The 223,449-nt window shown below is 65.2% G+C and carries 203 protein-coding genes, 3 tRNA genes and 2 pseudogenes (2 of these 208 running past the window's edge); 76 read left to right on the forward strand and 132 right to left on the reverse strand.

Annotated elements, in window-relative coordinates; genetic code table 11:
- From NGM28_RS02665 to NGM28_RS02700, 8 genes are all read right to left on the reverse strand, one after another.
- Nucleotides 1-67: the 5' end (the start) of a GntR family transcriptional regulator gene (locus tag NGM28_RS02665; RefSeq protein ID WP_240063222.1), read on the reverse strand. It extends 686 nt beyond the left edge of the window; the window shows 67 of its 753 coding nt (coding positions 1-67); it begins with the start codon at nt 65-67; its stop codon lies off the left edge, out of view.
- Between the two features lie 93 nt (nt 68-160).
- Nucleotides 161-550, reverse strand: coding sequence for a 4-carboxymuconolactone decarboxylase (gene pcaC, locus NGM28_RS02670; protein WP_252088594.1), 390 nt, complete (start codon nt 548-550; stop codon nt 161-163).
- Nucleotides 551-695: 145 nt separating this feature from the next.
- A complete protein-coding gene (locus NGM28_RS02675) occupies nt 696-1,181 on the reverse strand; it encodes a flavin reductase family protein (protein WP_240063224.1) in 486 nt (161 codons plus the stop codon).
- A 12-nt stretch (nt 1,182-1,193) separates the two neighbouring features.
- The gene (locus NGM28_RS02680; protein ID WP_252088595.1) at nt 1,194-2,675 is read right to left on the reverse strand and encodes an aldehyde dehydrogenase; all 1,482 of its coding nucleotides are present in this window, start codon (nt 2,673-2,675) and stop codon (nt 1,194-1,196) included.
- Nucleotides 2,672-3,505 (reverse strand): alpha/beta fold hydrolase, encoded by an 834-nt coding sequence (locus NGM28_RS02685; RefSeq protein ID WP_252088596.1) that lies wholly within the window; start codon nt 3,503-3,505, stop codon nt 2,672-2,674. Before NGM28_RS02685 ends, NGM28_RS02680 begins: the two co-directional genes overlap by 4 nt.
- 67 nt (nt 3,506-3,572) lie before the next feature.
- Nucleotides 3,573-4,169, reverse strand: a complete 597-nt coding sequence (locus tag NGM28_RS02690; protein ID WP_252088597.1) for an amino acid synthesis family protein — start codon at nt 4,167-4,169, stop codon at nt 3,573-3,575.
- 236 nt (nt 4,170-4,405) lie between these two features.
- Nucleotides 4,406-5,446 (reverse strand): LLM class flavin-dependent oxidoreductase, encoded by a 1,041-nt coding sequence (locus NGM28_RS02695; RefSeq protein ID WP_252088598.1) that lies wholly within the window; start codon nt 5,444-5,446, stop codon nt 4,406-4,408.
- 151 nt (nt 5,447-5,597) lie between these two features.
- Complete coding sequence (locus NGM28_RS02700) at nt 5,598-6,083, reverse strand: flavin reductase family protein (protein WP_252088599.1); 486 nt, start codon at nt 6,081-6,083, stop codon at nt 5,598-5,600.
- A 316-nt stretch (nt 6,084-6,399) separates the two neighbouring features.
- On the opposite strand from NGM28_RS02700, the gene NGM28_RS02705 reads away from it, so the two are divergent.
- Nucleotides 6,400-7,803, forward strand: a complete 1,404-nt coding sequence (locus NGM28_RS02705) for a purine-cytosine permease family protein (protein WP_252088600.1) — start codon at nt 6,400-6,402, stop codon at nt 7,801-7,803.
- Between the two features lie 75 nt (nt 7,804-7,878).
- Here the strand turns inward: NGM28_RS02705 and NGM28_RS02710 are convergent, their stop codons facing one another.
- Together NGM28_RS02710 and NGM28_RS02715 are read right to left on the reverse strand one after the other, a co-directional pair.
- On the reverse strand, nt 7,879-9,504 hold the full coding sequence (locus NGM28_RS02710; protein WP_252088601.1) for a methyl-accepting chemotaxis protein: 1,626 nt from the start codon (nt 9,502-9,504) through the stop codon (nt 7,879-7,881).
- A 219-nt stretch (nt 9,505-9,723) separates the two neighbouring features.
- On the reverse strand, nt 9,724-10,926 hold the full coding sequence (locus NGM28_RS02715; protein ID WP_252088602.1) for an NAD(P)/FAD-dependent oxidoreductase: 1,203 nt from the start codon (nt 10,924-10,926) through the stop codon (nt 9,724-9,726).
- A gap of 269 nt (nt 10,927-11,195) precedes the next feature.
- Between NGM28_RS02715 and NGM28_RS02720 the strand changes: the two genes are divergently transcribed.
- On the forward strand, nt 11,196-11,732 hold the full coding sequence (locus NGM28_RS02720; protein ID WP_252088603.1) for an RrF2 family transcriptional regulator: 537 nt from the start codon (nt 11,196-11,198) through the stop codon (nt 11,730-11,732).
- A gap of 184 nt (nt 11,733-11,916) precedes the next feature.
- Here the strand turns inward: NGM28_RS02720 and NGM28_RS02725 are convergent, their stop codons facing one another.
- Together NGM28_RS02725 and NGM28_RS02730 are read right to left on the reverse strand one after the other, a co-directional pair.
- On the reverse strand, nt 11,917-12,135 hold the full coding sequence (locus tag NGM28_RS02725) for a DUF2970 domain-containing protein (RefSeq protein WP_213660525.1): 219 nt from the start codon (nt 12,133-12,135) through the stop codon (nt 11,917-11,919).
- 91 nt (nt 12,136-12,226) lie between these two features.
- The gene (locus NGM28_RS02730) at nt 12,227-12,394 is read right to left on the reverse strand and encodes a hypothetical protein (RefSeq protein WP_240063233.1); all 168 of its coding nucleotides are present in this window, start codon (nt 12,392-12,394) and stop codon (nt 12,227-12,229) included.
- A 138-nt stretch (nt 12,395-12,532) separates the two neighbouring features.
- Here NGM28_RS02730 and NGM28_RS02735 point away from each other — a divergent pair, with 138 nt between their 5' ends.
- The 3 genes from NGM28_RS02735 to glgB all read left to right on the forward strand — a co-directional run bounded on the left by NGM28_RS02735 (nt 12,533) and on the right by glgB (nt 20,388).
- Nucleotides 12,533-14,551, forward strand: a complete 2,019-nt coding sequence (locus NGM28_RS02735; protein WP_252088604.1) for an alpha-1,4-glucan--maltose-1-phosphate maltosyltransferase — start codon at nt 12,533-12,535, stop codon at nt 14,549-14,551.
- 148 nt (nt 14,552-14,699) lie between these two features.
- Nucleotides 14,700-18,017, forward strand: a complete 3,318-nt coding sequence (gene treS / locus NGM28_RS02740; RefSeq protein WP_252088605.1) for a maltose alpha-D-glucosyltransferase — start codon at nt 14,700-14,702, stop codon at nt 18,015-18,017.
- 160 nt (nt 18,018-18,177) lie between these two features.
- Nucleotides 18,178-20,388: a 1,4-alpha-glucan branching protein GlgB gene (glgB, locus tag NGM28_RS02745; RefSeq protein ID WP_252088606.1), complete on the forward strand. Its 2,211-nt coding sequence runs from the start codon at nt 18,178-18,180 to the stop codon at nt 20,386-20,388.
- 81 nt (nt 20,389-20,469) lie between these two features.
- On the opposite strand, the gene NGM28_RS02750 is transcribed toward glgB, so the two are convergent.
- From NGM28_RS02750 to NGM28_RS02790, 9 genes and pseudogenes are all read right to left on the reverse strand, one after another.
- Entirely contained in the window at nt 20,470-21,546 is a 1,077-nt protein-coding gene (locus tag NGM28_RS02750; RefSeq protein WP_252088607.1) for an autotransporter domain-containing protein, read from the reverse strand.
- Between the two features lie 595 nt (nt 21,547-22,141).
- Nucleotides 22,142-24,295, reverse strand: a complete 2,154-nt coding sequence (gene glgX / locus NGM28_RS02755; RefSeq protein WP_252088608.1) for a glycogen debranching protein GlgX — start codon at nt 24,293-24,295, stop codon at nt 22,142-22,144.
- An 84-nt stretch (nt 24,296-24,379) separates the two neighbouring features.
- The gene (locus NGM28_RS02760; protein WP_240063239.1) at nt 24,380-24,619 is read right to left on the reverse strand and encodes a DUF2934 domain-containing protein; all 240 of its coding nucleotides are present in this window, start codon (nt 24,617-24,619) and stop codon (nt 24,380-24,382) included.
- Between the two features lie 20 nt (nt 24,620-24,639).
- Nucleotides 24,640-27,414: a malto-oligosyltrehalose synthase gene (locus tag NGM28_RS02765; protein WP_252088609.1), complete on the reverse strand. Its 2,775-nt coding sequence runs from the start codon at nt 27,412-27,414 to the stop codon at nt 24,640-24,642.
- Nucleotides 27,411-29,480, reverse strand: coding sequence for a 4-alpha-glucanotransferase (gene malQ / locus NGM28_RS02770; protein WP_252088610.1), 2,070 nt, complete (start codon nt 29,478-29,480; stop codon nt 27,411-27,413). Before malQ ends, NGM28_RS02765 begins: the two co-directional genes overlap by 4 nt.
- Nucleotides 29,477-31,219, reverse strand: a complete 1,743-nt coding sequence (gene treZ, locus NGM28_RS02775; RefSeq protein ID WP_252088611.1) for a malto-oligosyltrehalose trehalohydrolase — start codon at nt 31,217-31,219, stop codon at nt 29,477-29,479. The genes malQ and treZ overlap by 4 nt, the downstream gene beginning before the upstream one ends.
- Before the next feature lie 15 nt (nt 31,220-31,234).
- The gene (gene glgA, locus NGM28_RS02780; RefSeq protein WP_252088612.1) at nt 31,235-32,794 is read right to left on the reverse strand and encodes a glycogen synthase GlgA; all 1,560 of its coding nucleotides are present in this window, start codon (nt 32,792-32,794) and stop codon (nt 31,235-31,237) included.
- A 432-nt stretch (nt 32,795-33,226) separates the two neighbouring features.
- Nucleotides 33,227-34,600, reverse strand: coding sequence for a nucleotide 5'-monophosphate nucleosidase PpnN (gene ppnN / locus NGM28_RS02785; protein ID WP_240063244.1), 1,374 nt, complete (start codon nt 34,598-34,600; stop codon nt 33,227-33,229).
- 221 nt (nt 34,601-34,821) lie between these two features.
- Nucleotides 34,822-34,962, reverse strand: a pseudogene (locus tag NGM28_RS02790) (hypothetical protein); the annotation flags it as partial.
- A 109-nt stretch (nt 34,963-35,071) separates the two neighbouring features.
- Between NGM28_RS02790 and arfB the strand changes: the two are divergent.
- Nucleotides 35,072-35,485: an alternative ribosome rescue aminoacyl-tRNA hydrolase ArfB gene (gene arfB, locus NGM28_RS02795; RefSeq protein WP_252088613.1), complete on the forward strand. Its 414-nt coding sequence runs from the start codon at nt 35,072-35,074 to the stop codon at nt 35,483-35,485.
- Between the two features lie 78 nt (nt 35,486-35,563).
- Here arfB and pncB read toward each other — a convergent pair whose 3' ends face one another.
- Entirely contained in the window at nt 35,564-36,763 is a 1,200-nt protein-coding gene (pncB, locus tag NGM28_RS02800; protein WP_252088614.1) for a nicotinate phosphoribosyltransferase, read from the reverse strand.
- On the reverse strand, nt 36,760-37,410 hold the full coding sequence (locus tag NGM28_RS02805) for a nicotinamidase (protein WP_240063251.1): 651 nt from the start codon (nt 37,408-37,410) through the stop codon (nt 36,760-36,762). Before NGM28_RS02805 ends, pncB begins: the two co-directional genes overlap by 4 nt.
- A 142-nt stretch (nt 37,411-37,552) precedes the next feature.
- On the opposite strand from NGM28_RS02805, the gene NGM28_RS02810 reads away from it, so the two are divergent.
- The gene (locus NGM28_RS02810) at nt 37,553-38,254 is read left to right on the forward strand and encodes an NUDIX hydrolase (RefSeq protein WP_240063252.1); all 702 of its coding nucleotides are present in this window, start codon (nt 37,553-37,555) and stop codon (nt 38,252-38,254) included.
- Between the two features lie 2 nt (nt 38,255-38,256).
- Here NGM28_RS02810 and NGM28_RS02815 read toward each other — a convergent pair whose 3' ends face one another.
- Complete coding sequence (locus tag NGM28_RS02815; protein ID WP_252088615.1) at nt 38,257-38,850, reverse strand: eCIS core domain-containing protein; 594 nt, start codon at nt 38,848-38,850, stop codon at nt 38,257-38,259.
- On the reverse strand, nt 38,837-39,400 hold the full coding sequence (locus NGM28_RS02820; protein ID WP_240063254.1) for a TetR/AcrR family transcriptional regulator: 564 nt from the start codon (nt 39,398-39,400) through the stop codon (nt 38,837-38,839). Before NGM28_RS02820 ends, NGM28_RS02815 begins: the two co-directional genes overlap by 14 nt.
- Nucleotides 39,401-39,488: 88 nt before the next feature.
- Here NGM28_RS02820 and NGM28_RS02825 point away from each other — a divergent pair, with 88 nt between their 5' ends.
- Entirely contained in the window at nt 39,489-40,220 is a 732-nt protein-coding gene (locus NGM28_RS02825; RefSeq protein WP_240063255.1) for an SDR family oxidoreductase, read from the forward strand.
- Between the two features lie 26 nt (nt 40,221-40,246).
- Nucleotides 40,247-40,840 (forward strand): 2-hydroxychromene-2-carboxylate isomerase, encoded by a 594-nt coding sequence (locus NGM28_RS02830; RefSeq protein WP_240063256.1) that lies wholly within the window; start codon nt 40,247-40,249, stop codon nt 40,838-40,840.
- A gap of 75 nt (nt 40,841-40,915) precedes the next feature.
- Here the strand turns inward: NGM28_RS02830 and NGM28_RS02835 are convergent, their stop codons facing one another.
- From NGM28_RS02835 to NGM28_RS02855, 5 genes are all read right to left on the reverse strand, one after another.
- Nucleotides 40,916-41,233: a DUF7693 family protein gene (locus tag NGM28_RS02835; RefSeq protein WP_240063257.1), complete on the reverse strand. Its 318-nt coding sequence runs from the start codon at nt 41,231-41,233 to the stop codon at nt 40,916-40,918.
- Nucleotides 41,234-41,240: 7 nt separating this feature from the next.
- Nucleotides 41,241-41,786 carry a cupin domain-containing protein gene (locus tag NGM28_RS02840; RefSeq protein WP_011533300.1) on the reverse strand — a complete coding sequence of 182 codons (546 nt, stop codon included), beginning with the start codon at nt 41,784-41,786 and terminating at the stop codon, nt 41,241-41,243.
- Nucleotides 41,787-41,865: 79 nt separating this feature from the next.
- Nucleotides 41,866-43,071, reverse strand: a complete 1,206-nt coding sequence (locus NGM28_RS02845) for an MFS transporter (protein WP_252088616.1) — start codon at nt 43,069-43,071, stop codon at nt 41,866-41,868.
- 87 nt (nt 43,072-43,158) lie between these two features.
- Complete coding sequence (locus tag NGM28_RS02850; protein ID WP_252088617.1) at nt 43,159-43,692, reverse strand: cytochrome b; 534 nt, start codon at nt 43,690-43,692, stop codon at nt 43,159-43,161.
- Nucleotides 43,689-44,735, reverse strand: a complete 1,047-nt coding sequence (locus NGM28_RS02855) for a catalase family peroxidase (RefSeq protein WP_252088618.1) — start codon at nt 44,733-44,735, stop codon at nt 43,689-43,691. Before NGM28_RS02855 ends, NGM28_RS02850 begins: the two co-directional genes overlap by 4 nt.
- A 304-nt stretch (nt 44,736-45,039) precedes the next feature.
- Between NGM28_RS02855 and NGM28_RS02860 the strand changes: the two genes are divergently transcribed.
- Both NGM28_RS02860 and NGM28_RS02865 read left to right on the forward strand, forming a co-directional pair.
- Nucleotides 45,040-45,558: a sigma-70 family RNA polymerase sigma factor gene (locus NGM28_RS02860; protein ID WP_240063261.1), complete on the forward strand. Its 519-nt coding sequence runs from the start codon at nt 45,040-45,042 to the stop codon at nt 45,556-45,558.
- Complete coding sequence (locus NGM28_RS02865; RefSeq protein WP_252088619.1) at nt 45,555-46,307, forward strand: anti-sigma factor family protein; 753 nt, start codon at nt 45,555-45,557, stop codon at nt 46,305-46,307. Before NGM28_RS02860 ends, NGM28_RS02865 begins: the two co-directional genes overlap by 4 nt.
- Here the strand turns inward: NGM28_RS02865 and NGM28_RS02870 are convergent.
- Nucleotides 46,297-47,178, reverse strand: a complete 882-nt coding sequence (locus NGM28_RS02870) for a LysR substrate-binding domain-containing protein (protein WP_252088620.1) — start codon at nt 47,176-47,178, stop codon at nt 46,297-46,299. The two genes, NGM28_RS02865 and NGM28_RS02870, sit on opposite strands and share 11 nt — an antisense overlap.
- Nucleotides 47,179-47,291: 113 nt before the next feature.
- Between NGM28_RS02870 and NGM28_RS02875 the strand changes: the two genes are divergently transcribed.
- Entirely contained in the window at nt 47,292-48,143 is an 852-nt protein-coding gene (locus NGM28_RS02875; RefSeq protein WP_252088621.1) for an SDR family NAD(P)-dependent oxidoreductase, read from the forward strand.
- A 231-nt stretch (nt 48,144-48,374) separates the two neighbouring features.
- Here NGM28_RS02875 and xthA read toward each other — a convergent pair whose 3' ends face one another.
- Nucleotides 48,375-49,187 (reverse strand): exodeoxyribonuclease III, encoded by an 813-nt coding sequence (gene xthA, locus NGM28_RS02880; RefSeq protein ID WP_252088622.1) that lies wholly within the window; start codon nt 49,185-49,187, stop codon nt 48,375-48,377.
- Nucleotides 49,188-49,351: 164 nt separating this feature from the next.
- Here xthA and NGM28_RS02885 point away from each other — a divergent pair, with 164 nt between their 5' ends.
- Genes NGM28_RS02885 through NGM28_RS02895 form a run of 3 tightly spaced genes read left to right on the forward strand, consistent with a single transcriptional unit; the run spans nt 49,352 to nt 55,469 of the window.
- The gene (locus NGM28_RS02885; protein WP_252088623.1) at nt 49,352-50,002 is read left to right on the forward strand and encodes a GNAT family N-acetyltransferase; all 651 of its coding nucleotides are present in this window, start codon (nt 49,352-49,354) and stop codon (nt 50,000-50,002) included.
- A 53-nt stretch (nt 50,003-50,055) separates the two neighbouring features.
- On the forward strand, nt 50,056-51,798 hold the full coding sequence (locus NGM28_RS02890) for an autotransporter assembly complex protein TamA (protein ID WP_240063268.1): 1,743 nt from the start codon (nt 50,056-50,058) through the stop codon (nt 51,796-51,798).
- Nucleotides 51,795-55,469, forward strand: a complete 3,675-nt coding sequence (locus NGM28_RS02895) for a translocation/assembly module TamB domain-containing protein (protein WP_252088624.1) — start codon at nt 51,795-51,797, stop codon at nt 55,467-55,469. The genes NGM28_RS02890 and NGM28_RS02895 overlap by 4 nt, the downstream gene beginning before the upstream one ends.
- A gap of 125 nt (nt 55,470-55,594) precedes the next feature.
- On the opposite strand, the gene NGM28_RS02900 is transcribed toward NGM28_RS02895, so the two are convergent.
- Nucleotides 55,595-55,975 carry a Mor transcription activator family protein gene (locus tag NGM28_RS02900; protein ID WP_240063270.1) on the reverse strand — a complete coding sequence of 127 codons (381 nt, stop codon included), beginning with the start codon at nt 55,973-55,975 and terminating at the stop codon, nt 55,595-55,597.
- A gap of 441 nt (nt 55,976-56,416) precedes the next feature.
- Between NGM28_RS02900 and NGM28_RS02905 the strand changes: the two genes are divergently transcribed.
- Nucleotides 56,417-56,605 carry a hypothetical protein gene (locus NGM28_RS02905; protein ID WP_252088625.1) on the forward strand — a complete coding sequence of 63 codons (189 nt, stop codon included), beginning with the start codon at nt 56,417-56,419 and terminating at the stop codon, nt 56,603-56,605.
- Between the two features lie 35 nt (nt 56,606-56,640).
- Here NGM28_RS02905 and NGM28_RS02910 read toward each other — a convergent pair whose 3' ends face one another.
- On the reverse strand, nt 56,641-57,003 hold the full coding sequence (locus NGM28_RS02910) for a fe2+ zn2+ uptake regulation protein (protein ID WP_240063271.1): 363 nt from the start codon (nt 57,001-57,003) through the stop codon (nt 56,641-56,643).
- Between the two features lie 200 nt (nt 57,004-57,203).
- Here NGM28_RS02910 and pvdQ point away from each other — a divergent pair, with 200 nt between their 5' ends.
- On the forward strand, nt 57,204-59,519 hold the full coding sequence (gene pvdQ, locus NGM28_RS02915) for a bifunctional acylase PvdQ (RefSeq protein ID WP_252088626.1): 2,316 nt from the start codon (nt 57,204-57,206) through the stop codon (nt 59,517-59,519).
- A 108-nt stretch (nt 59,520-59,627) separates the two neighbouring features.
- On the opposite strand, the gene lpxH is transcribed toward pvdQ, so the two are convergent.
- Nucleotides 59,628-60,350 carry a UDP-2,3-diacylglucosamine diphosphatase gene (lpxH, locus tag NGM28_RS02920; RefSeq protein ID WP_240063273.1) on the reverse strand — a complete coding sequence of 241 codons (723 nt, stop codon included), beginning with the start codon at nt 60,348-60,350 and terminating at the stop codon, nt 59,628-59,630.
- The gene (locus NGM28_RS02925) at nt 60,347-60,847 is read right to left on the reverse strand and encodes a peptidylprolyl isomerase (protein WP_011533317.1); all 501 of its coding nucleotides are present in this window, start codon (nt 60,845-60,847) and stop codon (nt 60,347-60,349) included. The genes lpxH and NGM28_RS02925 overlap by 4 nt, the downstream gene beginning before the upstream one ends.
- A gap of 213 nt (nt 60,848-61,060) precedes the next feature.
- On the opposite strand from NGM28_RS02925, the gene NGM28_RS02930 reads away from it, so the two are divergent.
- Nucleotides 61,061-62,764 (forward strand): glutamine--tRNA ligase/YqeY domain fusion protein, encoded by a 1,704-nt coding sequence (locus NGM28_RS02930; RefSeq protein WP_252088627.1) that lies wholly within the window; start codon nt 61,061-61,063, stop codon nt 62,762-62,764.
- A 9-nt stretch (nt 62,765-62,773) separates the two neighbouring features.
- Nucleotides 62,774-64,156 (forward strand): cysteine--tRNA ligase, encoded by a 1,383-nt coding sequence (gene cysS / locus NGM28_RS02935; RefSeq protein WP_240063275.1) that lies wholly within the window; start codon nt 62,774-62,776, stop codon nt 64,154-64,156.
- 109 nt (nt 64,157-64,265) lie between these two features.
- On the opposite strand, the gene NGM28_RS02940 is transcribed toward cysS, so the two are convergent.
- The 5 genes from NGM28_RS02940 to NGM28_RS02960 all read right to left on the reverse strand — a co-directional run bounded on the left by NGM28_RS02940 (nt 64,266) and on the right by NGM28_RS02960 (nt 68,497).
- Entirely contained in the window at nt 64,266-65,657 is a 1,392-nt protein-coding gene (locus NGM28_RS02940) for a sensor histidine kinase (protein WP_240063276.1), read from the reverse strand.
- Nucleotides 65,635-66,315, reverse strand: a complete 681-nt coding sequence (locus tag NGM28_RS02945) for a response regulator transcription factor (RefSeq protein WP_011533321.1) — start codon at nt 66,313-66,315, stop codon at nt 65,635-65,637. The genes NGM28_RS02940 and NGM28_RS02945 overlap by 23 nt, the downstream gene beginning before the upstream one ends.
- A 212-nt stretch (nt 66,316-66,527) precedes the next feature.
- Complete coding sequence (locus tag NGM28_RS02950; protein ID WP_011533322.1) at nt 66,528-67,547, reverse strand: branched-chain amino acid aminotransferase; 1,020 nt, start codon at nt 67,545-67,547, stop codon at nt 66,528-66,530.
- Between the two features lie 231 nt (nt 67,548-67,778).
- Nucleotides 67,779-68,132 carry a hypothetical protein gene (locus NGM28_RS02955; RefSeq protein WP_252088912.1) on the reverse strand — a complete coding sequence of 118 codons (354 nt, stop codon included), beginning with the start codon at nt 68,130-68,132 and terminating at the stop codon, nt 67,779-67,781.
- Nucleotides 68,129-68,497, reverse strand: coding sequence for a glyoxalase superfamily protein (locus tag NGM28_RS02960; protein ID WP_252088628.1), 369 nt, complete (start codon nt 68,495-68,497; stop codon nt 68,129-68,131). The genes NGM28_RS02955 and NGM28_RS02960 overlap by 4 nt, the downstream gene beginning before the upstream one ends.
- 285 nt (nt 68,498-68,782) lie before the next feature.
- Here NGM28_RS02960 and NGM28_RS02965 point away from each other — a divergent pair, with 285 nt between their 5' ends.
- From NGM28_RS02965 to NGM28_RS03015, 11 genes are all read left to right on the forward strand, one after another.
- Nucleotides 68,783-69,616 (forward strand): urease accessory protein UreD, encoded by an 834-nt coding sequence (locus NGM28_RS02965; protein WP_252088629.1) that lies wholly within the window; start codon nt 68,783-68,785, stop codon nt 69,614-69,616.
- Nucleotides 69,617-69,626: 10 nt separating this feature from the next.
- Nucleotides 69,627-69,929, forward strand: coding sequence for an urease subunit gamma (locus NGM28_RS02970; RefSeq protein WP_011533326.1), 303 nt, complete (start codon nt 69,627-69,629; stop codon nt 69,927-69,929).
- A gap of 10 nt (nt 69,930-69,939) precedes the next feature.
- Complete coding sequence (locus NGM28_RS02975; protein ID WP_240063279.1) at nt 69,940-70,257, forward strand: urease subunit beta; 318 nt, start codon at nt 69,940-69,942, stop codon at nt 70,255-70,257.
- The gene (ureC, locus tag NGM28_RS02980) at nt 70,254-71,957 is read left to right on the forward strand and encodes an urease subunit alpha (RefSeq protein ID WP_252088630.1); all 1,704 of its coding nucleotides are present in this window, start codon (nt 70,254-70,256) and stop codon (nt 71,955-71,957) included. The genes NGM28_RS02975 and ureC overlap by 4 nt, the downstream gene beginning before the upstream one ends.
- 10 nt (nt 71,958-71,967) lie before the next feature.
- A complete protein-coding gene (ureE, locus tag NGM28_RS02985) occupies nt 71,968-72,453 on the forward strand; it encodes an urease accessory protein UreE (protein ID WP_252088631.1) in 486 nt (161 codons plus the stop codon).
- A gap of 19 nt (nt 72,454-72,472) precedes the next feature.
- The gene (locus tag NGM28_RS02990; protein WP_240063282.1) at nt 72,473-73,018 is read left to right on the forward strand and encodes a HupE/UreJ family protein; all 546 of its coding nucleotides are present in this window, start codon (nt 72,473-72,475) and stop codon (nt 73,016-73,018) included.
- Nucleotides 73,018-73,692 (forward strand): urease accessory protein UreF, encoded by a 675-nt coding sequence (locus NGM28_RS02995; protein WP_240063283.1) that lies wholly within the window; start codon nt 73,018-73,020, stop codon nt 73,690-73,692. Before NGM28_RS02990 ends, NGM28_RS02995 begins: the two co-directional genes overlap by 1 nt.
- Nucleotides 73,693-73,703: 11 nt before the next feature.
- Nucleotides 73,704-74,327 (forward strand): urease accessory protein UreG, encoded by a 624-nt coding sequence (gene ureG / locus NGM28_RS03000; RefSeq protein WP_252088632.1) that lies wholly within the window; start codon nt 73,704-73,706, stop codon nt 74,325-74,327.
- Nucleotides 74,328-74,902: 575 nt separating this feature from the next.
- Nucleotides 74,903-75,052, forward strand: a complete 150-nt coding sequence (locus NGM28_RS03005; protein WP_252088633.1) for a hypothetical protein — start codon at nt 74,903-74,905, stop codon at nt 75,050-75,052.
- Between the two features lie 215 nt (nt 75,053-75,267).
- Complete coding sequence (locus NGM28_RS03010) at nt 75,268-76,173, forward strand: LysR family transcriptional regulator (RefSeq protein WP_240063287.1); 906 nt, start codon at nt 75,268-75,270, stop codon at nt 76,171-76,173.
- A gap of 243 nt (nt 76,174-76,416) precedes the next feature.
- Complete coding sequence (locus tag NGM28_RS03015; RefSeq protein WP_240063288.1) at nt 76,417-76,677, forward strand: DUF1652 domain-containing protein; 261 nt, start codon at nt 76,417-76,419, stop codon at nt 76,675-76,677.
- Between the two features lie 52 nt (nt 76,678-76,729).
- On the opposite strand, the gene NGM28_RS03020 is transcribed toward NGM28_RS03015, so the two are convergent.
- Both NGM28_RS03020 and NGM28_RS03025 read right to left on the reverse strand, forming a co-directional pair.
- Nucleotides 76,730-77,017: a hypothetical protein gene (locus NGM28_RS03020; RefSeq protein WP_252088634.1), complete on the reverse strand. Its 288-nt coding sequence runs from the start codon at nt 77,015-77,017 to the stop codon at nt 76,730-76,732.
- Nucleotides 77,018-77,218: 201 nt separating this feature from the next.
- Nucleotides 77,219-77,530: a hypothetical protein gene (locus NGM28_RS03025; protein WP_252088635.1), complete on the reverse strand. Its 312-nt coding sequence runs from the start codon at nt 77,528-77,530 to the stop codon at nt 77,219-77,221.
- Nucleotides 77,531-77,689: 159 nt separating this feature from the next.
- On the opposite strand from NGM28_RS03025, the gene NGM28_RS03030 reads away from it, so the two are divergent.
- Genes NGM28_RS03030 through NGM28_RS03040 form a run of 3 tightly spaced genes read left to right on the forward strand, consistent with a single transcriptional unit; the run spans nt 77,690 to nt 79,814 of the window.
- Nucleotides 77,690-78,343, forward strand: coding sequence for an STN domain-containing protein (locus NGM28_RS03030; RefSeq protein ID WP_252088636.1), 654 nt, complete (start codon nt 77,690-77,692; stop codon nt 78,341-78,343).
- Nucleotides 78,340-78,882, forward strand: a complete 543-nt coding sequence (locus NGM28_RS03035) for an RNA polymerase sigma factor (RefSeq protein WP_240063292.1) — start codon at nt 78,340-78,342, stop codon at nt 78,880-78,882. Before NGM28_RS03030 ends, NGM28_RS03035 begins: the two co-directional genes overlap by 4 nt.
- 29 nt (nt 78,883-78,911) lie before the next feature.
- Entirely contained in the window at nt 78,912-79,814 is a 903-nt protein-coding gene (locus tag NGM28_RS03040) for a FecR family protein (RefSeq protein ID WP_252088637.1), read from the forward strand.
- On the opposite strand, the gene NGM28_RS03045 is transcribed toward NGM28_RS03040, so the two are convergent.
- Together NGM28_RS03045 and NGM28_RS03050 are read right to left on the reverse strand one after the other, a co-directional pair.
- Entirely contained in the window at nt 79,807-80,403 is a 597-nt protein-coding gene (locus tag NGM28_RS03045) for a type II secretion system protein GspJ (RefSeq protein ID WP_252088638.1), read from the reverse strand. The genes NGM28_RS03040 and NGM28_RS03045 overlap by 8 nt on opposite strands.
- Nucleotides 80,400-80,834 carry a GspH/FimT family pseudopilin gene (locus NGM28_RS03050; protein ID WP_252088639.1) on the reverse strand — a complete coding sequence of 145 codons (435 nt, stop codon included), beginning with the start codon at nt 80,832-80,834 and terminating at the stop codon, nt 80,400-80,402. The genes NGM28_RS03045 and NGM28_RS03050 overlap by 4 nt, the downstream gene beginning before the upstream one ends.
- Before the next feature lie 116 nt (nt 80,835-80,950).
- Between NGM28_RS03050 and NGM28_RS03055 the strand changes: the two genes are divergently transcribed.
- Nucleotides 80,951-81,370, forward strand: coding sequence for a type II secretion system protein N (locus tag NGM28_RS03055; RefSeq protein WP_240063296.1), 420 nt, complete (start codon nt 80,951-80,953; stop codon nt 81,368-81,370).
- Nucleotides 81,371-81,438: 68 nt separating this feature from the next.
- Here NGM28_RS03055 and NGM28_RS03060 read toward each other — a convergent pair whose 3' ends face one another.
- From NGM28_RS03060 to NGM28_RS03075, 4 genes are all read right to left on the reverse strand, one after another.
- Complete coding sequence (locus NGM28_RS03060) at nt 81,439-83,127, reverse strand: alpha-keto acid decarboxylase family protein (RefSeq protein ID WP_252088640.1); 1,689 nt, start codon at nt 83,125-83,127, stop codon at nt 81,439-81,441.
- Nucleotides 83,124-84,869, reverse strand: coding sequence for a flavin monoamine oxidase family protein (locus NGM28_RS03065; RefSeq protein ID WP_252088641.1), 1,746 nt, complete (start codon nt 84,867-84,869; stop codon nt 83,124-83,126). Before NGM28_RS03065 ends, NGM28_RS03060 begins: the two co-directional genes overlap by 4 nt.
- A gap of 214 nt (nt 84,870-85,083) precedes the next feature.
- The gene (locus tag NGM28_RS03070) at nt 85,084-85,860 is read right to left on the reverse strand and encodes a hypothetical protein (protein WP_252088642.1); all 777 of its coding nucleotides are present in this window, start codon (nt 85,858-85,860) and stop codon (nt 85,084-85,086) included.
- A 64-nt stretch (nt 85,861-85,924) separates the two neighbouring features.
- The gene (locus NGM28_RS03075; RefSeq protein WP_252088643.1) at nt 85,925-87,202 is read right to left on the reverse strand and encodes a bifunctional O-acetylhomoserine aminocarboxypropyltransferase/cysteine synthase; all 1,278 of its coding nucleotides are present in this window, start codon (nt 87,200-87,202) and stop codon (nt 85,925-85,927) included.
- Between the two features lie 200 nt (nt 87,203-87,402).
- Between NGM28_RS03075 and NGM28_RS03080 the strand changes: the two genes are divergently transcribed.
- The 4 genes from NGM28_RS03080 (at nt 87,403) to NGM28_RS03095 (ending at nt 90,273) form a co-directional block, all read left to right on the forward strand.
- Nucleotides 87,403-87,885 (forward strand): Hcp family type VI secretion system effector, encoded by a 483-nt coding sequence (locus tag NGM28_RS03080; protein WP_011533351.1) that lies wholly within the window; start codon nt 87,403-87,405, stop codon nt 87,883-87,885.
- A complete protein-coding gene (locus NGM28_RS03085; protein ID WP_252088644.1) occupies nt 87,882-88,598 on the forward strand; it encodes a DUF4225 domain-containing protein in 717 nt (238 codons plus the stop codon). Before NGM28_RS03080 ends, NGM28_RS03085 begins: the two co-directional genes overlap by 4 nt.
- Nucleotides 88,599-89,600: 1,002 nt before the next feature.
- Complete coding sequence (locus tag NGM28_RS03090; RefSeq protein ID WP_252088645.1) at nt 89,601-89,921, forward strand: hypothetical protein; 321 nt, start codon at nt 89,601-89,603, stop codon at nt 89,919-89,921.
- Nucleotides 89,922-89,934: 13 nt separating this feature from the next.
- Entirely contained in the window at nt 89,935-90,273 is a 339-nt protein-coding gene (locus NGM28_RS03095) for a hypothetical protein (RefSeq protein ID WP_252088646.1), read from the forward strand.
- 10 nt (nt 90,274-90,283) lie between these two features.
- Here the strand turns inward: NGM28_RS03095 and NGM28_RS03100 are convergent, their stop codons facing one another.
- Nucleotides 90,284-91,231 carry an SCO family protein gene (locus NGM28_RS03100; RefSeq protein ID WP_252088647.1) on the reverse strand — a complete coding sequence of 316 codons (948 nt, stop codon included), beginning with the start codon at nt 91,229-91,231 and terminating at the stop codon, nt 90,284-90,286.
- A gap of 92 nt (nt 91,232-91,323) precedes the next feature.
- Nucleotides 91,324-94,719, reverse strand: coding sequence for an Ig-like domain-containing protein (locus tag NGM28_RS03105; protein ID WP_252088648.1), 3,396 nt, complete (start codon nt 94,717-94,719; stop codon nt 91,324-91,326).
- 241 nt (nt 94,720-94,960) lie between these two features.
- On the opposite strand from NGM28_RS03105, the gene NGM28_RS03110 reads away from it, so the two are divergent.
- From NGM28_RS03110 to NGM28_RS03125, 4 genes and pseudogenes are all read left to right on the forward strand, one after another.
- Nucleotides 94,961-95,707, forward strand: coding sequence for a sulfite exporter TauE/SafE family protein (locus NGM28_RS03110; protein WP_252088649.1), 747 nt, complete (start codon nt 94,961-94,963; stop codon nt 95,705-95,707).
- 88 nt (nt 95,708-95,795) lie between these two features.
- Nucleotides 95,796-96,524: a hypothetical protein gene (locus tag NGM28_RS03115; protein WP_252088650.1), complete on the forward strand. Its 729-nt coding sequence runs from the start codon at nt 95,796-95,798 to the stop codon at nt 96,522-96,524.
- A gap of 129 nt (nt 96,525-96,653) precedes the next feature.
- Complete coding sequence (locus NGM28_RS03120) at nt 96,654-96,899, forward strand: type II toxin-antitoxin system Phd/YefM family antitoxin (protein WP_252088651.1); 246 nt, start codon at nt 96,654-96,656, stop codon at nt 96,897-96,899.
- Nucleotides 96,889-97,169: pseudogene (locus NGM28_RS03125) on the forward strand (type II toxin-antitoxin system RelE family toxin). The gene NGM28_RS03120 and the pseudogene NGM28_RS03125 overlap by 11 nt, the downstream one beginning before the upstream one ends.
- Before the next feature lie 41 nt (nt 97,170-97,210).
- Here NGM28_RS03125 and NGM28_RS03130 read toward each other — a convergent pair.
- The 4 genes from NGM28_RS03130 to NGM28_RS03145 all read right to left on the reverse strand — a co-directional run bounded on the left by NGM28_RS03130 (nt 97,211) and on the right by NGM28_RS03145 (nt 102,507).
- Complete coding sequence (locus NGM28_RS03130) at nt 97,211-98,185, reverse strand: PDR/VanB family oxidoreductase (protein ID WP_240063313.1); 975 nt, start codon at nt 98,183-98,185, stop codon at nt 97,211-97,213.
- 57 nt (nt 98,186-98,242) lie between these two features.
- Complete coding sequence (locus tag NGM28_RS03135; protein ID WP_252088652.1) at nt 98,243-99,364, reverse strand: aromatic ring-hydroxylating oxygenase subunit alpha; 1,122 nt, start codon at nt 99,362-99,364, stop codon at nt 98,243-98,245.
- Between the two features lie 209 nt (nt 99,365-99,573).
- Nucleotides 99,574-101,172: a BCCT family transporter gene (locus NGM28_RS03140; protein ID WP_240063315.1), complete on the reverse strand. Its 1,599-nt coding sequence runs from the start codon at nt 101,170-101,172 to the stop codon at nt 99,574-99,576.
- Nucleotides 101,173-101,415: 243 nt separating this feature from the next.
- Nucleotides 101,416-102,507: a tartrate dehydrogenase gene (locus NGM28_RS03145; protein ID WP_252088653.1), complete on the reverse strand. Its 1,092-nt coding sequence runs from the start codon at nt 102,505-102,507 to the stop codon at nt 101,416-101,418.
- Between the two features lie 95 nt (nt 102,508-102,602).
- Between NGM28_RS03145 and NGM28_RS03150 the strand changes: the two genes are divergently transcribed.
- Nucleotides 102,603-103,514: a LysR family transcriptional regulator gene (locus NGM28_RS03150; protein WP_252088654.1), complete on the forward strand. Its 912-nt coding sequence runs from the start codon at nt 102,603-102,605 to the stop codon at nt 103,512-103,514.
- A 255-nt stretch (nt 103,515-103,769) separates the two neighbouring features.
- Here the strand turns inward: NGM28_RS03150 and NGM28_RS03155 are convergent, their stop codons facing one another.
- From NGM28_RS03155 to lpxO, 3 genes are all read right to left on the reverse strand, one after another.
- Nucleotides 103,770-104,339, reverse strand: a complete 570-nt coding sequence (locus NGM28_RS03155) for a GNAT family N-acetyltransferase (RefSeq protein ID WP_240063318.1) — start codon at nt 104,337-104,339, stop codon at nt 103,770-103,772.
- 77 nt (nt 104,340-104,416) lie between these two features.
- Nucleotides 104,417-104,761, reverse strand: coding sequence for a carboxymuconolactone decarboxylase family protein (locus NGM28_RS03160; protein WP_240063319.1), 345 nt, complete (start codon nt 104,759-104,761; stop codon nt 104,417-104,419).
- Between the two features lie 88 nt (nt 104,762-104,849).
- Nucleotides 104,850-105,749: a lipid A hydroxylase LpxO gene (gene lpxO / locus NGM28_RS03165; RefSeq protein ID WP_240063320.1), complete on the reverse strand. Its 900-nt coding sequence runs from the start codon at nt 105,747-105,749 to the stop codon at nt 104,850-104,852.
- Between the two features lie 390 nt (nt 105,750-106,139).
- On the opposite strand from lpxO, the gene thpR reads away from it, so the two are divergent.
- Nucleotides 106,140-106,685 carry an RNA 2',3'-cyclic phosphodiesterase gene (gene thpR / locus NGM28_RS03170; protein WP_240063321.1) on the forward strand — a complete coding sequence of 182 codons (546 nt, stop codon included), beginning with the start codon at nt 106,140-106,142 and terminating at the stop codon, nt 106,683-106,685.
- Here the strand turns inward: thpR and NGM28_RS03175 are convergent.
- From NGM28_RS03175 to NGM28_RS03280, 22 genes are all read right to left on the reverse strand, one after another.
- The gene (locus NGM28_RS03175; RefSeq protein ID WP_252088655.1) at nt 106,649-108,076 is read right to left on the reverse strand and encodes an ABC-F family ATP-binding cassette domain-containing protein; all 1,428 of its coding nucleotides are present in this window, start codon (nt 108,074-108,076) and stop codon (nt 106,649-106,651) included. The genes thpR and NGM28_RS03175 overlap by 37 nt on opposite strands.
- Entirely contained in the window at nt 108,067-108,852 is a 786-nt protein-coding gene (locus tag NGM28_RS03180; RefSeq protein WP_252088656.1) for a thioesterase II family protein, read from the reverse strand. Before NGM28_RS03180 ends, NGM28_RS03175 begins: the two co-directional genes overlap by 10 nt.
- A gap of 4 nt (nt 108,853-108,856) precedes the next feature.
- Complete coding sequence (locus tag NGM28_RS03185) at nt 108,857-109,285, reverse strand: ParB N-terminal domain-containing protein (RefSeq protein ID WP_240063324.1); 429 nt, start codon at nt 109,283-109,285, stop codon at nt 108,857-108,859.
- A 3-nt stretch (nt 109,286-109,288) separates the two neighbouring features.
- Nucleotides 109,289-110,140: a methyltransferase family protein gene (locus NGM28_RS03190; protein ID WP_252088657.1), complete on the reverse strand. Its 852-nt coding sequence runs from the start codon at nt 110,138-110,140 to the stop codon at nt 109,289-109,291.
- Between the two features lie 13 nt (nt 110,141-110,153).
- Nucleotides 110,154-111,536: an MATE family efflux transporter gene (locus NGM28_RS03195; RefSeq protein ID WP_252088658.1), complete on the reverse strand. Its 1,383-nt coding sequence runs from the start codon at nt 111,534-111,536 to the stop codon at nt 110,154-110,156.
- A gap of 74 nt (nt 111,537-111,610) precedes the next feature.
- On the reverse strand, nt 111,611-112,990 hold the full coding sequence (locus tag NGM28_RS03200) for a sensor histidine kinase (RefSeq protein ID WP_252088659.1): 1,380 nt from the start codon (nt 112,988-112,990) through the stop codon (nt 111,611-111,613).
- Entirely contained in the window at nt 112,956-113,621 is a 666-nt protein-coding gene (locus NGM28_RS03205; protein WP_345791116.1) for a response regulator transcription factor, read from the reverse strand. The genes NGM28_RS03200 and NGM28_RS03205 overlap by 35 nt, the downstream gene beginning before the upstream one ends.
- Nucleotides 113,622-114,040: 419 nt before the next feature.
- Nucleotides 114,041-115,579, reverse strand: coding sequence for a hypothetical protein (locus NGM28_RS03210; RefSeq protein WP_240063328.1), 1,539 nt, complete (start codon nt 115,577-115,579; stop codon nt 114,041-114,043).
- A complete protein-coding gene (locus NGM28_RS03215; RefSeq protein ID WP_240063329.1) occupies nt 115,566-116,150 on the reverse strand; it encodes an SRPBCC family protein in 585 nt (194 codons plus the stop codon). Before NGM28_RS03215 ends, NGM28_RS03210 begins: the two co-directional genes overlap by 14 nt.
- Complete coding sequence (locus tag NGM28_RS03220; RefSeq protein WP_252088660.1) at nt 116,147-116,767, reverse strand: hypothetical protein; 621 nt, start codon at nt 116,765-116,767, stop codon at nt 116,147-116,149. The genes NGM28_RS03215 and NGM28_RS03220 overlap by 4 nt, the downstream gene beginning before the upstream one ends.
- Nucleotides 116,755-120,705: a non-ribosomal peptide synthetase gene (locus NGM28_RS03225; RefSeq protein ID WP_252088661.1), complete on the reverse strand. Its 3,951-nt coding sequence runs from the start codon at nt 120,703-120,705 to the stop codon at nt 116,755-116,757. Before NGM28_RS03225 ends, NGM28_RS03220 begins: the two co-directional genes overlap by 13 nt.
- A complete protein-coding gene (locus NGM28_RS03230) occupies nt 120,702-123,950 on the reverse strand; it encodes a non-ribosomal peptide synthetase (protein WP_252088662.1) in 3,249 nt (1,082 codons plus the stop codon). Before NGM28_RS03230 ends, NGM28_RS03225 begins: the two co-directional genes overlap by 4 nt.
- A gap of 28 nt (nt 123,951-123,978) precedes the next feature.
- Nucleotides 123,979-125,004 carry a 2,3-diaminopropionate biosynthesis protein SbnB gene (gene sbnB / locus NGM28_RS03235; protein ID WP_252088663.1) on the reverse strand — a complete coding sequence of 342 codons (1,026 nt, stop codon included), beginning with the start codon at nt 125,002-125,004 and terminating at the stop codon, nt 123,979-123,981.
- Between the two features lie 16 nt (nt 125,005-125,020).
- Entirely contained in the window at nt 125,021-125,998 is a 978-nt protein-coding gene (gene sbnA, locus NGM28_RS03240) for a 2,3-diaminopropionate biosynthesis protein SbnA (protein WP_252088664.1), read from the reverse strand.
- Nucleotides 125,999-126,018: 20 nt separating this feature from the next.
- Complete coding sequence (locus NGM28_RS03245; RefSeq protein ID WP_252088665.1) at nt 126,019-128,571, reverse strand: type I polyketide synthase; 2,553 nt, start codon at nt 128,569-128,571, stop codon at nt 126,019-126,021.
- A 14-nt stretch (nt 128,572-128,585) separates the two neighbouring features.
- A complete protein-coding gene (locus tag NGM28_RS03250; protein ID WP_252088666.1) occupies nt 128,586-137,993 on the reverse strand; it encodes a non-ribosomal peptide synthetase in 9,408 nt (3,135 codons plus the stop codon).
- Complete coding sequence (locus NGM28_RS03255; protein ID WP_240063337.1) at nt 137,986-139,395, reverse strand: cytochrome P450; 1,410 nt, start codon at nt 139,393-139,395, stop codon at nt 137,986-137,988. The genes NGM28_RS03250 and NGM28_RS03255 overlap by 8 nt, the downstream gene beginning before the upstream one ends.
- A gap of 36 nt (nt 139,396-139,431) precedes the next feature.
- The gene (locus NGM28_RS03260; protein WP_252088667.1) at nt 139,432-140,832 is read right to left on the reverse strand and encodes an amidase; all 1,401 of its coding nucleotides are present in this window, start codon (nt 140,830-140,832) and stop codon (nt 139,432-139,434) included.
- 186 nt (nt 140,833-141,018) lie between these two features.
- Nucleotides 141,019-143,448, reverse strand: a complete 2,430-nt coding sequence (locus NGM28_RS03265; RefSeq protein WP_252088668.1) for a TonB-dependent siderophore receptor — start codon at nt 143,446-143,448, stop codon at nt 141,019-141,021.
- Between the two features lie 91 nt (nt 143,449-143,539).
- The gene (locus tag NGM28_RS03270; RefSeq protein WP_252088669.1) at nt 143,540-144,511 is read right to left on the reverse strand and encodes a FecR family protein; all 972 of its coding nucleotides are present in this window, start codon (nt 144,509-144,511) and stop codon (nt 143,540-143,542) included.
- On the reverse strand, nt 144,508-145,014 hold the full coding sequence (locus NGM28_RS03275) for a sigma-70 family RNA polymerase sigma factor (protein WP_240063341.1): 507 nt from the start codon (nt 145,012-145,014) through the stop codon (nt 144,508-144,510). The genes NGM28_RS03270 and NGM28_RS03275 overlap by 4 nt, the downstream gene beginning before the upstream one ends.
- A 121-nt stretch (nt 145,015-145,135) precedes the next feature.
- A complete protein-coding gene (locus NGM28_RS03280; RefSeq protein ID WP_240063342.1) occupies nt 145,136-145,735 on the reverse strand; it encodes an NAD(P)H-dependent oxidoreductase in 600 nt (199 codons plus the stop codon).
- A 93-nt stretch (nt 145,736-145,828) separates the two neighbouring features.
- Between NGM28_RS03280 and NGM28_RS03285 the strand changes: the two genes are divergently transcribed.
- Nucleotides 145,829-146,425 (forward strand): TetR/AcrR family transcriptional regulator, encoded by a 597-nt coding sequence (locus NGM28_RS03285; RefSeq protein WP_252088670.1) that lies wholly within the window; start codon nt 145,829-145,831, stop codon nt 146,423-146,425.
- 87 nt (nt 146,426-146,512) lie between these two features.
- Here the strand turns inward: NGM28_RS03285 and nhaR are convergent, their stop codons facing one another.
- On the reverse strand, nt 146,513-147,406 hold the full coding sequence (gene nhaR, locus NGM28_RS03290; protein ID WP_240063344.1) for a transcriptional activator NhaR: 894 nt from the start codon (nt 147,404-147,406) through the stop codon (nt 146,513-146,515).
- A gap of 132 nt (nt 147,407-147,538) precedes the next feature.
- Here nhaR and NGM28_RS03295 point away from each other — a divergent pair, with 132 nt between their 5' ends.
- Together NGM28_RS03295 and NGM28_RS03300 are read left to right on the forward strand one after the other, a co-directional pair.
- A complete protein-coding gene (locus NGM28_RS03295) occupies nt 147,539-147,778 on the forward strand; it encodes a hypothetical protein (protein WP_248919658.1) in 240 nt (79 codons plus the stop codon).
- Nucleotides 147,779-147,793: 15 nt separating this feature from the next.
- Entirely contained in the window at nt 147,794-148,546 is a 753-nt protein-coding gene (locus NGM28_RS03300) for a TerC family protein (protein WP_240063346.1), read from the forward strand.
- 80 nt (nt 148,547-148,626) lie between these two features.
- Here NGM28_RS03300 and NGM28_RS03305 read toward each other — a convergent pair whose 3' ends face one another.
- Nucleotides 148,627-148,806 carry a hypothetical protein gene (locus NGM28_RS03305; RefSeq protein WP_240063347.1) on the reverse strand — a complete coding sequence of 60 codons (180 nt, stop codon included), beginning with the start codon at nt 148,804-148,806 and terminating at the stop codon, nt 148,627-148,629.
- Nucleotides 148,807-148,960: 154 nt separating this feature from the next.
- On the opposite strand from NGM28_RS03305, the gene NGM28_RS03310 reads away from it, so the two are divergent.
- Nucleotides 148,961-149,704: a peptidase C39 family protein gene (locus NGM28_RS03310; RefSeq protein ID WP_252088671.1), complete on the forward strand. Its 744-nt coding sequence runs from the start codon at nt 148,961-148,963 to the stop codon at nt 149,702-149,704.
- Between the two features lie 84 nt (nt 149,705-149,788).
- Here the strand turns inward: NGM28_RS03310 and NGM28_RS03315 are convergent, their stop codons facing one another.
- Nucleotides 149,789-151,072 carry an NAD(P)/FAD-dependent oxidoreductase gene (locus NGM28_RS03315; protein ID WP_252088672.1) on the reverse strand — a complete coding sequence of 428 codons (1,284 nt, stop codon included), beginning with the start codon at nt 151,070-151,072 and terminating at the stop codon, nt 149,789-149,791.
- Nucleotides 151,073-151,274: 202 nt separating this feature from the next.
- Here NGM28_RS03315 and NGM28_RS03320 point away from each other — a divergent pair.
- From NGM28_RS03320 to NGM28_RS03330, 3 genes are all read left to right on the forward strand, one after another.
- Nucleotides 151,275-151,351: transfer RNA gene (locus NGM28_RS03320), tRNA-Val, on the forward strand.
- Between the two features lie 319 nt (nt 151,352-151,670).
- A tRNA-Val gene (locus NGM28_RS03325) sits at nt 151,671-151,747 on the forward strand.
- Nucleotides 151,748-151,902: 155 nt separating this feature from the next.
- Nucleotides 151,903-152,472, forward strand: a complete 570-nt coding sequence (locus tag NGM28_RS03330; protein ID WP_252088673.1) for an SPOR domain-containing protein — start codon at nt 151,903-151,905, stop codon at nt 152,470-152,472.
- 12 nt (nt 152,473-152,484) lie between these two features.
- Here NGM28_RS03330 and NGM28_RS03335 read toward each other — a convergent pair whose 3' ends face one another.
- The 7 genes from NGM28_RS03335 to NGM28_RS03365 form a co-directional block, all read right to left on the reverse strand.
- Nucleotides 152,485-152,790 (reverse strand): NIPSNAP family protein, encoded by a 306-nt coding sequence (locus tag NGM28_RS03335; RefSeq protein WP_213660611.1) that lies wholly within the window; start codon nt 152,788-152,790, stop codon nt 152,485-152,487.
- 70 nt (nt 152,791-152,860) lie between these two features.
- A complete protein-coding gene (locus NGM28_RS03340; RefSeq protein WP_213660612.1) occupies nt 152,861-153,439 on the reverse strand; it encodes a hypothetical protein in 579 nt (192 codons plus the stop codon).
- Nucleotides 153,440-153,614: 175 nt separating this feature from the next.
- Entirely contained in the window at nt 153,615-154,631 is a 1,017-nt protein-coding gene (locus NGM28_RS03345; protein ID WP_252088674.1) for an XdhC family protein, read from the reverse strand.
- A 22-nt stretch (nt 154,632-154,653) separates the two neighbouring features.
- Entirely contained in the window at nt 154,654-155,988 is a 1,335-nt protein-coding gene (locus NGM28_RS03350) for a c-type cytochrome (RefSeq protein WP_252088675.1), read from the reverse strand.
- A gap of 18 nt (nt 155,989-156,006) precedes the next feature.
- Nucleotides 156,007-158,253, reverse strand: a complete 2,247-nt coding sequence (locus NGM28_RS03355) for a xanthine dehydrogenase family protein molybdopterin-binding subunit (RefSeq protein WP_252088676.1) — start codon at nt 158,251-158,253, stop codon at nt 156,007-156,009.
- The gene (locus tag NGM28_RS03360) at nt 158,253-158,708 is read right to left on the reverse strand and encodes a (2Fe-2S)-binding protein (RefSeq protein ID WP_213660616.1); all 456 of its coding nucleotides are present in this window, start codon (nt 158,706-158,708) and stop codon (nt 158,253-158,255) included. The genes NGM28_RS03355 and NGM28_RS03360 overlap by 1 nt, the downstream gene beginning before the upstream one ends.
- Nucleotides 158,709-158,959: 251 nt before the next feature.
- Complete coding sequence (locus NGM28_RS03365; RefSeq protein ID WP_252088677.1) at nt 158,960-159,433, reverse strand: GNAT family N-acetyltransferase; 474 nt, start codon at nt 159,431-159,433, stop codon at nt 158,960-158,962.
- Nucleotides 159,434-159,653: 220 nt separating this feature from the next.
- On the opposite strand from NGM28_RS03365, the gene NGM28_RS03370 reads away from it, so the two are divergent.
- From NGM28_RS03370 to NGM28_RS03380, 3 genes are all read left to right on the forward strand, one after another.
- Nucleotides 159,654-160,295: a LysE family translocator gene (locus tag NGM28_RS03370; protein WP_252088678.1), complete on the forward strand. Its 642-nt coding sequence runs from the start codon at nt 159,654-159,656 to the stop codon at nt 160,293-160,295.
- A gap of 378 nt (nt 160,296-160,673) precedes the next feature.
- Entirely contained in the window at nt 160,674-162,395 is a 1,722-nt protein-coding gene (locus NGM28_RS03375; protein WP_252088679.1) for a ShlB/FhaC/HecB family hemolysin secretion/activation protein, read from the forward strand.
- A gap of 45 nt (nt 162,396-162,440) precedes the next feature.
- Entirely contained in the window at nt 162,441-166,691 is a 4,251-nt protein-coding gene (locus tag NGM28_RS03380; protein WP_252088680.1) for a hemagglutinin repeat-containing protein, read from the forward strand.
- Between the two features lie 141 nt (nt 166,692-166,832).
- On the opposite strand, the gene NGM28_RS03385 is transcribed toward NGM28_RS03380, so the two are convergent.
- The 4 genes from NGM28_RS03385 to nhaB all read right to left on the reverse strand — a co-directional run bounded on the left by NGM28_RS03385 (nt 166,833) and on the right by nhaB (nt 170,713).
- Nucleotides 166,833-167,534 carry a YoaK family protein gene (locus tag NGM28_RS03385; protein WP_252088681.1) on the reverse strand — a complete coding sequence of 234 codons (702 nt, stop codon included), beginning with the start codon at nt 167,532-167,534 and terminating at the stop codon, nt 166,833-166,835.
- A 118-nt stretch (nt 167,535-167,652) separates the two neighbouring features.
- On the reverse strand, nt 167,653-168,267 hold the full coding sequence (locus NGM28_RS03390) for a dihydrofolate reductase family protein (RefSeq protein ID WP_252088682.1): 615 nt from the start codon (nt 168,265-168,267) through the stop codon (nt 167,653-167,655).
- Between the two features lie 238 nt (nt 168,268-168,505).
- Nucleotides 168,506-169,126 (reverse strand): hypothetical protein, encoded by a 621-nt coding sequence (locus tag NGM28_RS03395; RefSeq protein ID WP_252088683.1) that lies wholly within the window; start codon nt 169,124-169,126, stop codon nt 168,506-168,508.
- A gap of 84 nt (nt 169,127-169,210) precedes the next feature.
- A complete protein-coding gene (gene nhaB / locus NGM28_RS03400) occupies nt 169,211-170,713 on the reverse strand; it encodes a sodium/proton antiporter NhaB (RefSeq protein WP_240063364.1) in 1,503 nt (500 codons plus the stop codon).
- A gap of 151 nt (nt 170,714-170,864) precedes the next feature.
- Between nhaB and NGM28_RS03405 the strand changes: the two genes are divergently transcribed.
- Both NGM28_RS03405 and nudC read left to right on the forward strand, forming a co-directional pair.
- On the forward strand, nt 170,865-171,677 hold the full coding sequence (locus NGM28_RS03405) for a crotonase/enoyl-CoA hydratase family protein (RefSeq protein WP_252088684.1): 813 nt from the start codon (nt 170,865-170,867) through the stop codon (nt 171,675-171,677).
- Nucleotides 171,678-171,711: 34 nt separating this feature from the next.
- Entirely contained in the window at nt 171,712-172,542 is an 831-nt protein-coding gene (gene nudC, locus NGM28_RS03410; protein ID WP_252088685.1) for an NAD(+) diphosphatase, read from the forward strand.
- A gap of 110 nt (nt 172,543-172,652) precedes the next feature.
- Here nudC and NGM28_RS03415 read toward each other — a convergent pair whose 3' ends face one another.
- From NGM28_RS03415 to NGM28_RS03435, 5 genes are all read right to left on the reverse strand, one after another.
- The gene (locus NGM28_RS03415; RefSeq protein WP_240063367.1) at nt 172,653-173,432 is read right to left on the reverse strand and encodes a TSUP family transporter; all 780 of its coding nucleotides are present in this window, start codon (nt 173,430-173,432) and stop codon (nt 172,653-172,655) included.
- Nucleotides 173,433-173,594: 162 nt separating this feature from the next.
- The gene (locus NGM28_RS03420; protein WP_252088686.1) at nt 173,595-174,938 is read right to left on the reverse strand and encodes a glutamine synthetase family protein; all 1,344 of its coding nucleotides are present in this window, start codon (nt 174,936-174,938) and stop codon (nt 173,595-173,597) included.
- Nucleotides 174,939-175,097: 159 nt separating this feature from the next.
- The gene (locus tag NGM28_RS03425; RefSeq protein ID WP_252088687.1) at nt 175,098-175,658 is read right to left on the reverse strand and encodes a helix-turn-helix domain-containing protein; all 561 of its coding nucleotides are present in this window, start codon (nt 175,656-175,658) and stop codon (nt 175,098-175,100) included.
- Nucleotides 175,651-176,940 (reverse strand): NAD(P)/FAD-dependent oxidoreductase, encoded by a 1,290-nt coding sequence (locus tag NGM28_RS03430; protein WP_252088688.1) that lies wholly within the window; start codon nt 176,938-176,940, stop codon nt 175,651-175,653. The genes NGM28_RS03425 and NGM28_RS03430 overlap by 8 nt, the downstream gene beginning before the upstream one ends.
- Before the next feature lie 204 nt (nt 176,941-177,144).
- Complete coding sequence (locus tag NGM28_RS03435; RefSeq protein ID WP_252088689.1) at nt 177,145-179,112, reverse strand: DNA topoisomerase III; 1,968 nt, start codon at nt 179,110-179,112, stop codon at nt 177,145-177,147.
- 233 nt (nt 179,113-179,345) lie between these two features.
- Here NGM28_RS03435 and NGM28_RS03440 point away from each other — a divergent pair, with 233 nt between their 5' ends.
- On the forward strand, nt 179,346-181,196 hold the full coding sequence (locus NGM28_RS03440; protein ID WP_252088690.1) for a polyurethane esterase: 1,851 nt from the start codon (nt 179,346-179,348) through the stop codon (nt 181,194-181,196).
- A 151-nt stretch (nt 181,197-181,347) separates the two neighbouring features.
- Here the strand turns inward: NGM28_RS03440 and NGM28_RS03445 are convergent, their stop codons facing one another.
- The 7 genes from NGM28_RS03445 to NGM28_RS03475 all read right to left on the reverse strand — a co-directional run bounded on the left by NGM28_RS03445 (nt 181,348) and on the right by NGM28_RS03475 (nt 189,274).
- Nucleotides 181,348-181,782, reverse strand: a complete 435-nt coding sequence (locus NGM28_RS03445; RefSeq protein ID WP_252088691.1) for a GNAT family N-acetyltransferase — start codon at nt 181,780-181,782, stop codon at nt 181,348-181,350.
- Nucleotides 181,775-182,941: a ribosomal protein uL16 3-hydroxylase gene (locus tag NGM28_RS03450; protein WP_252088692.1), complete on the reverse strand. Its 1,167-nt coding sequence runs from the start codon at nt 182,939-182,941 to the stop codon at nt 181,775-181,777. The genes NGM28_RS03445 and NGM28_RS03450 overlap by 8 nt, the downstream gene beginning before the upstream one ends.
- 81 nt (nt 182,942-183,022) lie before the next feature.
- Nucleotides 183,023-184,393, reverse strand: a complete 1,371-nt coding sequence (purB, locus tag NGM28_RS03455) for an adenylosuccinate lyase (RefSeq protein ID WP_252088693.1) — start codon at nt 184,391-184,393, stop codon at nt 183,023-183,025.
- A 247-nt stretch (nt 184,394-184,640) separates the two neighbouring features.
- On the reverse strand, nt 184,641-185,267 hold the full coding sequence (gene hflD, locus NGM28_RS03460; protein ID WP_240063376.1) for a high frequency lysogenization protein HflD: 627 nt from the start codon (nt 185,265-185,267) through the stop codon (nt 184,641-184,643).
- Nucleotides 185,264-186,388: a tRNA 2-thiouridine(34) synthase MnmA gene (mnmA, locus tag NGM28_RS03465; RefSeq protein ID WP_213660638.1), complete on the reverse strand. Its 1,125-nt coding sequence runs from the start codon at nt 186,386-186,388 to the stop codon at nt 185,264-185,266. Before mnmA ends, hflD begins: the two co-directional genes overlap by 4 nt.
- 60 nt (nt 186,389-186,448) lie before the next feature.
- Nucleotides 186,449-186,889, reverse strand: a complete 441-nt coding sequence (locus NGM28_RS03470; protein ID WP_252088694.1) for an NUDIX hydrolase — start codon at nt 186,887-186,889, stop codon at nt 186,449-186,451.
- A gap of 159 nt (nt 186,890-187,048) precedes the next feature.
- A complete protein-coding gene (locus NGM28_RS03475; protein ID WP_252088695.1) occupies nt 187,049-189,274 on the reverse strand; it encodes an NADP-dependent isocitrate dehydrogenase in 2,226 nt (741 codons plus the stop codon).
- Between the two features lie 539 nt (nt 189,275-189,813).
- Between NGM28_RS03475 and icd the strand changes: the two genes are divergently transcribed.
- Nucleotides 189,814-191,070 (forward strand): NADP-dependent isocitrate dehydrogenase, encoded by a 1,257-nt coding sequence (icd, locus tag NGM28_RS03480; protein ID WP_252088696.1) that lies wholly within the window; start codon nt 189,814-189,816, stop codon nt 191,068-191,070.
- A gap of 75 nt (nt 191,071-191,145) precedes the next feature.
- Here icd and cspD read toward each other — a convergent pair whose 3' ends face one another.
- Nucleotides 191,146-191,409: a cold shock domain-containing protein CspD gene (cspD, locus tag NGM28_RS03485; protein ID WP_240063381.1), complete on the reverse strand. Its 264-nt coding sequence runs from the start codon at nt 191,407-191,409 to the stop codon at nt 191,146-191,148.
- Between the two features lie 232 nt (nt 191,410-191,641).
- Here cspD and clpS point away from each other — a divergent pair, with 232 nt between their 5' ends.
- Entirely contained in the window at nt 191,642-192,016 is a 375-nt protein-coding gene (clpS, locus tag NGM28_RS03490; protein WP_203652216.1) for an ATP-dependent Clp protease adapter ClpS, read from the forward strand.
- Nucleotides 192,017-192,046: 30 nt separating this feature from the next.
- Complete coding sequence (gene clpA, locus NGM28_RS03495) at nt 192,047-194,317, forward strand: ATP-dependent Clp protease ATP-binding subunit ClpA (protein WP_011533430.1); 2,271 nt, start codon at nt 192,047-192,049, stop codon at nt 194,315-194,317.
- 131 nt (nt 194,318-194,448) lie between these two features.
- Here clpA and infA read toward each other — a convergent pair whose 3' ends face one another.
- From infA to aat, 3 genes are all read right to left on the reverse strand, one after another.
- On the reverse strand, nt 194,449-194,667 hold the full coding sequence (infA, locus tag NGM28_RS03500) for a translation initiation factor IF-1 (protein WP_002553999.1): 219 nt from the start codon (nt 194,665-194,667) through the stop codon (nt 194,449-194,451).
- A gap of 103 nt (nt 194,668-194,770) precedes the next feature.
- The gene (locus tag NGM28_RS03505) at nt 194,771-195,478 is read right to left on the reverse strand and encodes an arginyltransferase (RefSeq protein ID WP_240063382.1); all 708 of its coding nucleotides are present in this window, start codon (nt 195,476-195,478) and stop codon (nt 194,771-194,773) included.
- 57 nt (nt 195,479-195,535) lie between these two features.
- On the reverse strand, nt 195,536-196,216 hold the full coding sequence (gene aat / locus NGM28_RS03510; RefSeq protein WP_252088697.1) for a leucyl/phenylalanyl-tRNA--protein transferase: 681 nt from the start codon (nt 196,214-196,216) through the stop codon (nt 195,536-195,538).
- A 363-nt stretch (nt 196,217-196,579) separates the two neighbouring features.
- Between aat and ftsK the strand changes: the two genes are divergently transcribed.
- The 6 genes from ftsK (at nt 196,580) to cysG (ending at nt 204,095) form a co-directional block, all read left to right on the forward strand.
- Nucleotides 196,580-198,997, forward strand: a complete 2,418-nt coding sequence (ftsK, locus tag NGM28_RS03515; RefSeq protein WP_252088698.1) for a DNA translocase FtsK — start codon at nt 196,580-196,582, stop codon at nt 198,995-198,997.
- Nucleotides 198,998-199,059: 62 nt separating this feature from the next.
- Entirely contained in the window at nt 199,060-199,683 is a 624-nt protein-coding gene (lolA, locus tag NGM28_RS03520) for an outer membrane lipoprotein periplasmic chaperone LolA (protein ID WP_252088699.1), read from the forward strand.
- A 12-nt stretch (nt 199,684-199,695) separates the two neighbouring features.
- The gene (locus NGM28_RS03525; RefSeq protein ID WP_252088700.1) at nt 199,696-201,021 is read left to right on the forward strand and encodes a replication-associated recombination protein A; all 1,326 of its coding nucleotides are present in this window, start codon (nt 199,696-199,698) and stop codon (nt 201,019-201,021) included.
- Complete coding sequence (gene crcB, locus NGM28_RS03530) at nt 201,018-201,392, forward strand: fluoride efflux transporter CrcB (protein WP_252088701.1); 375 nt, start codon at nt 201,018-201,020, stop codon at nt 201,390-201,392. Before NGM28_RS03525 ends, crcB begins: the two co-directional genes overlap by 4 nt.
- Before the next feature lie 30 nt (nt 201,393-201,422).
- Nucleotides 201,423-202,703, forward strand: coding sequence for a serine--tRNA ligase (serS, locus tag NGM28_RS03535; RefSeq protein ID WP_240063387.1), 1,281 nt, complete (start codon nt 201,423-201,425; stop codon nt 202,701-202,703).
- On the forward strand, nt 202,704-204,095 hold the full coding sequence (gene cysG, locus NGM28_RS03540; RefSeq protein ID WP_252088702.1) for a siroheme synthase CysG: 1,392 nt from the start codon (nt 202,704-202,706) through the stop codon (nt 204,093-204,095).
- Nucleotides 204,096-204,179: 84 nt separating this feature from the next.
- Here the strand turns inward: cysG and NGM28_RS03545 are convergent, their stop codons facing one another.
- From NGM28_RS03545 to NGM28_RS03580, 8 genes are all read right to left on the reverse strand, one after another.
- The gene (locus NGM28_RS03545) at nt 204,180-205,139 is read right to left on the reverse strand and encodes a glutathione S-transferase family protein (protein ID WP_252088703.1); all 960 of its coding nucleotides are present in this window, start codon (nt 205,137-205,139) and stop codon (nt 204,180-204,182) included.
- 96 nt (nt 205,140-205,235) lie between these two features.
- Nucleotides 205,236-206,219: a glycosyl transferase family protein gene (locus tag NGM28_RS03550; protein WP_502943823.1), complete on the reverse strand. Its 984-nt coding sequence runs from the start codon at nt 206,217-206,219 to the stop codon at nt 205,236-205,238.
- Nucleotides 206,220-206,233: 14 nt separating this feature from the next.
- A complete protein-coding gene (locus tag NGM28_RS03555; protein ID WP_240063390.1) occupies nt 206,234-206,569 on the reverse strand; it encodes a TusE/DsrC/DsvC family sulfur relay protein in 336 nt (111 codons plus the stop codon).
- Nucleotides 206,566-206,862 (reverse strand): sulfurtransferase complex subunit TusB, encoded by a 297-nt coding sequence (tusB, locus tag NGM28_RS03560; RefSeq protein ID WP_240063391.1) that lies wholly within the window; start codon nt 206,860-206,862, stop codon nt 206,566-206,568. The genes NGM28_RS03555 and tusB overlap by 4 nt, the downstream gene beginning before the upstream one ends.
- Nucleotides 206,862-207,221 (reverse strand): sulfurtransferase complex subunit TusC, encoded by a 360-nt coding sequence (tusC, locus tag NGM28_RS03565; protein WP_240063392.1) that lies wholly within the window; start codon nt 207,219-207,221, stop codon nt 206,862-206,864. Before tusC ends, tusB begins: the two co-directional genes overlap by 1 nt.
- Before the next feature lies 1 nt (nt 207,222).
- A complete protein-coding gene (gene tusD / locus NGM28_RS03570) occupies nt 207,223-207,615 on the reverse strand; it encodes a sulfurtransferase complex subunit TusD (protein ID WP_213660654.1) in 393 nt (130 codons plus the stop codon).
- An 87-nt stretch (nt 207,616-207,702) separates the two neighbouring features.
- Nucleotides 207,703-209,082, reverse strand: coding sequence for a nucleobase:cation symporter-2 family protein (locus tag NGM28_RS03575; RefSeq protein ID WP_240063393.1), 1,380 nt, complete (start codon nt 209,080-209,082; stop codon nt 207,703-207,705).
- A 208-nt stretch (nt 209,083-209,290) separates the two neighbouring features.
- Entirely contained in the window at nt 209,291-209,962 is a 672-nt protein-coding gene (locus NGM28_RS03580; protein ID WP_011533446.1) for a Bax inhibitor-1/YccA family protein, read from the reverse strand.
- Nucleotides 209,963-210,110: 148 nt separating this feature from the next.
- Between NGM28_RS03580 and NGM28_RS03585 the strand changes: the two genes are divergently transcribed.
- Nucleotides 210,111-210,198 (forward strand) — tRNA-Ser (locus NGM28_RS03585).
- Nucleotides 210,199-210,319: 121 nt separating this feature from the next.
- Here NGM28_RS03585 and NGM28_RS03590 read toward each other — a convergent pair.
- The 6 genes from NGM28_RS03590 to NGM28_RS03615 form a co-directional block, all read right to left on the reverse strand.
- Nucleotides 210,320-211,369, reverse strand: coding sequence for a tyrosine-type recombinase/integrase (locus tag NGM28_RS03590; protein WP_252088705.1), 1,050 nt, complete (start codon nt 211,367-211,369; stop codon nt 210,320-210,322).
- A gap of 1 nt (nt 211,370) precedes the next feature.
- Nucleotides 211,371-211,616, reverse strand: coding sequence for a DUF4224 domain-containing protein (locus NGM28_RS03595; RefSeq protein WP_252088706.1), 246 nt, complete (start codon nt 211,614-211,616; stop codon nt 211,371-211,373).
- A gap of 36 nt (nt 211,617-211,652) precedes the next feature.
- Nucleotides 211,653-212,291, reverse strand: a complete 639-nt coding sequence (locus NGM28_RS03600; RefSeq protein WP_252088707.1) for a DUF1281 family ferredoxin-like fold protein — start codon at nt 212,289-212,291, stop codon at nt 211,653-211,655.
- A gap of 55 nt (nt 212,292-212,346) precedes the next feature.
- Nucleotides 212,347-212,538 carry a hypothetical protein gene (locus NGM28_RS03605; RefSeq protein WP_252088708.1) on the reverse strand — a complete coding sequence of 64 codons (192 nt, stop codon included), beginning with the start codon at nt 212,536-212,538 and terminating at the stop codon, nt 212,347-212,349.
- 43 nt (nt 212,539-212,581) lie between these two features.
- A complete protein-coding gene (locus NGM28_RS03610) occupies nt 212,582-212,851 on the reverse strand; it encodes a hypothetical protein (protein ID WP_252088709.1) in 270 nt (89 codons plus the stop codon).
- Nucleotides 212,852-212,931: 80 nt separating this feature from the next.
- On the reverse strand, nt 212,932-213,312 hold the full coding sequence (locus NGM28_RS03615; RefSeq protein WP_252088710.1) for a hypothetical protein: 381 nt from the start codon (nt 213,310-213,312) through the stop codon (nt 212,932-212,934).
- An 89-nt stretch (nt 213,313-213,401) separates the two neighbouring features.
- Here NGM28_RS03615 and NGM28_RS03620 point away from each other — a divergent pair, with 89 nt between their 5' ends.
- Nucleotides 213,402-213,848 (forward strand): hypothetical protein, encoded by a 447-nt coding sequence (locus NGM28_RS03620; protein ID WP_252088711.1) that lies wholly within the window; start codon nt 213,402-213,404, stop codon nt 213,846-213,848.
- On the opposite strand, the gene NGM28_RS03625 is transcribed toward NGM28_RS03620, so the two are convergent.
- The 4 genes from NGM28_RS03625 to NGM28_RS03640 all read right to left on the reverse strand — a co-directional run bounded on the left by NGM28_RS03625 (nt 213,837) and on the right by NGM28_RS03640 (nt 216,600).
- Complete coding sequence (locus tag NGM28_RS03625) at nt 213,837-214,787, reverse strand: phosphoadenosine phosphosulfate reductase domain-containing protein (protein WP_252088712.1); 951 nt, start codon at nt 214,785-214,787, stop codon at nt 213,837-213,839. The two genes, NGM28_RS03620 and NGM28_RS03625, sit on opposite strands and share 12 nt — an antisense overlap.
- A gap of 120 nt (nt 214,788-214,907) precedes the next feature.
- On the reverse strand, nt 214,908-215,471 hold the full coding sequence (locus tag NGM28_RS03630; RefSeq protein ID WP_252088713.1) for a DUF1003 domain-containing protein: 564 nt from the start codon (nt 215,469-215,471) through the stop codon (nt 214,908-214,910).
- Between the two features lie 104 nt (nt 215,472-215,575).
- Nucleotides 215,576-215,992 (reverse strand): hypothetical protein, encoded by a 417-nt coding sequence (locus NGM28_RS03635; RefSeq protein WP_252088714.1) that lies wholly within the window; start codon nt 215,990-215,992, stop codon nt 215,576-215,578.
- Between the two features lie 14 nt (nt 215,993-216,006).
- Nucleotides 216,007-216,600 carry a hypothetical protein gene (locus NGM28_RS03640; RefSeq protein WP_252088715.1) on the reverse strand — a complete coding sequence of 198 codons (594 nt, stop codon included), beginning with the start codon at nt 216,598-216,600 and terminating at the stop codon, nt 216,007-216,009.
- On the opposite strand from NGM28_RS03640, the gene NGM28_RS03645 reads away from it, so the two are divergent.
- Nucleotides 216,599-216,934: a hypothetical protein gene (locus NGM28_RS03645; RefSeq protein WP_252088716.1), complete on the forward strand. Its 336-nt coding sequence runs from the start codon at nt 216,599-216,601 to the stop codon at nt 216,932-216,934. The two genes, NGM28_RS03640 and NGM28_RS03645, sit on opposite strands and share 2 nt — an antisense overlap.
- On the opposite strand, the gene NGM28_RS03650 is transcribed toward NGM28_RS03645, so the two are convergent.
- Nucleotides 216,931-217,278: a hypothetical protein gene (locus NGM28_RS03650; RefSeq protein WP_252088717.1), complete on the reverse strand. Its 348-nt coding sequence runs from the start codon at nt 217,276-217,278 to the stop codon at nt 216,931-216,933. The two genes, NGM28_RS03645 and NGM28_RS03650, sit on opposite strands and share 4 nt — an antisense overlap.
- Before the next feature lie 115 nt (nt 217,279-217,393).
- Between NGM28_RS03650 and NGM28_RS03655 the strand changes: the two genes are divergently transcribed.
- Nucleotides 217,394-217,906 carry a hypothetical protein gene (locus NGM28_RS03655; protein WP_252088718.1) on the forward strand — a complete coding sequence of 171 codons (513 nt, stop codon included), beginning with the start codon at nt 217,394-217,396 and terminating at the stop codon, nt 217,904-217,906.
- Nucleotides 217,907-217,990: 84 nt separating this feature from the next.
- Here NGM28_RS03655 and NGM28_RS03660 read toward each other — a convergent pair whose 3' ends face one another.
- From NGM28_RS03660 to NGM28_RS03670, 3 genes are all read right to left on the reverse strand, one after another.
- The gene (locus tag NGM28_RS03660; protein WP_252088719.1) at nt 217,991-218,260 is read right to left on the reverse strand and encodes a hypothetical protein; all 270 of its coding nucleotides are present in this window, start codon (nt 218,258-218,260) and stop codon (nt 217,991-217,993) included.
- Between the two features lie 20 nt (nt 218,261-218,280).
- Entirely contained in the window at nt 218,281-218,664 is a 384-nt protein-coding gene (locus NGM28_RS03665) for a helix-turn-helix domain-containing protein (RefSeq protein ID WP_252088720.1), read from the reverse strand.
- 892 nt (nt 218,665-219,556) lie between these two features.
- The gene (locus NGM28_RS03670) at nt 219,557-220,285 is read right to left on the reverse strand and encodes an XRE family transcriptional regulator (protein ID WP_217847485.1); all 729 of its coding nucleotides are present in this window, start codon (nt 220,283-220,285) and stop codon (nt 219,557-219,559) included.
- A 103-nt stretch (nt 220,286-220,388) separates the two neighbouring features.
- On the opposite strand from NGM28_RS03670, the gene NGM28_RS03675 reads away from it, so the two are divergent.
- From NGM28_RS03675 to NGM28_RS03700, 6 genes are all read left to right on the forward strand, one after another.
- The gene (locus NGM28_RS03675) at nt 220,389-220,667 is read left to right on the forward strand and encodes a helix-turn-helix transcriptional regulator (RefSeq protein WP_082337787.1); all 279 of its coding nucleotides are present in this window, start codon (nt 220,389-220,391) and stop codon (nt 220,665-220,667) included.
- 162 nt (nt 220,668-220,829) lie between these two features.
- The gene (locus tag NGM28_RS03680) at nt 220,830-221,558 is read left to right on the forward strand and encodes a helix-turn-helix domain-containing protein (RefSeq protein WP_252088913.1); all 729 of its coding nucleotides are present in this window, start codon (nt 220,830-220,832) and stop codon (nt 221,556-221,558) included.
- Entirely contained in the window at nt 221,555-222,238 is a 684-nt protein-coding gene (locus NGM28_RS03685; RefSeq protein WP_252088721.1) for a replication protein P, read from the forward strand. Before NGM28_RS03680 ends, NGM28_RS03685 begins: the two co-directional genes overlap by 4 nt.
- Nucleotides 222,235-222,447 carry a hypothetical protein gene (locus tag NGM28_RS03690; protein WP_252088722.1) on the forward strand — a complete coding sequence of 71 codons (213 nt, stop codon included), beginning with the start codon at nt 222,235-222,237 and terminating at the stop codon, nt 222,445-222,447. Before NGM28_RS03685 ends, NGM28_RS03690 begins: the two co-directional genes overlap by 4 nt.
- Nucleotides 222,429-222,725: a DUF1364 domain-containing protein gene (locus NGM28_RS03695; protein ID WP_241412580.1), complete on the forward strand. Its 297-nt coding sequence runs from the start codon at nt 222,429-222,431 to the stop codon at nt 222,723-222,725. Before NGM28_RS03690 ends, NGM28_RS03695 begins: the two co-directional genes overlap by 19 nt.
- Nucleotides 222,722-223,449, forward strand: partial view of a tyrosine-type recombinase/integrase gene (locus NGM28_RS03700; RefSeq protein ID WP_252088723.1) — the 5' portion only. The gene runs 574 nt beyond the window's last position; 728 of the gene's 1,302 nt are visible here — the first part of the coding sequence; the start codon lies at nt 222,722-222,724; its stop codon lies off the right edge, out of view. Before NGM28_RS03695 ends, NGM28_RS03700 begins: the two co-directional genes overlap by 4 nt.

Here is a 223,449-nt window from a genome sequence, read left to right on the forward strand (position 1 = left end):
CGATTTCACGCAGGGTGACGGGGTTGCGGTTGACCTTGAAGCTGTCGTCGAGGGGCTGGCGTTTCATCAGGTGCGCTCTGTATGAGGCTGTTGCGCCAGGTTCGCGCAGCACCACGAACCGTGGGGGGCTGCTCCTTGCCGTGGTTCGCACAGCCCGCGGTTAACGGGGTTGCTCCGCGTCGGCTGCGGCGAACGCTTCGCGGGCCAGGCGGAAACTGTCCACCGCCGCGGGCACGCCGCAATAGATGCCGACCTGGAGCAGGATCTCGCGAATCTGTTCGCGACTCAGGCCATTGCGCAGGGCGCCGCGGATATGCAGCTTGAGCTCATGGGGCCGGTTGAGCGCGGAAATCATCGCCAAGTTTATCATGCTGCGCTCTTTGAGCGACAAGCCATCGCGGCCCCAGACGTGGCCCCAGCAGTACTCGGTGACCAGGTCTTGAAAGGGCTTGGTGAAGTCGTCGGCGTTCTGGATCGAACGGGTGACGTAGTCCTCGCCGAGCACCTGGGTACGAATCTGCAGGCCTTTCTCGTATTTCTCGTTGTTCATGGGCAGGTCCTGTGTGAAGGGGGAGAAATGGGGCCGCTGCGCGGCCCATCGCCGGCAAGCCGGCTCCTACGGCGCGTAATCCTGTAGGAGCCAGCTTTGCTGGCGAACGGCCGCACCACGGTTTCAATGGTCTGTCATGGCCGCTTTAGCCCAGCGGCGGCAACGCACCGAGCTTGCCCTTGTGGTACACCATCGGCGTCACCGGCTGCTCAGGCAGCACCAGGTTCTTCACCTGGCCGACGATGATCGCGTGGTCGCCGCCGTCGTATTCGCGCCACAACTCGCACTCGATGATCGCCGTGGCCTTGCTCAGCAGCGGGTTGCCCAGCGCGCTCAGGTGCCAGTCGATGCCCCTGGCCTTGTCCTTGCCTTTACCGGCGAAGGCATAGGCCTCGGCGGTCTGCTCGGCCGACAGCAAATGAATGGCGAACTGCTTGCTGTCGCGCAGCACCGGGTAGGTGTCGGAGGCGTAGTTGGGGCAGAACAGCACCAGCGCCGGTTCGATCGACAACGCGCTGAAGGCGCTGGCGGTAATGCCGACGATGCCGCCGTCAGCGTCCAGGGTGGTGACCACGGTGACGCCGGATGGGAACGAGCCCATCACGTCTTTGTAGATACCGGGTTCGATCATGGCGCGGGTCTCCTAGCGCATCACGAAGGGGTCGGGCATGGGCGCGGTGGACAGGTTGATCCACACCGTCTTCAGCTCGGTATAGGCCAGCACCGAATCGATGCCGCTCTCGCGGCCGTAGCCGCTGTTCTTGAAGCCGCCGATCGGGGCCATGGCCGACACGGCGCGGTAGGTGTTGACCCAGATGATCCCCGAGCGCACGTCGCGGGCCAGGCGGTGGGCGCGGCCCAGGTCGCGGGTCCAGATGCCGGCGGCCAGGCCGAACTGCGAGTCGTTGGCCATGGCCAGGGCCTCTTCCTCGGTCTTGAAGCGAATCACTGCGGCGACCGGGCCGAACACCTCTTCCTGCATGATGGTCATGGCGTTGCTGTCGCACTCGAACAGGGTCGGCTCGTAGAACCAGCCGTCACCTTCGACTTCAGCCCGCTTGCCGCCCATGCGCAGCCGGGCGCCTTCGGCCTTGGCCGCGGCGACCAGGCCTTCGACCACGGCCAGTTGCTGGGCGGTGGCCATCGGGCCCATTTCGCTGGCGTCGTCCTGCGGGTTGCCGATGCGGATGCGCTGGGCGCGGGCGATCAGGCGCTCGACGAATTCATCGAAGATTTCGTCCTGCACCAGCAGGCGCGAACCGGCCACGCAGCTCTGCCCGGAGGCGGCATAGATACCGGCCACCGCGCCGTTGACGGCGCTGTCCAGGTCGGCGTCGGCGAAGATGATGTTGGGCGACTTGCCGCCCAGTTCCAGCGACAGCTTGGCGAAGTTCTCGGCGCTGCTGCGCACCACATGGCGGGCGGTGGCGGCGCCGCCGGTGAAGGCGATCTTGCGCACCAGCGGGTGGCGGGTCAGCGCCGCGCCGGTGCTCGGGCCGAAGCCGGTGACCACGTTGACCACGCCGGCCGGGAAGCCGGCCTCCAGCGCCAGGCGGGCCAGTTCGAGGATGGTCGCCGAGGCGTGCTCGGAGGGTTTGAGCACGATGGTGTTGCCGGCGGCCAGGGCCGGGGCGAGCTTGATCGCGGTGAGGTACAGCGGGCTGTTCCACGGGATGATCCCGGCCACCACGCCGATCGGTTCGTGCACGGTGTAGGCAAACAGGTCGGGCTTGTCCAGCGGCAAGGTGCCGCCTTCGAGCTTGTCGGCCAGGCCCGCGGTGTAGTGGAAGAACTCCGGCAGGTAGCCGACCTGGCCGCGGGTCTCGCGGATCAGCTTGCCGTTGTCGCGGCTTTCCAGCTGGGCCAGGTGTTCCTTGTGCTCGGCGATCAGGTCGCCGAGGCGGCGCAGCAGCTTGCCCCGGGCGGTGGCGGTGAGGCTACGCCAGGCCTTGCTGTCGAAGGCGCGCTGGGCGGCCTGCACGGCCAGCTCGACGTCGGCTTCATCGGCGTCGGGCAATTGCGCCCAGGCCTTGGCGGTGGCCGGGTCGAGGCTGTCGAAGGTCTTGCCGCTGTGGGCATCGCGCCATTGGCCGTCGATGCACATCTGGAAACGAACGAGGGTCATGCAACTATCCCCTTGGCGGATTCGGTGAGGGTGCGGGCCTGCCTGAGGAAGTCCAGCAGCATCTTGTTGACTTCGCGCGGTGCTTCCACCGGCATCATATGCCGTTGCTCGGCGAGCACCACGCAGTGGGCGCCGGGTATGCGCGCGGCGAGCTGACGGGCCATGGCCGGGGTGGAGCCGGCATCGAGCTCGCCGGTGGCGATCAGCGTCGGCACCTGGATGCTGGCCAGGTCATCGGCGCGGTACATGTCCTGGGTGGCGAACAGCGCGTAGGTGGTGTGGTAGCCCTGCGGGTCGTTGCTGGCCAGCACCTGGCGAATGGCGGCGACCTGGGCCGGGTTGGCGGCCTTGTATTCGCGGCTGAACCAGCGATCCAGCGCGGCGTCGACGTTGGCGTCCGGGCCCAGGGCCTGCGCCTGGGCGGCGCGGGCGATGACCCCGGCGCTCTGTTCGGGGGTGCGGTTGAACACGCTGTTGAGCACCACCAGCGCTTCGAGGCGTTGCGGGTGGTTGAGGGCGAAGGCGCGGGCGACCAGGCCGCCCATGCTGAAGCCGATCACGGTGGCTTGCGGGACCTGCAGGTGGTCGAGCAGTTCGGCGAGCTGGTCGGCGTAGCCTTCCAGCGCGGTGTCGGCGGCGGGCACGCGGCTGTGGCCGTGGCCGAGCATGTCGTAGGCGATGACGCGGTAGTCGTTGGCCAGGCCCACGAACTGCCCGCCCCACATTTCCTTGTTCAGGCCCACGCCGTGGATCAGCACCACGGGGTGGCCCTGGCCGAGGGCCAGGTAGCTGGTCCCGGCCGGTGTACGTTCAGCGACAGGCTGAATCATCGAGGGCGCTCCTTGAAGGTCGGGCGCGGCGGGGAGTTCGCCACGCCCAGGCCCGTCTAGGTTGTTGTTATCGAGCGTTGGCCTTTTCCGCCGCCAGTTCTTCCAGGTCGATGTAGCGGTTGCCGATGCGCGGGTGCAGGCGGCCACCGTCGGCGGCGCCCAGCACCACGACGATCTCGTCGGCGCGCGGGGCGTCCTCGATCTGCATTTCCAGGGTGATGTAGTGCGAACGCAGGCCCTCGTCGTCCTTCTGCATCATCGGGATCTGGATCGAGGTGCCGGGGCCGCCGCGCTTGTTGGTGAAGCTCAGGTAGCTCTTGGCCTGCACGGCTTCGCGGTAGTGGTTGCCGAAGCGCAGGGTGTGGATCACCGCCGAGGCGTGCTCGATCTCGCCGTCGGCGCCGACCACGGCGGCCTTGCCGTAGGCCTCGATCTTGTCGGCACCGCCGATGGCGGCGGTCAGGCGCTCGACCATCAGCGCGCCGAGGTCGGAGCAGTTGGCGCGGATTTCAGGCTTGAGGTCTTCGACGAAACCGCGACCGGCCCAGGGGTTCTTGACCACCACGGCCAGGCCGACCATGGTCACCGGCGTGTCGGTGGCCTTGCCGCCTTCGATGCGGGTCTCTTCGGAGTAGGTGACGATCTTGCGGATTTCGAAACTCATGGAGGGCTCCTGGGTAGGGTGATCAGGTCTTGTTGTCTGATGGTATACCATAATATTTGATGTGCAAGAGGGCGTTGGAAAATTCTCTGGCCGGGGGATGAAAGGTGGGGTGGTTCGCCGGCAAGCCGGCTCCTACAGAGGCCCGTAGGAACCGGCCGCAAAAAAAAGCCCGCTCTCATGGGCCGGGAAGACCCACGCGAGCGGGCCGATCCCGCAATCATTCAGGCAAAGGGAATTCAGGCGAACGCCGGCACCACTTCCTTGATGAACAACGCCAGCGACTTCTTCTTCTCGCTATGGGGCAGGCTGTTGTCGCACCAGAAGCTGAACTCGTCGACCCCCAGTTCCTGGTAGTAGCGGATGCGCGCGATGATCTCCTCGGGTGTGCCGATCATGGTGTTCTTGCGGATGTTCTCCAGCTGGAACGCCGGCACTTCGGCGAACTTCGACTCCGGGCTCGGTTCAAGGAAGCCATTGACCGGGACGGTCTTGTTGCCGAACCAGGCATCGAAGGTGCGGTAGAAGCGCGAAATGGCCTGGGCGCCGACCTTCCAGCCGTCCGGCTCGGCCGAGCTGTGCACATGGGTGTGGCGCAGCACCATCAGTTGCGGGCGCGGCACGCCGGGGTTGTTGTCGAGGGCGGCCTGGAACTTGTTCTTCAGGTCCAGCACTTCCTCGTCGCCCTTCATCAGCGGGGTGACCATGACATTGCAGCCGTTGGCCACGGCGAAGTTGTGCGAGTCGGGGTCGCGGGCGGCGATCCACATCGGCGGCGCGGTGTTGAACGGCTTCGGCACGCTGGTGGAGGTGGGGAACTTGTACACCTCGCCGTCGTGGGCGCAGTCGCCCTGCCACAACTTGCGCACCACCGGCACCATCTCGCGCAGGGCCTTGCCGCCGTCGGTGGCTGGCATGCCATTGGCCATGCGGTCGAATTCGAACTGGTAGGCGCCGCGGGCCAGGCCCACTTCCATGCGGCCGTTGCTGATCACGTCGAGCAGGGCGCATTCGCCGGCCACGCGCAGCGGGTTCCAGAACGGCGCGATGAGGGTGCCGGCGCCCAGGCGGATCTTCTCGGTGCGTGCGGCAAGGTAAGCCAGCAGCGGCATCGGGCTCGGCGAGATGGTGTACTCCATGGCGTGGTGCTCGCCGATCCACACGGTGCTGAAACCGCCGTCCTCGGCCATCAGGGTCAGTTCGGTCAGGTCTTCGAACAGCTGGCGGTGGCTGACCTGTTCATCCCAACGTTCCATGTGCACGAACAGCGAAAATTTCATGGGGCTTTCCTCGGAGCTTGTTGTTGTCGCCTGCCGGGCAGGCTTTTCTGTAGGCGCCGGCTTGCCGGCGAAGCGGGCGACGCGGTGGATGGCACCGGCTTCGCCGGTGTTCGCGGGTAAACCCGCTCCTACACGGTCCCCTGCTGAGTGTTCAGGCGAAGGCCGGCAGGCTGGCCATCTTGCCGCGGCAATAGACCATTGGGCGGGGCGCCTCTTGCGGGACGATCAGGTTGTGTACCTTGCCCACCATGATCGCGTGGTCACCGCCTTCGTATTCGCGCCACAGTTCGCACTCGATGACGGCGGTGGCGCCGGCCAGGATCGGGTTGCCCAGCTCGCTCAAGGTCCAGTCGATACCCGCCGCCTTGTCCTTGCCCTTTTTGGCGAACGCATAGGCTTCGGCCTGTTGCTCACCGGAGAGCAGGTGAATGGCGAAGCGTTTGTTCTTGATCAGTACAGGGTAGGAGTCGGAACTGTAGTTGGGGCAGAACAGCACCAGCGGCGGCTCCATCGACAAGGACGAAAAGGCGCTGGCGGTGAGGCCGACGATCGAGCCGTCGTCGTCCAGGGTGGTGATGACCGTGACGCCGGACGGGAAGGAACCCAGGACGTGCTTGTAGACGGTTGCGTCGATCATGGTGTGATCCTCGAGGGGCTGCGGTGGTCCGCGGTTTTTATCGTTGATGTGTCTGATGGTATACCGTAATACCTTCTTTGCAAGCGGAATTTTCCAGCCCGCGCAGAACGCGATGAACGGCACAGCCCCCCGGATTCATTGGCGTGGCCGCTGAAAACAGTGCGCGGAGCAAGGATAGAGAGCGGATCAGCTGCGCCGAAAAAGCCCGGTGCAGTGTTGTCAAAAGCTTGGAATACCATAATATGGTGCGCAGCTTAGAGGCCGCCCCGAGCGGTTTCCTTACAACGATAAAAACGACCTTTCGAGCTGAAATCCTATGTCCCAACCGTCGTCGCAACACACGTTTGTCGAAAACCACACGGTCGATTACGTGCCACCTGCCGAGCGCCACGGGAAGGCGCGCGACCTGTTCACCCTCTGGTTCAGCACCAACATCGCGCCACTGCCCATCGTCACCGGCGCCATGGTGATCCAGGTGTTCCACCTGAACCTGCTGTGGGGCCTGGTCGCCATCGTGCTGGGGCATCTGGCCGGCGGCGTGGTGATCGCCCTGGCCTCGGCGCAGGGGCCGCAGCTGGGCATTCCGCAGATGGTGCAGAGCCGTGGCCAGTTCGGCCGCTACGGCGCGCTGCTGATCGTGTTCTTCACTGCGCTGATCTATGTCGGCTTCTTCATTTCCAACATCGTCCTGGCCGGCAAGACCATTCACGGCATTACCCCGAGCGTGCCGATGCCGGGCGCCATCGTGATCGGTGCGTTGAGCGCGACGGCCATTGGCGTGATCGGCTACCGCTTCATCCATATCCTCAACCGCATCGGCACCTGGGTGATGGGTTCGGCACTGCTGGCCGGCTTCATCATGATGTTCGTCCAGGACCTGCCGGCCGACTTCTTCAGCCGTGGCGCCTTCAACCTGTCGGGCTTCATCGCCACCGTGTCGCTGGGCACTATCTGGCAGATCAGCTTCTCGCCGTACACCTCCGATTATTCGCGCTACCTGCCGCGTGAAGTGGGTATCGCCAGGCCGTTCTGGGCCACCTATTTCGGTGCCACGCTCGGTACCATCCTGTGCTTCAGCTTCGGGGCGGTGGCGGTGCTGTGCGTACCCGCAGGCACCGACGCGATGGAGGCGGTCAAGCAGGCCACGGGTTGGCTGGGACCGATCCTGATGGTGCTGTTCCTGCTCAACATCATCAGCCACAACGCCCTCAACCTGTACGGCGCGGTGCTGTCGATCGTCACCGCGATCCAGACCTTCGCGGCGCAGTGGACGCCGAGCATCAAGGTGCGGGTGGTGTTGGCTTCGGTGATCCTGGCGGGTTGCGGGCTGGTGGCGCTGAATGCGTCGGCGGGCTTCATCGGCCAGTTCATCGGGTTGATCCTGGCATTGCTGCTGGTGCTGGTGCCGTGGGCGTCGATCAACCTGGTCGACTTCTACCTGATCAAGAAGGGCCAGTACGACATTGCGTCGATCTTCCGTGCCGATGGGGGGATCTATGGCCGCTTCAACCACCACGCGATCATTGCCTATGCCTGCGGCATCCTGGTGCAGTTGCCGTTTGCCAATACGTCGCTGTATGTGGGGCCGTATTCGAAGATCGTCGAAGGGGCGGACCTGTCGTGGTTGTTCGGGTTGATCGTGACGGTGCCGTTGTATTACTGCCTGGCGACGCGCAGCCAGCCGGTGAAGGCGGGGCGGGTGATTGAGGTGAATGACTGACAGGGCGGTTCGCCGGCAAGCCGGCTCCTACAGGGGATCGCTGTAGGAGCCGGCTTGCCGGCGAACGGGCTGCTGTCAGACCTTGAACTGCGCCACCATCCCGTTCAATTCCACCGCCAGCCGCGACAGATCCTGCGCCGCCGCGCTGGTCTGGTTGGCCCCCGCCGAGGTCTGCATCGCCAGGTCGCGGATGTTCACCAGGTTGCGGTCCACCTCCCGCGCCACCTGCGCCTGCTGTTCGGAGGCGCTGGCGATCACCAGGTTGCGCTGGTTGATCGCGGTGATGGCTTCGGCGATCACTTCCAGCGCCTGCCCGGCCGACTGCGCCACCTCCAGCGTGCCATTGGCCCGGCCTTGGCTGCTGTGCATCGCGCTCACCGCGCGCTCGGTGCCGGTCTGGATACCACCGATCATCTGTTCGATCTCAGCCGTGGACTGCTGGGTGCGGTGGGCCAGGGCACGCACTTCGTCGGCGACCACGGCGAAACCACGCCCGGCCTCGCCGGCGCGGGCGGCTTCGATGGCGGCGTTGAGGGCCAGCAGATTGGTCTGCCCGGCGATCGAGCCGATCACATCGAGTACCTGGCTGATCTCGTTGGCGCGGGTGGCCAGCTGTTCGATCTCCTGCGAGGTGCCGGTCACGTCCGCGACCAGCAGCTGGATCGAGCTCAGGGCCTGGTTGACCCGGTCGCGGCCGTCGCGGGTGTTCTGGTCGGCGCCTTTGGAGGCGTCGGCCGTGCTCACCGCGTTGTTCGCCACTTCTTCCACGGCGGCGGTCATCTGGTTGACCGCCGTGGCGGCCTGGTCGATCTCGGCGCTCTGCTGGTGCAGGCCGCGGCTGGTGTCTTCGGTGACGGTGTGCAGTTCTTCCGAGGCCGAGGCCAGTTGGTCGGAGGAGGCGGCAATCTTGCGCAGTGTCTCGCGCAGGCTCTGTTGCATCTGGCCGAGGGCGCGCAGCAGCAGGGCCGGTTCGTCGCGGCCGGTCACTACGATGTCGCGGGTCAGGTCGCCGACGGCGACGCGCTCGGCCACCGCCACGGCGTCGGCCAGCGGCAGCACGATGCTGCGGGTGAGCAGGGTGGAGATGGCCACCAGTGCCAGCAGGATCACCACCAGGGCACCGACCAGCAACTTGAAGGCCTCGTCGGAAGCGTTGCTGCTTCGTAACGAGGCCTGTTCGGCGCCCTGGGTGTTGTATTCCACCAGTGCGCCCAGGGCCTTCATCATGCTGTCGGCATACTCGGCCAGCGGGCCGTTGGCCAGGCGCCGGGCTTCGTCCAGCTGGTCGTTGCCAGCCGCCTCGCGGATGGCTTTCTGCAGGCCGTGGTAGCGCTCGCTCAGGCTCGTGAAGGTGGTGAACAGGGCGCGATCGTCCTGGGCGATGATGGTGCTTTCGTAGGCCTTGAGGTCGCCTTCGAGTTGCTGGTTGACCTCGACGATGCGGGCCAGGGTGGCGTGGCGGGTGGCGGGGTCGTCCTCGAGGGCACTGCGCAAGGTGAGGGCACGGGCCCGGCCCAGGTTGGTGCTGACATCGCCCAGGGCGATGACCGCAGGCATCCAGGTGATACGGATCTCGTCCGTGGCGCGGTCCATCTTGCGGGTTTCATACAGGGCGATCAGGCCCATGGCCAGGACCAGGATCCCGAGGAGGGTGAACACACTGGCTGCCCGAATGCCGATCTTCATGTTCCTTAATTGCATGCAACGCTCCTTGACGATGGCTGGCAGGCGTCAAGAGCGCGGGTTTACCGGGCTCGGTGGTTCAGGCTCTCGATGCACTGCGTGGGGGGTGTGATTTCCTCATTTTTCGTATTGTTTTTCTTCGATAGTGCCATAACGCCACTATTATTGACCAGTCATTCAATGTAATAACGAAAATTGAAAGGCCCGTCACTTACGAGACGGGCCTGTCTTTTAGCGTCACGCCACGATCGGGATCATCGGGTCGGCGGCCGCCAAGGCTTGCGCGCGATCAGCGGCGGGCGGGTAGATCCACACCGAGTTGATCTGGCGCTTGAGGTGCTTGCCTTCCTGGCCTTGGAGTACCAGTTCGCGTGCCCAGCCTTCGCTGTACGCCGCGCCCCAGTCACCCAGGTCGAGGCAGGTGACGTACTTGGGCTGGCGGTAGGCCACCGGCGCCAGGCCCAGCAGGTCGGCCATGGCGTTGTTGCCCGAGTGGCGGCCCATGGGGATGGCGTGCTGGCAGGTCATCAGGGCGTGGTTGCCCAGTTCGTCGACCTTGGCCCAGGCGGTGTCGCCGGTGGCGTAGATGTGCGCCTGGCCAACCACCTTCAGGTGGTCGTCGACCCGCAGGCGGCCGAAGCCATCGCGTTCACCGTCGATTTGCGCGGTCAGCGGGCTGGCCTTGACGCCCACGGTCCAGATCACCGTCTTGCTGGCGATGTATTCGCCGTTGTCGAGGGTCACGCCACCGGCGTCGACCGCCACCACCGAGGTGTTGGTCAGCCACTGCACGCCGGCCTGTTCACTGGCGGCGACGATGGACGGGGTGATACCCGCGCCCAAGGCCGCGCCGATGCTCTGGCCACGGTCGACCAGGATCACCTGGGCATTGCCTTCGCCGAGGATGGCACGCAGGCGGGCAGGCATTTCGGTGGCGGTCTCGATGCCGGTGAAACCACCGCCACAGACCACCACAGTGTTGCGTGCGGGGGAGGCTGGTTGCATGGCCAGGGCGACCAGGTGCTGCTCCAGGCGCACGGCCGATTCCATCTGGTCGACATCGAAGGTGTGCTCGGCCAGGCCCGGCACGGCGGGGCGGGCGACCTGGCTGCCGGCGGCGAGGATCAGGCGGTCGTAACCGAGCTGCTGGCGCTGGCCGTTGCCGTCGAGGTAACCGACCTGGCGTGCGGCGCTGTCGATATGGTCGGCGTTGCCGTGGATGAACGCGACCCCGACCGCGTCGAGCAGTTCGCCCACCGGGGCCTTCAAGGTGTGCACGTCGGCCTCGTAGAAGCGCGGGCGGATACGCAGTTCCGGTTGCGGGGCGAGCACGCTGATGCGCACGTCGCCACGCTGGGCCTGGTCGAGCAGGCGGGCGGCGCTCAGGGCGCTCCAGACACCGGCAAAGCCGGCACCGATGATCAGGATATGGGAAGTCATGTGGGGGCTCCGCAAGGGTGGGAAAGGGGCTTCGGTCAGGGTTTGGCTGCCTGGCGAATAACTACGACTGTATTGATCGTAGTTTATCGGGGCAAGTGTTTTTTCCGTCCGACCCTGTCGATGGCGCTGTTGGAACCTGTCGCAAACGTCATGGTTAAAGGCTTTCGGCCGCTTCAGGTTTTTTTGGCGAACGACGGACGGCACGGGATGGCTTTGCTTGTGTTTCTTGGAAGGCGTACTATTTGCGACAAATTCAGTCGGAGATTGACATGTCGCTTTACAGTGCTGGCGTCGAGTACGGCATCCATTGCCTGTTGTTCCTGGTGGACGAGCGCGGGGACAGCCGCGAGGCCAGCGTGCGCGACCTGGCCGAACTGCAGGGGGTGCCCCAGGAGTACCTGGCCAAGGTGTTCACCAAGCTGGCCCGGGCCGGGCTGGTGGTGGCCACCGAGGGTGTGCGCGGCGGGTTTCGCCTGGCGCGGCCGTCGGACGAGATCACTGTGCTGGATATCGTCACGGCCATCGATGGGGCGAAGAAGATCTTCGACTGCCGGGAGATCCGCGAGCGTTGCGCGGTGTTCGAGGGCTCGGCGCCGGGGTGGGCGACCGAGGGCACCTGCGCGATCCATGCGGTGATGCTGGGGGCGCAGAAGCGCATGGAGGAGGCGCTGGCGCAGCAGACCATTCTCGACCTGGCGCGGCGGTTCGGGCGCAAGGCGCCGGCGGAGTTCGGGCAGAAGGTCAATGACTGGATGAGCGAGCGGCGGGACGGGAAGGGCGGGGATATTCCGGTGGTGGAGGTTTGATCTGCTGGTGATTTGCAGTGCCCTCAAGACCGAGCGCCGCCCTGCGGCGCATCGCGGATGAATCCGCTCCTACACAGGCAGGTGGGGCGACGGCGAATGTAGGAACGGATTTATCCGCGATGCGCCGCGCGGGTGGCGCTCGATCTCAAGCACGCCGCAAGACCACCGCCCCTGGCCGCCCCAATCACCGCGCGGTCAGATGCATCGCCAACTGCACCAGCCCAATCAATACGAAAATGAACACCAGGGTGAACACCGTCCCCATCACGATGAAATGACTGGCCTTGCCATAGGTGAAATCCCGCGCCCGGTTCTTGCCGCTCTGCACGCCAAACGCCGCCGCCAGCACACTTTGCAGCATCTGCCAGAACCCGGGCGCCTTGCCGGAATCATGATCGTCCATGAGTGGCTCCTCAAGCCAGAAGCAATCACGACCAGTGTAGGAGATCGATCGGCAGGCTGCCCGCAGCGCCCACTCATCCGGCCAGCTTTGGCTATCCTTGCCCTTTCACCGGAGGCTCCTCGCTGGGCGGATCGCCCACGGTCGGCGGCACGGTCGGTCTGATCGGCAGCTCGTCCGGGTCGTGTTCAGGCACCGGCGGTGGCAACGTCGGGTCGTCGATGTTGGGATCGGGTGTCTCCGGTGGAATGGGAATGTTCATGGCCTGACCTCGCGGGGTGAATGAAGAGGTAGTGCAGGCTTCGACCCTGGCCACCGTCATTCGCTCATTTTTTTTGAACCCCCGCGCGCCAGCACGGCTCTGAACCCTTACCGCCACCAGCCAAACGGAGCGAGTGCGATGTCAGGTAACGAGCCCTTCGAAAGCGGGCCCACGGCCAACGATCACCCGGACCAGGCCATCAGCCTGTCGCAAGCGTTGCTGGCGCCCCGCATCGTGATCGAGGACGCAAGCCCGGTGCTCGATGCCGGTGCCTTCGCGGCCAAGGCGGTGCGCGGGCAGAAGGTCGACGTGAGCGCAAAGGTCTACAGCGACGGCCACGATCGCCTGGCGGTGACACTGCACTGGCGCCAGGCCCACAGCCGGCGCTGGCATTGCGTGGCCATGCACTCGCCGGGCAACGACTTGTGGCTGGCTGAGTTCACCCCCAACGACCTCGGGCTGCACCTGTTCAGTATCCAGGCCTGGATCGACCCGTTCGCCACCTATTGCCATGACCTGGAGAAGAAATACGCTGCAGGCGTGGACGTGCGCCTGGAGCTCGAAGAGGGGCGCCTGTTGCTGGGCAAGGGTATCGAGCGCAGTGACGGTGCCTTGCGCGAGCAGCTCGGGCAACTGTGCGAACGCCTGCCCGAGCTGCCGGTGGACGACCAGGTGGCACTGCTGCTGCACCCCGACGCCGCACGGCTGATGGGCGAGGCCGAGCACCGCTGTTACCTGACCCGCAGCCCCGAGTACCCGGTGGATGTCGACCGCGAGGCGGCGCTGTTCGCCAGTTGGTACGAGCTGTTCCCGCGTTCGGTCACCGATGATCCGCAGCGCCACGGCACCTTCGACGATGTGCACCAGCGCCTGCCGATGATCCGCGACATGGGTTTCGACGTGCTGTACTTCCCGCCCATCCACCCCATCGGCATGAAGCACCGCAAGGGCCGCAACAATGCGCTCCAGGCCGAGCCTGGCGACCCCGGCAGCCCCTACGCCATTGGCAGCCCCGAAGGTGGCCACGACGCCATCCACCCGCAGTTGGGCAGCCGCGACGACTTCCGCCGGCTGGTGGCCGCGGCTGCCGAACTCGGCCTGGAAATCGCCCTGGACTTCGCCATCCAGTGCTCCCAGGACCATCCCTGGCTGACCGAGCACCCGGGCTGGTTCAGCTGGCGCCCCGACGGCAGCATCCGTTACGCCGAGAACCCACCGAAGAAATACCAGGACATCGTCAATGTCGACTTCTATGCCCCCGAAGCGGTGCCGTCACTGTGGCTGGCCCTGCGCGACGTGGTGGTCGGCTGGGTGGAGGAGGGGGTCAGGACGTTCCGCGTCGACAACCCGCACACCAAGCCGCTGCCGTTCTGGCAATGGTTGATCGCCAATGTGCGTAGCCAGTACCCCGACGTCATCTTCCTCGCCGAAGCCTTCACCCGCCCGGCGATGATGGCGCGCCTGGGCAAGGTCGGCTACGCCCAGAGCTACACCTACTTCACCTGGCGCAACAGCAAGCAGGAGCTGCGCGAGTACTTCGAGCAACTGAACCAGCCGCCCTGGAGCCAGTGCTACCGGCCTAACTTCTTCGTCAACACGCCGGACATCAACCCCTTCTTCCTGCAGACCGCCGGCCGCCCGGGCTTTCTCATCCGCGCCGCCCTGGCGACCATGGGCTCGGGGTTGTGGGGCATGTATTCGGGCTTCGAGCTGTGCGAGGGCACACCGCTGCCAGGCAAGGAGGAGTACCTGGATTCGGAGAAGTACGAGATTCGCCCGCGTGACTTCAACCAGCCGGGCAATATCGTCGCCGAGATCGCCCAGCTCAATCGCATCCGCCGGCAGAACCGCGCGCTGCAGACGCACCTGGGGGTTGTGTTCCTCAACTGCTGGAACGACAACATCCTCTACTTCGCCAAGCGCACCCCCGCGCGCGACAACGTCATCCTCGTCGCCATCAGCCTCGACCCCTACAACGCCCAGGAGGCCAGTTTCGAACTGCCGTTGTGGGAGCTGGGGCTGGACGACAACGCCGACACCCTGGGCGAGGACCTGATGAACGGCCACCGCTGGACCTGGCACGGCAAGACCCAGTGGATGCGCATCGAGCCCTGGCAGCAGCCGTTCGGCATCTGGCGTATCGAAAAAGCCCTGTAGGAGCGGCCTCGTGCCGCGAAAGGGGCGCGAAGCGGCCCCAGGATTGCAGCGGCGCTGCAGATATCGCTGGGGCTGCTGCGCAGCCCTTTCGCGGCACAAGGCCGCTCCTACAGGGGCGTGCTGAACCAGTAGAAGCAAGGAGTCGCACATGGCCAAGCGTTCCCGCCCGGCAGCCTTCATCGACGATCCGCTGTGGTACAAGGACGCGGTGATCTACCAGCTGCACGTCAAATCGTTCTTCGACTCGAACAACGACGGCATCGGCGACTTCGCGGGGCTGATCGGCAAGCTCGACTACATCGCCGAGCTGGGCGTCAACACCCTCTGGCTGCTGCCGTTCTACCCCTCGCCCCGGCGCGACGACGGCTACGATATCGCCGAGTACAAGGCCGTGCACCCGGACTACGGCAGCATGGCCGACGCCAAGCGCTTCATCGCCGAGGCCCACAAGCGTGGCCTGCGGGTGATCACCGAGCTGGTCATCAACCACACCTCCGACCAGCACCCCTGGTTCCAGAAGGCCCGCCACGCCAAGCGCGGCAGCAAGGCCCGGGACTTCTACGTATGGTCCGACGACGACCAGAAATACGACGGCACGCGGATCATCTTCCTCGACACCGAGAAGTCCAACTGGACCTGGGACCCGGTCGCCGGCCAGTACTTCTGGCACCGCTTCTACTCGCACCAACCAGACCTCAACTTCGACAACCCGCACGTGATGAAGGCGGTGATCGACGTGATGCGTTTCTGGCTCGACATCGGTGTCGACGGCCTGCGCCTGGATGCCATTCCCTACCTGATCGAACGTGACGGCACCAACAACGAGAACCTCCCCGAGACTCATGGGGTGCTCAAGGCGATTCGTGCCGAGATCGACGCCAACTACCCTGACCGCATGCTGCTGGCCGAGGCCAACCAGTGGCCGGAGGACACCCGGCCGTACTTCGGCGAGGGCGACGGTGACGAATGCCACATGGCCTTCCACTTCCCGCTGATGCCGCGCATGTACATGGCCCTGGCCATGGAGGACCGCTTCCCGATCACCGACATCCTGCGCCAGACCCCGGAGATCCCGGCCAACTGCCAGTGGGCGATCTTCCTGCGCAATCACGATGAACTCACCCTGGAGATGGTCACCGACCGCGAGCGCGACTACCTGTGGAACTACTACGCCGAAGACCGTCGCGCACGCATCAACCTCGGCATCCGCCGGCGCCTGGCGCCACTGCTGCAACGCGACCGTCGGCGCATCGAACTGCTCACCAGCCTGCTGCTGTCGATGCCCGGCACCCCGACCCTGTACTACGGCGACGAGCTGGGCATGGGCGACAACATCTACCTGGGCGACCGCGATGGCGTGCGCACCCCCATGCAGTGGTCGCCGGACCGCAACGGCGGGTTCTCCCGGGCCGACCCGCAGCGCCTGGTGCTGCCGCCGATCATGGACCCGCTGTACGGCTACCAGACCATCAACGTCGAGGCCCAGGCCCACGACCCGCATTCGCTGCTCAACTGGAACCGTCGCCTGCTGGCGGTGCGCAGCCAGCAGAAGGCCTTCGGCCGGGGCAGCATGAAGATGCTCAGCCCAAGCAACCGGCGCATCCTTGCCTACCTGCGTGAGTACACCGACGCAAACGGCAATAACGATATCGTGCTGTGCGTGGCCAATGTCTCGCGCACTGCCCAGGCCGCGGAGCTGGAGTTGTCGCAGTACGCCGACAAGGTCCCGGTGGAGATGCTCGGCGGCAGTGCCTTCCCGCCTATCGGCCAGTTGCCGTTCCTGCTCACCTTGCCACCCTACGGTTTCTACTGGTTCCTGCTGGCGGCCCATGACCGCATGCCCAGCTGGCATATCCAGCCCAGCGAAGGGTTGCCCGAACTGACCACCCTGGTGCTGCGCAAGCGCCTGGAGGAACTGCTCGAAGCGCCTTCGCGCGACATCCTGGAGCACTCGATACTGCCGCAGTACCTGCCCAAACGGCGCTGGTTCGCCGGCAAGGAAGGGCCGGTCGACCAGGTGCGCTTGCACTACGGTGTGCGCTTCGCCACGGCCACCTTGCCGACGTTGCTTGCCGAACTCGAGGTGCACAGCGAGGGCGTGGTCAGCCGTTACCAGCTGCCGTTTGGCCTGCTGCCGGAAGAGCAGATCAGTGCCGCGCCACCCCAGCAGCTGGCGCTGTCCCGGGTGCGGCGCGGGCGGCAGGTGGGCTTGATCACCGATGCCTTCGTGCTGGAGCCCTTTGTCCGTGCGGTGCTGCAGGCCTGCCAGGGCAACACCCGGCTGCCCTGTGGTGATGGCCTGGGCGAGCTGCGTTTCACCTGCACGGCACAACTGGCCGCACTGGGCATCGATGACGAAAGCGAAGTGCGCTACCTCAGCGCCGAGCAGTCCAACAGTTCGGTGGTGGTGGGCGGCAGCCTGGTGCTCAAGTTGATCCGCCGGGTCAATCCGGGCATTCACCCGGAGCTGGAAATGAGCGCCTACCTCACCGCTGCGGGCTTTGCCAATATCTCGCCATTGCTGGCCTGGGTCAGCCGCGTGGACGCGGCGGGCGAGCCGCACCTGCTGATGATCGCCCAGGGTTACCTGAGCAACCAGGGCGATGCCTGGAGCTGGACCCAGAACACCCTGGAGCGGGCGATCCGCGACCAGATGGAACCCGCCACTGGCGAGGTGGACGCGCACACCGATGCCCTGGCCGAGCTCACCGGTTTCGCCGCCTTGCTCGGCCAGCGCCTGGGCGAGATGCACCTGTTGCTGGCCGCGCCGACCGAGGAACCGGCCTTCCAGCCACGGGCAAGCGATGAACAGGACAGCCAGCGCTGGAGCCGCCAGATCGGCGCCGAGCTCAGCCATGCCCTCGACCTGCTGGCCGAGCACCGCGCCGCGCTGGACGGCGACAGCCAGGCCCTGGTCGATGAACTGCTGCAACAGCGCGAAAGCCTTGCCCAGCACATCGACAACCTTGCCCGGCAAGCCCAGGGCGGTTTGCTGATGCGTGTGCATGGCGACCTGCACCTGGGCCAGGTGCTGGTGGTGCAGGGTGATGCCTACCTGATCGATTTCGAGGGCGAGCCGTCGCGTCCGTTGGATGAGCGCCGCGCCCGGCACAGCCCGTACAAGGATGTCAGCGGCGTGCTGCGTTCCTTCGACTATGCTGCTGCGATGATCCTGCGCAGCGCCTCGGCGGTCGATCTTTCCGACGCAGCGCGCCAGGCCCGTCAGCGGGTCGCCCGGCAGTACCTGCACCAGTCGCGCCATGCCTTCGTCGAAGCCTATGGCTTGGCCACCACGGCCATGCCCCATGCCTGGCAGCAGGCGGAAGGGGAGCGCGCGGCACTGGAACTGTTCTGCCTGGAGAAGGCCGCTTACGAAATCACCTATGAAGCCGAGAACCGGCCGGGCTGGCTGGCCGTGCCTTTGCATGGGCTGCATGGGCTGATCTGTACCTGGGGGGAGAGCTGAGTTCCCCAAGGCCATGCGCAATACCTCTGTAGGAGCGGCTTCAGCCGCGATGAAGGCAGCGCGGTGGCTGGCACCCGCTTTGCGGGTGATCGCGGCTGAAGCCGCTCCTACAGGGGGTAGGGCGGGGCATTATTAAGAACCTATGAGAAGGGGCAGTGAGATGAATGCAACCACGCGTGACAACGGCGGCCTTCGGCAACGGGACCTGGATGCCCTGGCCCGCGCCGAGCACGCCGACCCGTTCGCCGTACTCGGCCCGCACTCCGATGGTGCGGGCGGCCAATTGATCCGTGCCTTCCTGCCTAACGCCCTGGGCGTGCGCGTGCTGGCGCGCCACGACGAGCGAGTGCTCGCTGACATGCAGCCAGCCAGCCTGCCAGGGCTGTTCACCGCGCACCTGGGCGAAGTGCATCCGTATCGCTTGCAGATCGTCTGGGCCGGTGGCGAGCAGGTCACCGAGGACCCCTACAGCTTCGGCCCGCAGTTGGGCGACATGGACATGTACCTGTTCTCCGAGGGCAACCACCGCGACCTGTCCGGGCGCTTCGGCGCACAGCCGATCCAGGTCGATGGCATCGACGGCGTGTGCTTCTCGGTGTGGGCACCCAATGCCCGGCGGGTGTCGGTGGTCGGCGATTTCAACAACTGGGATGGCCGCCGCCACCCCATGCGCCTGCGCCACAGCGCCGGGGTGTGGGAGCTGTTCGTGCCCCGGCTCGGGGTGGGGGAAACCTACAAGTTCGAAGTGCTCGGCCAGGACGGTGTGCTGCCGCTCAAGGCCGACCCTCTGGCCCGCGCCACCGAGCTGCCGCCGAGCACCGCGTCGAAGGTGGCCGGGGCGCTGGCCCACGATTGGCGCGATCACTACTGGATGGAACAGCGGGCCCAGCGCCACGCCTACAGCGCACCGCTGTCGATCTACGAGCTGCATGCCGGCTCCTGGCGTTGCGAGCTGGATGATGCCGGCGAGGTCGCGCGCTTCTACAACTGGCGCGAACTGGTTGACCGTCTTGTCCCCTATGTCCAGGCGCTGGGCTTCACCCACATCGAGCTGATGCCGATCATGGAGCACCCGTTTGGCGGCTCCTGGGGCTACCAGCCGTTGTCGCTGTTCGCACCTACGTCCCGCTATGGCAGCGCCGAGGATTTCGCCGCCTTCGTCGACGCCTGCCACCGGGGTGGCATCGGTGTGATTCTCGACTGGGTGCCGGCGCATTTCCCCACCGACGAGCATGGCCTGGCGCGTTTCGACGGCACTGCGCTGTACGAATACGAAAATCCGCTGGAGGGCTTCCACCAGGACTGGAACACGCTGATCTACAACCTCGGCCGCAACGAGGTGCGCGGCTTCATGCTGGCCTCGGCGCTGCACTGGCTCAAGCACTTCCACATCGACGGCCTGCGCGTGGACGCGGTGGCTTCGATGCTCTACCGCGACTACTCGCGCAAGGCCGGCGAGTGGGTGCCCAACCGTCACGGCGGGCGCGAAAACCTCGAGGCCATCGACTTCATCCGCCACCTCAACAGCGTGGCCGCCCATGAAGCACCGGGCGCGCTGATCATCGCCGAAGAGTCCACCGCCTGGCCCGGCGTCAGCCAGCCGGTGCAGCAGGGCGGGCTGGGGTTCGCCTACAAGTGGAACATGGGCTGGATGCACGACACCTTGCACTACATCCAGAACGACCCGATCCACCGCACCTACCACCACAACGAGATGAGCTTCGGGCTGATCTACGCCTACTCCGAGCACTTCATCCTGCCCATCTCCCACGACGAGGTGGTACACGGCAAGCACTCGTTGATCGACAAGATGCCCGGCGACCGCTGGCAGAAGTTCGCCAACCTGCGCGCCTACCTGACGTTCATGTGGACCCACCCGGGCAAGAAGCTGCTGTTCATGGGCTGCGAGTTCGGCCAGTGGCGCGAGTGGAACCATGACCAGCAACTGGACTGGTACTTGTTGCAGTACTCCGAGCACCAGGGCGTGCAGAAGCTGGTGACCGACCTCAACCGGCTGTACCGCGAGCTGCCGGCGCTGCACGAGCAGGACTGCCAGCCCCAGGGTTTCCAGTGGCTGATCGGTGACGACGCACACAACAGCGTGTATGCCTGGTTGCGCTGGAGCAGCCAGGGCGAGCCGCTGCTGGTGGTGGCCAACTTCACCCCGGTGCCGCGGGAGGGGTACCGGATTGGCGTGCCGTTCGGCGAGCGTTGGCAGGAGTTGCTCAACAGCGATGCCGAGCTGTATGCGGGGTCGAACGTGGGCAATCTTGGGGCGGTGGTGGCTGATGAAGTTGCCAGCCATGGGCAACCGTTGTCGCTTGCGCTGAACCTGCCGCCGTTGGGGGTGTTGGTGATGAAGCCGGCATAGGCCGGGCCGCTGCTATTCGCCGGCAAGCCGGCTCCTACGGGGATCGTGCATGCGTAGGAGCCGGCTTGCCGGCGAACAGCGCTACCAGCGCATCCGCACCCCCAGGCTGCCAATCAACCCATTCAGGTCATTGTCATCCACATCGCTGCTGTAGTCGGCGCTGACGAACAGCGCCACATTGGGCGTGACCCGTGCCACCAGCCCCAACCCCAACTCCACCGTGGTGGCGCTGCGCGAGCTGGAGATCTTGTCCACCTGGTCCAGCTTCACCGTGTCGGTGTTGCTGAAGTCATGCCAGACGTTGGTACGCACGTAGGGTTCGATGGGCATGCCGCTGACTTCGTAGCGCGCCGACAGCTTGGCACCGACCCGGCCGCTCCAGGTGGGCTGGCTGTCGAAGGCCTGCAGGGTTTCTTCCTGGGCCTGGCTGCCGGGGAAGAACTGCTGGTTGATCAACTGCGCCTGGGGTTCGATCACCCAGCCGCCGCCCAGACCGATGGGGTAGCCGCCTTCCACCGAGAAGGTCATCGCATGGCCGCTGTCATCGACCCGTGCGCCGGCCTGGGAGCGGCCGTTGACGTCGATGCGCGTGCCCATGGCCACCGCGTCCACGTGCCAGCCCTGCTCGTGGGTCATGCTCCAGTACACGCCCAGGCTCTCACCACTGAGGTTGACCGCGTCGCGCTGCTTGTCACCCAGCAGCGGGCGCATGCCGTTGAAGCTGCTCTGCAGGTTGTTGTGCCCCATGAAGATCCCCGCGCGGTGCACGCTGCCGTCGCTGGCCTCGCGCACGAACAGGTCCGGGCCGATCATCAGTTGCTGGCTGGGGGCTTCCAGTTGCGCCGGCGCCTGGGCGCCGATGCGCGGGGCACCGGGGAAGAACTGCGCCCACTGGCTGGCGATGGTGTCCGGCATGGCCTGGCCGTGGCGCTCGCCCATGCGCTCGGAGAAGGCGTTGAGCAAGCCCTGGTTGAGGCCGCTGGCACTCACCGGGTCCAGCGATAGTCGCGGCACCTCGGGCTGTTCCAGGAAGCGGGCGAAGGGCTCGCCTTCCTGCGCTTCGAAAGCGAAGGTTTCCACCGGGGTTGCCAGAAGCAGCGACGTGGAAACCGCGTAGAAAAAGACATCGAAACGCGACGGATTCGAGGTGCTTTTCATGGCGGATCTCCTGTTGAGGGTTGAGGGACAGCGCGTGGGGCAACCGCAGAACAGGCCTCATGTCACGTGCTGTACGTCAGAAACAGGGCGACCCAAGCCAGCGCGCCAACCTCGAAGGGCGCGCACGAAGGCGCGAGCTAGAGGCCCGGCACGCGTTTTTACGTCTGCTGATTACTGTTCAGCTAAGGAGAGGACGGGGCTTGCGTCAAGAAAACGTGAATGGCGTGGTAAAGGCTCGTTTATCAATGCAACTGTTTGATTTTTGGAATGTTTGAAGTTGGTATATCGATAATGGTGATTTACCGTTCCCGCGCTATGCCGAATCGTTGCTAGCGTCGGTGTTTTCTGGGTGTTCAACGGTAGAGTTGTAGCGTCTATGGGATCGAGCACCGCCTTCGCGGCGCATCGCGGATGAATCCGCTCCTACAGAACCCCCATCGGCCTCAAGCCTTGCGCCAAGGCAGGCAACCATGGCCTGAAAGGTGCGGCACGTTGCAACAGATGTAGGAGCGGATTCATCCGCGATGCGCCGCGAAAGCGGCGCTCGATCTCCGGGGCGCTGCAAGGCCATCCCCAGGCACCTGGCCGCCACCACTCATTCCTCTTCACGTTGCAACGCCATCAGCAGCAACGACCGCCCCTTGACCTCGAACACCGTCTCGAACTGCAGGTGCTGCGGCTTGCGCATCTCCGGTCGGTCGGTGTCCACCAGGCAGCTCCAGTAGTCGCCCTCCGGCACCGTCGGCAGCGTGAACGGCACCACGTCGTGGTAGGCATTGACGATCAGCAGCAACGTCGCCTCGGCGCCGGGCCGGGCGATGCCGCTGACCTGGGCGCGGCCGTCCATCAGCATGCCCAGGCAGCGCCCGTGCGGGTCTTCCCACTGCTCGACGGTCATCTCCTCGCCGTCGGGGGCGAGCCAGGTCACGTCCTTGACGCCGATCGCCTCGTTGTAGTCGCCGACCAGGAAGCGCGAGCGGCGCAGGATCGGGTAGGCCAGGCGCAGCCGGGTCAGGCGCTTGACGAAGGCCAGCAGGTCCTTGCCGTCCTGGTCCAGGTCCCAGTTCACCCAGCCGATCTCGCTGTCCTGGCAGTAGGCGTTGTTGTTGCCGTGCTGGGTACGGCTGAATTCGTCGCCGGCGACGATCATCGGCGTGCCCTGGGCCAGCAGAAGGGTGGCGAAGAAGTTGCGCATCTGGCGCATGCGCAGGGCGTTGACCTGCGGGTCGTCGGTGGGGCCTTCCACGCCGCAGTTCCACGACAGGTTGTTGTTGGTGCCGTCCTGGTTGTTCTCGTCGTTGTCCTCGTTGTGTTTCTCGTTGTACGAGACCAGGTCGCGCAGGGTGAAACCGTCGTGGGCGGTGACGAAGTTGACCGAGGCGTAGGGGCGCCGGCCGCGGTTGTTGAACAGGTCGCCCGAGGCGGTCATGCGTGCGGCGAAGTCGGCGAGCATGCCTTCGTCGCCCTTCCAGAAACTGCGCACGGTGTCGCGGAAGCGGTCGTTCCACTCCGCCCAGCCGGGGGCGAAGTTGCCCACCTGGTAGCCGCCAGGGCCGCAGTCCCAGGGCTCGGCGATCAGCTTGACCTGGCTGAGCATCGGGTCCTGGCGGCAGGCAACGAGGAAACCATGGCGCTCGCTGTAGCCGTCGTGGTAACGCCCGAGAATGGTCGCCAGGTCGAAGCGGAAGCCGTCCACGTGCATTTCGCCGGCCCAGTAGCGCAGCGAGTCGGTGACCAGTTGCAGCACGCAGGGGTGGCTCAGGTCGAGGGTGTTGCCGGTGCCGGAGTCGTTGATGTAGAAGCGTTTGTCGTCGGGCATCAGGCGGTAGTACGAAGCGTTGTCGATGCCGCGCATCGACAGCGTCGGGCCGCGCTCGTTGCCTTCGGCGGTGTGGTTGTAGACCACGTCGAGGATCACCTCGAGCCCAGCGTCGTGCAGGTGCGCGACCATCTCCTTGAACTCGGCGATCTTGCCGCTGGCCAGGTAGCGCGGGTGGGGGGCGAAAAAGGCGATGCTGTTGTAGCCCCAGTAGTTGTTCAGGCCCTTGTCCAGCAGGTGCTGGTCGTTGACGAAGGCGTGGATCGGCAGCAGCTCGATGCTCGACACGCCAAGCGCCTTGATGTGCCCGAGCAGCTCGTCGTTGGCAAGGCCGGCGAAGGTGCCGCGCAAGTCCTCCGGTACCGCGGGGTGGCGCATGCTGATGCCGCGGGCGTGGGCCTCGTAGAGGATCGTGCGCTCCCAGGGGATCTGTACGAGCTGGTCGCGGCCCCAGGTGAAGGCCGGGTCGATCACCTTGCACTTGGGCACGAAGGGCGCACTGTCGCGCTCGTCGAACGACAGGTCGCCGTGGGGGTGGCCGATGGTGTAGCCGAACAGCGCCTCGGACCATTTCAGCGTGCCCACCAGCTGCTTGGCGTAGGGGTCGATCAGCAGCTTGTTGGGGTTGAAGCGATGGCCGTTGGCCGGGTCGTACGGGCCGTGCACGCGGTAGCCGTAGACCAGGCCGGGGTGGGCGTCCGGCAGGTAGCCGTGGTAGATCTCGTCGGTGTACTCGGGCAGCTCGATGCGCTCGAGCTCGTGCTCGCCGGTCGAGTCGAACAGGCACAGTTCGACCTTGCTGGCGTTGGCCGAGAACAGGGCGAAGTTGACCCCCAGGCCATCCCAGGTGGCGCCGAGCGGGAAGGGCAGGCCTTCGCGGATGCGCGACGGGGCGACGGAGCGGGTTTTCTTCGGGGCGCGGGGGCTCATGGCAGTCCTCATGGTGCGGGGGAATGCTTGGGTGGCAATGCTGGCCTCTTCGCGGGTTTACCCGCGAAGAGGCCGGTGCAGCTTTCAGCCCGCCGCGGGCTTTTTCACCGCCCGTGGTTTCTTGGCAACAGTGGGTTTCTCCACGGGCGTCACCTTGGGCTTGGCCACCGCCTTCTTGCGCGGCGCGGCTTTAGGCGCCAACGACTCGGCCTCGGCGAGCTTGCGCGCCATGTCCCAATGGCGGACCTCCTGGCCGGCCGGCTTACCCTCCGACTCCCAGATCTGATAAGCGAATTCGCGAATACGTTTTTCATCGACACTCATCACGACACTCCTGAATGCAGTTAGGCATGATCAATCAACACATTGACCGGAAACTCCGCCAGTACGGTGCTCAACAACAGCTCCCTTGAAGGGGTGACCGCGGCACCGGCGAAAAGTCCCGAACAGTTGGCAGGCGACAAGGCGAACGGCAAGGTCAGCCGGGTATCGTCCCAGTTCTGCGCCGGGATCAAGGGTGTCGAGGTGTTGCCCAGCAGGGCGCTGGCCAGCCTCGGTACGACGATGACAGCGCGCTCGCCCTCGCCCAGGCGGGCGAAGGCGAGCACCTTGTCAGCATGGCGCCCGCGTACGGTGAGCGGCAGGTAGGCGCCACGCTGGAACAGCTCGGGGTGGGCCTGGCGGCAATCCAGTACCCGTGCGAGCAACGCCTGCTTGATGCGACCGTCGCGCCAGTGGGCGAGCAGCTCGGCCGCTGGCGCGCTGTCGTCCAGGCTGGCCCGCCTTGCCGCGTAGTCCACCGGGCGGCGGTTGTCCGGGTCGACCAGCGACTGGTCCCAGTACTCGTTGCCCTGGTACAGGTCGGGCACGCCGGGCGTGGTCATGCGCAACAGGCACTGGGCCAGGCCATTGAGGGCGCCGGGGCAGTCGAGACGGCGCGCGGCGTCGTGCAGGGACTGGCGCAGTTGCTGGTTCTCGTCGTCCAGCAACAGGCCGTCGACATACTCGGCGCAGGCCTGTTCATAGGCTTCGTTGGGCGCCGCCCAACTGCTGCGCAACTTGGCTTCGCGCAGCGCCTTGCGTTGCCACTGGCGAATGCGTTCGGCAAAGGCGCGCAGGGCAACGGCATCGTGCAGGTCTAGGTCCAGTGGCCAACTGCCGAGCAGGGTCTGGTACAGCATCAGCTCATCGCCCGGGCTGGGCGCGACGCCATCGTCCAGCATGGCGCGCAAGGGCGTTGCCAGCTCGCGCCAGTGTTCGCAGCGGCTGGCCAGCCAGGGCCCGCGCTCGCTGAGCACCGCCAGGCGGGCGCGGCAGTCTTCGCCACGCTTGTGGTCGTGGGTGGCGGTGGCCAAAAGGTTGTCGGGGAAGTCGCGCAGGCGGCGTTGTGCCTCGTTGTGGAACCAGGCGGGATCGGCGCTGAAGCGTTCGGCGTCGAAGCCGACATCGTTGCGCGACAGCAGGCGGCCAGAGCGGTAGAACGCGGTGTCCTCCACTGCCTTGGCGGCGCTGGGCGCGGTCAACTGCTGAAAGCGCACGCAGGCGTGGCGCCGGTGCTTGCGTGGTTGGCCGGGTGGTAGCTGGCGCCAGGGCTGGCCACCGAGCCATTGCTCCAGGTGGTCGAGCAACGGCCAGTCGGCTTCACCCAGTGACAATCGCGCCCCGGCCAGCGCTTGCTGGAAGAACGCTTCGTCCTCGGTTGGCCGGCCACCGGCATGGACGTAGGTGCGGTACACCGGATAGTGCTCGACCAGGGCTTGCAATGCGCGGCGGATGGCCCCCAGGGTGAGGTCGCGGGTCATCAGGTCGTCGCGGGCCACCTGCAGCAGGGCCTGGGCCACCGACTCGCAGTCGCCGGCCAAGCTGGCGTTGAGCACCAGGTGACGGGCTTGGCGCACTTCGTCCGGGAAGTCGGGGCGTTCGCTGATATCGCGCCACAGGTCGCTCAAGGGGGCTTCGCCGGCGGGGTCGTGCTGCAACAGCGATACCTGGTTCATGAATTCGTAGCCGGTGGTGCCATCTGTGAGCCAGTCACGGTGCAGGTGTTCGCCCGGCCCGAGGATCTTCTCCACGTAGATCGGGAAATGCTCGACGGCGGCCGGCATGGGCCGCTTGGCCAGCAACCGCTCGACGCGCCGTCGCAGGTTGCGGCAGTAGCGGCGTGGGTCGGCGAGGCCGTCGATATGGTCGATGCGCAGGCCATCCACCAACCCCTGTTCGATCAGCGCGAACAACTTGGCGTGGGTCGCCTCGAACACTTCCGGGCGTTCCACCCGCAGGCCGCCCAGTTCATTGATGTCGAAGAAGCGTCGCCAGTTGATGTCGTCGGCGGCGGTGCGCCAGCTGGCCAGGCGATAGACCTGGCGTTCGAGCAGCCGGTGCAGGCGCTGGAAGCCCGCCGCATCGCGGCTGTCGAAGGCGGCGAGAGCGCCGTCGAGGCGTGCTCCGGCAGCAGCCAGGCGCGCCAGCTCACGGTGCAGGGGCTGGGCGTCGAACAGCGGCTCGGCGGCTTCGTGCAGGGCGCTGAAACGTTGGGCCAGGGCGTGCAGGCGAGGGTCCTCGGCCTGGCCGAGGATGCGCCCGTAGTCCAGCGGGCAGATCGGGAAGCGGTGTTGATGGTGGGCGACCTCGAACAGGCCCTGGTCCGTGTCGAACGTCAGCGGGATCTCGCCATCACGCAAGGCCACGCCGTAGTCGCTGCCGAGGAAGGGCAGCAACAGTTGCCCGGCCAGCAGCGGGTCGCTGGAGTGCCACTGGATATCGAAGAACGTCGCGTACGGGCTGCGCCGTCCCCAGGCCAGCAGGCTCTGCCACCAGGGGTTGTCGGCGCCGCCCACGGCCATGTGGTTGGACACCGTGTCGAGGATCAGCCCCATGCCATGCTGGCGCAGGGCGGCCACCAGGCGCTCCAGCGCCGCCTCGCCTCCCAGTTCGGGGTTGACCCGGGTCGGGTCGACCACGTCATAGCCGTGGCGCGAGCCTGCGCGGGCGGTGAGGATCGGCGAGGCATAGACATGGCTGATGCCGAGCCGGGCGAAATAGGGCACCAGCGGCACCGCGTCATCGAGGGTGAAGTCGCTGTGCAGTTGCAGGCGCAGGGTCGCGGTCAGCGCCTTCACCGGTCACGCTCCCAGGCTTGCTCGCGGGCCTGGGCCAGCAGCTCCAGGCGGCGGGCGGCGTCCTCGTCGTCGAGCAGGTCGCGCACCGGTGTCCTGAAGCGTCGCCGCCAGTTGGGGTGGCCCTCGGTGGTGCCGGGCAGGTTGGGTTGCTCATCGCAGCCCAGCAGGTCTTCCAGGGGCACCAGCACCAGCGGGGCGCGGGTATGGCCGACGTAGCGAATAGCAGCGTCGATCAGCGCGCTGTCGTCCGCCTGTGGGCCGTAGTTCTGCTCCAGGGTGCGGCGCAGGCCGTCGCGCTCCAGCGCTCGGGTATGGCGCCAGTGCAGTTCTGCGGCGGCCTCGATCAGCTTCAGGCGGTGGCTCCAGTCGATATCGCGGCCCGCCAGCCAACCGGCCAGGGGCGCGAGGTCGTGGGTGCCGGTGGTGCCCAGGGCGTTGTCGGGCCAGTCGAGGATGGGGGTGAAGTGCCCGGGCGCGGCCTGCTCGAAGGGCAGCACGCGCATGCCCAGCACGGCCTTGTCGGCCAGGCGTTCACGCAGGCCTTCGGGCACGGTGCCGAGGTCTTCGCCGAGGATGATCGCCTGGTGGCGCACCGACTCCAGGGCCAGCAGGCGCAGCAGGTCGTCCAGCGGGTAGTTCAGGTAGGCACCTTCGCGGGGTGTGGCGCCACGCGGGACCAGCCACAACCGGCGCAGCCCCATCACATGGTCGATGCGCAGGCCGCCGGCATGGGCCAGGTTGGCCCGCAGCATCTCGATGAAGGCGCGGTAGCCGTTGCGCCTGAGGCCCTCGGGCGAGAACGCGCAGATGCCCCAGTCCTGCCCGGCGCGGTTGAGGATATCCGGGGGCGCACCGACCTTGAGGCCGGCGAGCAGTTCGTCCTGACGGCTCCAGGCCTGGCTGCCGGCGCCGTCGGCGCCCACCGCCAGGTCGGCGATCAGGCCGATGGCCATGCCATTGCCGCGCGCGGCGTCCTGGGCCCGTTGCAGGCTGCGTTCGGTCAGCCACTGGCAGAAGGCATGGAACTCCACGCGGGCGGGGTAGGCGTCGGCGAAGGCCTCGACTTCCGGGTGGTAGGGGTCGTGCCAGGCCGCCGGCCAGCTGCGCCAGTCGGCGCCCAGGCCGTGCTCCACGGCGTGGGCCTGCAGCACTTCGAAGCGGCAGTGATGTTCGAGCTGTTCACCGCCGTTGGCGCGGAAACGGTCGAAGTCTTCGCGCAGCGGGTGGTTGCCCTGGCTGAAGTCGTGGTAAAGCGCTTCGAGCAGGCGCAGGCGGGCATCGGCGGCCCGTGGCCAGTCGACCAGCGGACGTTGCTCCAGGTCTTCGAGTGTCTGCTCCAGGCCGCAGGCTTCGATCGCCATGCGCACGGCGCGCTCGCCCAGCAGGGCGGCGGGGCTGGCGTACAGGGTGTTGAGCAACAGGCGGCTGGAGGGCGAGTAGGGGCTGTAGTGCTGCTGGTCGACGACCGACAACGCGTGGGTCGGGCTGATCGCCAGGGCATCGGCGCCGCGTTCGGCGGCGCTGCGGGCCAGTTGCTCCAGGGCCAGGCAGTCGCCGTAGCCGCCATCACCGGGGCGGCGCAGGCTGTACAGCTGCACCGCCAGGCCCCAGCAGCGGGGTGGCGCTTGCTCCACGCGGTCTTGCAGGGCATGGCAGCGCGAAGGCGCCACCGCCACGATGAAGGTTCGACCGTCGATGTCCAGTTGGTGGTAACCCAGCGGCAGTTCACCCGGCAGGCGAGCCTGGGCGTCCAGTTGCAGTGTTTGCTGGCTGCCGTCCTCCAGGGTGCATCGCACCGTGCTGCCAGCACTGAAGTAGCGTTGCAGGTCGAGCGGCTGGCCGCTGTCGACGGTGAGCAGCGGTGGCAGGTGTTCGCTATCTTCGGCCTGCTCGACGGCGCGCAGGCTGGCATCGATGGCTGCGCGGTCGTGGGCCGGGTGACCCAGGCCTTGTAGCACCTGGCGCAACGCATCGTCGCTGACCTGCTGCGGGCGGTTGTTGGCGTCGATCCAGTCTCGGGCCAGGCCAACACGGGCGGCCAGGCGATGGAGGGGCTGTTCGCTCATGGCGTCTCCTGGTCGGGGGGCAGCAGGCTGACCACGCAACTGTGTGCGGCCAGCGTCGAGTCGGGATGGGCGTTGTCGCTGCTGTCGTACAGGCGCCGCTCCAGGGGCGGCAGTTGCACCGGTTGTGGCAGCGTGTCGAGGTTGAGGTCGATGCGCAGCACGTGGCCATCACCCAGGCGCCAGCGCGCGGTCAGTGCCTTGTCGCCCAGCACCTCGGTGCCCAGGGCGCGGGTGCCGGGCAGGTGCGGGATGATGTGGCGCCTGCGCAGGTCGAGCAGTTGCTGATACAGGCCGTGCCAGCCGGCCAGCACTTCCTTGTGGTGCAGCCGGGAGGTTTCGAAGGTGGTTTCGGCATTGGGGTCGGGGATTCGTTCGCGCTGCCGCAGGTCGGTGAAGGCGCTGAAATGGGCGAACTCACCGCGCCGGCCTTCGCGCACGGCGTCGGCCAGTTCATCGTGGAAGTCGGTGAAGAACAGGAACGGCTCGCGGCTGCCGTCGTCGTCGCCCATGAACAGCAATGGGATCATCGGCGCCAGCAGTAACAATGCAGTGGCGGCACGCAAGGCTTGGGGCGGGCAGAGGCGGGTCAGGCGCTCGCCCATTGCGCGGTTGCCGACCTGGTCGTGGTTCTGCAGGAACAGCACGAACGCACTGGGCGCCAGGTGCCCGCTGGGCTCGCCCCGTGGCACACCATGGCGATCGGGCTGGCCCTGGAATGCGAAGCCTTCGGTGAGGCTGCGGGCCAGTTGCTCGATGGGGCGTTTCGCGTAGTCGGCGTAGTAGCCTTCGATTTCGCCGGTCAGCAGCACGTGCAGGGCATTGTGGCCGTCGTCGTTCCACTGGGCGTCGAAGCCTTGCTGCAGCAGCGAGGCCTGGTTGTGCTCGTTTTCCAGCACCAGCCAGACCTGGCGCCCCGGCTCGACGGCACCGCGCACCCGCTGTGCCAGCTCGACCAGGAAATCCGGCTGGTCGATGGCGTGCACGGCGTCCAGGCGCAGCCCGTCGCAGCGGTAGTCGCACAGCCACATCAGCGCATTCTGGATGAAGTATTCGCGCACCTCGGGCCGGCGGAAATCGATGGCCGCGCCCCAGGGCGTTTGCCGGTCTTCGCGAAAGAACGGGCGGGCATAGCGGTGCAGGTAGTTGCCGTCGGGCCCGAAGTGGTTGTAGACCACGTCCACCAGCACCATCAGGCCGTGGCCATGGGCGGCGTCGACCAGCGCGCAGAATTCCAGTGGCGTGCCGTAGCTGTGTTGAGGCGCGAAGGGCAGCACGCCGTCATAGCCCCAGTTGCGCTCGCCCGGGAACTGCCCCAGGGGCATCAGCTCGATGGCGCTGATGCCGAGCGCGGCCAGGCGTGGCAATACCTCGGCGACACCGGGATAACCGCCGAGCAGGCCGACGTGCAGCTCCTGGATCACCGCCTCGTGCCAGGGCCGCCCCTGCCATGGGTGCTGCCAGGCGTAGCTGCCCAGGTTCACCAGCGCGCTGGGGCCCTGCACACCTTCAGGCTGGTAGCGCGAGGCGGGGTCGGCCACCCGCAGCTCATCGTCGATCTGAAAGTGATAACGATCCCCCACCTGGCAGGCGGTGACCACGCTGTGCCAGCCATCGCCCTCGGCCAGCAGCTCGACGGGCGGCTGCTGCCCGATCATCACGCTCACGCTGCGCGCATCCGGTGCCCAGAGGGCGAAGCGCGCCGACGTGGCGTCCAGCAACTGTGCGCCATGCCTGTGCATCGTGCGCTCCCTGTCTCAGTAGTGGGCGAAATGCGCCTGCTTGACCAGGTCCTCGTATAAACGGGCGTAGGGTTCCACCGCCTGGCACCAGTTGAACGGCTGGGTCATCGACAGGCAGCGCATGGCGTTGAGCAGGTGCTTCTTGCCGTAGACATAGAAGGCGCGGCCCAGGGCCTCGCGGTAGCTGTCGACGGTGGAGTCGTCGAACAGGAAGCCGGTCACGCCGTTCTCGATGGTGTCGGCCAGCCCGCCGGTGTTGCGCGCCACCGGCAGCGAACCGAAGCGCTGGGCGTACATCTGGCTCAGGCCGCAGGGCTCGTAGCGCGAGGGCATCAGCAGGAAGTCGGAGCCGGCGAACATGCGCCGGGCGTCGGTTTCGTTGAAACCGATGCGCACGCCGATGCGGCCCGGGTGGCGCAGGGCGAGTTCGCGCATGGCCTGTTCTTCTTCCGGCTCGCCGCGGCCGATGATCGCCAGTTGGCCGCCTTGCTCGACGATGTAGTCGGCCACGCCCAGGGTCAGGTCCAGGCCTTTCTGGTAGACCAGCCGCGACACCACCGCGAACAGCGGCCCCTCGGACGGTTCCAGTTCGAACAGCTCGCGCACCTGCTGGGCGTTGCGCGCCTTGCCGGCCCAGTCATTGATGCTGAAGTTGTGGTGCAGGTGCTGGTCGGTGGCCGAGTCCCAGCTCTCGTCGATACCGTTGGGGATGCCGCCGAGCAGGCCTTGCTGGGCCTTGCTGGCGAGGAAACCGTCCAGCCCGCAGCCGAATTCGGGCGTGGTGATCTCCCGGGCGTAGGTGGCGCTGACCGTGGTGATGTGGCTGGAGTAGGCCAGCCCCGCCTTGAGGAACGACAGCTTGCCGTAGAACTCCATGCCTTCCTGCTGCATGGCGTGGTCCGGGATCGCCAGCTCCGGGCTGCAACCACGGCTGTACACACCCTGGTAGGCGAGGTTGTGGATGGTGAACAGGGTCGGCGTGCTCAGCCCGCGCCAGTGCATGTAGGCCGGAGCCAGGCCAGCCGGCCAGTCGTGGGCGTGCACCAGGTCCGGGCGCCAGTGGGCCATGCCTTCGCCGGCGGCGATCTCGGCCGCGGCCAGGCCCAGGCGGGCGAAGCGGATATGGTTGTCCGGCCAGTCGCGGCCATTGTTGGCGCCGTAGGGGGTGCCGTCGCGCTGGTACAGTTCGGGGCAGATCAGCACGTAGATCACCAGGCCGTCGGCCAGGTCCATGCGCCCGATCTTGCACGGTGGCAGCGCGGCATGGCCGCCCAGCTCGCCGACGATATGGATGGGGTTGTCGCTCTCGACCACCTGGCGGTAGCCGGGGATCAGCACGCGCACGTCGTGCAGGTGCGCCAGGGCCCGGGGCAGGGCTGCGGAGACATCGCCCAGGCCGCCGGTCTTGACCAGGTCGGCGATTTCCGAGGTGACGAACAGGACCTTGCGCTTGTTCGGGTTGTGCTGGCGCTGGGCGCCAGGTGCCTTGGCTGTCGTGGCGAAATCCGGGGTGAGCGGTTCGCGGTTGTCCGGGTTGAATGCGTCTACGTGAGGTTCGACAGCGGCACTGATCATACTTCTCTCCGTCCCATGTGCATTTCAGGTGCGTGGCGTTGGCTCGTTCTGGTTCTCTCTGGTGTTGGTCACTGCATCTTCGTAGTGCGATCCTTGCCCCAAAGCGGTGCGCGCAAGCGCGGCACGTGCGGCATTCCGGCCGAAAGGCGCGTGGACTGGCTGGGGTGGGTTGGCCTGGCGTGAGGAAGTCCCTTTGCGTTGGCCTACTTAGTTCCTGACCTGCCCGTATTTCGGAAAGTTCGACTTTTTTACGTCACTTTTTCCGAGCAATTCGCGGGCCGAAACTGGAGTGTAGGAGACGAACGGGCATTAAAGTGACCCGCTGGTCATTTTTATTGCGGTGATTTTTGCGCAAACGTTGGCGGGTTGTCACAGCATGTGACTGAAGCGCGAGGGGATGGAGAAGGGGCCGCGATGCGGCCCCGGGGTGTCTCAGGTCACGACCTGGTAGCACGGCACATAGGCCGCGCCACCCGGCAGCTTCATTCGATGCTGGTCGACGAACGCCTGCAGCAGGCGCCCCAGCGGGTCGAGGATCGCCGCGTCGCCGCGGATCTGGTAGGGGCCGTGCTCTTCGATCAGGCGGATGCCCTTGTCCTTGACGTTGCCGGCGACGATGCCGGAGAACGCCCGGCGCAGGTTGGCCGCCAGCTCGTGGGGTGGCAGGTCGCGGCGCAGGGCCAGTGCGGCCATGTTCTCGTGGGTCGGGTCGAACGGATGCTGGAAGCCTTCGGCGATCTTCAGCAGCCAGTTGAAGTGGAAGGCATCGTTGCGCTCGCGGCGGAACTGCTTGACCTCCTTCAGCCCCTCGACCATCTGCCGGGCCACTTCGGCCGGGTCGTCGATGATGATCTGGTAGTGACGCTGGGCGGCTTCGCCCAGGGTGGCGCCGACGAAGGCGTGCAGTTGCTGCAGGAACGGCTCGGCGCTGCGCGGGCCGGTGAGGACGACCGGGAACGGCAGGTCGTGGTTGTCCGGGTGCATGAGGATGCCGAGCAGGTAGAGGAATTCCTCGGCGGTGCCGGCGCCGCCAGGGAAGATGATGATGCCGTGGCCGACACGGACGAAGGCCTCCAGGCGCTTCTCGATGTCCGGCAGGATCACCAGCTCGTTGACGATCGGGTTGGGCGCCTCGGCGGCGATGATGCCCGGCTCGGTCAAGCCGAGGTAGCGGCTGCCGTGCATGCGCTGCTTGGCGTGGGCGATGGTGGCGCCCTTCATCGGGCCTTTCATCACGCCCGGGCCGCAACCGGTGCAGACATCCAGCTTGCGCAGGCCCAGCTCGTGGCCGACCTTCTTGGTGTACTGGTATTCCTCGCTGCTGATCGAGTGCCCGCCCCAGCACACCACCATCTTCGGCTCCACGCCCGGGCGCAGGGTGCGGGCGTTGCGCAGCAGGTGGAAGACGTAGTCGGTGAGGCCCTGGGAACTTTCCAGGTCGATGCGCTGGCTGGCCAGCTCACTTTCGGTGTAGACGATGTCGCGCAGGGCGCTGAACAGCATTTCCCGGGTGCTGGCGATCATCTCGCCATCGACGAAGGCGTCGGCCGGCGCGTTGAGCAGCTCGAGGCGCACGCCGCGATCCTGTTGGTGGATGCGCACCTCGAAGTCCTTGTAGGCCTCGAGGATGGTCTTGGCGTTGTCGACATGGGCGCCGGTGTTGAGGATGGCCAGGGCGCACTGGCGGAACAGGGTGTAGAGGCTGCCGGTACCGACTTCGCTCAGTTGCTGGACTTCACGTTGCGACAGCGTCTCCAGGCTGCCCTTGGGGCTGACGGAGGCGTTGATGACATTGCGTTGGGGCATGTAAGTCTTTCCTGTGCGGGTAAAACATCCTTCTTGGACAACACCATACAAGCAAATGTGCGTGGCAACGAGGGGGGCTTGTGAAAACCCGGCAGTTGGTGGGGCACCTGTAGGAGCGGCCTTGTGCCGCGAAAGGGCTGCAGGGCAGCCCCAACAATCATTGCAGCGCCGCCGATATCCGGGGGGTCGCGCTGCGACCCTTTCGCGGCACAAGGCCGCTCCTACACCGACCTAGGCTTGTGCAGGTCGATCTCGAATACATGCCGCAGGTACCCCACGAAATGCTCGTCCCGGCACTGGATCTTGCCCGGGCTATCGGAAATCTTCGCCACCGGCGCGCCATTGCAGGCGGTCATCTTGATCGCCACTCGCACGTAACTGCCCTTCAGCCCCGCTCAAAGCTCGATACGCCGCTCCATATATGGGAGAGCGGCGGAGGGTATGATAATGGGCAACCACAAGGGCCCTGTCATGCTGACCATCTCCAACAACGTGCATCTACCGGATGCCGAAATAGAACTCACCTACATCCGCGCCCAAGGCGCGGGTGGGCAGAATGTCAACAAGGTGTCCAGCGCCGTGCACCTGCGCTTCGACATCCCGGCCTCGTCGCTGCCCGAGTTCTACAAGGCGCGGCTGCTGGCGCTGCGTGACAGCCGCATCACCGGCGACGGCGTGTTGATCATCAAGGCCCAGCAGTACCGCACCCAGGAGCAGAACCGTGCTGACGCACTGGCGCGTCTTGCCGAGTTGATCATCACGGCCGGCAAGACCGAGAAGAAACGCCGCCCCACCAAGCCGACCCTTGGCTCGAAGACCCGCCGGCTTGAAGGAAAGGCCAGGCGGAGTACTGTCAAGGCGGGGCGGGGTAAGGTGGATTTCTAAGAAAATCCGGTGCATTGAGCAGTTGATTATCGAGAGACGGGCCGTCGCTGCAGATTGAATGCGCCATCCAGCCTCGAATCAGCCAACCTGAAACACATGCCGCAGATACGCCACAAAATTCTCATCCCGACACTGAGTCTTCCCCGGGCTGTCGGAAATCTTCGCCACCGGCGCGCCGTTACAGGCGGTCATCTTGATCACCATGTTCATCGGCTTCACCCCAGAGATATCGCAGGTGAGGTTGGTACCGATACCGAAGCTGACATGGATCCTGCCGTTCAACGCCCGGTACAACTCAAGCATCTTCTGGAAGTCCAACCCATCGGAGAAGACCAGCGTCTTGCCCTTCGGGTCGATCCCCAACCGCTCGTAGTGGGCGATGGCCTTCTCGGCCCAGGCCAACGGATCGCCCGAATCATGGCGCAATCCGTCAAACAGCTTGCCAAAGTACAGGTCGAAATCGCGCATGAATGCATCCATGCCAATACAGTCGGTCAGGGCGATGCCCAACTGCCCCCGATACTCACGCACCCAGCACTCCAGCGCGGCAACCTGGCTGTCGACCAGCCGTGGGCCTAGCTGCTGGTGCGCCATGAACCATTCGTGGGCCATGGTGCCGATAGGCTTGAGCTGGTACTCGCGGGCCAGGTGCACGTTGCTGGTGCCGACGAAACGCCCCGGGAAGTCGCGCTTGAGGATGTGCACCACTTCTTCCTGCACCCGGTAGGAGAAGCGCCGGCGGGTGCCGAAGTCGGCCAGTTGCAGGCCGGCCAGCTCATCCGTGCTGGCTTCGGCTTTGAGCCAGTCGAGCTTCTGGTACAGGCGCTCGCCCACCTGCTCGATCACCACGTCGCGATAGCGGTAGCGGTTGCGCACCTCGGAGATGATCGCCAGCAGCGGGATCTCGAACAGGATCACGTGCAACCAAGGCCCGCGTATGCGGATCGCCAGTTGCCCGGCGTCGTCGAGGCCGACCTGGACATAGCGCAGGTTGAAGCGGAACAGGCTGAGGAAGCGGATGAAGTCAGGCTTGATGAACGGGATCTTCTCCAGGTACGCCAGCTGGTCGAGGGTCACCGAGACATCGGCCAGTTGCTCGACCTGGTAGCGGATCTCGGCGAGGTAGGGCGCCAGGTCCTCGTCGTTGCGGCAGCGGAACTCCCACTCCACCTCGGCGTTGGGGTAGTTGTGCAGCACCGCCTGCATCATGGTGATCTTGTAGAAGTCGGTGTCCAGCAGGTTCTGGACGATCCGTGGGCCAAATACGCTGTCGGTCATGGGCGGGCTTCCTGCAGCAGGGTGAGTCGGGTGTCGAGTGCGGCTTCGTCGGCGCAGAGGTGGATGCCGGCGGCGCCCATCGCTGCGCAGGCGGCGTTGGCGCCCTCGGCGCTCAGGGCACGGCAGGCCGGAAGGTACAGCAGCACCTCGAAGCCGGCCCGGCGCAGTTGCAGGGCGGTGGTGCGCACGCAGTAGTCCAGGGCCAGGCCGCCGACGATGATCGCCTGCACCTGTTGCACCTTGAGGTATTCGATCACGCCGGTGGAGCGGCGCTCGGCCAGGTCGTGGTAGCAGGCGCCGTAGGGGTGCAGGTCGGGCTCGACGCCTTTCCAGACGAAATAGTCGTAGTCGATGGGCGCGGGCAGGCCGGGCAGCAGCTCGAAGCCTGGGGTGCCGGGCACGCAGTGGCTCACCCAGGTCAGGTCGGCATTGGTCAGCGCCAGCGGTTGCAGCATCTGCTCCGGCTCGGCCACGACCCAGGCGGCGTTGGCCGGGTGGGCGTCCTTGCTGCCCAGGCGCAAGGTGGCGCGGCGGGCCATGAGGTTGAGCGCGGGGGCGATCTGCTCGCCGCCAGGCACCGGCAGTTCCTGCGGGGCGTTGGCGGTAAAGCCGTTCTGCGCGTCGACATCGAAACTGGCGATTTTCATCGAAGGCGTCTCCTCTGCTGGAATGCCGATATAATTCACCTGGTGTATTAAGTGTGTCAAGTAGGAAATACCGACTGATTGGTACTTGAACGATTTATTCGCTCTGGTGGAATATATGGCGATCTTGGAGGGGAGCCTTGCCGTGAGCACAGCAGAAGTCCTGGCCAGCGTGGATATCGTCGCGCTGCGCCTGTCACCGCACACCCAGCGCCTGCAGGTGCTGCTTCATCAGCGCGAGCGCGAGCCCCATGCCGGGCAGTGGGCCTTGCCGGGGGTGATCGTCAACGGGCGCACGCCGGACAACAGCCTCGACGCGGCCGCCGAGCGGGCCTTGGCCGAAAAGGCACGGGTGGTGCCGCGCCACCTTGAGCAGGTGGGGACCGAGGGCAATGCCTTCCGTGACCCGCGGGGTTGGTCGCTGAGCACCTATTACCTCGCGTTGCTCGATCCGGCTGTCGAGGTGGAGGAGGGGGCGCTGGCGTTCTTCGACCTGGACAGCCTGCTGACGCGCAAGGTGCTGCTGCCATTCGATCACCGGCTGCTGGTCGAGCGGGCCTGCGAGCGCCTGGCGAGCAAGTCGGTGTACACCAGCTTGCCGCTGTACCTTGTCGCAGAATGCTTCACCGTGGTCGATGCCCTGGCAGCGGCGCAGGCGTGCCTGGGTCAGTCGATCAACAACACCTCGTTGCGCAAGCGCCTCGAGCGCATGAAAGCCGCAGGCTGGGTGGAGGACACTGGCGAGAAGCACCAGCCCAGGCTGGGGCGCCCGCAGCAGTTGTACCGGCATACGCCGCAAGGGGCAGGCGCCTTCGTGTTCGACCGCAGCCTGCTGGCGGCGGGCTGAGGTTACCGGGGGCCGCCTGTGCCGCGTGCGCGCAGGGCCTTCGCCACCTCGGCCTCGATTGTGTAGGCCGGCCCCTCCAGCTCCTGCGAATTATGGGTGTAGCGCTGGGCGAAGGTCTCGACCCCCAGTTCCTGGTACTGCTGCACATGCTTGAGCTCATGGGCCCACAGCGCCACGTTGTCCTCGGCGTCGCCGGGGCGACGGAAGATGACCGTGTCGATCAGGGTCACCGCGTTCACATCGGGGTTCTGCAGCAATGCATTGGCCGCGCTGATCTGCTGTTCGTCGCCGACCCGGTAGCGCGCGGCGTCGAGCACGGCGAAGTCGTACCAGGGTTCGAGCTGGGCGCGAATGTGCAAGGGGATGGGTTGGGTGCCATTGGCCGTGGCTTCATCCCGCGCCTGGCGCAGGGCGAAGGCCAGGCTGGTGGCGGCCACGCGCTCGATGTCCTGCAACACCTGGCCACCCTGGCCGGGGTCGATCGGCGCGCAGAAGCACACCACCAGGCACACCTGGTATTGCCCGACGGGGCAGCTGTTCTCGGCGAACGCCGGCAGGGCCAGCAACAAGCCGAGCAGGGCACTAGCAATCCTCATCGAGCACCTTGTCGACCAATGTGCGGCTGGATTGCAGTACCTGCTCCTGGACATCTTCACTGGCCAGCATGCGCCCGACCACCAGCGCGCCAACGCACTGGCTGATCAAGGCCCAGGCCAGTTGCGGGTCTTGCAGTGTGCTGCTCCACGCATCGTGCAGCGCCACCAGCCAGTGTTCGGCCTCTTCACGCACCGGCCGTTCGGCGCGGGCGATCTCCACGCCCAGGGGCGGCAGTGGGCAGCCGCCTTCGGCATTGTGCAGGTGGGCGAGGCTCAGGTACTGGTCGAGGCAACGCTTCAGGCGCCCGTGATCGGTCCCGTGAATGGCTTGCCGCCCGAACGGGCTGTTGGACAGCTCACGGCGAACCACCTCGGTGAACAGGTCATCCTTGGACGGGAAGTGGTTGTAGAACGCGCCGCCGGTCAGGCCGATGGCCTTCATCAGCCCGGCCACCCCGGTGCTGGCGAAACCGCCGCGCTTGGCCAGCGCGCCACTGCTGGCCAGCAGTTTCTCGCGGGTCTGTTGCTTGTGTTCGAGGGAGTAGCGCATCCGGAAACCTCATGGCGCTGGCTTGACGTTCGGCTGATCGTAGCATAGCGTTCGTTTACTAAACGATCATTCATCAATGGAGAGGTCCATGGCAGAACAACAAAAAGTCGTGCTGGTGATCGGGGCGGGCGATGCCACCGGGGGCGAGATCGCCAAGCGCTTCGCCCGCGAGGGCTATATCGCCTGCGTCACCCGGCGCCAGGCCGAGAAGCTGCAGCCGTTGGTGGACGAGATCCGCGCCGCAGGCGGGCAGGCCCATGGCTTTGGTTCCGATGCGCGCAAGGAAGAGGAGGTGGCCGAGCTGGTCGAGACCATCGAACGCGATATCGGCCCGATCGAAGCGTTCGTCTTCAATATCGGCGCCAATGTGCCCTGTAGCGTCCTTGAAGAGACACCGCGCAAGTACTTCAAGATCTGGGAGATGGCCTGTTTCGCGGGCTTCCTCACCGCCCAGGCAGTGGCTCGACGCATGGTGACCCGCGAGCGCGGCACCATCCTCTTCACCGGCGCCACCGCCGGCACCCGTGGCGCGGCCGGTTTTGCCGCTTTCGCCGGGGCCAAGCACGCCTTGCGCGCCCTGGCCCAGAGCATGGCCCGTGAGCTGGGGCCGCGGAATGTCCATGTCGCCCATGTGGTGGTCGATGGCGCCATCGACACCGCCTTTATCCGTGACACCTTCCCCGAACGCTACGCCCTCAAGGACCAGGACGGCATCCTCGCCCCGGCGCATATCGCCGACAGCTACTGGTTCCTGCACACTCAGCCGCGGGACGCCTGGACCTTCGAGTTGGACCTGCGCCCCTGGATGGAACGCTGGTAACCCCTCACTCACACAAGGATCGCCGTATGAGCAAGACCGTCGAGTTCTATTTTGACCTGGGCAGCCCGGCCACCTACCTCGGCTGGACCCAGTTGCCCGCCCTCTGCGCCCGCCAGGATGCGCAACTGGTGTACCGGCCGATGCTGCTGGGTGGGGTGTTCCAGGCTACCGGTAATGCCTCGCCGGTGATGGTGCCGGCCAAGGGTAAGTACATGTTCACCGACCTCCAGCGTTTCGCCGACCGTTATGGCGTGCCGTTCGGCCTGCCACCGGGGTTTCCGGTGAACACGCTGACCCTGATGAGGGGGGTGATCGGCACCCAGTTGCAGGCGCCGGCGCGGTTCGAGGCGTTGCTGAAAACGTTGTTCGAGGGGTTGTGGGTGCACAGGCGCAACCTGTCGGATCCGGTCGTGCTGGCTGGCACCCTGGCGCAGGGTGGGTTCGATGCAGAGGCTTTCTTGGCACTGGCTGGACAGCCTGAGGTCAAGGAGGCACTCAAGCAGGCGACAGAGAAGGCGGTGGGCCGGGGCGTATTCGGGGCGCCGACCTGCTTTGTCGGTGAGCAGATGTTCTTTGGCCAGGACCGGCTGGATTTCGTCGAGGAGGCGTTGATCGGGTAGGCGCGGCTTCAGCCACGATGCAGGCAACATGGTGCCTGGCACCCGCTTCGCGGGTGATCGCGGCTGAAGCCGCTCCTACAGAGGCCTTGCCGAATCAATGGGGACGGGGTCGAGCAATTGCTCGAGCCGGCCACGCTCCCAGATGCTCAGGTGATCGACCGGGTTGGTGCCATAGCGGTGCCACTGCTCAAGACCAGCCTGGCGGCCGTCGGGGCTCTGGCACCCGGTGCAGCAGGCCAGGCCTTCGCCGTCCAGTATCAGGCTCAGCGACCAGCCGTCGATACGCACTTCGATTTGCCCATCGGGCAGGCGGGCAACAATGTCCAGCGCCATGCTGCCCAGGGCGGCATCACGCAGGCATTGCCAGGCTTCCCGGCTGCTGACGCTGGGCATCGCGCTGTCAGAAGTTAGCCGGGGTGTTGGCGCTGATGATTTCCGCTTCGTCCGGGCCGATGTTCTTGAAACTGTGCGGCAGCGTGGTGGGGATGTAGTAGCCATCGCCGGCGTTGAGCACGCTGACCTGGCCGTCGACCCACAGCTCCATGGTGCCCCGGGTAACCAGGCCGCATTCCTCGCCTTCCGAATGCACGATCGGCTCGCCGGAGTCGGCGCCGGGGGCATACAGCTCGCGCAGCATGCGCATCTGCCGGCCTTCGACACTGGCGCCGACCAGCAGCATGCGCAGGCCGTTGCGGCCCAGGTCAGGCTGTTCGCCGCCACGGAACACGAAGCGCTCCTCGCGCACCGGCTCGTCGAAGCTGAAGAACTCCGCCAGGGACATGGGGATGCCCTCGAGCAGCTTTTTCAGGGAACTGACCGAAGGGCTGACGCGGTTCTGCTCGATCTGCGAGATCGTCGAGTTGGTCAGGCCGCTGCGGCGGGCCAGCTCCCGTTGGGAGAGGTTGTTGCGTTCACGCACCAGCTTGAGTCGTGTCCCCGTGTCCATAGCCGCCTTGTTTGCAGAGGTGTCAAAAATAATGGGCGACGCATTAAAACACACTCTGCAGGCTTGCGCGCTGTGCGTGTCAGTGGCGCTGGTCGGCAGGCGCGGGCCACAGGCCGACCACCAGCAACAGCAGGCCGATGGCCAGGAACGGCAACCGCGCATCGAGGGCATAGACCAGGGTGCCGGCCAGGGGGCCGATCACCGCGCCCATGCCCTGGGCGGCACCGATGGAGCCTGCGGTAGCGCCTTGTTCGCCGGCCTGCATGGCGTTGGCCGCCAGCGCGGAGAACGCCGGGAAGACGAAGCCCATGCCGAACGCGGCGACGAAGAACGCGGCCCACAACCAGGGCGCCTGGGTGGCCAGCGCTGCGGCGGCAAAGCCCAGCCCGGAAATGCTCGCGCCGATGCGGATCATCTTCGCCGGCGGCCATTCGAGCCGACGCAGGAACACCTGGGCCAACATCAGGGCCACGCCCACGCAGGTCAAGGCGACACCTGCGGCCTGGGCGGCATCCCCGGCCTCCAGTTGCAGGCGGTCGAGGGCGAAGAAACCGACGGCGATCTGCGACACGGTGATGCTGAGCATGGCGCTGAAGGCCACCAGCAATGGACGGCGCAGGCGTGGGTCGGACAGCCGCACCGGATTGGGCGCATGGGCCTGGGGCAGTGGTTGGGGCTTGAGCTTGAACAGCAGCACCACGAACGCCGTGGCCGGCAGCAGCGACATTGCATAAAACGGCAGGCTCAGGCTGTAGCGCGACAGCAGCGCGGCCAACGCCGGGCCCACCACCAGGCCGACCGCATTGGCCGCGCCCAGCGAGGCCATTGCCCGCGCCCGGTGCTGGGGCTGGACATGGTCGGCGATCAGCGCGTTGCCGCCCACCGGCAGCGCGGCATAGAAGGCGCCGATCATGCCGCGGGCCAGCATCAGGCCGAAGAACGCCAGGGTCGCGCCCGGCAGCCAGCGCAGCGCACCGTCGATGAACAGGCACAGCACCCAGTAGGCCAGGGTGAAGCCGCCGCTGCCCAGCAGCAGTACCCGGCGCCGGCCATAGCGGTCGGCCAGGCGCCCCCAGGGCCGCGCCAGGATCACCCAGACCACGCCGGCCACGGTCACCGCCGCGCCGGCTTGCCAGGTGGCCATGCCCAGCAGGCGGGCAATGGGACCGATCAGGGCGACGAAGGCCATCATCGACATGGTGCAGGCCATGTTGACCAGCATCAGCGGGCGCAGGTCGAGGGTGCTGGCGGGGGTGAGTGAAGCAGGGTCCTTTGCGACGTTCATCGGGCAGTCCAGGGGCAGTTCGGCAAAAAAGATGCCGATGGTATTAATAATTATTTACATGTGTCGACCCCGAGGACATGCCGGTGCTCATTCGCTCCGGCGCAACGGGCCTGGCCACATGCTACGCAACACGCCGTCACGGCGCACCAGCGCATGCATCAGCGCCGCACCCAGGTGCAGCAGTATCGTGGCGAACAGCAGGTAGCCGGCCCAGCCATGGGCCTGGCGCAATACGGCATACAGCCGCAGGTCGTGGGGCGCGATGGCCGGTAGCTGCAGGGGGCGAGGATAGCCGCCAGCCGACAGCATCGCCCAGCCCAGCAGCGGCATGGCCAGCATCAAGGTGTACAGCAGCAGGTGCGAAGCCCCGGCGGCCAGGCGCTGCGCCCGGGGCAGCTCGTGGGGCAGCGGCGGATGGGGCAGGGCCAGGCGCAAGGCGATACGCAGCATCACCAATGTCAGCAAGGCCAGGCCGGTAGCCTTGTGCAGCTCGACCAACAAGGGATGCCGGGGTGACAGGTCGCCGACCATGGCCACGCCAATGAACAGCATGGCCAGGATCAGTGCGGCCATCAGCCAGTGCAGCAGCCGGGCCAGGGGGTGGAAGGCAACAGGGGTCATGGGCGGGCTCCTTCGTTCAGCGTTTCGTGGCTACGGCGGTTGAACGACACCGAATAGGCGGCCGAGCGAGCGGCGAGGATCGGGTCGTCGGAGGGTTCGATCCCTCGGGGCAGGATCAGCGGGTCGAAGTTGAGGTCACGGCAGGCGCCTTGTTCCGGGCCATCGACCTGCTCCAGGACCAAGGTGCCGGCATCGACACTGCGACGTTCGGCAGGCCATGGACTTGCCGGGTCGTCCACCGGGTCACCAGGCTCGGCGAGGGTCAGGCGCAGTGTCCAGCGCAATGGCCCCTGGGCCAGGCGTTGTTGCAGGTCGTGCTGGAGGAATTGCTTGTCGTCGACCTGGGCGGGCAGGGCGGTGAAGGGCGTTTCGGGTTGCAGTGACCAGCGTACCGGGTGGGGCTGGCCGTGGGCGTCGATCAGGCGAAACGCATTGATGCTGTTGTAGGCGGTGCTGGCGAAACTGTCACTCGCCCGGTAGCTGGCCGCCCACTGGCGGAACGCCGCGCTTTCCGGGTGGGCGGCGAAGAATGCTTGCAGCCTGGCGGGGTCGGGTTTGCCGGTGGCCGGGTCCGGCGTGGCAGCCAGCACCTGTTCGTAGAAGCCTTCGGGCGTGCTCACCGCCAGCACCGGCGGGTTGTTCATGCCGGTGCGCCAGACCTGCCCGTCGTCGCTGTTCAGCTGGATCGCCAGGCTGCGTACCGGCACGGCGGTGTCGGGCGCGAACGGGTTGGCGCCACCAATGGCGAAGCGCCCGATCACCGGGACCTTCTGCTGGCTGAAGACCCTCGCGGTGGAAAGCTGTGCGGCCTGGCCGCTGCCTTGGAAATAGCCACTGACGCACAGGCCCTTGGCGTGGTTCTTCCGATAGCCTGGGTGGTGGCCGGCCTGGGCCTCGAAGGTGTCGATGATGCGCTGGGGGGTAAGCCTTGGTGCGCCGATCCAGCCGGCGGCATAGGCGAAGCCCGCACCGAGCGCTGCCAGGGTAGCGCCGATGGCGGCCAGGCGCAGGGCCTTGGCCCGGCCGTTGACGGGGGTCTGCATGTTGGAGTGTCCGCTGCTGGGGAATGAAACGGTACGACGTGGGAGCTGGAGATTTATTCCGGTATAGGCGTTCGCCCGTTCGAGGTGTTCGACGGTAATTTTGCTGCGCCGGCGGGATCGAGCACCGCTCACGCGGCGCATCGCGGATGAATCCGCTCCTACAGAGCTTGTCAGGCGGGGTGTCTGTAGGAGCGGATTTATCCGCGATGGCCTCGCACAAACCTTCAAAGGACACAGGGAATAAATTTCGTCTTGCGCCGTCTGCCTCTTACACTGACTGCCCAGCGGGGCCCGGAACCTGACCATGCACGAACTGGACGATCAACAGTGGCGCGAGCTGCTGCAACGCCTGCGCCGCTTCGCCCTGTGGCTGACCCGCGAGCCCGGCAGCGCCGACGACCTGGTCCAGGCCACCGTTGAACGCGCCCTGAGCCGCGGCAGCCAACAGCGCGCAGTGGACAGCCTGCGCCCCTGGCTGTTCACCATCCTCTATCGGTTGTTTCTCGACGGTAAGCGTCGCGAGCGCCTGCATGCCCGTTGGCTGGCCTGGTTCGGCCGTGGCCAGGCGGACGAGCCGCTGGGGGCAGACACCGAGAGCATCGTGCTGGCCCAGGCCGACCTGCAGACCTTCGCCAGGCTGTCGGCCGAGCAACGTGCATTGCTGCTGCTGGTCAGCGTCGAAGGCCTGAGTTACAAGGAGGCCGCCGAAGCGCTCGGCATTCCCATCGGCACGGTGATGTCGCGCCTGTCGCGGGCGCGGGCCGCCCTGCGTGAATTGACCGAGGGCAAGCCCACGCCCCCGGCCTTGCGGAGACTCAAATGACCCACCTGATCCCCACCGAGCACGAACTGCACGCCTATGTCGACGAGCGCCTGGACCCGCAGCGACGGGCCGAAGTGCAGGCCTGGCTGGCGGCCAATCCGCAGGAGGCGGCACGCATCGAAGCCTGGCGCGAGGATGCCCGGCGCCTGCGTGCGGCATTGGCCGGTTTTGGCGAGCGCCCCAGCGATCCGGCCCTCGACCTGGGCCCGTTGCGCCAACGCCTGCGTCAGCGTCGGCGGCGGCAGTTGGCCTCGGCGGCGGTCCTGCTGATCGCCGTCGGCCTGGGCGGGCTGGGCGGCTGGCAGGCGCGGGAGGTGACGTTGTTGGCGGGTAGCCTGCCGATGGCCGACGCGGTCCAGGCCCACCGGATGTTCGTCGACGCCACCGCGCTGGATATCCAGGCCAGCGACCCGGTTCAAATGCAAGCCTGGCTGGGCCGCCATTTCAACCGTGTCGGCCAACTGCCGAACCTGGCCGGGTATGGCTTCCAGCCGGTCGGCGCGCGCCTGTTGAGCAACGAAGCGGGGCCGGCGGCGTTGCTGGTGTTCCAGGACCGCGACGGGCAACGCATCAGCCTGTTCCTGCGCTCGCCGGGCGAGCACTTCGAGCGTATGCCCACGGGCCAGCGCACCGAGGGGCAGCTCCAGGCGCGCTACTGGTCCCATGGCGACTACAACTTTGCCTTGGTCAGCGCCGCCGACGATGCCCGTGGCGAGCCGGTGCGCCAGGCGCTGGGCGTCAGCCTGTAAGTAGTTCGAGCAGGCGCTGGCGGGCCAACAAGCCGTCGCCGGCGCGCCAGGCCAAGTACAGGGGCAAGGGCGCTGCGACATCTCGTAGCGGTCGAAAGCACACGCCCGGTTGGGCATTGGCCAGGGCTGCCGACTCTGGCAACAGGGCCACGCCAAAGCCGCAGGCGACCAGGCTGGCGACCGTTTGCAATTGCGCGGCCTCCTGCACGATCCGAGGCCTGAAGCCTGCGTCGAGGCACAGGTCGAGCAGGTGCTGGTGATAGCGGCTGCCGAGGCTTCTGGGGGTGAACACGAAAGGCTCTTCGGCGAAGTCGGCCAAAGCAACGCGGGATTCATTGGCACGCGGATGGTCGTCCGGCAAGGCCAGCAGCAACGCCTCTTCGTGCCACAGACTGCGTTGCAGGCGTTCGTCGAGCTCCGGGACATCGCGCAGCACGGCCAGGTCCAGTCGCTCATCGAGCAGCATCCGCGCCAGCTGTGCCGAACTCGCCTGTTGCAGGTTCAGCTCGACGTCCGGCCATTGCTGGCGAAAGCGTTTCAGGCCGTCGAGCAACTGCGGGTGGCCGGCCAAGGCCAGGCTGCCGATGCGCAGGGCGCCCGCCTGGCCTTGAGCGATACGACGTGCTTGCTGTACCCCCAGTTCCAGCCCTTGCAGGGTAGCGCGGGCGGTGTCCAGCAATTGCGTGCCCGCCGGGGTCAGCCTGACCCCGCGCGAGTGGCGCTGGAACAGGATGAACCCCAGGCGCTGTTCGAGCCGGGCGATCGCCTGGCTCAGCGGTGGTTGGGCCATGTGCAGGCGTTCGGCGGCGCGGTGGAAATGCAGCTCTTCGGCAACGGCGACGAACTGGCGCAGCAGGCGGGTTTCGATCACGGCAGGCGTCCTTGGCAAGCGGCGATATCGGCGCGATATCAATGACCATGGCCAATAGTATTCAACTTTGCCTCACTCGCTGGATAGGCTCGTGGCTGGACAAGGAGAGCCTGATGCAGCAAGCAAAGACCGTTCTGATCACCGGTGGTGCCCGTGGCCTGGGCCTGGCCGCCGCGCGTGCGCTGGCCGAAAGCGGGGCGCGGGTGATGATCACCGATCTGGGTACCGACAACCAGGGGCGTGGTAGCGACCCGCTGGTGGTGGCCGCTGCGGCGGCGGAGCTACGCGCCCTGGGCCTTCAGGTCGAAGGCTTGTGCCGCGACCTGACCGACGAAGCCCAGTGTCGAGATCTGATTGAGGCCTGCGTGGCATGCTTTGGTGGCCTGGATGTGCTGATCCACAACGCCGGGTGGGTGGATTACCAGATGGTCGAGCAGACCACCGAAGATTTCCTCGGGCGTGCATTAGGCATCAATGTGCAGGCACCGCTGTGGCTGTGCAAGCATGCCTGGCCGTACCTCAAGCAGTCGCCTGCGCCGCGGATCGTGCTGGGCACCTCTGACCGTGCCATGTATCGATGTCATGCTCGGCCAGGGCTGGCGGCCTACTCGGCAGGGAAGATGGCACAACTGGGGCTGATGAATGCGCTGGCCGCCGAGGGAGCCCCCCACGGCATTCTGGTCAACGCGCTGTCGCCGGTGGCGCGCACGCGGATGTGGGGCGAACAGGGCGAGCCGGAAGACCTCAGGCCTGAGTGGGTGGCGCCGGGGTTCGTGTTCCTGGCCTCGGCTGCCTGCAAGATCAGCGGGTATGTGTTGCGGGCGAGCAATGGGCAGTTTCGTGCCACGCGATTCGAAGAAGGGCCCGACGTGGAATATCCGCGTGACCTGCGTGGCGTGGCAGCGAGGTCGGGGGAAGAACTGGTGGGGCGTTGGGGCGAGATGATGGTGATGGATGCCAGCTGACAAGGGGCCTCACCGCAATCCCGTAGGAGCCAGCCTTGCTGGCGAACACCGGCAAGGCCGGTGCCATTCACCGCGTCGCCTGGTTCGCCGGCAAGCCGGCTCCTACACAATGTGCGCGAACCAGCGCTTCACCGCAGCCCGTAGGAGCCAGCCTTGCTGGCGAACACCGGCAAGGCCGGTGCTATCCCTCGCGTCGCCTGGTTCGCCGGCAAAGCCGGCTCCTACGCAGTGTCAGCTGAGCTCCAGCCAGATCGGCGCATGGTCCGAAGGCTTCTCCATCCCCCGCAGCTCATAGTCGACCCCGGCCGCCTTCAGCCGTGGCAGCAACCCATGCGAAGCCATGATCAGGTCGATGCGCAGCCCACGCTTGGGTTCGTCCTCGAACCCACGGCTGCGATAGTCGAACCAGCTGAACCGGTCGGCCACCTCCGGGTGCAGGTGGCGGAAGCTGTCGACCAGGCCCCAGCCCTTCAGGCGCTCCATCCACTCGCGCTCCTCGGGCAGGAAGCTGCACTTGCCGGTCTTCAGCCAGCGCTTGGCGTTGTCCGGGCCGATGCCGATATCGCAGTCCTGGGGCGAGATGTTCATGTCGCCCATCACCAGCACCGGCTGGCCGTTCTGGAACTGGCTTTCGAGCAGGGCCTGCAGGTCGCTGTAGAAGCGCTGCTTGGCCGGGAACTTGGTGGGGTGGTCGCGGCTTTCACCTTGGGGGAAGTAGCCGTTCATCACGGTGATCGGCGTGCCGTCGCGGTCGGCGAAGGTACCCCAGATGAAGCGGCGCTGGGCGTCTTCTTCATCGCTGGCGAAACCCTTGGACAGCGACAGGGGTTTTTCCCGCGAGAGCAGGGCGACGCCGTAGTGGCCTTTCTGGCCGTGGTAGTGCACGTGATAGCCGAGCGCCTCGACGTCCTTGAGCGGGAACTGATCGTCGCTGACCTTGGTTTCCTGCAGGCCGATCACGTCCGGCTGGTGCTTGTCGATCAGCGCTGCCAGCTGGTGCGGGCGGGCGCGCAGGCCGTTGATGTTGAACGAGACGATCTTCATGGAAAGACGATCCTGGTAAAAGCTTCGGATGCTAGCCGACATCGCCCGCCACGGCCAGCGTGGCGCCCTTCGATTGGCGCTGCTAACGTGCTGGGGTGAGGTGAACGTTACGCGGTGGAGCACCTCCAAGGCACTGTACGCCCATTCCAGGAGGACTGCCCGCGATGCCCGACGCCACTGCCGCCCCGGCCCAGATCACCCTGCTCGATGCGGGGTTCGCCCGTGAAGCACGCTCGCTGCTTTACCACGCCTACCGCCACGAACCGACCTTCGCCTGGCTGTTCGAGGGCCAGCGGCCGGGCTATGAACGGCGCCTGAGGGTGATGGTGCGCGAGTGGGTGCGCCAGCACTTCTACCTGGAACTGCCGGCAATCGGCCTGCTGGTGGAGGACCGCCTGGTGGGGCTGGCCTTGATCGTGCCGCCGCACCGGCGCCTGGGCGTGGCCGACAGTTGGGCCTGGCGCCTGCGCATGATCCTGGGCACCGGCTTGCGTTGCACCCGGCGCTACCTGGACTACCAGGCCGCGCTCGCCGGTTGCCTGCCTGGCGAACAGGTGCATGTGCTGCCCTTGCTCGGGGTGCATCCGCAGTTCCAGGGCCAGCACTATGGCGAACAGCTCTTGCAGGCGGTGCATGACTGGTGCGCCGAGGACCCGGCCACCGATGGCGTGGTGCTGGATACCGGCAACGCCCACTACCTGGCGTTCTCTCAGCGCCAGGGGTATGAGGAGATCGGGGAGATTGCTGTAGGGCCAATCCGAGAACGGGTTTTCTTTCACCCGAATCCTGTGTCATCCAAGGTATCAAACCTGTGACAGGTATTTACTGACGGCTCCGTTGACTGTCCCGCTCTGGTAGCATGCGCCGCATGACGTATTCAGGAAGACTTGGCTGGGGCCTGCTGTTGTTGGCCGCCAGCTCCATGGCATGGGCCCAGAGCGAATTGCTGGTGCGGGTCAAACCCGCCAACAAGGCGCTCAAGGCCAATATCGAAGGTTATATCGGCAACCTCGGGGACCGCGATGAAGAGGCGCTGCTGCGCTTCAGCCGCGGTGCCGAGGAGCAGGCGCGCAAGGCGGCCCAGGCGCTGGGCTACTACCAGGCGCACATCGACGCCGAGGTCAAGCCACCACCCGACAAAGACAAGCCGCCGCAACTGATCCTGCGCGTGGACCCAGGTGAACCGGTGCGCCTGCGCAACGTGACCGTGCGCATCGAAGGGCCGGCCAGCGAGCTCAAGGCGTTCCGTATTCCCGACAGCAAGGCGCTGCGCCCAGGCGAACAGCTCAATCATGGTCACTACGAGGACGCCAAGCGGCTGATCCAGAACCAGGCATCGCGCTATGGTTTCTTTGCCGGCCGCTTCGAGCGCCAGCGCCTGGCGGTCGATCCGCAGGCCGGCGTGGCCGATATCGAGCTCATCTACCAGAGCGGCCCGCGCTATCGCCTGGGGGCAGTGACCTTCGGCGGCGATGCGCCGCTGGACAACGACCTGTTGCAGCGCATGGTGTCGTTCAAACCAGGCACGCCCTACGACTCCGAACTGATCGCCGAACTCAACAACGACCTGCAATCGAGCGGCTACTTCGAAGGGGTTCGTGTCGACGCGGCGCCGACTGCCGCCGTAGGCGAGGACATCCCGGTGGCTGTCCAGCTCGATATTCGCAAACCACGCACCATGGGGCTCGGCCTGGGCTTCTCGACAGACGTCGGCCCGCGCGGCAAGGCCAACTGGACCCGCCACTGGGTCAACCCGCAAGGCCACAGCTATGGCTGGGAAACCGAACTGTCCGCCCCCCGGCAGAACGTTGGGTTGTGGTACGACATCCCCCTGGATCCACCCCTGACCGACAAGCTGCGTTTCGCCGGCGGCTACCAGAACGAAGAACTCGCCGGCACCGACACCCTGAGCAAGCTGCTCACCGTCGGCCCCGAGTGGCATAGCAAGCTGGCCAGCGGCTGGCAGCGGGTGATTTCGTTGAAGTACCAGCGTGAAGAGTATCGCCTGGGCGATGATTCGGGGCTTAGCAACCTGTTGATGCCCGGCGTCAGTTTCTCCTACCTGCGCAGCGACAACCGTATCGACCCACACAACGGCTATCGTCTGCAGTTCGACCTGCAGGCCGCCAAGGAAGGCCTGGGCTCGGACACCAACCTGGTGCACGGCAACGTGCTGCTCAAGGGCCTGACCACCCTAGGGCAGAACCACCGCTTCCTGGGGCGCGTGCAGTTCGGTGGCAGTGCCACCAATGGTTACCAGCAGAACATCCCGCCATCGTTGCGCTTCTTCGCCGGTGGCGACCAAAGCGTGCGCGGCTATGACTACCAGTCGCTGTCGCCGACCAACAACAAGGGTGACAAGATCGGTGGCCGCTACCTGGTGGCGGGCAGCGCCGAGTACCAGTATTCGATCGCCGAGAAATGGCGCCTGGCGACGTTCATCGACCAGGGCAACTCGTTCAACTCGCTGGAACTGCCCAGCCTCAAGACGGGCGTCGGGGTCGGTGTACGCTGGGTCTCGCCGGTCGGGCCGTTGCGCCTGGACCTGGCCCATGCGCTGGACGACGATGGCGGCTTCCGTTTGCACTTCTCCATGGGGCCTGAATTGTGACGCGCGTGCTCAAATCCATTCTCCTGGGCGTATTGGCGCTGTTGCTGCTGCTTGCCCTGGCGCTGGGCCTGGTACTGGGCACCCAGGCCGGCAGCCGCTGGGTGTTGGGGCTGGTCCCTGGGTTGCAGGTCGACGACTTCGACGGTCGCCTGGGGGGCGCATGGCAAGCCAGCCAACTACGCTGGGTCGAAGGCGACAACCGTGTGGAACTGCAGGCGCCGCAATTGAGCTGGTCGCCTGCGTGCCTGCTGCGGGCAACCCTCTGCGTCGAGCGCTTGCAGTCCGAACGCGTCGACATGGCCTTCGCCCCGAGCGAGGCGCAGGCCGATAGCGGTCCGCTGAAACTGCCGGCCTTGCGCCTGCCGCTGGCTATCGAAGTGGGTGAGGTCAAGGTGGGGCAGTTGCGCCTGGACGGTGACACGCTGCTCGGTGATCTGCTGCTTGTTGCGCACTGGACCCGCGCGGGGCTTCAGGTCGACAGCCTGCAAGTGCGCCGCGACGACCTGCACCTGGCGCTCAAAGGTCAGTTGCAACCAGAAGAAGACTGGCCTGTACAGTTGCAAGGCACTTTGCAGTTGCCTGCCGTCGACGGCAAGGCCTGGCAGCTGGACCTGAATGCCAAGGGTGAATTACAGAAGACCCTGACCCTGGACGCTACCAGCCGCGGTTACCTTGACGCCCACCTCACGGGGGAGCTGCAAGCCCTGGCCGAGCATCTGCCCGCCAGCGTCAGTATTCGCGCCGATGGCTTCAAACCGGCTGGCACGTTGCCCGACACCCTGCAGTTGAATCATCTTCGGCTGGACGCCCAGGGTGACCTGCTCAAGGGCTATCAGTTATCCGGGGCAGCCAGCCTGCCCGCCGAGCAGGGGCCGATCGGCCTGGCGCTGGGCGGCAAGGTCGATGCCAAGGGTGCCCGTCTCGATGCCCTGGACCTCAACGCCAGCGACACCCAACGATTGAAGCTGCAGGCCAGTGCCGACTGGCAGAAAGGCCTGAGCGCCGACGCCACCCTCGACTGGCTGGACTTCCCCTGGTTGCGTCTCTACCCCCTGGAGCAGCCACCTCAGGTCACACTGAAACGGTTCAATGCCCAGGTGCAGTACAGCGACGGCAACTACAAGGGTGCCTTCAGCGGTGATCTCGATGGCCCGGCCGGCGCATTCGAGCTGGCCAGCCCGTTCGAGGGCGATCTCGCCCAGGTTCGCTTGCCGCAGCTGGCCCTGAGCGCGGGGCAAGGCAAGGCGGGCGGCAGCGTCGCATTGCGCTTTGCTGACACATTGGCCTGGGATGTCGACCTGCAACTGTCGGCGCTCGATCCGGCCTACTGGCTGGCGGAACTGCCCGGCACCCTGGCGGGTCCGCTGCGCAGCCAGGGCGAATTGAAGAACGAACAGCTCAAGCTCAAGGCGCAACTCGACCTCAAGGGCCGACTGCGCGGTCAACCAGCGCTGCTAAAGGTCGATGCCGATGGCGCGGGCGACAACTGGACATTGGGCAGCCTGGCCGTGCAGTTGGGTGACAACCGCATCAACGGCAGCGGTAGCCTGCAGCAGCGCCTGACGGGTCGGGTCGACCTTGACCTGCCGCGCCTTGGTCAGCTCTGGCCGCAGTTGCAGGGGCAGGCCAAGGGACGCCTGGACGTCAGTGGCACCCTGGCCGCACCACAGGGCACCCTGGTGTTGCAGGGGCAACAGTTGGCGCAGGCCGACAACCGCGTGCAGCGGCTCGACCTGGATGCACGGTTGGACAGCGCCCAGCGCGGGCTGGTCACGCTCAAGGCCGGCAACATCCGCCTGGGCGACACCGCCTTGGGCACCCTCGATGTGCAAGGCAAGGGCGATGCCCGCCAGCAGGCCGCGACACTGGCCCTGGACGGCCCGCAACTCAAGCTCGACCTGGCCCTGGATGGCGCCTTGAGCAAAGGCGACTGGCGCGGTCGTCTGGCCAGCGGTCGTATCCAGGCCGGCGGCCAGGATTGGCAATTGCAGGCACCCGCCCGCCTGCAGCGCCTGGCCAGCGGCCAGCTGGACTTTGGCGCGCACTGCTGGCGCTCGGGCCAGGCCAGCCTGTGCGGCGAGGATCAGCGCCTGGCCCCGGAGCCGCGCCTGCGCTACCACCTCAAGCAGTTCCCGCTGGACAGCCTGGCACAGTGGCTGCCCAAGGACTTCGCCTGGCAGGGGCTGCTCAACGCCGACATCAACCTCGACATGCCCGCCAGCGGGCCCAAGGGCAGCGTCCGTGTCGACGCCAGCGCGGGCACCTTGCGCGTGCGTGACAAGGGGCGTTGGATCGACTTCCCGTATCAAGTGCTGCGCCTGGACAGCAACCTTGCGCCGCGCCGGGTCGACACCCGCCTGGACTTCCGTGGCGAGCGGCTGGGCGAGTTGACCCTCGATACCCGGCTCGACCCCCTGGGGCGTAACAAACCGTTGTCCGGTGAGTTCCGCCTGGCCGGCCTCGACCTGGCGATAGCCCGGCCGTTCCTGCCGATGGTCGAACGCCTGGCCGGCCAGCTCAACGGCAGTGGGCGACTCTCGGGCAGCCTGCTGGCGCCACAGGTCAACGGCACCCTGGCCCTGACCGGCGGCGAAGTGAGTGGCGCCGAGTTGCCCATCAGCTTGCAAGATCTTTCATTGCGGGCGTTGATCGCGGGCGAACAGGTCCAGCTCAATGGTGACTGGCGCAGTGGTGATGCCGGTCGCGGGCAACTGGCTGGGCAGATGACCTGGGGGCAGGTGCTGGCCATGGACCTGCGCCTGCAAGGGCAGCAACTGCCGGTCAGTGTCGAGCCCTACGCGGCGCTGGAAGTTGCTCCGGACCTGACCATTCGCCTGGTTGACGACAAACTCGCAATCACCGGCAAGGTGCGGGTGCCCAAGGGCAAGATCACCGTGCGCGAATTGCCACCTTCGACGGTCAAGGTCTCGGACGACACCGTGATCGTCGGGCACCAGACCGAAGAGGGCAAGCCGCCCATGGCGATGGCCATGGATATCGACGTCGAGGTTGGCAGTGACAAACTGGCGTTCAGCGGTTTCGGCCTGACCGCCAACGTGCTCGGCCATGTGCATATCGGCGACAACCTCGACACGCGCGGTGAGCTGAGCCTGGCCGATGGACGCTACCGCTCCTATGGCCAGAACCTCACCATTCGCAGGGCGCGGTTGCTGTTCGCCGGCCCGATCGACCAGCCGTACCTGGATATCGAAGCCATTCGCAAGGTGGACGATGTGATCGCCGGCATCCGCCTGAGCGGCAGCGCCGAACAACCCACCACGAAGGTGTTCTCCGAGCCTGCGATGAGTCAGGAGCAGGCCTTGTCGTACCTGGTGCTGGGCAGGCCGCTGAACAGCACGGGCGAGGACAGCAACAGGATGGCCGAGGCGGCACTGGGGTTGGGGCTGGTGGGGGCCGAAGGGCTGACGGCGGGCCTGGCGTCGAACCTGGGTATCGATGACTTCCAGCTGGACACCCAGGGCGCGGGCAACACCACCAGCGTGGTCGCCAGCGGCAACCTGACCGAACGCCTGAGCCTGCGTTACGGCGTGGGGGTGTTCGAGCCAGCCAATACCATTGCCTTGCGCTACAAACTGAGCAAGAAGGTCTACCTGGAGGCCGCCAGCGGCCTGGCCAGCTCGCTGGATATCTTCTACAAGCGCGACTTCTGACTGCGCGCCAGCACTCTCACCGCCCTTGGCGGGCGGTGAGAGTGCTTCTGGCCATATTCTCCTTCGGCCATCCTCTCTATTCATGCCTTGATCCTTTCCATGGATCCTCCTGCGCAACCGGATGCTCAGCGAGCATGGTGCTCCAGACGACGAATGTTGCCGATCTGCCGCAGGCTCAATCCGTACTTGTCAGCCAGCAGGCTGCGCGACAGACCGTCGGCGCTTTCCCTCTGGATCTGCTGATTGCGCAACTGGCGCTGGAAGTGGTCGGCCTTGGGGATCTCCAGGGCGATGCCAGCGAAGCGTTCGATCAACGCATCAAGTGCGTCGGCTGGCAGGACGTCGGCCAGCTTGGTGCGCTCGCGGTGCTTGGGGATGTACTTGGGGCGGCCGCCGAAAGCGCAGGTCAGGTGGTAGGCATTTTCGATGCCGATGCATTCGATCAGCGATTGCAGGGAGTGAGGCAACTGGCTTACTTCGATGTTGTTGAGGTCTGGCATTTCCATGCAGGCATTCCTTCTGCTGAATCTGGTTGTCATGACGCTTGACCGTCGATGGCAAGTGTCGAGGCTGCCACTGAGTGGCTTGGCTCGATTCTCAGGTAGCTCCAGAAAGCGCCGCTAGGCGCGAAGCGGAACGGGAGTTGTAGCCTGCGCACATTGTCATTCGCGGGCAGTCGCCCAATTCGATGTAGGAAATTCCTTCACCCTTGCGCTACAGGCCCCAAAACTCCTAGAGAAGGCCTTCCGTGGTGGCATTCTGGGTGCTGATGTCTAGGGGTAATCTTGCCAATGCACGGCTTGCCTAACGGGCTCGCAGGTGCTGCGTTCGTTGGCACGTAAGGAAAGTGGCTCGCGGCAGGAATGTCAGCGTAGGAAAAATGGTCGCGGTATCATGGCGCTGGCTCCGTGGGAGCCCCATGTCCCCGATGTCGCAAGGAAACTCCGATGACACATGTGCAGCGCCTGAAATATTCGATCCTGATCATCCTGGTGGTCCTGGGCATCATGCTCGGCCTGAGTTACCTGCAGAAGCAGGGCACTATCAGCGAGCAGATGTTCCAGTACATCGCCATCGCCATTGCGGTCGTGGTGGTGGTGATCAACGGGATCCTGCGGCGCAAGGTCAAGCCCTGAGGCGGACGGGCCGGCTGTCCTGGCCGGCCAGGCGCTCAGCGTGTGGCCGGCAGCTCGAGTACGGCCCGGGCCTGGGCTTCCAGGCTGTAGCACTTGTCGCTGCCCAGGCTGATGACACCTTCGGCACACAAACGCTTGAGCACTTCGCGCACGCTCAGGAACGACAGGGGAATATCCAGCTGCTCAAGCTGCGCGTGCACGCCTCGCACGCCAATGCTGCGGCCATCACGGGCCGCGCTGTGCAGGGCGTCAATGACCTTGAGGCGGATCAGGCTGGTGCGCAGGCCGTAGGTGCGCAGCAGCTCGCGGATCTGCTCGTTGCCGACGCGCTCGTCCTGCCCGCCAGGTGCCCGTGCCGGGCCTGGCAGCGTGTGCAGGGAAGGTTGCGGGTTGTACATGTGAATGCTCCTTTTCGTGGACTGTCCCGAAATCATGAGTGCCTCACTACTTAAGACGAATGAGAACGGGAAAACTGCAATCCCCGTGGAAAAAAAATCTGACACGCCTTGTTCAAGACGTTGCAACCCGCCACGGGGCGTAAAATTTTCATCCGGCTTTTCGTCTGATCGGGATAACCCCGATTGCACGAGGAGTGCTTGTGATCTCTCTTTCGCGTCCCCTGTTCCACCTTGGGCTGGCCACCCTGCTGGTCGGCACCAGCCTGGCCGGCCAGGCGCGGGAGGCTGCCGGTGAAGCCTCCGCGCAGATTCGTCGGACCAGCTTCGGCGTGCCGCATATCCTCGCCAAGGATGAACGTGGCCTGGGCTACGGCATCGGCTATGCCTATGCCCAGGACAATCTGTGCCTGCTGGCCAATGAAGTGTTGACGGTCAACGGTGAGCGTTCGCGTTACTTCGGCGCGCAGGCAAAGACCGTTGAGCTGCGTGAAAACCTCGCCAGCGATCTGTTCTTTACCTGGTTGAACAACCCGCAGGCGGTCAATGGCTTCCTTCAGGCGCAGCCCAGTGCCGTGCGCGACCTGCTCGAAGGCTATGCGCTTGGCTACAACCGTGCCTTGGGTGAGCGGCGCGCGCAGGGCCTGCCCGCCGAATGCGGAAAAGGCGATTGGGTAAGGCCGATCACCAGCCTCGATCTGGTCAAGCTGACCCGTCGCTTGCTTGCAGAGGGCGGGGTAGGGCAGTTCGCTGAAGCGGTGGTGGCTGCCACGCCGCCAAAGCTGGCGGCGCAACGCCCGACGGTCGATTACAGCGTGGCCTTGGCGCGACAGGCGGCGTTTGCCGCGGAGCGCGGCAGCAACGCGGTTGCCGTCGGTGCCGAGCGTTCGGCGAACGGGCGCGGCCTGTTGCTGGCCAACCCACATTTCCCATGGGTGGGCGGGCTGCGCTTCTACCAGATGCAATTGACCATTCCCGGCCAGCTGGACGTGATGGGGGCGGCATTGCCCGGGCTGCCGGTGGTCAATATCGGTTTCAACCGGCACCTGGCCTGGACCCACACGGTCGACACGTCCAAGCATTTCACGCTCTATCGTCTGCAGCTTGACCCGAAGGATGCGGCGCGCTACCTGCTGGACGGCCAGTCGCTGCCGCTCGAACGGCAGATGCTGAGCGTCACGGTCAAGGGCGAAGATGGCGCGTTGAGCCAGGTCGAGCGGCCGGTCTACCTGTCGAAGTTCGGCCCGGTGGTGCAATGGCCTGGTCGGCTGGACTGGGATCGCCAGGCCGCCTACAGCCTGCGTGACGCCAACCTGGACAACACCCGGGTGCTTGAACAGTGGTACCGGATCAACCGCACCGACAGCCTGGATGCCTTGAAGGGCAGCATCGGGCACTTGCAGGGCATTCCCTGGGTCAACACCCTGGCGGTGGACAGTGCCGGGCGGGCGCTGTACCTGAACCAGTCGGTGGTGCCTTACGTGGACCATGCGTTGCTGGCGCAGTGCGGCAATCCCCAGGCTTCCGGCCCGCTGGTGGTACTGGATGGCTCGCGAACTGCCTGCCAATGGAAGATCGATGCGCAAGCCGCCCAGCCTGGCATCTTCCCGGCACGGCTGCTGCCGAGCCTGGAACGTGGCGATTTTGTGCAGAACTCCAATGATTCTGCCTGGATGGCCAACCCGGCGCAGCCGCTGACCGGCTTCTCGCCCTTGGTCAGCCGTGCCGACCAGCCGTTGGGCATGCGTAGCCGCTTTGCCCTGCAGCGCTTGCAGAGCGCCGGCAAGCTGGGTGTCGCTGACCTGCAGCGCATGGTGTTCGATGACGAGGTTTACCTGGCCAGCCTGCTGCTGCCGGATCTGCTGCAATGGTGCAAGGGGGCACAGGCCGATCTGCAATCGGTGTGTGCCAGCCTTCAGGCCTGGAACGGCAAGGCGGACCTGGACAGCGGTGTCGGTCTGGTCCACTTCACCAACATCCTCAACACGCTGTCGCAGCACCCGGAAAGCTGGCGTGTGCCGTTCGACCCAGCGGATCCGCAGCACACCCCCCGTGGTTTGGCGGTGGAGCAGGCGGCGGTCGGCAAGCTGCTGCGCGAGGCGGCTTTGGCTTCGCTGGAGCAGGTCGGCAAATCGGGTATCAGTGCCGAGCAGCGCTGGGGCCAGATCCAGCAGGCGGCGGATGGCACGCCAGTGCCGGGTGGCCCGCAGGCCTTGGGTGTGTACAACGCGATGGTCAGCGTGCCGGTGGGGCCGGGCAAGCGCCTGGTGGTGAGTGGTTCAAGCTATCTGCAGGTGGTCAGTTTCACCGAGCAGGGGCCGCTGGCCCAGGGGTTGCTGGCGTTTTCGCTGTCGAGTGAAGCGGCTTCGCAGCATGCAGGCGATCAGACGCGCGCATTTGCGGCCAAGCAACTGGCACCGATTCCGTTTACCGAGGCGCAGATCAAGGCGGATCCGCAGTTCCGTCAGTATGTGATCAGTGAGCGTGACAAGGCGGCGGTGGCGAGCAGCGTTCAATAGTCATCATGGTATTGGCCGGGCTATGCCGGGCATCGCCAGCAAGGCTGGCTCCTACGGGTATCGTTGTAGGAGCCAGCCTTGCTGGCGAACAACTGGCACCGCTCGGGCTCAGGAAAACTCGAACGGCGCCAACTGGAAGCCTTGTTCATCCACCTGCAGTGCCCAACCGCGCCTGTCCCAGTCCCCCAGCACGATGCGCCGCGCCGGTTGACCATCGACCACCAGCTTGTGAATCGCCGGGCGGTGGGTGTGACCATGCACCAAGGTGCGAACGCCGTGTGCCGCCATCACCTTCGGTACTTCGTCCGGGGTGACATCGACGATTTCGGTGTTCTTCATGCGGGTCTGCGACTTGCTCTCGCTGCGCAGCTTGCGTGCCAGCTTCTGGCGCGTGGCCAACGGCAGGTGCCGCAGGATCCACAGGCTCAGCGGGTTGCGCAGGTAGCGGCGCAGCTTCATGTAGCCGACATCGCGGGTACACAGCGTATCGCCATGCATCAGCAATACGGCTTCGCCGCCCAGTTCGATCACGCTCGGGTCGTCCAGCAGGGTGCAACCAGCGGCCCGGCAGAACGCCTGGCCGATGAGGAAGTCGCGGTTGCCGTGCATCAGGTAGATCGTCGTGCCGCTGTCGCTCAGCTGGCGCAAGGCCTGGCAGATCGACTGCTGGAACGGCGTCATGGCATCGTCGCCGATCCAGGCCTCGAAGAAGTCGCCGAGGATGTACAGCGCCTTGGCGTACCGCGCACGGCCGTCGAGCAGATCAAGAAACGCCCGGGTGATGTCCGGGCGTTCTTCTTGCAGGTGCAGATCGGAGATCAGCAGTATCACTCAATGATCTCGGCTTTCTCGATGATCACGTCGTCCTTCGGTACGTCCTGGTGGCCGGCCTTGGAACCGGTGGACACGCCTTCGATGGCATCGACGACTTCACGGCCTTCGATCACTTCGCCGAATACCGCGTAGCCCCAGCCCTGCACGTTCTTGCCGCTGTGGTTGAGGAAGTCGTTGTTGCTGGCGTTGATGAAGAACTGCGCGGAGGCCGAGTGCGGCTCCATGGTACGCGCCATGGCGATGGTGTACTTGGCGTTCTTCAGGCCGTTGTCAGCTTCGTTCTGGATGCTGGCGCGGGTCTTCTTCTGGCTCATGCCTGGCTCGAAGCCGCCGCCCTGGATCATGAAGCCCTTGATCACGCGGTGGAAGACGGTGCCATCGTAGTGGCCTTCCTTGACGTACTGGACGAAGTTCTCGGTGGTCAGCGGGGCTTTTTCGGCGTCCAGTTGCAGGACGATGTCGCCGTGGTTGGTGCTCAGTTTGACTTTGGACATGCTTAAGTTCGCTCTCAAGGCATCGGGAATAGGGGGCGCCCAGGTTGTGCCGATTACCCGGCACAAGGCGCGCGGTAGCCATTTTTGCACGGATCGCGATAATTCGCGCCAGTTTGTCGGTGCCTGGCTGTCGGCAGCTTGACTGCTTCGGCTATGATAGGCCCTTTGATTCAATCGGCCTACCCGGGCCGGCTACCTGTATTCAAGGACACTATGAGCAAGCCCACTGCCGACAACGCGCCCAACGCCGCCGCAAAAGGCGCCCCCGCCGTCCCTGCGAACTTCCTGCGGCCGATCGTCCAGGCCGACCTGGACGCGGGCAAGCACAGCAGCATCGTCACCCGCTTCCCGCCGGAGCCGAACGGTTACCTGCACATCGGCCACGCCAAGTCGATTTGCGTGAACTTCGGCCTGGCCCAGGAATTCGGCGGCGTTTGTCACCTGCGTTTCGACGACACCAACCCGGCCAAGGAAGACCAGGAGTACATCGACTCCATCCAGCGTGACGTCAAGTGGCTGGGCTTCGAGTGGGCAGGCCCGGTGCGCTATGCCTCGGATTACTTCGACCAGTTGCACGACTGGGCCGTGGACCTGATCAAGTCGGGCAACGCCTACGTCTGCGACCTCAGCCCCGAGCAGGCCAAGGAATACCGTGGCAGCCTGGTCGAGGCCGGCAAGAACAGCCCGTTCCGCGAGCGCAGCGTCGAAGAGAACCTCGACCTGTTCGCGCGCATGAAGGCCGGCGAGTTCAAGGACGGCGAGCGCGTGCTACGCGCCAAGATCGACATGGCTTCGCCGAACATGAACCTGCGCGACCCGATCCTGTACCGCATCCGCCATGCCCACCACCACCAGACCGGTGACAAGTGGTGCATCTACCCGAACTACGACTTCACCCACGGTCAGTCGGACGCCATCGAAGGCATCACCCACTCGATCTGCACCCTGGAGTTCGAAAGCCACCGTCCGCTGTACGAGTGGTTCCTCGACAAGTTGCCGGTACCCGCGCACCCGCGCCAGTACGAGTTCAGCCGCCTGAACCTGAACTACACCATCACCAGCAAGCGCAAGCTCAAGCAACTGGTGGACGAAGGCCATGTCGAAGCCTGGGACGACCCGCGCATGTCGACGCTGTCGGGCTACCGCCGTCGCGGCTACACGCCGGCCTCGATCCGTAACTTCTGCGAGATGATCGGCACCAACCGTTCCGACGGCGTGGTCGACATGGCGATGCTCGAATTCAGCATCCGCGACGACCTGGACCGCACCGCGCCGCGCGCGATGTGTGTACTGCGCCCGTTGAAGGTGGTCATCACCAACTATCCGGAAGGCCAGGTCGAGCAGCTCGAACTGCCGCGCCACCCGAAGGAAGACATGGGCGTGCGCGTGCTGCCATTCGCCCGCGAGCTGTACATCGACCGCGACGACTTCATGGAAGAGCCGCCCAAGGGCTACAAGCGCCTTGAGCCGGCCGGTGAAGTGCGCCTGCGCGGCAGCTACGTGATCCGCGCCGACGAGGCCATCAAGGATGCCGACGGCAACATCGTCGAGCTGCGCTGCTCGTACGATCCGGAAACGCTTGGCAAGAATCCCGAAGGCCGCAAGGTAAAAGGCGTGATTCACTGGGTGCCGGCCGCAGGCAGCGTCGAGTGCGAAGTGCGCCTGTACGACCGCCTGTTCCGCTCCGCCAACCCGGAGAAGACCGAAGAGGGTGGCAGCTTCCTCGACAACATCAACCCCGAGTCGCTGCAGGTGCTCAGCGGTTGCCGCGCCGAGCCATCGCTGGCCCAGGCCCAGCCGGAGGACCGCTTCCAGTTCGAGCGCGAGGGCTACTTCTGTGCCGACCTGAAGGACAGCCAGCCGGGCCGCCCGGTGTTCAACCGCACCGTCACCCTGCGTGACTCCTGGGGCAGCTGAGGAACCGCCGTGCTTACGATCTACAACACGCTGAGCAAGACGAAGGAAACCTTCAAGCCGCTCGATGGCAACAACGTGCGCATGTACGTGTGCGGCATGACCGTGTACGACTACTGCCACCTGGGCCACGGCCGCAGCATGGTCGCCTTCGACCTGATCACCCGCTGGCTGCGCAAGAGCGGCTACGCGCTCACTTATGTGCGCAACATCACCGACATCGACGACAAGATCATCAATCGGGCCAACGAGAACGGCGAGTCGTTCGATGCGCTGACCGCCCGCATGATCGACGCGATGCACGAGGATGAGCGGCGCCTGAGCATCCTCAAGCCTGACCTGGAGCCCCGTGCCACCGATCACATCCCCGGCATGCACGCGATGATCCAGACGTTGATCGACAAGGGCTACGCCTACGCGCCGGGCAACGGCGACGTGTACTACCGGGTCGGCAAGTTCGTCGGCTACGGCAAGCTGTCGCGCAAGAAGATCGAAGACCTGCGCATCGGCGCGCGGATCGAGGTGGGCGAGTCGAAACAGGACCCGCTGGACTTCGTGCTGTGGAAGGGCGCCAAGCCGGGCGAGCCGTTCTGGGATTCGCCGTGGGGCCCGGGCCGTCCGGGCTGGCACATCGAGTGCTCGGTCATGTCCACCTGCTGCCTGGGCGAGAGCTTCGACATCCACGGTGGCGGCAGTGACCTGGAGTTCCCGCACCACGAGAACGAGATCGCCCAGAGCGAGGCGGCCACCGGCAAGCAGTATGCGAACGCCTGGATGCACTGCGGCATGATCCGCATCAATGGCGAGAAGATGTCCAAGTCGTTGAACAACTTCTTCACCATCCGCGACGTGCTCGACAAGTACCACCCGGAAGTGGTGCGCTATCTGCTGGTGGCCAGCCACTACCGCAGCGCCATCAACTACTCCGAAGACAGCCTGCGTGATTCGAAAGGGGCGCTGGAGCGCTTCTACCACGCCCTGCGCGGCCTGCCGCGTGTTGCCGCGAAGGGTGGCGAGGCGTTCGTCGAGCGCTTCACCGTGGCGATGAACGACGACTTCGGCACACCGGAAGCCTGCGCCGTGCTGTTCGACCTGGTGCGCGAGATCAACCGCCTGCGCGAAAGCGATGTCGAGGCCGCTGCCGGTCTGGCAGGTCGCCTGCGTGAGTTGGGTGATGTGCTGGGTGTGCTGCAACTGGATGCCGACGAGTTCCTGCGTGCCGGTGCCGAAGGCAAGGTCGATGCCGCTGAAGTGGAGGCCTTGATCCAGGCGCGTCTGCAGGCGCGTGCGGACAAGAACTGGGCCGAGTCCGACCGTATCCGTGACCAGATCACCGCCATGGGTGTGGTGCTGGAAGATGGCAAGGGTGGCACCACCTGGCGTCTGGCTGACTGATCTGCGCAATAGGGGCTGCTTTGCAGCCCGTTCGCCGGCAAGCCGGCTCCTACACTATCCCTGTAGGAGCCGGCTTGCCGGCGAAAGGGCCGCAAAGCGGCCCCAGTCGTTACTTGGCCAGGCCCGCCAACGGGCAATGCAGCACCAGCTTCGCCCCGCCCAGCTCGCTGGCCCCCACCTCCAAGCCGAAGCCATGCAGGTCGACGATCGCCGCGACGATCGACAGGCCCAGCCCGAACCCCGGGTGACGATGGCCTTCATCACTGCGATAGAAGCGCTTCAGCACCGCCTCGCGCTCCTGCGCTGGGATACCCGGCCCGCTGTCTTCGACGGCGATACGCACGCCATCGTCGTCCTGCATCGCCTCGATCCAGACCTGCCCACCCTCCGGGGTGAACTTGATTGCATTGCCCACCAGGTTGGCCAGCGCCTCGAACAGCAATTCGCGGTCGCCATGCAGCGCAGGCAATTGCCCGGGCTGTGCCAGGCGCAGGCGGATGCCGCCATCCTCGGCCAGTGGCAGGTAGAAATCATGCAGCTCCATCAGCAACGCATGGGGGTCAAGCTGCACGAAACCGGCACGCCGCTGGCGATCTTCCAGTTCGCTGATGCGCAGCAGGCCGCGGAAGCGCGCCATCAGTGTGTCGGTCTCGCCGATCGCCTGGTCCAGTGCCTCGCCCTGCGCCGAGTCGATGCCGTTCTGCTGGCGAATGCGATAAAGCTGGGCGCGCAGGCGGGTCAGTGGCGTGCGCAGGTCATGGGCGATGTTGTCGCACACCCCCTTGACCTCGTGCATCAGCCGCTCGATACGGTCGAGCATGGCGTTGACGATGGCGGCGAGCATGTCCAGCTCGTCACGCCGGGCCGACAGCGGCAGCCGGTGGGTGAGGTCGCCGGCAACAATCAGCTCGGCTTGGGCCTGGATGGCGCGGATGCGCTTGAGCGGTCGGCGGCGCAGCAGGTACCAGCCGGCAAAACCTGGGATCAAGGTGAGGGAGATGCCCCAGAGCAGGGCGTGGAGGATGATCCGGGTGACCACGAACAGCGAGCCGTTGTCCCGCACCAGCACCAGCCAGCGACCGTCCTGGATCTTGATCGCCACGGCGTCGCAGCTGTCGGGGGGCAGGCGCGGGTCATCGGCGTCCAGGCAGCGTTCGAGCTCGTGGATCTTGCCATCCAGGCCCAGGTCGGAGGGGATGGCGCGGATGCGTCCGCCAATGGGGTTGAGCTGCGGGTCGAACAGGCCGTAGGCGTCGAAGCTGCGCTCCTCGAAGGCCTGGCTGGCGATCAGGGCGTCGTCCAGTTGCTTGCCGCTCATGTGGGCGAACAGGTGCTGGCGTTGCAGCATGGAGTGGCGGGTGAGCTTGTTCAGGTAGCTGGACACTTCGAAGTACAGCACCCCCATGAGGATGCTGCTCCAGGCCACGAAGAGGAAACTGTACAGCGCCAGCAGGCGGCTGGTGGAGGAGCTCCAGCCCTTAGACGGGTTCGGCAATAGCATAGCCGGAGCCCCGCACGGTACGGATCAGGGGAGTCTGGCCGGGCGAGTCGATCTTCTTGCGCAGGCGCCCGATGTGCACGTCGATCAGGTTGGTGCCAGGGTCGAAGTGATAACCCCAGACCTCCTCGAAGATCATCATCCGGGTGATCACCTGGCCGGAATGGCGCATCAGGTATTCCAGCAGCTTGTACTCGGTGGGCAGCAGGTTCAGCGACTGCTCGCCGCGGCGTGCTTCGTGGCTGATCAGGTCCAGCTCCAGGTCGGCGACCTGCAGGCGGGTCTGGGTCATGGGCGTGCTGTTGCGGCGCAGCAACACCTCGACCCTTGCGGCCATCTCATCCGAAGCGAATGGCTTGGTCAGGTAGTCGTCCCCTCCGGCACGCAGGCCGCGCACCCGCTCGTCGACATCGGAGAGGGCGCTGATCATCAGGATCGGGGTGGCGATCTTCAGGCTGCGCAGGGTGGTGACGATGGTCAGGCCATCGACCTCGGGCAGCATACGGTCCACGGTGATCAGGTCATAGCCACCGGCGATGGCTTTGGACAGGCCTTCGCGACCGTTGTCGGCCCAATCGACCTCCAGGCCATGGCTGGTGAGTTCGGCGACGATTTCCTGGCCGGTGACGGCATCGTCTTCGATGGTCAGTACGCGTGGCATGCTGGTTCCTGGGCGGCGAATGGAGGCTTGATTGTGCCAAAGAATAGACAAACGGCGATTTAAGAAAAATTCATCTGCGTCAAAGGAACCCGCATCGGCACACCGCATCCTGTAGGAGCCAGCCTTGCTGGCGAACAGCGCTTCGCCACACCCGTAACGAAAACGGGGCATGCCATCGCTGGCATGCCCCGTTTTCACAGCAGGCGAACGCCTCAGGCGACCTTGACGATCCAGCCCGCCGGCGCTTCGACATCACCGCTCTGGATACCGGTCAGCTCGTTGTAGAGCTTTTGCGTGACCGGGCCGACTTCGGTTTCGCTGTGGAACACATGCAGCTTGCCATTGTACTGGATACCGCCGATCGGGGTGATCACGGCGGCGGTGCCGCAAGCACCGGCTTCAACGAAACGGTCAAGCTTGTCGATTTCCACGTCGCCCTCGATGACTTTCAGGCCCAGGCGCGATTCGGCCAGTTCCATCAGCGACAGGCGGGTGATGCCCGGCAGTACCGAGATCGACTTCGGCGTGACGAATTCGTTGTTGGCGGTGATGCCGAAGAAGTTGGCCGAGCCGACTTCCTCGATTTTCTTGTGGGTCAACGGGTCGAGGTAGATGCAGTCGGCGAAACCGGCTTTCTTGGCTTCGTAACCGGGTTGCAGGCTGGCCGCGTAGTTGCCGCCGACTTTTGCCGCGCCGGTGCCTTGCGGGGCCGCGCGGTCGTAGTCGGAGATCAGGAACTTGTGCGGGGTCATGCCGCCCTTGAAGTACGAGCCGACCGGGATGGCGAAGACCGAGAAGATGAACTCGGGGGCGGTGCGCACGCCGATGTTGTCACCGGTGCCGATCACGAAGGGGCGCAGGTACAGCGCACCTTTGCCGTGCGGTGGGACGAATTTTTCGTTGGCCTTGACCACCTGCTTGCAGGCTTCGATGAACTGCTCGGTCGGTACGCGTGGCATCAGCAGGCGGTCGCAGCTGCGCTGCATGCGTGCGGCGTTCTGGTCCGGGCGGAACAGGTTGATCGAGCCGTCCTTGCAACGGTAGGCCTTCAGGCCTTCGAAGCACTGCTGGCCATAGTGCAGGGCGGTGGAGCCTTCACTGATGTGCAGCACGTTGTCTTCGGTCAGGGTGCCTTTGTCCCACTCGCCGTTACGCCATACGGACAGGTAACGTTTGTCGGTCTTGATGTAGTCGAAACCCAGCTTGTCCCAGTTAATGCTTTCGTTACTCATGACACCCTCATAGCTCAACGCCCGAACACGGCGGGCTGCTTTTATATGCGCACCCCGCCACCTTAATACATCCGGCGCGGATCGGGAACCGTGGGTGATCACACAACCCTTTGGGGCGCAGGGCCTCTGTAGGAGCGGCTTTAGCCGCGATTCAGGCCACGCGGTGCCTGGCTCCCGCTTTGCGGGTGATCGCGGCTAAAGCCGCTCCTACAGGCGAACAGGCCTCACGGCTCAGCGCAAACGCCGATTCCAGTCACCGCCATGATCCCTCCAGCACGCTTCCTCGCTGTCGAAGCGCACATGCCAGGCGACATTGTCCAGCCGGACGCCGGCTTCAGTAAGCGCCTGGGCCGTCAACGCAAGCATCCGCGCCTTGTCCTCGCCCGCCAGCGCCCTGGCTTTGTCGGTGTCGTCGGTGAACACCCAGGTAATGCGCAGGCTGGCGGGGAAATCGTCGAGATCGACCTGGTGTGTAAGCCAGGCGAAGCCGACAATCTCGGCCTGTGCCGTGGTGCAGGCCTCGGTCAGGCAGGCGACCATCTCTCGCTCGAGTCGTGCCAGGGCCCGCTTGTCGCTGGCCATCAGGCGTTGTCGATCTGCTGGCAGAAGCGCAGGCGGTTGCCGAACGGGTCGACGACCTGCATCTCCAAGCCCCAGTCGACCGTTTCGGCATGAGGGCGGGCGTAGCCATACCGCTTGTCCAGCAGTTCGCACTCCAGGGCCTTGAGGTCTTCTACCCGGGCGAATACCGCCGAACCCGGCGTGGCGTCACCGTGGTGCTCGGACAGGTGCAGGATCAGCCCGTCGCGATGAATCTGCATGTACAGCGGCAAGTCCGGGGCGAAGCGGTGTTCCCAGTCCAGCTCGAATCCAAGAAAGTCGAGGTAGAACTCCCTGGCCTTGTCGACCGAGAAGATGCGCAGGATCGGAATGGCGGGGGCAAATGTCATGGGCACATCCTTGTCTCGAAATGGGGCCGGAGCGCCACTTTAACGCACCTGCGGACACGGGAAGGCACGTAAATCGCGCGTCAATGCGCCGGCCGCTCTGGCCCAAGGCCGGGCGGGCTGACCGACGGTCCGGAAGTTTCATCTTCGTTCACCTGCGGACTTGGCCCGCTACCTGCTATATCCAGCCAGCGAATATTGATCGAGTGGTCAGCCTGGCGCGCCTGCAAGCACCCAGCGCATGGCCCTCCGGACGGCCGCAAGGCCACGGATTCCAGGGGTTCCAGGATGTCGTTGGCGCAGCAGATCGAACCACCGCAGGCAGACCCGGGTTGGAGCGCCCACCTGCAGTTGCGCTTCATCCAGCGCGATGGTGTGACTCGCCTTGGTGCGCGGCGCCATGTCGGACCTCTTTTGGTGCAGCGGCCATTCCATCCGGAGGGCGCGCCGTGCCATGTCTATGTGCTGCATCCGCCTGGGGGCATCGTCGCTGGTGACCGCCTGGAGCTGGATGTTCACCTTGAAAGCGGCAGCCACGCACTGCTGACCATGCCCGGCGCCAGCAAGTTCTACCGCAGCATCGGCCCGACCGCGCGCCTGACCCAGCGCTTTCACCTCGCCGCTGGCAGCACCCTGGAGTGGCTGCCCCAGGACAGCATTTTCTTCAATGGCGCCCGGGCCAGCCTCGACAGCCGCTTCAGCCTTGAACCCGGCGCCCGCATGCTGGCCTGGGAAACCTTGTGCCTGGGCCGGCCGGTGATGGGCGAGTGCTTTGCCCAGGGCGCCCTGGACAGCCGCCTGTGCATCGAACTGCCCGGTTATCCCGGCTTGCATGAGCGCCTGCGCATCGAAGGCGGGCGCCTGGACAAAGTGGGCAGATACCCGCTGATCGCGACGTTCTGCGCAACACCGGCCGACCAAGCCGTGCTGGAGCAGGTCCGGCAACAGCTCGAGGCGCTCGACACCCCGGCCGGCGCGACGTTGCTCGGCCCGCTGCTGGTGATCCGCCTGCTTGATCACGACAACCAACACCTGCAACGCAACCTGCAGCGCCTCTGGCACCTGCTGCGTCCGGCCGTGCTCGGCCTGGCGCCGTGCCCGCCGCGCATCTGGGCCACCTGAGAGAGCCGCCATGGAGCTGACCCCGAGAGAGAAAGACAAACTGCTGCTGTTCACCGCCGCGCTGCTGGCCGAACGACGCCTGGCCCGTGGCCTGCGGCTGAATTATCCGGAAGCGGTGGCACTGATCAGCGCCGCGGTGCTGGAGGGTGCCCGCGACGGCCGCACGGTGGCCGAGCTGATGAGCCTCGGGCGCGAGGTGCTGGTGCGCGAACAGGTCATGGACGGTGTGCCGGAAATGCTCCACGACGTCCAGGTCGAGGCGACCTTCCCCGACGGCACCAAGCTGGTGACCGTGCATGACCCCATTGTCTGAGGAGCCCCGTATGATCCCCGGAGAAGTCCAGGTCGCCGCAGGCGACATCGAGCTCAACGTCGGCCGAGAAACGCTCAGCGTCAGTGTGGCCAATCACGGCGACCGCCCTGTGCAAGTCGGTTCGCACTACCATTTTTTCGAAGTCAACGACGCCCTGGTGTTCGATCGCGCGCCAACCCGTGGCTTTCGGCTGGATATCCCGGCCGGCACCGCGGTGCGCTTCGAGCCGGGCCAGGCGCGCACCGTGCAACTGGTGGCCTACGCCGGCAAGCGTGAGGTCTATGGCTTCCAGGGCAAAGTGATGGGCGCGCTGGAGGGCAGGGCATGAGCCGCATTTCCCGGCAGGCCTACGCCGACATGTTCGGCCCCACCGTCGGCGACCGTGTGCGCCTGGCCGACACCGCGCTGTGGGTGGAAGTGGAGAAAGACTTCACGGTCTATGGCGAGGAGGTCAAGTTCGGCGGCGGCAAGGTGATTCGCGACGGCATGGGCCAGGGCCAGATGCTGGCAGCCGAGGCCATGGACCTGGTACTGACCAATGCCCTGGTCATCGACCACTGGGGCATCGTCAAGGCCGACATCGGCGTCAAGCACGGGCGTATCGCCGCCATCGGCAAGGCCGGCAATCCTGACGTGCAACCCGGCATCACCGTACCGGTCGGACCGGGCACCGAGGTGATCGCCGCCGAAGGCAAGATCGTCACTGCCGGTGGCATCGATTCGCACATCCACTTCATCTGTCCGCAGCAGGTGGAAGAGGCGCTGACCAGCGGCGTCACCACCTTCATCGGCGGTGGCACGGGGCCGGCCACCGGCACCAACGCCACCACGTGCACCCCAGGCCCCTGGTACCTGGCGCGCATGCTCCAGGCCGCCGACAGCCTGCCGATCAACATCGGCCTGCTGGGCAAGGGCAATGCCTCGCGCCCCGAGGCGTTACGCGAGCAGATCGCCGCCGGCGCCGTGGGCCTCAAGCTGCACGAGGACTGGGGTTCGACGCCCGCGGCCATCGACTGCTGCCTGGGCGTGGCCGAAGAAATGGACATCCAGGTTGCGATCCACACCGACACCCTCAACGAGTCGGGCTGCATCGAGGACACCCTCGCCGCGATCGGCGAGCGCACCATCCACACCTTCCACACCGAAGGCGCGGGCGGAGGTCATGCACCGGACATCATCCGCGCGGCCGGCCAGGCCAACGTGCTGCCGTCATCGACCAACCCGACCCTGCCGTACACCGTCAACACCGTCGACGAACACCTGGACATGCTCATGGTCTGCCATCACCTGGACCCGAGCATCGCCGAAGATGTGGCCTTCGCCGAATCACGCATCCGCCGCGAAACCATTGCCGCCGAGGACATTCTCCACGACATGGGCGCATTCGCCATGACCTCGTCCGACTCCCAGGCCATGGGCCGGGTTGGCGAAGTGGTGTTGCGCACCTGGCAGGTGGCCCACCAGATGAAACTACGTCGTGGGCCGTTGGCGCCGGACAGCGGCTACAGCGACAACTTCCGGGTCAAACGCTACATCGCCAAATACACGATCAACCCGGCGCTGACCCACGGCATCGCCCACGAAGTGGGCTCGGTTGAGGTGGGCAAACTCGCCGACCTGGTGTTATGGGCGCCTGCGTTTTTCGCGGTCAAGCCAGCGCTGGTGCTCAAGGGCGGGATGATCGTCACCGCGCCCATGGGTGATATCAATGGCTCGATCCCGACGCCACAACCGGTGCACTACCGGCCGATGTTCGGCGCCCTGGGCGCGGCCCGGCATGCCACGCGCATGACCTTCCTGCCCCAGGCGGCCATGGATCGAGGCCTGGCCGAGGAATTGAACCTGCGCAGCCTGATCGGCGTGGCCCACGGCTGTCGCCGGGTACGCAAGGCCAACATGGTCCACAACACCTTGCAGCCGCTGATCGAAGTCGATGCGCAGACCTACCAGGTGCGTGCCGATGGCGAGCTGCTGGTCTGCGAGCCGGCCCGCGAATTGCCGCTGGCCCAGCGTTATTTCCTGTTCTGAAGGAGCGAACATGATCCTACTCACCCGGCGGGTCCCTGAAACCGTAACGGCTACTGGCACCCTCACGCTCGATGTCGACAGCCGGATCAAGAGCCGGCTGCGGGTCACCCTGGATGATGGTCGCGAGGCCGGGCTGATGCTTGAACGCGGCCATCTGTTGCGCGGTGGCGAGCTGCTCGCTGACGCCGATGGCCGCCAGGTGATCCGCGTGCTGGCGGCGCCTGAAGCCGTGTCGACGGTGCGCTGCGACGACCCGCACTTGCTGGCCCGCGCTGCTTATCACCTGGGTAACCGCCATGTGCCGTTGCAGATCGAACCAGGCCTGTTGCGTTACCAACACGACCATGTGCTCGACGACATGGTGCGTGGCCTGGGCCTGACCGTCGACGCCGAACTGGCGCCGTTCGAGCCCGAGTCTGGCGCCTACCAGAGTGCCCCCCACAGCCACGGTCATGGCCACGATCACCCGTTCGTGCGCCTGCCTGCCCATTCCTGAACCACCTTTGGAGCTTGCGATGAAAAAGACTTTCGCCCTGATGTTGTTGCTGGTGGCCTTGCCAGCCTTCGCCCACCCAGGCCATGACACCAACCCGCTGCAGGACGGCCTGCTGCATCCGCTGACGGGGCTCGATCACTTGCTGATGCTGATCGGCACCGGCGTGCTCGCGGCCTTGACCCGGCGCAGCCTTACTCTGCCGTTGACCACCCTGGCGGCGATGTTCGGCGGTGCCGTGTGCGGCCATCTGTTCGGCGATGTGGTGGGCATGGAGCAGATGATCGTCGCGTCACTGCTGGTGGCTGCCGCCGCCATGCTGCTGCCGAGCCGTCAGCTGCTACTGTCGCTGATCATGCCGGTGTTCGCCCTGTTCCATGGCTGGGCCCATGGCGTCGAGGCCACGCCCAGTGCGTTCTGGCTGTTCAGCGCCGGCTTCGTCACGGTAAGTGGCCTGTTGCTGGTGGTCGGTTTCGCTGTGGGCTGCCTGCTGCGTCGCCATGCCGGCCTGCAAAAGGCCTTCGGCGGTGGCCTGCTGGCCGGCGCCGCGCTGGTGCTGGCTGGCTGATGAACACTGACCTGGCGTTGCTGCGCTTGCTGCAGCTGGCCAGCCCGGGTCTGCCAGTGGGTGGCTTCACCTACTCGCAAGGCTTGGAGTGGGCTGTAGAAGCCGGTTGGGTGAACTCTGTCTCAGGCTTCGCCGCCTGGCAGCGCGAGCAATTGCACGACACCCTCGGCTGCCTCGACTGGCCGGTACTGGCACGCCTATACCATGCCTGCCAGGCCGACGACGCCGAGGCGTTTGCCCGCTGGAGCCGTTTCCTGCTGGCCAACCGCGAGACGGCTGAACTGCGTCTCGAAGAAACCCAGCGTGGCAGCGCTTTGGCCCGCCTGCTGGATGGCTGGCAGCTGGGCCAGGATTCGGCCTGGCGCAGCAGCCTCGAACTCAGCCAGCTCGGTGGCATGGCCTGGCTAGGCGCGCACTGGTCCATTCCAGTGCGCGACCTCGCCCTGGGCCATGGCTTTGCCTGGCTGGAGGGGGCGGTGATGGCGGGTGTCAAGTTGGTGCCGTTCGGTCAACAAGCTGCCCAGACACTGCTGCGCGACCTGAGTGAGGAACTGCCCGCCGTGCTCGGTCATGCACTGGCGCTCGAGGATGACCAACTCGGCGGCGGCCTGCCGTTGCTGGCCATCGCCTCATCGCGCCACGAAACCCAATACACCCGTTTGTTCCGTTCCTGAGGACTGCCACGATGCAAAACTACCAGCAACCCCTGCGTGTCGGTGTTGGCGGCCCAGTGGGCTCCGGCAAGACCGCGCTGCTTGAAGCGCTGTGCAAGGCCATGCGCGATCGTTACGAGATCGCCGTGGTGACCAACGACATCTACACCAAGGAAGACCAGCGCATCCTCACCGAGGCCGGCGCCCTTGAGCCTGAGCGCATCGTCGGTGTCGAAACCGGTGGCTGCCCGCATACGGCGATCCGCGAAGATGCCTCGATGAACCTGGCGGCAGTCGAGGCATTGGCGCGCAAGTTCGGCAACCTTGAGGTGATCTTCGTCGAGAGTGGCGGCGACAACCTCAGTGCCACCTTCAGCCCGGAGCTCGCTGACCTGACCATCTATGTGATCGACGTCGCCGAGGGCGAGAAAATTCCGCGCAAGGGTGGGCCGGGCATCACCAAGTCGGATTTCCTGGTGATCAACAAGACCGACCTGGCGCCGTATGTAGGAGCCTCGTTGGAAGTGATGGAGCGCGATACCCGACGCATGCGCCCGGAGCGGCCATGGACGTTCAGCAATCTGAAGAAAGGCGAGGGGCTGCAAGCGGTGATCGATTTCATCGTCGAGCGGGGAATGCTGGGCGTCAGGGGCTGACGAGCGCGTCACGGCACTGGAGAAATTACCCGCTGCCTGCATGACACGGGCAGCGCTACGGTGCGTGGTGGATGAGCTGGCTGCAGCGGCGGCCTGTCGCTGCTTCAAGTTCGCAAGAATGGATCAACGGATACTGGGAGTTTGAAAATGAACATGCGGTCAACGGCAGCATTGCTGCTGGTCATGGGCTTTGCGCTGGCAGGCCAGGCAACGGGGGCGGGGTTTGCCGCGCCAGAGGTGTCGGAACAACTGAGCAGAGGCGTCGGGCCTGTCGTGGGGATGCCATGTGCGCCTGGATACAAGTTGGTGGGCGACGATTGTGTACTGGTGAACATTGATTTTGAGTGACCAGACACGCGGCGGGCGCGAGTAGGAAGTCGAGTGAACGGTGGTGGGTGACTCAGCATTCTTCAATGTTTCCTACAAGCCAGAGAGCGGTCTTCGGTGTGACGTGTAGGACTTTGGCTAAATCCGGTCGTTCGGGAGAAGGATAAAGTCTGTCGGACTGCCGATATGGAAGTAAGACACTTCCCTTGCTGCAGTTAAAACCAGAAGATTCGCTTAAGGAAACAGATATGAAGAAGTTCGCAATGATCGCACTGTTGGCAACTGCTGGCATGTTTCAGGTTGCTCATGCGTCGTACCCCGAGTTTCTCGAAAAATGCGCGGAAGGTTACTACATGACAGAGACGGGCGGGTGCCAGCCTGATTTCGACTTCGACTAAGCGTCGTTCCGTTTCGCCGGCAAGCCGGTTCCTGCAGACGATCGCGTAACTCTGTAGGAGCCGGCTTGCCGGCGAAGAGGCCCTGACAGGCCGCACGAAAAGTATGCTCAAGCCATAGGTAAATCCTCGATCACACAGTCATCCGTACGCCCCGGCACCCAGGTAAAGTGACAGGAAAATCCCACGGTGCTGTGATCGGCGCCAGAGAGGTGCTTGTGGCTTCCTACACCTTGCGTCAACTCAAATACTTCGTCACCACGGTCGAGGCCGGCAGTGTCGCCGAAGCCTCCCGCCAGTTGTACATCGCCCAGCCGTCCATCTCCACGGCCATCAAGAGCCTCGAAGAAAGCTTCGGCGTGCAGCTGTTCATCCGCCACCATGCCCAGGGCGTGTCACTGACCCCCAGTGGCAAGCGCTTCTACGCCAAGACCAAGTCGCTGCTGCAGATGGCCCATGAATTCGAGCAGAACGCCCTGGCCGACAACGACACCGTGGCCGGCCAGATCGATATCGGCTGCTTCGAGACCGTGGCGCCACTGTACCTGCCCCGGTTGATCGCGGGCTTTCGCGAGCGCTATCCGGGGGTGGACATTCGCCTGCGTGACGGCGAGCAGCAGGACCTGATCCAGGGGCTGACCGCTGGCACCTTCGACCTGGCCTTCCTCTATGACCACGACCTTGACGGCACCATCGAGACCGAGCCGTTGATGCCACCCCAGAAGCCCTATGTCCTGCTGCCGGAGAAGCACCGTTTCGCCGGGCAGGCCCAAGTGTCGCTGCGTGACCTGTGCCCGGAGCCGATGATCCTGCTCGATGTGGCGCCCAGCCGTACCTACTTCGTCAGCCTGTTCAACGAGCTGGGACTGACGCCCAACATCGTCTTCAGTTCACCCTCCATCGAGATGGTGCGAGGCATGGTGGGGCAGGGCTTTGGCTTCTCGCTGCTGGTCACCCGGCCCCATTCGGAATTCACCTATGACGGGCAGCGCCTGGTGATGCTGGATATCGCAGAGCCGGTGGCCTTGTCGGGATTGGCGGCGGCGCATCTGAAACGTGTGCAATTGACCAAACCGGCACAACTGTTCGTGGAGTTCTGCCGGGAAGAACTGGCACGGTTATAGACGCGCGCCGGCTGAAACCACAGCGCGACTCCGTACCTGTGACCACCCGTCGCTCCGTTCGTGCAAATGATCGAACAAACGCTGCCTGGCAGGATTCTTCCACTAAGGTGCTAGAGGATCTTGCATGCCTTCATTAGGCGCGGCGCATGGAGCGCCGCTTGGGCATGGGCAATATCAATTGGTACCCGGCCACGCGAGCGCGTACTTAGATAACAGGCCATCCAGCACAGAGAGGGTCGAACCATGTCGTTGATAGGAGTTTCAATGCTTGAGATGCGGCAGATGATCGAGCAGGCCTGCCTGCCGGACCGCTGCGAGGTTAGCTGCCCGGACGGCGAAAACCTCACCATCCGCCTGGGCCAGGGGCAAAACCTGGACGACTGCCTGACACTGACCGGCGTACCGGTCGCCAACCTCAACAGTTGCCGCGACCTGGTGGGGCTGGTGGCGCAGCTCAAGGAGCAGCGTCACGCTCATCCATCCGCATTCAAGGCCATCGCCTGAATATCAGGTCAGCCCGGCCGACCCAGGTTGGTCGGGCACACACGACGCTGCCTCACTGCAGTTCGAGCAGAAGGTTCAGCCCGCCATCCCCGCATTTGACGTGATCACGAACCACGCCCCGATAGCTGCGTCCCTCCCAGGTGAACGACACACTATGTGCACGGTCGACCTTGCTTGGCAGCGGTGGCTCGATATGCAGGCGCAGGGCCGGGCGGCCCTGGAGGCTGAGGGCGGCGATCTGGACCTGGCATTCGGCATGCTGCGCCACCGGGCCGAACAGGGTGTCGCGCACATAGTCCAGTTCCAGGCAGGCGCAGGGGGCACGGCAGGACATGCGCATGGCGGAACTCCAGATGAACGGGGGCAGTCATCAATCATTTGAAGTCTTCAGCACGCACTCGTTCAAATTATTTCAGCTGCGCAGGAGCATCGGGCACGGTGCGTACCCTGTAGGAGCGGGTTTACCCGCGAATACGTCAGCGGGTTCAATATTGCATTTGCGGGTAAACCCGTTCCTACAGGACATGCGCGGCACTTGTTCTCAAGGCCGCTGCGGCATCACCGAGCTGCCAAAGGCATTGCCCATCCGCGTCGAAGTCGCCGCCGGCGTGGCCAGGCCCATCTGGTTCGGCGCCTGGCGCTGCAACTGCTGCACCGGGTCAATCCGTTCCCGCAGCCCTTTGGCCGCCCGCGGATCGCTGCCTTGCAACTGTTGGCTCAAGCAGTCATAGGCCAATGCCCGTGATTGGCCGACCTGCACGTCGATGCAGCCTTGGCCGGCCTTGGGCGTCTCGGCGAGCGCCGGCAACGCACAGGCCAGCAGCGCAAAGGTAGCCAGCGACAATCTGCCCATGGGCACACTCCTTGAACCATTCCTGGGCGAAGTCTAGTCCGCGCTGTGTCGAATCCAAGTGAAGCTTTGGTTGCGGCACGCTGTCACCACAGCGTCATGCACAAGCCCCAGGATGACGTTTCCCCGGCAGCGGCGGCCAGCAAGGAGGCCCGTTCATCCGTGCGAGCATTGCGTGTGGCCGGCCTGTTGGCCCTGGCCTGGCTGCTGGTTTCGCTGCCCGTGCGCAGCCAGGTGTTGTTGGCCCTGGATATCCCGGCGCAGCCTTTGAACCTGGCCCTGGACAGCTTCGCCCGGCAGAGCGGCCTGGCGGTGCTGGTCGACCAGGCGCTGCTGGCCGGGCAACGCTCAAGCCGGGTACAGGGGCGTTACGCCGCACGGGAAGGCCTGCAGCGTCTGCTGCAAGGCACCGGCTTGCAAGCCCGCTACAGCGGGGCGGGCGGTTTCACCTTGCAGCCAGTGCGCCGGGAAAGGCTGGCGGGTGGGGGGCGCGGCAACACGACAACAACGCTGGGCAACAGTTATGCCCTGGCATTGCAACAAGCGGTGGAGCAGGCCTTGTGCAGCTCCACACTGACCCGCCCCGGCAGCTACCGGGCGGCCGTGCAGGTGTGGATCGACACGGGTGGCCAGCTGGTGCAGAGCCGGCTGCTGGCCTCGACCGGCGATTTCACCCGCGACGCCGAGCTGGTCGAGCGTTTGCGCGCGGTGCGCCTGCAACGCGCACCGCCGACATCCCTGGCGCAGCCGGTCACCCTGCTGTTGCGCCCGGTACCTATGGATTGCCCTTTATCGCAAGGAGCTGCGGCGGCATGAACACACCTCGGGACAGTGCGTTGCTCAAGCTGTTTCTGAATTCCTACGATGCCCTCAGGCTGCGCCTGAAGCGTCGGTTCGGGTGCGATGACCTGGCCCACGATGTGCTCCAGGAAACCTACCTGCGGGTCGACCGCATGGAGGCGGTGCACAACCTGCAGAAGCCGGACGCCTATCTGTACCGCATGGCCCTGAACGTCGCCGCCGACCGCCGTGAGGCCGACGCACGCCTGCTGACCGGCGCCGAGATCGAAGCCCTGCTGCACGTGGCCGAGGACCAGGACCCGGCACGCATCGTCGGTGGCCAGCGCGAGATTCAGAACCTGCTGGGGGCGCTCTACGAGCTGCCGGCCAGGCGCCGCAGAATCTTCATCGCCGCGCGCCTGGAGGAGGCCTCGCACCTGGAAATCTCCCAGCGTTTCGGCATTTCCACGCGCACCGTGGAAAAAGAGCTCAAGGCCGCCCTGGGGCATTGTGCGATGCGTCTGGATAGAAAAGCGTTCCAGCGGTTCGGTCCGGGGGCGGGAAAACCGTCTTGATCAATAGTCGACCCTTTCATGTGAGCACCATGCCCCAGATTTCGCCCGATCCCGACTTGCAGCGCCAGGCCCAGGACTGGCTCGTGCGGCTGACCTCCGGCCAGGCCAACGCGGCTGATGCCCAGGCCCTGCGACAATGGTGCGCGCGCAGCCCGGCGCATGCCGAAGCCTTCTACCAGGCACGTCGATTGTGGCGGCTGCTGGAGCCTGCCGCACGCCAGGCCAACCAGGTGCTGCCGCTTCTAGGTCGGCGAGCCTTGCTCGGAGGCGCGGTGGCCGCCTCGGCGGCGGTTGTTGCCTGGAACACTGGCTTGTTGGGCAACTTCGATGCTCCGCCGGTGGCCTTCGAGACGGCGTTGGGCGAGCAGCGCCGTGTCGAGCTGGCACCGGGGATCGACCTGGAAATGAATGTACGCACCCGTGTCAGCCGCCAGGCACACGGCATCGCGCTGCTGGGGGGCGAGATCGAGGTGTTCGCCCGCCACGCTGTGCAGGTGCGTGCGGGCGAGGGGCTGATCCGTGCCGAGCTGGCGCGGTTCAATGTTCGCGAAGACGACGACGGTGTCTGTGTCACCTGCCTGAGCGGTGAGCTGCGCATCACGGCGTTGGGGCGTGTCGAAGCGTTGCCGGCGGGGCGCCAGTTGCGTTTTGGCGCCCGGCAGATCGGTGAGCCCCAGGCCTTCGATGCCAGCCAGGTAATGGCCTGGCGCGAGCGCATGCTGGTGTTCAACGACGCACCTTTGGCCCAGGTGATCGACGAGATCAACCGCTACCGCCCCGGGCGCCTGCTGTTGCTCAACCCGTCCCTGGGGCGTCGCCGGGTACAGGCACGCCTGAGCTTCGAGCAGCTGCCCCAGGCCGCCGAGCTGATCCGCGCCGCCTACGGTGCCCGCTGCCTGGAATTGCCCGGTGGCGTGGTGCTGGTCAGTTGAAGGGCCCCAGCACCTGGCGGTAGTGCTCCTCGCCCTGGGGGCCGCGCCAGGCCAGGCGCACTTCGAGGCCGGCAGGGTTGTCCTGGGGCTGGCTCCCCGGTGCCTGCCAACCGCCCTTGGCCTGCCAGCCGCGCAGGCTGAAAACCGTCACATTGGCCAGTACCGCCGTCGCCGCTTTTGGCGCCGGCAGCGGGTAACGATCACTGGCTGGCGCCGCGGCGCGATACAGGGTGCCACCGCGTACATACCAGCGCACACGCTGCAGGCCGCTGCCCGGCACGGCGCCGTTGCGGATCAGCTCGAGGCGGTCGGGGCGGGCACGCAAGGCAGGCAGCAGCGGTTTGTCGGGCGGCTCGCGCCCCGGCAGCGGTGGTTCGGCCAGCTCCAGAGTCGCGCGCAGCGCCAGGTCGCGCTCCAGTTGCTGGAACACCCGCAGCACCGCCTGGCTGTCCTCGCTGGCCTGGCGCACATGGCGGTCGGCGCGGCTGACGCTGTCCAGCCCGCGCCAGGCGATCAGGCTGACCACTGCCATCAGCAGGATGGCGATCATCACTTCGATCAGGGTGAAGCCTTGGGCGCGGCGCTTCATGGCTGGCTCACCCGGACCTGGCCGGCGCCCGTGCGCGTCAGTTGCACCGTGACCTGGCCACTGCGCAGACGCAGCGTCAATGGTGCCGCGACCCATTCACCCTCCAGCCACAACGGGCCGCGTGGCTCGACCTGCACCTTGACCGCTTCGGCCTGCCAACGACGAGGTTGCAACGGGCCCTCGGCAAGGGCCTGGCCATCGGCCTGGACGAAGCGATAGCCACCAGGCTCGCTTTGCCAGCGCAGCGGCTGGCCGTTGGCCTGGGCCTCGCTTTGCGCCAGTTCCAGCAACTGCGCCAGGCGTTCGCCGTCGGCACGCAGGCGCTTGCCGGGGTCGGGGCGGATGTTCAGGCTGATGGCGGCGCTGGCGATCCCGACGATCACCAGCACCACCATCAGCTCGATCAGGGTGAAACCGCGTTGTCCATTCACAGAGTCGCTCCTTGTCCTGCAAGGCAGCATGCCCGATGAAGATGATCGCGATGTGAAACAAAACCGTGAGAATTGGCCGCTATGCTCGGGCGCAGGTGCACAAGGAGCCCGTGACCATGCAGATTGCCCGCATCACCGTTTCCCCCAACCTGCTGCTGCAAGGGCTGGGTGCGTTGGCCGCGGTTGCCGGCGTGCTCACCTGGGCCAGCGTGATGTTGCCTTCGGCCCCGTCGGCGAGCCTGGTCGAGCCAACTGCCACGCAGGCCATGGGCGATGCGCCCGCCGCCCGCTGGTTCGCCGATATTCCTGTGCAGGTGGACATCAAGGTCAGCGGGGTGATGGCGGGTAGCCAGGGCGCCGTGGCCATCGTCAGCCTGGACGGTGGCCCGGCCCGTGCGGTGCGCAATGGCGAGGAGCTGGCCCGCGGCGTGCGCCTGGTCGCCATCGAGGCGGATGGGTTGCTGATCGAACGCGCAGGGCAGCGCAGCCGCGTCGAGGTGCCGGTACTGGCGCGCAGGTCATTTTGGGGAGAGTGACGATCGTTGCTTCAGGGGCTGGATAAAAAGCCGCTGCCATCGATGTGGAAGCGGCTTCTCACCGACCTTCAGCAGGTTTTGCTCACCCCAGCCAAGCGCTTGATCTGCTCGGCAAAGTCTTTTTCGGCGATCTTCACCTCCACCAGCACCGGCCGGCCCACGACCATCAGCAACTTCGCCAGCACCTGCTCCAGCTGGTCCACTGTCTCCACCCGATATCCCAACGCGCCATAGCCTGTGGCCAACGCGGTGTAATCCAGCGCGGGCAGGGTATCGAACGGCGCGAACTCACCGCATGGAGTGAACGCATCGGGGTCGACGAACGCCTGCTCGATCGCATACACCTGGTTGCTCATCACGAACACCACGGCATTGATCTGGTTGCGCGCCAGCGCCGCCAGCGACTGGCTGACCATCATGAAGCCGCCGTCGCCGGCCACCACCACCGGACGGCGGCCGCTGCCCAGCGCCACACCCAGGGCGCAGCCGGTCTCGTGGCCGAGCGAGCCCCAGATGGCGTCGGAGATGAAGCTGCCCCGGGGCATGCCGTTGATGTTGCTGGCCACGTACAGCGACGAGCTTTCCCCCAGGATCAGCGTGCTGGTCTGCCACAGGCGGTGTTCCTGGGCGAAGTTCACCAGGCTGTCGAAGAAGCTCGCATAGCTCAGCGCGCTGGGCACCGCACCGCTGCCCAGCAGCGGACGCGCAGCGGCGAGGGCCATGCCCTGGCGGGGGAACTGGGTGTCCACCTTCAAGGCCTTGAGCAGCGCGTCGACGTAGTCCGGCAGGCGCACGTTGGGGTAGTTGTCGTCCCCGGCGCGGGCCAGTTCGCAGTTCACCTGGACGATCTGGCCGTAGCGCGCGTTCAACAGGTCGAGGTAGTCGTCGGTGAAGATCACGCCGATGGCGAGGATGCAGTCGCAGGCGTCCACCCGGGCCGATGTTTCCGGGCGCGAGGCGGGGCCGGCGTAGGTGCCGATGAACGGCGCCTGGCTTTCGTCGAGCACGGTCTTGGCGTCGAGAGTGGTGGAGAAGGGCAGGCCGCAACTGTCGATCAGGCATTGCACGGCATCCTGCAGGCCGTAGCGGATCACCTCCACGCCCAGCAGCACCAGGGGCTGGCGCGCCGTGGCCAGGCGCCGGACGGTGGCGTCGACCAGTTCCTGCAGGGCCTGTGGGTTGGACGGGCGCGGGGCCGGGGTCAACTGGCCATGGGGGCGGTTGACTTCGGCACCCCATATGTCCTGGTAGGCCTCCAGGTAGATGGGCTGGCGGTGGGTGAGGGCGGCGATCAGGGCGTTGTCGATCTGCCAGGGCGCGCGGTGCGGGTCGGACAGGATCTCGCAGGCCACGGTCACCTGTTCCAGCACGTTGCGGTCGGCCTCGAAGTCGCCGGTGGAGTGGTGGAACAGCACGTTCTGGCTATTGGCCTTGAGACGGTCCTTGGTCGAGGGGCTGGCGGAAATCACCACCACCGGGTTGCGTTCTACAAACGCGCCGGCGATGGCGTTCACCGCGCTGAAGGTGCCCACCCCATATTGCAGCGACACGGCACCCAGGCCATGCACCCGGGCATAGCCATCGGCGCTGTAGGCGGCGCCCATCTCGTAGATCTCGCCCACGGCGTCGATACCTTCGAAGGCATCCAGCGCGCTCATGAAGTTCGAGCAATAGTCCCCCGGCACCTGGAACACCTTGTCCAGGCCCAGTTGCTCGAGCCGGGTGAGCAAGTAGTCGGCTACGGTGAATGGACTCATGGCTTGATCCCCGCACAGATGTTCTGGGTGATGCCATCGAGCACCTGCGCGGGATGCGTGGGCATGGGCGGCTTGCTGTAGTCGATCTCCTCCGGCGCCGGGGTTGGCAGCAACTGATAGCTGGCGGGCAACCAGCTGGGGCGCGGCAGCTCGAAGAATTCCTGCAGGGCGGACTCGGCGGTGGTCAGCGCGCCCTCGACCCAGCCCTGGCCATAGGAGTAGGCCTCGCCCACGATGAACACCTGCTGGTCCTTCACCGGGTGGCGCATCTTCTGGATGATCAGGTCCACGCGGTAGTTGGCCTTCCACTCGTGCCAGCCACCGCCGTAGGGGTCGGCGTCCCAGGCGTGGTAAACGGCCGAATACGGCGCCGGCAGCTCGACCTGTGCATGCAGCTGGGTGACCTGGCGCTGGGCGATGCGGACCATCTCGTCACTGATCTGGAACTGCGTGCGCGGCACCACCGCGTCGTTGGCGATGCGCCCTTCGAGGCTGCGCGGGGTGTAGCCGACGAACTCGGGGCCGTCTTCCAGGCCTTTCCAGAACGGCACGGTGCCGATGTCGTTGTAGGAGGCCATCAGCAGCGAGTTGAAGGTCTGTTCGCCGCCCGGCTGATCGCACTCGGTGCCCATGTAGTAGCACTGGCGGATCGGCAGGTCGGTGACCGAGCGCCCGGCCACCAGGCCGAGGTTGCGCCACCAGGGTTGCTCGTAGGCCAGGAACAGCTTGAACGCCGACTGCACCAGCACCGACTTCAGGTTGTCCTTGAGCCACGGGTCGTCGAACAGCGGCGAGTCGATCAGCTCCAGCGAGCGGCGCGGCAGGGCGAGGATCACCTGGCGGGCCTCGACGACGTCCTCGCCTTCGAGGTCGTGGGTCTTGCCGTTGATGGTCTCGGTGTGGCGCAGGTGCAGGCGGTAGGGGTATTCGCTGTTGCCGCTGTAGCTCAAGGCGGCCAGGCGGCGGTTCATCTGGATGCGCTGGTCGCCGGGCACCAGCCCGCCGGCGTGCTCGACGAAGCGCTGGGCCAGGGTCAGCGGCAGGCTCTGGAAGCCATCTTTTAACGTACGGAACTCAGTAGCGTCGCTGTACTCGGTGGCGGGCAGCTGGGTCACGGCGCTGGCGTTGGCGACGTTGGCATCGTAGCCACCGGCGTCCTTCATGAACTGGTAACCCTCGTTGCTCAGCACGCGGTAGAGCAGGTCCCAGAAACCGTAGCGCCAGATCGGCTTGCCGAACACCTGCACTTGCATCTGCTCGGCCAGGCTCAGCTTGTCGAAGCCCGGGTAGATGCTGTTCATCACGTTGACCTGGAGGTCTTCGGGGTTGTAGCCGCGTTCGGTCCAGCCCAGGTCGTAGGGGATCTTGTGCGGCGCCTCGACGAAGTCGCGAAAGCGGAAGCGCTGGCCGCGCAGGTAGAACAGGTTGTCCTTGGCGCCGATGTGGTCCTGCTCGTTGCCCATGGGGAAGTCTTTGCTCGGCAGGCCCAGGTGCTGTACCAGGGTATCGACCATCACATGGCCGTCGGCACCGGGCATGTAGCGCATGCCGCCCACTTCGGCGACCACGTTGGGCAGGCCGGGCAGGTTGATGCTGAACAGGCGCCCGCCGATGCGATCACCGTATTCGAAGAGTTGGATGCGTTGGTGGGTGCCGTGGGCCTGTTGCAGGCGCCAGGCGCTGTAGGTACCGGAGACACCGCCGCCGATGATGGCGACGTCCAGGGGGGGGTTGTGGCTCATCGCAAATTCCCTTTTGTTGTGTGTGGGCAAGGAAATCCATGTGACGAGCCAGTATTGTCGAGGTTTGCCGGAATGCCAGTTTGCCATCACCGATTATTGGCGCGGCCCATATCCCATCGATTTGGCAAAACCCCTGTAGGAGCGGCTTCAGCCGCGATCACCCGCGCAGCGGGTGCCAGGCACCGCATTGTCTGTATCGCGGCTGAAGCCGCTCCTACAGAGGGCGCTGTTTCTTGCGTGACAGCGCCGCCAGCCCGACCGTCAGCGCCACTGCCAACCCCATGGCCAGGCTGATGGTCACGGCCACGCCCAGCCGTTCCAACAGTCCCGCGATCGCCAGGTAGAACGCAATCACCCCCACCGCCCCGATGGCATTGCCCCGCACCATCGCCGCCATCCCGGCCCGCCCGCCCTGCACATGGGCGAACACCACCAGCGGCCAGGCGATCACCGGGATCGGCGCGAGCATGCCGCTGGTCGCCGGGCCCAGCCAGCTGGCCAAGCTGGTGGTGATCATCAGCAACGAAGTGGCGGACACCATCCGCAGAGGAATCTCCCAGTACCGGTGTCGGGGGCGTGCGAGTGTATCGGGTGTGGGCTCGCGGCCACTGGCGCGGATCAGCACGGCGATTAGTAGCAACGCCACGGCAATCGACAGGTACAGGCTGCCCCAGTGGGTGAAGGCGGAGGCCGCCAGGCCATAGAACAGGATTGCCAGTGCCACCGCCGGGGCAATGCCGACCTTGCGCGTGGCGAACAGGTAGAACGTGTAGGTGGCCTGCACGGCGGCCAAACCGCCCAGTGCGCCAGGCACCGCGCCCAGGGCGAAGCCCGTGCCTTGCTCCAGGCACAGGAAAGTCATCACCAGGGCCGAAGTGATCGGCAGCCCGGATAGTAACCCGCCCAGCAGGCCACCCCAACGCCGTGAGGCAAGGGAGATGGCCCACATCAGCAGCGGGGTGACGATGAGTTTCAGGTAAAGGAGGGTCATTGCACAGGGTTCCGGTTCTGCAAGGTGCGCGCCCGCCGTTGGCATTGGGTGGGGCGCGGGTGACTCAACCGCGGCTGGCCTCCAGTGCCTGCGCGAGGTCGGCGATGATGTCGTCGCTGTGCTCGATGCCGATCGACAGCCGCACCATGTCCCGTGGCACGCCAGCCTTTTCCAGCTCTTCATCGTTGAGCTGGCGGTGGGTGGTGGAGGCGGGGTGGCAGGCCAGCGACTTGGCGTCGCCGATGTTCACCAGGCGCACCACCAGTTGCAGCGCATCGATGAAGCGCGCCCCGGCCGCCTGGCCGCCCTTGATGCCGAACGACAGGATCGACGCCGGCTTGCCGCCGGTGTAGCGCTGGGCCAGTTCATGCTCGGGGTGCTCGGGCAGGCCGGCGTACTTCACCCAGGCCACCTGGTCGTGTTGTTGCAGGTAACGGGCAACCTTGAGCGCGTTCTCGGTATGGCGCTCCATGCGCAGGGCCAGCGTCTCCAGGCCTTGCAGGATCAGGAAGGCATTGAACGGCGACAGCGCGGCGCCCGTGTTGCGCAGCGGCACCACGCGGCAGCGGCCGATGAAGGCGGCGGGGCCGAAGGCTTCGGTGTAGGTGACGCCGTGGTAGGACGGGTCGGGGGTGTTGAGCAGGGCGAAACGTGCCTTGTTATCGGCCCAGGGGAACTTGCCCGAATCGATGACGATGCCGCCGATGCTGGTGCCGTGGCCGCCGATGTACTTGGTCAGCGAGTGCACGACGATATCGGCGCCGTGCTCGAACGGGCGGCAGAGGATCGGCGTGGCAACGGTGTTGTCGACGATCAGTGGCACGCCATGGCGGTGGGCGGCATCGGCCAGGGCCTGGATATCGACGATGTTGCCGGCGGGGTTGCCGATGGACTCACAGAACACCGCCTTGGTGCGTGCGTCGATCAACGCCTCGAGGGCCGCGATGTCGTCGTGGGCGGCGAAGCGGGTGGTGATGCCCATGCGCGGCAGGGTGTGGGCCAGCAGGTTGTAGGTGCCGCCGTACAGCTTGGCCACCGAGACGATGTTGTCGCCGGCCTCGGCGACGGTCTGCAGGGCGTAGGTGATGGCCGCCATGCCAGAGGCCACGGCCAGCGCGCCGACCCCGCCCTCGAGGGCGGCCATGCGCTGTTCGAGCACATCGTTGGTGGGGTTCATGATGCGCGAGTAGATGTTGCCGGCCACCTTCAGGTCGAACAGGTCGGCGCCATGCTGGGTGTCGTCGAAGGCGAACGAGGTGGTCTGATAGATGGGTACGGCCACGGCCCGGGTGGTCGGGTCGGGGCTGAAGCCCGCGTGGATGGCGAGAGTTTCCAGCTTCATGCGGTCGTTCCTTGCGCGTGGGTGGAAGCGGCTGAGCATGGGGTGGGAGGTGCAAGGCGGTCAAGCGCGTGGGGTGGCACAGCGGGGCGGTGTTGTCTGTCGTACTTGGTAACTTCTCGATGGCGTAATTTCGGACGCGTCTGACATACAACACGGTTTTACGTTTTTACAGTGCGAACTTTTTACAGGGAGTTCGCAGCATGGCTTATCACGGCTACATGACGATCACGGGCGCGCTTCAGGGCCTGATTTCGGCGGGGTGTTCCACCCAGGATTCCATCGGCAACAAATGCCAGGCGGGTCATCGGGACCAGATCATGGTCCTGGCCTTCGATCACAGCCTTTCCAACCTCGACAACGTCAGCCGGGCGCTGCACCGGCCGGTCTACCTCACCAAGTTCATCGACAAGTCCACCCCGTTGCTGGCGCAGGCGCTCGATTCGAGGGAGCGGGTGGAGTGTGACCTCACCTTTTTCCGCACCAGTGCTGCGGGACTGCAGGAACGGTACTACTCGGTAAGGCTTGGCGGCGGGCTGATCGTCCAGCAGAACGTGGCCATGCCCCATGCCGTCCTGCTCAACGAGCAGGAGCCGCAGGAGCACCTGGCGATCCGCTACCGGGAGATTTCCTGGGTGCACCATGCGGCGGGAACCACCGGTTATTCGACCTGGGGTGAAGAATGACGGTGCGCAGCGAGCACGAGGTCCCGTGGGATGACGACTTCTGGGAAGTGAGCCATGCGGCGGCCCGGCTGACCCAATATGCCTGCGAGGTGGCCGCGCGGTGTTTGGATGACGGGATGTTGCGGCTGCAGTTCACGCAGGAGATGGCGTATGTCGGGAAGGGTATTGTGGAGGAGGTTCGGACGGGGAAGAAAACGCCGGAGCAAGGGCTGAATCTTATAAAAAAAGAGCATGTCGAATTGACTCAGCAGGCTCTTCAATATTCAAGGTTGGTTGCGGGTTTGGCGGCTGGAGTGTTGCAAGTTGCTGGAGGCGTTGCGGTCTGCAAACTTTCCGCAGGGATTGCATGTGCTACGGGTGGTATTGCGCTCGTACAGCACGGAATCAATGGAATTTATGAAAATGGCCGGAATATTATTCAAAGGCGAACCGATACGGTAGGACCACTTCGGTCGGGCTATCAAGAAATGGCGAAGGCTCTTGGTGGGAAAGCGTCACATGGGAATGTTGCGTATGGGGTTATGGAAATCGCTCTTTCGGTGTTTGGGTTGACCACGCTCGTGGTCAGTCGTTCTGCATGGCGACTCTACAGGTATGTCAGGGCTGATATGGTTCCTGCTTACAAAAAAATGGGGACGACTCTTGTAACGTTTGAGCTTGGGGTAAATGTCATGAACGGGGAGTTGATCTGGGTGGAGTTGACAAAGGAATGATCTCCTGGCTGTTTGGAGTCTGCGTAATTATGGGTGTGGTCGCCGCGCATGCACTCAGGTACAGATTTTCTGGGCAGAACTTCAGGTGGTGGAGTTTTTGGGTTTGTCTAATTTTTAATTTGTTTTTTATAACTTACTACATGAGGATTATGGAGCGTTCTTACTTACTATTTATTGGCTATAGGCCTGATTTTTTGTATGAGAACCCTGCTACAGGTTGGTGGTGCCTGGTGGGTATGGTGCTGCACAGCTTTGCAACACCTGTGCAATGGGAACCCAAAAGATGGTTTAGGAAAAAATGACGGGCGTCTGCATGGCTGTGGATGAAATGGCAGGCCAATAATTAGCGGGTGCTCAATGGGGTGTGAAGCTCATGTTGTATGTTGCAATGATGGTTTGGTGAGTTCTGAAGATGAGTAACCTCAGAGATGAATGATGGGTGCTCAGGAGGAGAGGTGATGATTTTATACATTATTCTGGGTGTGGTGGGGCTTGCAATCTCGAGAGGGCTTCGTTGCTTGTTGACCACGCCAAGCGAAAAGCGTGAGCTGAATTTCTTTGTCGTCATGTAAAATTTTGTTCTCATGCTGCTACATGAGGATGTCGCTATGCGGGATACCTATTTGTTTCTCTACCACTGGCCAGAGATTTCGGAGGGGTATCCAGCTATCACATGGTTGGCGTTCATGTTCCTGTTTGTTCACCTTTATGGAATTGTGGCGAAAAATAATGTTCGGTGTTTTCCCGGGATGAGAAGGAAGGGGCAGTCAATTTAATTGAAGCTCCATGCCACTTCACTGCCCCTGTACCCGTACGGTCTTCTCCTCCGTATACGCCAGCAAAGCCGCCACCTCCGTCCCCCCCCAACCGTAGGTTGAGCATCGCGAACGGGTTGTGCTGGGCAGCAAATAGGGGCGGCGAGTGATAATCAATAAATTTTGAGCCTGTTGGCGTGAATGTTCGGGGGTTGTGCATTTAACTTTTGAAGAAGGTGGGGTTTGTATGCTGGCAATTTATCTGGTTTTTTCGGTCGTTGGGCTGGCTGGCTCCCGCCTTCTTCGTTGTTTGGTTACGATGAGGGGAGAGGAACATCTGAGGCATGGCTTGGTGATGTTTTATAATTTCATTTTTGCTTTTATGCATATGGCAGTTATAGCGCAGGACAAATATTTTTATGTTTATGTGCGGCCGGATCTGGTGGGGCTTCATCCTTGGTTGGTCTGGTTCGCCTGGTTGTTTATGGTTTTGCACGTTTGGGCTAAATATCGTAATAATGATGTGAATTGCTTTCGCTGGAAAAGAGACATGGATCGATTTAAGTGATGGCGGGGCGAAGATGAGTGTGATGGTGTTTGTCCTTGTCGTGGGTTGGAGTTTTATCTCTTCACCTCTTTTGAGTTTGGTGCTTTCGGGAGCTGATCTGACCGAGGGCAAAGAGCTTATCGGCATTTATTACAACAGCGCATTCGCGGTTTTTTACTACTTCAATGTATTCCCTGGGGAGTATGGTGGCTTTGGTCCACCTCCTGAAGTCATCTTGGATCATCCATGGATCGTATGGCTCTCCATCCCGATGATCCTCTTCCACCTCTGGATGTTCCCTGGTCTGCGCCCCGCCCCTCTTCGCCTACGCCGAAAATGGGACCCCACGTTCAAACGCCACGGTGAACCATAGCCCTACCACCTCACTGCCCCTGCACCCGCACGGTCTCCTCTTCCAGATACGCCAGCAACGCCGCCACCTCCGTCTCCCCCAACCGCAGGTTGGGCATCGCCAGTTGGTTGTACTGCCCGTATAGCAGCATCGCCAGCGCATCGCGCTCGGCCAGCATTTGCTCCGGTGCCAGCAGCCAGCGTTTCAGCCACGCCTGCTCCCGCTGCCGGGTGACACCGAGCAGATCCGGCCCGATCCCTCGGGTGGCGCCGGGTTCGGCCTCGCCGACGGTATGGCAGGACGAACAGCGGGTGCGGAACAGTTGCTCGCCCGCACTGGGTGGGCGGATCTCGGGGGCCTGGGTGTAGTCGTGGCGCTGGGCGCTGGCGGTCTTCCAGTTGTGCAGGCTGTTGGCCAGGCGGTCGGCGAGGATGTACGGGCTTTCGAACGGCGATGCCTTCATCCAGCGGCCGGTGGCCTGGTTGCCGATGATCAGGCTGAGGTTGTGGTCCTTGCTGCGGCCGTTCTCCAACCCTTCGATATACAGGCCGAGGCTGCGACGCAGTTGCTCGATGTCGGCGGCTTCGCCGGTGAGCAGGGTCCAGCCGGGGCCGATGGCGAATTTTTCGGCGTAGCGTTTCAGGGTGGTGGGAGTGTCGTTGTAGGGGTCGATGCTGATCGAGTAGAAGAAGATGTCCTGGCCGACGCGTTCGCCCAGCAACTTCTGCACCTGGCGCAGGCGGGCGGTCTCCACCGGGCAGGTTTCGCCGCAGCCAGTGAAGATGAAATTGATGGCGACCACCTTGCCCTTGATCAGGTCGTCGTAGAAGTGCACGTGTTGGCCGTCCTGGGTGAGCAGGAGGATGTTGGGGAAGTAGTCGGCGCCCCAGGGGCTGGGGTCGGCGCTGGTGGGCGGGAGGGCGCCGGGGAGGGTAAGGAGGACCAGCAGGGGGAGTAGCAGGCGCCAGTGGCGGGGCATGGTGGTCGTCCTTTGTCGCGTGCAATTGGGCCTGCTGCGCAGGCCATCGCCGGCAAGGCCGGCTCCTACAGGGAGCAGGCCTTGCCGGGGCGTCACTTGATACTGATCGGCGCGGTCACGCTCTGGCCCAGCGCCGAGCGCACGGTCACCGTCGGTGGCGAGGCCGGACCGCTGCCGACGGTGGTCACCGACAGCCGCCAGCGCGCGCCGGTGCCGCTGGTGGTGAGTGTCGCGGCACCCAGCTCCAGCGGGCCGCTGGTGGTGTTGGCGGTCACGCTGATGCTGTTGTTGGCCGCCACTGACGTGGTGCCGGACAGCTCCCAGGTCCAGCGGTTGTTGCTGCGCAGTTGCACCGTGGCACTGCTGACCTGGATCTCGTCCATGGCCACCGCCGGCGTCACGGCGACGCTCACCGTGGCCGGCGTCAGCGACTCCAGGCCCTTGGCGTCGCGCGCGGCGTAGGTGAAGCTGGCGGTGAACGGGCTGGCCACGGTGGCCGGCGGGGTGTAGGTCACCTGGGTACCGTTGCTGCTGACCGTGCCCTGGCCAGAGTCGGGCTGGGCCAGGCTGCTCACGCTCAGCGGCAGGTTGCCGTCGGGGTCGCTGTCGTTGGCCAGCACGTTGAGCACGATCGGTTTGCCGGCGCTGGTGGCGGCGCTGTCGTTGACCGCCACGGGCGGCTTGTTGCCGCTGTTGTCGTCGCTGCTGGTGGCCGTGCGGAAGGTCGGCAGGGCGGCGGAGTCGACGTACTCCACGCCATCCCAGCCAGGCAGGGGCGTGGGCATCAGCTGGAACTGGCCGGGGTGTTCCAGGTCCCAGCGCAGCAGCATGGAGGTGTCTTCATGCTGGGTGTTGTGGCAGTGCTCCATGTAGGTGCCGGCGAACTCGCGGAAGCGAATGGCCATTTCCACTTCCGACGTCGACTCGCTGTCCGGGCCGATGCGGTAGACGTCCTTGCGCGCCCACTTCTCCCACTCCGGCGGCGCCTTGCCGCCACGGCTGAGGATCACCCCTTCCTCGAAGTGCACATGCACCGGGTGGCTCCAGCCGTTGCCGCCGTTCTTGATCTTCCACACTTCCAGCGTGCCGTCGCCGCTGAAGCCGCCATCGGTGGCCTCGCTGGCCAGTTGCGGGGCGGCGTTGATGCGCCGTGGGTCCATGCTGTAGCCGAAGCCGCCGTCGGTCTTGATGGTCCAGGGCGCGCTGTCGGTACCGTCCGAGCGGCCGAAGACGAACTCGCGATGGCGCGCCGCCTTGAGCTTGGCCTGGTCGCTGGTGCTGCCGGGGTCCAGGGGCAGGGGGATCATCACCAGGCCGGCGGCCTTGCCGGGCTTGGCCGGTTCGTACAGGGCCGGGTCCATGCTCAGGTCCTGGCCGCTGTAGGGTTGCACCAGCAGTTGCAGGAACTTGCCGACCGCAGGGTCGCCTTTGTCCCATTCCGGGCCCTTGCTGGTCTGCTTGATCACTGCCTTGTATTTCTCCGACAGCACGTCGGCCAGGGCGATGGCCTTGTTCGGGCCCTTGCCGGTCTGGTGTTCCATGAGGTTGACAAAGTACAGCTTGTCGCCGGGCTTGATCCCGTTTTTCGCGAAGTTGACGATGATGTCGTAGCGCTCGGCGATGCCTTGCATGGGCAGGATGGCGTTGTGGTCCTGGCGGTCACCGTCGCCGTTGAGGTCCATGCTGCCGTCGAAGGGGACGGCGTGTTCCATGAGGTTGCCGTCGTTGGCGACCAGGTGGAACGGCACGCGGTTGTAGGACAGGTTGGAGCCGGACGGCCCCTTGAATTCGCCACTGTTGCCGGCCACCTCACGCACCACGGCAAACTTGAAGTAGCGCGACACCGAGCCGTTGAGGATGCGGAAACGGTAGCTGCGGGCGCGCACCTTGAGCTTGGGTTGGTACTGCCAGTTGACCAGGATCTGGTCACCGAGGAAGCCGTCGCTGTTGAACGGGTTGAACCACAACTGGCCGTTGGCGTCCCAGGCCTTGTCGGCCACCACCAGGTTGACGTCGTAGTCGCGGTTGCCCCAGGGCATCGCGCTGCCGCTGGGCAGGCGCAGGTTGACGCCGTCCTGCAGCGCCTCGTTGCCACGGTCCAATGCCGAGTAGTAGTTCATCATCACCGCGTTGCCCTTGTAGACGTTCTGCGCGGTGAAATCGAGCATGTGGTCGTGGAACCAGTGGGTGCTCATGGTTTCGCGCCAGTCGCCGCGGATCTTGATGCTGCCGTTCTCGCAGGTCTTCAGGCCGAGGGAGGCGTCGTTGACGAACAGGGTTTCGCCCGGCGAGCAGGGGAAGGCGGCGCGTGGATCCTGGGCGCGGGTGTTGATGGTGTCGTAGCCGGCCAGCTGGATCGGCCAGCGGTAGTCGTAGTACTGGCCGGGGAAAAAGTAGGCGTTGGCGAAGCCGTCGCTTTCGGCCGGGGAGTGGCCGTTGTGCTCGTGGGTGGAGATGGTGTGCAGGCCGAAGCCGTTGTTGGCCGACGGGTCGATGGGCAGGGCGTTGTAGTGGCGCATCAGCAGCGGCTGGCCATAACGCACCATCAGTAGCTTGACCGGAAAGGTGCCGTCGAAGGTCCACAGGGCCTTGTGGCCCTGCAGCGGCATTTTCGGGTGGAAGCGGGTGTCGATGCCCTTGGTGGTGCCCAGGGTGGTGGGGATGTCGGAGGTCTGGTAGTACAGGCCGCCGGGGCCGAATTCACCCTTGCTATAGCCGTGCAGCTGTTTGCGGTCGCGCAGGCCCTGGTTGATGCGCGCGCCGGCCTGCGCGGTCTTGAACGCGGCCTGGGGGTAGAACTCGTTCCAGCGCTGGTGCGACCAGCCCTTTCCTGGGGGCCGCCCTTCGGCGGGGGAGCCGACCGAGTTGCGGTTGAGGAAGGCCTCGATCTGCGCTTTCCACGGGTTGCGGTCGAGCACGTTGGCATACTGCGAGGGGAAGGGGGTCAGGCCCGGCTGGGTGAGGAAGGCTTCCAGGGCGTTGCCGTTGGGGCTGCTGCGGGCGACGTTGTTCGGGTCCTGGGCGGGTGCCGGGCCAGTCACGGGCAGCGGGAAAGTGAGGCTGTAGGGCGGGGTGGCCGGGTCGAGTTTCTCCGGGCCGAACTCTTCGAACAGCAGCAACTGCTGGGTGAACGGCTCGGCGCCAAACAGCGGGCTCGGTTTGCCGTTTGTGGGGTACTGGCTGGAGGTCTGCTGCGCAGGAGGCAGTGCGTTGTCGGTGCTGACCGTGGCGCGGGTGCCGAACACGCCGTCGTTCAGCTCCAGCGAGCCTTCGTTTGCTTCGGGCATCGCCTTCAGGGCTTCCAGCGCCGCCGCCGTGGCCAGTGGGTCCGCAGGCGGGTCGCTGTAGGCCGACGGATCGGTGGGGGGTGGTTGGCTCACATCGTCAAGCCCGCTGGCGACCGCGCAGGCCACTCCCAGGCCGAGCAAAAGCGACGTGACAGAGGACAACCTGAACAGGTGTGTGGAAGTCGCAGCTGGTTTCTTCATAGCCGTGTGCCCCGTGTTGTGCAGCCTGGCATCTGCTGCCACCGGCGAAGGTGGCGATGTGCCTTGTTTCAAAGGGGCCGAGCAACGGTTATGCCAAGGTGAAAACGGCTGGAAGGTACATGTTTCAAGATGTTGCGCTGATGCGAAGTAGAACCGATCCGGTCTGCCCCACAAACCTGGGGCTGGACACCCACTCCTGGGTGGGGAATGCTGCCCCACGACCACCCCGCCGGGAGCACCCATGGACCCGCTTTACCTCATCGCCCTCGGGGCCATCGTCGCCGGTTTCGTCCAGGGCCTGTCGGGCTTTGCTTTCGGCATGGTGGCCATGTCGTTCTGGGCCTGGGGCCTGGAGCCCCGGGTGGCGGCGGTGCTGACCGTGTTCGGCAGCCTCACCGGCCAGCTGATCGCCGTGTTCAGTGTGCGCCGCGGCTTCAGTTGGCAGCTGTTGTGGCCATTCGTGCTCGGTGGCCTGGCAGGGATTCCCCTGGGTGTGTGGGTGCTGCCGCACCTTGACATGCTGTGGTTCAAGGCAGTGTTCGGTACCCTGTTGGTGCTGTGGTGCCCGCTGATGCTGCTGGCGCCGCGCCTGCCCCGCCTGCAGGGCGGGCGCCTGGCCGACGGCGCGGTAGGCATGGTCGGTGGCGTGCTGGGTGGCATCGGCGGTTTCACCGGCACCGTGCCGACCTTGTGGTGCACCCTGCGCGGGTTCGAACGCGACACCCAGCGCGCGGTGATCCAGAACTTCAACCTGTCGATGCTGGCGGTGACCATGCTCACCTACCTGGGTAGCGGGCTGGTGACCACGGCGCTGTTGCCATGGTTCGGCGTGGTGGCGCTGGCGATGGTGCTGCCGACGGTGATCGGCACCCGGGTATACCTGGGCATCAGCGAGCTGGCGTTCCGGCGTATCGTGCTGGGGCTGCTGACCTTGTCGGGAGTGGCGATGCTGGTGGTGGCAGTGCCGGGGTTGCTGGCGCGGGGGTGAGAGCTGGCCCTTGCCCCGTCGTCGGCTTCTTGGCACCCTTTGCCAGCCATTGCTGGGCGTCAATTCCGCAGAACAAGGAAACACCAAGGTGAGCTGGGAAAAAGTCGGTAAATCTCTCGTGGGCTTGCTGCTGGTCGCCATGATCGCTGCCGTGTTCTACGCGGTGTTGCGCAATGGCGACCGTCTCGAGGCGCGCCTGACTTACGCCTACCTCACCTACCCGGGCCAGTTCAGCGAACGCATCAGCCAGACCAACGAACTGCTCAAGTACGAGCGCTTGCATGCGCGCATCAGTGAAGTCAGCGACGGAGCACTGAGCCATCCGCAGATCGAGCGCTTGGTCGAGCTGGCCCAGGCACCCTACCTGCAGCTGTTCGCCAAGCCGTTCGAGGCCGGCCTGGTGGACCATCGCACCGGGTTGCTCATCGAGTTGGTCAACCACCGCAAGGAGCCGGTCAAGGCCGTGAAGATCCGTCTGCCGGCCAAGGGGCTGGTGCAGGTTCGCGACGATGCTGGCAACGACAGGCTGTTCCCGGCGCCGACCGGCATTGTCGAGATTCCCGCCATCGATGCACTGGGTGGGAGCAAGGTCTGGGTATATTTCGATTCGGACTACTCGCTCGTTCGCCACGGCGGCGTCAACATTCGTTATGCCGGTGGCACAGCCGACATCCAGGTGTACCGCGAGGTGATCGGCTTCCCGGCGCTGGTGGCGCGCTACAGCCGGGAACTGATGGTGCTGTTGCTGTTGCTGGTGGCCTGTGTGCTGGGGCTCGGTTATCACAGCCTCGGGCCACGCCGCCTGAGCCGCGGGTAAACTCGTAGGAGCCAGCCTTGCTGGCGAACACCGGCAAGGCCGGTGCCAGGCACCGCAGTGTTTTGGCTCGCCAACTTGAATCAGCCCTGAATCGTGACCAGAATATCGGTCTGAATCGAGGGCCCAGCCATGCAGAACATCTTTGCCGACGTGACCGTGAGCGTATCGGAGTTAAAGAAGAATCCTACTGCCGTCATGGCAAGTGCACAGGGGCAAGCCGTCGCCGTTCTCAACCATAATCGCGTGATGGGGTACATGGTCCCCGCTGAACTCTACGAGGCGATGATGGAGCAACTGGAAGACATCGAACTGGTCGCGCTGATCAAGGCACGTGCCGAGGAAAAGAGCGTTCCGGTAGACCTGGGTGACCTATAGCCTCGAGTTTCTACCTCTGCCTTGAAAGAGTGGGAGAAACTCGGCCATACCGTGCGTGAGCAAGCCAAGAAGAAGCTACGCGAACGCCTGACCCTGCCCCGGGTTCAGGCGGATGCACTGCGCGAGCTGCCCGACCACTACAAGATCAAGCTCAAGGCTTCGGGATATCGCCTGGTACATCGGGTCGAAGACGCGCGCATCGTGGTGGTGGTCGTGGCAGTCGGCAAGCGCGAGCGAGGGGCGGCTTACCGATCTGTTCGTAACAAGTAGCGGCAACGGGGCTGCAGTGCAGCCCATGTGTCCTTTGTCCCTCAGAGATCCAGCACCAGCCGCGCCGACCGTGCGCGCGACACGCACAGCATCATGGTCTGCTGCGACGCCTTCTCCTCATCGCTCAGGTACTGGTCGAAGTGCTCGGCCTCACCTTCGAGAATCGCCGTCTCGCAGGTGCCGCACACACCTTCGCGGCACAGGCACTCGACCTTGGCAGCCTTGGACTTCTCGATGGCCTGCAAAATGGTCATGCCTTCCTCGACTTCCAGTTCGGTGCCCGAGCGTGCCAGCACCACGGTAAACGCCGAACCCACGGCCGGCGCGGCGGCGGCGAATTGTTCCCAATGTACGCGGGACTCGGCGATACCGGCGGCGGCGGCGGTGGCGATCACCGCGTCGATCAGCGGCTTGGGCCCGCACACATAGAGGTGGGCGTCATCGGCCAGCCCTGCGCAGAGGGCGGCGAGGTCGAGCTTGCGATCCAGGCTGTCGATGTAGAAACGGGTGTTGCCGGCATGCGGGCCTTGTTCCAGGTCGCCCTGGAAGGCGCCGTGCTCCGGCGCACGGAACGCGTAGTGCAGTTCGTAAGGAATGGCGCCGCCTTCGAGCTCGTGCAGTTGGGCCAGGAACGGGGTGATGCCGATACCGCCGGCGATCAGCACATGGCGCCTGGCGCTTGGGTCAAGGGCGAACAGGTTGTTGGGGGTGGAGATGGTCAGCTCGCTGCCCACTTCGACCTGCTGGTGCATGAACGCCGAGCCGCCCTTGGACTGCTCTTCGAGGCGCACACCGATCTGGTAGCTGTGCAGCTGGCGCGGGTCGCTCATCAACGAATAGGCGTTGCTGAACTGGCTGCCGCAGGCCGACTGCATCTGCACGATGACGTGGCTGCCGCCGGTAAAGGCGGGCAGGGCGGCGCCGTCGGCGCGGGCCAGGGTGAAGCGCTTGATCTGCGGCGTGGCCTGTTCCACGCCGGTCACGCGCACCTTGAACATTTCGTATTGCTTGGCCATGGCGTACCTCGACAACGAAGCCCCGCGCCAGGCCCTGGCGCGGGGCGGGAAGCGTGTTCAGTCGTCCAGGTGGGCGACGGCGATCAGGTTGTGGAAGTGGGCGATGCCGTGCTCGCTCACGCCGCTGCGCTGCGCGTCGACCATGATTCGGCCCTGGCCACGGTAGCCGCGGGACTTCAGGCCCTTCTGCACGCTTTCGACCAGGCGCAGGTCCTCGGGGCGGAATACTTCGCGGTACCAGTCGATCAGCTTGTGCTGCTCTTCGTTGATGTCCTTGTTGAGGAAGTAGATGTCGTAGTGCTGCAGGGTGGTTTCGGCATCGACCGGGAACTCGTAGATGACGGTCATGAAGTTGGCCCCAGGCGGTACGTTGAACATGGTGCACGGCCAGGCCCAGAAGCCGGCGAAGGACGGGTCTTTCACTGTTTCATCGAACTTGAACGACTGCTCCGAGGGCTTGGCCAGGCCGTACTGCAGGGTCCAGTTGCCGTGCAGGCTGTGGCTGTACTGGCCGACGTCCACCGAGTCGGAGAAACCGGGGTGGGCCGGGGCGCAGTGGTAGCACTCCAGGTAGTTGTCGACGATCGACTTCCAGTTGGCCGGGGTGTCACTGACGAAGCGCGCGGCCAGGTGCAGGTCGTCGATCACCGCGCAGGCTTCGCGCATGCGCTGTTGCAGGCCAGGCAGTTGGTCTTCGACAGGGCCTGCGTCGTTGTCCATGTTGATGAAGATGAAGCCGGCGTACTCTTCGACGCGCAGTTGCACCAGAGTGGAGTTGTCCTTGTCGAAGTTGGCCACGTTCTCGCAGTTGCGGGCGTGGGCCAGTTCGCCGTCGAGCTTGAAGGCCCAGGCGTGGTAGGGGCAGGTGATCACGTTCTTGGCCTTGCCGCTGCCTTCGAGCAGTTGGTGGCCGCGGTGCGGGCAGACGTTGTAGAACGCGCGCAGCACGTCGTCGCGGCCACGCACGACGATGATGTTTTCGCCGATCACCTGGCGGGTGATGTAGGCGTTCTTCTCGGCGACTTCGCTGCGGTGGCCGACGCAGATCCAGCTGCGGGCGAAGATCGCTTCCTTCTCGTGCTCGAACACCGCGGCCTGGGTGTAGAACTTGGCCGGCAGGGTGAATGCCTCTTCGGGGTTGGCGCAGAAGTCGGCGGGCAGGCGTTTGAAATCGTTCATGGCTCTATCTCGGTTCTTATTGGTTAACGCGTATCTGTTGGTTAACAAGCTGGGTAAAATTTTTTGTACTGCTGTGTGACGCTGATTTGTGTAGGAGCGGCCTTGTGCCGCGAAAGGGCCGCGCAGCGGCCCCAGCGATCCATGCGTCGACGCTAAGATCCTGGGGCTGCCTTGCAGCCCTTTCGCGGCGCAAGGCCGCTCCTACATGGTCAGTGCACCACTGCCGCGCTGCAAGGCGCTTGCTCTTGGGGTTCCTCGCCGGCCAGGCGGGTGGCTTCTTCCTCGATGCGGTACGCCGGCACCTGGCCGTAGTCGGCCGCCAGCCACTTGAAGAACCCGTAGATCTTCACCAGCAGAATCGCCATGAACGGGATCGCAGTCAGCACCACGGCGGTTTTCATGGTCGACAACGAGGCCTTGGCGAACAGCATGGCCAGCGGCACCAGGGTCAGCACCACGCACCAGAACAGGCGCAGGGTCGGGCTCGGGTCCTCGCCCTCGCGCAGGTTGCGGGTGCTGGTGGCGGCCACGGCGTAGGCGGCGGCGTCCATGTGCGAGGCGCAGAACACCGCCATGATGAACAGGTACGCACCCAGGAACAGGGTGCCCCATGGCAAGGCCAGTAGCAGATCGGTCACTGCTGCCTCGCCGCCGAGGGTGCCGAGCAGCTTGGGCACGTCGATCTGGCCGTTGATGAACTGGTGCATGCTGTAGCTTTCCAGCGCGCCGAAGAAGAACCAGCAGCCGAAGCTGCCGCCCAGCAGCAGGGCGAACACCACCTCCTTGATCAGCCGGCCGCGGGACACGCGGGCGACGAACATCGCCACGCCCGGGGCGTAGGAGACCCACCACAGCCAGTAGAACACCGTCCAGTTGCGGGTGAAGGCGCCGTCGCCGGCCGGGTCGGTGAACAGGCTCATCTGCACGTAGTGCTGCAGCATCAGGCCGATGGAGTTGGCGGTGTTGTTCAGGGTGAACTGGGTCGGGCCGACCAGCAGCACGATGGCGGCGAACACCAGGGCGCCGATGCAGACCATCTTCGACAGGCGCTGCAGGCCGCCGTCGATGCCGATATAGGAACTCAGCGAGAACAGCAGCGCCACCGCACCGATCACCAGCAGTTGCACGGTGAAGGTGTTGGGCGTGCCGGCCAGGTCCGACAGGCCGCGGGTGAGCGTGGAGGCAGTGAGTGCCAGCGACACAGTCAGTGCACCCATCATGGTCAGCAGGAAGATCAGATCGACGGCGCGCCCGACCGGGCCGGTGGCCTTGAAGCCGGTGACCGCCTCGATGATCGAGGCCAGGTTAAGGCCGCTCTTCTTGCGCACGTGGAAGTGGTAGGCCATGGCCAGCGAGGCCAGGGCGTAGATCGACCAGGCGCTGATGCCCCAGTGGAAGAACGAGTAGCTGACGCTGTACTCAAGGGCCTTGGCCGACATCGGCGCGATGTTCAGGCCCGGGGTCTGGTAGTAGTAGGCCCACTCCATCACGCCCCAGTACAGGGTCGAGGAACCCATGCCGGCGCAGATGAACATGAACACCCAGGTGGTGGTGGAGTATTCCGGCTTGCCGGCGCCCAGGCGGATGTTGCCGTACTTGCTGAAGGCCAGGTACAGCACGGCCAGGGAGCTGCCGAAGACCAGCACCTGGACGCTGGTGCCGAAGGTGCGGGTGGCCACTTCGAATAGCTGGTTGGCCAGGTTTTCCGCTTGTGCGGGGAAGGCAGCAAGGCCGATCACGGTGAGCAGTACGGCCACCAGGCTTACGGCGATCAGGAACACGTCGATCTTTTTGTTATTGGGGGACATCAATTGTCTCCTGGAGCATTTTTTTTGTAGTAGGCGTCAGGCGTAGGGCAGTCCGTGTCGAGGCTGGTTTTTCCTTTATGTTAACTGATAGGTAACAAGTATCTTTTGGTTTACAGATTCTGCATTGAATCGTGATGGGTGGCAATAGGATTGTCGGACAGTCTGGATGGTTGGTTGTGCCCTTTTCGCGGATGAGTCCGCTCCTACAAGAGCGGATTCATCCGCGAAAAGGGCACCGCCGACTCAAGCTCCGAGCAACTCGGCAATCGCCTTGCCCACGTCCTGGGTCGAACGGCTGCCGCCCATGTCGCGGGTCGTGTCGCCATTGGCGATCACCGTCTCGATGGCCGTGAGGATGTCGTCATGGGCCGCCTGGTAGCGCGCATCACCGCCATCCTTGCCAAGGAACTCGAGCATCAAGGCGCCGGACCAGATCATCGCGATCGGGTTGGCGATGTTCTTGCCGTAGATGTCCGGCGCCGAACCGTGCACCGGCTCGAACAGCGACGGGAACGTGCGCTCGGGGTTGAGGTTGGCCGAAGGCGCGATGCCGATGGTGCCGGCGCAGGCCGGGCCCAGGTCGGAGAGAATGTCGCCGAACAGGTTGGAAGCCACCACCACATCGAAGCGCTCCGGCTGCAGCACGAAGCGGGCGCAGAGGATGTCGATGTGCTGCTTGTCCCAGCTGATCCCGGGGTAGTGGGCGGCCATGGCGGCGGTGCGCTCGTCCCAGTAGGGCATGCTCACGGCCATGCCGTTGGACTTGGTCGCCGAGGTGACGTGCTTGCGTTCGCGGGTCTGGGCCACGTCGAAGGCGTACTTGAGGATGCGGTCCACGCCACGGCGGGTGAACACCGATTCCTGCAGGACGAATTCGTTTTCGGTGTTCTCGAACATGCGCCCGCCCAGGGACGAGTATTCACCCTCGGTGTTCTCACGGATCACCACGAAATCGATGTCGCCGGGCTGCTTGTTCGCCAGCGGGCAGGGTACGCCGGGGAACAGGCGCACCGGGCGGATGTTCACGTACTGGTCGAAGTCGCGGCGGAACTTGAGCAGCGAGCCCCACAGCGAGATGTGGTCCGGGACCTTGTCCGGCCAGCCGACGGCGCCGAAGTACAGGGCGTCGAAACCCTTGAGCTGGTCGAACCAGTCGTCGGGCATCATCTTGCCGTGGGCCAGGTAGTAGTCGCAGCTGGCCCATTCGAAGTACTCGATCTGCAGGTCGAGGCCGTGCTTGCGCGCGGCGGCTTCTACCACGCGGATGCCTTCGGGGAGGACTTCGTTGCCGATGCCGTCACCGGGGATGGCGGCGATCTTGAAGGTCTTGGTCATGGGGTGCATCTCGTGTCCAGGGAAGATGCGGGTCATGCTATAAGGGTGCGCTGTGCAGATAATCTGCCGATCTATCAATTCTTGGTGCACGAAGCGTGAATAATCTGCCGAACCTCGACGACCTCGACATCTTCCTGCAAGTGGCCCGCCGTGCCAGCTTTGCCTCGGCGGCGGACGAGCGTGGCATGTCGGCGGCGTTCGTCAGCAAGCGCATTCGCCTGCTTGAGGAAAGCCTCGGAGTACGCCTGCTGCACCGCACCACGCGGCGGGTATCGGTGAGCGAGGAGGGCGAGCGGGTCTACCAGTGGGCGCAGCAGATCTTCGACACCGTGCAGCGCATGGACGACGACCTCAACGCCGGCCAGCGCGAGCCGGCCGGGCAGTTGCGTGTCGCCAGCAGCCTGGGGCTGGGGCGGCGCTTCGTGGCGCCGGCGCTGTCGGAGCTGGCCGCGCGCTACCCGCGCCTGGATATCCGCCTCGATGTGCATGACCGCCTGGTGGACCTGATCGCGGAAGGCGTCGACCTGGATATCCGCGTGGGCAATGTCATCGCCCCGCACCTGATCGCCAAGCCGCTGGCGCGCAACCGCCGGGTGCTGTGCGCCGCGCCTTCGTACCTGGCCGAGCACGGTACGCCACGGGTGTTGGCCGACCTGGCCAGCCATGACTGCCTGGTGATCAAGGAGCGCGACCACCCGTTCGGGCTGTGGCACCTGGAGGGGCCGCAGGGTGAGGAGAGCGTGCGGGTGACCGGCGCGTTGTCGAGCAACCATGGCGAAGTGGCACACCAGTGGTGCCTGGATGGCCGTGGGATCCTGCTGCGTTCGTGGTGGGATGTGTACGACAGCATCGCCGATGGGCGGTTGGTGCAGGTGCTGCCGGACTACCAGCAGGCGGCGGACATCTGGGCGGTGTACACCGCGCCGCTGGCCGGCTCGGCCAAGGTGCGGGTGGCGGTGGAGTTCTTCCGCCAGTATTTCGCCGAGCGCTACCGGTTGCCGGGGTGAACCCAGAGGTGCCTCACGATCACTGTGGGAGCAACTGTCTTGCAGAGTGTGAGGGATTTACGCCTACCCCTGTAGGAGCGGCCTTGTGCCGCGAAAGGGCCGAAAAGCGGCCCCGGCGATCTTTCTCAACACTGAGATCCTAGGGCCGCTCCGCACCCCTTTCGCGGCACAAGGCCGCTCCTACAGGGATCGTGCAAGGCTTGGTGCTAGCGTGGCCGAGGTGGGAGCGGTCTTTGTGCACCCAATAAAGGTGGGTTACCGACCGCGTCGGCGGGAAACCCGTGCTTCGATATTCTTGCGCCCGATCAGCAAGGGCGGCTTCTCCACCACCGGCTCGTCGGCCAGCCACTTGTACATCACCAGGCAATCCACCAGCCCATGCTCGGCATGGCGATAGGCCTTGGGCAGTCGCCCGACGGTCTCGAAGCCCAGCGCGTGCCACAGCGCCACGGCCACTTCGTTGGTGGCCACCACCGAATTGAACTGCAGGGCCAGGAAGCCTTCCTGGCGCGCCAGCTTCTGCGAGTGCTCGCACATCAGCCTGGCCACGCCACGGCCACGCGCCTGCTCGCAGACCATGTAGCCGCAGTTGCCCACATGCGCGCCGGGGCCGGCGGCATTGGCCTTGAGGAAGTAGGAGCCGAGCAGTTCGCCGTCTTCTTCAGCCACCAGGGTGCGCAGGGGCAGGTCCAGCCACAGCTGGCGGGCTCGCTCGATGTCGAGTTCGGGGTCGAAGGCGTAGGTCTGGCGGGCCTGGACGATGGCCTGGAAGGTGGGCCAGAAGCGCTCGAAGTCTTCCGGGGTCATGGGGCGAATGTGAATCATGGCAATACCTGCGCGGGCTGGACCGCCCAGTCTGGGTGTCGCGGCGCCGTCGCGCAAGGGCGGCGACGCCGCGTGGGTCAGGCGCCGGCCTTGCCGACGGCATCCAGCGCCCGTGCCGAGTAGACCAGCGCCGCGCCGGCGTTCATCGCCACGGCCACGCCCAGCGCTTCGGCGATTTCTTCGCGAGTGGCGCCGTGCTTGACCGCCTGCTGCGAATGCACGGCGATGCAGCCATCGCACCGGGTGGTGACGGCCACGGCCAGGGAGATCAGCTCGCGGGTCTTGGCGTCCAGGTGGTTGGTCTTTGAGCCGGCGCCGCTGGCGGTCATGTAGCCGGCTACGGTGTCGGGGGAGAGTTGCTTGAGATCGCCGATGCCGGCCATCAACTGCTTACGGTAGGCGTCCCAGTCCATCATGCTCATCGTCTTCACCTTGTCAGGTTGGCAACAGGAGCTATCAGGCTAGTCGATGTTCAGGCGCCTGGGGCTGCGAAGCAGCCCCAAGGGGCGATCAGATATAGATGAACACCAGCACCAGCGCCGCGACCACGGCCCATTTTTCCAGGTAGTAGCGGGTGCGGTTGCGTTTCTTCATCGCCTTGCCGCGCTCGCGGATCTTGTAGATGCGGGTGAACAGGCGGTTGATGCCACCGGTCTTGTCATTGGCGTCGTTGGGCGCGGCGGCGGCGGCCATGACGTTGCGGCTGAACCAGCGGTTGAAGGCACTTGCCCAGCGGTACTTGAGCGGCCGCTCGACGTCGCAGAACAGGATGATGCGGTTGTGCTCGGTGGTGTTGGCGGCGTAGTGGATGTAGGTCTCGTCGAACACCACGGCCTGGCCGTCGCGCCAGGAGTATTTCTCGCCGTCGACGTCGATGTAGCAACCGTCGTCGTTGGGCGTGTCCAGGCCCAGGTGGTAGCGATAGGAGCCGGCATACGGGTCGCGGTGGCGCACCAGCTTGGCGCCCGGTGGCAGGGTGGCGAACATCGCCGCCTTGACCGAACCGATGCCCTGCAGCAGCTCGGTGGTGCGTGGACACAGGGTCATCGCCGACGGGTGGCTCTCGCCGTACCACTTCAGGTAGAAGCGCTTCCAGCCGGTCTTGAAGAACGAGTTGAAACCGACATCGTCGTAGTTGTCGGACTTCTTGATCTCGCCCGCGTGCAGCAGCTGCTGCGCCTCTTCGCGGATTTCCTGCCAGTGGTCCTGGAGCGTCTGCAGCTCGGGGAACGCCTCGACCGGCAGGTAGGGCTTGGCCGGGTGCCTGGAGAACAGGTAGAGGAAGCTGTTGACCGGTGCCAGGAAGCTGGAGTGGTCGCCCAGCTGGCGGGTCAGCTTGTGACGTACCCGACCGCGCAGGTGAACATAGGCGATCGAGAGGACGAAGATCAGTACGAGTGCGATTTTCATGGACGGTTACTTGTCTAAAAAATGGCCATGCGCCATGGCTTGAGCCCGCCAGCATAAACAATCGTGACCTGGGTTTGTACTTATTGTTACGACAATTCCGGGCGACTTAGGTGTAATGGCCTACAGGTTGCGTAAACGATTCAACTGGAGGTCGGTCGTCATTTCGTGCTTGGGGCTGTTTGTTCAAGGGGCTCGACGGGAGGGTTGCCATGCCCTGAAGATCGAGCGCCGCCTGCGCGGCGCATCGCGGATGAATCCGCTCCTACGCTTGTTGCAACGTGCCACACCTGCCATTGCCTCGCCTGACTGTAGGAGCGGCTTCAGCCGCGATGCGCCATGCACACTTGGGCCTGTACACTCGTACATCCCTCCGCGCCCAAGGAGTACCACATGGTCCAGGATGCACGCCCCAGCGGCGCCCCGTTCAAGCGCCTGTTCTTCGCCCTGTCGGTCAGCGATGCCCAGCGTCGCGCCCTGGCCCAGTGGCGGCGCGAACTGAACCTGCGCAGCGGCAAGCCGGTGCCGACGGAGAACTTCCATGTCACCTTGCTGTTTCTGGGTGATGTAGATGCTGCCCTGGTGCCGGCGATTCGCGCCGCGGTCGAGCCGCTGCAGCGCCCGCAGGCGCCGCTGCGCCTGCAACTGGACCACTTGCAGGCCTGGCAACGGGCCAAGGCGCTGGTGCTGGCCCCGCAGCAGGCACCGGCGGCCCTGCGTCAGCTGGTGTACGCCCTGCAACAGGCCATGTTGCCCTTGGGTATCGAGGCGCAGGCGCGCGAGTACCGGCCACACCTGACACTGTCCCGGGACTTCCGCGCGCAGGTGCCGGAGGCCGCGCAGCCGCCTGCGTTTCTTCTCACGGCACGGCACTTCACCCTCTACGAGTCGCGCAAGGGCCGTTACTGGCCGCTGGCCGAGTGGCCCTTGGCGCAGTGAAAGCGGCGGCTGATCCCCAGCCCTTCGAGGAAGTCCTCATCGTGAGAGATCACCAGCAGGGCATTGGGATAGTCCGTCAGCACTTCCAGCACATGGGTGCGCATGCGCAGGTCGAGGTTGTTGGTGGGTTCGTCGAGTATCAGCAGTTGCGGCGGGCAGGCGGCGATGCAGGCCAGCGACAGGCGCGCCTTTTCGCCACCGGAGAGCGATTGCACGGGGGTCTGGACCGCGTCGCCGTCGCGGAACAGGAAGTCGGCCAGGTGCGTGCGCAACTGCTCGATGGACCAGGCCGGGACCAACTGCGCCAAGGCGTCCTGTACGCTGAGCCCGGTGGGCAGGGTGCTGTAGTGCTGGTCGATGTAGCCGATCTGCGCGGGCGGCGGGATCAGCCAGTCGCCTGTGCGCCACACCCGCGGATCGCCAAGGATGGCGCGGGCCAGGGTCGACTTGCCGCTGCCGTTGTTGCCGGTCAGCGCCAGGCGCTCGCCGCTGGCCAGTTGCAGGTCGATGCCGTCGAGCACGGGGCTGGTGTCGTAGCCGACGCTGCCGGCGCGCACCTGGATCAGCACCCGTGACCCCTGGCTCGCCGCCGGTAAGTGGAAGCGCGGGACGATCACCGGCTCCGGCCGCAACTCGGCCAGTTGTGCGCCGAGGTCGCGTTGCTGTTGCAGGATCTGCGCCTGCTTGCGCCCGGCCGTGGTGTTGCCGCGCCCCAGCTTGGTGGGCGAGCGCACGGTTGCCCACTTGCTGTTCTGGATCGCCTTGACACCCCGCTTGCGCGCATTGGCGGCGCGCGCCTGTTCCTGCATCAGCGCGTCGTGGGCATCGTCACGGGCGCGGCGCATTTCGCCGATGCGCTTGTCGAGCACGCCGCGTTGCAGGTTGCGTTCGGCCATGTAGTCGGCATAACTGCCGTTGAACACGTCGAGGCGCCCATGGTGCAGGTGCCAGAGGGTGTCGCAGGTCTGGTTCATCAACGCCACGTCGTGGGTGACCAGCACCAGGGTGCCATGGAAGTGCTCGAGCATGCGCGACAGCGAGCGGCGGTTGGCGGCGTCCAGGTGGTTGGTCGGCTCGTCCAGCAGCAGCAGGTCGGGGCCGAGGGCCAGGGCCTGGCTCAGCGCCTGGTTGACCCGTTGCCCGCCGCTGAGCGACGACTCGCCGTCGAGCACTTGCGCCACGTGGCCGATACGCAGGCCGCCATGACGCTCGACCTGCCCTTCGCTGGGCGCCAAGCTACCTTGCAGCAGGCGCAGCAGCGACGATTTGCCGGAGCCGTTGTCGCCGATGATGGCGATGCGTTGCCCCCATTCGATGCGGGCGTCGATGTCGCTGAAGCAGGTCTTGCGGCCATGGTTCAGGCTGATGCCGCGCAGTTCGATCATTGCCATTGGACTGGAGCCCTCCTGGGCGGGCCGTTCAGTGTCGTGGCCATGGCATCGAGGATGCAACGCCGGATAGCCGCGGCCTGAGGCCGGATGAAAAAGTGATCGCCGGCGAATCCGTGATGGCTGCAGCCGGCGCTGGTTTCGTCGGCCCAGGCCACCAGGTCGGTGCCGGGGACATGCGGGTCGTCGTGCCCGGCGAACACATGGATCGGCACCGGCAGCGGCGTCGACTGTCGATAGCGGTAGTCGCCCACCAGGCGAAAGTCGGCGCGCAGGGTCGGCAACACCAGGCCCAGCAGGTCAGGGTTGGCCAGCACGCCCGGTGGCGTGCCGTTGTAGCCGCGCAGGTGGGCCAGCAACTGCTCGTCGTCGAGGGTGTGCAAGGGCGGTTCGAGGCGGCAGGCCGAAGGCGCCGCACAGCCCGAGGCGAACAGCCGCAGCGGCAACGGCAAGCCCTGGCGATGCAGGCTACGGGTCAGTTCGAAGGCCAGCAGGGCGCCCAGGCTGTGGCCGAAGAAGGCGAACGGCAACCCATCGTCGGCCGCGCGCAGCACCTCCACCAGTTCAGTGACCAGCGCCGCGAGGTCGTCGCGAGCGGGTTCGGCCATGCGTGAGCCGCGCCCCGGCAGCTGCATCGCGCACAATTCCAGGTGCAGGCCCAGGTGCGGGTGCCAGGGCAGGTAGTCGGCGGCACTGCCGCCGGCATGGCTGAAGCAGAACAGGCGCAGGCGTGGCGCGGTCACGCTGCGGCGTACGAACCAGGTATCGCGTGGTGGCATCGGTTCATCCTTGGCGAAGCGACAGGGGTTCAGTCTGGCGCAGCAGCGCCAGGGGCAGATTGATCGACGGCAAGGCCGGTTGGAAGCGATGGCGGGTGGTCTTGTAGGGCAGCACCTGGCCGGCGGCGATGGTGCCGTAAAGGTACGCCAGGTCGAAGGCCTGGCCGTCGGCCCAGGCGTGCACGCTGACCCTTCGATCGCTGTAGTCGAGCAACACGCAAGGCAGGGTGCGCAGGCCCAGCAGGCGGGCCGCGTACAAGCGGTGGTTGCCGTCCATCACCAGGCCGCTGCGGCGCTCGATCGGTACCGCGCTGCACCACTGTTGCCGGTCGAGGATGGCCCGGGCCAGGGCGCGGGCGTGGCGTTCGTCGATGGCCTCGCTGGCGCGCAAGGTGTGGATGGCGGTCAGTTCGATGTCATAGCCATGATCCATGGGTCACCTCGCCAGGCGCAGGTCCAGCAGTGTCATGCCGTTTTCCAGGCGGTGCGACTCGGCCAGCGCCAGCCTGGCGTCCCTGGCCAGTGCCAGGTAATGCGCCTGGTCGCGCTCACGGCCCGGGCCGATCAGCAGGTTGTTCAGGTCCAGCCAGCGGGCCGGGTCGAAGCCGGCGCCAGGGGCGAGCATCAGCTCGACCAGCAAAAGGCGGCTGCCCGGCCCCATGGCGGCGGCGCAGCGGCGCAGCAGGGCGCACGCCTGGTCGTCATCCAGGCGGTGCAACTGGTGGGTCAGCAGGTAGAGGTCGGCGGCGGGCGGCAGCGCTTGCTCGGTGTGTTCGATGCGCACCAGGCGGGCGCCATCGCTCAGGTCGCAGACTGCCTGGATCGCCCGCTCCTGGGCCTTTGCGTCGGCGGCGAGGTAGTCGGCATGGATGCCCGGCTGGCGGGCGCGGCGTTCCAGGTATCGATAGTAGGGCTGGCCATGGCGTTGTTCGAACACCGGGTCGCCCAGGCGCACGGCCTGGTACAGGTCGCCCCAGCTGGCGTAGTGCTCGGCACCGTAGAGGCTGGCGGCCAGGTACTGCGACTGTGGATGGTCGCGACGCAGCAGCGCGGAGGCGCCGGCATGCACGAAGCCGTCGTCCTGTTCGGCGAACAGGCCGATGCCGCACAGCGCCCGCATCAGGCGCTGCAGGCCATCGGCCGGGCAGCCGCAGGCTTCGGCCAGGTGGTCCAGGGGGACCGGCTGCTGGTCGATGTGCTCGGCGATGCCCAGGCGCGCGGCGACATGGATCGCCTGGGATATCTGGAAGCCGAAGATCCACAGGCGCAACTGGCGGGCATCGGGCATGGTCGGGTGCTCCTCACTCATGGACAGGTTGACGGGGCAGCGCCATGGCCAGGGGCGCGGTGCGCTGGTGGAAGCGGCCAAGCATCAGCACCGCGCCAAGGCCGAAGGCCAGCAGCAAGCCGCCGTTGATGCCCCACAGGCCCAGCCCGCCGGGGAACGCCAGCAGGTAGCACAGCGGCATGCCGAGCACCCACAGCAGCGCCATGTTCAGCCACATCGGCGCCCAGACATCGGGCAGCCCACGCAGGGCCGCGAGCATCAGGTTGCGCAGGGCGTCCAGGGCCTGGCTGAAGGCGACCACGGCCAGCATGCCGGTGGCCAGCGTCGCCAGCGCCGGGTAGTCCGCCCGCGCAGGGTCGAGGTAGGCATCGATGATCGGGCGCGGCAGCAGCAGGTAGACCAGGGCCAGGGCGGCCATCACCGCGCCGACCAGCAGCGTCGCCGCGAGGCCGATGCGGCGCACCGCATGGCCGTCACCACGGCCCATGGCGCGGCTGATCAGCAGGGTGCAGGCCTGGCCCGCGCCCATGGGAATCATCAGCGCGACGGTGGCGCACTGGATGACAATCTGCTGCACGCTCAACGCGCCGACCCCCAGCCAGCCGACCATGATGTTCACCATGCTGAACGCCAGCAGCTCGCTGGCGAACTGCACGGTGATCGGCACACCCAGCACGAAGAACGCCTTGAGCCGGTCCGGTGCCCACAACTGCTCGCGGGTGAACAGCTGGTAAGGGCGCATGGCCGGCGCCAGGGCCAGGTAGCCGAGGGTCAGCAGCAGCACCACCCAGTTCATCGCCGACACGGCATGGGCCCAGCCGGCCATGCCCAGTGCTGGCAGGCCCCAGGTGCCGTGCAGCAGGGCCGTGCCGAGCAGCAGCACGCCTGCCAGGTTGATGGCGCTGAACACCATCACCAGGCGCCCCTTGCCGGCCGGGAAGAACAACTGGTGGCAGCAGGCGGTGCAGAGGAACGCCGGCATGCCCCAGGCCATGGCGCGCCAGTAGTCGGCGGTCAGCGCCTGCAGCGCTTCAGGCTCGCCCAGCAGCGGCATCAGCGTCGGCAGCGCCAGCAATGCCAGGGCGGCGAGCACGCCGATGGCCACGCTCATGAACAGGCCCTGGCGCAGGTCGACCCCCACGCCGCTGGCCTGGCCCTGGCCCAGCCGGCGGGCAATGCAGATGCCGGTGGCCAGCAACGGCGACAGGGCGATCACCTGGATGCTGGTGCACAGCACCGTCACCAGGGCGCCGGCGGCGACTTCGCGGGGCCCGAGGCGGGCGATCAGCAGCATGCCGATGACGTTCACGGCGATATGCAGCACGCGCACGCCGAGGATCGGCGTGGCCAGCTTGATGATTTCGCGGCACCAGGTGCCGAGTGTTGCGTCAGTCATTGCGGGTTCCTGGGCGGTGCGGCGTCAGTCCTGCAGGCTAGGGCGCCGGTGGTTGTGGCAACAGGTGCAAATACTCATGGTTCCGGTGAATCGCCGGGAATGTGCACGCGCACCAGGGTGAGGCCATGGCGTTCGTGCACGCTGACCTCGTGGCCAAGGATCGCGCACAGGCGCAGGACGATGGCCAGCCCCAAGCCGACGCCTTCCTGCGGGCAGGGGCCGTCGGGCGCGGCTTGGTAATAGGGGCTGAAGATCCGCTGGCGGTCTTGCTTGGCGATGCCGGGGCCATCGTCCCAGACTTCCAGGGCGACGCCGCGGCGGGTGCGACGGGCCGCCACCAGCACGCGGCCGCGGGCAAACTTGCAGGCATTGGCCAGCAAGTTCTCCATGACCCGTGCCAGGCGGTTGTGGTCGCTGCGCAGGGTCAAGGCGCTGGCGCGCACGCGCAGGTCGACGCCGCGCTCCAGGGCGACGTCCTCGAAGCCCAGCTCCAGCTCCTGGAGCAGCGACTGCACCTGCAAGGGGCGGCAATGCGGGGCCGTGCTGTCGTTGCGCAGACGGGCCAGGTCGAGGAAGTCACGCACGTAGGCCTGCAGGTTGAGCACCACGTAGAGGGTCTTGCCCAGCAACACGCGGCCTTCACGGGGGTCGCTCTGCTGCACGGTGTGCAACAGCAGTTGCATGGCATGCAGGCGTTGGCGGAAATCGTGGGACGCTTCCTGGAAGAAACGGCAATCGCGGTCGACCTGGCAGGCCAGTTCGCGACGTTGCCGGGACAACTCCTGGTTGTGACCACGCAGCTGGGCGAGGTTGCGCTCGAGTTCGTCGAACAGTTCCATGGCCCTGCCGCGCAAGGCCAACAGCACCGCCAGGCAGGCCAGTGTGAGTGCCAGCAGCGCCTGGCGGCCCAATGCCTGGTAGGGCGCCAGCACCGGTGCCAGCGCGCTGCCCAGCACCAGGGTCAGGTCGCTGTCGGGCAAGCGCCGGTAAGTCAGCAACTGGCTGTCGCCCTGGGCGTCTTCGGTGACGCTGCTGGCCACCCGTGCATGCCGGCTGCGCCGGTACGCCGAGGTGCGCGCCAGCGCTTGCGAGGTCGGTGCCGGCGTGCGCTCGCTGGCATAGGCGACACGCCCCTCGCCATCGAGCAGGTACAGCTGGCGATGGTCGCGCAGCGCGGGGGCCAGGTTGCCGTCCAGGTAGCGGCCAAGGGTTGCGGCGTCCAGATCGCGAGGCAGGCTGGCGACCATCTCGCAGGCGAGCATCTGCTGGGCGCCTTGCAGGTTGTCCAGCAACCCGGCCTTGAACCGCTGCAGGACGAAGCCGCCGAGCAGCACGAAGACCAGCGACAGGCCCAGGGTGAGCGCCAGGGCGATGCGCCAGGAGCGTGTGCGCGCCGAGGCCAGCGGCGGAGCCGAAGTTTCAGTGCCAAGCGGCTCTTGATGTGTCGTAGTCATGCAGGTACCCCAGGTCCATCGCGCGCGACACCGCATGGGTGCGGTTGGTCACGCCCAGTACACGCATCAGGCCGGTGACGTGGTTGTTCACCGTGCCCAGGCTCAGGCCCAGTTCCGCGGCGACCTCCTTGGAGGCCAGGCCGCGGTGCAGCAACTGGAGGATTTCCTGTTGCCGGCGGGTCAGGCGTACGGCCTCCGTGGGCGCCCGGTCGTCGCTGATGGGGAACGTCCTCTGGCCGTGCAGGATGTGTTGCATGGCCTGGGTGAAATCTTCCAGGTTGGCCGCCTTGACCACATACCCAAGCAAACCCATGGCCTGGACCTGCTGGCTCCAGTCCTGGTTGTGGGTGGCGGTCACCACGGCGCACTTTGCCGCCACGCCCAGGCGATGGAAAGTTCTGACCAATGAAAGTCCACAAGCATGCGGCACATTGATATCAAGTAATATACGGTGCCAGTCGCGTTCATGCCGGAACGTTTCGATGGCACTGGGGGCACTGTCGCAAATGAATACATTCAATGAGGTATCCATCTTCAACAGGAGTGTCCGGGTGGCATCGGCAACCAAGGGGTGGTCTTCCACAAGCAATATTCTTTTTGTTGTCTGAAAGTGCATCGTTGCAATCCTCATCGCCTGCACAAGGCATATCGCGGCAACAGCGAAGTTGGCGCCGTGAACGGCACCATGGCTTGTTTCGCGCAGCGCAGGGGGTGGTCAGAAGGTCGGATGGCAGGCCGCACGCAAAGCGGCAGTGAAATACCCGAGTGTCGGGGGGCGGGGATAGACGAACAATGAAAGGAGGTTGAGGCTTATCACGAAAACTCTTCCTTGATAACGAAAGTTCTGGGTCGGCCGCCGTGCCGAACGCTTCGCAGTCTAGTCCAGGTTGCCCGCATTGACACATGAAATGTGACTTGCGGTCGTGACTGCGGGCTCTTCGAAAAGTTTTATCGACTGGCAACTTTCCGAAGTTTCACCCGCCATCGAAAATGTTTAAACAGCGTGTTTACACAACTGTCGCCCCGCAGTCACGGGGCGACAGGGGCATTTCAATCCACCCAGCTGCCGTTGACGAATCCGCGGTAGTCCGCCGGCACGAACCACAGGAACAGGATGCCCAGGCGGCCCTGCTCGAGTTTCTCGCGCCAGTGCGGCATCTGCGGGTCGATCAGGTGGCCATCGCCGGGCAGCAGGCGCGCCTCGTGCACCTGGCGGGGCGTTTCCACACTGATGGGCCAGGCCAGTTGCCGGTCATGTTCCGGGCGCGCCTCGATGGGCAGCGACATCACCCAGGCGAAGGCCTGCACATCGTCCTGGTGACGTGGCAGGGTAGCGCCGTCCTGGTAGATGGTCAGAGCGTTGTGCCCTGGTTTGACCGGTTCGGCCAGCACCTGGTTGAGCAGGGTGCAGACCATGCCGTGCAGGTAGAAGGTGAATTCGTCGCGGTGGCACCAGAAACGCTGCTGGGTCTTGCCGTTGACCTTGTCGAGCAGGAGGAAGCGGCCCTCCATCATGAAGCGCAGGTAGCGGCGCGCGATCGCCAGCTCCAGGGGCGGCAGGACCTGTTCGAAGGTCACGCAGCCATCCTGGGCCATCCGTTGCGCCAGGGCATCCAGGCGCTGGCGCCAGGCCTCGCGGCGGGCCGCGAGGCTGGCGGGCTGATGCAGGATGCCCGCCTGCAGGAACAGCGCGCGGGTGGCCGGGTCGAGTGCCGCCGGTGTCGAGCGCCCCTCGCGCAGCGCATTCAGGGCGAGCTGTTGCTGCGCCGTCAGCCAGCGCATGGCGATGATGCCCCTGACCGGGTCCTCGACCCACAGGCTGGGGGCGCAGGACTGCGCCCAGGCCGGGTTGACCACCTGGCGGCGCAAGGGCTCGGGGATCTGTTCGAAACGGGAGTACAGCCCGGGTACCAGCGTCAATGAGTGGCTGTCGACGTCGGGGTCGGCGAGCAGCGTGTGGTAGTAGGCGGGCAGCTCGTCCAGCAAGGCCTGGTCGAGTTGGCAGCGCTCGGCGAGAAAACGCTCGCGCTGCGGCAGGCGCTCGATCGGGGTGACCAGGCCGTGCTTGCCCAGCCGGCGCCGGACCCGTGCCGGCAGGGCGCGGTAGGTGGGTTCGTCCAGGCCATTGGCGGCGATGCGCAGGGCATGCTCGGCATAGCCGGGCGCCCAGGCCGGCAGGATCACCTGCTCTTCGAGGAACTGTTCGGGGCGCTGGGTGTAGAACGCCATGAACACCAGCGAGGTGACATGGTAGTCACGCCCGCGAAACGGCACGCGCCGGAAACGCCCGCTGTCGAGCACGCGCCACAGGCGGCGCGCCCGGCCGCGCCAGCCGAGGTCGGCGACCGGGGCGAGGAAACCGTACTCGATCAGTTGTTCGAACAGGTGTTCCGGGTAGCGCCCGACCGTCTGCGCATCGACCTGGCCGCGCGCCAGGCGCACCAGCAGCTCGCACATCCGTGGTTGTTCGACCACCGCGAACGACACGTAGCGCGAGCGGGTGGCGTGGGTGCTGTAGTTGCGGAACCCGACGATGACCTTGCACAGGTCGTTGACCGCCCACTGCGGGCGGATCTCAATGGCTTGCATGGTGCTTCCTCCTTTTCAGGCCGGCCGCTTCAGCCAGCAGACGCGCGCCTCCCAGCGCATGACGAATCAGGTGTACCCGCCACTTCCAGCGACGCTTGTGGCGCACGCTGCCGCACAGGTGGCGCTCGGCGCCGTCGAGCAGGTCGCCGATCAGGGCGTCGTGCACCCAGCGCACCAGCAGGTGCCACATCAACCAGTGGTAGGGGCTCAGGCGCAGGCAGGTGAAGTGGCTCAGGCAGGTACGGCCGTCTTCCAGCGCCTGGATGCGCAAGCCATGCACGCCCTGGTAGCCCTGCGGGGCGATGAAGCGGAACTGCGCTTCGTGGCCGGGCTGGTAGTGCTCCAGGCGGTAGCGCGTTGCGCCGTGGCCACCGACGCTGCCCTCGCGCATGGGCCCTTCGAAGCGGTCGCGAGGCCAGGTGGCCTCGGGCCACAACGGCGAGCCCGGCGCGTCGAACCCCGCCAGCAGGCGCCCCACGGCGGCCGCGTCGCAGTGCAGCGGGCGCTGGTGCAGGCTGACCACGTTGGCCCGCTCCAGGGTCGCCAGGGCCTTGAGGGTGCGCGGCGTCATCGCCCACCTCCTGCGCTCAGCAGCGCCTGTTCCGCCTGGCGCCGGACCTCACTTTCCCCAGGCAACTGGCGGGCTTGTTCGAGCACCTGGCGCCAGCCTTCGGCGACGCCGCCCTGTTCCAGGCGCCGTGGCAACTGTTCCAGCCATTGCAGGGCCAGGCAGCGCAACTCGCGGGCAATGATGGCGAAGGCGATGAAACCGCCCTGGACTCGGTCGGCGCGCCTGGCGTCGGTGGTCACTGCGCGGATCGAGGTGCGCTGGGCCTCCTTGCGCACCTGCAGGCGCACCGGTTGGCGCACCGCATGCCCGGCGACAGTCACCTCGTAGTCGCCGTCGACGACGTGGCCACCGCCGCTGTGGGCCGCGCCGGGCAGCCAGTACACCGCGACCTGGCGCTGGTTGAAGAAGGCGATCTCGCGGCCGCGGTACTGGGCGAAGTCGGCGCAGCTGAAGTGCGTGAGCAGAAAACCGCGCTGGCTCGGGTGTGGGGTGACTGTGGGCAGCGCCGCGGGGTCGCAGCGATACATGCGCTCGAACAGCAGGTACAGCGGGTCGGCGCGCCAGGCCAGCCAGCGGTAGCGCACCTGGCGCAGGTGGTGTCGGGTCATTTCGAACATGTCGGCTCCTGGGCCTGGAGCAGCTGTTCCAGGTGGCGGATGGTGGGTTGGCGGTAGAACGCCTGCAGGCGCACCTTGCGGCCATGGGCCTGCTCGACCGCGGCGAGCATCTCGATGACTTTCAGCGACTGGCCGCCAAGGACGAAGAAGTCGTGGTCGACGCCGAAGCCTTCGCAAGCCAGGATGCGCTGCCAGAGCGTCTGCAACTGGTGTTGCAGGGGGCTGCTGGCGACGCTTGCCGGCGTGTCGTGGCGTGGTGCCTGGCCGTGCAGGCGGCGCAGGTCGGGCTTGCCGTTCTCGGTCAGGGGCATCTGGCCGATGATCAGCAGTTCGTCGGGCAGCATGTACGCGGGCAGGCACTCGGCCAGGTACTGGCGCAGTGTGGCGGGATCGCACGGCGGGGCAGTCGGGGTGTCGCTGCGCAAGCCACTGTGGCCGACCCAGATCGACGGGTCGTGATAGCAGGCGCGGTCATTGGCCAGGTCGACTTCGACCGGTTGCAGGGCTTCTTCGAGCTGCCAGGGGCCAGGCCGGTCGAAGGTCACGCCGGTCCAGGCCCGCCATTGCGCCAGGCTGCCTTCTATGCGCTGGGAGCGGGGGGCCACGCCCAGCTCGCGGGCACCCAGGCGCAGGTGCACGCGCAGCCAGAAGTCCAGTGGCTCGCCCTGGCTGTCGCGGGTGTCCGCCCACTGCTGCACCGGCATGCCCGCCGGCATGCCCACCGGCCGCACCGGGCCGAGGAAATGCTCCAGCCCGTGGCGTGTGGCCAGGGCCCGGAAGCCCTTGGCCAGGGTGCTGGCCAGGCCTTGCCCCTGGCAGTGCTCGGCGACGATGCCGGCCAGCCCCACCACGGTATTGGGGGGAATACCCGCCTGGTGCTGGTGCAGCGCCAGTTGCAAGGCGGCGTCCCAGCCCTCCGGCACGCTCTGCTGTTCGCCGTCCCAATGCAGCGGGACACCGTTGGCGACGCAGGCGACCTGGTCGTTGTCGTCGACCAGGCAGAACTGATAGTGCGGGAACAGGCTGTACAGGGACTCCCAGTGCGCTTCCAGCACCGGGCTGCCGGCGAAATAGCGCGGCCATGTACCCTGGTGGATGAGGTTCATGTGCACGCGCAGCTCCGGGCGTTGGGCCACGCTGAACTGGCGCAGCACCTGGTTGCGCGCCTCGATGCGTGCCACCTGGCGTTCGCGCAGCTCGACGAAGGCGCGCAGGCGGCCCCCGTCCTCCTCCTGCCAGGTGACGGCCGCGCGGGCAACGTCGGGGTGGCTGGCCAGGGCCGACTCGATATCGCCCAGTTCAACTCGGTTGCCGCGCACCTTGACCTGGTGGTCGAGGCGGCCGATGTAGTGCACCAGGCCCTCGCCGTCGAAGCGCGCCAGGTCGCCGGTGCGGTATAGCCGCAGCGCGGGCTGGCCGGGCAGCAGGGCCTTTTCGAAGAACGCCAGGCGGGTCTGTTCCGGGGCCTGCCAGTAGCCCGGGCTCAGGCCCGTGGAGGCCAGGCACAGCTGGCCGGGGACGCCGATCGGCAAGGGCTGGTCGTGACGGTCGAGGATGAAGGCCTGGACGTGGGGCAGTGGCTTGCCGATGGGCACCCGCTCGCCCGCGCAGGGCTGCCCGCAGTCATGCCACAGGGCGTCGACGGTGGCTTCGGTGGGGCCGTAGTGGTTGGCCAGGCGGCAGTCGAAGGTGGCCAGGGTGCGCTCGGCCAGTGAGCGGTGCAGGGCCGCGGCGCCGCAGATGATCAGGCGCAGGTCGGGCAGCCGCTCGGCGCCGCGCCGTGCGGCCTCGACCAAGGCCTCGAGCATGGCCGGCACGGTCTGCAGTGCAGTGATGCGTTGCTCGCGCAGCACCTGCAACAGGTTGTCGGCGGTGCGGGCCAGCCCCGCAGGCCAAGGCACCACCTCGGCACCGGCGCAAAGCGGCCAGAGCATATCCAGCAGCGAGGCGTCGAAGGTGGGCGCGGTCCAGAACAGCATGCGCTCGCCGGGTTTCAGGGCGTACCTGGCCTGGGTGGCCTGGACCAGCGCCAGCAGCCCGGCGTGCCCGGCGGGTATGCCTTTGGGGGTGCCGGTGGTGCCGGAGGTGAACAGCAGGTAGGCCAGCTGCCCAGGGGTGGCCTGGCTGGCCAGGCGTGGTTGCCCGGGCGCCTGGCGGGGCAGGTGCTCCATGACCAGCACCGGCCTGGCCAGTTCTTGCGCCTGGCGTTGCCAGGCCTCGCGGCTGACCACCCAGCGCATCCCGGCCTGGGTGGCCACTGCTTGCAGGCGACTCGCTGGCCAGTCCGGGTGCAGTGGCACATAGAGCGCGCCGAGCCTGAGGATGGCCAGCAGGGCGATTACCGCTTCGGCGCCGCCGTCCAGCAATACGCCGACGGCCTGGCCCCCTTCGATGCCGTGACCGGCGAGAGCCCGGGCCAGGTGATCGACCTCGCGGGCCAGGGCCGCCCGCTCGAGGCTGCCGTCAGTGGTGGCCAGTGCCGGGGCCGCAGGGTTCTGGCGGCCCTGGGCCTCGATCAGGTCGAGCACGGTGCCGGTGGCCGGATCGGCGAGTGGGGTGGGTGGGTTGAAACCTTGCAGGACCTGCCGCGCAGCCTCGTCGGACAGCAGCGGGTAGCTGGCCAGGGGTTGCCCTGGGTCGGCGATCACCGCCTGGAACAAGGTCTGCAGGCTGTCCAGCAGGCGTTCGACGGTGGCGGCGTCGAACAAGTCGCTGTTGTAGGTGCAGAAGAACTTCACGTCGCTACCCACCGGGTCGAGGCCGATGGCCAGGTCGAAGCGCGCGCCGTGGTTTTCGGCGGCGAAGATTTCCTTGGGGTACAGCTGGCCCTGGCCCAGGTCGATGCTGACGAAATCGGACTTGTCGTTCTGCACCCCGGCCATCACCGAGAACAGCTTTGGCCGCGACAGGTCCTTGTGGTGGTCGAGGGCCTCGATCACGTTGACGCAGGGGTAGCGGTAGTGCTCGAAAGCTTCGAGCACCGTGCCGGCGACCTGTTCGAGCAGGGTGGCGAAGGTCATGTCGGGGGCGATCCGCGTGCGGATCGGCATGGGCACGGCATAGCAGCCCAGGTTGCCCTGGTCCTGGGGCGAGCGCCCGGCGATCGGGCAGCCGAGCACCAGGTCGTCCTGGCCGCAGACCCGGTGCAGGTACAGGTTCAGCGCCGCCAGCAGGAACATGAACGGCGTGCTGTTGCGGTTGGCGCAGAAGCGCCCGAGGTCGCGGGCCAGCGCCCGTGGCAGCCAGGTCTTGGCGGTGTTGCCGTTGTAGGTCTGCACCACTGGGCGCGGGCGGTCTGTGGGCAGTTCCAGGGGCGCGGGCAAGTCGGCGAACTGGGCCATCCAGTAGCGCCGGTGAACCTCAAGCTCACCGCTGTGCAGCGCTTCGTTGCTGCGCCTGGCGTAGTCGAGGAAGCTGCCGCGCAGGGGCGGCAGTTGCGCCTGCCGCCCCTGGCAGGCGGCGGTGTAGAGGCTGGCGAACTCGCGGATCAGGTTCAGCGTGCTGGTCTCGTCCCAGATGATGTGGTGCACGGTGAACAGCAACTGATACTCGTCGCCCGGGTAAGCCACCAGGTGCAGGCGGTAGAGCACGTCGTTGGCGAAGTCGAACGGGGCCAGGGCGTACTCCCGGGCCAGCCGTTCCTGCTCGGCCAGCACCTGCTCCGCGGCCAGCCCGGTACGGTCGATGAACAAGCGCGCCGGGTCGAGCACCTGGGGTTCGCCCAGGTACTGGCCGGGGCGGCCCTCGGCATAGCCCAGGCGCAGGCGGAACACATCGTGGCGATCAAGCAGTTGTTGCCAGGCGGCCAGGAACGCGGTGCGGTCGACCCGGTCGAGGAAGAAGTGGTTGAAGCTGACGTTGTACACCGCGCTTTCCGGCGCCAACTGGTAGGCGAACCACTCGGGGATCTGGCTTGGGGCCAGCTCTTGCAGGCTCATACGCGCTCCTCCAGCGCCTGGGCGCAGTGTTCGCAGAGTTCGGCGATGCTTGGGTGATTGAACAGGTGGGTCACTTGCAGGCCCTGGCCAAGTACTTCGCGGCAGCGGCTGGTCAGTTCCACCGCCAGCAGCGAGTGGCCGCCGAGCAGGAAGAAACTGTCGTCGATACCCACCCGCTCAGTGCCCAGCAGTTCGCCCCAGATTTCACTCAGGCGCTGCTCACGTTCGTCGCGCGGGGCGCGGTAGGGCAGTTCGCCGGCCTGGTCGAAACTGGCCAGCGCGGGCAGCGCGGCGCGGTCGATCTTGCCGTTGGGCAACAGGTCGAAGGCATCGAGCAGGCACACGGCGGCGGGCACCATGTAGTCCGGCAGGTGCTGGCGGCAGAACGCGCGCAGGCTTTGCGCGGAGGGGGCGGGGCGTTGCGGGGCGATGACATAGGCTGCCAGTTGCTGCTGCCCGTTGCCGTCCAGGGCCCCCACCACCAGGCTTTGCTCGACTGCCGGGTGGCGGCGCAGCACGGCCTCGACCTCGCCGGCCTCGATGCGACAGCCCCGGACCTTGAGCTGGAAATCGCAACGGCCCAGCATGTGCAGGTTGCCGGCGGTGTCCCAGCGCCCCAGGTCGCCGGTCTTGTACAGGCGGGCGCCAGGGTGGTTGTCGAACGGGTCGTCGATGAAGCGCTCGGCGGTGCGCACCGGGTCCTGGTAGTAGCCTTGGCCGACGCACAGGCCGCCGATGTGGATCTCGCCGACGACGCCCGCCGGTACCCGCCGCAGGCTGGCGTCGAGCACGTACAGGCGGGCATTGCCGATCGGGCGGCCGATCGGCTGGTAGGGCTGGGTGCTCTCGGGGGCCGCATGCAGGCACAGGTGGGTCACGTCATCGGAACACTCGCTGGGGCCGTAGGCATTCATCAGCGCGGTACCCGGGCAGTGTTCGAACCAGCGGCGGGCCAGGGCGGTGGCCAGCGGCTCGCCGTTGCTGATCATCCAGCGCAGCCGTGGCAGCGCGCGTGGCTGGCGCTGCAATTCGTCGAGCAGCAGCTCCAGGTGCGAAGGCACGGTCTCGACCACGCTGACCTGGCACGCCTCGAGCTGTTCGCACAAGGCGTGCGGTTCCCAGGCCTGAAGGCCGGTGAGCACGCGGGTGCGGGCGCCCGGCAGGAGGGCGACGAGGAACTGCCAGACCGCCACGTCGAAGGTCTGCACGGCAATCTGCGCCACGCAGTCGTCGCGCCCGAGGTTCAGGTCGTGGGCCTTGGCCTGCAGATGGTTGATCATCCCCAGGTGGCTGACCATGGCTGCCTTGGGCTCGCCGGTGGAGCCCGAGGTGAAGATCAGGTAGGCGGTGTCGTCAAGCTCGCTGGCGGGGGCTTCGAACCAATCGGCGGGCTGCCGGTCGAGGCTGGCGGGCTCCAGGCACAGTGCGGCGCAAGGCGCTTGCAGGTGCTCGAGCGCCGGTGCGCTGGCCGGGTCGCAGAGGATCAGTGCCGGCTCGCTGCGTTGCAGCATGCGCCCATTGCGCTGGCTGCCCTGGGCCGGGTCGAAGGGCACGAACGGTGCCCCCAGCTTGAACAGGGCGAGCATGGCGGCGAGGTAATGGCAGCCACGGCCCATGAACAGGGCCACCCGCTGGCCCTGGGTCACCCCCTGCTGGCGCGCGGCGTGGGCGATCCGGTTGGCCAACTGGTCCAGCTCGAGGTAGCTCAGGCGCTGGCCTTCATGTTCAACGGCGATGGCCTCGGGCTGCACCGCCACCCAGTCGGCCAGGCAGGTCAGCAGGTGGCGGTCGGGGAGCGGGTCCTGGCTGGCGCTGCCCCAGCGGCGCAGGCAGGCTTTTTCGTCGTCACCCAGCATCTCGAGCTCGCCCAACCTGGCCTGGGGCGTGGCCATGGCCGACGCCAGCAGGGTGCGCAGGTGGTCGACCATGCGCACGGCGAAGGCATCGTCGAACAGTTCGGCGTTGTATTCGATCTGGCCGGTGATTGCACCGGGGCTGTCCTCCAGCGCCAGGGTCAGGTCGAACTTGGTGTAGCCGCTGGCGCGCGGCAGCGGCTCGACGCTGGCGCTGCCCAGGGCGAAACGCTGGGCCATGGCCTGCTGCAGGACGAACTCGACCTGGAACAGGGGCGCATGGCTGGTGCTGCGCGGTGGCTGCACGGCTTCCACCACGCGGTCGAACGGTACGTCCTGGTGGGCATAGGCGGCCAGCGCCTGTTGCTTGACCTGCTGCAGGAAGGTGTCGAACGGCAACTCGGCGCGCGGTTGGTTGCGCATCACCAATGTGTTGACGAAGAACCCCACCAGCGCCTCGGTTTCCTGGGGAAAACGGTTGGCGACAGGCGATCCGACGAGGATGTCTTCGCTGGCGCTGTAGCGCGACAGGAGGATGTTGAACACCGCCAGCAACAGCATGTAGGGCGTCACCCCCTGGGCGCGGGCGAAGCGCCGCAGTTGCGCGCTCAGTTCGCCGGGCAGGGCCAGGCGCAGGGTCTTGCCGGCGTAGCGCTGCTGCGCCGGGCGTGGGTGGTCAAGGGGCAGGGCGAGCAGCGCGGGGGCGTCGGCCAGTTGCGTGCGCCAGAACGCCAGTTGGTTGTGCAGCCGCTGTTCGTCGAGCCACTGGCGTTGCCAATGGGCGTAGTCGCGGTACTGCACCTCCAGCGCCGGCAGCGGCGACGGCTGGCCCTGGCTGAAGGCCTCGTAGAGCTGGCCGATCTCGCGCAGCATCACGCCCATCGACCAGCCGTCGCAGGCGATATGGTGCACGGTCAGCGACAGCAGGTGGTGGCGGCTGTCCAGGCGCAGCAGGTGGGTGCGCAGCAGCGGCGCGCGGGCCAGGTCGATCGGGGCGTCGGCCTCGCCACGCAGCCAGTCCAGTGCCTGTCGCTCATCGGCCATCTCGAGGATCGGCAGTTCCAGGCGTGCAAGGGCATCGCAGCGGGCCTGGGGCTGGCCGTCGATTGGCTCGACCACTGTGCGCAGCACGGCATGCCGTTGCACATGCGCCTCGATCGCCCGGCGCAGGGCCTCGACATCGATGGCGCCGCGCACGCGCAGGGCGCAGGGCATGTTGTACAGGCCGCCGACCGGCTCCAGGCTCTGGTGCAACCAGAGCCGCTGCTGGGCGGCCGACAGGCAGGGGGGCGCGTCGCTGGCCTGCAGCCCGCCGTTGGCTCGCCGGCGCCGTTGCAGCAAGCTCTGCTGCACCTGGGCCAGGTGGTGTGGATCCTGTTCTGTTGGGTTCATCGTCACATCCCTTTGCTGGTGGTTGCGCTCATGCCTGGTCGGCCTGGTAGGGGCGGGGGAAGAAGTCGCTCACCCGCAGGTGCGGCTGTGCCGCGCAGTCGTGGTGGATGGCCCGGGCCACGGCGAGGTCGAGCACGCCCATGCCGAAGGGCGAGAAGATCCTGGGCCGGGTCGGGTCCGGGGTGACCTTGCCGCGCAGTGCCTCGCTGATGTCGCCGGCGATGAAGCGCTGGTGGCCTGCCTGCAGCCAGGCCAGCTCCAGCGAGGTGGCGGCCTTGAGGCAGTGGCTGACGTTGTCGGCGAGGTTCTGCGCCTGCAGCACCACATTGGTGGCCAGGTCGCGCAGCGACAGGTGCAGCACGGTGGGGGCGTGGGCGAACCAGTGCGCCTGGTCGATGCCTGGGCGCACCGCCGAGGTGGCGAACAGCAGCAGGTCGCTCTCGCGGACACAGGTTTCCAGCGGCGCCACCCTGGCTTGCAGCCCCTGCGCCTGGCAGCGTTGGCGCAGGTGTTCGGCGCGCGCCGGGTCGAGGTCGCACAGGCTGACCCGTTCCAGTGCCCAGCCCGATTGCTGCAGCAGGCACAGGGTGCGCCAGGCGATCGGCCCGCAGCCGACCACGCCGAAGTGGGCGCTGTGCCCTGGGGTGGGGTGCAGGCAGCGTGCGCCGAGTACCGCCGAGGCCGCGGTGCGCGCGGCGCTGATCAGGCTGCCTTCGAGGCAGGCCAGTGGGTAGCCGGTGCGGCGGTCGTTGAGGATGATCAGCGCCGAGGCGCGGTCCAGGCCGTGGCGGGTGTTCTCCGGGAAGCTGGCGATCCACTTCAGGCCGGCGACCGGCTGCGCGTCGTCGAGCACCGCGGGCAGGGCGATGATGCGGTTGCGGTCACTGTCGGCGAAGCGCAGGAAGTGGCTGTCGGGGTTGCCGGCGAGGCCCTCGGCGGCGTCCAGGTAGGCCTGGGCGACCAGTTCCAGCAGGCGCCCGGGGTTGGCCTGCAGCCAGGCTTCGATGGGCGCTGCGCCAAGGATCGACAGCGCGGGTGGGTGATGGATGTCCATGGTGTTCTCCTGGCGCTCAGGCGCACGATTCGGCGGCGACGGGGTGGGCGGCGCGCAGCTGGGGGAAGTGACGTTGCACCCACTCGGGGTTGTAGAGGGTGTCGACGTAGCGGTCGCCGAGGTCGGGGGCGATGGCCACCACGCAGGCGTTCGGGGCGATATGCCGGGCATGGCGACGCACGCCGGCCAGTACCGTGCCGGAGGAGCCGCCAAGCAGGATCCCGCGCCGGGCAAGGTTCTGGCACATCGCCACGGCTTCCTCCTCGGGCACCATCAACAGTTGGTCGTGGCGGCAGTGCCGGCGGATCTCTGGCGGCTGGCTGGTGCCCAGCCCGGGAATATGGCGCGGCCCGGACGGGTGGCCGAAGGTCACCGAGCCGACGCTGTCGACCGCCACCACCTGGGTGTGCGGCGAGTGTTCGCGCAGGTAGCGCGACACCCCGGCCAGGGTGCCGGTGGTGCCGGCGCCGACGAACACCAGGTCGGGGTGGGGGAACTGACGCAGGATCGCCGGGCCGGTGCTGAGCATGTGGGCCTCGACGTTGTTGATGTTGCCGTACTGGTTGGTCCAGACCAGGTGCGGGTCCTCCGCGAGCAGGCGTTCGATCAGGGCGATGCGGCTGCCCAGGTAGCCGCCGTTGCGGTCACGCTGTTCGACGATGACCAGGCGCGCCCCGTAGGCACGGATCAGCTTGGCGGTCTGCGGCGAGATGTTCGGGTCGCTGACGCAGGTGAACGGGTAGCCCTTGCTGGCACAGACCATCGCCAGGGCCAGGCCGAGGTTGCCCGAGGAGCTTTCCACCAGGGTCTTGCCGGGCCCCAGGCGGCCTTCGAGTTCCAGGCGCTCGACCATGCGCAGGGCCGGCTTGACCTTGATCGAGCCGCTGAGCGAGAAACCTTCGAGCTTGACGAACACCGGCGCGTGGGGCAGGACTTCGCGCAGTTCGAGGAACACGTCGTCGAACACCAGGTCGGCGGGAGAGGAAATCACCATGCTTGCCTCCTTGCGGGGTGTCAGTGGGAGGTGTCGGGCACGGCGGCCTCGCTGCGTAGCAGCAGGCTTGCCGTGGCCTCCACGGTGGGGTGGTCGAACAGGTCTTCCAGGCTCAGCTCGATACCGAAACGCTGGTGCAGGCGAGCGTTGAGCTGGGTGGCCAGCAGCGAGTGGCCACCCAGGTCGAAGAAGTCCTCGTTGACGCCGATCTGCTCGATGCCCAGCAATTCCGACCACAGCCCGGCGATTTCCCGTTCCAGGTCATTGCGTGGTGGCACCTGCGCGCTGCCGGCGGCATCCATGGCGTGCGCCGGGGTGTGCACGGGGCCGAGGCTCGGTGGCTCGATCCAGTGGCGGCTGCGTTCGAACGGGTAGCCCGGCAGCGCCACGCGCTGGCCCTGGCCGTCGTGCACGGCGAGCAGGTCGAGGTTGACGCCACGCATCCACAACTGGCCGGCAAGGTCGAGCAGTTGCTCATGCGGCGCTTGCCGGTCGCTGCGCAGGCAGGCGTCGGTGTCGGCGCCCGCTGGCCAGGGCGCGGCCGTGGCGTTCACCAGGCAATGCCCAGGCGCCTTGGCCAGGCGCGCCAGGCTGGCGTCGAAGACGGCCTGGCTGCGCGCCTGCTGCCAATACTGTCCGTCGAGTGGGCGAGCTTGCCTGACTGGCTGGCCGTCCAGGCTCGACAGCCAGGCGAAGCCCGGTTCGCCCTGGCGTTCGGGCAAGCCATCGGCCTGGTCGTCGAGCAGCGCGAGGATTTCACCCGCTGTGAGGCGGCCGGCGCGGCAGGCCATGGCCAGTTCGCCCAGGGTGTCGCACAGCACCAGATGGGGGCGCAGTCCCCAGGCATGCCACAGCCCGGCCAGGGCGTACAGGGCGGCAAAGCGCTGCTGCGTCGGGCCCAGGTTTGCACCGATGTGGCCGAGGGCTTCGGCCAGCGGGCGGCAGTGCGGGGCCAGTAGCGCCACGCGCTCGACCAGGTGCGGGTCGTCGCGCAGCACCAGCACCAGGTCGGCCGGTGGCGGCGCGGCGAGACGCGCGGGGCGGCCCTCGCGCAGCCGTGCCAGCAGTTCGGCGTGGCTGCGCACCACCAGCGCCAGGCGCTGAACGTACGGGGTACGCCCGCCGTTGGCGGTGTGGCAGATATCCATCAGCGGCGTCTGCTGCGACTGTTCCAGCCAGTCCGCCAACTGCGCCTGTTTGCGCGCCACGGCGGCGGCCGACTTGGCCGACAGGGTCAGCAGCCAGGGGCCGTCGGGCGCCTGGCTGGCGGTGCGCGGCGGCGCGGCCTCCAGCAGCACATGGGCATTGGTGCCGCCGATGCCGAACGAGCTGACCGCCGCACGCGCCAGGTGGTCGGCCTGTGGCCATGGACGCAGCTGGGCGTTGACCTGCAACCCGTCGAGGCTGGCCTTGTCGGTCAGGCGGGTGAAGTGCAGCGACGCCGGGATCTGCCGTTGCTGCAGGCACAGCACGGCCTTGATCAGGCCCGCCACGCCTGCGGCGGAGTTGAGGTGGCCGAGGTTGCTCTTCAGCGACCCGAGGTAGCAGGGCGCGTCGGCGGCGCGGGGTTGGCCGCCGTACACCTCGTTGAGCGCGGTCAGCTCGATGGGGTCGCCCAGCGCCGTGCCGGTGCCGTGGCATTCGATGTAGCCGACCTCGGCCGGCTGCAGGCCGGCCATTGCCAGGGCCCGGCGCAGCACGGCGACTTGGCCATCGACGCTGGGGGCGGTGTAGCCGACCTTGCGCGCGCCGTCGTTGTTGATCGCCGAGCCGCGGATCACCGCCTCGATGCGGTCGTTGTCGCGCACGGCGTCCTCGTAGCGCTTGAGCAGGATCAGGGCGACGCCCTGGCCGGCGACGGTGCCGCGGGCCTGCTGGTCGAAGGCCCGGCAGTGGCCGTCCGGCGACAGGATGCTGTCGGGGCGGTGGCTGTAGCCTTGCTGTTCGGCAGCCTGCACCGAGGCGCCGCCGGCCAGGGCCAGGTCGCACTCGTGCAGCAACAGGCTGCGGCAGGCTTGGTGGATTGCCACCAGCGAGGTCGAGCAGGCGGTGGCGACATCCATCGCCGGTCCGCGCAGGTTGAGCTTGTAGGCGATCTGCGTGGCATTGCCGCTGTTGGCGTAGAGCAGTTGCACCGGGTCGGTGGCGGCCATGGCCTGGGCGTTGGGCAGCAGGTTGTTGACGAAGTAGCTGCTGGCGTCGGCACCGACGAACACTCCGGTTTCCCGGCCGCTGCGTTCCGGCGCGTAGCCGGCGCGTTCGAAGGCGTGGTAGGCGGTCTCGAGCAGCAGGCGTTGCTGCGGGTCCATCAGGCTGGCGTCGCGTGGCGAAAAGCCGAAGAAGCCGGCATCGAACAGTTGTCGGCCCGGCAGGGAAACGCCGGCCTTGACGTAGTGCGGATCGGCCAGGCGCTCGGCGGGCACGCCCAGGGCCAGCAACTGTTCGTCGCTGTACGACTCGATGGCTTCCTGGCCTTCGGCCAGGGCTTGCCAGAACTGTTCGGGGTTGTCGGCGAAGGGGAGCCGGCAGGCCATGCCGATGATGGCGATGGCGTTGTCCAGGGTGGGATTCATCGCGGCATTCCTATTCAGAGGGTGGTCAGGCGCGCACGGCGTGCGCTGAAGGCCGCGGCGCGGCGCTGTTCGTCGCTGGCCGGCGGCTGGTCGGCCACGGCCTCGAGGGGGGCATCGCCGAGGAAGCGCGCCATGCTGCGCAGGGTGGGGTGGCGGAACACCTCCACCACCGCCAGCTCCCGCGCGAAGGCCTGGCTGATGTGTTGCTGCAGCTGCATGGCCAGCAGCGAGTCGCCACCGCGTTCGAAGAAGTTGTCCTCGGCGTCGATGTCGCCGTGGCCGAGCAGCTCGCTCCAGATCTGGTGCAGGCGTTGCTCGTTGGCATCGCTGAAGGTGCGGGCCGGCACTGCCAGGTCTTGCGGCGAGGGCAGTTGGTGGATGTCGATCTTGCCGTTGCGGTTGAGCTCGAACGCGTCGACCTGGATCAGCCGGGCCGGCAGCATGTAGCCCGGCAGGCGGCTGGCCAGGGCCTGGCGCAACGCCTGGGCGGTGAGCGTGCCGCTGAAGTACAGCAGCAGGCCGTGGCCATTGACCGCGATGCATTGCTCCAGGCCGTCGCACTGGCGCGCGGTGTTCTCCAGCTCGCCCAGGTTCACCCGGAAGCCATTGACCTTCACCGTGCGGTCGATGCGGCCGAGGTAGCCCAGGGTGCCGTCGGCTTGCCAGCGCGCCGCGTCGCCGGTGCGGTAGAGGCGCTGCGGGCCCTGGCCGTCGGCCAGGTCGAGGGTAACGAAGGCCGCGTCGCTGCGCTCGGGGTCGTTCAGGTAGCCACGGGCCAGGCCCTGGCCGCCCAGGTACAGTTCGCCGACCTGGCCGATGGCCGTGGGCCGCCCCAGTTCGTCGAGCACATGGGCGCTGGTGCCGCGGATCGGGCGGCCGATGGCGATTTCGCCTTGGGCCAGGTACTCACGGTCCAGGGGCTGGAAGGTGCTGAAGGTGGTGTTCTCGGTCGGCCCGTAGACGTTGTACACCTGCTGCGGGCAGCCTTCGGCACAGGCCAGCAGCTGGTCGACGGTGAGCGGGTCCATCACCTCGCCGCCGATCATCAGGTAGCGCAGGCCGCGGAACATCGCGGCATGGCCGGCGGCGACATGGCGGTCGAACAGGCGTGTGGTCATGAACAGGATGCTCACCGCCTGCTCGCGCAGGTAGCGGGCCAGCGCCGGGCTGTCGAGCGCGCAACCGACCGGCGCGAGGGCCAGGGTCGCGCCATTGAGCAGCGCGCCCCAGATCTCGAAGGTGGCTGCATCGAAGCTCAGGGTGGCCAGCTGGCCAAGCACGTCGCCCGGGCCGATGTCCACATAGTCGGCCCCCACCACCAGGCGCAGGATGCCGGCCTGCTCGATCATCACGCCCTTGGGCTGGCCGGTCGAGCCGGAGGTGTACATCACGTAGGCGAGGGCATCGGCAGCGACGGGCGCCAGCGGCTGTCGAGGCGGTTGCAGCAACGGCGCGTCGTCGATGACCAGCGCCGGCAGGTTGAGCCCGGCGTGGTTTTCCAGCGCCATCACGGCGCCGGCCAACAGCGCCGGGCGGGCGTCATCGAGCAACTGGCGCAGGCGCGTGGTGGGGTACTCGGGGTCCAGCGGCAGGTAGCTGGCGCCGACCTTGAGCACCGCCAGCAGCGTGGCGATGGTGGCCATGCAAGGCCGGGTGAACACGCCGATCCGCTGTCGATCGAGGCGGGCGCCATGTTGTGCCAGCAGGCGCAGGGCGAGGTTGTCCGACCAGCGATCCAGTTCGGCGTAGCTCAATACCTGGTCGCCGTGACGCACGGCTGGGTGCTCGGCATGCCGGGCGACGATGTCGGCGAACCGTGCCAGCAAGCCGCCGCTCGTGTCGCTCGCAGCGTGCCCGCCGCGCCAGGCCGCGGGCGGATACAGGGCGTGCAGCGCGGCCCGTTGCCCGTGGGATGGGGTGACTTCGGCCAATTCGCACAAGGCTTGATGCAGGTGCAGAGCGAAACGCTGTGCCGAAGCGTCCGACCATTGTTCGGCGCGGTGCACCAGTTCGATGCGCAGCGCGCCGCTGTGCGGGTCGATGCCGGTCTGGTTGACCAGGGTGAAGTTGGTCTGCTCGTGGCAGTGGCCTGGGCTGACTTGCAGGTGACGCAGGTGTTGCAGGCGATCGAAGGCATGGAAATGCACGAAGTTGAACAGGCTGTCGAACAGCGCGCCGCCGTGCTCGCGAAGGATCTCGCGCAAGGGGTACTGCGCGGCGTCGGCGAGCCCGGCCCGATAATCGCGCAGGCGCCGCACCCGCTGGCGGGGCGATGGGTCGGCGTCGAGGGCGATCACGCACGGCGTGGTGTTGAGGAACAGGCCGAGCATGCGCTGGCCTTCGTCCTCCACCAGGCGGCCATGGGACGGCATGCCGCAGGCGACCCGGCGGCGCCCGGTCTGGCGCCCGAGGGCCTGCAGGTGGGCGGCCAGCAGCACCAGGTCGAGGCTCACGCCCAAGGTGCGGGCGGTATGGCGCAGGGCATCGTCCAGGGTCGGCTCCAGTGCCACCTCGAGGCGGCGCAGGCTGCCGCCCGGGTGGCGCTCGGCCTCGGCCAGCAGGGTCGGTTCCAGCTCGGCGCAGGTCGCCTGCCAGAACGCCCCCAGCTCGGCCTGGGCACGCCATTGGCGTTCGCGGGCCACATAGTCGACGAAGTCCAGCGTCGACACGGGTGGGAAGGGGGCTTCGCCGTCGAGCATCCGGTCGAGGCTTTCCAGCAGGGTGGTGAAGAAGCTGGCCACGCTCCAGCCATCGAGGATGGCGTGGTGGCAGGTCAGGGTCAGGTACCAGCCGCCCTCCAGGACGTGCGCCGTGACGCGCCACAATGGCGCTTGTTCACCGTCCAGCGGGCGCCGTGGCTCGTCGCGGTGGAAGGCTTCCAGCCAGCGCTCCTGGGCGGCCGGCTCCAGCGCACGCAGGTCGTCCACCACCAATGGCAGCGGCAGCTGCTCGCGCACGCGCTGCCAATAGCCTTGGGGGCTGGCGGCGAACAGGGTGCGCAGCACGGCGTGGGCCTGCATCAATACCTGCAACTGGTCGCGCAGCGCGGCCTCGTCGAACGGCCCGCGAACCCGGCAGGACATGATGTCCAGGTAGGTGGCGGCCTGCTCCACCTGGGCGTGGAACACCATGCCCTCCTGCAGCGCGGTCAGGGGGTAGCCGTCCTGGTCGCCCGCCCGGCGGGCGAGCTCGGCGCGCTCGGCGTCGAGCAGGGCGAACGGCGCTCGGCGCGCGGGGGCCGGCGTGGCTTGCCATGGGCCGAGCTGGGTGGCCAGGCCGGCCAGGGTGGGATGGCGGAACAACTGGCGCGGGCTGAAGTTGAAGCCCGCTTGGCGAACCAGGCGCTGCACATCGAGCAGGCGCATCGAGTCGCCGCCGCTGGCGAAGAAATCGTCGTCGGCACCGGGTTGCTCGAGTTCCAGCACGGTGCGCCAGATCCCGGCGAGCAAGGTCTCGTGTTCGCCCGATGGCGCTCGCCAGTTGTCTGCCCGTGCCTGCTCGAGCGGCTCAAGGGCGCGCAGGGCATCAATATCCACCTTGCCGTTGGCGGTCAGCGGCAGGCGTTCGACCTGGCGCAACTGCTGGGGCTGCATGTAGGCCGGCAGGTGTTCGCGCAGGTGCGCCTGGACATGGCCCGTTGGCAGGGGGCGGGTGGCGCTGAACCAGGCCTGCAGCACGCCGCGGCTGGCATCGTGGCGCACCACCGCGTCGTCGATCTCGGCCAGGCGCAGCAGCGCGGCCTGGATGTCGCCCAGCTCGATGCGAAAACCACGGACCTTGACCTGGTGGTCGTTGCGCCCCTGGTACTCGAGCTGGCCGTCTTCCAGCCAGCGGCCGAGATCGCCGCTGCGGTACAGGCGCAGGCCGTGGCGCTCGACGAACGCGCGCGCGGTCAGCTGGGGCTGGTTCAGGTAGCCACGGGCCAGGCCTGGGCCGGCGACATGCAGCTCGCCGGTGACCCCCGGCGGGCACAGCTGGCCATGGGCGTCGAGCACCAGCACGCTGAGGTCGGGCAGCGGCCTGCCGATGCACTGGCGGGGCGCGCGCGCCAGGTCGTCGCGGGTGACCGGGGTGTGGGTCACGTGCACGGTGGTTTCGGTGATGCCGTACATGTTGTTCAGGCGCACACGGTCGCCGTACTTGTCGAACCAGGGGGCCAGCGCCGCCACCTGCAGCGCTTCGCCACCAAAGATCACCTGGCGCAGGGGCATGGGCGCGGCATGGCGCAGGTCTTCGGCGACCAGGCGGACGAAGGCGCCCGGGGTCTGGTTGAGCACGCTCACGCCCTGGTTGACGATCAACGCGCGCAAGGCCTCCGGGTCGCGGCTGGTCGCCTGTGGCACGATCACCAGGCGTGCGCCGTGCAGCAGCGCGCCCCAGATTTCCCACACCGAGAAGTCGAAGGCATAGGAGTGGAACAGGCACCAGGTGTCGTGCTCGTCGAAATCGAACAGCGTCCGGCTGCTGTCGAACAGGCGCATGACATTGTGGTGGCTGAGCAGCGCCCCCTTGGGCGTGCCGGTGGAGCCGGAGGTGTGGATGACATAGGCCAACTGCTGCGGGCCAACCCGTGGCAGGGGCTGCTCATCGTCCGCCGCGCTTGCCGCGTCGTCGAGCAGGATCGCCTCGAGGCCCTCGAGCCCGCTGCGGGCCAGGGCCTCGCCTTGCGCCACCACCCAGGCCAGGCCGCAATCCTGACGCACGGCGGCCAGGCGTGCGTGGGGGTAGTCGGGATCCAGCGGCACATAGGCGGCGCCCGCCTTGAGAATGCCAAGCATGCCCACCAGCAGGTCGATGCCCCGGGCGGCGCAAAGCCCGACCAGGGTGTCGGCCGGCAAGGGCTGGCCATGCCGTTGCTGGTGGGCTCGGCGCAGGCGCCGGGCCAGCCGGTCGCTGGCGCGGTCCAGCTCGGCATAGCTCAGGCGCTGTGCGCCGTCCTCGACCGCGACCCTGCCGGGCAGGCGGGCTGCCACGCGGGTGAATGCCTCCACCAGTGAAGCGCCGGCCGCAGCGGCCGGGCGCAGCGCTGGGCGCAGCAAAGCCTGGCGCTGCCTCGGGCGTAGCAGTTGCAGGTCGCGCAGCGGCACGTCGGTATCGAGCAGTTGCTCCAGCAGGTACCGGTAGTGTTCGCCCAGGCGCGCCATGCGTGGGGCGGCAAAGCGTGTGCGGTCGTATTCGAGGGTGGCGCGCAGCCCCCCGTCATGGCGGCGCAGCGAGAGGAACAGTGGATAGCGGGCAATGCCGTCGTCCACTTCGACGAAGCTGGCGTGGACATCGTCCAGTACCAGTTCGTGCCGTTCGTTGGCGTTCTGCAGGGTGAACACCGCCTGCATCAGCGGGTGCACCCGACCGTCGCCAGCAGCTTCGCTCATCGCCTCCAGCGGCACGCTCTGGCAAGCCTGGGCCTGGCGCGACAGCGCGGCGACCTGCCCGAGCAGGCTGGCGAAGCTGGCCTGTTCATCGAGGCGCACGCGCAGCGGCAGGGTGCAGGTGAACAGGCCGAACACCTGGTCGTTACCGGCGCCGCGGTTGGCCGACGGCACGCTGATCACCAGGTCACGGGTGTTGCAATAGCGGCCCAGCAGCACCGCGTAGGCTGCGTACAAGGCGCAGAACAATGAAGTCTTGTGGCTTGCGCAGTGCTGTTCCAGGGCGCTGACCAGGCTTGCCGGCAGGTCGAAGTGGCAGTGCGCGCCCAGGTCGCCATCGGCCTGTTCCAGGCCAGGGTCGCGAGGCAGGTCCAGGCCCTCGTAGCCCGCCAGCAGCTCACGCCAGAAGGTCACCGCCTGGTGGCCTGCCGGGCTGTCCAGCCAGGCTTGCTGGTGGGTGATGGCGTCGGCGTAGTGCTGGGCAGGTGGGGCCTCGTCCAGGGGCTGGCCGCGACGCTCGGCGTTGTAGGCCTGGCCCAGTTGCTGGCGCAGCAGGTCCAGCGACCAGCCATCGGCCAGCAGGTGCGGCAGTTGCAGCAGCAGGACGTGCTCCTGCGCGGCCAGGCGCAGCAGGCGCAGGCGGTACAGGGGCGCGCGGTCGAGTGGCAGCGGTGCGCGCAGGGCCCTGCGCAGCAGGCCGGGCAACTGGTCGGGTACCACATCGAGCGGGGTGAGGGGTTGTTGACCCTGAGTGTCCCGGACCTGCCACACACCTTCATCATCAGCCTCGATGCGCATGTGCAACTGGGGGTGGCGTGCCGCTACCTGCCGCCAGGCCGCTTGCAACGCCGGGATGTCCAAGGGGCCGAGCAGGCGCTGAACCACCGCGAGGTTGAAACGTTGCGGGCCGCCTTCGTCATAGCGGTCGCTGAAGTACAGCTGGCGCTGCGCCGGCGACAGCGCGAAGCGCGTCGCCAGGGGGGGGCGGACAGACGTCGGCGTCGGCTGCCGGGCGGCATCCAGACAGGCGGCGAGCGCGTGCAGGCTGGGGTGGCGCAACAGGTCAGCCAGGCCCAGGCGGATACCGAATTGCTGGTCGATGGCCACCAGCAACCGGGCAGCCAGCAGTGAATGCCCCCCCAGTTCGAAGAACGATTGTTCGGCGCCGACCTGTGGCACCTCCAGCAAGTCTTGCCAGAGCGTGGCCAGCCGTCGCTGGGTCGCGCCTTGCGGTGCGGCCTGTGGTGTCAGGTCGCTGCGCGGGGGGCGGGTCAGCGCTGCGCGGTCGACTTTACCGTTCAGCGAACGCGGCAGTCGCGCCAGGCACTCGAAGCGCTGCGGCACCATGTATGCCGGCAGCCGTTCAGCCAGGGCCGCGCGCCAGGCGCCAAGGTCGCCCGGGCCCTCGTCCTCGGGCACCACGTGGGCGCTCAGCTCGGTCTGGCCATCGCAGTCCCAGGCCAGCACCACGGCCTGGCGGACGCCAGGCAGTTGATGCAGCGCATGTTCGATCTCGCCCAGCTCGATGCGGTGGCCACGCACCTTGACCTGGAAATCCAGGCGGCCGTGGTAGACCAGTTCGCCCTGGTCGTTCCAGCACACCCGGTCGCCGGTGCGGTACAGGCGGGTCGGCCGGCCTTCCAGGCCCAGCGGGTCGAGCAGTGGGAAGCGCTCGGCGGTCAGCGCGTCGCGCCGGTGATAGCCCTCGGCCAGGCCGGCACCGGCGATGCACAGTTCACCGCTGGCGCCCCAGGGCACGGGCTGCCCCTGGGGGTCGAGCACGTAGCAGCGGGTGGCGCCGATCGGTCGACCGATCACCGCGTGCTGACCGGCATCGGTCAGGCGCTGGCGGGTCGACCAGATGGTGGTCTCGGTTGGCCCGTAGACCTGCAGCACCTGCCCGGCGCAGCCCAGCAGGTAGCTGGCCAGGTTGCTCGACAGGGCCTCGCCCCCACACAGCAGGCGCACCCGCTCGCGTTCGGCCGGGCGCCAGCCGGCCAATGCCAGCAGCGCCCAGAACGACGGTGTGCCTTGCAGCAGGGTCGGGCGCAACCCGTCCAGGGCCTGGGCCAGGGCCGTCGGGTCACGCACCTGGTCGTCGATCAGTTGCAGGCAGGCCCCGCTGGTGAGCGCGCCATACAGCTCCAGGCCGAAGATATCGAAGCCGATGGCGGTGGCGCCCAGCACCCGGTCCTGGGCGGTGACCTGGAGGTCGGCCACGAAGTCTGCGATCAGGTTGCCCAGGGCGGCGTGGGTGATGCGTACGCCTTTCGGCTTGCCGGTCGAACCCGAGGTGTAGATGAGATAGGCCAGGCTGTCCGCCGCCGGCGCCTGCAAGGTCACGGGGCAGGGCACGGTGCGTGGCGACGGCGACGAAGGGCACAGCTGGCGCACGTCGATGGGCAGTGCCTGGTCGGTGACCAGCAGGTCCATGCCACTGTCGGCGACGATATCCTTGAGCCGCTCCAGCGGCATGTCCGGGTCGATCGGTACATAGGCCGCACCTTTGCCCAGCACCGCGAGCATGGCGATGACGGCCTGGTCCTTGCGCCGCAGGTGGACGCCGATGCAACCGCCCCTGGCCTGTTCACCAAGCCGCTCGGCCAGCGCCGAGGCCGCAACGGCCAGTTGCCGGTAGCTGAGGCTGCCCTGGCGGTATTGCAGGGCCGGCGCATCGGGGTGGCGCCGCACCTGATCAAGGACGCGCTGCATCACCCCCGCCTGGCCCACGGCACGGCCAGCCGCCTCGCCAGCGAAGGTGCGCAGGCGCTCGAGCGTGCCCGGTGGCAGCAGCCAGTGGCGTTGCAGGGGTTGTTCGGGGGCGGCCAGCGCTTGTTCGAGCACCTGCTGGAGGCTGTCGCCCAGGCGTTGGATGAACGCCGGGCTGAACTGTTCGAGCGGGTAGTCCAGGCGCAGGCGGATGCGTTGGGCCTCGAGCTGGTAGGCGACCACCAGGTCACCCACCACCTGGCGCCTGCCGAGGGGCAGGGGCGAGAAGGTCGCCCGGCCCACGGTCAGTTGGTCATCGCCGAAGTAGGCCTCGACCAGGCTGACATTGAAGGGCCGCTCCACGCTCACGCCCTGTTCGCGTAGCTGGCGCATCACGTCGGTGAGGGTGAAGCGCGGGTGCAGGCGGGCAGCCTTGCGCTCATCGCGCAGCATGCCGACCAGCGCTTGCAGGCTGGTGTCGCTGGCGAGCTCGACCGGCAGCGGGTAGTTGTTGATCCGGCAGCCCAGCACCCGACGGGCACCGGCGGGTCGCTCGTCCACCGGGTAGTTGAGCACCAGCGCCTGGGCACCGCTGTAGCCACCCAGTACATGGGCGACCGCGGCGGCGAGGACCATGAACGACGTGGCCCCCTGGCTGCGGGCATAGCGGCGCAGCGAGTGGGCCAGCGCTTCGGGCAGGTCGAAGTAATGCGAGGCGCCCAGCCCCGATTCAATCGCCTGGGCGTTGTGCTGGCGGGGCAGGTCGACGCTCAAGGGCAGGCCGGCCAGGCGCTGGCACCAGTGCGCGACGTCGGCGCTGGCGTCGCTGTCTTGCAGCGACGCACTGGCGTCAGTCTCGGGCCGAGGTAGCGGGCGACCCTGCTGCTGGCATGTGTAGCTCTCGGCCAGGACCTGAACGAACTGCAAGGCCGAGGTGGCATCGGCGATGATGTGGTGGAAGTTCAGCACCAGGCGCTGCTCGTCACCCTGGCGCAGCAGGTCGAAGCGAAACAGCGGGCCGGCCTGCAGGTCGAACGGGTGCGCCAGCACGTGCTCGGTGGCAAGGTCCAGGTCTTGCCCGGGGGGCAGGTCGCACACTGTCAGTACCTGGGCCAGGGTTTGCCCGGGCAACTGCCAGAGCGTTTCGCCACGCTGTTCGAAACGGCCCAGGCAGGCTGGGTAGTAGTGGTTGACGAAGTGCCCCAGGGCCACGTGCAGCGCCTGCGTATCAAGCGCCCCGGCCACCCGATAGACCAGCGGCGTGTTGTACAGGGTGCTGCCAGGCGCCAGTTGCCATTCCAGGAAGAACCGGCGTTGGTAAGGGTTGGCGAGGGTCTCAGCCATGATGGTGCTCCTTCAGGCGGATCCGCACCGGGCGGCTCATGGCCAGGGCGAAGTGGAAGTGATGGTCGAGGGGCTCATCGGTGGATTCCCAGTCGCCGGCGCGCACCATCTCGGCCAGCAGCACCTTGAGCGAGTAGCGCGAGAACATCTGGCCGGTGCAGTTGTTCGGCCCGCTGGAGTAGGCGAGGAATGGCTGGCGGTAGCGTTCAGGGGCTTCCTGGAAACGCTCGGGGCGGAAGGCCTCGGCATCCTCGCCCCACAGTTCGGGCAGGCGCAGCACGTGGTAGATGTCGGCCACCAGCTCGCTGCCCCGGCGGACGAAGCGGCCGTTGACCATCAGGTCGCGGCTTGCCGCGCGGAACAGGAAAGGCTGTGCCGGGTGCAGGCGCAGCACTTCGTGCACGCATGCGTGCAGCAGCGTGTCGTCGCGGCGAATGTAGGCGGCATGCTCGGCGCCCTGTGCCAGCAGCTCCTGGCGCAGGGCCTGGCGATAGCGGGGGTGGCGGCCGAGTTCGTCGACCAGGGCCAGGAACGACGGGAAAGGCGCCACGTAGCCTGCCAGCACCGCGCCATTGAGGCCGGTGGCGAACGCCTCGTCCTGCTGCGACTGGTAGTGCTGGTCGATGTAGGCATTGAGCCGATGGGTGTAGTCGGTGCTGTTGAGCAGGCCCGGATCGTTGCCGATGCGCGCCACCAGTTGGCGCTTGAGTTCGTCGAAGCGGCGATTGAAGTGTGCGGGCTTGTGGTAGGCGAACGCCTGCCCGAGCAGGTCGACCTGCTCCTCGAGCATCCGCCCCACGCCCTCCACCGGCCCCTGCAGGTCCATGACCGAGCGCAGGTACACCTCGGCGGTGAACTCGCTGAGTTCGTCGTTGACCAGCAAGGTCGGCGCGCCATGCCACCAGCGCCGCACCCGTTGCTCGCTGAGCTGGCGCATGGTCTGGATGAACCGCTCGGGGCCGCTGACCAGGTGAGCGATGATATTGCGCTTCTGCTTGGCGTCCTGGCGCTCCTTGCTCAGGCGCATGCGCCCCAGCGCGTCGGCGATGACCAGGAACTGGCGACCATCGCCGACCAGCTCGCCCTGGCCCATGCGCGGGTGCTGCATCAGCCCGCGGATCTCCTCGACACCGATCAGCACGCTGTAGTCGCCGGCGAAGGTCGGCAGGCGCAGCTGGCGCCGCCAGCTGCCGTCGTCGCGCCGGGCCAGCCGGCCGATGTAGTGGTAGGGGCGGGTGCGGTCGCGCAGCGCCCTCGAGTTGCGCCAGCGTTGCGGCAACAGCCAGGGCGCGGCCAGCACGCCGAGCAGGCGGTGCAGGCGGCTTTGCAGGGGGGTGGCGGCGACCATCGTGAAAGGGTGGCCGCCGTGGGTGTGCAGTGATCGGTTGTCGAGCGCTTCCATGGCTTACCTGCGGATTCGTGGAGAGAGAAGGGGCTGTCAGGCTTCGAGCGCCTGACGCGGCATGTGCCAGCCGGCCAGTTGTTCGAGGTGGCCGGCCACCTGCAGGGCGAGGTCCTCGCGCCAGGGTTTGGCGATGACCTGGATGCCGATCGGCAGGCCGTCGCGGGACTGGCCGATGGGCACCACCGCCACGGGCCAGTTGACCAGGCTGTAGCAGATCGAATAACTGAAGTCGCGTACCTGCGCGTAGGAGCAGCCGTGGGGCTTGGCCACGGTCGCGGCGACGGGGCAGAGGATCACGTCGTAGTCCTCCATGAAACCCAGCATCGCCTGGCGACAGCGGTCCAGTTGCATCCAGATGCCGCGCAGTTGGGTGACCGTGAGCTGGCTCTGGCGGGTCAGGGCGTGGTACTCGCGCAGCAAGGGCGAGACCTCGCGCAGGCCCAGTTGCTGGATCAGGTCGCTGAGCCACTGGCCCTGGTCACCACCGAGCAGGATGCTGTCGGTCAGCAATTCCTCGATCTGCCCGAGCAACTCGGGGCGGCGCTCGTCGAGGCGGGCGACTTCGCCGCGCAGGGCGTCGGCGGCGTGGCCCATGGCCAGGCGGATATCTTCCTGAGGCGTGCTGATGCCGTCGTCGGCGTACCAGGCGATGCGCAGCTCGGACAGCGCCTGGGCCGGCGCGGTCTGCCAGGGTACCGGCGGCACGTGGGGGTCGTGACCGTCGGGGCCGGCCAGCAGCGGCGCGGCCAGGCGCAGGTCGGCGATGGTGCGGGCCATGGGGCCGAAACTGATGAACGGGCTGAACATGCCCATGCAGTCCAGCGGGAAGTGCCCGGTCAGTGGCACCCGCCCTTGAGTCAGGCGCAGGGTGCAGATGCCGCTGTTGTGCGCCGGCACCCGCAGGCTGCCGCTGGCATCGGAACCGATACCCAGCAGCGAGCCCTGGGCGGCGATCAGCGCCGCTTCGCCGCCGCTGCTGCCGCCGGGGCTGCGGGCCAGGTCATGGGGGTTGCGGGTCTGGCCGTAGAGCAGGTTGTCGGTCTCGTAGCCGATGCTCAGTTCGGGCGTGTTGGTCAGGCCCAGCAGCAACGCGCCTTCGCCGCGCAGGCGTGCCACCACGGTGGCGTCGGTTTCGCTGGCCTGGCCGGCGAGGCCGGCGCAGCCCTTGTCAGGGCTGTAGCCCAGGGCGTGGCAGGTGTTCTTGACGCTGAAGGGTACGCCCAGCAGGCGCTTGTGCTGCAGGCGGGGCAGGTTGCGTTCGATCCAGGCTGCCTGTTCGTAGGCCATCTCCCGGTTGCTCTGGACCAGGGCGTTGAGGCGCGGGTTGACCCTGTCGATCTGCCGGAAGTAGGTGTCCAGCACCTGCCCAGGGCGGATCGCGCCCCGCTTGACCGCGTCTGACAGGGTGCTGGCATCGCAACCGAGTATGTCCACGTATCGCTCTCCATCGCTTGTCGGCTGGACAATCGCCGCGGGACCGGTCGCCGGTGCCCGAGGCGGGGCTGCGATGCAGAGTGCCAATGGGGGGCTGGAGCGTATATGTGCAATTCATCATGGTTTGCCCAGGTCGCGCCGGGGCAGCGGCGCGGTACCTGGGGCAATGGCCGCTGCGGGCGCGGCTCAGAACTGTGGCGTGTACTTGACCGAGAACATGAGGTTGCGCGGCTCGCCATAGTTGTTGCTGCCGTTGAGCTGGTTGAAGCCCGAGACCCAGTACTTCTTGTCGAACAGGTTGTAGGCGTTGACCGCCAGGCTCACCTCCGGGGTCAGCTGGTAGGCCACGCGCGCGTTCCACACCGTGTAGCCAGGCACGTTGTAGGTGCGCTCGTAGCCCAGGGTGTGGCTCTGGCTGGTGAAGCCAAGGCCGGTGCTCCAGCGCTGGTCGTCCAGCGGTAGCGTGTAGTCGGCCCAGGTGCGCAACATGTGCTTGGGTGTCCACTGACTGAACACTCGGCCCTCGTTTTCCGGGTCGTCGATGAACTTGGTGGTGTTGTAGGTATAACCAGCGAACAGTTGCAGGCCACTGAGGACCTCGCCACTGATCTCGGCTTCGATACCCTGGCTGCGCACCTTGCCCGCGGCAGTGGAGCAATACCAACCGTCGCAGGCAAAACCTGAGGCGGTGTCGGTGACGGCGCGATTTTCCTGGTCATAGCGGAACACTGCCAGCGAGGCATTGACGCGGCCATCGAGAAGCTCGCCCTTGAGGCCGGTTTCGTAGTTGCTGCCGATCACGGGCTTGAGCGGCGTATTGCCAACACCGCGTTCGGTCTGCGGGGCGAACACATCGGTGTAGCTGGCGTACCAGGCCCATTCGGCGGTCAGGTCGTAGATGAAGCCGGCGTACGGTGTGACCTCGCCGGACTCGGTCATGCGGCTGGTGGGGTTGACCTGACCCGGGTTGAGCCCCCGATAGGTAGTGCTTGCGTAGCTGTAGTCGTACCAGCTGACGCGCGACCCGAGAATCAGCGTCAGGCGATCGGTCGGCTTGACGCGCCAGGCCCCATAGAGGCCTTTCTGACGAATGTCGTAGCCGCTGTGCTCATGCCGACCGGTGGGCGCGGCGAGCAACCCGTCGCGGCTGGGCTCAGGGCGGTCGTGGTCAATGTCGAAGATGTTGTCATTGCCGCCAAAGGTGCGCCAATAGCCGTCATTGGAGGTCAGCTTGGAGTAGTTGCCGCCCACGGTTACCTCATGCGCCACCGCACCGGTATCGAAGTGGCCGACCAGGTTCATGTCCAGGCCCAGCTTGGTATTGTGGAAGTCGGTGATCCAGTCGGCGTACTCAACGCCGCTGCCATCCGGCTCCAGGCCTTCGCCGACGGTCTGGGTGCGCTGGTGGATGGAGGTGTTGGTCTCGTCCATGCGCACGGCGGCGGCCTTGAACGCCCAGTCATCGTCGAAGCGGTGCTCGAGGTCGAGGTAGTAGGTGGTGACGTCGGTCTGCGCGCGGTTCCAGCGCGCACCGGTGTAGGTCGAGCGGGGCAGGTCGACGGCCTTGCCGGTGGCATGGCGGGGGATGCCGCGCAACATCGGCCGCGATTGCTGGCGGTTGTAGCTGATGCCGGCGCCGACGGTGGTGGCGTCGCTCAGGTCGATATCCAGCGCGCCGTACAGGGAGTGGGACTTGCTCCAGGCATAGTCGATGAAGCTGTCGCTCTGGTCCTCGTCGGCGACCATCCTCCCGCGCACCCGGCCATCGGCGGTCAGCGGGCCGCCGGCATCCAGTTGCAGGCCGTAGTGGTCCCAGGAGCCGGCCTTGCCGGTGACGGTGACGGTCGGTGCGGCCTGGCCACGCTTGCGCACCAGGTTGATCGCCCCGCCTGGGCTACCGGTGCCTTGCAGCAGGCCGGAGGCGCCGCGCAGGATCTCCACCCGGTCGAAGAACACCAGGTCCTGGGTCGCCCAGTTACCCAGCGAGTAGTTGTTGCGCGGGATCGGCACGCCGTCGTACTGCCAGTCGTCGATCTGGAAACCTCGCGAGGTCACTACCACGCCAGGGCCGATGCCCTGGGCGCCAACCAGGCCGGTGGTGTGGTTGAGCGCATCCTGCAGGTCGGTGATGCCCTGGTCATCCAGCTGCTTGCGGGTGATCACCGTCACCGACTGGGGGATCTCCTTGAGCGTGTGCACGCCCTTGCCGAGGGTCACCGCCCGCGCCGCGTAGGAGCCACTGCCCTCGCTGGTGGCATCCAGGTAATTGTCGGTGATGCTGGTACTGCCCAGTTCCAGCGCGTCACCGCCCTGGCTGGCGGGGGCCACGCTGAAGTGGCCGCTGCCGGTGATGCGCAATTGCAGGCCACTGCCGGCCAGGGCGGCTTGCATGGCCTGCTCGGCGGTCATCTGGCCGACCACCGCGGGTGCCTGCTTGCCGCGCACCAGCTCGGGCTCGAGCGCGATGATATGGCCGCCCTGGCTGGCGATGCGGTTGAGCGTGGTCGCCAGGCTGGCGGGCGGCAGGTCGAACGCCAGGGTCTGGGCCTGGGCGAGGGTGCTCAGGCTGCTCAGGGCGACGACGAGGGGCAAGGCGCGGGGCCAGGGGTTGTGCACGGTGTTCTCCCGGTTGATGTTGGCTGTCAGGAGAGAGGTGGGATGAGAAACGAAAACCGGACACGCTTGCGAATGATTTTCATCAAAAAAATCAGTGCGTGGATTCTGGCCCGATCAGGGTCAGCCATGGCCCGTAGCGCTCGAGGCTGATCGGCAGGCTCTCCGCCAGCGCGACCAGTGCCTGGTGCGGTTGATCCAGGGGGAATACACCCTGGACGCGCAGGTCGCGCACTGGCGGGGCCAGGCGTATGTAGCCGCGCTGGTAGGGGCGCAGGGCATCGATGACCGTGTGCAGGGGCTCGTCGAGCACCTCGAGGCGGCCGTCGAGCCAGGCGGCGCGCTGGCGTTGCTCGCCTGCCAGTGGCTCGATGACCGAGCTGCGCAGCAGGGCGGCATGGCCCTCCTGCACGTCTTGCCAGCGGCCATCGGCCAGGCTGGCGCGAACGCTGTGCTGCAGCACCACGACCCGAGTGGCGTCGCCCTCCTGGCTGACCAGGAACCGCGTGCCCAGCGCCTGCACCTGCCCCTGCGCGGTGCGCACCCGCAGCGGCCGGCGCGGGTCGGGCGCAACCTGGATCAGCAGTTCGCCACGGCGCAGCACCAGCAAGCGTTGCTCGCCATCGAAGTACAGGTCGACGGCACTGGCGCTGTTCAGTTCAAGGCGGCTGCCATCGGCCAGGGTGAAACCGCGCCGTTCGCCGCTGGCGGTGTGCAGGTCGGCCAGCCAGCCCTGGGCGGCCTCGCTGCGCCAACCACCCCAGGCTACGCCACCGAGCAGGCCCAACCCGGCCAGGCCACGCAGCACCTCGCGGCGCGAGCGGGTCGGTTCGAGCAACACCCGGCGTGCCTCGGCGGCATGGCCCGGAGCATTGTGCTCCAAGGCCCGCAACGCGGCGCATGGGCGCCCGAGGCGCTGTTGCAGGAGGTCCCAGGTGCGTTGATGGGCGGGGGCCTGGCGCAGCCAGTGTTCGAAGCGCTCGAGCAGCGCGGCGTCGGGTGCGCGGGCATTGAGCTCGACCATCCAGTCGATGGCCGCTTCACCGATGGGGTCCAGGGCAGTCATGGCTGGACCTCGCTCAGGTAGCACTGGCACAGAGCCTGCTTCATGTAGCGGCTGACGGTCCGTTCGCTGATTTTCAGCCTGGCGGCGATCTCGACGTAGCTCAGGCCATCGAGCTGGCTGTACAGGAACGCGGCCTTGACGATGGCCGGCAGGCCGTCCAATACCTGGTCGATGGTCACCAGCGCCTCGATCAGCAGCAGTTGCTCTTCGGCCGATGGTGCGACCTGTTCAGGCAACAGTGCCAGGCGTTCCAGGTAGGCCTGTTCCAGCTGGCGACGGCGATGGCGATCGAAGATCAGTCGGCGGGCGATAGTGGACAGGTAGGCGCGCGGCTGCTGGATGCTGTCCGGGTCGACCCGGGCGCCGAGCATCTGGCAGAACGCCTCGGCAGCGGTGTCTTCGGCATCGGCGCGGTTGCGCAGGCGTTTCTGGATATGTTGGAGCAGCCAGCGGTGGTGGTCGCTGAAGAAGAAGCCCAGCTTGCGGGTCGAGGTGCTGTCCAACGCAGGGTATCCAGTTGTGAGTGTGAATCGTTCTCAATAGTAGCCGGGTCGTTTGCCACCTCGCAATGGGGGTGTCACCAGAACCTCTCGCGCCGCTGCCTGAAGCAGCGGCGCGACAGCTTCAGGCCGCCGCTTCGCGGTCTTCGAACAGCGTCTGGCCCAGTGCGTGAGCCGGTGCCAGGAAACGGGAGCCGGGCTCGATCTCACTGTCGGTGAACAGGGTCGAACTGAGCACCTTGGCACCGCAGTAATCGAAAATGCCGTGCTCGATCTGCACGCGCATCGCTTCGCCATAGCCATGCCGGTCGAAGGTGCGCGCGTCGGCCCCAGCCACGCCGACCAGGTGGGCGGTCCGGCCTTTGAGCAGTTTGTTGATCTTGCCCTCGGCGGTGTAAGCGAAGGCCCAGCCATGGCTGAACACCCGCTCGACCCAGCCCTTGAGCAGGGCGGGCAGCGACCACCAGTAGACGGGGTAGACCAGCACCAGGGTGTCGGCGCGGTCGATGCGTGCCTGTTCGGCCAGCACATCCGCGGGTGGTGATGCTTGCAGGCGGTGGACGGCGTGGTCGGCCAGGCCGAAGCGTGGGTCGAAGCCTTCGCGGGCGAGGTCGGCGATCTCGCTGGTATGGCCGGCAGCGCGCAAGCCGGCGGCGATCTGCTCGGCGAGGGCGTGGGTGAGGGAGTCGGGGTCGTGATGGCCGATGACGATCAGGGCATGCATGGCAGGTTCTCCAGAAGCAGGATGCACAGATGAGGCGAGCGTTATATACTCGCAGTAAGTTACCCTTGGTAAGTTACTTTTGGTAGGTAAGCGATGTCAAGCGATGACAAACCCGCTGCGCGCAAACGACTGTCCCGTGAGGAGCGTCGCCGCCAGTTGCTCGACGTGGCCTGGCGGCTGGTGCGCGAGGAAGGGACCGATGCCCTGAGCCTTGGGCGCCTGGCCGAGCAGGCGGGGGTGACCAAGCCTGTGGTGTACGACCATTTCGAAACCCGCACCGGGCTTTTGGTGGCGCTGTACCAGGAGTACGACGCGCGCCAGACCACCATGCTCGACAGCGCCCTGGCGGGCTGCGCGGCCGATCTGCCGGGCAGGGCCTGGGTGATCGCCGAGGCGTATGTGGATTGCGTGATGAGCCAGGGCCGGGAGATTCCCGGCGTGAGCGCGGCGCTGGCCGGCTCACCGGAGTTGGAGGCGCTCAAGCGTGTCTATGAAGGGCCGTTCATCGCCAAGTGCCGCGAGGCGTTGGAGCCGTTCTCGGCCGCAGGCCGCATCGGCCAGGCCGGGATGCGGGCGCTGGTGGGGGCGGCGGAGGCATTGTCCCAGGGCGCGGCGGCCGGAGAGTTGGAGGCGCAGGAGGCCAAGGAGGAGTTGCAGGCGACCATCGTGGCGATGGTGGGGCGGCATTGACCTTGTGGGAGCGGGTAGCGCGGTGATTGGCACCGGCTTTGCCGGTGTTCGCCGGCAAGCCGGCTCCTACAGGTTGCATGCAAGGCGCTACCAGTTGAATAGCTCCCGCCGGGCGCCTTCAGTGATTGCGATAATTCCGGGGTGCTTGACCTTCCTATCCACCGAAATGGCATAGAACGACTCGTTCACCGCCTCGGTCTGGCCGATCAGGCGCACGCCGTACTGTCGGCACACCTCTTCGGCGATCACGCTGGGGGCGACGAAGATCCCGCTGCCGGATTGCCCGAACGCCTGCATCAACGCACTGTCGTCGAACTCGCCGACGATACGTGGCTGCACCTGCTGCTCGGCCAGCCAGCGCAGCAGGCGGCTGCGCACCACGGTCTCCTGGCCGGGGATCAGCAGCGGCGCGTCGTCCAGGCAGGCGGGGAAGGGCTTGTCGAGCAACTCGGCCAGGGCGTGGGTGGCGAAGAAGCTCAGGCCGCATTCGCCGAGTTTCTGGCTGTAGCCCTTGATGTCCAGGTGGCTGGGCATCGGACTGTCGGAGATCACCAGGTCCAGGCGCTGGATCGCCAGGTCCGCGAGCAGGCGCTCGAACTTGTCCTCGCGGCAATTGATGCGCAGCACCTCGTCCAGCTCCATGGTTGGTGCCAGCAGGCGATAGACGATGGACTTGGGCACCACGTCGGCCACCCCCACGCGAAACAGTATCTGTTCCTGCGGCCCGGACCGCAGCATGGCTTCCAGCTCGCCGCCGATCTGGAACATCTGCTCGGCGTAGACCAGTGCCTGGCGTCCTGTTTCGGTGAGTTCCAGTTGGCGGCCGACGCGCTGGAACAGTTCGAGGTTCCAGGTTTGCTCGAACAGGCTGATCTGGCCGCTGATGGTCTGCGGGGTGAGGTTCAGTTGCTCGCTGGCGCGGGCGATGCTGCCGGTCTTGGCCACGGCCCAGAAATAGTGGAGCTGGCGGTAGTTGAGCATGGCATGTCCATATTCGTAAAAACCGAAGTATATACGCTGAAAATACGAATTTTCCGGATGTTTCAGTCTCACTAGAATGCCACCCCATCAGGCGCATGACGCGCCGCACGGCATTCGACAAGCGAGGACCCCATGCTACAACTCAAATCCATTGGTACACCGTTGGTGCTGGCACTGGCACTGTTCGCCATGTCCGGTTGCGACCAGGCCGAGAAATCCGCCCAGCAGATGCTCGACCAGGCGGCGGAAACTGCCAAGCAGGCCATCGACAAGACCAACGACGCCGCCCAGGAGGCCCTGAGCGAGGCTATTGGCAGCGATGGCGACAAGGCCAAGGCCGAAGACGACAAGAAAGACACCCAGGACATCTGAGAGCAGGACTGACCCATGGAATATTTGCTGGAACTCGCCGCAAGCCCCACCGCCTGGGTTGCCCTCGCCACCCTGGTGGCCATGGAGGTCGTACTCGGCATCGACAACCTGATCTTCATCTCCATCCTCACCAACAAGCTGCCTGAGGAGTACCGTTCCAAGGCCCGCCGCATCGGGATCAGCATGGCCCTGATCATGCGCCTGGCGCTGCTCAGCACCGTGGCCTGGATCGTCCAGCTGACGGAGCCTGTGGTCGAAGTGTTCGGCCACACCTTCTCGTGGAAGGACATGATCCTCATCGCCGGTGGCCTGTTCCTGCTGTGGAAGGCGACCAAGGAGATCCACGAAAGCGTCGACCCCCATGGCGCCAAGGAAGAGTCCAAGGTCGGCAGCACCGTGACCATTGGCTTCACCGCGGCGATCTTCCAGATCCTGCTGCTGGACATCGTTTTCTCGATCGACAGCATCATCACCGCCGTGGGCATGACCGAGCACCTGCCGATCATGATCATCGCCGTGATCAGCGCCGTGATCGTGATGCTGGTGGCCGCCGACCCGCTGGCCAAGTTCATCAACGACAACCCGACCGTGGTGATGCTGGCCCTGGGCTTCCTGATCATGATCGGCATGACCCTGATCGCCGAAGGTTTCGGCGCCCATGTACCGAAGGGCTACGTGTACGCGGCCATGGCCTTCTCGACCGCGATCGAGATCCTCAACATCATGGCGCGTCGGGCACGCTTGAAGCGTGAGGCCGCTGAAGGGTAATCACGCGGCAAGCTGCACGTGAACGACAAGAGGGGGCCATTGGCCCCCTCTTGTCGTTCTTGGCTCGAAGCTCGTTGCCGTCAATGTGCCCCGGCATGGCGCCGCACACGGCGCACTGGCTGCGGTTTGGCCAGGGCTTGAGGGGGCCGGTGGTGAGGGTGGGAATGCCGCCGCACGATGCGCAGCACGCCCCAGAGCATGGCGGCCGCTACGCTCAGCCACATGCCGACCAGCATGAGAATTGCCATTGTCAGGCTCATGTGTGCCTCCTTCTCTCCGGCAAGCCGTGCTTGCCGTCCAGACACAGCTTCAGTCTAGCGCGACGCCTGTGACGTTCCATTGACCGAAGGTCTAGTGCTTGGGCCGTTTCGTTCCAAGCCCGTGCCGGGCTATACCCGCAGGCGCCCGACGCCTATGATCTGTGCCCAGGGCCGGGCGTCGCCTGCCTGGCATCGGAACAAGCGAGTGCCCATGTTGCAACATTCCCCCAAGTCCCGTATCCGCGGCCCACGCCGCCTGCTGGCAGCTTGCCTGGTGGCTGCCGCGTTGTCCGGTTGCGCCAGTGCACCGCCGGCATCGCTCAACAGCCTGCCGCAACGGGTCGAGATCAGCAGCGTGCCGTTCTACCGCGGCAACGCCAATCACAGCGGTTCGATGGCCCTGGCTGCCGTACTGTCGCAGAAAGGCGCGCCGATCACCCCAGGCCTGCTGGACAACTCGCTGGGCCTGCCCAAGGCCGCAGATAGGTTGGACACCGGCATCCCCCGGGTGGCCCGCGAGTACGGCATGGTCGTCTATCCCCTGGACAAGCGCATCGATGCCTTGCTGGCGCAGGTGGCCGCGGGGTATCCGGTGCTGGTGCGCTACCAGGAGGGATCGGCCTGGTGGAGCGAGACGCGCTATGCGGTGTTGATCGGTTTTGACCGTTACAAACAGCGTGTGCTGCTGCGTTCGGGCATGCATCGTCGCCAGCTGGTGAGCTTCGCTGACTTCGAGTCGGCGTGGGCGAAGGAGGGGAGTTGGGCGGTATTGGTGCAGTCGCCACGGCAGGTGCCGGCCCAGGTGGATCGCCAGCGTTGGTTGCAGGCGGCCGATGAGCTGGCCCGCGCGGGGCAGGAAATCGCGGCGAAGCAGGCGGTCAACAGCCTGGGGCGTTGAGGCCGCTCCCACATGGAGACCGTATTCCCCCTGTAGGAGCGGCCTTGTGCCGCGATGGGCCGCAAAGCGGCCCCGATTGTCAGCTTAGAAGCCCAGGCGATCACGCAGGCTGTAGTACCAGGCACCAATGGCGCTGAACGGCACACGCAGCATCTGCCCACCCGGGAACGGGTAGTGCGGCAGGCCGGCGAACGCGTCGAAGCGTTCGGCCTGGCCGCGCAGGGCCTCGGCCAGCACCTTGCCCGCCAGGTGGGTGTAGGTCACGCCATGGCCCGAGCAACCCTGCGAGTAATAGATGTTGTCGCCGATACGGCCAACCTGCGGCAGGCGCGACAGGGTCAGCAGGAAGTTGCCGGTCCAGGCGTAGTCGATCTTGACGTCCTTCAGTTGCGGGAAGGCCTTGAGCATCTTCGGACGGATGATCGCCTCGATGTTCGCCGGGTCGCGCGCGCCGTACACCACGCCACCGCCGAAGATCAGGCGCTTGTCGCTGGTCAGGCGGTAGTAGTCGAGCAGGTAGTTGCAGTCCTCGACGCAGTAGTCCTGCGGCAGCAGGGTGCGGGCCAGCTCCTCGCCCAGCGGCTCGGTGGTGATCACCTGGGTGCCGCATGGCATGGACTTGGCGGCCAGTTCCGGCACCAGGTTGCCCAGGTAGGCGTTGCCGGCGACGATGATGAATTTGGCGCGGACCTTGCCTTGTGGGGTGTGCACTACCGGGTTGGCGCCACGCTCGATACGTACGGCCGGGGTCTGCTCATAGATGATGCCGCCCAGCGACTCGACCGCGGCGGCTTCGCCCAGGGCCAGGTTCAACGGGTGGATGTGGCCGCCGCTCATGTCGAGCATGCCGCCGACATAGCTGTCGCAAGCCACCACTTCACGGATGCGCTTCTGGTCCATCAGCTCCAGCTGGTTGTGGCCGAAGCGTTCCCACAGGCGTTTCTGCGATTCCAGGTGGCCCATCTGCTTGCTGGTCAGCGCGGCGAACACGCCGCCGTCCTTCAGGTCGCACTGGATGTTGTACTTGGCCACGCGCTCACGGATGATGCGCCCGCCTTCGAAGGCCATCTGGCCGAGCAGTTGCGCCTGCTTGGGGCCGACGGTGCGTTCGATGACGTCGATGTCGCGGCTGTAGCTGTTGACGATCTGGCCGCCGTTGCGGCCCGAGGCGCCGAAGCCGACCTTGGCGGCCTCGACGATGCTCACCTTGAAACCGTTCTCCAGCAGGAACAGGGCGCTGGACAGGCCGGTGTAGCCGGCACCGATGATGCACACATCGGTTTCCACCTCACCCTGCAGCGCCGGACGTGGCGGCACCGGGTTGGCCGAGGCGGCGTAGTAGGACTGGGGGTAGGGGGTGTTGGCCATGCTCGAGGAACCTCGTGTTTTATATTTTTAACGAATGTACCGATGCTATCAATAATAATAAACACCCGCTAGTCGTCCGGTGAAAATCCTTTACGGGCACCTTTAACCTGGCCTTTCTATAAATATTTTAAGATTCAGTGAGTTAGCGTGAAAAAAACGGTTGACACCGGTTTTGGATCGCGTAGAATGCGCCCCACACGACAGGCACATAGCTCAGTTGGTTAGAGCACCACCTTGACATGGTGGGGGTCGTTGGTTCGAGTCCAATTGTGCCTACCAAATCAGAAGAGGGCGATCCGCAAGGGTCGCCCTTTTTGCATTCTGGCTTCCACAAAGCATCGGGCCTTGCGAAATACCTGTAGGAGCGGCCTTGTGCCGCGAAAGGGCTGCAATGCAGCCCGAGGAGCTCAGCGCCGAGGCAAAAACTGTCGGGGCCGCTGCGCAGCCCTTTCGCGGCACAAGGCCGCTCCTACAGGGTTCCATGTTCTGCGTGCGCCCAGGCAGAGGCCGCGTGAAGCTGTTTCGCAAAGTTTTTGATTTTTTTGAAAAAAACGCTTTACAGGTGTGCATCTGATCACTAATATGCGCACCACACGACAGGCACATAGCTCAGTTGGTTAGAGCACCACCTTGACATGGTGGGGGTCGTTGGTTCGAGTCCAATTGTGCCTACCAAATCAGAAGAGGGCGATCCGAAAGGATCGCCCTTTTTGCTTTCCGCGATCCCGTTGCCGCGGACACACGCTGCAACCTTCCACCTTCGCCGCCTATCCCCGGCAATCCCCTCCCGCCATGCTAGAATCCGCCCCTTCGAATCTGGAGGTACAGGCGTGCGCAAACTGGCGGTGGTAATGGCGATGTTGGCCCTGGCAGGCTGTAACAACGAAGTCGAGGGTGTGCACAAGCAGGTGGCCGAACACTTGCACAACCCCAAGACGGCCAAGTTCGCCAACGTGCGTTTCGACACGCAGGGCTCGATCTGTGGCCAGGTGCGTGGCAAGGACGATGCCGGGCAATACGAGCCCTACCGCAGCTACGTGGCGATCAAGCATGACGGCCAGTACGAGATCCTCATCGACGAAACCGGCAATAACCTGCGCATCCGCGAGGTTTGCGGTGGCGCCGACCTGCAGCGTCGCGCCGAGGCGCTGGCCGAGCAGCCGGCACCGGAAGGCTGGGATGTCGAGGTGATCCAGGGCCCGAACATGGGCGCCCTGACCGACATGACCGCGCGCCTGATCGAGAAGGGCATCCCGTCCTGGGTCGAGTACCGCGATGGCAAGCCGGTGGTGCTGATGGGGCCATTCCCGGCCAAGGCCGAGGCCGACGCGCGCAAAGCAGAAGTCATGGCCAAGCTCGGCACCGACTCGATCGTCATCCAGCACGGCGCCCAGCGCTGACCTCTATCGTGCTCAACCAAGCATCGGGCGCAGGAAACTGCGCTCGTAGCTGAGGATGAAGCGCTGCTCCTCGGCCAGGGCAAAGGCGGCGATGCACTCAGGGTCGGTTTGCGACGCTGTGCGGTATTGCTCGTAAGTCGCGAGGCTTTCGAAGCTGAAGAGCGCGTAGGCGATGTTGTTGGCGCCTTCGCTGGGCAGGAAGTAGCCATGGTGCACACCGCCCATGCGGTTGACCAGGTCGATCCATAGCTTGCCGTAGGCCTCGAAGGCCGGGAGCTGGTACGGGTCGATGACGTACTTGAGGTGGCAGGTGATCATGGCGGGCATTCCTTTGAGTGGGCCGTGGGGGCCCACCTTACAGGCAACCCCGCCACCTGGGCGAGGGGATCTAGCGCGAGGTTTCCACGCGCAGTACTTCGGTGTAGATAGCGTCGACGGTCTGGCCGACCTTGAGGTTCTTCATGCGGGCCTGGAGCTCGGGCTTCTCGACCTTGACCACTTGCACCTTGCCCTCGGGCGGCAGCAGGGTGACTTCGTGGGTCTTCAGGTTGATCTTTTCGATCTTCGAGGTGACCCGCACCTGGCGGAACGCCTCGCCACCGGGGTTGGGGTTATCCTTGGTGGCGCGTATGGTGCCGGACTCCTCACTGGCCTTCGGCGCGCCCCCCACCTTGGTGTCCAGTACATAGGCGATGGCCCGGGTCACATAGATGTCGACCTGGTCGCCGACCTTGAGGTTGGGCAGGGCCTTGGCCTTTTCGGTGAGCTGGAAGGTCACGTCCTTCTCATGGGGGCCCTTGACCGTCACCTGACGGTTGGCCAGGTCGATGGCGGTCACCTGGGTGGTGACGTGGCTTTCCAGCGCTTCGCTGGCGATGGGCAGTTCGGCGGCCTGGGCGGTGAAGCTGGTGGCGGACATCAGTGAAGCGAGCGCGATGGCACGAGCGAGGGAGCGGGTGGATTTCATGGGCCTGTCTTCCTTGTGGTCGATACCGGTGGGTTTTGCGAGGTGAAGCATAGCCACTGGCAGGCAGAACGGGAGCAACGGCCCAAATTCTTGTGTAGGGGCCAGCCTTGCTGGTGAACAGGGGCGGTGTAGATCGCGGATCGGTGTGGACCTCTTCACCAGCAAGGCTGGCATCCTACAGATGCATGCCTTCAAGCCCGCTCTTCGCCCGGGACACGTTGACCGTGCCCGGCAAGCTGACGGCGTTCTTCGCCGCAAGCACTTCGGCCATCACGCTGACCGCGATTTCCGCCGGGGTCTTGCTGCCGATATAGATGCCGATGGGGCCGTGCAGGCGTTCGAGCGAGGCTTCGCTTTCGCCGAAATGCTCGATCAGCCGCTCGCGGCGCAGTTGGCTGTTGCGCCGCGAACCGATGGCGCCGATATAGAAGGCCGGGCTGTGCAAGGCCTCGAGCAGGGCCAGGTCGTCGAGTTTCGGGTCGTGGCTGACAGCGATGATGCAGGTGCGCAGGTCGGCTCTGAATTCACGGACAACATCGTCCGGCATGCCCTTGAGGTACTCCACGCCCGTGACCGACCAGGTGGCCAAGTGTTCCGGCCGCGGGTCGCACACGGCTACCTTGAAACCATTGAACAGTGCCATCGTCGCCAGGTACTCGGCCAGCGCGCCGGCACCAATCAACAGCATGCGGTAGCCGGGGCCGAGGGTATTGATCATATGCTGGCCATCGAAGCTGAACTGTTCCGGTGTGGCGGTGGTTTCGAGGCTGGTCGTACCATCGGCCAGTGCCAGGCGTCGACGCACCAGGTTGCCGTTGTCGAGTTGATCGAGCAACTGCTGCAGCGGGGCCGCCGCGGGGCTGAACTCAAGCACCAGTTCCAGCGTGCCGCCACAGGGCAGCCCGAAGCGGTGGGCCTCATCGGCACTGACGCCGTAGCGGATCACCTCGGGCGGCCCTTCCGGCAGTCCGACGCCGCCATAGGCGGTGGTGTAGCGGTGGATCAGGTCATCCTCGATGCAACCGCCGGATACGCTGCCGACTACCCGGCCGTCGTTGCGCAGGGCCATCATCGAGCCGACCGGGCGGGGCGATGAGCCCCAGGTGCGGGCGACGGTGGCCAGCAGCACGCGGTGGCCGGCCTGGAGCCAGTCGTGGGTGGTGCGCAGGACCAGCAGGTCGATGCTTTCCATGGTGTCCTCGTTTGTCTGCAGGTCAGCGCATGTGCAGGATGATCGGGCTGCTGCTGGCCGGGTCGGTATGGCCGCGCAGCTTGCCGACCGCCTGGGTGTCCACCGCGCCCCCCTGGTTGCCCCAGGTGGCGCGGGCAAAACTCAGCACCGCGGCGATCTCCTGGTCCGACAACTGCTCGCGGAACGCCGGCATGCGATAGGCGTCCGGCACGCCGGCCGCGACGATGCGCTGGGAGCCATTGAGGGTGATGTTGATCGCCGAGGCGTTCTCCTTCGCCAGCATCGAGGTGGCGCCGGCCAGCGGCGGCATCCATTCGGCCTGGCCCTTGCCATCCAGGCCATGGCAGCTGGCGCAGCGGGTCGCATAGGTATGTGCCCCCGGCGTGTCGAGGCCCGCAGATACCGCCTGGTACTGCCACGGTGCACCGTCACGTTGCGGGTCGCCGGGCAGCGACTTGAGGTAGCGGGCGATCGCGGCCAGGTCGTCATCGGCCATGAACTGCGTGGAGTTGTTGAACGCCTCGGTCATCGAGCCGTACACCACTGCATGCTGATTACGCCCGCTCTTGAGGAACTGCACGATCTGCGCTTCGCTCCAGCGGCCCAGCCCGGTGTTGTGGTCCTGGCGCAAGCTGGGCGCGTACCAGCCATCGAGCAGGGCGCCGGCCAGGAAGGGCGTGCCCGATTCGTCCAGGGCCTTCTCGTTGAAGGCCAGGCCGCGCGGGGTATGGCAACTGCCGCAGTGGCCGGGGCCCTGGACGATATAGGCGCCGCGATTCCACAGCGGATCCTGTTCGGTTTTCTGTGCATAGGGCGTGGTTGGCGCGAACAGGCCGTTCCACAGGGCGATGGGCCAGCGCAGGTTCAGCGGCCAGGGAATAGCGCTGGGGATATTGGCTTCGGCAGCCGGTTGCACGCCTTTCATGAAGAACGCATAGAGCGCCCGCATGTCTTCGTCGCTGAGCTTGGCGTAGGAGGGGTAGGGCATGGCCGGGTACAGCCGTCGCCCGCCCGGTGCGACGCCATGGCGCACGGCGCGGTCGAAGTCGGCCAGGCTATAGCCGCCGATACCGTGCTCTTGGTCGGGGGTGATGTTGGTGGCATGGATCGCCCCCAGCGGCGTGGCCATCTCCAGCCCGCCGGCAAACGGTGCCTTGCCGGGCAGGCTGTGGCAGGCCACGCAATCGCTGAGGCGGGCGATGTATTCGCCACGGCTGACCAGTGCCGCATCGGCGCTTTCTCCAGGGGGGAACGGCGAGGCGGGCTCGCGGGTGACATACCAGGCCAGCAGGCCTGCCGCGACCAGGCACGGCAGGGCCAGCCAGCCGGCGGCTCTGGCGAATCGGCTATTGCTCATTGGGCATTCCTTGTCGTGTCAGCTGAAGGTATGGCGGCTCAGGGGCATGCTGCGCACGCGTTGGCCGGTCAGCTGCGCCACGGCGTTGGCCACCGCGGGCGCCACGGCCGGCAGCGGCGGTTCACCGATGCCGCCCATCTTCGCGCCGCTTTCGACGATGCGCACATGCACCCGGGCCATGCGCGACGGCGGTAGCACCGGGTACAAGTCGTAGTTGCGCGCCCGTGGCATGCCGTTCAGCCACACTGCCTCTTCCAGCAGCACCTGGGACAAGCCCAGGGATACCGCACCATTGACCTGCGCCTCGATGATCGCCGGGTTGACGATGCTGCCCGGGTCGATGGCCTGCCAGATGTCGTGCACCTTGACCTGGCCGCCCTCCAGCGAGACTTCGGCGATCACCGCCGCTTCAGAGCCGAACGGCGAGGCCATGGCCACGCCGCGGGCGCGCTTGCTGCCGTCCTCGGCGGTGAACGGGCCGCGCTTCCAGCCACCGGACAATTCGCCCACCGCCTGCAGCAGTGTGGTCAGGCGCGGGTTGTCGCGCAGCAGGTGCAGGCGCAGTTCGAAGGGGTCGTGGCCGCCTTTGTCGGCCAGTTCGTCGAGGAACGATTCGTAGAAGAAGTCGTTCAGCGAATTGCCCACCGAGCGCCAGTAACCCAGCATGGCCGGGCCCTTCACGTAGATCTGCGCGATGCGCTTGTTGGCGATGGCGTAGGCTTTGCCCGACAGCCCTTCCAGGGCGGTGGGGTCGACCTTGTCGCCTTGCTTGCCGGCGATGGCCTCGGTCGGGCCTTCGGTGGCGCTGACCGCCTCGATGGCCACCGGCAGGCCCTTGTCGTCCAGCCCGGCGCGGAACTTGACCACGGCCATGGGGCGCATGGCATCGCGCAAGAACTCCTCCTCCCGGCTCCAGATCAGTTTCACTGGCCGCCCCACGGCCTTGGCCAGGGCGATGGCCTGCGGGTAGGGGTTGGCCGAGTCGTACAGGAAGTGCCGGCCGAAGAAGCCGCCAAGCAACGGCGAGTGCAGGGTGATCCGTGCCGGATCCAGGCCGGTGCGCTTGGCGATGTCGTCGCGGAACATGTCCTGCGCCTGGTTGGGCAGCCACACCTCCAGCGAACCGTCGGGGTTGAAGCGGGCGGTGGCGGAGGGCGGTTCCAGCTGCGCATGGTTGAGGAACTGGTTGTGGTAGGTGGCCTCGACCGTGGTCTTGGCGCCAGCCAGGGCGGCGGCGACGTCGCCGTCGTTTTCCTCGTCGCGGCTTGGCCCGGTCTGCGCGGCCAGGTGGTCGCGCCAGCCGTCGCTGGAGAAGTCGGCGGGCATCGGCCGCACCTGGCTGTCGGCGCCGGGCGCTTGCCAGTCCACCTGCAGCGCTTCCACGGCGCGCTTGGCGTGCCACCAGCGCTCGGCGACCACCGCCACCGCGCCGGGCAGTTGATGCACCGAGTGCACGCCTTTCATGGCCTTGACCTGGTCTTCGTTGCGCAGGCCGCTTACGGTCATGCCCAGGCGTGGCGCGTGCTGCACGGCGGCGTGGAGCATGCCGTCGACCTTGATGTCGATGCTGTAGATCGCCTTGCCGGTGGACTTGTCGTGGGCGTCGAGGCGCTGCACCGGCTTGCCGATCCAGCGGAACTGGCCGGGGTCGCGCAGCGTGACGCTGGCCGGGTCCGGTACCGGCAGGTCCATGGCCTTGCCGGCCAGTTCGCCATAGCCCAGCTCGCGGCCCGACGCCGTGTGGACCACCTTGCCGGGCTTCGTGGTCAGTTCACTGACCGGAACACCCCATTGCGCGGCGCCTGCCTGCAGCAGCATGGCCCGGGCCAGGGCGCCGAGGCGGCGCATGGTCGGGTAGCTCATGCGCACCGACATGCTGCCGCCGGTGATGCGCCAGCCGTTCTCCATCACCACGTAGGCTTCACCCGGTGGCGCGCTGTCGACCACGAAGGTGGCGGGGTCGGCATCCAGCTCCTCGCCGATGATCTGCGCCATGGCGGTATTGATGCCTTGCCCGCCTTCCATGAACGGGCTGAGCAGGTGCACGCTGCCGTCCGGGCGGATTTCCAGGAAGGCCGGCACCTGGGTGCCGCGTTCGGTTGTGGCGGTGGCTGCCTGGACCCGTGCCGAGCCCAGTGGCAAGCCAAAGCCCAGTACCAACGCGCCAATGGCGGTGCCTGCCAGGAAGCGCCGGCGCGACAGGTTGACGGTTTCGCCGTGGCGCAGGCGCAGCAGGTCGTCCGGGGAATCGATACGCGCGTTCATCAGGCGTTCTCCCCTTGGGCCAGGTCATGCACGGCGGCATGGATGGCGTTGTAGGTACCGCAACGGCACAGGTTGACCATGGCCGCGTCGATCTGCGCATCGCTCGGTTTGGGGGTGTGCTTGAGCAGCGCGGTGGCCGCCATCACCTGGCCGGACTGGCAGTAGCCGCACTGGGCCACCTGGTGCTCGACCCAGGCGGCGACCACGCGCTTGCCGACCGCGTCCTGCTCGATGGCCTCGATGGTGGTGACCTCGCGGCCGACCACGCCGGCCACCGGGGTGACACAGGCGCGTACCACGTTGCCGTCCACCAGCACCGAACAGGCGCCGCACTGGGCCAGGCCGCAGCCGTACTTGGTGCCGGTCAGGCCCAGGTCGTCGCGGATCACCCAGAGCAAGGGCGTGTCGGCGTCGGCCTCGACCTGGTAGGTCTGCTGGTTGATGCGTAGTTCCATGGGCTCACCTGCTGATCATCGGTTGGTTTCGCGGCCGGGGAATACGTTGTTCCCCAATCCGGAAACGCTAGCACAGGGGGATCATTGCGGAACCGGTACACCCCGCAGGTCGAGAGGATCAGGCAAGCAATTCGGCGGAATGCGCAAGCAGTGCCCGTGGGGCCGCGCCATACCTGCAGGAGCCGGCCTTGCCGGCGAAAGGGCCAGTCCCGTCAGCCCAGGGCAGTGGCCAGCGCAGGGGGCATGGCATGTCAGGGGGCAGTGGCGGCAAGGTCACGAGACATGAGCCATTGCCCCTCGCCCCATGCCTCGAACCGCTCCACCAGGCGCCATCCACGCTTGGCATAATAGGCGTGCTGGTCATGGGTATGCAGGTACAGTGTCGAGACCCCGCTGTCACGGGCGTGCTTGCAGATCCCTTCGATCAACCGTTCGGCGAGCCCTTGGCCACGTGCCTGCGGGCTGACGAACACACAAGCCAGCCAGGGCCCAAGCTCCGGTCGTTCGGGCAGGTCGTCGACGGCCAGTGCGGCACTGCCCAGCAAGCGGTCGCCGTCCAGCGCCACCAGGCACTTCCACTTGCCATTGCGCTGCCCCTCGGCGAACTCGCGTTGCCAGGCTGGCAAGGGGAAATCCTGGAACTCGTAGTGGAACTGTTGGTGCAGCCATTGCGCCAAGGTGTCGCAATGGGCCATTTGGTGTTCGAGCCAATCCAGGCGGGACATCGGTAGTTCCTTTTTTTGTTATCGATCACAGGGCGGCATCATGGCGCATTTCTGGTGTCTGGTGGTGCTGTGGGGCATCTGTAGGAGCGGGTTTACCCGCGAAGACGGTAGTGGGTTCGCCGACGCATTCGCGGGTGACGTGGCATTGTTCGAGGGTCGCCGCTTTTCATCATGGCTCCGTTGTATGATGCGGGTTCCGTAGCCTTGCACGAGCCTGAACATGGACACTCACTCGCTTCTCGCCTTCACCCTGGTCGCCGCGATCGCCATCGCCAGCCCAGGCCCCGCCACGCTCATGGCGATCAACAACAGCCTGGCCCACGGGCAACGCAGCGCGGTGTGGTCGTCGCTGGGCAACGCCACCGGGCTGTTCTGCCTGTCGGCCGCCGCGATGCTCGGGCTGGGGGCGTTGCTGGCCAGTTCGGAAATGCTGTTCAACGCGGTCAAGGTCATCGGCGCCGGCTACCTGTTCTACCTCGGTGCGCGGCAGCTGTTGAAGAAGAGCCCGATGCTGGTCGAGGGCATGGAGGAGGGCACGGGCAAGCGCCGGCCGACGCCGTTGAAATTGTACAAGTCGGCGTTCCTGACCGCGGTCACCAACCCCAAGGCGACGATGTTCTTCACCGCCCTGTTCCCGCAGTTCATCGACCAGGGCGCGGCGCTGCTGCCGCAGTTCCTGATCCTCACCGGGATCTTCATCCTGCTGTCGCTGACCTCCCTGAGCCTGTACGCCGCCCTTGCCGCACGGGCCAAGGGTGTACTGACCCGCCCGTCGCTGTCGCGCTGGGTCAGCCGGGTGGTGGGCTCGACCTTCATCGGGTTTGGCGCGGCGATCCTGGCGATGCGTCGGCAGACGGCCTGATCAACTTTTCATGATGGGGCGCCTGGCGCCCCGTACTGCAACTTCCCCGCGTAATGGTCTTGATGACCGTCCCTCTTCGAATCCCACTCTAAAGTTGTTGCCCGGTGATTCGTGTCTATTTGAAAGCAAGTACGCTGCTTTTGCTGGATTGTCCGACAATCTTCATTTCGTGTTTTATGAAACCTGCGAGGCAGGTGGGTTTGCGTAGGTTGCTATCAAAATGATGTGCAACTAATCGTCGAACTAATGACGCCAATTTTTCGAACGTTCTCAAGTTTCAAGACGAGGGCCGATAACCTGAAGTAGGCACGCCGGAAAGTTAAAAAATCCGACTGCCTGAATGCGTTAGTTGTGCAGTTCTGTCCGAATGGGTGTTGTATGTTGTACCTGCCTGCCTTGTCCCGCCGTTCCGCCACGCCCAGCCGGTTGTTGCCTGCCATGTGGCTGTGCCTGTGTGCCGGTTTTGCCCACGCCGAAACCGTCGCCCCGGGGCAGGAAGTGCTGCGCCAACAGCAACAGCAGCAGACCGACCTGCAACAGTTGCAGTTGGAACAACGCCGTCGACAACTGCAACGCGGCGCGTTTGGCCCCTCGGCGACGACACCGCAGGCGCCCCAGGCCGTGACCCCGGATGCGCAATGCTGGCCCCTGGCTGGCGTGCGCGTCGGTGGCGTCACGCTGATCGACCGCGCCACGCTCAACGCCCGTATCGAACCCCTGATCACCCCTTGCATGGGGGTGGGCCAGATCAATCACCTGCTGGCAACCCTCACCGCGCTGTATGTCGAGAAGGGCTATATTGCCAGCCGGCCTTACCTGAGCAGCGCTCCCGCCGCAGGGCATTCGCTGGACATCCTGGTCGACGAAGGCTACCTGGAGGCCATCGAACTGGCCGACCAACGCCTGCCGGTGTCCCTGGCCGGCGCCTTCCCCGGCATGCTGGGCGAGCCGTTGAACCTGCGCGACCTGGAGCAGGGCCTGGACCAGCTCAACCGCCTGCGTTCGGTCGACCTGACCGCCGATATCGCCCCAGGCAGCCAGCCCGGCGCCTCGCGCATCGTTTTGCGCCCGCGCAGCGCCGGGCAGCCGCGGGTGGCCGTGGGGCTGGGCCTGGACAACCTGGGCAGCGCCGGCACCGGTCGCGACCGCCAGGTGCTCAGCCTGAGCCTGGACAACCCGCTGGCGCTCAACGACCTGCTCAGCCTCAGCGCCAGCGACACCCTCAACCAGGGCGACCGCTACAGCCGCAATGCCAGCCTCTACTACGCCATCCCCTACGGCTACTGGACCTTCAGCCTGTTCGCCAGCCATGCCGAGTACCGCTCGCCGTTCAAGCTCAGCAGCGTCACCCTGCACAGCACCGGCATCACCGACCAGCTCAGCCTGCGCAGTGAGCGTGTGCTGTGGCGCGACCAGCAGCACCAGCTGAGCGCCAACCTGCAGCTGGCGCACAAGGAGGTCGACACGGAGTTCGCCAAGGTGCGGCTGGATGTGCAGAGCCCGACCCTGACGGTGGCCGAGGCCGGGCTCAACCTGTTCTGGCTCGACCGCGCCGTGTGGAACCTCGACGTCAACTATGCCCAGGGCCTGCGTTGGCTCGGCGCCGACGACGATGGCCGGCGCCTGAACGGTGACCTGCCCAAGGCGCAGTTCCACAAGTACCGCGCCAGCCTCGGCCAGTGGCGCAACGGCCAGCTTGGCGGGCAGGCCTGGCAATGGCAAAGCCAACTCAACATGCAATACAGCCCCGACCCGCTGCCCGCCATCGAGCAGTTGCTGGGTACCGACGATTCCGCCGTGCGCGGCTATCGGGTCAACAGCGTGTCCGGGGCCAGCGGGGCGGTCTGGCGCAACACCTTGCGCCTGCCCCTGCGCCATGACGGGCCCTTTGCGATCACCCCGCGCATTGGCCTCGACCACGGCTGGATCAAGGCCGACCACGGCGCCTCGAGCCAACGCCTGAGCGGTGCCAGTGTCGGCCTGAGCCTGGGCTACAAGGCCCTGCAGATCGATGTCGACTACCAGCGTGGCCTGACCACGCCCAGTGGCCTGCGCCACGAACCCGAAGTCTGGCTGTTCCGGGCCGGCCTGCAGATCTGACCGCGATCGCGCAGTGAATTGCAGCACCTACATGGAGAGTGACCTATGCCAAAGCACACCTTTGCCTTCCACCTTTCGCCGCAGGGCAAACTGCGCTGGGCGATTGCCAGCCTGTTCCTCGTCGCCAGCCTGCCGCAGGCATTGGCCGAGGGCGTGGTCGTAGCGCCCGGCCCCGGTGGCACGGCGCAATTGCAGACTCAGGGCGGCGTGCCCATCGTCAATATCGTCGCGCCCAATGGCGCGGGGCTGTCCCATAACCAGTTCCTCGACTACAACGTCGACCGCCAGGGCCTGGTGCTGAACAACGCCTTGCAGGCTGGTAACTCCCAGCTCGCCGGCCAACTGGCGGCCAACCCGCAGTTCCAGGGCCAGGCGGCGAGCGTGATCCTCAACGAAGTGGTCAGCCGCAACCCGTCGGCCATCAACGGCGCCCAGGAAATCTTCGGCCGCGCCGCCGACTATGTGCTGGCCAACCCCAATGGCATCTCGGTCAACGGCGCCAGTTTCATCAACACGCCCAATGCCAGCCTGGTGGTCGGCCGGCCCGAACTGAGCGAGGGCAAGCTGAAGAGCCTGGGCACCCAGGACGCCAGCGGCCAACTGCAGGTGCAGGGTGGTGGGCTGCGTAACGATGGTGGTTCGGTCAACCTGATCGCCCCGCGCATCGACAGCCAGGGGCGCCTGGATGCGCGTGACCAGCTCAACCTGACCGCGGGTCGCCAGCAGGTGGATTACGCCAGCGGGCAAGTCACCCACGTCGACCCAAGCGCCAGCACCACCGAGCAGCGCATCGACGCCAGCCTGTTCGGCGCGATGCAGGCCGGGCGCATCAACATCGTCAGCACGGCGCAGGGCGCGGGCGTGCGGGTCGGCGCGGTGCAGGTCGAAGGGCGTGATGGTGTGCGCATCGATTCGGCCGGCGACCTGAACATCAGCGGCGCGGCCGTGGCCGACAAGCTGGAGGCGACCCGTGCCGGCGTGCACAGCAGCCAGGGCGATGTCGGGCTGCGCAGCGGCCAGGACCTGACCCTGGCCGCCGCTGATGTCAGCGCACGCGACGTCGGTCTCGACGCCGGGCGCAACCTTACCCTGAGCACCGTGCAAAGCCGCAAGCTCCAGGAAAAACGCGAGAACTGGCGCAGCGGCGCGCTGGGTATCGACTGGGAAACCTACCAGCGCACCCAGACCGACAGCGAAACCCGCGAGCACGGCACCCAGGTCGTGGCCCGGCGCGACGCCCAGCTGAAATCGGGGCAGGACACGCAGCTCAATGCCGCCAGCGTCGAGGCGCCGGGCCACCTGAGCGTGACCAGCGGTGCCGACCTGCGCGTGACCGCCGCCACCGAACGCCATGTGCAGACCGACCAGGGCAAGCACACCAAGGGTTTCTGGAAGGCCGACTGGGACACCCGCAACGAAGAGCAGCGCAGCGTCACCAGCCAGCTCAAGGGTGGCGACATCGAACTGCGTGCCAAGGCGGCGGTGCTGGCCGAGGGCGCACAGCTGACCAGCGGCAAGGACATCCGCATCGACGGCAAGCAGGTGAAGATCAACAACGCCTCGCGCACCGACCAACGTGACAGCCAGAACCAGCAGAGCAAGTTCTTCGGCGTCAGCCACAACGAAGCCAAGCAGAACACCCGGGAAAGCACCTCGGTGCGCAGCGAGCTGGTAGCCGGTGGCAATGTCGGCCTGAACAGCACTGAAGGCATCGATGTGGTCGGCTCGACGGTCAAGGCCAGCGGTACGCTGAACGCCGAGGCGGCGGGCGATGTGAAGGTCATCTCGGCCCAGGACACCCGTGAACAAAGCAGTGCCAGCAGCAATCGAGGTTTCGTGGCCTCTGCCAAGGAGACGGCGCCTGGCTCCGGTCAATACCGTGCGGGCGTGGGGTATGTCAGCGAGCAGCAAGGGGCGACCCGCACCGACGTCAAGCAGCAGGGTTCGAGCCTCAGTGGCAGCGAGGTGCAGGTCAATGCCGGTGGCGAGTTGGCGCTCAAGGGGGCGACGGTGAAATCCACCTCCGGCGACACCACCCTGACCGGCAAGCAGGTGTCGTTGCTCGCCGAGCAGGATCGCCACAGTGAATCCAGCGACAGCAGCCGTACTTCAGGGGGTGTCTACCTCACCGCCGGCCTCGATCGCGCGGGCGCCGGGGTCGATTTCGCCCATGGCACGCAACAGGACGCCTCGAGCACGACGACCGCGAAGACCACCGGCGTGGACAGCGCTGGCAAGCTGACGATCAAGGCTGACACCCTGGCCAGTGAAGGGGCGCAGGTGAACAGCACCGGCAAATTGAGCGTTACCGCCAACCAGGTGGAGAACCGCGCGGCCAGCGATACCACCAGCAGCAGCCATCAGCAGAGCGACTGGTCGGCGGATGTCGGCGTCAACGTCGAGTACAAGGACATCGCCCGGCCGATCGCAGGCGTGGTCAAGGATGTGGTCGATGGCAAGGTCTCGGTCAAGGATGCGCTCGACGGCAAGCTGCCGCTCAAGGACGTCAAGGATGTACTGGACGGCAAGACCTCGCTGACCGACGCCCTGGGCAAGCTGGGCACACCGAACCTGGGCGTCGACCTGGCCGTCGGGCATGCCAGCGAGCAGCGCAGCGAACAGACCGGCACCGCAGTGGTCGGCCAGTTCAATGGCCAGGGCGTCGAGCTGAACGTGGCCGGCGCAGTGAAGGACCAGGGCACCCAGTACAACGCCAACGGTGGCGTGCTGAGCGTCAAGGCGGGCTCGCTGCAGGCCGAGGCGGCCAGCAACACCCACAGCCGCACCGAGCAGCAGGTGACCGCCGATGTGTCTGCCCGGGTCTACACCAAGACCGGCGAGGACCTGAACGTGACCGCCAACGGTTCGGGGGGGAGCAAGTCCCTGGCTGAAGACAAGTCCACTGCCGTGGTTGGCAGCTACACCGGCAGCCAGGGCCTGAACATCCAGGTCGGTGGCGATGCCCGCTTCGAAGGCAGCCGCCTCGACGGCGGCCAGGGCGCCGTGGCCGTCAACACCGGTGGCAAGCTGGCCCTGGACCAGGCCAACAACCATGAGCGTCGCGACACCGGCAGCCTCGGTGGCAGCGGGTCGCTGACCGTGGGTACCTTGCCGGTAGGCGACAAGATCGACCTGGGGGCCGGGTTCCAGCTCGACCATGCCGGTGAGCACATCGTTGACAGCAAGGCCCAGGTGGCGAGCGTCAAGGGCAGTGGCTCGGTGCAGCTGAGTAGCGGTGGTGGCCAGGTACAACAAGGTACGCGCATCGACGCGGGCGGCCCGGTCGAGGTCAAGGCTGGTGGCGCGCTCGACCTGCAAGCGGCCAGCGACACCCGTACCGTCACCGGCAGCCACCTGGGCGGCGGCCTCAACCTCGGCGGCAAGGCAGCCACCGGTGAACAAGGCCGTGACCTGACTGGCAAGCTGGGCGGCAACTTCAATGTGGGGCAGACCAACGAACGCTCGCAGACCCTGACCGGTGGCCAGCTCGATAGCCGTGGCACTGTGGGCCTGGAAGGCCAGTCGGTGCACCTGCAGGGTACGCAGGTCGGCGCGGTGGGCGTCAACGTGGCGGCAGGCGAGGGCGGCCTGGTGCTGGAGTCGGCGCAGTCCACCCAGAGCCGCGGCAACTGGGGCGTCGACCTGAAGGCCGGCAGCAACCTGAGCCGCAACACGCCAGCGGATGCCGGGCAACAGGTCACCACGTCGAAAGATTTCGACCTGGGTGGCAAGGTGCACGTCGACTACCTGCAAGGCGTCACCCAGCAGAACAGCCACATCACCGCTGGCGAAGTGACGCTGAACAGTGCTGGCACGGCGCAGCTCAGCGGCGCACGGGTCGATGGCCAACAGGTCGGCGGCAAGCTGGCGGGTGGGCTGACGGTCCAGGACCGGCAGGACACCACCACGTCGGTTCGTCTTGATCTGGGCGCGGGCCTGGCTGGCAAGCCGGGCAAGGTGAAAGAGGGCCAGGACAAGGAGGGCCAGGAGAAGGCCGGCTTCGACTACACGCCATCGTTCAACGCCCAGGGCGAGTTCATGCGCAAGGCCACGACCAAGGAGTCGTCGCACATTGCCAGTGAGCGCAACCTGGCGCTGGAAGGCAAGGGTGTCGAGCAGGCCGGGACACAGATCGGTGCCGAGGTGAAACCGCTGGGCTATGAGGTCAAGGCCACGCTGGACCTGCCCAAGCTGCCCGAGGGTGGTGTGCCGAGCGTTTCGCTGGACAACGGCAAGCTGAAAGTCGGCCCTGTCACGGTCGAAGGCCATGTTGACGGCCTGACCACCAAGGGCTGATCGACACCCACCGTGGGCGCCGGCATGGCCGGTTCCTGCGGTGCTCGGCGCGGTGCCTGTAGGAGCGGGTTTACCCGCGAATGCGAAGGTGGGCTCACCGGCGTATTCGCGGGTAAACCCGTTCCCACAGGGCCTGGCCGCTCATCGGGGCATGTAGCCCAACTGCCAGGCCCTGGGGATGAACCGCGTCACCAGGGCCAACAGGCAGGCCAGGGCACAGCTGGCCGCCAACGCCCGCAACCCGAGCCGCTGTTCCAGCCAGGCCCCCATCGCCGCACCCAGCAGCATGCCGCTCCACGGCACCAGCTGCACGCGCCAGCCATGCCGACGTTCGCCCAACAGCCAGCGCCCGAGCCCGCGCCCGAACCGCGAAAGCGCCCCGGTCACGTAGGTCAGGCCGATGGGCAGGCCATTCACCTGTTCGACCACGGCATTGAGCATGCCCATGGCGAGAATCGTCGTGACCAGCGCCGCGAAGGTCGACGTCCCGGGCCAGGCGGCGGCGAAGGCAAGCAGCGCGGCGACCAGCAACAGCAATGGCGAGGCCCGTCGCCGGAATTGCCGGGCCAATAGCACACCCATGGCATTACCCAGCACGAAGCTGAGGATCGCCAGGGCCAGGCGCAGCATCAGGGTAAAGTCCGCCTGGCTGATCGCCACGGCCAGACGGGTAGTGTTGCCGCTCATGAACGAGACGAAGTCCCCCAATGCCAGCAGGCCGATCGCATCGGTCATGCCCGCCAACACCGACAGCCCGGCCACCAGCCCAAGGCCGACCCGCCCGCGCAGTACTTGCAACCTGACCCGGCGGGCGCTGTGCAGGGAGGAGGCGGTGGGCAGCATGCGAGGTATCTCCGGTACGGGACGGGGCGGGACCCCGATCATATACCTGGCGTCATGTTGGCGACTGCCCACGGACGGATCTGGATCATGTTGTGGCTCTGTTGCGTGAGGTCATTGTTCAAAATCTGCCGGTGCGTACATCGCCACTGCGCACATAGTGCGCAATCAGTACACCGTTGGGTGAGACGACCGATTCCCTCAAGGTGAATGCCGCTGCCTGCGCATCGTCGCCGAACAGGCGCTTGCCGCACCCGAGCAGCAACGGGTGGATCAGCAGGCGCAGCTCATCCACCAGGCCCGCGGCCAGCAACTGGCGGACCAGCTCGCCACTGCCCTGGGTCAGCAGGTGAGCGCCATCTTGCTGCTTGAGCCTGTTGACCGCCGCGGTCACGTCCTGGCCCAAGGCATGGCTGTTGTGCCACGCAATCGATTCGGGGTGGTGGGTGGCGACGTGCTTGGGGACGCTGTTGAACAGGTCTGCGAGCGGGCTATTCGCCGAATCTTGCCCCTGCTGTGGCCAGTACCCGGCAAAGATGTCGTAGGTGCGCCGCCCCAGCAGCAATTCGAAGGGCTCGCTGAACAGCGCCTGCATGGTCTGGCCGAAGACTTCGTCGGCGTAGGGCGGGATCCAGCCGCCGTAGGTGAAGCCGCCGCTGGTATCTTCCTCTGGCCCGCCGGGGGCCTGCATGACGCCGTCGAGGGTGATGAAGGCGGCAACGATGAGCTTGCGCATGGGTGGACCTCCTCGGTTGTTTGAGGGTTAGTCGAACGCCGCGAGCTGAAATCGACAGGAGCACTGAAAGATAGCCGGATATGGACGGCTGTGTAGGAGCGGCCTTGTGCCGCGAACGGGCTGCACAGCAGCCCCTGCAATCTCGCAGGCGCCACTGAGATCCTGGGGCCGCGTTGCGGCCCTTTCGCGGCGCAAGGCCGCTCCTACAGGGCATGGTTGTTGTCGGCGAGCCTTGTGCTCAAGGCTGGAGGGAGGGGCGGCCTGGCAGCGATGCGATCATCTGGTCGAAGGCGGCGACCGAATAGCGCGCTGAGAGGTTCTCCATGGCTGGAGGTTGCGTGGGGAAGTCAAAGTGAACACGCCCGGGCAGCACTTTTTCCAGGGCCGAGTACCACGTCATCAGCGCCGGTTGCAGGCGCACATGCAGCTCGAAGCCGCTACGTCGGCGGGTGCTGTCCGCCTGGGCACGTGCCCGCGCCAGGCGAGGGTCGATACGGCCGACAAGGTAACGGTCGGCGAAGCCGATGCGCCCTTGCACGATCGTCTCCCGAGTGGCGGCAAGCTCCAGGTGCCAGTCACGCTCGCTTGCCTCGCCGATCTGCCACAGGCTCCAGATGTAGTGCAATTTGAGCGGGTCACTGTCGCACACCGCCCGTGTCGCGGCACTTTCCATCGCCAGCGCCGCTTGCCAGCGATCCACGTTGCGCTCCGCCCAAAATGCCGCCACGCCGACCGGGTCCGTCAGGCGCTCCGGCACGTTGGCGAAACGTCCATGTTCAGCAACGACATGCTGCTTTCCATGCTGGGCGCACCAAGTGGTCTTGCCACAGGCGCTGATCCCTTCGACCACCAGAATCATGCTTCGACTGCTCCATTGCTTGCCTCATCCTTGTGGGCAGGGCGCGTGACGCCCCTGCCCGAGGACTTTCCAAAGGCGCGCACTCTACAGCCAGTAGGTCACCGCCCACCAGCCCAGCCCACCCATGACCACGGTGTAGGGCAGGGCCATCCACACCATGCGCCCGTAAGACAGGCGAATCAGCGGCGCGATCGCCGAAGTGAGCAGGAACAGGAACGCCGCCTGGCCGTTGGGTGTGGCCACGCTGGGCAGGTTGGTGCCGGTGTTGATCGCCACCGCCAGGGTCTCGAAGTGCTCGCGGCTCATCGCGCCATTGAGGAAGGCTTGCTTGACCTCGGTGATGTAGATGGTGGCGACGAACACGTTGTCGCTGATCGCCGACAGCAGGCCGTTGGCCAGGTACAGCATGCCCGGCTGCTGCTCGCTGGGCAGGGCCAGCACCCAGGCGATCAGTGGGCTGAACAGCTGCTGCTGGTGAATTACCGCAACCACGGCGAAGAACACCACCAGCAGCGCGGTGAACGGCATGGCGTCCTGGAACGCACGGCCCAGGCGATGTTCGTCGGTGATACCGGTGAAGGCAGTGATCAGCACGATCACCAGCAGGCCGATCAACCCCACCTCGGCGATGTGCAGGCCCAGGCAGACGATCAGGATCAGCGCGGCCAGGCCCTGGACCACCAGGGCGATACGTTGCGCCTGGGTGCGTGCGGCGTCGTCTTCTGCGGCATAGGCGGCCAGTACCTGGCGCACGCGCTCGGGCATCAGCGTGCCGTAACCGAACAGCCGCAGTTTTTCCAGCAGCGCGCAGGTCACCAGGCCTGCTGCCAGCACGGGCATGGAGACCGGCGCGACCTTGCTGAAGAAGTCAGCGAAGTGCCAGCCCATCTCATGGCCGATCAGCAGGTTCTGTGGCTCGCCCACCAAGGTGCACACGCCGCCCAGGGCGGTACCCACTGCACCATGCATCAGCAGGCTGCGCAGGAAGGCGCGGAACTGGTCGAGGTCTTCGCGGTGCAGTTGCTCGACCTGATGGTCGCTGTCCAGCGCCGATTCCTCGCGTGGGTTGGTGCCGGAGGCGACCCGGTGGTAGACAGCATAGAAACCCACCGCCGCGCTGATGATCACCGCGGTCACGGTGAGGGCATCGAGGAACGCCGAAAGGAACGCCGACAGCACGCAGAACAGCAGGCTGAGCACAGCTTTGGAGCGCACCCCCAGCAGGATCCGCGAGAACAGGAACAGCAGCAGCTCCTTCATGAAGTGGATGCCGGCGACCATGAACATCAGCAGCAGGATCACCGGGAAGTTGTGCTGCAGCTCTTCATAGAGCGCCTCGGGCGTGGTCATGCGCAGCAGCAGTGCCTCGACCAGCAGCAGCCCGCCGGGCATCAGCGGGTAGCACTTGAGCGCCATCCCCAGGGTGAAGATGAACTGGATCACCAGTACCCAGCCGGTGACCACCGGGCCGAGGGTCGCCAGCAGCAAGGGGTTGAGGACCAGGAACAGGGCGATGACGGCCTTGTACCAGCGCGGCGACTGGCCCAGGAAGCTGTGGGCGAGGGCGCCGGTCAGGGAGCGGGACATGAATTTGTATCCTTTTGATTCAGCAGTCGCGCACGGTGCCCCATCAAGCCGCGCGACGCAAGGCATCCAGTCCAGCTTTTGGCACATGCACGGCCTTGCCGCTGCGCTAAGATCCTGCACTGTGAACCCTTTCCCCACAGGAGTGCCGTCCGTGACCGACTACACCGCGTTCAAGGTCGAACTGACCGACAACATCGCCCACGTGCAAATCAACCGCCCGGAAAAGATCAACGCGATGAATGCCGCGTTCTGGGAGGAGATCGTCGACATCTTCCAGTGGATCGACGATACCGACGCAGTGCGCGCGGTGGTCATCAGCGGTGCGGGCAAGCATTTCTCCTCGGGCATCGACCTGATGATGCTGGCCTCGCTGGCCGGCCAGATGGGCAAGGACGTCGGCCGCAACGCCCGCCTGCTGCGCCACACCATCCTGCGCCTGCAAAGCTCGTTCAATGCCGTGGACAATTGCCGCAAGCCGGTGCTGGCGGCGATCCAGGGTTACTGCATTGGTGGCGCCATCGACCTGGTCTCGGCCTGCGACATGCGCTACTGCGCCAGCGACGCGCAGTTCTCGATCAAGGAGATCGACATGGGCATGGCCGCCGATGTCGGCACTTTGCAACGTCTGCCGCGTATCATCGGCGACGGCATTCTGCGCGAGCTGGCCTACACCGGGCGCAACGTGGACGCCGACGAGGCGCTGCGCATCGGCCTGGTCAACCGTGTCTACGCTGACCAGGCGGCGCTGCTCGACGGGGTCTTTGCCATCGCCCGGGAAATTGCCGCAAAATCACCGGTCGCGGTGGCCGGCACCAAGGAGATGCTCAGCTACATGCGTGACCATCGCATCGACGATGGCCTGGAGTACATCGCCACCTGGAACGCCGCCATGCTGCAGTCCGAAGACCTGCGCGTGGCCGTGGCCGCCCACATGAGCAAACAGCAACCGACGTTCGCCGACTGACCTCGCGGCGGGCGTCTTCAAGGGGCCCTGAACCATGTCAGCACGCTGGACAACCGCAGTACTCGACCCGCAGACCACCGGAGGCTGGGCCGTCGCCCGCAGCCCGGAGGGGTTCCTGGTGGACGCCAACGGCGCGCTGTTTCCCCGCGATTGGCTCAAGCGCCAGGAACTGGATGTGCTGTGCGAGCACGGCATCGGCCATTTCGACGGCCAGCCGGTGTTCCTGCTGGAGCTGCGCACCGCCAGCGAAGTCCAGGGTTGCCACTGGCAAGGGCTGCGCCGGTTCATGCTCGAAGGCGATTTCGACACTTACAAGGTGCTGGGCTACGCCGCGCAGATCGGCACCTGGGCCCGCGAGCACCGTTTTTGCGGCAGCTGCGGGCAACCCATGACGCAGATCCACTGGGAGCGGGCGATGTATTGCCAGCCGTGCGACCTGCGCAGCTACCCGCGCATTTCACCCAGCATGATCGTGTTGATCACCCGTGGCGACGAGGTGCTGCTGGCCCGCTCGCCACGCTTCGTCACCGGCGTGTACAGCACCCTGGCCGGCTTCGCCGAACCGGGCGAAGCCGCCGAGGATTGTCTGGTGCGTGAGGTCCGTGAAGAAGTGGCGATCGAGGTGAAGAACATCCAGTACGTGGGCAGCCAATGCTGGCCGTTCCCGCACTCGATGATGCTGGGTTTCCATGCCGAGTACGCGGGCGGGGAGATCGTCATGCAGCCGGACGAGATTGAGGACGCCCAATGGTTCAACGTCCACGACCTGCCGCCATTACCGGCCGGGCGCTCCATCGCCCGTTACCTGATCGACCTGTACGTAGCGCGGCGCCTGGGGTTGGCGGAGCCTGTGCTGCCGGCCTGACGCCGCCGCGATTCCTGTAGGAGCGGCTAAAGCCGCTCCTACAGGGGTGAACGTAAATCCCGAACACGCCGCAAGACCGTTACTTCCACACCGAATGAGGTGACGCCGTATCAGGCCTGACCGAACCAATGCTGCCACGCCAGGCGAACGGTCAACGCCAACACCACGGTGATGAACACCGGGCGGATGAACTTGCTGCCGCCGCTGATCGCTGTGCGTGCACCAAAGAAAGCACCCACCATCACCGACAGGCCCATGCACAGGCCGACGATGTAGTCCACCTGCCCGGAAATGACGAACACCGTCAGCGCCGCGATGTTGCTGACGAAGTTCATGCTGCGCGCCACGCCGCTGGCGCGGACCAGGTCGATGGGGTAGAGCAGCAGCGTGCTCACGGTCCAGAACGCGCCGGTACCGGGGCCGGCCACGCCGTCATAGAAGCCCAGCGAGAAGCCCTGGGGAAACTGCCATTTGCGCTTGATCGGCGCGTCGGCGTCCAGCGGTGCCTTGGGCGTGCCACCGAACAGCAGGTACACGCCGCAGGCGAAGACGATCACCGGCAGCATCTTGTTCAGCCATTCCGCCGGCATGTAGTGGGCGGCCACCGCGCCGATCAGCGCGCCCACCAGCGTGCCGAGAATCGCCAGGCGCCATTGCGCCGGGTGAAACAGCTTGCGCCGGTAGTAGGTGATGCTGGCGGTGGCCGCGCCGAAGGTCGAGCTGAGCTTGTTGGTGCCCAGCACCAGGTGCGGGGGCATACCGGCGGTCAGCAGGGCCGGGGTGGTCAGCAGGCCGCCGCCGCCGGCGATGGCATCGATGAAACCGGCGACGAAGGCGACCAGGGCGAGGATCAGCAGGGTGAGCGGTTCTACGGTGAGTTCGAAGGGCATGGGGGCTTGGGCTGGCTGGACGGCGGGGTGCGGCAAAAGGCCGCGCTAGAGGCGGTACATGGTAATCCTCGGCAGGTTGAGTTGCCAGCGTCGGCCTTGTTCGCCGGCAAGCCGGCTCCTACAAGGCCCTCCGTAGGAGCCGGCTTGCCGGCGAACAGGGCCTTACAGGAACCACCGATATTCCCGCGCACTGACCTCCTGCATGAACGCCAGGTGATCCTGGCGCTTGTTCTCGCAATACACCATGACGAACTCCGCCCCCAGCCCTTCATTCACCACCGGATGCGCGCGCATGGCCGCCACCGCGCCAAGCATATCCTTGGGAAAATCGATGCCGCTGCCACGGTTCTCGTTCAATGGCGCGATAGGTTCCTGCGCGGCATCCAGCCCATGCTCCATCCCACACAGGATCGCCGCCAGCACCAGATATGGGTTGGCATCCGCCCCTGCCAGCCGATGCTCGATGCGCAGGTTGCGTGGGTCCGACTCTGGGATGCGGATACACGCGTCGCGATCCTCGAAGCCCCAGCTGGCGCGGCTGGCGGCATTGACCATGGCGCCATAGCGGCGGAACGCATTGTGGTTGGCGGCGAAGATTGGCATGCAGTGCGGCAGCAGCGCCAGGCAGCCAGACACGGCGTGGCGCAGCGGGCGTTGCTGGTCGGCGGCGAGCAGGTTGTTGCCATCTCGGTCGTAGAGGCTGACATGCACGTGCATGCCGCTGCCTGGCGCCTGCAGGTAGGGCTTGCTCATGAATGAAGCGCGCAACCCGTGTTTCAGCGCCACGCCTCGGGTACTGCGGCAGAACATCGCCGCCCAGTCGGCGGCGCGCAGGCCATCGTCGCAGTGGCCGAAATTGATCTCGAACTGGCCCGGCCCCAGCTCTGCGGTGATGACGTTGGCGTCCACGCCTTGGGCGTTGGCGGCCTCGACCATCTCGCGCAGCACATCGGAGAAGCGCGACAGGCGTTCGATGTGCAGGTTGGGTTGGTCGTCGACGTCATTGCTGAGCGGGTCGTGGGGAAACTGTGGCAGGCCTTCCTTGAGCGCGCGGTCGAACAGGTAGAACTCCAGCTCGAACGCCACCACCGGGCGGATGCCTCGTCGCGCCAGGCGCTGCAACACACGGGCGAGCACTTCGCGGGGTTCGAACTCGATGGGCGCGGCGGTGCCATCGGACGTGATCAACATCTGGCCCAGTGGCTCGCGCTCCCAGCTCACCGGCTTGAGCGTGCCTGGTACCAGGCGGCGCAGGGCGTCCGGGTCGCCGTCGTTGAAGCAGTAGTCGCCGATCGGGAACAGCCCGCCCTGGACACCCAGCAACACGCAGTTCTGCGGCAGCTTCAGGGGGCTGCCGGCGGCGACCTTGTCCAGCATGTCGATGGGGTAGCGCTTGCCGTAGAAGTGGCCAGGAATGTCCAGGCTGATCAAGTCGACATAGCGCACGTCAGGATGCTGTGAGCGGAAGGCACGGACTTCGTCGAGCAAGCTGTGGTTCGTGGTCATCGTGTGCTCCATTGCAATGAAACAAGATTCAGTGATCGTCAGCTTCAAGGTCAACGCGGCACCTGTAGGAGCCGGCTTTGCCGGCGAATGGGCCCGCCCAGTCGACACAACACGGTTGCTCCCACCGCGGCGACGGGCCCAGGCAACCAAGCCGTGCCATCAACGAAATACCCAAAGCACACGCGTCACCAGGGACGTCAGGTTGGCGTAGCGAAACTGGCTGTGCGGTGGCAACTGGAAGCTGTCGTTGGGATGCAAGGTCACGGCCGCTTCATGGCCGTGCAGCCAGAGAGTCAGCTCGCCTTCGAGGACAAAACCACCTTGCTCCGAGCTGTCGTCCAAATGCCCCTCGCCACTGCTGGCGCCCGGTGCCAAGTGGCTTTCGAGCATGGCGAAGCGGCCGGTGAGCGTCGGCGAGACCAGAACATCGGTAACCCCGGCGGCGTAATACAGGGTGCGCCGTTCGCCGGGGCGGGTGACCCAGTCGATCTCCCTCGGTGGTACCGCCTGGTAGAAATAGGTGGTGGGTACCTGCAACGCTTCGCTGATGGCGGTGAGGTCGGCCACGGTGGGGCGTGACAGTCCCCGCTCCACCTGGGAGAGAAAGCCCACGGAACGGTTCACCCGCGTGGCCAGATCATCCAGGGTGAAGCCTCGGTGCTTGCGCAGGTCGCGAACCAGGCGCGCCAGGTCTTCGAATGCTTCACATGGTTCAGACATGATCGCGCATCCTGTACCAGGCCTTGGCCGCGGCCTCCAGCGGGGCAGCCAGCAGGTCGCCACCGAGGAAGCGGCCATTGTCGATACCCTGGTACAACGCCAGCAGGTCCTCGTCGCCGAGGATAGCGTCGCTGACCGCGCGCGCCCCGGCCAGGGTCGGCAGCACGCCGTGCCCGGAGAAACCCTGCAGCCAGTAGCGCTGGCCCTGGCGGCCGATATCCGGCGTGCGTTGGAGGCTGCAGTCGATATGCCCACCCCAGGCGTGCTCGATGGCCACGCCCTTGAGTTGCGGGAACACCCGCTCCAGGCAAGGGCGGGTGGCGGCGGCGACATCCTTGGGGATGCCGCCCAGGTAGGTGCATCCGCCACCGAACAGCAGGCGGTGATCGGGGGTGAGGCGGAGGTAGTCGGGGATGAACTGGTTATCGATCACGCAACTGTTGCGTGGCAGCAGCGAGGCGGCGAGGCCTGCCTCGAGTGGCGCGGTGGCCACCTGGTAGGAGCCTACCGGCAGCAGGCGGCGCGAGAGGGTGCGGTCGAGGCGGTCGATGTAGGCATTGCAGGCCAGCACCAGTACGCGGCTGCGCACTTCACCTGCGGCGGTGCGGGCCACGAAGCCGCCTGCGTGTTCCTGGTAGTCGAGCACCTGGCTCTGTTCGAAGATGTCGCCTCCGGCCGCCTCGATCGTGGCCGCCAGCCCCTGGGCCAGTTTCAACGGGTTGAGGTGGGCACCGTTGGGGTCGTACAGGGCGGCCTGATAACGCGGGCTGTCGATCCACTCGGGTAGTTCATCGCGGCCGATCAGGCGCAGGCAATCGTAGTGGAGTGTGTCCTGCGCTTCGCGACGGGCTTCCTCCAGCAGCTTGACCCGGCGCGGCAGCACCGCGGTCCACAGGCTTCCGAGGCGGTAGTCGACATCGAAACCGTGGCGTTGGGGTAACTCGCGCATTTCCCGAGCGGCCCAGCACATGCTGTCCCACAGGCGGCGCCCGCGTTCCAGGCCAAGGGCCTTGAGCAGGGGCGGCATGTCGCACGACCAGCCGAGCAACGCCTGGCCGCCGTTGCGCCCGGATGCCGCCCAGGCCACCCGGCTGGCCTCCAGCAGGGTCACGCGCTTGCTGGCCAGGGCCAGGCGCAGGGCGGTGTGCAGGCCACTGAAACCGGCGCCGATGATCAGTACATCGGTGTCGACGGAGCCTTGCAGGGTAGGGCGCAAGGGGATGGGGGCGGGGTAGGTCTGGGCGTAGTAGCTGGCGACGTGCTGGGCGGATTGTTTGAACATGTCAGGGGCTCGTGAAAATTCTTATGATTATTTTCATGAAAATATAGACAAGAATTTTCACCGCGCCAGTCGATCGTCTTTCCCTTCAGGTTGACGATGTGATCCGGGGACTGCTCTGCAGCCCTTTCGCGACACAAGCCCGCTCCCACATGACCCACGCAGCGCCGCACCGGCAGCGGCCTACAGCCATGAACAACAGGGCTGTTAGGTTGCCGCTTTGCGCCGTGGCTGCCTTGGCTTTCCTGCCATTGCTTTGGCTCCTGCACCTGTTGCCTTGCCTTTACCCGTGCCCTTGCGCTTCTTCTTCCAGGGCGCCGTGGCCTTGCCTGCCGCCGGCCCGGTGATGTTCAGGCGCATGCCGCTGCAGCGCTGCACCAGCTTGCCCATCCACGCCGACTGCCGGGTGACGAACTCGTCCAGGCTCATTTCGCCACTCTGTACCATGTCCAGCGCCTGTTCCCAGATCGCCGTGGTGCCGGGGTCGGCGATGGCCCGGGGCACGGCATCGATCAGGCTGAAGGCCGCCGGTGTCGCCGACAGCGCCTTGCCGTTCTTGACCAGGTAGCCGCGGTCGAGCAAGCCCTGGATGATGCTCGCGCGAGTCGCTTCGGTGCCGATGCCGGTGGTTTCCTTGAGCTTCTGCTTGAGCAATGGGTCGTCCACCAGCTTGGCGACGTTCTTCATGGCCTTGATCAGGTCGCCTTCGGTAAACGGCTTGGGGGGCTGTGTCCACAGGTCCTTGAGCTGCAAGTCATGCACTGCGCAGTGCTGTCCGTCGCGTAATGCTGGCAGCACCTGGGCCGGTGGCGCTTCGCGGCCCTTTGTGGGAGTCAATGCCTCAGGCAGCGCACGGCGCCAGCCCGGCTCGATGATCTGCTTGCCGACCGCCCGCAGCGTGTGCCCGGCACAATCAAAATCGGCCTGGGTGCGGTCGTACTCGTGGTTGGGCAGGAACTGGGCGAGGTAGCGGGCGCGAATCAGGGTGTACACCGCCTTGTACTTCGGCGGCAGGCGCGACGGGTCACTGGCGGCGGCGGTGGGGATGATGCCGTGGTGGGCGCTGACCTTCTGGTCGTTCCAGGCCCGTGAGCGCCGTTGCGGGTCCAGGTACGGCTGCAGCGGGGCAAGGCTGCCGTCGGCCCGTTGCAGCGCGGCGAGGATGCCCGGTGCCTCGCCATGCTGGCTGAGGGGCAGGTAACCGCTGTCGCTGCGCGGATAGGTGATGAGCTTGTGGGTTTCGTACAGCGCCTGGGCGATGTCCAGTGTCTCCTGGGCACCGAGCCCCAGTTTCTTCGAGCAGACCTCTTGCAGGGTGCCCAGGTCGAAGGGCAGGGGCGCGGCTTCGCGGACACGCTCGGTGGCGATCTTCGTCACTCGGGCGCTGCCGGCTGCCTGCATGGCATGGGCGGCCTGTTGCGCCAGGGCCTGCCTCAGGCAACGGCCCTGGTCATCACAGGCATCCTCCGGCGCGCGCCATTGAGCGTTGAACACATTGCCGGCACTTTCCAACTGCACGTCAATGGCCCAGAAAGGCACCGGCACGAAATCGGCGATGCTGCGGTCACGGTCCACCACCAGGCGCAGCGTCGGTGTCTGCACCCGCCCCACGGGCAACACACCTTGATAGCCGGACTGGCGCCCGAGCAGGGTGAACAGGCGGCTCATGTTCATGCCGATCAGCCAGTCGGCCCGCGAGCGGCCCAGCGCGGAGTGGTAGAGGTTGAAGGTTTCCTGGCCGGGCAGCAGGCGCGCCAGCGCCTTGCGGATCGAGGCGTCGTCCAGGGCCGACAGCCACAGGCGCTGGATCGGCCCCCGGTAGCGGCAATGTTCGACCAGCTCGCGGGCGATCATCTCGCCCTCGCGGTCGGCGTCGGTGGCGATTACCAGTTCGCGGGCCTCGCCGAGCAGGCGCTTGACCGCTTTGTACTGGCTGGCGGTCTTGGGCTTGACGGTCATCTTCCACTTCTCGGGGATGATCGGCAGGTCGTCGAGCGACCAGCGCTTGTAGCGCTCGTCGTAGCTGTCGGGCGGGGCGGTTTCCAGCAGGTGGCCAATGCACCAGGTCACGCAGACATCGGTGCCTTGCCAGCAGCCGTCGCCCCGGCGCTGGGCGCCGAGTACCTTGGCGATGTCTTTTGCCTGGGAGGGTTTTTCGCAGAGAAAGAGGCGCATGGCCGCAACGCTTGATCGGTGGGAATGGGCACTAGGATGCGCAAGGCAGGGCGCGCAGGCAAGTTTTATCTGTATGCATGTACAGTTTTTTTGCCCGCGATTTTGGCGGGGTTGCCACTTCCTGGGGCTTGAATCATGTGGCACTGCGTGCCAGCTTTGCCTTTCGCCCTTTAGTCGTGTCAAAGGACGATGTCGCTGGGGCGTCCTACCTACAACGAACAGGGATGTATCCAATGCCCGTATTTGATTACCGCCAACTTGGCAGCTCTGCCTCTTCCGCCCTCTACAAGGATGCCATGGCCCTGGCGATGTACGCCTACCATGGTATCGACGATGGATTCGCCGCAGGCTACCAGCAGCATGGCTTCGGCCTAGGCTTGCCGGCAACGCTGGTCAAGGCACTGATCGGCGGCACCGACAGCCAGGGCGTGATCCCCGGCATCCCCTGGAACCCGGACGCCGAAGCCAAGGCCCTGGCCAACGCCAAGGCAATCGGCTGGAACCCGATCAGCGCCGCGCAGCTGGGCTACCAGGGCAAGACCGATGCGCGGGGTACCTTCTATGGTGAAAACGCCGGCTATACCACGGCACAGGCTGAAGTCATGGGCCGCTACGACGTCGAAGGCCATCTGACGGGCATCGGCATCGCCTTTCGCGGCACCGGTGGGCCACGGGAAGTGCTGGTTGGCGATACCATCGGCGATGTGATCAACGACCTGTTGGCGGCGTTCGGGCCACCGGGCTATGCCCGCGACTACACCGGCAATGCCTTCGGCCGCCTGCTCGACAATGTGGCGGCGTTCGCCAAGGCCAACGGCCTGAGCGGCGCCGATGTCACCGTCAGTGGCCACAGCCTTGGCGGCCTGGCGGTGAACAGCCTGGCAGACCTCAGCACCTCGCGCTGGGGCGGCTTCTACCAGGATTCGCGCTACGTTGCCTTCGCCTCGCCGACCCAGGCTGCCGACGCCAACAAGGTGCTTAACATTGGCTACGAGAACGACCCGGTGTTCCGTGTGCTCGACGGCACCTCGGTCACATGGGGCACCGCTGGCGTGCACGATGGCGCCAAGGCCTCGGCCACCAACAACATCGTCAACTTCAACGATCATTACGCCTCCGACGCCTGGAACCTGCTGCCGTTCTCCATCGCCAACATCGCCACCTGGCTGGCGCACTTGCCGGCCGCCTACACCGATGGGCTGGGGCGAGTGGTGGACTCTTCCTTCTATCAATGGACCACCCGCGACTCGACCGTGGTGGTCAGCAACCTGTCCGATACGACCCGGGGCTCGACCTGGGTCGAGGACCTCAACCGCAACGCCGAGCCGCACAAGGGCAGCACCTTCATCATTGGTACCGACAAGGACGACCTGATCCATGGTGGGCGTGGCAACGACTACCTCGAAGGACGTGCCGGCAACGACACCTTCCGTGATGATGGCGGCTTCAACCTGATCGATGGCGGCGACGGGCATGACACGCTCAAGCTGCAGGATTCACTGGCCAACCTGAGCATCGCCCGCGACGGCGAGGGCACGGTGTATGTGCAGGACGCCGTGGGCGGCATCAGCCAGTTGCACAGTGTCGAGAACCTGGTCAGCAAGGAGCCGAGCCTGGTGATCTTCACCAAGGAGGTGACTCATCAGCTCGGTGTGGATGGGTTGCTGAACAGTGGCAAGCTCAACCCCTACGCAGCGTCGATCAGTGGCAGCCAGGCGGGTGACCAGCTGGTGGCGGGGAACCAGGGGCAGTGGTTGTTCGGCCTGGGCGGGGATGACCGGCTGCAGGGTGGCGCGGGCAATGACGTGCTGGTCGGTGGCAGCGGCAACGATGTGCTCAGTGGCGGGGCGGGGCGCGATACGTTCCTGTTCAGCGGCCACTTCGGTCAGGACCAGGTGCTCGACTTCACTGGCCAGGACCGCCTGGTGTTCATGGGCGTGGAGGGCGGCACGGCTGCGCCGGCCTGGCGTGATCATGCCAGCCAGGTGGGCAATGACCTGGTGCTGAAGTTCGGTGCCGACAGCGTGACGCTGGTGGGGATTGCCGCGCAGTCACTGGGGGATGGCCAGGTTGTGATTGCCTGAGCGTAGGGTGTAGGAGCGGCCTTGCGCCGCGAAAGGGCCGCAAGGCGGCCCCTGGGTTTTGCAGGCGAAACGTGAAGCGCCGGGGCTGCTACGCAGCCCTTTCGCGGCACAAGGCCGCTCCTACGCACAGGGCGACATCTCACATTTGGGCTCAGGCGATCTCGCGCGAGTCGCGCACCATGTCCACGTGCGGGATCCCGGCCTCGAGGAACTCCTCGCTGACCACGCGGAACCCCAGGCGCTCGTAGAACGGCGTGGCATGCACCTGGGCACTGAGCATTTGCTGCTTGAGGTCGCGGTTCTGCGCCTCGACGATCACTGCCTGCATCAACGCATCACCCACCTTCAAGCCGCGCCAGTCCTTGAGCACCGACACCCGGCCGATAGTGCCATCGGGCAACAGGCGCGCGGTACCGATCGGGTAGTCGCCTTCCATGGCCAGGAAGTGCACGGCGCTCGGGTCTTCGGCGTCGAACTCCAGTTCCGGCGGCACATGCTGCTCGGCGACGAACACGGCGCTGCGGATACGGTGGATATCGGCGTTGTCCTTGTGCCAGTCGGCCAGTCGAACGCTGATCTTATTCATCGGCGAACCCCAGGCTGCCTTGCATGACCAGCTGCTGGACCAGCATCAGGCCCTCTTCGTCCTGCAGCCACTCGGCCAGGTTTTCGCTGTGCAGGGCGTCGGCGGAGCAGATCAGTTTCAGCAGTTCGCGCAGTTTCCCTGGCAGCGGGCAGCTGCGGCCGCTGGCGAACAGCAGCAGGTCGTCGCCGAACTCCGACCAGGCCAGGCGTGCGCTCGGGTTGCGGATCAGGATGGCGCCTTGGCCGAGGTAGTCGAGCAACTCTTGTTCGGACAGCTCCTCGCCTACCACCTGCTCGGGGTAGCGCGGCTCGGTCATGAACTGGCCGAACCAGGTCAGCAGCAGGTCCTTGTCGGCCATGTGCTTGTCGATCAGGGCCTTCAGGCGGTCCAGGGCGTCGTGCTGGATCTGGTGCGGGTCGCTGACCGGCTGGGCGTCGGCATCGCTGTAGCGCTCTTCGTCCGGCAGGAACTGGCCAAGGAAATCGGTGAAGTGGGTCAGCACTTCGGCCGCGCTCGGGGCACGGAAACCGACCGAATAGGTCATGCACTCGCCCTCGGCAACACCGTAGTGGGCCAGGCGCGGTGGCAGGTAGAGCATGTCGCCGGGCTCCAGGGTCCACTCGTCGCTCTGCTCGAATTCGGCGAGGATGCGCAGGTCGGCGTGGTCGATCAGCGCGCTGTCGCTGTTGCACATCTGGCCGACTTTCCAGTTGCGCTTGCCATCGGCCTGCAGCAGGAACACGTCGTAGTTGTCGAAGTGCGGGCCGACGCTGCCACCGGGGGCCGCGTAGCTGATCATCACGTCATCGATACGCCAGCTGGGCAGGAAGCGGAATTCTTCGAGCAGCTCGGCCACTTCCGGGACGAACTGGTCGACCGCCTGTACCAGCAGGGTCCAGTCACGCTCGGGCAGGTCGGCGAAGGCGTCCTCGGCAAACGGTCCGCGGCGCAGCTCCCACGGGCGCTCGCCGTGTTCGAGCACCAGGCGCGACTCGACTTCTTCTTCCAGGGCCAGGCCGGCCAGCTCGTCGGCGTCGATGGGGCTGACGAAGTCGGGGAAGGCCTGACGCACCAGCAGCGGCTTTTTCTGCCAGTAGTCGCGCAGGAATTCACGGGCCGTCAGGCCGCCCAGCAGTTGCAGTGGAGTATCAGAATTCATGTTCAACCTATTGAAAAAACGTAGTTTTCAGACGGGAATAAAAACGCCCGGCCAGGCCGGGCGTTAAGCGCGGGGCGCAGGTCAGATACGTTTGGCCTGGGCCACGGCGTTGCCAATGTAGGTGGCAGGGGTCAGTTGCTTGAGCTCGGCCTTGGCTTCGGCCGGCATGTCCAGGCCGTCGATGAAGGTCAGCAGCGCTTCAGGGGTGATGCCCTTGCCACGGGTCAGCTCCTTGAGCTTCTCGTAGGGGTTCTCGATGTTGAAGCGGCGCATCACGGTCTGGATCGGCTCGGCCAGGACTTCCCAGCAGGCGTCCAGGTCGGCGGCGATACGGGCGGCGTTGACTTCCAGCTTGCCGATGCCTTTCAGGCTGGCTTCGTAGGCGATGACGCTGTGGGCGAAGCCCACGCCCAGGTTGCGCAGCACGGTGGAATCGGTCAGGTCACGCTGCCAGCGCGAGATCGGCAGCTTGCTGGCCAGGTGCTGGAACAGCGCGTTGGCGATACCCAGGTTGCCTTCGGAGTTCTCGAAGTCGATCGGGTTGACCTTGTGCGGCATGGTCGAGGAGCCGATTTCGCCGGCGACGGTCTTCTGCTTGAAGTAGCCCAGCGAGATGTAGCCCCAGACGTCGCGGTCGAAGTCGATGAGGATGGTGTTGAAGCGGGCGATGGCGTCGAACAGCTCGGCGATGTAGTCGTGCGGCTCGATCTGGGTGGTGTAGGGGTTGAACACCAGGCCCAGCTCGTCCTCGATGAAGGCGCGGGCGTTCTGTTCCCAGTCGATCTGCGAGTAGGCCGACAGGTGGGCATTGTAGTTACCCACGGCGCCATTGATCTTGCCCAGCAGCGGCACGGCGGCCACCTGAGCGATCTGGCGCTCCAGGCGGTAGACGACGTTGGCCAGCTCTTTACCCAGGGTGGTCGGCGAGGCCGGCTGGCCGTGGGTGCGCGACAGCATGGGTACTTCGGCGTGGGCGTGGGCCAGGGCGCGGATGGCCTCGGCGATCTGGCGCATCAGCGGCAGCAGCACGTCGTCACGGCCGGCGCGCAGCATCAGGGCGTGGGACAGGTTGTTGATGTCCTCGCTGGTGCAGGCGAAGTGGATGAATTCGCTGACCTTGGCCAGTTCAGGCAGTTGAGCGGCCTGCTCCTTGAGCAGGTACTCGATGGCCTTGACGTCGTGGTTGGTGGTGCGCTCGATCTCTTTGACGCGTTCGGCGTGCTCGAGCTTGAAATCGGTGGCCAGGCTGTCCAGCAGGGCGTTGGCTTCGGCGGAGAACGCCGGCACTTCGCCGATCTGCGGGTGGGCGGCCAGGCGCTGCAGCCAGCGCACTTCGACCAGGGCGCGGAAACGGATCAGGCCGAATTCGCTGAAGATGGGGCGCAGGGCCTGGGTTTTGCCGGCATAACGGCCGTCTACAGGGGAAACCGCAGTGAGCGAGGAGAGCTGCATGGGGTGTTCTCGGACAGTCAGGCTTTTGGAAGGGCGCATATCATACATGAAAAACGCGCCCGAGTCGGGTGGCTGACCAAAGGTCGGGCCTGTGAATCATGTCGCAATACCCTGTAGGAGCGGCCTTGTGCCGCGAAAGGGGCGCGCAGCGGCCCCAAAATCTTTGCCCCGGCACGGAATGCCGGGGCTGCTGCGCAGCCCTTTCGCGGCACAAGGCCGCTCCTACAGGGAGGAGTTCATGTGCCAATCAATCAGCGGTACGCATCATCCCGTAAAGCTCGTTGAGCAACTTGCGCCGGCTGAACACCAGTTGCCAGCGATGCCCGCCCAGCTGGCGCCATAGGCGCGCGGCGCGGATCCCGGCCAGCAGCAGGGCGCGGATCTTCGAGGCATTGCTTGCCTGTTGCAGGAAACGCATGTCGCCGTGCACCTGGATGCGCTGGCGCAAGGTGCTCAGGGTGTCCTGGTACAAGGCTCCGCTGGAAGCGATGACGTTTTCGTGGACCAGGCCGAAATGATCGGCCTGCGATTGAATCTGCGGCAGGCGATTGCCGATGATGTCGAGCATGTCGCCGCGTTTGTTCAGCTGGCGTTCAAGGCCCAACATCGACAGGGCGTAGCGCAGGGGCTCGCGCTGCAGGCTGCTGGGGTCGCGCTCCAGGGCGCCGACCAGCGCGCGGTAGCCGTCGCGCAGGTTGAGGTCGTCGCCGCCGAACACCTCCAGCGTATCCTTCGGGTCGCGCACCAGCAGGCTGCCGAGCATGCAACCGATATTGGCCTCGCTGGCCTGGCCGGTACGGGCGATGCGGTCGACCAGCACTGCGGCCTGGAACACGCCGCCCAGGGCAATCAACTGCTCCTGGAGGTTGTTCATTGACGCGGGCTCCACGGCTCGGCGGTCTCGATCACGCCGCCGCCCAGGCACACCTCTTTGTCGTAGAACACCACCGACTGGCCGGGGGTAACGGCGCGTTGAGGTTCGTCGAACACCGCGCGGTAGCCGTTCTCGGTGCGCTCCAGGGTGCACTGTTGGTCGCCCTGGCGATAACGCACCTTGGCGGTGAGCCGGCGCGGGCTGCTCAAGTCGATCGGGTTGACCCAGAAGATTTCCGAGGCAAGCAGGGCGCGGGAGAACAGCCAGGGGTGTTCGTTGCCCTGGCCGACCACCAGCACATTCCGTGCGAGGTCCTTGTGCAGCACGTACCACGGTTCGTCGCCGGCGTCCTTCAGGCCACCGATGCCCAGGCCCTGGCGCTGGCCGATGGTGTGGTACATCAGGCCGTGGTGGCGGCCGATGACTTCGCCATCGGTGGTCTGGATCTCGCCCGGCTGGGCAGGCAGGTACTGTTTGAGGAAATCACTGAAACGGCGCTCGCCGATGAAGCAGATGCCGGTGGAGTCCTTCTTCTTCGCCGTGGCCAGGCCGTGTTTCTCGGCGATGGCGCGCACCTCGGGCTTCTCCAGCTCACCGACCGGGAACAGGGTACGGGCGATTTCCTTGCCGCCGACGGCATGCAGGAAGTAGCTCTGGTCCTTGTTCGGGTCCAGGCCCTTGAGCAATTCGGTCAGCTCGCCAGTGTCGCGGCGGCGCACATAGTGGCCGGTTGCAATCAGGTCTGCGCCCAGAGACAGGGCGTAGTCGAGGAACGCCTTGAACTTGATCTCGCGGTTGCAGAGGATGTCCGGGTTCGGTGTGCGGCCGGCCTTGTACTCTTCGAGGAAATGCTCGAACACGTTGTCCCAGTATTCGGCGGCGAAGTTGGCGGTGTGCAGCTTGATGCCGATGCGGTCGCACACGGCCTGGGCGTCGGCCAGGTCTTCGCGGGCGGTGCAGTATTCGGTGCCGTCGTCCTCTTCCCAGTTCTTCATGAACAGACCTTCCACCTGGTAGCCCTGCTCCATGAGCAGAAGGGCGGAGACGGAAGAGTCCACGCCGCCGGACATGCCGACGATGACGCGGGTCTTGGCGGGGTCTTTGAGTGCTGGGCTGGTCATGGCTACCGAATGTGTATCAGAGGGGAAAAACGCCGATTCTATCAAACCCGCAGGCTGGCGTCAGTCGCGCAGCAGGTCGAGGCTGTGCAATGGGCCTTTGAGGTAGTCGTCGAGGCAGCGGGGCACCAGTTCGCTGCGCCAGCGCGACGGTTCGGCCAGCAGCTCATCGCGGCTCAGCCACACGGCGCGGACGATGTCGCTGTCCAGGGCCAGGTCAGTGTGATGGCGCACGGGGCGGGCGGCGAAGCAGATGCGCTGGTAGGTTACACCGTTGCTCGGGGCGGTGTAGAGGTAGATGCCGACCACGCCGGTGAGTTCGACTTCCCAGGCGGTCTCTTCGAGGGTTTCGCGCAGGGCGGCCTGGGTGATGGTTTCGTTGGCTTCGAGGTGGCCGGCAGGTTGGTTGAAGACGTGTTGGCCGGCCTTGAATTCCTCGACGAAGAGAAACTTGCCCTCGTGTTCGACGATGGTGGCGACGGTGATGTGGGGTTGCCAAGACACGGTCGATTCTCTCCCTGAGTGGCAAGTTTCAAGCTGCAAGCCACAAGTAGAAGCGGTAAGCGACTGCTTTGACTTGTGGCTTGCAGCTTGCAACTTGTGGCTAAAAAAGCACAAACCCCGGTGCGTGGCCGGGGTTTGTGCTGTTACTTCAAGCGAACCTTACAGTGCGGCAATAGCGCTGTTCAGGGTCTGGCTCGGGCGCATCACTTTCGCAGTCAGCTCGGCATCAGGGGCGTAGTAGCCACCGATGTCGGCCGGCTTGCCCTGGACGGCGTTGAGCTCGGCGACGATGGTCGCTTCGTTCTCGCTCAGGGTCTTGGCCAGCGGGGCGAAGCGCGCTTGCAGGGCGGCGTCGTCGGACTGGGCGGCCAGGGCTTCTGCCCAATACAGGGTCAGGTAGAAGTGGCTGCCACGGTTGTCGATACCGCCGACTTTGCGCGAAGGCGACTTGTTGGTGTCGAGGAACTTGCCGGTGGCCTGGTCCAGGGTGTTGGCCAGCACTTTGGCACGCGGGTTGTCGTAGGTGTTGCCCAGGTGCTCGAGCGAGGCGGCGAGCGCGAGGAATTCACCCAGCGAGTCCCAGCGCAGGAAGTTTTCTTCGACCAGTTGCTGCACGTGCTTCGGTGCCGAACCGCCGGCGCCGGTTTCGAACAGGCCACCGCCGTTCATCAGCGGGACGATCGACAGCATCTTGGCGCTGGTGCCCAGTTCCATGATCGGGAACAGGTCGGTCAGGTAGTCGCGCAGCACGTTGCCGGTCACCGAGATGGTGTCCTTGCCTTCGCGGATGCGGGCCAGGGAGAACTTGATGGCGTCGACCGGAGCCAGGATGCGGATGTCCAGGCCGGAAGTGTCGTGATCCTTCAGGTACTGCTGCACCTTCTCGATCATCACGCCGTCATGGGCGCGGGCCGGGTCCAGCCAGAACACCGCCGGGGTGTTGCTCAGGCGGGCACGGTTGACGGCCAGCTTGACCCAGTCCTGGATAGGCGCGTCCTTGGTCTGGCACATGCGGAAGATGTCACCCGCCTCGACGTTCTGCTCCAGTACGACCTTGCCCTTGCCGTCGACCACGCGCACGACACCGTCGGCCTTGATCTGGAAGGTCTTGTCGTGGGAGCCGTACTCTTCAGCTTTCTGGGCCATCAGGCCGACGTTGGGAACGCTGCCCATGGTGGTCGGGTCGAAGGCGCCGTGTTGCTTGCAGTCTTCGATGGTGGCCTGGTAGATGCCGGCGTAGCAGCGGTCCGGGATCACGGCCTTGGCGTCCTGCAGTTCACCGGCGGTGTTCCACATCTTGCCCGAGTCGCGGATCATCGCAGGCATCGAGGCGTCGACGATGATGTCGCTCGGTACGTGCAGGTTGGTGATGCCCTTGTCCGAGTTGACCATGGCCAGGGCCGGGCGAACGGCGTACAGGGCCTGGATGTCGGCTTCGATCTCGGCTTGCTTTTCAGCAGGCAGGTCCTTGATGCGGGCGTACAGGTCACCAATGCCGTTGTTCGAGTTGAAGCCTACTTCGGTCAGCGCCGCGGCGTGCTTGGCCAGCACGTCGTTGTAGAACTCCTCGACGATCACGCCGAACATGATCGGGTCGGAGACTTTCATCATGGTGGCTTTCAGGTGCACCGACAGCAACACGCCGGAGGCCTTGGCATCGGCGATCTGCTCGGCGATGAAGGCTTTCAGGGCCTTGCGGCTCATGGTGGCGCAGTCGATGACTTCGGCGGCCTTGACGGCGGTTTTCTCTTTCAGGACAGTGGTGGTGCCGTCCTTGCCGACCAGTTCGATGCGCAGGCTGTCGTCAGCCTCGATCAGCGCGGCCTTCTCGCTGCCGTAGAAGTCGCCGTGGGTCATGTGGGCGACGTGCGACTTGGAGTCGGCGGCCCAGGCGCCCATCTTGTGCGGGTGCTTGCGAGCGTAGTTCTTGACCGACAGCGGGGCGCGGCGGTCGGAGTTGCCTTCGCGCAGCACCGGGTTCACGGCGCTGCCCTTGATGCGGTCGTAACGGGCGCGGGACTCTTTCTCTTCGGCAGAGGCCGGCTCGTCGGCGTAGTCGGGGATGTTGAAGCCCTTGGCTTGCAGTTCCTTGATCGCCGCCTTCAGCTGTGGAACCGAAGCAGAGATGTTCGGCAGCTTGATGATGTTGGCTTCAGGGGTGGTGGCCAGCTGGCCCAGTTCCGCCAGGTGATCGCCTACCTGCTTCGCGCTGCCCAGTTGCTCCGGGAAGGCCGCGAGGATTCGGCCGGCCAGGGAGATGTCGCGGGTTTCGACGGCGATATCGGCCGAAGCGGTGAAGGCTTCGACGATCGGCAGCAGCGAGTAGGTGGCGAGGGCGGGGGCTTCGTCGGTGAAGGTATAGATGATCTTGGAACGGGTGGGCATGCGGGTTAACTCTCTATGTGCTGAGCGTACTCGAGTCTCGAGGTGCGCAGGGTAGGCGCTTCGCCCTGGCGACGCCATGAGCGGAAAGTCGAGAGGCTGCGAGCGGTGATGGTGGATGCATCAGTCGAGCGTCAAGTGCTGGGCTGCGGTAACAACCCAGGCTTATGGCCATTTCCTGGCCGAGGGCGAGCCGCATTTTCCTGGGATTCGCCCCGATGACCCTTCGGTCGCGCCGGAGTATATCAAACCCTTTGGGCTAATCAGCAAGGTGAAGTCGTATCAGCGCATTTATAAGACCAAAGACGTAGGAGCAATGTGACGTGTTGCCGCAGGGCGGGCGGCAAGCTGCAAGCTGCAAGCGGCAAGAAAAATGGGCGCTGGGGCCGTTGATTTGCCCGATTGCCGGGTAGCTGGGAGGGTGAAAGCACCAGAGGGCAGCTTGCTACTTGCCACTTGAAGCTTGCAGCTCGGAAAAGCTGGTTTAGGCTCAGTGGATCGCACGATTTCCAATCACACCAGGAAAAGCGGAGTAGTGCAGCATGGGATACCAGAAAATCAAGGTGCCGTCTGATGGTGCCAAGATCACCGTCAATGCAGACCATTCGCTCAATGTTCCCGACAACCCCATCATTCCCTACATCGAAGGCGACGGTATCGGCGTGGATGTCTCGCCGGTGATGATCAAAGTGGTCGACGCCGCTGTGCAGAAGGCCTACGGTGGCAAGCGCAAGATCGCCTGGATGGAGGTCTATGCCGGCGAGAAGGCTACACAAGTCTATGACCAGGACACCTGGCTGCCCCAGGAAACCCTCGACGCGGTGAAGGACTATGTGGTCTCGATCAAGGGGCCGCTGACCACGCCGGTCGGCGGTGGCATCCGTTCGCTCAACGTGGCCCTGCGCCAGCAGCTCGACCTTTATGTGTGCCTGCGCCCGGTGGTCTGGTTCCAGGGGGTGCCAAGCCCGGTCAAGAAGCCTGGCGACGTCGACATGGTGATCTTCCGTGAGAACTCCGAGGACATCTACGCCGGTATCGAGTGGAAGGCTGGCTCGCCCGAGGCGAACAAGGTGATCAAGTTCCTCAAGGAAGAAATGGGCGTCACCAAGATCCGTTTCGACCAGGATTGCGGCATCGGCGTCAAGCCGGTTTCGAAGGAGGGCACCAAGCGCCTGGTGCGCAAGGCGCTGCAATATGTGGTGGATAACGACCGCAAATCGCTGACCCTGGTGCACAAGGGCAACATCATGAAATTCACCGAAGGGGCCTTCAAGGATTGGGGCTACGAGGTGGCGCGCGACGAGTTCGGTGCAGAGCTGCTCGATGGTGGCCCATGGATGAAGTTCAAGAACCCCAGGACTGGCCGTGAGGTGATCGTCAAGGACGCCATTGCCGACGCCATGCTCCAGCAGATCCTGCTGCGCCCGGCCGAATACGACGTGATCGCCACCCTCAACCTCAATGGCGATTATCTGTCCGACGCCCTGGCGGCAGAGGTGGGCGGTATCGGTATCGCGCCGGGCGCCAACCTGTCGGACACCGTAGCCATGTTCGAGGCCACCCACGGTACCGCGCCCAAGTATGCCGGGAAGGATCAGGTCAACCCGGGTTCGGTGATTTTGTCGGCCGAGATGATGCTGCGGCACATGGGCTGGACCGAAGCGGCGGACCTGATTATCAAGGGTACCAATGGCGCGATCGCGGCCAAGACCGTGACATACGACTTCGAACGCTTGATGGATGGCGCGACATTGGTGAGCAGTTCAGGCTTTGGCGAGGCGCTGATCAAGCATATGTAAACGACACAAAGAAACCGGCCGCCTCTCTATTTAAAGAGGCGGCCGGTTTTTTCGTATAACGGCTATCAGCAGGGATCAGGCTTCAGCGGTAATGGCCGGGGAGGCATTGCCTGTGCTAGTGCCCGAATTGCTGGCGGGGGCGCTTTGGATGTTCACCGCATGCTTGCCCTTGGGGCCTTGCAAGAGGTCGAACGTCACGGGCTGGCCAGCTTTCAATGTTTTGTAGCCATCCATCTGGATGGCGGAGTAGTGGGCGAAAAGATCCTCGTCCTTACCCTCCTCATTGATGAATCCGTAGCCCTTGGCGTTGTTGAACCACTTGACTTTACCGCTTGCCATCCCTATGTCCCTCTGCAAAGGACTCCATCACTGGAGTATCATCCACTTCATCCGCATACGAACCATGCGAGAAAATCTGGTTGACTGCGCGGATCTTTATAGACCACGGTGGGTTCTTATTGGTTGTAACACCGTTTTGCCGTTAGTCAAGGTCAGCCGGCGCCCGCGCCGACAGCCACCTGAAGCGGTCAACCCACAACCTTAACCTGTCGCTCATGATGAAATTCTTTCCATGCATGTACCCAGTGAGATTCGACTAACATTCAATCAGGATCGCCCGCAGTCGAACGAGGACGGGCATGAGGACGATGGCGCCGGCCTTGCGGTCCAGGAGGCCAAGCCGATCCTGCAGGCGCCACCGATGTACAAGGTGGTTTTGTTCAACGATGACTACACGCCAATGGATTTCGTCGTCGAAGTGCTCGAGACGTTCTTCAATCTGAACCGCGAGCTGGCAACGAAGATCATGCTGACCGTCCATACCGAAGGGCGGGCAGTATGCGGATTGTTTACCCGTGACATCGCCGAGACAAAGGCCATGCAGGTCAACCAATACGCCAGGGAAAGCCAGCATCCGCTACTCTGTGAAATCGAGAAGGACGGTTAATCGCCGACCACTTGGGTATGAGGTGAAGCTATGTTAAACCGCGAGCTCGAAGTCACCCTCAATCTGGCCTTCAAGGAGGCGCGTTCGAAACGTCATGAGTTCATGACTGTCGAACATCTGCTGCTGGCACTCCTTGACAATGAGGCTGCCGCGACCGTTCTGCGCGCCTGTGGCGCCAATCTCGACAAACTCAAGCATGACCTGCAGGAGTTCATCGATTCGACCACCCCGCTGATCCCCGTGCATGACGAGGACCGCGAAACGCAACCCACGCTAGGCTTCCAGCGCGTGCTGCAGCGTGCCGTGTTCCACGTGCAGAGCTCCGGCAAGCGCGAGGTGACTGGCGCCAACGTGCTGGTGGCGATCTTCAGCGAACAGGAAAGCCAGGCCGTGTTCCTGCTCAAGCAGCAGAGCGTGGCGCGCATCGATGTGGTCAACTACATCGCCCACGGTATTTCGAAAGTGCCGGGCCATGGCCCGCATACTGAAAACGAACAAGACATGCAGGACGAGGAGGGTGGCGAGACCTCTTCTTCCGGCAACCCGCTGGACGCCTATGCCAGCAACCTGAACGAACTGGCCCGTGCCGGGCGCATCGACCCGCTGGTGGGGCGTGAGCAGGAGGTCGAGCGCGTCGCGCAGATCCTCGCCCGTCGGCGCAAGAACAACCCGTTGCTGGTCGGTGAGGCCGGCGTGGGCAAGACCGCTATCGCCGAAGGCCTGGCCAAGCGCATCGTCGATGGCCAGGTGCCGGACCTGCTGGCCCAGAGTGTCGTCTACTCCCTCGACCTTGGTGCGCTGCTGGCAGGCACCAAGTACCGCGGTGACTTCGAGAAGCGCTTCAAGGCGCTGCTCGGTGAGCTGCGCAAGCGTCCGCAGGCAATCCTGTTCATCGACGAGATCCACACCATCATCGGTGCCGGCGCGGCGTCCGGTGGCGTGATGGATGCGTCCAACCTGCTCAAGCCTCTGCTGTCGTCCGGTGATATCCGTTGCATCGGTTCGACCACGTTCCAGGAGTTCCGCGGCATCTTCGAGAAGGACCGTGCCCTGGCACGTCGCTTCCAGAAGGTCGATGTCAGCGAGCCTTCGGTGGAAGATACCGTGGGTATCCTGCGTGGCCTGAAGGGCCGCTTCGAGAGCCACCACAACATCGAGTACAGCGACGAAGCCCTGCGCGCCGCCGCCGAACTGGCCTCGCGTTATATCAATGACCGGCATATGCCGGACAAGGCCATCGATGTGATCGACGAGGCGGGTGCCTACCAGCGCCTGCAACCGGAGGCCAACCGCGTCAAACGTATCGATGTGCCGCAGGTCGAGGACATTGTCGCCAAGATCGCGCGGATTCCGCCGAAACATGTCACCAGCTCCGATAAAGAGCTGCTGCGCAACCTGGAGCGTGACCTCAAGCTCACGGTGTTTGGCCAGGATGCGGCGATCGATTCGCTGGCCACTGCCATCAAGCTGTCCCGTGCCGGCCTAAAGGCGCCGGACAAGCCAGTCGGCTCGTTCCTGTTCGCCGGCCCGACCGGTGTGGGCAAGACCGAGGCGGCTCGCCAGTTGGCCAAGGCATTGGGTGTGGAACTGGTGCGCTTCGACATGTCCGAGTACATGGAGCGGCATACCGTGTCGCGCCTGATCGGCGCCCCGCCCGGCTATGTCGGGTTCGACCAGGGTGGCCTGCTGACCGAGGCCATTACCAAGCAGCCGCACTGTGTGCTGCTGCTCGACGAGATCGAGAAGGCGCACCCCGAAGTCTTCAACCTGCTGCTGCAGGTGATGGACCACGGCACCTTGACCGACAACAACGGGCGCAAGGCGGACTTCCGCAACGTGATCCTGATCATGACCACCAACGCCGGCGCTGAAACCGCCGCGCGCGCCTCGATCGGCTTCACTCACCAGGACCATTCCTCCGATGCCATGGAGGTCATCCGCAAGAGCTTCACGCCGGAGTTCCGCAACCGTCTGGACACCATCATCCAGTTTGGCCGTCTCTCCCACGAGACGATCAAGAGCATCGTCGACAAGTTCCTCATCGAACTGCAGGCGCAGCTGGAGGACAAGCGTGTACTGCTGGAGGTCACCGATGCCGCGCGCGGCTGGCTGGCGGCTTCGGGCTACGATGTGCAGATGGGCGCGCGTCCGATGGCGCGGCTGATCCAGGACAAGATCAAGCGGCCGCTGGCCGAGGAGATCCTGTTTGGCGAGCTGGCCGAGCATGGCGGTGTGGTGCACATCGACCTGCGCGATGGCGAGCTGGTGTTCGATTACGAGACCACGGCAGAGGTTGCATAAGGCTGGGCCCATCGCGGCTGAAGCCGCTCCTACAGGGATGCGCGGTGCCTGTAGGAGCGGCTTCAGCCGCGATACGTTTTCACAGGCACAAAAAAGCCCGGCACATGGCCGGGCTTTTTCATGGCTTGAGCTTAGCGCGCACGGTAGGTGATGCGGCCCTTGCTCAGGTCGTACGGCGTCAGTTCGACGCGGACCTTGTCGCCAGTGAGAATACGGATGTAGTTCTTGCGCATCTTGCCGGAGATGTGCGCGGTAACGACGTGCCCGTTTTCCAACTCCACGCGGAACATGGTGTTGGGCAGGGTGTCGACGACAGTGCCTTCCATTTCGAAGCTGTCTTCTTTCGACATGCAGTAAAGCCCTCGGTATCCAGTGATGGCCCGACGCACGACTGCACCGGGCAAAAAAAGTGGCGTGGAGTATGCCCGAAAATTGCGTGTCAAGCCAATGCTTTCAGTTGAGGGTGACCCAGCGCTGATTGATCAGTAGTTCGATGGGGCGATATTGGGTCTTGTAGTTCATTTTCTTGCAGTTCTTGATCCAGTATCCCAGGTACACGGCGTCGAGGTTCTGGCGCAGGGCTTCGGTGATCTGCCAGAGGATGGCGTAGCGGCCCAGGCTGCGCCGTTCTTCATCAGGCTCGTAGAAGGTGTACACCGCCGACAGGCCGTTGGGCAGCAGGTCGCAGACTGCCACCGCCATCAGTCGCCCCTCGAGGCGGAACTCGTAGAACCAGCAGAACGGCAGGTCGCGGACCAGGAAGGTCGAGAACTGGTCACGGCTGGGCGGGTACATGTCGCCATCCGCGTGGCGCTGCTCGATGTAGCGGCGGTACAGGTCGAAGTACTCTTCCTTGAATACCGGTCGCACGGCGCTGACGGCCAGGTCGGCGTTGCGCTTGAGAATGCGCCGCTGCTGGCGGTTGGGGATGAAGCGCGCGGCAGGAATGCGCGCGGGCACGCAGGCATTGCAGTTCTGGCAATGCGGGCGGTACAGGTGGTCACCGCTGCGGCGAAAGCCCATTTCCGACAGGTCGGCGTACACGTGCACGTCCATCGGCTGGCTCGGGTCGAGAAACAGCGTGGTGGCCTGCTCATCCGGCAGGTAGCTGCAGGAGTGGGGTTGAGTGGCATAGAACTTCAACCGCGCCAACTCTGTCATGTTCAACCCCTTTGATGAGTCGTTGTCTCTAAGTGTAAGCCAGCTCTGGAAACTCGCCTAGCGAACCCAGCTGGCGCCGCTGGGCTGGTCGAGGTGGCGCGCCAGATGGCCGGCGAACTCGGTACGGCTGATGGAGCGGGCGCCCAGGCTGTGCAGGTGTTGGGTGGGCATCTGGCAGTCGATCAAGGCGAAACCGGCCTGTTTCAGGTGCTCCACCAGTGCCACGAAGCCCACTTTCGAGGCGTTGTCGGCGCGGCTGAACATCGATTCGCCAAAAAACAGGCGGCCCATGGCCAGGCCGTACAACCCGCCGACCAGTTCACCTTCCCGGCGCACTTCCACCGAATGGGCGAAGCCGCGGCGGTGCAACTCGCAGTAAGCCGAACGCATGCTGTCGGTGATCCAGGTACCGTCCGCGTAGTCGCGCGGCGCGGCGCAGGCTTCGATTACGGCCGGGAAGTCGCTGTCGAAGCTGACCTGGTAGTGGCCCTGGCGGATGAACTTGGCCAGCGAGCGCGAAACGTGCAGCTCTTCGGGGAACAGCACAGTGCGCGGGTCGGGTGACCACCAGAGGATCGGTTGGCCATCCTGGTACCAGGGGAAGCAGCCGTGGCGGTAGGCGGCGACCAGGCGTTCGGGCGTAAGATCGCCTCCGGCGGCAAGCAGGCCGTTGGGGTCGTGCAGGGCCTTTTCCAGGGGCGGGAAGGTCAGCGAATCGCGGGTGAGCCAGGTGAGCATGGTGTTCTTGGGCGGCGGGGGAGGGGAGGGCGACCAGCATGGCGCGGCTCGCGAGTGCGGTCAACGGCTGCTGTCGCGGGGCAAGCCCACGTCGAAACTCAATGACTTCGGGGTGTTTCACGCTTGTGTTGGCACCATCTGGCACATTTGCTGTCACACCTGTGCAAAAACACAGCATAAGCCTTTGTCACAAAAGAAAATGCATGCTCAAATTGCAAGCATTGTGAAAGTAGCCCCCGTTCACGCTCTAGCAGCGTGCCGCCATGGCGGCTGGCGGGCAGTAATGTTAAAAGTAGTGGCTCAAAGGCCTGCGTACGGCCTTTCACTGTTTGGACGCGCAGCACGCGCAGGAATAGACGCGTTTTGAAGAAATCCACCGCAACTCCAGCCCCCTTGCCAGTGCCTCTCTGGCGGCAACAGCTGCACTACCGTCTGAAGGAAGGTGCGCTGATCGCCGTCGGTGCCCTGTGCCTGTACCTGTGGATGGCACTGGTCACCTACGACACCGCCGACCCAGGCTTCAGCCACACCAGCAACGCCGACCAGGTGCAGAACGCCGCCGGCCGTGCCGGGGCCTATTTCGCCGACATCCTGTTCATGGTGCTTGGCTACTTCGCCTACATCTTCCCGCTGCTGCTGGCGATCAAGACCTGGCAGATCTTCCGCGAGCGTCACCAGCCCTGGCAGTGGAGTGGCTGGTTGTTTTCCTGGCGGCTGATCGGCCTGGTATTCCTGGTGCTGTCGGGCGCGGCGCTGGCGCATATCCATTTCCACCCTTCGGCCAGCCTGCCGTTCTCCGCGGGCGGGGCCCTGGGCGAGAGCCTGGGGGACCTGGCGCGCAACCTGCTCAATGTGCAGGGCAGCACGCTGATGTTCATTGCCCTGTTCCTGTTCGGCCTGACCGTGTTCACCGACCTGTCCTGGTTCAAGGTGATGGATGTCACCGGCAAGATCACCCTCGACCTGTTCGAGCTGATGCAGGGGGCCGCCAACCGTTGGTGGGAGGCGCGCAACGAGCGCAAGCGCCTGGTGGCGCAGCTGCGTGAGGTGGATGAGCAGGTCGAGGAAGTGGTTGCCCCGGTGGTGCCGGACAAGCGCGAGCAGATCAAGGCTCGCGAGCGCATCATCGAGCGCGACGAGGCGTTGACCAAGCACGTTGCCCAGCGCGAACAGCAACCGGCCCCGGTGATCAACATTCCGCCTGCGCCGGTCAAGGCGCCGGAACCCAGCAAACGGGTGATGAAGGAGAAGCAGGCGCCGTTGTTCATTGACAGCGCCGTGGAAGGCACCTTGCCGTCGATCTCCATCCTCGACCCTGCCGAAGAGAAGAAGATCGAGTATTCGCCTGAGTCGCTGGCCGGTGTCGGCCACCTGCTGGAAATCAAGCTGAAGGAGTTCGGTGTCGAGGTCTCGGTCGATTCGATCCACCCAGGCCCGGTGATCACCCGCTACGAGATCCAGCCCGCCGCGGGCGTCAAGGTCAGCCGTATCGCCAACCTGGCCAAGGACCTGGCACGCTCCCTGGCGGTGACCAGTGTGCGCGTGGTCGAGGTGATCCCCGGCAAGACCACCGTGGGTATCGAGATTCCCAACGAGAACCGCCAGATGGTGCGCTTCTCCGAGGTGCTGTCGTCGACGCAGTTCGATGAGAACAAGTCGCCGGTCACCCTGGCCCTGGGCCATGACATCGGCGGCAAGCCGGTGATCACCGACCTGGCGAAGATGCCGCACCTGCTGGTGGCCGGTACCACAGGTTCCGGTAAGTCAGTAGGTGTGAACGCGATGATCCTGTCGATCCTGTTCAAGTCGGGCCCCGAAGACGCCCGCTTGATCATGATCGACCCGAAGATGCTCGAACTGTCGATCTACGAAGGTATTCCGCACCTGCTGTGCCCGGTGGTCACCGACATGAAGGACGCCGCCAACGCCCTGCGCTGGAGCGTTGCTGAAATGGAACGTCGCTACAAGCTGATGGCGGCCATGGGCGTGCGCAACCTGGCCGGCTTCAACCGCAAGATCAAGGATGCGGAGGAAGCTGGCGAGGTCGTTCACGACCCGTTGTACCGCCGCGAAAGCATGGACGACGAGCCGCCTACGCTGAAGACGCTGCCCACCATCGTGGTGGTGGTCGACGAATTTGCCGACATGATGATGATCGTCGGCAAGAAGGTCGAGGAACTGATCGCCCGCATCGCCCAGAAGGCCCGTGCCGCCGGTATCCACCTGATTCTTGCGACCCAGCGCCCGTCGGTGGATGTGATCACCGGCCTGATCAAGGCCAACATCCCGACCCGCATGGCGTTCCAGGTGTCGAGCAAGATCGACTCGCGGACCATTATCGACCAGGGTGGCGCCGAGCAACTGCTGGGCCACGGTGACATGCTCTACATGCCGCCGGGCACCAGCCTGCCAATCCGCGTACACGGCGCCTTCGTCTCCGACGATGAGGTACATCGCGTGGTCGAGGCGTGGAAACTGCGCGGCGCTCCAGACTACAACGACGACATCCTCAACGGCGTCGAAGAGGCCGGCAGCGGCTTCGATGGCGGCGGCGGTGGCGGTGATGGCGAAGATTCCGAGAGCGACGCCTTGTATGATGAAGCCGTCCAGTTCGTGCTCGAAAGCCGTCGCGCGTCGATTTCGGCCGTACAGCGCAAGTTGAAGATCGGCTACAACCGTGCCGCCCGGATGATCGAGGCGATGGAGATGGCCGGCGTGGTCACCCCCATGAACAGCAACGGCTCGCGGGAAGTGATAGCCCCGGGCGGCCCGCGCGACTGATGAACACCCTGCCGGGCATCAACGAAGGTGCCCGGCCTTTCCAATGCTCAATGAGGATTCCCATGCGCGCGATTCGCATGCTGTTGGTTTCTGCCCTGGCCATGGGCGCCCTGTCGGCACATGCCGACGATAAAGACGTGGCTCGCCTCACCCAACTGCTGGAAAAGTCCCAGACCATTACCGCGCGCTTCTCCCAGCTGACCCTGGACGCCAGCGGCACCAGCCTGCAGGAAGCCAACGGCGAGATGGCGGTCGAGCGCCCGGGCCTGTTCTACTGGCACACCGACGCACCCCAGGAGCAGGTGGTAGTGTCCGATGGCCAGAAGGTCACCCTGTGGGACCCGGACCTGGAACAGGCCACCATCAAGAAGCTCGATGTACGCCTCAGCCAGACCCCGGCATTGCTGCTGTCCGGTGACGTGTCGAAGATCAGCCAGAGCTTCGACATCAGCTCGAAGGAGCAGGGCGAAGTGACCGATTTCACCCTCAAGCCGAAGACCAAGGACACCCTGTTCGACTCGCTGCGGGTGTCGTTCCGCAAGGGCCTGATCAACGACATGCAACTGATCGACAGCGTCGGCCAGCGCACCAACATCCTGTTCAACGGCGTCAAGGCCAACGAAGCCATCCCGCCGAGCAAGTTCAAGTTCGATGTCCCGAAAGGCGCGGACATCATCCAGGAGTAACCAGAGCCCGCCATGGACCTGTTTCGTAGCGAACCCGTCGCCCAGCCCCTGGCCGCCCGCCTGCGCCCGTCCAGCCTGGACGAGTACGTCGGCCAGGAGCACCTGCTGGCCCGCGGCAAGCCGCTGCGCGAGGCGCTGGAGCAGGGCGCCCTGCACTCGATGATCTTCTGGGGGCCGCCGGGGGTGGGCAAGACCACCCTCGCGCGGCTGCTGGCGCAGTTCTGCGACGCTCACTTCGAGACGGTCTCGGCGGTACTGGCCGGGGTCAAGGAGATCCGCCAGGCAGTCGAGGTGGCCAAGCAGCAGGCGGGACAGTACGGCCGCCGTACCATCCTGTTCGTCGACGAAGTGCACCGTTTCAACAAATCGCAACAGGACGCCTTCCTGCCCTACGTGGAGGACGGCACGCTGATTTTCATCGGCGCCACCACCGAGAACCCGTCGTTCGAGCTGAACAACGCCTTGCTCTCGCGGGCACGGGTGTATGTGCTCAAGAGCCTGGACGAAGCCGCGCTGCGCAAGCTGGTCGATCGCGCCCTCAGCGAGGAGCGTGGCCTGGGCAAGCGCAACCTGCGTGTGGGCGATGAAGCGTTCAGGATGCTCATGGCTGCCGCCGATGGCGATGGCCGGCGCATGCTCAACTTCCTTGAGAACGCGTCGGACCTGGCCGAAGACGGTGGCGAGATTGGCGTCGAGTTGCTGCAAAGCCTGCTCGGTGACAGCCGCCGACGTTTCGACAAGGGCGGCGAGGCGTTCTATGACCAGATATCGGCCTTGCACAAATCCGTGCGTGGCTCTAACCCCGACGGTGCGTTGTACTGGTATGCGCGCATGCTCGACGGTGGCTGCGACCCGTTGTACATCGCCCGCCGCGTGGTACGCATGGCCAGCGAGGATATCGGCAACGCCGACCCCCGAGCCCTGAGCCTGTGCCTGGCGGCGTGGGATGTGCAGGAGCGCCTGGGTAGCCCCGAGGGTGAGCTGGCCGTGGCCCAGGCCATCACCTACATCGCCTGCGCACCGAAGAGCAACGCGGTGTACGTAGGCTTCAAGGCGGCCATGCGCGAAGCGGCTGAGCACGGTTCGCTGGAGGTTCCGCTGCACCTGCGCAATGCACCGACCAAACTGATGAAACAGCTCGGCTACGGCGAGGAATACCGTTACGCCCATGACGAGCCGGACGCCTATGCTGCTGGCGAAGACTACTTCCCCGAGCAACTCGAACCACGCCAGTACTATCAGCCAGTGCCACGCGGCCTTGAGTTGAAGATCGGCGAAAAGCTGCGCCACCTGGCCGAGCTCGACCGCAACAGCCCACGTCGGCGGAGAAAGCCGTGATCGCACTCATCGCCGCCGTCAGCGCGGGCGGTATCGCCGGCACGCTGTTGCGCTTCGCCACCGCCAACTGGGTGGCGGCCCACTGGCCACGGCACTTCTATGCCGGTACGCTGGCGGTCAACCTGGTTGGCTGCTTGCTGATCGGCCTGCTTTACGGGCTGTTCCTGCACAAGCCCCTGGCGCCGGTCGAGCTGCGCGCCGGATTGATCGTCGGATTTCTGGGTGGCCTGACCACTTTTTCCTCTTTCTCGCTCGATACCGTGCGCCTGATGGAAAGCGGGCAAGTACCGCTGGCCATGGGCTATACCATTATCAGCGTGGTGGGCGGCCTGCTCGCGACCTGGGCTGGCCTGTCCCTGACCCGATACTGAACCAACTTTTACACATAACGAGAGAACGACATGCTCGATTCCAAACAGTTACGCACTGAACTTCAGGTAGTGGCGGACCGCCTGGCCACCCGTGGCTTCAGCCTGGATGTCGCGCGCATCGAATCGCTGGAAGAGCGCCGCAAATCGGTGCAGACCCGCACCGAGCAACTGCAGGCCGAGCGTAACGCCCGTTCCAAATCGATCGGCCAGGCCAAGGCCAAGGGCGAGGATATCGCGCCGCTGATGGCTGACGTCGAGCGCATGGCCAACGAACTGGCCGAAGGCAAGACCGAACTGGACGGCATCCAGGCCGAGCTGGACGCGATCCTGCTGACCATCCCCAACCTGCCGGACGCCAGCGTGCCGGTCGGCGCCAGTGAAGAAGAGAACGTCGAAGTGCGCCGCTGGGGCACCCCGGCCACCTTCGACTTCGAGATCAAGGACCACGTGGCCCTGGGCGAGATCAGCCGTGGCCTGGACTTCGAAGCCGCCGCCAAGCTGTCCGGTGCCCGTTTCGCCGTGCTGCGCGGCCCGATTGCACGCCTGCATCGCGCCCTGGCGCAGTTCATGATCAACCTGCACACCGGCGAGCACGGCTACGAGGAACACTACACCCCGTACCTGGTACAGGCCCCGGCCCTGCAGGGCACCGGTCAGTTGCCGAAGTTCGAGGAAGACCTGTTCAAGATCAGCCGCGAAGGCGAGGCTGACTTCTACCTGATCCCGACCGCCGAAGTGTCGCTGACCAACCTGGTGGCCGGCGAGATCATCGACGCCAAGCAACTGCCGATCAAGCTCGTTGCCCACACCCCGTGCTTCCGCAGCGAAGCCGGTGCCTCGGGTCGTGACACCCGCGGCATGATCCGCCAGCACCAGTTCGACAAGGTCGAGATGGTGCAGATCGTCGAGCCGTCGAAGTCGATGGACGCTCTGGAAGGCCTGACCGCCAACGCCGAGCGCGTGCTGCAATTGCTGGAGCTGCCGTACCGCGTACTGGCCCTGTGCACCGGCGACATGGGCTTCGGCGCAGTGAAAACCTACGACCTGGAAGTGTGGGTCCCGAGCCAGGACAAATACCGCGAGATCAGCTCCTGCTCCAACTGCGGCGACTTCCAGGCCCGCCGTATGCAGGCCCGCTGGCGCAATCCGGAAACCGGCAAGCCAGAGCTGGTACACACCCTCAATGGTTCGGGCCTGGCCGTTGGCCGTACCTTGGTCGCGGTGCTGGAGAACTACCAGCAGGCCGACGGTTCCATTCGCGTGCCGGAAGTGCTCAAGCCCTACATGGGCGGCGTCGAGGTCATTCGCTGAATGGACTACCTGCCGCTGTTCCACAAGCTGCAGGGTGGCCGCGCGCTGGTCGTCGGCGGTGGCGAGATCGCCCTGCGCAAGGCGCGCCTGCTGGCTGACGCCGGCGCCGCGCTGCGGGTGGTGGCGCCGGAAGTCGACGGCCAGCTCGCCGCGCTGGCCCGCGAGGGTGGTGGCGAAGTGCTGGTGCGCGGCTATCAGTCGTCGGATCTGGAGGGTTGTTGCCTGGTGATCGCGGCTACCGATGACCCTGGGCTCAACGCCCAGGTCTCGGCGGACGCGCAGGCGCGCAGCCTGCCGGTCAACGTGGTGGATGCGCCGGCCCTGTGCACGGTGATCTTCCCGGCCATCGTCGACCGCTCACCCTTGGTGGTGGCGGTGTCCAGCGGTGGCGACGCCCCGGTGCTGGCGCGGTTGATCCGCGCCAAGCTGGAAGCCTGGATCCCGTCCGCCTATGGCGAGCTGGCCGGGCTCGCCGCGCGTTTCCGAGACAAGGTCAAGGCCTTGTACCCGGACGTCAACCAGCGCCGCGGCTTCTGGGAAAACGTGTTCCAGGGGCCGATCGCCGAACGCCAACTGGCCGGGCAGGGCGCGGAGGCCGAGCGTCTGTTGCAGGCGATGGTCGACGGCGCGCCGGTGCAGCAGGGTGGCGAGGTGTACTTGGTGGGTGCTGGCCCAGGTGATCCGGACCTCTTGACCTTCCGCGCCCTGCGCCTGATGCAGCAGGCCGATGTGGTGCTCTATGACCGCTTGGTGGCGCCCGCCATCATCGAGATGTGCCGACGTGATGCCGAACGCATCTATGTCGGCAAGCGCCGCGCCGACCATGCCGTGCCTCAGGATCAGATCAACCGTCTGCTGGTGGACCTGGCGCGCCAGGGCAAGCGCGTGCTGCGGCTCAAGGGCGGCGATCCGTTCATCTTCGGCCGGGGTGGCGAGGAGATCGAGGAACTGGCCGACGAAGGGATTCCGTTCCAGGTGGTGCCGGGCATCACGGCGGCCAGTGGTTGCTCCGCCTATGGCGGCATTCCGCTGACTCACCGGGATTATGCCCAGTCGGTGCGTTTCGTGACCGGGCACTTGAAGGACGGTACCAGCAACCTGCCCTGGCACGACCTGGTGGCGCCGGCCCAGACCCTGGTGTTCTACATGGGGCTGGTCGGGTTGCCGACCATCTGTGCCGAGCTGATCCGCCATGGCCGCGCGGCCAGTACGCCTGCGGCGTTGGTGCAGCAAGGCACCACGCGTAACCAGCGGGTGTTTACCGGTACCCTGGCTGACCTGCCTGAGCTGGTAGCCCGCCATGAAGTGCATGCGCCGACCCTGGTGATCGTCGGGGAAGTGGTGAAGTTGCGCGACAAGCTGGCGTGGTTCGAAGGGGTGCAAAACAGCTGAAACATTCCCCGGCAAGCCGGCTCCTACGAGATTGGTGTAGGAGCCGGCTTGCCGGCGAATGGCTGCAACGCAGCCCCAATTGCCTCAGACTTGCCAGATACCTTTGCCCGGCAATCGCTGCCGATCATGCGGCAGGTTGAAATCCTGCAGCGGCCCCTTGGGCACGATCCCATTCGGGTTGATGGTCTTGTGGCTCATGTAATAGTGCTTCTGGATATGCTCCATGTTCACTGTCCTGGCCACGCCCGGCCACTGGTACAGCTCGCGCAGCCAGTTGGACAGGTTCGGATAATCGCTCAGGCGGCGCAGGTTGCACTTGAAGTGACCGTGGTACACCGCGTCGAAACGCACCAGTGTCGTGAACAGGCGAACGTCGGCTTCGGTCAGGTACTCGCCGGCCAGGTAGCGCTGGCGACCCAGTAACCCCTCCAGATGATCCAGTTCGTTGAACACGTCATCAAAGGCCGCCTCATAGGCGGGTTGCGAAGTGGCGAAGCCTGCGCGGTATACGCCGTTGTTCACCGCAGGATAAATACGTTCATTGAGCGCATCGATGGTGGCGCGCAGGGGCTCTGGGTACAGGTCCAGCGTATTGCCGGTGAGTTCGTTGAACGCCGTGTTGAAGATGCGAATGATCTCCGCCGACTCGTTGTTGACGATACGCTTCTCCTGCTTGTCCCATAGCACCGGCACGGTCACGCGCCCGGTGTAGTGCGGGTCGTCCTGGGTGTAGCGCTGGTGCAGGTATTGCAAGGCGTCCAGGTGGTCGCCCGTGGAGCCTTCCTGCTGGTCGAAGGTCCAGCCATGCTCGCCCATCAACCAGCTGACCACCGAGACGTCGATCAGCGGTTCGAGGCCCTTGATGGCTCGAAAGATCAGGGTACGGTGGGCCCAGGGGCAGGCCAGCGACACGTACAGGTGATAGCGGCCGGCCTCTGGAGCAGGCAGCGGATTGCGGCGTTGTGCGTTCTCGCGCTGGAAGGCGCCATCCTTGCTGCTCTGGTACCACTGGTCATGCCAGCGGCCGTCGATCAAAAGGCCCATGCTGGAGCTCCTCGAACAAAGTTGTCTGTCGTTGGAGCTCAGTCTAGATAAAAACGTTCGAATAAATAGCGCAAAGAATGCGGTATTTTTATCTGATTATTCGATGTTTTTACGGCTCTCCCAGTAGGCGTGCGCGGTGCTGAATGCTTGCTCGCGATGCTGGCCGAGCCCGCGCAGGGCCAGGGCCATGGTGGCGATCACCGCCAGTTCACCATAGCTATCGTTGGTGTCGCCGCGCCACACAGCCAGCAGGTGCTCAGGTTGCAGGCTGGCGGGTTTGACGTGACGCTGGGCGCTCAGGGGCGGCCATTCCTCGTCCCACGCCTCGCCGCCGGATGTGCCGTAGAGATGGCTGATCACGTCCGGATTGATCTCGATCTCGCCACCGTCACCCTTGATCACCAGCGCATGGTCACCGAGCAGGCGGCTGGCTTCGCGGTGCACGGCCTGGTAGCCGGGGTGGAAGATGCTTTGCAGCCCGCAGCGTGCGCCAAGGGGGTTGAGCACGCGGGCCAGCGAGTGGATCGGCGAGCGCAGGCCCAGGGTGTTGCGCAGGTCGATCATGCGCTGCAGTTGTGGGGCCCAGTCCAGCAGGGGCGCAAAGGCCAGCCGACGAGCGTCCAGCGCCTGTTCGACCGATGCCCAGTCGCGGCACAGCGGGATGTCCAGCAGCCCCAGCAGTTGCTCGGTGTACAGTCGCCCGGCGGTGTGCGCACCGCCGCCGTGCATCAGGATGCGTACACCATTGCCCGCCAGGCACTTGGCGGCCAGCAGGTACCAAGGCAGGTGACGTTTCTTGCCAGCGTAGCTCGGCCAGTCCAGATCGACGACAATCCGTGGTGCTTGCAAGTGAGTGCGCAGAGCCTCGGTGAAACCGGCCAGCTCCTCGGCGCTTTCCTCCTTGTGCCGCAGCAGCATCAGGAAGGCGCCGAGCTGGGTGTCCTCCACCTTGCCTTCGAGCAGCAAGGTCATGGCTACACGGGCCTCCTCACGGGTCAACCCGCGGGCGCCACGTTTGCCTTTGCCGAGAATGCGCACGAATTCGGCGAAGGGGTGTTCGGCCGGGGTTTCCAGGGTCAGTGCAAGCGGTTCGGTCATATGCAATTGGTCGGCTTGGGCAGGCCCGCCAGCTTGGCGGCAAGTTTGGCGGGAGTGCCGTTGAACAGGCGGTTCAGGTGCGGACTGTTGCCCTTTTCCGCACCCAGCTTGAGCGCGGTGTACTTGATCAGCGGGCGGGTGGCCGGGGACAACTGGTACTCGGCGTAGAACTGGCGCAGCAGTTCGAGGACCTCCCAATGATCCGTGGTCAAGGCGATGGCTTCGCGGGCGGCGAGGGACTCGGCGACCTCATGGGACCAGTCCTGCAAGTCGACCAGGAAGCCATCCTTGTCCAGGGCGATCGAGCGATCGCCAACAGTCAGTGTGCTCATAGCCAGCTGTTGACCTTGTCGTAGTGCAGGGTGAGTTCGACAAAAGCGGGGTAGTCCACGGTCTTGGCCAGTTGGCTGTCGAGTGCGCGGGCCTGCAGGTCCTCGGCGAGCGCGTATAGGCGGTCGCCGAGATGGGCGGCTTGCAGGGCTGCGAAGGGCTCGCTGCCGGCCTTGAGCGCGTACGTGGCGTCACCGCACAGTAGCAGTGCGTCTTGCGGGCCCAGCAGGCGCAGGCAACTGGACAGGCGCTCGTCACCGAACGGTGAATGGGCAATTATGTGCAGGGTTGTCATCAGAGCGTCACCACCTGGTCGAAACGGGCAATCAGCGCAGCGAGCGCGGCATCGTCGAGCACCTCTACCGGCAGGCTAAGCGTGCCTCCGTCCAGTCCGCGACGGGCCAGGCTATGGCCGCAGGCGAACAGTTCCTCGACACCGAACATCGGCAGGGCCTGAAGGTTGGCGGCAAGGTTCTTCTGTTGCAGGGTATCGGGTTGCTGGTCGGCAGCGAGCTGGAGCACGCCGTCATCGAGGAACAGCATGCCCAAGGGCAGGTCGAAGGCCCCGCCAGCCAGGGCGATGTCGAGCGCTTCGCGAGCGGACGGGCCGTTCCAGGGCGCCTGGCGGCTGATGATCAACAGCGACTTGGCCATCTCAATCCCCTCCGAAACAGACCAGGCGATCGGCCAGTTGCGCCGCCTCGTGCAGTTGACCCAGGCCGGACAGCTCCCAGGGCATGGGTAGATTTACGGCCGGACGCTGATAACGATTGGCCTCCGAGTCGTCCAGCACGCCACGGCGCAGGGCGGCGGCAATACACACCACGGCGTCGAGCCGGTGTTCGCTGACGAATGCGCGCCACTGAGCGGCCACATCCAGCTCATCCTGCGGTGCGACGATATTGGCCGAAGCGCTGTGCACGCCGTCCTGGTAGAAGAATAACCGGGCTATTTCATGCCCGCCGGCCAGCGCCGCCTCGGCGAAGCGCAGGGCGCGGCGCGAGGAGGGCGCATGGGCCGGGGAAAAAACCGCGATGGCGAATTTCATGGAAAGCTCGTGCAAATGGATGCGGCCATGATAAAGCAAAAAGCCCGCGCGGGTGGGCGCGGGCTTTTCGGTTCAACCGGGCACGGCTCAGGCCGCTTCCTTGCTCTCCGGCAGGAACCAGTTGAGCACCAGGGCGCAGATGCCGCCGGTGGCGACGCCCGATTCCAGTACATGGCGCAGTGCCGACGGCATGTGCGACAGGAACTCAGGTACCTGCGCCACGCCCAGGCCCAAGGCCAGCGAGACGGCGATGATCAGCAGGGCGCGACGGTCGAGGCGGGTGCTGGCGAGGATATTGATGCCCGAGGCGGCCACCGCGCCGAACATCACCATGGCCGCGCCACCGAGTACAGGCTCCGGCACGGCCTGGATCACACCGGCAACGCTGGGGAACAGGCCCAGCAGGATCAGCATGGCCGCGATCCAGATGCCGATGTGGCGGCTGGCGATGCCGGTGAGCTGAATAACGCCATTGTTCTGGGCGAAGATCGAGCTGGGGAAGGTGTTGAACAGGCCGGCCAGCAGCGAGTTGGCACCGTTGACCAGCACGCCGCCCTTGATCCGCTGCATCCACACCGGGCCTTCGACTGGTTGGCGCGAGACCTTGCTGGTGGCCGTCACATCGCCAATGGCTTCCAGCGAGGTAACCAGGTAGATCACCAGCATCGGGATGAACAACGCCCAGGAGAAGCCCAAGCCGAAGTGCAGCGGGGTGGGTACCTGGAACAGCGCGGCCTGATGCATGCCGGTGAAGTCCAGGCGCCCCAGGTAGCCGGCCAGGGCATAGCCCACGGCCAGGGCGATGACGATGGCGCAGCTGCGCATCCATACCACCGGGATACGGTTGAGGATGACGATGATGGCCAGCACCACGCCCGACAACAGCAGGTTCTCGCCGTTGGCGAAGGTGCCATCGGCCATGGCGCCGAAGCCGCCGCCCATGCTGATCAGGCCGACCTTGATCAGGGTCAGGCCGATCATCAGCACGACGATGCCGGTCACCAGTGGGGTGATCAGGCGTTTGACGAAGGGCAGGATGCGCGAGACGCCCATTTCCACGAACGAACCGGCGATGACCACGCCGAAGATTGCCGCCATTACGCTTTCCACCGGCGTCCCTTGCTTGACCATCAGCGCGCCACCGGCAATCAGCGGCCCGACGAAGTTGAAGCTGGTGCCCTGGACGATCAGCAGCCCGGCGCCGAATGGCCCGAAGCGCTTGCACTGGACAAAGGTGGCGATCCCCGAGATCACCAGGGACATCGACACGATCAGGTTGGTGTCGCGGGCAGATACGCCCAGCGCCTGGCAGATCAGCAAACCGGGCGTGACGATCGGCACGATGATCGCCAGCAAGTGCTGCAGGGCGGCCAGCAGGCCGATCATCAGGCGTGGCTTGTCTTCGAGGCCTAGAACCAGTTCATTGGCAGGCGCCGTGGCGCCCGGGCCTTGTTCGAGTGAACTCATGGAAATTGCTGCCCCGGATGAAAAAAGGAGCGCATTCTACGGGGTGAAATCGCAGAGGGGTAGTGGCAAGCATGATGGCAGCATAATCGCTGAGGAATCAGCGAATAAGCTGACTTTTAGGTCAATTGTTTTGTTGGTAATTTTCGGTTTCGTACAGGCATGAAAAAGCCCGCCGAGGCGGGCTTTTCGAGGAGCGGCGGAAATTGGATCAGTCGTCGCGACCCATGATGCCGAACAGCTGCAGCAGGCTGACGAACAGGTTGTAGATCGATACATACAGGCTGATGGTCGCCATGATGTAGTTGCGCTCGCCGCCGTGGATGATGGCGCTGGTCTGGAACAGGATGCAGACCGACGAGAACAGCACGAAGCCGGCGCTGATCGCCAGTTGCAGGCCGCTGATCTGGAAGAAGAAGCTGGCCACCACGGCGCCGAGCAGGACGAAGAAGCCAGCGGTGATGAAGCCGCTGAGGAAGCTCATGTCCTTGCGGGTGATCAGCACGTAGGCGGACAGGCCGCCGAACACCAGGGCGGTCATGGCAAACGCCGAGCTGACGATTTCGGCGCCACCGGCCATGCCCAGGTAGCGGTTGAGGATAGGGCCGAGGATGAAGCCCATGAAACCGGTGAGGGCGAAGGTGGACACCAGGCCCCAGGCCGAGTCACGCAGCTTGTTGGTGAGGAAGAACAGGCCGTAGAAGCCGATCAGCACCACGAAGATGTTCGGGTAGCCGACACGCATCTGCTGGGCGACGAAGGCCATGATGCCGCTGAAGGCGAGGGTGAGCGCCAGCAGGCTGTACGTATTGCGCAGGACCTTGCTGACCTCCTGCTGATCGGCCTGCAGGCCGTGTTGGATGGCGTAATCCTGTTCGCGCATGGCGCACTCCTTTGGTGTGAAACCGGTGGGTCGGGACCCGTGGTATTGGAACGTATGGCTTGCAGCATACCAGAGCTGCCACAACCCGCGACACAGAGAGTTTGACAGCGTGTTTCATTAAGGTATTATTGCCGCCGCAAAACCAGCTGGAAGCGTGGCCGAGTGGTTTAAGGCAACGGTCTTGAAAACCGTCGATGGGCAACTATCCTAGAGTTCGAATCTCTACGCTTCCGCCACATTCAAAGCCCTGATTATTCAGGGCTTTTTGCGTTTTTAGGGGTGCAGAAAAACCACCCGCGGGACACTCTTGAGGATACTCTTGATGCAATGGTATTAGGACGCGTCCTAATACTTTGCTTATTTGGTCGGCTTGGCGAGCGCCCCGACGCGTCGGTAAACCCTCTCGGTGATGTCTCCCTTCGTGTGGCCGAGCAGCAGGCTGGCGTGGTCGACATCGGCGATCTCCGAGGCCGCTTTGGGGCGAATGTCGCGGAACTGGAACTGACTGATCCGGCTGGCCAGTACCTGGTCACCGGCAGCGGTCGCTTCCTTCACGGCTTCCTCTCGAGCATCATCCCAGCGGTGTCGCAGCATCGCTGCAGTAACCCGTTTCCCCGCATCGGTCAGTATCAAGTAAGGCGATCCGTGCGCCGCGTTGCGTTTCAAGATTGCTTCGATAAGGACGCCCAGGCCGCTGGCCACCCCGTCCACCTCCAGCATGATCCGCAGCTTCTTGTGGGTCTTCTTCTGTTTCACGCCGAGGGCCTTGTCCTCGATGTCGTCCTTCCTCATCACCAGCACGTCCGCAGGACGCTGGCCCGTCAAGTACGCCAAATCCATGGCGACCTTCAGCTCTTCAACCGCTTTTGCGTAGACAGCCTTCCATACTGCGTCGTTGGCGTAGAAGTCTCGCGGCGTCTCCTTGTTTTTGCGCACGCCCTGGCAAGGGTTTTCCTTGGTCGTGAGGCCCCACTCACGGGCCAGGTTGTAAACGTGGGAGAGTAGCGCTATCTCCCTGTTTGCCCGAACTGGCGCGGATCGGGCATCCCGGTATTGAGCCACCAGCGCTGGTGTAATTGCGTCAATGGGCGCTTCTTCGAAGAAAGGCCGCAGCTGACGTAGCTCGGCAAGGTTGTCCTTCTGGGTGCGGGGCGCCTTCTTGGGGATGATGTCCCGTTCATAGCGGTCGAAGATCGCCTTCATGAGCAGCAGGTCGCGTGGTTTGTCCTTCGCTTCCAGCTCTGCCCACTTCAATCTTGCCGCGTTCAGGTCTGGGCCCAGGGCAATCTCCTTGCCTGACTTGTCGAGGTAGTAGTAGCTGACCCAGACCTTGCCGCTCTTGCGTGTGCGCTTGCGCTCGTAGAGCCGTGGAGGGAGGTGGCGATTTTCAGTCTTGCGGGGGCGCATATCACCTCACTTTTGAAAAATCCGGCGTCCAGGCCGGTGATTGCGGTGGAGGGGGCGGCGCCATCGGCACCACCTCAAGAGTCACGCCCAGCTTCATGCGGGCGTACTGGCGGCCTACCAGGGGGCGGCCGCCGCGGCTCTCGACGAAGTGCCAGCCACGTTCATTGAGCCAGCGGCGCTGCCAGCCCCTGGCCTTGTAGCCGGTCAAGTCGGCCAGCTCTTCGTCCGAAAGGATCTCGGTTTCCATGGGATGGTCTCCACGCCGCCGGTGGCGGCAGGTTGGTTATTCGTCGTCATTCCAGCCTTTGACTTCCATGGCGAAAGCCCGCCACTTTGTCTGCTCGGCTTCGGTCATGCCGTCCCATGGGCCGGCGCAGTCTTGCTCTACCAGCTCGCCGCCCTTGAGTTTCAGCGTGCCGCAGTTGCTGCCGATGTCCTCGTCGGCGAACACGACCGTGATTTCCTCGGCTGGGTGCAGGGCGGATAGCGCCTTGAAGATGGGCATGGGCGTGTTCCAGGCTGTATCGAACGAAAGGCACATACCTTCGAGGTCGACCTTCTGCTGGTACGCATTCCACTTGGTGCCCCAGGCTTGACGACCGAAGTCCATGTCATGCAGGTGGCCGCACTTACGGTGGTTGCGCAGCATCTCCACGAACTGCTCGAAGCTTTCATCGCTGAGCTTCGTCACAGACGAGGTCTCGCGGCTGTGCCGCTGCATGCTGGAAAGCATTGGGTGGCTGCTAAGTGGCAGATTGATTGCGGCCTCTGCAGCGGTTTCTGCCGCACCGCAAATCATGTCCCAAGAGAAATCGCCCTCAAATTTGATGAGTACTCTGAAGTCGATGTGACCTTCTTCGTTGATCATCGAGGCGAGCACGTGAGCTGGCGCGCTTACTTTGTTGGTGATGTGGTTTGGCATGGCAATAGCTCTCCATGCCCGCGCATGTCGGCGGGCTTGAGTAGTTGGGGAGGGGTTACTCTCTGTACTGTTTGCGGATACGGCGGGCGATGGCGCGTAAGTCGCCGTCCATCTCGAACATCTCGTTGTTGTCGCGACGCGAGACGACCCCGGATCTGGTGACGTTGCGACCGCCAAGGATCCAGGCGGCCAGCAGGATCAGCGCCGACTCAAGCTGGCGCCGCAGCCAGCCTGTATGCGGGATCATCGCGGCGCCCGATAGATCAGGTAGGCCATGTAGGCGAGGGCAATCATGATGCTGCCTGCTTTGATGGTGGCCAGAATGCGTATTCCCCTGATGGCAGCTCGTCGGTCACGTCGTGGCCGGCCCACTCAAGAAACTTGCCAATCGGCATGCGCGGATAGTGCCGCCCAGGTGCCACCGATGGTCCGTCGTACTGGACCTCATCCACGCCGACATAGATGACGGTTCGATCATTGACCAGACCGCAGCTGCGCACGCACGCGGGTTTCTTGCCGCGATAGGTGCGGCCACGCTCCAGTTTGAGTATTTCAGGCATGACGATTCCTTGGCTGCCATATCGCGGCAGTGAATAGAGGGGAGAGGGGTTACAGCTGGGTGGAGTACAAATGTGCTCCTTCAGGATTTCCCGAGCAATACATCGGCATCCATCAAGGCCTGGCAGGCAGGGCAATCGTTGTCACGTGCGGCATAGCCTTCGACCTCGTCGGGGCAGGAGCCGTTGTTGACGTGGCAAACGTGGCGGGCGCTGATCGTGCGGAGCCTTTCGATCAACTCGTCACGCTCCGTCAGGTCAGTCTGCAGCTGGTCGCACAACCTGCACTTGGTCAGCACCATCTGCGTCGGCTTCGGGGCAGCCAGCATCGCTTGCATGGCTCGCTCGCCGAGCTTCACTATCTGTGGATCGTATGTGCGGAGCTTGGATTCGGCCTCGATGGCCCGACGTTTCCAAGTGACGAGGTCACAAAGCTCATCGTCTTCGACTGGCACGCGGGCCAAGGATTGGTTTTCTGTGTGAATGGGGATACCTCAATCTATTGCGCGATGATGTAATGCCGCTTTACTGGGAAAACTAACTGGGGGCGGCTTTGCGAACGACGTGGTTAGAAAGGATTTCGGTAGGGCTCTCATCAGGGATTCTGGTTGCCGGAGTCTGGGCCGGCTTCGCCCATGATGCCTTGTGGCTAAACCGTTGCGGATCACTGATCATCGTCATTGGTGTTGCAGTTGCAGCCTTCAAGTTGAACGACATACTTCGGCAACAAATCGAGCGGCTTAGGGAAAAGCATGAGCCCGAGCAGCTGAAGCAGCTCGAGGATGCGTGGGAGAAATTCTGGGGTGGCCCTCTAGATCCTTCATTCAAAGCGAAGCTTCTCGAAGGCGTTAGGTCTAAGACTGAAGAGGTCTTTGGAGCCTACATAAAGCGTAGAGTCGAGCGTGTTCGAAATGTTGAGATCAGTCTTCTGATACTCGGAACCTTGGTAAATGGCTTCGGCGATTGGCTAATTGGATTGATCAATCCGCTATTCGCATAGGCCATAGGCTGAAGAGCATTTCTGTTTGCTGTCGGTACGCGCTATCAGGTCGACCATGTCGAACTGGCGTCCGCCGCGTGACGTGTTTGCCCAGTCCACCATGCGGTCAATGCCGTGTGTTTCGGCGCTGACCTTATCCTCGGAGCGCACCGTGGGGGCGGTGACAGTGGCGAAAAATGTGGCTGCGCCTCTCTTGCTGGCGATACTCACCAGACGCTCCCACTCGCGCACCCTGGCGACTTCCTCTGGCCACCTGGTGGCAATCTCGCGCAGCTCATCCTTAGCGCACATAATGCAGGGCATGCAGCCGACGCGGTTGCACCCTTGCAGATACAGCGGGTTTGGCTTGATGCCTGCAGCCCGGTGCGCCTCGAACACCGAATCCACCGTCCATTTCAGAATGGGGCGGTAGTTGAACAGGCCTCCGCCGACTTCGTCGCACTCGGGCAGGTATCGCCGGGCCAGCGACTCATCAGCTCGCACGCCCTGCCAAGACAGCACCAGGTTGTCGCTGGACATCAGCGGCAGGAACACCTTCTCAATGATCGGGTTTCGCTTGAGTTCATCAGTGCAGAATCGCGCCTTGGTGCTGGGGAAGCGGCCCTTCCAGAGGCGCATGTCGAGGAAGGGGTTGCCGGTGGGGTGGAGCACCTCCAGGGCAGACAGCGCCACCGCCTCGGGCACTCCCTTCTCGCGCCACTTCGTTTCGATGAACTTGCGCTTGCCAGCAATCTGTCGAGCAAAGTCGGCCTTTACCCAGCGGATCGGCACTCCAACGGCCTCGGCCAGATAGTGCACGTAGTCATAGGTGGCCGGGTGTTCGTGCCCAGTATCTGCGAAGACGGCGCTGAGGTTCGGCACCTCCAGCTCGCGGGCGACCAGCAGAGTGGCCGTGCTGTCTTTACCGCCGCTCATGCTGACGATGTTGTATTCGGCCATCGTGTGGTCCTTGCATGCAGGCGCCGCCCTCGCCGGGGTGGCGTGATTCGTTGAATGGGGAAGTGTGCTGAAGGGCGCTGGGGAGATAATGCTTTTTGAAAGTGATGGGAGATGGGATTTCTAGTTGTTCTGCGTAGGCGCTTTCTCTGCTGAAGTAAGCAAGTGCGAGTGGATCTGTGAAGTTAGGACTTCGATTCTTTCACTCATTTGCTTTGTTACTTCCGTAAGAAGTGTATTTTGCTCTAACAGTTGCAGAAGCTGCTTGCTGTGCATCTCTGCGTCCCGCTGCCGTCGTTGATTGGCCATGGCAATTGCCTCTCGATGTCGCGCGTCTGCTTCGGAGGTTGCTTTGTCACGGTCGGCTTGGCGGGTTTGAGCCAGAAGAATTAGAGGGGCCGCGTATGCTGCCTGCAGACTGAACGCTAGATTCAGTAGAATGAAAGGGTAGGGATCGAACGCTGACAGCCCCGATAGACTGATACCTATCCAAATCAGTACTACTAGTGATTGAGACCCCAGAAACAACGGCGTGCCAAAGAAGCGGGCGAAAGCTTCGGCCCTGCGAGCAAATGCATCGTTACCAAACGGGTGGTGCATATGTTCATGGGCACGGTGAAACCTGAGATGGTCGACGTTTTCAGGAGCTTCATGTGGGTTAGGCTGATCAGAGATTAACGGGTCCATCTGCGGGCTCCGTGGCTGCTAGTCGTGTCAAGTCTAGACCAGCCCGCCAGCACTCCCAGCAGGCGTACCTGTTAGCGAGTATGCGTTATCGTAACGCAGTAGGCTCAGGCCGCAGCGCGCACCCTAAAGGTCAACATGGCAGTAGCGTCGTCGTTGAAGCACTCGGCCAGCTCTTGATAGGCCCGGTACTTGGCCTGGCTGCGAGTGGCTGCCCACACGCGCCGAACGTAATGGCGCGCATCGCCGAGCATGTACTTCACATCGTCCCAGTCGTACATTCCGTTGGTGATCACCTCCCACTCCTTGAGCGGCAACGTCTTAGCCATCTCGCCGTACACCATCTCCCAGGTGGGGTGATAGTTGCGGATGCGTTTCTTCGGATCGCTGTCGAGGATGACGCCGATGTACTGGCCACGGTCGGCCATGATGACGCCGGGCTCACCGTTGGCGATCACGCGGCGCCCGATCTCCGCGGGAACGTCGTAGTGGCGGCGGACGTAGTCGCAGTTATAGTTGCTCATGGATCGCTCCTTGCTCAGTCGGCCTCTGCGTTTTCAGTTGGTGGCTTTGGCTGGTAGGTCAGCGTGCCGTCAAGGATGGCGGCCTTGATCGCTTCGAACTCCCAGGCGTAGTACTGCGATTCGACGTAAACCCGCAGCTCGGGGTAGTCGTGCTGCTTACGGCGGATGAAGGCCTCGGCCGCTTCCTTGGTGAAGTGGCTGTTCACGATTTCCCAGTGCTTGTTCCAGCCGGTGACGGTGTGGTCGTCGAGCTCGGCCAGGAACCCCCACTGATCGTCCGTATCCAGTTCAAGGAAATCGCATTCGCGGTCGGCCTGGACCGCCTGGTTGATCTCCTGCCGCTCCTCCTCGTCGAGATCAGCCCAGTATTCTTCAGGGCTGAACCATCTGTTGTCTTCCAAGCAGACCACCAGGCCCTCGGCGTAGTCAGCCTCATAGCCGTAGTCGATGCGCTTCTGCTGCACGGTGAACAGCGCGCAGGCCGTGTGGTGCCACTTCACTCCCTGGCCGTTGCAGTGGTGGCGGAGGCGGGAAACGAAGTCCGCCCAGGTGTCTGCGCTCATCGGGTGACCGGTTGCCAGGCTCGGGCTGGCTTCGGTATCGCTCATGGCTTTCTCCAAGCATGCGCCGCCCTCCGTGCTGGTGGCGGCATTGTGGCAATTTGGGGTGGAATGGGGTAATACAGATGGTCGGCAATCGGGCCGTCTACAGGGAGCAGTAGAAATGGGGAGCGCTATTGAATCATTGGTGCGAGTCGCGACGGCTGGTGGAAGTGTTGTCGTGAGCGGCAACTATGAAGTAGATGGATTGGTTAGAGTTGCCATGGCGCTCAAGACAAAGGGGCAGGGCACGCTCACAATCAAAACATCAAATGCGGCAGTAGACAGCATGGTGCGGATAGCGATGGCAGCGCCTGGACAGGTCGTTTTCGACTTGACCTAGGGCCTGACAATCTCGTCGCCAGGGTTTCGCCTCAGCTCAGCCGTACTAGCCTCTTCGAACTGACGCGCTAGCTTCGGCGAGATGCAAAAGGCTGGCGCGTCAGGTCGTTCAAGTCGGCGCGCCCGCTCATCAGGATCCTGAGCAATCCACGACAGGGCCAGGTCCTGCCAGAGTTCTTGCACCTGGTCGTAGCCGTGGCGCTCGATCTCCGCATTCAGCGCAGCCTTGATCCCTGCGGGCATGTTGAAGAACACCTTCTCGATGCCCAGCTTCGCGGCCTTCGTCTTCTCGCGCTCGCGGTAGTCCGCTGAATGCTTGGCGGCTCCCGTCTTTTGCACGGCCATAGCCGATACCTCTTGATTTGTATGCGCCGCCCTCCGTGCTGGTGGCGGCATGGTGGCAATTTTGGGGGGGGTGGAGTATTACGGGTGACCGGCACTGAGTCGCTAAGGAGGCTACATGGAGCGTTTCAGTAACAGTTTGCGTTCTTCAGTCAATCATCAAGATTGGTACGTTGCGCTTTCGACAGCGTTAACGCTTCCTGATGTTTGCGGTCGGCTAATTGATCCGGCACAGGGCAGCAGCAAGAGATACGCAGCGTGGTTCGATCAATGGGCAGCGCCTTCCTACTCTATTAGGTTGCCAGCTGTCGGGCTTCACTGTTTCCTGAACGGTTCTGATTGCTATGCGTTAAGGTGCAGCTATCTTCATGAAGGTGGGGCTGATATCACTCAACAAAGAGCAAGAAAGGCTCTCGATGATTTTCACTTCATTGTGCCGCCAGTTAATGGAAACTCCATTCACTGCAATAAGATAAACAACACGCTTCAACTGCAAGTTGATTTGTTCTGCTTAGACATCGCCGATGCAGTTGATCGATGGGCTGTCAGCGTCAAGGATAATCAGGAAATCCAGAATCGGATGCGATCATTACTAACGGTCCACAACCGAGTTACTGGGGTTGGCTATTAGGCCCAGCGTTATACTGTGTTGATTAGTGATTCAAACTGCATGTCGGTCAGGCTGCAGCGCGCTGGTCTTGGATCGGTGCGCCAATCATTGCAGGCCACCCCGCTTACTCGCTGCGCCTGCCTCCATCGCATCCACAAACCGCATGGCTGCTCGGTGACTGAAGCAGAAGCCTTTGGTCTTGCCGGTGGCGATCTCGATGATGTGCCAGGCCTTGCCCTTGGCGACCGCCTGGTACAAAGGGCCAGGGGTAGGGGCGGGAAGGCCTATCAGCCCGTAGAACTCGGCAGTAGCCAATAGGGAGCGTGCACGCAGGGCGGCCAGGCCGTCCACGCGCTGTTGCATGGAGTGGTGCATGGGATGATCCTCAGTGGGATTCAGGCGTGGTGCTCGAAGGTCTCGGCCTTACGAACGATTCGAATCTGGGCGGTGCGCCGCTCTGGCGCCCTGCGGTCGCGACGCAGCGGGTCGCTGTCATCGATGACAGAATGCATGGCGATCAGACCGGCGAGGGCGATGCACAGCGGGCTGATGATCTGCCGTCGCATGGCTTCGGCCACGGCGGCTGCTCGACGTGCTACGCCGAGCTTGAACATGGCGTTCTCGATGCGGTTGGCAACAGTGCCCGGAGTGATTTGCATCTGCTGGGCAATCTGTTTAGCGGTCATGCCCTGGGCGACGCCGAGCAATGCTTCCAGCTCGCGGGGAGCCAGCCCTTTGCCAAGGTGGCCTGTCCATGTGCCGCAGGTAATCGTTTCCATGAGTGGTCCTTGGTGGGCTGCATTGGAGAGCCAATCCCGCCTGTCTCCCTGAACCTGTTGATGTAGGGTCGGGAAGGGCTCTCCGATGCAGCCTGGTGCTGGGGAAGACCAGGTGATCGGGCCGCCAGCTTGTGGTGGCGATTTGATAGTTCCCGGATGCTTAGCCACGCCGGGCCGTGGTAGCCTCGCAAGTACCTACAACTGTTGAGGCAAATTTGATGGAACAAAAAAGGCTTGCAGAGCCAAAATGCCCAAGCTGCGCAATCGTCGGTCTTGGACACATCGTGAGCCAGAGGAGCGTGCAGGAAAGCAAGGGTGGCGACGCTTGGTTTGAAGTCGCACACTGCGCTGCCTGCGGGCACGTTTATGGAGTTTTCCCGAAGGTAGTTAATTCACCTTCAATGCCTATGCCCAGCTTCCCCAGAAGGTAAGCCTGCTTGCTCTGCCTGCTGGCTGGCGAGCCTCGCTTTTCGCTCATCCAGCAGGTCGAGCAGTGGCTCTATCAGCCAATAGATGCCTGTGCAAAGCAGTCGTCTCATTTCTTTACTCCCGTTGATTTCCCGTCTGGCCCTGTCACCAAGGCCAGCCAGTGAAATCGGCCGCGACCCTCAACTGGAGTCGGTTGCGCGGCCATCTTCTGGTTATTTGTCCGGCCGCGGCATCAGCCCGCTGGAAAACTGCTTCGGCGCTTTACGCTGCACGCCCAGGGCAGTTGCCACCCCTCTGAACAGTTGAGGCCTGTCCATCGCTGCCTTCGTTGCTGGCCGGTGTCGATCCGGCGAAGGCAAATATCACGTATTGTGTTATTTGGTGTCAACACGAAACGTGATTATTTTTCAGGTGAGCAACAAAAAGCCCGGCATTTAGCCGGGCTTGGTTGGCGAAAGGAGCGCTACCAGAGGACCGAGGACCAGAAGACTTTCCCTAGAATGACGATCTCTTTAGCGACCATCTCTTCTGCGCTGTATTCCTCGTCAGGATGCTCATCACGGTTGAAGCTGCGCATCCTGATTCCACCACCAGGCAAGCGGTATAGGGTTTTCACCCGCAGCTGCCCGCCATGGTTGATTGCGTACATCTTGCCATCGATTACGGTAGTGGCGCCCTGATCAACGCCGACTGTACTTCCATCGGGTAGCACGGGCTCCATGCTATTGCCGCCAACGGTCACACAAACTGCTTCGCTTGGTTGCACGTTCTGTCGGCGAAGGGTGATTTTGCCGAACCGCAATTTGCGCGTATGTGATTGCTCAACAACCGTGCGGCCTCGGCCTGCTGAAAGCTCGACCTCTTTCAGGTAGGGCACGTATACCTCATCTCCATCCAATGGCGTTTCGTCATCCCACACATCAAATGGGCCAATCATCGTCGCGTTTGATTCGACAGCCTCAGCGCCCGCTTCCGGGGCGCTCGGTTTGTAATCCAAGATGATTTCCGACTCATCCACACCAATCGCATGTGCGATTAGGCGCAGATCCGCGAGAGATGGCTCCCGCGTATCAGTTTCGTAGTTGCCCACCCGTGATTGGGATTTCCAGCCGCAGGCAGTCGCCAGCGCGGCCTGGGAGAGCCCGGCGGCCTTGCGGTGGCGTTTGATGCGTTGTCCGAGGGTCTCTTTCATAGCCGTGATTGTAATCACGTTACGAAATACCTCGCTTTCACTCTTCGTGATTGAAAATAACACGTTACGTGTTTATCCTGGGGTCCAGTCAAGAGGAACCCCTATGAACCACGTTCGACAGATCCGAAAGGGGGCGGGAATCAGTCAGGCCAGTCTCCGGCGAAAGCTCGATTGGAACCAATCACGGCTCGCCAATTATGAGGCGGGGCGGAGGGCCCCAGGGCTGGAAGAGGCAAGACAGATCGTCTCGGCCCTAAATCAACTTGGAGCGACTTGCGCCCTGGATGATGTTTTCCCTGTTTCAGCCGGAGGTCTGACGCCAAGTGGTGCAGATTCTGATCTAGCCAGCCTTGTGCGAGTAGATGGCCAAAACACCTGCTAATTCATCCAGTACCCAAATCGCGGGCATAAAAAAACCGGGTGGCAGCCCGGCTTTCTCAACTTCTGAATCGGGATCAATTATGCATTTCTCCAATGCTGCGCGCAATGCTGCGCCTGTCGCTCTATGTCTATCGCAATGGTGGCAAGCGTGAGCGTACAAGCTATGACCTGGGCACTCGCCATTCCCAAAGCTGCACTTGAGAATCCTGCAGCCCGCCATGTCCTGCTCTGCCTGGCCAACTACGCAGGCAGCGATGGAAGAGGGGCATTCCCTTCTGCTGCGACTCTCTCCGACGACACTGGCCTTTCTGAGCGAACCGTGCGGTTGAAGCTGGATGAGCTCGCCCAGGCCGGTTGGATCGCTGAGGGTAACCAGGCAATTGCTGCCGCCCATATCGATCGCCGCGACCGTCGCCCCGTCGTTTACGACCTGCTGCTTAAGCGGGGTGCATCTGCTGCACCTCGTCCTGAACGGGGTGCAGGAAACGGCACGGGGTGCAGCTCCCAGCAGAACGGGGTGCAGCTCACGACCGAACGGGGTGCAGGAGCTGCACCCAATCCGTCATTGAACCAATCTACTCTCTCTCAGCGCGAGCCATTCGCAATGTCCCTCGACTGGGAACCGAATCCGGAACTGCTGAAAGCCTATGCCCGTCGTGCAGGTCTGACCCTGGATCAGTTCAACGCGGTTGCCATATCCGGCTTCGTGCTCCACCACGATGCCAAGGGCGTGGCCCAAACCGAAAAGCAGTGGTTGGCCGCTCTGGTCAGCTGGGTCAAATCCGATCTCGCCCGTGCTGCCCGCTCGCCTATTGTTCGCACCGGCGCATCGCAGCGCTCCAGTTTTGATGACGATGACACGTCGTGGATCGTGGAAGGGGGCAGCCAGTGAATCAGGTTGCAACCGTGGCCCATGGCTTGTGGGCAAAGGTCCAGGCTGGCCAATACGTGCCCTCGGATTACTCGCTGCCTGCCGACGTGAAGGCCGAGCTCAATCGCAAAACTGCTGGGGTGATCAACGACCTGTTCCGCGATCTGCGCACGATCTGCAGCGCCTGGAAGCAGGCATGGCCGGATGAAGCGACGTATAAGGCGGCCAAGCAGCAGTGGCTAACCGCGTTTCTTGAGGCTGGCATCAACACGCCGGAGCAACTGCAGTTCGGTTTGATGCGCTGCCGGCAATCCGGCCGTGAGTTCATCCCGGCGCCCGGGAAGTTTATCGAGTGGTGCCAGCCTTCGCCGGAAATGCTGGGTCTTCCCCCGCTGGCTGCTGCCTTCCGTGAGGCGTGCCGTAACGTGCATCCCGCCATGGCAGGGAAGGGCAAGTGGACCCATGACGCGGTCTGGCATGCCGCCAAGGAAAGTGGTTTCGAGAACCTGAACAAGCTGGCTACCGATGTGAGCGCCAAGCTGTTCGAACGCAACTACACGATTGCCGTTCGGCGCCTGGTCGCAGGTGAGCCGCTCCAGAGAATGCCGCTGGCTCTCCCTGCGGAGGTGCCAGGCCAGCGCACGCCAAAAGTAGGGAATGAAGCCCTGGCGGCGATCCGATCCAGGATGCTCGGCCGATGATCGAGCTTCCCGCACCTGACCTCACCGAATACCGATACGCGCTGTACTGCCGCTCCGACCTGTTCGGGCTCTCCAGTACCTCGCATCCACCCATTGCGCTCTATCGCGACGAAGCTTCGGCCGTCGCGCATGGCCAACTCATGTGGTCGAGCGCTTTCACCGTCATTGACCTTCATGGAGAAGACAGCCCATGCGGCAATCGAAGCTGACCAAGGCCGCACGCGGCCGGGAGTGCCAAGTGCGCATTCCCGGGGTGTGCAATGGCAATCCAGAAACCACCGTGCTTGCGCATTACCGCATGGCGGGCACTTGCGGCGTCGGCATGAAACCACACGACATGCAGGGCGCTTGGGCCTGCAGCGCCTGCCATGACGCCTGTGATGGCCGTAGCCGCGATGTCGACCGCGACACAGCGCGGCAATACCACGCCGAGGGCGTGATGCGTACCCAGGCCTCTTTGATCAATGAGGGGGTGCTGATCGCATGAGTGCGACCCGGGAAGTGAAGTTCAGCGAGGCCGAAGTTCGCCGGCAGGCTGCCGACAAGGCCGTACGCGACCTGCGCGACCCTCGTCACCCTGGCCTGTACCTGCGGTTCTGGATCACTCGCGAGCGCGGCACGTGGCACCTGGTGCGCGGCAGGAAGTGGGTGCCGGTCGCACGTTGGCCCGACTTGGGCGTTGCAGCGGTGATTGCCGAACTGCCCGCGCTGCGTCGGCGCCTGCTGCGAGATCCGGCCACCGCGCCCGTGGCGTCCGGCATGGGTACCGTGGGCCAGCTGCTGGACTGGTACGGCGACCGGATGGCCCGCGACCGCTCGTTGTCAGCGAAGCGCAAGGCAGGCGCACGGTCTGCCATCGCTCAGCACTTGAAACCGCGACTGGCGGATCTGGCCCTGACGGACGTGAGTGCCGACTCTCTCGACAAGCAACTGATGTGGCCGGCTCAGGCCGATGTGTCGCTCTCGTATCTGCGGCAGATGTTCGCCCTGTTGCTGACCGCCTTCCGCCAGGCCTTGAAACTGGGCCTGATCGACGGGAACCCCATGGCCGGGATGCGCTTCAACGACTTTACCAAGGCCAAGATCCTGCCGAAGGCGGCGCGCCTGCGTGACGTGCAGCTACCCGAGCTGATGCAGCAACTGGCTCACGCCTTCGACGCGACCCCCAGTGACGCCATGCTGGCCCTGATGATGCTGGCCCATGGCACCCG

Origin of the sequence: Pseudomonas sp. MWU13-3659 (assembly GCF_023757525.1) — a bacterium.
Taxonomy (GTDB): Bacteria; Pseudomonadota; Gammaproteobacteria; order Pseudomonadales; family Pseudomonadaceae; genus Aquipseudomonas; species Aquipseudomonas entomophila_E.

What these genes read in the sequence shown, in the direction of transcription:
- NGM28_RS03505 (WP_240063382.1), bottom strand. Translation starts at nt 195,478, where the DNA reads ATGACAGAGTTGGCGCGGTTGAAGTTCTATGCCACTCAACCCCACTCC.
- NGM28_RS02910 (WP_240063271.1), bottom strand. Translation starts at nt 57,003, where the DNA reads ATGTACAACCCGCAACCTTCCCTGCACACGCTGCCAGGCCCGGCACGG.
- NGM28_RS03335 (WP_213660611.1), bottom strand. Translation starts at nt 152,790, where the DNA reads ATGATCACCTGCCACCTCAAGTACGTCATCGACCCGTACCAGCTCCCG.
- NGM28_RS03035 (WP_240063292.1), top strand. Translation starts at nt 78,340, where the DNA reads ATGAACACACCTCGGGACAGTGCGTTGCTCAAGCTGTTTCTGAATTCC.
- NGM28_RS03305 (WP_240063347.1), bottom strand. Translation starts at nt 148,806, where the DNA reads ATGAGCCTGACAATGGCAATTCTCATGCTGGTCGGCATGTGGCTGAGC.
- NGM28_RS03375 (WP_252088679.1), top strand. Translation starts at nt 160,674, where the DNA reads ATGTTGTACCTGCCTGCCTTGTCCCGCCGTTCCGCCACGCCCAGCCGG.
- pncB (WP_252088614.1), bottom strand. Translation starts at nt 36,763, where the DNA reads ATGACCGACAGCGTATTTGGCCCACGGATCGTCCAGAACCTGCTGGAC.
- ureC (WP_252088630.1), top strand. Translation starts at nt 70,254, where the DNA reads ATGAGCCGCATTTCCCGGCAGGCCTACGCCGACATGTTCGGCCCCACC.
- NGM28_RS03180 (WP_252088656.1), bottom strand. Translation starts at nt 108,852, where the DNA reads ATGCCACCACGCGATACCTGGTTCGTACGCCGCAGCGTGACCGCGCCA.
- NGM28_RS03670 (WP_217847485.1), bottom strand. Translation starts at nt 220,285, where the DNA reads ATGAAAGAGACCCTCGGACAACGCATCAAACGCCACCGCAAGGCCGCC.
- NGM28_RS03065 (WP_252088641.1), bottom strand. Translation starts at nt 84,869, where the DNA reads ATGAGCCACAACCCCCCCCTGGACGTCGCCATCATCGGCGGCGGTGTC.
- NGM28_RS02710 (WP_252088601.1), bottom strand. Translation starts at nt 9,504, where the DNA reads ATGCAATTAAGGAACATGAAGATCGGCATTCGGGCAGCCAGTGTGTTC.
- cspD (WP_240063381.1), bottom strand. Translation starts at nt 191,409, where the DNA reads ATGGCAAGCGGTAAAGTCAAGTGGTTCAACAACGCCAAGGGCTACGGA.
- arfB (WP_252088613.1), top strand. Translation starts at nt 35,072, where the DNA reads ATGCTGACCATCTCCAACAACGTGCATCTACCGGATGCCGAAATAGAA.
- NGM28_RS02845 (WP_252088616.1), bottom strand. Translation starts at nt 43,071, where the DNA reads ATGAACGTCGCAAAGGACCCTGCTTCACTCACCCCCGCCAGCACCCTC.
- serS (WP_240063387.1), top strand. Translation starts at nt 201,423, where the DNA reads ATGCTCGATTCCAAACAGTTACGCACTGAACTTCAGGTAGTGGCGGAC.
- NGM28_RS02840 (WP_011533300.1), bottom strand. Translation starts at nt 41,786, where the DNA reads ATGGACACGGGGACACGACTCAAGCTGGTGCGTGAACGCAACAACCTC.
- NGM28_RS02855 (WP_252088618.1), bottom strand. Translation starts at nt 44,735, where the DNA reads ATGCAGACCCCCGTCAACGGCCGGGCCAAGGCCCTGCGCCTGGCCGCC.
- NGM28_RS03450 (WP_252088692.1), bottom strand. Translation starts at nt 182,941, where the DNA reads ATGAATTCTGATACTCCACTGCAACTGCTGGGCGGCCTGACGGCCCGT.
- NGM28_RS02680 (WP_252088595.1), bottom strand. Translation starts at nt 2,675, where the DNA reads ATGACCCTCGTTCGTTTCCAGATGTGCATCGACGGCCAATGGCGCGAT.
- NGM28_RS03605 (WP_252088708.1), bottom strand. Translation starts at nt 212,538, where the DNA reads ATGATCCCGCATACAGGCTGGCTGCGGCGCCAGCTTGAGTCGGCGCTG.
- NGM28_RS03270 (WP_252088669.1), bottom strand. Translation starts at nt 144,511, where the DNA reads ATGACTGCCCTGGACCCCATCGGTGAAGCGGCCATCGACTGGATGGTC.
- NGM28_RS03660 (WP_252088719.1), bottom strand. Translation starts at nt 218,260, where the DNA reads ATGCACCACTCCATGCAACAGCGCGTGGACGGCCTGGCCGCCCTGCGT.
- NGM28_RS03475 (WP_252088695.1), bottom strand. Translation starts at nt 189,274, where the DNA reads ATGCCCACCCGTTCCAAGATCATCTATACCTTCACCGACGAAGCCCCC.
- NGM28_RS03645 (WP_252088716.1), top strand. Translation starts at nt 216,599, where the DNA reads ATGGCTTTCTCCAAGCATGCGCCGCCCTCCGTGCTGGTGGCGGCATTG.
- NGM28_RS03280 (WP_240063342.1), bottom strand. Translation starts at nt 145,735, where the DNA reads ATGCATGCCCTGATCGTCATCGGCCATCACGACCCCGACTCCCTCACC.
- treS (WP_252088605.1), top strand. Translation starts at nt 14,700, where the DNA reads ATGGCCAAGCGTTCCCGCCCGGCAGCCTTCATCGACGATCCGCTGTGG.
- NGM28_RS03155 (WP_240063318.1), bottom strand. Translation starts at nt 104,339, where the DNA reads ATGATTCACATTCGCCCCATGACCCCGGAAGACTTCGAGCGCTTCTGG.
- NGM28_RS03195 (WP_252088658.1), bottom strand. Translation starts at nt 111,536, where the DNA reads ATGACTGACGCAACACTCGGCACCTGGTGCCGCGAAATCATCAAGCTG.
- NGM28_RS02760 (WP_240063239.1), bottom strand. Translation starts at nt 24,619, where the DNA reads ATGAGTGTCGATGAAAAACGTATTCGCGAATTCGCTTATCAGATCTGG.
- NGM28_RS03105 (WP_252088648.1), bottom strand. Translation starts at nt 94,719, where the DNA reads ATGAAGAAACCAGCTGCGACTTCCACACACCTGTTCAGGTTGTCCTCT.
- NGM28_RS02860 (WP_240063261.1), top strand. Translation starts at nt 45,040, where the DNA reads ATGCACGAACTGGACGATCAACAGTGGCGCGAGCTGCTGCAACGCCTG.
- NGM28_RS03365 (WP_252088677.1), bottom strand. Translation starts at nt 159,433, where the DNA reads ATGTCCCGCCTGGATTGGCTCGAACACCAAATGGCCCATTGCGACACC.
- icd (WP_252088696.1), top strand. Translation starts at nt 189,814, where the DNA reads ATGGGATACCAGAAAATCAAGGTGCCGTCTGATGGTGCCAAGATCACC.
- NGM28_RS03355 (WP_252088676.1), bottom strand. Translation starts at nt 158,253, where the DNA reads ATGAACGCGCGTATCGATTCCCCGGACGACCTGCTGCGCCTGCGCCAC.
- NGM28_RS03130 (WP_240063313.1), bottom strand. Translation starts at nt 98,185, where the DNA reads ATGGCCAAGCAATACGAAATGTTCAAGGTGCGCGTGACCGGCGTGGAA.
- glgB (WP_252088606.1), top strand. Translation starts at nt 18,178, where the DNA reads ATGAATGCAACCACGCGTGACAACGGCGGCCTTCGGCAACGGGACCTG.
- tusB (WP_240063391.1), bottom strand. Translation starts at nt 206,862, where the DNA reads ATGACAACCCTGCACATAATTGCCCATTCACCGTTCGGTGACGAGCGC.
- NGM28_RS02875 (WP_252088621.1), top strand. Translation starts at nt 47,292, where the DNA reads ATGCAGCAAGCAAAGACCGTTCTGATCACCGGTGGTGCCCGTGGCCTG.
- hflD (WP_240063376.1), bottom strand. Translation starts at nt 185,267, where the DNA reads ATGAACAACCTCCAGGAGCAGTTGATTGCCCTGGGCGGCGTGTTCCAG.
- ureE (WP_252088631.1), top strand. Translation starts at nt 71,968, where the DNA reads ATGATCCTACTCACCCGGCGGGTCCCTGAAACCGTAACGGCTACTGGC.
- NGM28_RS03435 (WP_252088689.1), bottom strand. Translation starts at nt 179,112, where the DNA reads ATGCGCCTCTTTCTCTGCGAAAAACCCTCCCAGGCAAAAGACATCGCC.
- NGM28_RS02965 (WP_252088629.1), top strand. Translation starts at nt 68,783, where the DNA reads ATGTCGTTGGCGCAGCAGATCGAACCACCGCAGGCAGACCCGGGTTGG.
- tusC (WP_240063392.1), bottom strand. Translation starts at nt 207,221, where the DNA reads ATGGCCAAGTCGCTGTTGATCATCAGCCGCCAGGCGCCCTGGAACGGC.
- NGM28_RS03090 (WP_252088645.1), top strand. Translation starts at nt 89,601, where the DNA reads ATGCTGGCAATTTATCTGGTTTTTTCGGTCGTTGGGCTGGCTGGCTCC.
- NGM28_RS03200 (WP_252088659.1), bottom strand. Translation starts at nt 112,990, where the DNA reads ATGACTACGACACATCAAGAGCCGCTTGGCACTGAAACTTCGGCTCCG.
- NGM28_RS03590 (WP_252088705.1), bottom strand. Translation starts at nt 211,369, where the DNA reads ATGCGCCCCCGCAAGACTGAAAATCGCCACCTCCCTCCACGGCTCTAC.
- glgA (WP_252088612.1), bottom strand. Translation starts at nt 32,794, where the DNA reads ATGATCAGTGCCGCTGTCGAACCTCACGTAGACGCATTCAACCCGGAC.
- NGM28_RS03635 (WP_252088714.1), bottom strand. Translation starts at nt 215,992, where the DNA reads ATGAGCAACTATAACTGCGACTACGTCCGCCGCCACTACGACGTTCCC.
- NGM28_RS03230 (WP_252088662.1), bottom strand. Translation starts at nt 123,950, where the DNA reads ATGAACCCAACAGAACAGGATCCACACCACCTGGCCCAGGTGCAGCAG.
- NGM28_RS02705 (WP_252088600.1), top strand. Translation starts at nt 6,400, where the DNA reads ATGTCCCAACCGTCGTCGCAACACACGTTTGTCGAAAACCACACGGTC.
- NGM28_RS03225 (WP_252088661.1), bottom strand. Translation starts at nt 120,705, where the DNA reads ATGAGCCTGCAAGAGCTGGCCCCAAGCCAGATCCCCGAGTGGTTCGCC.
- NGM28_RS02700 (WP_252088599.1), bottom strand. Translation starts at nt 6,083, where the DNA reads ATGATCGACGCAACCGTCTACAAGCACGTCCTGGGTTCCTTCCCGTCC.
- NGM28_RS03145 (WP_252088653.1), bottom strand. Translation starts at nt 102,507, where the DNA reads ATGACCAAGACCTTCAAGATCGCCGCCATCCCCGGTGACGGCATCGGC.
- NGM28_RS03360 (WP_213660616.1), bottom strand. Translation starts at nt 158,708, where the DNA reads ATGGAACTACGCATCAACCAGCAGACCTACCAGGTCGAGGCCGACGCC.
- NGM28_RS03640 (WP_252088715.1), bottom strand. Translation starts at nt 216,600, where the DNA reads ATGAGCGATACCGAAGCCAGCCCGAGCCTGGCAACCGGTCACCCGATG.
- NGM28_RS03205 (WP_345791116.1), bottom strand. Translation starts at nt 113,621, where the DNA reads ATGAGGATTGCAACGATGCACTTTCAGACAACAAAAAGAATATTGCTT.
- NGM28_RS02990 (WP_240063282.1), top strand. Translation starts at nt 72,473, where the DNA reads ATGAAAAAGACTTTCGCCCTGATGTTGTTGCTGGTGGCCTTGCCAGCC.
- NGM28_RS03390 (WP_252088682.1), bottom strand. Translation starts at nt 168,267, where the DNA reads ATGCGCAAGCTCATCGTTGCCGCCTTCATCACCCTCGACGGCGTCATG.
- NGM28_RS03245 (WP_252088665.1), bottom strand. Translation starts at nt 128,571, where the DNA reads ATGAATCCCACCCTGGACAACGCCATCGCCATCATCGGCATGGCCTGC.
- NGM28_RS03315 (WP_252088672.1), bottom strand. Translation starts at nt 151,072, where the DNA reads ATGGCCAACACCCCCTACCCCCAGTCCTACTACGCCGCCTCGGCCAAC.
- nudC (WP_252088685.1), top strand. Translation starts at nt 171,712, where the DNA reads ATGTCAGCACGCTGGACAACCGCAGTACTCGACCCGCAGACCACCGGA.
- NGM28_RS03025 (WP_252088635.1), bottom strand. Translation starts at nt 77,530, where the DNA reads ATGGGCAGATTGTCGCTGGCTACCTTTGCGCTGCTGGCCTGTGCGTTG.
- NGM28_RS03080 (WP_011533351.1), top strand. Translation starts at nt 87,403, where the DNA reads ATGGCTTATCACGGCTACATGACGATCACGGGCGCGCTTCAGGGCCTG.
- NGM28_RS03415 (WP_240063367.1), bottom strand. Translation starts at nt 173,432, where the DNA reads ATGCCCTTCGAACTCACCGTAGAACCGCTCACCCTGCTGATCCTCGCC.
- xthA (WP_252088622.1), bottom strand. Translation starts at nt 49,187, where the DNA reads ATGAAGATCGTCTCGTTCAACATCAACGGCCTGCGCGCCCGCCCGCAC.
- NGM28_RS03650 (WP_252088717.1), bottom strand. Translation starts at nt 217,278, where the DNA reads ATGGCCGTGCAAAAGACGGGAGCCGCCAAGCATTCAGCGGACTACCGC.
- nhaB (WP_240063364.1), bottom strand. Translation starts at nt 170,713, where the DNA reads ATGTCCCGCTCCCTGACCGGCGCCCTCGCCCACAGCTTCCTGGGCCAG.
- NGM28_RS03040 (WP_252088637.1), top strand. Translation starts at nt 78,912, where the DNA reads ATGCCCCAGATTTCGCCCGATCCCGACTTGCAGCGCCAGGCCCAGGAC.
- NGM28_RS03045 (WP_252088638.1), bottom strand. Translation starts at nt 80,403, where the DNA reads ATGAAGCGCCGCGCCCAAGGCTTCACCCTGATCGAAGTGATGATCGCC.
- NGM28_RS02825 (WP_240063255.1), top strand. Translation starts at nt 39,489, where the DNA reads ATGGCAGAACAACAAAAAGTCGTGCTGGTGATCGGGGCGGGCGATGCC.
- NGM28_RS03630 (WP_252088713.1), bottom strand. Translation starts at nt 215,471, where the DNA reads ATGGACCCGTTAATCTCTGATCAGCCTAACCCACATGAAGCTCCTGAA.
- NGM28_RS03005 (WP_252088633.1), top strand. Translation starts at nt 74,903, where the DNA reads ATGAAGAAGTTCGCAATGATCGCACTGTTGGCAACTGCTGGCATGTTT.
- clpA (WP_011533430.1), top strand. Translation starts at nt 192,047, where the DNA reads ATGTTAAACCGCGAGCTCGAAGTCACCCTCAATCTGGCCTTCAAGGAG.
- NGM28_RS03175 (WP_252088655.1), bottom strand. Translation starts at nt 108,076, where the DNA reads ATGGCAATGATCGAACTGCGCGGCATCAGCCTGAACCATGGCCGCAAG.
- NGM28_RS03380 (WP_252088680.1), top strand. Translation starts at nt 162,441, where the DNA reads ATGCCAAAGCACACCTTTGCCTTCCACCTTTCGCCGCAGGGCAAACTG.
- NGM28_RS03575 (WP_240063393.1), bottom strand. Translation starts at nt 209,082, where the DNA reads ATGAGTTCACTCGAACAAGGCCCGGGCGCCACGGCGCCTGCCAATGAA.
- NGM28_RS03310 (WP_252088671.1), top strand. Translation starts at nt 148,961, where the DNA reads ATGATCTGTGCCCAGGGCCGGGCGTCGCCTGCCTGGCATCGGAACAAG.
- malQ (WP_252088610.1), bottom strand. Translation starts at nt 29,480, where the DNA reads ATGAGCGAACAGCCCCTCCATCGCCTGGCCGCCCGTGTTGGCCTGGCC.
- NGM28_RS03525 (WP_252088700.1), top strand. Translation starts at nt 199,696, where the DNA reads ATGGACCTGTTTCGTAGCGAACCCGTCGCCCAGCCCCTGGCCGCCCGC.
- NGM28_RS03595 (WP_252088706.1), bottom strand. Translation starts at nt 211,616, where the DNA reads ATGGAAACCGAGATCCTTTCGGACGAAGAGCTGGCCGACTTGACCGGC.
- NGM28_RS03340 (WP_213660612.1), bottom strand. Translation starts at nt 153,439, where the DNA reads ATGAAATCCACCCGCTCCCTCGCTCGTGCCATCGCGCTCGCTTCACTG.
- cysG (WP_252088702.1), top strand. Translation starts at nt 202,704, where the DNA reads ATGGACTACCTGCCGCTGTTCCACAAGCTGCAGGGTGGCCGCGCGCTG.
- NGM28_RS03445 (WP_252088691.1), bottom strand. Translation starts at nt 181,782, where the DNA reads ATGAATAAGATCAGCGTTCGACTGGCCGACTGGCACAAGGACAACGCC.
- NGM28_RS03220 (WP_252088660.1), bottom strand. Translation starts at nt 116,767, where the DNA reads ATGTTCGAAATGACCCGACACCACCTGCGCCAGGTGCGCTACCGCTGG.
- NGM28_RS02945 (WP_011533321.1), bottom strand. Translation starts at nt 66,315, where the DNA reads ATGCCACGCGTACTGACCATCGAAGACGATGCCGTCACCGGCCAGGAA.
- tusD (WP_213660654.1), bottom strand. Translation starts at nt 207,615, where the DNA reads ATGAAATTCGCCATCGCGGTTTTTTCCCCGGCCCATGCGCCCTCCTCG.
- NGM28_RS03075 (WP_252088643.1), bottom strand. Translation starts at nt 87,202, where the DNA reads ATGAAGCTGGAAACTCTCGCCATCCACGCGGGCTTCAGCCCCGACCCG.
- NGM28_RS02900 (WP_240063270.1), bottom strand. Translation starts at nt 55,975, where the DNA reads ATGGAAATGCCAGACCTCAACAACATCGAAGTAAGCCAGTTGCCTCAC.
- NGM28_RS02735 (WP_252088604.1), top strand. Translation starts at nt 12,533, where the DNA reads ATGTCAGGTAACGAGCCCTTCGAAAGCGGGCCCACGGCCAACGATCAC.
- NGM28_RS03140 (WP_240063315.1), bottom strand. Translation starts at nt 101,172, where the DNA reads ATGTCCCCCAATAACAAAAAGATCGACGTGTTCCTGATCGCCGTAAGC.
- NGM28_RS03210 (WP_240063328.1), bottom strand. Translation starts at nt 115,579, where the DNA reads ATGCAAGCCATTGAGATCCGCCCGCAGTGGGCGGTCAACGACCTGTGC.
- NGM28_RS02715 (WP_252088602.1), bottom strand. Translation starts at nt 10,926, where the DNA reads ATGACTTCCCATATCCTGATCATCGGTGCCGGCTTTGCCGGTGTCTGG.
- NGM28_RS03135 (WP_252088652.1), bottom strand. Translation starts at nt 99,364, where the DNA reads ATGAACGATTTCAAACGCCTGCCCGCCGACTTCTGCGCCAACCCCGAA.
- NGM28_RS03625 (WP_252088712.1), bottom strand. Translation starts at nt 214,787, where the DNA reads ATGGCCGAATACAACATCGTCAGCATGAGCGGCGGTAAAGACAGCACG.
- NGM28_RS03690 (WP_252088722.1), top strand. Translation starts at nt 222,235, where the DNA reads ATGATCGAGCTTCCCGCACCTGACCTCACCGAATACCGATACGCGCTG.
- NGM28_RS03545 (WP_252088703.1), bottom strand. Translation starts at nt 205,139, where the DNA reads ATGGGCCTTTTGATCGACGGCCGCTGGCATGACCAGTGGTACCAGAGC.
- ureG (WP_252088632.1), top strand. Translation starts at nt 73,704, where the DNA reads ATGCAAAACTACCAGCAACCCCTGCGTGTCGGTGTTGGCGGCCCAGTG.
- NGM28_RS02815 (WP_252088615.1), bottom strand. Translation starts at nt 38,850, where the DNA reads ATGAGGATTGCTAGTGCCCTGCTCGGCTTGTTGCTGGCCCTGCCGGCG.
- NGM28_RS02975 (WP_240063279.1), top strand. Translation starts at nt 69,940, where the DNA reads ATGATCCCCGGAGAAGTCCAGGTCGCCGCAGGCGACATCGAGCTCAAC.
- NGM28_RS03085 (WP_252088644.1), top strand. Translation starts at nt 87,882, where the DNA reads ATGACGGTGCGCAGCGAGCACGAGGTCCCGTGGGATGACGACTTCTGG.
- NGM28_RS02685 (WP_252088596.1), bottom strand. Translation starts at nt 3,505, where the DNA reads ATGATTCAGCCTGTCGCTGAACGTACACCGGCCGGGACCAGCTACCTG.
- NGM28_RS03430 (WP_252088688.1), bottom strand. Translation starts at nt 176,940, where the DNA reads ATGTTCAAACAATCCGCCCAGCACGTCGCCAGCTACTACGCCCAGACC.
- NGM28_RS03295 (WP_248919658.1), top strand. Translation starts at nt 147,539, where the DNA reads ATGCTACAACTCAAATCCATTGGTACACCGTTGGTGCTGGCACTGGCA.
- NGM28_RS03215 (WP_240063329.1), bottom strand. Translation starts at nt 116,150, where the DNA reads ATGACGCCGCGCACCCTCAAGGCCCTGGCGACCCTGGAGCGGGCCAAC.
- NGM28_RS03440 (WP_252088690.1), top strand. Translation starts at nt 179,346, where the DNA reads ATGCCCGTATTTGATTACCGCCAACTTGGCAGCTCTGCCTCTTCCGCC.
- lpxO (WP_240063320.1), bottom strand. Translation starts at nt 105,749, where the DNA reads ATGAAAATCGCACTCGTACTGATCTTCGTCCTCTCGATCGCCTATGTT.
- NGM28_RS03250 (WP_252088666.1), bottom strand. Translation starts at nt 137,993, where the DNA reads ATGGCTGAGACCCTCGCCAACCCTTACCAACGCCGGTTCTTCCTGGAA.
- NGM28_RS03580 (WP_011533446.1), bottom strand. Translation starts at nt 209,962, where the DNA reads ATGCGCGAACAGGATTACGCCATCCAACACGGCCTGCAGGCCGATCAG.
- NGM28_RS03110 (WP_252088649.1), top strand. Translation starts at nt 94,961, where the DNA reads ATGGACCCGCTTTACCTCATCGCCCTCGGGGCCATCGTCGCCGGTTTC.
- NGM28_RS03055 (WP_240063296.1), top strand. Translation starts at nt 80,951, where the DNA reads ATGCAGATTGCCCGCATCACCGTTTCCCCCAACCTGCTGCTGCAAGGG.
- nhaR (WP_240063344.1), bottom strand. Translation starts at nt 147,406, where the DNA reads ATGCTCAACTACCGCCAGCTCCACTATTTCTGGGCCGTGGCCAAGACC.
- NGM28_RS03680 (WP_252088913.1), top strand. Translation starts at nt 220,830, where the DNA reads ATGACCTGGGCACTCGCCATTCCCAAAGCTGCACTTGAGAATCCTGCA.
- NGM28_RS02940 (WP_240063276.1), bottom strand. Translation starts at nt 65,657, where the DNA reads ATGCTATTGCCGAACCCGTCTAAGGGCTGGAGCTCCTCCACCAGCCGC.
- sbnB (WP_252088663.1), bottom strand. Translation starts at nt 125,004, where the DNA reads ATGGACATCCATCACCCACCCGCGCTGTCGATCCTTGGCGCAGCGCCC.
- NGM28_RS02905 (WP_252088625.1), top strand. Translation starts at nt 56,417, where the DNA reads ATGACACATGTGCAGCGCCTGAAATATTCGATCCTGATCATCCTGGTG.
- sbnA (WP_252088664.1), bottom strand. Translation starts at nt 125,998, where the DNA reads ATGGTGATTTCCTCTCCCGCCGACCTGGTGTTCGACGACGTGTTCCTC.
- NGM28_RS03675 (WP_082337787.1), top strand. Translation starts at nt 220,389, where the DNA reads ATGAACCACGTTCGACAGATCCGAAAGGGGGCGGGAATCAGTCAGGCC.
- NGM28_RS03255 (WP_240063337.1), bottom strand. Translation starts at nt 139,395, where the DNA reads ATGGAAGCGCTCGACAACCGATCACTGCACACCCACGGCGGCCACCCT.
- NGM28_RS02730 (WP_240063233.1), bottom strand. Translation starts at nt 12,394, where the DNA reads ATGAACATTCCCATTCCACCGGAGACACCCGATCCCAACATCGACGAC.
- NGM28_RS02750 (WP_252088607.1), bottom strand. Translation starts at nt 21,546, where the DNA reads ATGAAAAGCACCTCGAATCCGTCGCGTTTCGATGTCTTTTTCTACGCG.
- NGM28_RS03370 (WP_252088678.1), top strand. Translation starts at nt 159,654, where the DNA reads ATGGACACTCACTCGCTTCTCGCCTTCACCCTGGTCGCCGCGATCGCC.
- NGM28_RS03610 (WP_252088709.1), bottom strand. Translation starts at nt 212,851, where the DNA reads ATGCCTGAAATACTCAAACTGGAGCGTGGCCGCACCTATCGCGGCAAG.
- NGM28_RS03095 (WP_252088646.1), top strand. Translation starts at nt 89,935, where the DNA reads ATGAGTGTGATGGTGTTTGTCCTTGTCGTGGGTTGGAGTTTTATCTCT.
- NGM28_RS02960 (WP_252088628.1), bottom strand. Translation starts at nt 68,497, where the DNA reads ATGACATTTGCCCCCGCCATTCCGATCCTGCGCATCTTCTCGGTCGAC.
- NGM28_RS02995 (WP_240063283.1), top strand. Translation starts at nt 73,018, where the DNA reads ATGAACACTGACCTGGCGTTGCTGCGCTTGCTGCAGCTGGCCAGCCCG.
- NGM28_RS02805 (WP_240063251.1), bottom strand. Translation starts at nt 37,410, where the DNA reads ATGAAAATCGCCAGTTTCGATGTCGACGCGCAGAACGGCTTTACCGCC.
- NGM28_RS03100 (WP_252088647.1), bottom strand. Translation starts at nt 91,231, where the DNA reads ATGCCCCGCCACTGGCGCCTGCTACTCCCCCTGCTGGTCCTCCTTACC.
- NGM28_RS03060 (WP_252088640.1), bottom strand. Translation starts at nt 83,127, where the DNA reads ATGAGTCCATTCACCGTAGCCGACTACTTGCTCACCCGGCTCGAGCAA.
- thpR (WP_240063321.1), top strand. Translation starts at nt 106,140, where the DNA reads ATGGTCCAGGATGCACGCCCCAGCGGCGCCCCGTTCAAGCGCCTGTTC.
- NGM28_RS03350 (WP_252088675.1), bottom strand. Translation starts at nt 155,988, where the DNA reads ATGAGCAATAGCCGATTCGCCAGAGCCGCCGGCTGGCTGGCCCTGCCG.
- NGM28_RS02835 (WP_240063257.1), bottom strand. Translation starts at nt 41,233, where the DNA reads ATGCCCAGCGTCAGCAGCCGGGAAGCCTGGCAATGCCTGCGTGATGCC.
- NGM28_RS03695 (WP_241412580.1), top strand. Translation starts at nt 222,429, where the DNA reads ATGCGGCAATCGAAGCTGACCAAGGCCGCACGCGGCCGGGAGTGCCAA.
- NGM28_RS03160 (WP_240063319.1), bottom strand. Translation starts at nt 104,761, where the DNA reads ATGAGCATGATGGACTGGGACGCCTACCGTAAGCAGTTGATGGCCGGC.
- NGM28_RS02690 (WP_252088597.1), bottom strand. Translation starts at nt 4,169, where the DNA reads ATGAGTTTCGAAATCCGCAAGATCGTCACCTACTCCGAAGAGACCCGC.
- NGM28_RS02695 (WP_252088598.1), bottom strand. Translation starts at nt 5,446, where the DNA reads ATGAAATTTTCGCTGTTCGTGCACATGGAACGTTGGGATGAACAGGTC.
- infA (WP_002553999.1), bottom strand. Translation starts at nt 194,667, where the DNA reads ATGTCGAAAGAAGACAGCTTCGAAATGGAAGGCACTGTCGTCGACACC.
- NGM28_RS03285 (WP_252088670.1), top strand. Translation starts at nt 145,829, where the DNA reads ATGTCAAGCGATGACAAACCCGCTGCGCGCAAACGACTGTCCCGTGAG.
- treZ (WP_252088611.1), bottom strand. Translation starts at nt 31,219, where the DNA reads ATGCACAGGCATGGCGCACAGTTGCTGGACGCCACGTCGGCGCGCTTC.
- pcaC (WP_252088594.1), bottom strand. Translation starts at nt 550, where the DNA reads ATGAACAACGAGAAATACGAGAAAGGCCTGCAGATTCGTACCCAGGTG.
- NGM28_RS03190 (WP_252088657.1), bottom strand. Translation starts at nt 110,140, where the DNA reads ATGCCCGATGCCCGCCAGTTGCGCCTGTGGATCTTCGGCTTCCAGATA.
- NGM28_RS02865 (WP_252088619.1), top strand. Translation starts at nt 45,555, where the DNA reads ATGACCCACCTGATCCCCACCGAGCACGAACTGCACGCCTATGTCGAC.
- NGM28_RS03425 (WP_252088687.1), bottom strand. Translation starts at nt 175,658, where the DNA reads ATGTCTGAACCATGTGAAGCATTCGAAGACCTGGCGCGCCTGGTTCGC.
- NGM28_RS02850 (WP_252088617.1), bottom strand. Translation starts at nt 43,692, where the DNA reads ATGACCCCTGTTGCCTTCCACCCCCTGGCCCGGCTGCTGCACTGGCTG.
- ppnN (WP_240063244.1), bottom strand. Translation starts at nt 34,600, where the DNA reads ATGCCCCAACGCAATGTCATCAACGCCTCCGTCAGCCCCAAGGGCAGC.
- lolA (WP_252088699.1), top strand. Translation starts at nt 199,060, where the DNA reads ATGCGCGCGATTCGCATGCTGTTGGTTTCTGCCCTGGCCATGGGCGCC.
- NGM28_RS03555 (WP_240063390.1), bottom strand. Translation starts at nt 206,569, where the DNA reads ATGAGCACACTGACTGTTGGCGATCGCTCGATCGCCCTGGACAAGGAT.
- NGM28_RS03345 (WP_252088674.1), bottom strand. Translation starts at nt 154,631, where the DNA reads ATGGAAAGCATCGACCTGCTGGTCCTGCGCACCACCCACGACTGGCTC.
- purB (WP_252088693.1), bottom strand. Translation starts at nt 184,393, where the DNA reads ATGCAGCTCTCCTCGCTCACTGCGGTTTCCCCTGTAGACGGCCGTTAT.
- NGM28_RS02970 (WP_011533326.1), top strand. Translation starts at nt 69,627, where the DNA reads ATGGAGCTGACCCCGAGAGAGAAAGACAAACTGCTGCTGTTCACCGCC.
- NGM28_RS02950 (WP_011533322.1), bottom strand. Translation starts at nt 67,547, where the DNA reads ATGAGTAACGAAAGCATTAACTGGGACAAGCTGGGTTTCGACTACATC.
- NGM28_RS03655 (WP_252088718.1), top strand. Translation starts at nt 217,394, where the DNA reads ATGGAGCGTTTCAGTAACAGTTTGCGTTCTTCAGTCAATCATCAAGAT.
- mnmA (WP_213660638.1), bottom strand. Translation starts at nt 186,388, where the DNA reads ATGACCAGCCCAGCACTCAAAGACCCCGCCAAGACCCGCGTCATCGTC.
- NGM28_RS02725 (WP_213660525.1), bottom strand. Translation starts at nt 12,135, where the DNA reads ATGGACGATCATGATTCCGGCAAGGCGCCCGGGTTCTGGCAGATGCTG.
- NGM28_RS03185 (WP_240063324.1), bottom strand. Translation starts at nt 109,285, where the DNA reads ATGGATCATGGCTATGACATCGAACTGACCGCCATCCACACCTTGCGC.
- NGM28_RS03120 (WP_252088651.1), top strand. Translation starts at nt 96,654, where the DNA reads ATGCAGAACATCTTTGCCGACGTGACCGTGAGCGTATCGGAGTTAAAG.
- NGM28_RS02675 (WP_240063224.1), bottom strand. Translation starts at nt 1,181, where the DNA reads ATGATCGAACCCGGTATCTACAAAGACGTGATGGGCTCGTTCCCATCC.
- NGM28_RS02890 (WP_240063268.1), top strand. Translation starts at nt 50,056, where the DNA reads ATGACGTATTCAGGAAGACTTGGCTGGGGCCTGCTGTTGTTGGCCGCC.
- NGM28_RS03600 (WP_252088707.1), bottom strand. Translation starts at nt 212,291, where the DNA reads ATGCCAAACCACATCACCAACAAAGTAAGCGCGCCAGCTCACGTGCTC.
- NGM28_RS02925 (WP_011533317.1), bottom strand. Translation starts at nt 60,847, where the DNA reads ATGTCCAAAGTCAAACTGAGCACCAACCACGGCGACATCGTCCTGCAA.
- NGM28_RS03015 (WP_240063288.1), top strand. Translation starts at nt 76,417, where the DNA reads ATGTCGTTGATAGGAGTTTCAATGCTTGAGATGCGGCAGATGATCGAG.
- NGM28_RS03665 (WP_252088720.1), bottom strand. Translation starts at nt 218,664, where the DNA reads ATGGAAACGATTACCTGCGGCACATGGACAGGCCACCTTGGCAAAGGG.
- NGM28_RS03020 (WP_252088634.1), bottom strand. Translation starts at nt 77,017, where the DNA reads ATGCGCATGTCCTGCCGTGCCCCCTGCGCCTGCCTGGAACTGGACTAT.
- clpS (WP_203652216.1), top strand. Translation starts at nt 191,642, where the DNA reads ATGCATGTACCCAGTGAGATTCGACTAACATTCAATCAGGATCGCCCG.
- glgX (WP_252088608.1), bottom strand. Translation starts at nt 24,295, where the DNA reads ATGAGCCCCCGCGCCCCGAAGAAAACCCGCTCCGTCGCCCCGTCGCGC.
- NGM28_RS03385 (WP_252088681.1), bottom strand. Translation starts at nt 167,534, where the DNA reads ATGCTGCCCACCGCCTCCTCCCTGCACAGCGCCCGCCGGGTCAGGTTG.
- NGM28_RS02885 (WP_252088623.1), top strand. Translation starts at nt 49,352, where the DNA reads ATGCCCGACGCCACTGCCGCCCCGGCCCAGATCACCCTGCTCGATGCG.
- aat (WP_252088697.1), bottom strand. Translation starts at nt 196,216, where the DNA reads ATGCTCACCTGGCTCACCCGCGATTCGCTGACCTTCCCGCCCCTGGAA.
- NGM28_RS02820 (WP_240063254.1), bottom strand. Translation starts at nt 39,400, where the DNA reads ATGCGCTACTCCCTCGAACACAAGCAACAGACCCGCGAGAAACTGCTG.
- NGM28_RS03300 (WP_240063346.1), top strand. Translation starts at nt 147,794, where the DNA reads ATGGAATATTTGCTGGAACTCGCCGCAAGCCCCACCGCCTGGGTTGCC.
- NGM28_RS03070 (WP_252088642.1), bottom strand. Translation starts at nt 85,860, where the DNA reads ATGACCCTCCTTTACCTGAAACTCATCGTCACCCCGCTGCTGATGTGG.
- NGM28_RS02930 (WP_252088627.1), top strand. Translation starts at nt 61,061, where the DNA reads ATGAGCAAGCCCACTGCCGACAACGCGCCCAACGCCGCCGCAAAAGGC.
- NGM28_RS03395 (WP_252088683.1), bottom strand. Translation starts at nt 169,126, where the DNA reads ATGATTCTGGTGGTCGAAGGGATCAGCGCCTGTGGCAAGACCACTTGG.
- NGM28_RS02830 (WP_240063256.1), top strand. Translation starts at nt 40,247, where the DNA reads ATGAGCAAGACCGTCGAGTTCTATTTTGACCTGGGCAGCCCGGCCACC.
- NGM28_RS02720 (WP_252088603.1), top strand. Translation starts at nt 11,196, where the DNA reads ATGTCGCTTTACAGTGCTGGCGTCGAGTACGGCATCCATTGCCTGTTG.
- NGM28_RS03420 (WP_252088686.1), bottom strand. Translation starts at nt 174,938, where the DNA reads ATGACCACGAACCACAGCTTGCTCGACGAAGTCCGTGCCTTCCGCTCA.